201 protein-coding genes, 3 tRNA genes and 2 pseudogenes (1 of these 206 cut by a window edge) are annotated in these 226,380 nt (G+C 69.7%); 115 read left to right on the forward strand and 91 right to left on the reverse strand.

Going from position 1 to position 226,380, the window contains the following annotated elements; translation table 11 throughout:
- The 7 genes from JI739_RS01840 to JI739_RS01870 form a co-directional block, all read left to right on the forward strand.
- Positions 1 to 312 carry the 3' portion of a hypothetical protein gene (locus JI739_RS01840; RefSeq protein ID WP_201682132.1) on the forward strand. 51 nt of this gene lie to the left of the window's left edge, so 312 of the gene's 363 nt are visible here — the last part of the coding sequence; its start codon lies off the left edge, out of view; it ends in the stop codon at positions 310 to 312.
- On the forward strand, positions 309 to 512 hold the full coding sequence (locus JI739_RS01845) for a hypothetical protein (RefSeq protein WP_201682133.1): 204 nt from the start codon (positions 309 to 311) through the stop codon (positions 510 to 512). The genes JI739_RS01840 and JI739_RS01845 overlap by 4 nt, the downstream gene beginning before the upstream one ends.
- A gap of 21 nt (positions 513 to 533) precedes the next feature.
- The gene (locus JI739_RS01850; RefSeq protein ID WP_201682134.1) at positions 534 to 3,335 is read left to right on the forward strand and encodes a sensor histidine kinase; all 2,802 of its coding nucleotides are present in this window, start codon (positions 534 to 536) and stop codon (positions 3,333 to 3,335) included.
- Positions 3,301 to 3,672, forward strand: a complete 372-nt coding sequence (locus JI739_RS01855; protein ID WP_201682135.1) for a response regulator transcription factor — start codon at positions 3,301 to 3,303, stop codon at positions 3,670 to 3,672. Before JI739_RS01850 ends, JI739_RS01855 begins: the two co-directional genes overlap by 35 nt.
- 25 nt (positions 3,673 to 3,697) lie before the next feature.
- On the forward strand, positions 3,698 to 5,881 hold the full coding sequence (locus JI739_RS01860; protein WP_201682136.1) for a 3'-5' exonuclease: 2,184 nt from the start codon (positions 3,698 to 3,700) through the stop codon (positions 5,879 to 5,881).
- Between the two features lie 168 nt (positions 5,882 to 6,049).
- Positions 6,050 to 6,313, forward strand: coding sequence for a type II toxin-antitoxin system ParD family antitoxin (locus tag JI739_RS01865; protein ID WP_201682137.1), 264 nt, complete (start codon positions 6,050 to 6,052; stop codon positions 6,311 to 6,313).
- On the forward strand, positions 6,310 to 6,639 hold the full coding sequence (locus JI739_RS01870; protein ID WP_201682138.1) for a type II toxin-antitoxin system RelE/ParE family toxin: 330 nt from the start codon (positions 6,310 to 6,312) through the stop codon (positions 6,637 to 6,639). Before JI739_RS01865 ends, JI739_RS01870 begins: the two co-directional genes overlap by 4 nt.
- Before the next feature lies 1 nt (position 6,640).
- Here the strand turns inward: JI739_RS01870 and JI739_RS01875 are convergent, their stop codons facing one another.
- The 8 genes from JI739_RS01875 to JI739_RS01910 are packed head-to-tail and all read right to left on the reverse strand — an operon-like array spanning position 6,641 to position 15,476.
- The gene (locus JI739_RS01875; protein ID WP_354003661.1) at positions 6,641 to 8,110 is read right to left on the reverse strand and encodes a putative nucleotidyltransferase substrate binding domain-containing protein; all 1,470 of its coding nucleotides are present in this window, start codon (positions 8,108 to 8,110) and stop codon (positions 6,641 to 6,643) included.
- Between the two features lie 57 nt (positions 8,111 to 8,167).
- The gene (locus JI739_RS01880) at positions 8,168 to 9,037 is read right to left on the reverse strand and encodes an NAD(P)H-binding protein (protein ID WP_201682140.1); all 870 of its coding nucleotides are present in this window, start codon (positions 9,035 to 9,037) and stop codon (positions 8,168 to 8,170) included.
- A 12-nt stretch (positions 9,038 to 9,049) separates the two neighbouring features.
- Positions 9,050 to 10,570, reverse strand: a complete 1,521-nt coding sequence (locus tag JI739_RS01885; RefSeq protein ID WP_201682141.1) for a class I adenylate-forming enzyme family protein — start codon at positions 10,568 to 10,570, stop codon at positions 9,050 to 9,052.
- A 14-nt stretch (positions 10,571 to 10,584) separates the two neighbouring features.
- A complete protein-coding gene (locus JI739_RS01890) occupies positions 10,585 to 11,745 on the reverse strand; it encodes an acyl-CoA dehydrogenase family protein (protein ID WP_201682142.1) in 1,161 nt (386 codons plus the stop codon).
- A gap of 17 nt (positions 11,746 to 11,762) precedes the next feature.
- Entirely contained in the window at positions 11,763 to 12,929 is a 1,167-nt protein-coding gene (locus JI739_RS01895; protein ID WP_201682143.1) for a thiolase family protein, read from the reverse strand.
- A complete protein-coding gene (locus JI739_RS01900) occupies positions 12,929 to 13,687 on the reverse strand; it encodes an ABC transporter permease (protein WP_201682144.1) in 759 nt (252 codons plus the stop codon). The genes JI739_RS01895 and JI739_RS01900 overlap by 1 nt, the downstream gene beginning before the upstream one ends.
- Complete coding sequence (locus JI739_RS01905) at positions 13,684 to 14,523, reverse strand: ABC transporter ATP-binding protein (protein ID WP_201682145.1); 840 nt, start codon at positions 14,521 to 14,523, stop codon at positions 13,684 to 13,686. The genes JI739_RS01900 and JI739_RS01905 overlap by 4 nt, the downstream gene beginning before the upstream one ends.
- On the reverse strand, positions 14,514 to 15,476 hold the full coding sequence (locus JI739_RS01910; protein ID WP_201682146.1) for an ABC transporter substrate-binding protein: 963 nt from the start codon (positions 15,474 to 15,476) through the stop codon (positions 14,514 to 14,516). Before JI739_RS01910 ends, JI739_RS01905 begins: the two co-directional genes overlap by 10 nt.
- Before the next feature lie 150 nt (positions 15,477 to 15,626).
- Between JI739_RS01910 and JI739_RS01915 the strand changes: the two genes are divergently transcribed.
- The 3 genes from JI739_RS01915 to JI739_RS01925 all read left to right on the forward strand — a co-directional run bounded on the left by JI739_RS01915 (position 15,627) and on the right by JI739_RS01925 (position 19,075).
- Complete coding sequence (locus JI739_RS01915; RefSeq protein ID WP_201682147.1) at positions 15,627 to 16,400, forward strand: IclR family transcriptional regulator; 774 nt, start codon at positions 15,627 to 15,629, stop codon at positions 16,398 to 16,400.
- Between the two features lie 103 nt (positions 16,401 to 16,503).
- Positions 16,504 to 18,075, forward strand: coding sequence for a sulfatase family protein (locus JI739_RS01920; protein WP_201682148.1), 1,572 nt, complete (start codon positions 16,504 to 16,506; stop codon positions 18,073 to 18,075).
- Positions 18,076 to 18,097: 22 nt separating this feature from the next.
- Complete coding sequence (locus JI739_RS01925; protein ID WP_201682149.1) at positions 18,098 to 19,075, forward strand: Bug family tripartite tricarboxylate transporter substrate binding protein; 978 nt, start codon at positions 18,098 to 18,100, stop codon at positions 19,073 to 19,075.
- 7 nt (positions 19,076 to 19,082) lie between these two features.
- Here the strand turns inward: JI739_RS01925 and JI739_RS01930 are convergent, their stop codons facing one another.
- Positions 19,083 to 19,982, reverse strand: a complete 900-nt coding sequence (locus JI739_RS01930; protein WP_201682150.1) for a LysR substrate-binding domain-containing protein — start codon at positions 19,980 to 19,982, stop codon at positions 19,083 to 19,085.
- Positions 19,983 to 20,147: 165 nt separating this feature from the next.
- On the opposite strand from JI739_RS01930, the gene JI739_RS01935 reads away from it, so the two are divergent.
- From JI739_RS01935 to JI739_RS01945, 3 genes are all read left to right on the forward strand, one after another.
- Positions 20,148 to 20,828 carry a response regulator gene (locus JI739_RS01935; protein WP_201682151.1) on the forward strand — a complete coding sequence of 227 codons (681 nt, stop codon included), beginning with the start codon at positions 20,148 to 20,150 and terminating at the stop codon, positions 20,826 to 20,828.
- Positions 20,815 to 22,221: a sensor histidine kinase gene (locus JI739_RS01940; RefSeq protein ID WP_201682152.1), complete on the forward strand. Its 1,407-nt coding sequence runs from the start codon at positions 20,815 to 20,817 to the stop codon at positions 22,219 to 22,221. Before JI739_RS01935 ends, JI739_RS01940 begins: the two co-directional genes overlap by 14 nt.
- 115 nt (positions 22,222 to 22,336) lie before the next feature.
- A complete protein-coding gene (locus JI739_RS01945; RefSeq protein WP_201682153.1) occupies positions 22,337 to 23,026 on the forward strand; it encodes a TerC family protein in 690 nt (229 codons plus the stop codon).
- 34 nt (positions 23,027 to 23,060) lie between these two features.
- On the opposite strand, the gene garD is transcribed toward JI739_RS01945, so the two are convergent.
- From garD to JI739_RS01985, 8 genes are all read right to left on the reverse strand, one after another.
- Positions 23,061 to 24,617: a galactarate dehydratase gene (garD, locus tag JI739_RS01950; protein WP_201682154.1), complete on the reverse strand. Its 1,557-nt coding sequence runs from the start codon at positions 24,615 to 24,617 to the stop codon at positions 23,061 to 23,063.
- A gap of 12 nt (positions 24,618 to 24,629) precedes the next feature.
- Positions 24,630 to 25,607 carry a Bug family tripartite tricarboxylate transporter substrate binding protein gene (locus JI739_RS01955; RefSeq protein WP_201682155.1) on the reverse strand — a complete coding sequence of 326 codons (978 nt, stop codon included), beginning with the start codon at positions 25,605 to 25,607 and terminating at the stop codon, positions 24,630 to 24,632.
- A gap of 56 nt (positions 25,608 to 25,663) precedes the next feature.
- Positions 25,664 to 26,614: a 2-hydroxyacid dehydrogenase gene (locus tag JI739_RS01960; protein WP_201682156.1), complete on the reverse strand. Its 951-nt coding sequence runs from the start codon at positions 26,612 to 26,614 to the stop codon at positions 25,664 to 25,666.
- A 12-nt stretch (positions 26,615 to 26,626) separates the two neighbouring features.
- Positions 26,627 to 28,054, reverse strand: coding sequence for an aldehyde dehydrogenase (NADP(+)) (locus JI739_RS01965; protein WP_201682157.1), 1,428 nt, complete (start codon positions 28,052 to 28,054; stop codon positions 26,627 to 26,629).
- Positions 28,055 to 28,368: 314 nt separating this feature from the next.
- Positions 28,369 to 29,703, reverse strand: coding sequence for a glucarate dehydratase (gudD, locus tag JI739_RS01970; protein WP_201682158.1), 1,335 nt, complete (start codon positions 29,701 to 29,703; stop codon positions 28,369 to 28,371).
- A gap of 45 nt (positions 29,704 to 29,748) precedes the next feature.
- On the reverse strand, positions 29,749 to 30,699 hold the full coding sequence (locus JI739_RS01975) for a Bug family tripartite tricarboxylate transporter substrate binding protein (protein ID WP_201682159.1): 951 nt from the start codon (positions 30,697 to 30,699) through the stop codon (positions 29,749 to 29,751).
- 29 nt (positions 30,700 to 30,728) lie between these two features.
- Positions 30,729 to 31,640, reverse strand: coding sequence for a 5-dehydro-4-deoxyglucarate dehydratase (kdgD, locus tag JI739_RS01980; RefSeq protein ID WP_201682160.1), 912 nt, complete (start codon positions 31,638 to 31,640; stop codon positions 30,729 to 30,731).
- An 86-nt stretch (positions 31,641 to 31,726) separates the two neighbouring features.
- A complete protein-coding gene (locus JI739_RS01985; protein ID WP_201682161.1) occupies positions 31,727 to 32,461 on the reverse strand; it encodes a FadR/GntR family transcriptional regulator in 735 nt (244 codons plus the stop codon).
- A gap of 93 nt (positions 32,462 to 32,554) precedes the next feature.
- Here JI739_RS01985 and JI739_RS01990 point away from each other — a divergent pair, with 93 nt between their 5' ends.
- Positions 32,555 to 34,240: a hypothetical protein gene (locus JI739_RS01990; protein ID WP_354003662.1), complete on the forward strand. Its 1,686-nt coding sequence runs from the start codon at positions 32,555 to 32,557 to the stop codon at positions 34,238 to 34,240.
- Between the two features lie 49 nt (positions 34,241 to 34,289).
- Here the strand turns inward: JI739_RS01990 and JI739_RS01995 are convergent, their stop codons facing one another.
- The 4 genes from JI739_RS01995 to JI739_RS02010 all read right to left on the reverse strand — a co-directional run bounded on the left by JI739_RS01995 (position 34,290) and on the right by JI739_RS02010 (position 38,164).
- Positions 34,290 to 34,514 (reverse strand): SHOCT domain-containing protein, encoded by a 225-nt coding sequence (locus JI739_RS01995; protein WP_201682162.1) that lies wholly within the window; start codon positions 34,512 to 34,514, stop codon positions 34,290 to 34,292.
- A 194-nt stretch (positions 34,515 to 34,708) separates the two neighbouring features.
- Positions 34,709 to 36,130: a Do family serine endopeptidase gene (locus JI739_RS02000; RefSeq protein ID WP_201682163.1), complete on the reverse strand. Its 1,422-nt coding sequence runs from the start codon at positions 36,128 to 36,130 to the stop codon at positions 34,709 to 34,711.
- Positions 36,131 to 36,194: 64 nt separating this feature from the next.
- The gene (locus JI739_RS02005; protein ID WP_354003663.1) at positions 36,195 to 37,493 is read right to left on the reverse strand and encodes a sensor histidine kinase; all 1,299 of its coding nucleotides are present in this window, start codon (positions 37,491 to 37,493) and stop codon (positions 36,195 to 36,197) included.
- Complete coding sequence (locus JI739_RS02010; RefSeq protein ID WP_201682164.1) at positions 37,490 to 38,164, reverse strand: response regulator; 675 nt, start codon at positions 38,162 to 38,164, stop codon at positions 37,490 to 37,492. Before JI739_RS02010 ends, JI739_RS02005 begins: the two co-directional genes overlap by 4 nt.
- 175 nt (positions 38,165 to 38,339) lie before the next feature.
- On the opposite strand from JI739_RS02010, the gene JI739_RS02015 reads away from it, so the two are divergent.
- Complete coding sequence (locus JI739_RS02015; RefSeq protein ID WP_201682165.1) at positions 38,340 to 38,843, forward strand: response regulator; 504 nt, start codon at positions 38,340 to 38,342, stop codon at positions 38,841 to 38,843.
- Between the two features lie 314 nt (positions 38,844 to 39,157).
- Complete coding sequence (locus JI739_RS02020) at positions 39,158 to 39,616, forward strand: hypothetical protein (RefSeq protein WP_201682166.1); 459 nt, start codon at positions 39,158 to 39,160, stop codon at positions 39,614 to 39,616.
- A gap of 50 nt (positions 39,617 to 39,666) precedes the next feature.
- On the opposite strand, the gene JI739_RS02025 is transcribed toward JI739_RS02020, so the two are convergent.
- A complete protein-coding gene (locus JI739_RS02025; protein ID WP_201682167.1) occupies positions 39,667 to 40,182 on the reverse strand; it encodes a MarR family winged helix-turn-helix transcriptional regulator in 516 nt (171 codons plus the stop codon).
- 252 nt (positions 40,183 to 40,434) lie between these two features.
- On the opposite strand from JI739_RS02025, the gene JI739_RS02030 reads away from it, so the two are divergent.
- Together JI739_RS02030 and JI739_RS02035 are read left to right on the forward strand one after the other, a co-directional pair.
- Complete coding sequence (locus JI739_RS02030; RefSeq protein ID WP_201682168.1) at positions 40,435 to 41,028, forward strand: hypothetical protein; 594 nt, start codon at positions 40,435 to 40,437, stop codon at positions 41,026 to 41,028.
- A gap of 135 nt (positions 41,029 to 41,163) precedes the next feature.
- Positions 41,164 to 41,646 (forward strand): hypothetical protein, encoded by a 483-nt coding sequence (locus JI739_RS02035; RefSeq protein WP_201682169.1) that lies wholly within the window; start codon positions 41,164 to 41,166, stop codon positions 41,644 to 41,646.
- 48 nt (positions 41,647 to 41,694) lie between these two features.
- Here JI739_RS02035 and JI739_RS02040 read toward each other — a convergent pair whose 3' ends face one another.
- The 9 genes from JI739_RS02040 to JI739_RS02080 form a co-directional block, all read right to left on the reverse strand.
- Entirely contained in the window at positions 41,695 to 45,396 is a 3,702-nt protein-coding gene (locus JI739_RS02040) for a DUF748 domain-containing protein (protein ID WP_201682170.1), read from the reverse strand.
- A 148-nt stretch (positions 45,397 to 45,544) separates the two neighbouring features.
- Positions 45,545 to 46,273: a MarC family protein gene (locus tag JI739_RS02045; RefSeq protein WP_201682171.1), complete on the reverse strand. Its 729-nt coding sequence runs from the start codon at positions 46,271 to 46,273 to the stop codon at positions 45,545 to 45,547.
- Complete coding sequence (locus JI739_RS02050) at positions 46,270 to 47,826, reverse strand: BCCT family transporter (RefSeq protein ID WP_201682172.1); 1,557 nt, start codon at positions 47,824 to 47,826, stop codon at positions 46,270 to 46,272. Before JI739_RS02050 ends, JI739_RS02045 begins: the two co-directional genes overlap by 4 nt.
- Before the next feature lie 202 nt (positions 47,827 to 48,028).
- Positions 48,029 to 48,982 carry a tripartite tricarboxylate transporter substrate binding protein gene (locus tag JI739_RS02055; RefSeq protein WP_201682173.1) on the reverse strand — a complete coding sequence of 318 codons (954 nt, stop codon included), beginning with the start codon at positions 48,980 to 48,982 and terminating at the stop codon, positions 48,029 to 48,031.
- 70 nt (positions 48,983 to 49,052) lie between these two features.
- Complete coding sequence (locus JI739_RS02060) at positions 49,053 to 49,913, reverse strand: cyclase family protein (protein ID WP_201682174.1); 861 nt, start codon at positions 49,911 to 49,913, stop codon at positions 49,053 to 49,055.
- A gap of 15 nt (positions 49,914 to 49,928) precedes the next feature.
- Positions 49,929 to 51,029 carry an amidohydrolase family protein gene (locus tag JI739_RS02065; protein ID WP_201682175.1) on the reverse strand — a complete coding sequence of 367 codons (1,101 nt, stop codon included), beginning with the start codon at positions 51,027 to 51,029 and terminating at the stop codon, positions 49,929 to 49,931.
- A 15-nt stretch (positions 51,030 to 51,044) separates the two neighbouring features.
- Positions 51,045 to 52,355, reverse strand: coding sequence for a fumarylacetoacetase (fahA, locus tag JI739_RS02070; RefSeq protein ID WP_201682176.1), 1,311 nt, complete (start codon positions 52,353 to 52,355; stop codon positions 51,045 to 51,047).
- Positions 52,356 to 52,371: 16 nt separating this feature from the next.
- On the reverse strand, positions 52,372 to 53,325 hold the full coding sequence (locus tag JI739_RS02075; protein WP_201682177.1) for a fumarylacetoacetate hydrolase family protein: 954 nt from the start codon (positions 53,323 to 53,325) through the stop codon (positions 52,372 to 52,374).
- A gap of 19 nt (positions 53,326 to 53,344) precedes the next feature.
- Positions 53,345 to 54,253 carry a VOC family protein gene (locus JI739_RS02080; protein ID WP_201682178.1) on the reverse strand — a complete coding sequence of 303 codons (909 nt, stop codon included), beginning with the start codon at positions 54,251 to 54,253 and terminating at the stop codon, positions 53,345 to 53,347.
- A gap of 228 nt (positions 54,254 to 54,481) precedes the next feature.
- On the opposite strand from JI739_RS02080, the gene JI739_RS02085 reads away from it, so the two are divergent.
- On the forward strand, positions 54,482 to 55,612 hold the full coding sequence (locus JI739_RS02085; protein WP_201682179.1) for an FAD-dependent oxidoreductase: 1,131 nt from the start codon (positions 54,482 to 54,484) through the stop codon (positions 55,610 to 55,612).
- Between the two features lie 3 nt (positions 55,613 to 55,615).
- Here JI739_RS02085 and JI739_RS02090 read toward each other — a convergent pair whose 3' ends face one another.
- The 3 genes from JI739_RS02090 to JI739_RS02100 all read right to left on the reverse strand — a co-directional run bounded on the left by JI739_RS02090 (position 55,616) and on the right by JI739_RS02100 (position 58,672).
- Entirely contained in the window at positions 55,616 to 56,560 is a 945-nt protein-coding gene (locus tag JI739_RS02090) for a LysR family transcriptional regulator (RefSeq protein WP_201682180.1), read from the reverse strand.
- A gap of 194 nt (positions 56,561 to 56,754) precedes the next feature.
- The gene (locus JI739_RS02095) at positions 56,755 to 57,735 is read right to left on the reverse strand and encodes a Bug family tripartite tricarboxylate transporter substrate binding protein (RefSeq protein WP_201682181.1); all 981 of its coding nucleotides are present in this window, start codon (positions 57,733 to 57,735) and stop codon (positions 56,755 to 56,757) included.
- A gap of 34 nt (positions 57,736 to 57,769) precedes the next feature.
- Positions 57,770 to 58,672 (reverse strand): tripartite tricarboxylate transporter substrate binding protein, encoded by a 903-nt coding sequence (locus JI739_RS02100; RefSeq protein ID WP_201682182.1) that lies wholly within the window; start codon positions 58,670 to 58,672, stop codon positions 57,770 to 57,772.
- Between the two features lie 232 nt (positions 58,673 to 58,904).
- Between JI739_RS02100 and JI739_RS02105 the strand changes: the two genes are divergently transcribed.
- The 6 genes from JI739_RS02105 (at position 58,905) to JI739_RS02130 (ending at position 66,155) form a co-directional block, all read left to right on the forward strand.
- Positions 58,905 to 60,581 (forward strand): AMP-binding protein, encoded by a 1,677-nt coding sequence (locus tag JI739_RS02105; RefSeq protein ID WP_201682183.1) that lies wholly within the window; start codon positions 58,905 to 58,907, stop codon positions 60,579 to 60,581.
- A gap of 25 nt (positions 60,582 to 60,606) precedes the next feature.
- The gene (locus tag JI739_RS02110) at positions 60,607 to 61,602 is read left to right on the forward strand and encodes a Bug family tripartite tricarboxylate transporter substrate binding protein (protein ID WP_201682184.1); all 996 of its coding nucleotides are present in this window, start codon (positions 60,607 to 60,609) and stop codon (positions 61,600 to 61,602) included.
- 15 nt (positions 61,603 to 61,617) lie between these two features.
- A complete protein-coding gene (locus tag JI739_RS02115; protein WP_201682185.1) occupies positions 61,618 to 62,931 on the forward strand; it encodes a sulfatase family protein in 1,314 nt (437 codons plus the stop codon).
- The gene (locus tag JI739_RS02120) at positions 62,928 to 63,881 is read left to right on the forward strand and encodes an amidohydrolase family protein (protein WP_290428766.1); all 954 of its coding nucleotides are present in this window, start codon (positions 62,928 to 62,930) and stop codon (positions 63,879 to 63,881) included. The genes JI739_RS02115 and JI739_RS02120 overlap by 4 nt, the downstream gene beginning before the upstream one ends.
- A 98-nt stretch (positions 63,882 to 63,979) precedes the next feature.
- Positions 63,980 to 64,765 carry a helix-turn-helix transcriptional regulator gene (locus JI739_RS02125; protein WP_201682186.1) on the forward strand — a complete coding sequence of 262 codons (786 nt, stop codon included), beginning with the start codon at positions 63,980 to 63,982 and terminating at the stop codon, positions 64,763 to 64,765.
- A 169-nt stretch (positions 64,766 to 64,934) separates the two neighbouring features.
- A complete protein-coding gene (locus tag JI739_RS02130) occupies positions 64,935 to 66,155 on the forward strand; it encodes an MFS transporter (RefSeq protein ID WP_201682187.1) in 1,221 nt (406 codons plus the stop codon).
- A gap of 39 nt (positions 66,156 to 66,194) precedes the next feature.
- On the opposite strand, the gene JI739_RS24685 is transcribed toward JI739_RS02130, so the two are convergent.
- From JI739_RS24685 to JI739_RS02140, 3 genes are all read right to left on the reverse strand, one after another.
- Positions 66,195 to 66,326 (reverse strand): hypothetical protein, encoded by a 132-nt coding sequence (locus JI739_RS24685; protein WP_255520157.1) that lies wholly within the window; start codon positions 66,324 to 66,326, stop codon positions 66,195 to 66,197.
- Positions 66,327 to 66,393: 67 nt separating this feature from the next.
- Positions 66,394 to 66,699, reverse strand: coding sequence for a hypothetical protein (locus JI739_RS02135; protein WP_201682188.1), 306 nt, complete (start codon positions 66,697 to 66,699; stop codon positions 66,394 to 66,396).
- A gap of 311 nt (positions 66,700 to 67,010) precedes the next feature.
- Entirely contained in the window at positions 67,011 to 69,251 is a 2,241-nt protein-coding gene (locus tag JI739_RS02140; RefSeq protein WP_201682189.1) for an alpha,alpha-trehalose-phosphate synthase (UDP-forming), read from the reverse strand.
- 190 nt (positions 69,252 to 69,441) lie between these two features.
- Between JI739_RS02140 and JI739_RS02145 the strand changes: the two genes are divergently transcribed.
- Positions 69,442 to 70,527 (forward strand): phospholipase A, encoded by a 1,086-nt coding sequence (locus JI739_RS02145; protein WP_201682190.1) that lies wholly within the window; start codon positions 69,442 to 69,444, stop codon positions 70,525 to 70,527.
- 101 nt (positions 70,528 to 70,628) lie between these two features.
- On the opposite strand, the gene JI739_RS02150 is transcribed toward JI739_RS02145, so the two are convergent.
- Both JI739_RS02150 and JI739_RS02155 read right to left on the reverse strand, forming a co-directional pair.
- On the reverse strand, positions 70,629 to 70,835 hold the full coding sequence (locus JI739_RS02150) for a hypothetical protein (RefSeq protein WP_201682191.1): 207 nt from the start codon (positions 70,833 to 70,835) through the stop codon (positions 70,629 to 70,631).
- On the reverse strand, positions 70,819 to 71,337 hold the full coding sequence (locus JI739_RS02155; RefSeq protein ID WP_201682192.1) for a hypothetical protein: 519 nt from the start codon (positions 71,335 to 71,337) through the stop codon (positions 70,819 to 70,821). The genes JI739_RS02150 and JI739_RS02155 overlap by 17 nt, the downstream gene beginning before the upstream one ends.
- A gap of 193 nt (positions 71,338 to 71,530) precedes the next feature.
- Here JI739_RS02155 and JI739_RS02160 point away from each other — a divergent pair, with 193 nt between their 5' ends.
- From JI739_RS02160 to JI739_RS02170, 3 genes are all read left to right on the forward strand, one after another.
- Positions 71,531 to 72,406, forward strand: coding sequence for an AraC family transcriptional regulator (locus JI739_RS02160; protein ID WP_201682193.1), 876 nt, complete (start codon positions 71,531 to 71,533; stop codon positions 72,404 to 72,406).
- Positions 72,407 to 72,541: 135 nt separating this feature from the next.
- The gene (locus JI739_RS02165) at positions 72,542 to 73,888 is read left to right on the forward strand and encodes a dihydrolipoyl dehydrogenase family protein (protein ID WP_201682194.1); all 1,347 of its coding nucleotides are present in this window, start codon (positions 72,542 to 72,544) and stop codon (positions 73,886 to 73,888) included.
- Positions 73,889 to 73,901: 13 nt separating this feature from the next.
- Positions 73,902 to 74,708: an SDR family oxidoreductase gene (locus JI739_RS02170; protein ID WP_201682195.1), complete on the forward strand. Its 807-nt coding sequence runs from the start codon at positions 73,902 to 73,904 to the stop codon at positions 74,706 to 74,708.
- A gap of 20 nt (positions 74,709 to 74,728) precedes the next feature.
- Here JI739_RS02170 and JI739_RS02175 read toward each other — a convergent pair whose 3' ends face one another.
- The 4 genes from JI739_RS02175 to JI739_RS02190 form a co-directional block, all read right to left on the reverse strand.
- On the reverse strand, positions 74,729 to 75,625 hold the full coding sequence (locus JI739_RS02175) for an FG-GAP-like repeat-containing protein (RefSeq protein WP_201682196.1): 897 nt from the start codon (positions 75,623 to 75,625) through the stop codon (positions 74,729 to 74,731).
- Between the two features lie 116 nt (positions 75,626 to 75,741).
- Positions 75,742 to 76,212, reverse strand: coding sequence for a DUF4148 domain-containing protein (locus JI739_RS02180; protein ID WP_201682197.1), 471 nt, complete (start codon positions 76,210 to 76,212; stop codon positions 75,742 to 75,744).
- Positions 76,213 to 76,611: 399 nt separating this feature from the next.
- A tRNA-Arg gene (locus tag JI739_RS02185) sits at positions 76,612 to 76,688 on the reverse strand.
- Between the two features lie 43 nt (positions 76,689 to 76,731).
- The gene (locus JI739_RS02190; protein ID WP_201682198.1) at positions 76,732 to 78,447 is read right to left on the reverse strand and encodes an ATP-binding protein; all 1,716 of its coding nucleotides are present in this window, start codon (positions 78,445 to 78,447) and stop codon (positions 76,732 to 76,734) included.
- 214 nt (positions 78,448 to 78,661) lie between these two features.
- On the opposite strand from JI739_RS02190, the gene JI739_RS02195 reads away from it, so the two are divergent.
- From JI739_RS02195 to JI739_RS02230, 8 genes are all read left to right on the forward strand, one after another.
- Positions 78,662 to 80,053 (forward strand): NfeD family protein, encoded by a 1,392-nt coding sequence (locus JI739_RS02195; protein WP_201682199.1) that lies wholly within the window; start codon positions 78,662 to 78,664, stop codon positions 80,051 to 80,053.
- Entirely contained in the window at positions 80,050 to 81,030 is a 981-nt protein-coding gene (gene floA / locus JI739_RS02200) for a flotillin-like protein FloA (RefSeq protein WP_201682200.1), read from the forward strand. Before JI739_RS02195 ends, floA begins: the two co-directional genes overlap by 4 nt.
- A gap of 11 nt (positions 81,031 to 81,041) precedes the next feature.
- Positions 81,042 to 81,644 (forward strand): hypothetical protein, encoded by a 603-nt coding sequence (locus JI739_RS02205; protein WP_201682201.1) that lies wholly within the window; start codon positions 81,042 to 81,044, stop codon positions 81,642 to 81,644.
- 123 nt (positions 81,645 to 81,767) lie between these two features.
- On the forward strand, positions 81,768 to 82,352 hold the full coding sequence (locus JI739_RS02210) for a hypothetical protein (protein ID WP_201682202.1): 585 nt from the start codon (positions 81,768 to 81,770) through the stop codon (positions 82,350 to 82,352).
- A 15-nt stretch (positions 82,353 to 82,367) separates the two neighbouring features.
- Positions 82,368 to 82,826 (forward strand): type III secretion system chaperone, encoded by a 459-nt coding sequence (locus tag JI739_RS02215; protein ID WP_201682203.1) that lies wholly within the window; start codon positions 82,368 to 82,370, stop codon positions 82,824 to 82,826.
- A 60-nt stretch (positions 82,827 to 82,886) separates the two neighbouring features.
- Positions 82,887 to 84,749: a hypothetical protein gene (locus tag JI739_RS02220; RefSeq protein WP_201682204.1), complete on the forward strand. Its 1,863-nt coding sequence runs from the start codon at positions 82,887 to 82,889 to the stop codon at positions 84,747 to 84,749.
- Between the two features lie 117 nt (positions 84,750 to 84,866).
- Entirely contained in the window at positions 84,867 to 85,082 is a 216-nt protein-coding gene (locus JI739_RS02225) for a hypothetical protein (RefSeq protein ID WP_201682205.1), read from the forward strand.
- Positions 85,079 to 85,540 (forward strand): type III secretion system chaperone, encoded by a 462-nt coding sequence (locus tag JI739_RS02230; RefSeq protein WP_201682206.1) that lies wholly within the window; start codon positions 85,079 to 85,081, stop codon positions 85,538 to 85,540. The genes JI739_RS02225 and JI739_RS02230 overlap by 4 nt, the downstream gene beginning before the upstream one ends.
- A 13-nt stretch (positions 85,541 to 85,553) precedes the next feature.
- Here the strand turns inward: JI739_RS02230 and JI739_RS02235 are convergent, their stop codons facing one another.
- The 6 genes from JI739_RS02235 to JI739_RS02260 form a co-directional block, all read right to left on the reverse strand.
- Entirely contained in the window at positions 85,554 to 87,554 is a 2,001-nt protein-coding gene (locus tag JI739_RS02235; RefSeq protein ID WP_201682207.1) for a hybrid sensor histidine kinase/response regulator, read from the reverse strand.
- Positions 87,555 to 87,655: 101 nt separating this feature from the next.
- A complete protein-coding gene (locus JI739_RS02240; RefSeq protein ID WP_236589026.1) occupies positions 87,656 to 88,081 on the reverse strand; it encodes a response regulator in 426 nt (141 codons plus the stop codon).
- A gap of 132 nt (positions 88,082 to 88,213) precedes the next feature.
- A complete protein-coding gene (locus tag JI739_RS02245; RefSeq protein WP_201682209.1) occupies positions 88,214 to 88,423 on the reverse strand; it encodes a hypothetical protein in 210 nt (69 codons plus the stop codon).
- Between the two features lie 328 nt (positions 88,424 to 88,751).
- Positions 88,752 to 88,828 (reverse strand) — tRNA-Pro (locus JI739_RS02250).
- An 85-nt stretch (positions 88,829 to 88,913) separates the two neighbouring features.
- The gene (locus JI739_RS02255) at positions 88,914 to 89,546 is read right to left on the reverse strand and encodes a hypothetical protein (RefSeq protein ID WP_201682210.1); all 633 of its coding nucleotides are present in this window, start codon (positions 89,544 to 89,546) and stop codon (positions 88,914 to 88,916) included.
- A 170-nt stretch (positions 89,547 to 89,716) separates the two neighbouring features.
- Positions 89,717 to 90,655, reverse strand: a complete 939-nt coding sequence (locus JI739_RS02260) for a helix-turn-helix transcriptional regulator (RefSeq protein WP_201682211.1) — start codon at positions 90,653 to 90,655, stop codon at positions 89,717 to 89,719.
- A gap of 224 nt (positions 90,656 to 90,879) precedes the next feature.
- Here JI739_RS02260 and JI739_RS02265 point away from each other — a divergent pair, with 224 nt between their 5' ends.
- The 6 genes from JI739_RS02265 (at position 90,880) to JI739_RS02290 (ending at position 97,171) form a co-directional block, all read left to right on the forward strand.
- Positions 90,880 to 92,457: a benzoate-CoA ligase family protein gene (locus tag JI739_RS02265; RefSeq protein WP_201682212.1), complete on the forward strand. Its 1,578-nt coding sequence runs from the start codon at positions 90,880 to 90,882 to the stop codon at positions 92,455 to 92,457.
- Between the two features lie 112 nt (positions 92,458 to 92,569).
- Positions 92,570 to 93,760, forward strand: coding sequence for an ABC transporter substrate-binding protein (locus JI739_RS02270; RefSeq protein WP_201682213.1), 1,191 nt, complete (start codon positions 92,570 to 92,572; stop codon positions 93,758 to 93,760).
- Positions 93,761 to 93,824: 64 nt separating this feature from the next.
- Positions 93,825 to 94,688, forward strand: a complete 864-nt coding sequence (locus JI739_RS02275) for a branched-chain amino acid ABC transporter permease (protein WP_201682214.1) — start codon at positions 93,825 to 93,827, stop codon at positions 94,686 to 94,688.
- Positions 94,685 to 95,683, forward strand: coding sequence for a branched-chain amino acid ABC transporter permease (locus JI739_RS02280; protein WP_201682215.1), 999 nt, complete (start codon positions 94,685 to 94,687; stop codon positions 95,681 to 95,683). Before JI739_RS02275 ends, JI739_RS02280 begins: the two co-directional genes overlap by 4 nt.
- Positions 95,676 to 96,428 carry an ABC transporter ATP-binding protein gene (locus tag JI739_RS02285; RefSeq protein ID WP_201682216.1) on the forward strand — a complete coding sequence of 251 codons (753 nt, stop codon included), beginning with the start codon at positions 95,676 to 95,678 and terminating at the stop codon, positions 96,426 to 96,428. Before JI739_RS02280 ends, JI739_RS02285 begins: the two co-directional genes overlap by 8 nt.
- 29 nt (positions 96,429 to 96,457) lie before the next feature.
- The gene (locus tag JI739_RS02290; protein WP_201682217.1) at positions 96,458 to 97,171 is read left to right on the forward strand and encodes an ABC transporter ATP-binding protein; all 714 of its coding nucleotides are present in this window, start codon (positions 96,458 to 96,460) and stop codon (positions 97,169 to 97,171) included.
- A 118-nt stretch (positions 97,172 to 97,289) separates the two neighbouring features.
- Here the strand turns inward: JI739_RS02290 and JI739_RS02295 are convergent.
- Positions 97,290 to 97,613, reverse strand: a pseudogene (locus JI739_RS02295) (NADPH-dependent FMN reductase); the annotation flags it as partial.
- Positions 97,614 to 97,852: 239 nt separating this feature from the next.
- Between JI739_RS02295 and JI739_RS02300 the strand changes: the two are divergent.
- Together JI739_RS02300 and mnmC1 are read left to right on the forward strand one after the other, a co-directional pair.
- On the forward strand, positions 97,853 to 98,125 hold the full coding sequence (locus JI739_RS02300) for an oxidative damage protection protein (protein WP_201682218.1): 273 nt from the start codon (positions 97,853 to 97,855) through the stop codon (positions 98,123 to 98,125).
- A 22-nt stretch (positions 98,126 to 98,147) separates the two neighbouring features.
- Positions 98,148 to 99,830, forward strand: a complete 1,683-nt coding sequence (mnmC1, locus tag JI739_RS02305) for an FAD-dependent 5-carboxymethylaminomethyl-2-thiouridine(34) oxidoreductase MnmC1 (RefSeq protein WP_201682219.1) — start codon at positions 98,148 to 98,150, stop codon at positions 99,828 to 99,830.
- A 77-nt stretch (positions 99,831 to 99,907) separates the two neighbouring features.
- Here mnmC1 and dusA read toward each other — a convergent pair whose 3' ends face one another.
- The 3 genes from dusA to JI739_RS02320 form a co-directional block, all read right to left on the reverse strand.
- On the reverse strand, positions 99,908 to 100,918 hold the full coding sequence (dusA, locus tag JI739_RS02310) for a tRNA dihydrouridine(20/20a) synthase DusA (protein WP_201682220.1): 1,011 nt from the start codon (positions 100,916 to 100,918) through the stop codon (positions 99,908 to 99,910).
- A gap of 1,241 nt (positions 100,919 to 102,159) precedes the next feature.
- Positions 102,160 to 102,828, reverse strand: coding sequence for a hypothetical protein (locus JI739_RS02315; RefSeq protein WP_201682221.1), 669 nt, complete (start codon positions 102,826 to 102,828; stop codon positions 102,160 to 102,162).
- 301 nt (positions 102,829 to 103,129) lie between these two features.
- Positions 103,130 to 103,459 (reverse strand): hypothetical protein, encoded by a 330-nt coding sequence (locus tag JI739_RS02320; protein WP_201682222.1) that lies wholly within the window; start codon positions 103,457 to 103,459, stop codon positions 103,130 to 103,132.
- Between the two features lie 303 nt (positions 103,460 to 103,762).
- Here JI739_RS02320 and JI739_RS02325 point away from each other — a divergent pair, with 303 nt between their 5' ends.
- A complete protein-coding gene (locus JI739_RS02325; RefSeq protein ID WP_201682223.1) occupies positions 103,763 to 104,032 on the forward strand; it encodes a hypothetical protein in 270 nt (89 codons plus the stop codon).
- A 4-nt stretch (positions 104,033 to 104,036) separates the two neighbouring features.
- Here the strand turns inward: JI739_RS02325 and JI739_RS02330 are convergent, their stop codons facing one another.
- Positions 104,037 to 105,080, reverse strand: coding sequence for a hypothetical protein (locus tag JI739_RS02330; protein ID WP_201682224.1), 1,044 nt, complete (start codon positions 105,078 to 105,080; stop codon positions 104,037 to 104,039).
- A 553-nt stretch (positions 105,081 to 105,633) separates the two neighbouring features.
- Here JI739_RS02330 and JI739_RS02335 point away from each other — a divergent pair.
- Positions 105,634 to 106,521, forward strand: coding sequence for an NAD(P)-dependent oxidoreductase (locus tag JI739_RS02335; protein WP_255520158.1), 888 nt, complete (start codon positions 105,634 to 105,636; stop codon positions 106,519 to 106,521).
- Between the two features lie 91 nt (positions 106,522 to 106,612).
- Here the strand turns inward: JI739_RS02335 and JI739_RS02340 are convergent, their stop codons facing one another.
- Positions 106,613 to 107,164 (reverse strand): MarR family winged helix-turn-helix transcriptional regulator, encoded by a 552-nt coding sequence (locus JI739_RS02340; RefSeq protein ID WP_354003664.1) that lies wholly within the window; start codon positions 107,162 to 107,164, stop codon positions 106,613 to 106,615.
- A gap of 148 nt (positions 107,165 to 107,312) precedes the next feature.
- On the opposite strand from JI739_RS02340, the gene JI739_RS02345 reads away from it, so the two are divergent.
- From JI739_RS02345 to JI739_RS02375, 7 genes are all read left to right on the forward strand, one after another.
- Positions 107,313 to 108,299, forward strand: a complete 987-nt coding sequence (locus tag JI739_RS02345) for a Bug family tripartite tricarboxylate transporter substrate binding protein (RefSeq protein ID WP_201682226.1) — start codon at positions 107,313 to 107,315, stop codon at positions 108,297 to 108,299.
- Between the two features lie 170 nt (positions 108,300 to 108,469).
- A complete protein-coding gene (locus JI739_RS02350; RefSeq protein WP_201682227.1) occupies positions 108,470 to 110,764 on the forward strand; it encodes a xanthine dehydrogenase family protein molybdopterin-binding subunit in 2,295 nt (764 codons plus the stop codon).
- Complete coding sequence (locus tag JI739_RS02355; protein WP_201682228.1) at positions 110,757 to 111,647, forward strand: FAD binding domain-containing protein; 891 nt, start codon at positions 110,757 to 110,759, stop codon at positions 111,645 to 111,647. The genes JI739_RS02350 and JI739_RS02355 overlap by 8 nt, the downstream gene beginning before the upstream one ends.
- Positions 111,644 to 112,120: a (2Fe-2S)-binding protein gene (locus tag JI739_RS02360; protein ID WP_201682229.1), complete on the forward strand. Its 477-nt coding sequence runs from the start codon at positions 111,644 to 111,646 to the stop codon at positions 112,118 to 112,120. Before JI739_RS02355 ends, JI739_RS02360 begins: the two co-directional genes overlap by 4 nt.
- Positions 112,110 to 112,859 (forward strand): SRPBCC family protein, encoded by a 750-nt coding sequence (locus JI739_RS02365; RefSeq protein ID WP_201682230.1) that lies wholly within the window; start codon positions 112,110 to 112,112, stop codon positions 112,857 to 112,859. The genes JI739_RS02360 and JI739_RS02365 overlap by 11 nt, the downstream gene beginning before the upstream one ends.
- A gap of 54 nt (positions 112,860 to 112,913) precedes the next feature.
- Complete coding sequence (locus tag JI739_RS02370) at positions 112,914 to 113,651, forward strand: UbiA prenyltransferase family protein (protein WP_236589027.1); 738 nt, start codon at positions 112,914 to 112,916, stop codon at positions 113,649 to 113,651.
- A gap of 11 nt (positions 113,652 to 113,662) precedes the next feature.
- The gene (locus JI739_RS02375) at positions 113,663 to 114,592 is read left to right on the forward strand and encodes a polyprenyl synthetase family protein (protein ID WP_201682232.1); all 930 of its coding nucleotides are present in this window, start codon (positions 113,663 to 113,665) and stop codon (positions 114,590 to 114,592) included.
- A 110-nt stretch (positions 114,593 to 114,702) separates the two neighbouring features.
- Here the strand turns inward: JI739_RS02375 and JI739_RS02380 are convergent, their stop codons facing one another.
- The gene (locus tag JI739_RS02380; RefSeq protein ID WP_201682233.1) at positions 114,703 to 115,014 is read right to left on the reverse strand and encodes a BON domain-containing protein; all 312 of its coding nucleotides are present in this window, start codon (positions 115,012 to 115,014) and stop codon (positions 114,703 to 114,705) included.
- 8 nt (positions 115,015 to 115,022) lie between these two features.
- Complete coding sequence (locus JI739_RS02385; protein WP_201682234.1) at positions 115,023 to 115,886, reverse strand: beta/gamma crystallin-related protein; 864 nt, start codon at positions 115,884 to 115,886, stop codon at positions 115,023 to 115,025.
- Positions 115,887 to 116,227: 341 nt separating this feature from the next.
- Here JI739_RS02385 and JI739_RS02390 point away from each other — a divergent pair, with 341 nt between their 5' ends.
- The gene (locus JI739_RS02390) at positions 116,228 to 117,811 is read left to right on the forward strand and encodes a phospholipase D family protein (RefSeq protein ID WP_236589028.1); all 1,584 of its coding nucleotides are present in this window, start codon (positions 116,228 to 116,230) and stop codon (positions 117,809 to 117,811) included.
- Between the two features lie 48 nt (positions 117,812 to 117,859).
- On the opposite strand, the gene JI739_RS02395 is transcribed toward JI739_RS02390, so the two are convergent.
- Complete coding sequence (locus JI739_RS02395; protein ID WP_201682235.1) at positions 117,860 to 118,594, reverse strand: Crp/Fnr family transcriptional regulator; 735 nt, start codon at positions 118,592 to 118,594, stop codon at positions 117,860 to 117,862.
- A 114-nt stretch (positions 118,595 to 118,708) separates the two neighbouring features.
- On the opposite strand from JI739_RS02395, the gene JI739_RS02400 reads away from it, so the two are divergent.
- Together JI739_RS02400 and JI739_RS02405 are read left to right on the forward strand one after the other, a co-directional pair.
- Positions 118,709 to 119,698 carry an ice-binding family protein gene (locus JI739_RS02400; RefSeq protein WP_201682236.1) on the forward strand — a complete coding sequence of 330 codons (990 nt, stop codon included), beginning with the start codon at positions 118,709 to 118,711 and terminating at the stop codon, positions 119,696 to 119,698.
- A 29-nt stretch (positions 119,699 to 119,727) separates the two neighbouring features.
- Positions 119,728 to 120,924 (forward strand): outer membrane beta-barrel protein, encoded by a 1,197-nt coding sequence (locus tag JI739_RS02405; RefSeq protein WP_201682237.1) that lies wholly within the window; start codon positions 119,728 to 119,730, stop codon positions 120,922 to 120,924.
- 459 nt (positions 120,925 to 121,383) lie between these two features.
- Here JI739_RS02405 and JI739_RS02410 read toward each other — a convergent pair whose 3' ends face one another.
- From JI739_RS02410 to JI739_RS02420, 3 genes are all read right to left on the reverse strand, one after another.
- On the reverse strand, positions 121,384 to 122,094 hold the full coding sequence (locus tag JI739_RS02410; RefSeq protein ID WP_201682238.1) for a class I SAM-dependent methyltransferase: 711 nt from the start codon (positions 122,092 to 122,094) through the stop codon (positions 121,384 to 121,386).
- Entirely contained in the window at positions 122,091 to 122,303 is a 213-nt protein-coding gene (locus tag JI739_RS02415) for a DUF6494 family protein (RefSeq protein ID WP_201682239.1), read from the reverse strand. The genes JI739_RS02410 and JI739_RS02415 overlap by 4 nt, the downstream gene beginning before the upstream one ends.
- A gap of 75 nt (positions 122,304 to 122,378) precedes the next feature.
- Positions 122,379 to 123,182: an IclR family transcriptional regulator gene (locus tag JI739_RS02420; protein WP_201682240.1), complete on the reverse strand. Its 804-nt coding sequence runs from the start codon at positions 123,180 to 123,182 to the stop codon at positions 122,379 to 122,381.
- A gap of 77 nt (positions 123,183 to 123,259) precedes the next feature.
- Between JI739_RS02420 and JI739_RS02425 the strand changes: the two genes are divergently transcribed.
- The 17 genes from JI739_RS02425 (at position 123,260) to JI739_RS02505 (ending at position 139,651) form a co-directional block, all read left to right on the forward strand.
- The gene (locus JI739_RS02425) at positions 123,260 to 124,132 is read left to right on the forward strand and encodes an amidohydrolase family protein (RefSeq protein ID WP_201682241.1); all 873 of its coding nucleotides are present in this window, start codon (positions 123,260 to 123,262) and stop codon (positions 124,130 to 124,132) included.
- 23 nt (positions 124,133 to 124,155) lie between these two features.
- Complete coding sequence (locus tag JI739_RS02430) at positions 124,156 to 124,557, forward strand: carboxymuconolactone decarboxylase family protein (RefSeq protein ID WP_201682242.1); 402 nt, start codon at positions 124,156 to 124,158, stop codon at positions 124,555 to 124,557.
- A 1-nt stretch (position 124,558) separates the two neighbouring features.
- Positions 124,559 to 126,232, forward strand: a complete 1,674-nt coding sequence (locus JI739_RS02435) for a CocE/NonD family hydrolase (protein ID WP_201682243.1) — start codon at positions 124,559 to 124,561, stop codon at positions 126,230 to 126,232.
- The gene (locus tag JI739_RS02440; RefSeq protein ID WP_201682244.1) at positions 126,229 to 127,215 is read left to right on the forward strand and encodes a tripartite tricarboxylate transporter substrate binding protein; all 987 of its coding nucleotides are present in this window, start codon (positions 126,229 to 126,231) and stop codon (positions 127,213 to 127,215) included. The genes JI739_RS02435 and JI739_RS02440 overlap by 4 nt, the downstream gene beginning before the upstream one ends.
- Positions 127,216 to 127,790: 575 nt before the next feature.
- Positions 127,791 to 128,123: a Rieske (2Fe-2S) protein gene (locus JI739_RS02445; protein WP_201682245.1), complete on the forward strand. Its 333-nt coding sequence runs from the start codon at positions 127,791 to 127,793 to the stop codon at positions 128,121 to 128,123.
- 12 nt (positions 128,124 to 128,135) lie between these two features.
- A complete protein-coding gene (locus JI739_RS02450) occupies positions 128,136 to 129,371 on the forward strand; it encodes an NAD(P)/FAD-dependent oxidoreductase (protein WP_201682246.1) in 1,236 nt (411 codons plus the stop codon).
- Positions 129,368 to 130,636: an aromatic ring-hydroxylating dioxygenase subunit alpha gene (locus JI739_RS02455; RefSeq protein WP_201682247.1), complete on the forward strand. Its 1,269-nt coding sequence runs from the start codon at positions 129,368 to 129,370 to the stop codon at positions 130,634 to 130,636. The genes JI739_RS02450 and JI739_RS02455 overlap by 4 nt, the downstream gene beginning before the upstream one ends.
- Before the next feature lie 8 nt (positions 130,637 to 130,644).
- Positions 130,645 to 131,133: an aromatic-ring-hydroxylating dioxygenase subunit beta gene (locus tag JI739_RS02460; RefSeq protein WP_201682248.1), complete on the forward strand. Its 489-nt coding sequence runs from the start codon at positions 130,645 to 130,647 to the stop codon at positions 131,131 to 131,133.
- 157 nt (positions 131,134 to 131,290) lie between these two features.
- Positions 131,291 to 132,202 (forward strand): dihydrodipicolinate synthase family protein, encoded by a 912-nt coding sequence (locus JI739_RS02465; RefSeq protein WP_201682249.1) that lies wholly within the window; start codon positions 131,291 to 131,293, stop codon positions 132,200 to 132,202.
- Positions 132,189 to 132,623 (forward strand): GlcG/HbpS family heme-binding protein, encoded by a 435-nt coding sequence (locus JI739_RS02470; protein ID WP_201682250.1) that lies wholly within the window; start codon positions 132,189 to 132,191, stop codon positions 132,621 to 132,623. Before JI739_RS02465 ends, JI739_RS02470 begins: the two co-directional genes overlap by 14 nt.
- Entirely contained in the window at positions 132,620 to 133,366 is a 747-nt protein-coding gene (locus JI739_RS02475) for an enoyl-CoA hydratase/isomerase family protein (RefSeq protein ID WP_201682251.1), read from the forward strand. Before JI739_RS02470 ends, JI739_RS02475 begins: the two co-directional genes overlap by 4 nt.
- A gap of 64 nt (positions 133,367 to 133,430) precedes the next feature.
- Positions 133,431 to 134,429: a Bug family tripartite tricarboxylate transporter substrate binding protein gene (locus JI739_RS02480; RefSeq protein WP_201682252.1), complete on the forward strand. Its 999-nt coding sequence runs from the start codon at positions 133,431 to 133,433 to the stop codon at positions 134,427 to 134,429.
- 36 nt (positions 134,430 to 134,465) lie between these two features.
- Positions 134,466 to 135,371: a LysR family transcriptional regulator gene (locus tag JI739_RS02485; RefSeq protein WP_201682253.1), complete on the forward strand. Its 906-nt coding sequence runs from the start codon at positions 134,466 to 134,468 to the stop codon at positions 135,369 to 135,371.
- Positions 135,364 to 137,682: a molybdopterin-dependent oxidoreductase gene (locus tag JI739_RS02490; RefSeq protein ID WP_201682254.1), complete on the forward strand. Its 2,319-nt coding sequence runs from the start codon at positions 135,364 to 135,366 to the stop codon at positions 137,680 to 137,682. Before JI739_RS02485 ends, JI739_RS02490 begins: the two co-directional genes overlap by 8 nt.
- Positions 137,679 to 138,185, forward strand: a complete 507-nt coding sequence (locus JI739_RS02495; protein WP_201682255.1) for a TIGR02444 family protein — start codon at positions 137,679 to 137,681, stop codon at positions 138,183 to 138,185. Before JI739_RS02490 ends, JI739_RS02495 begins: the two co-directional genes overlap by 4 nt.
- Before the next feature lie 123 nt (positions 138,186 to 138,308).
- Complete coding sequence (locus JI739_RS02500; RefSeq protein ID WP_201682256.1) at positions 138,309 to 138,908, forward strand: UbiX family flavin prenyltransferase; 600 nt, start codon at positions 138,309 to 138,311, stop codon at positions 138,906 to 138,908.
- Positions 138,905 to 139,651: an SDR family NAD(P)-dependent oxidoreductase gene (locus JI739_RS02505; RefSeq protein WP_201682257.1), complete on the forward strand. Its 747-nt coding sequence runs from the start codon at positions 138,905 to 138,907 to the stop codon at positions 139,649 to 139,651. Before JI739_RS02500 ends, JI739_RS02505 begins: the two co-directional genes overlap by 4 nt.
- Positions 139,652 to 139,910: 259 nt before the next feature.
- Here the strand turns inward: JI739_RS02505 and acuI are convergent, their stop codons facing one another.
- Positions 139,911 to 140,894: an acrylyl-CoA reductase (NADPH) gene (acuI, locus tag JI739_RS02510; protein WP_201682258.1), complete on the reverse strand. Its 984-nt coding sequence runs from the start codon at positions 140,892 to 140,894 to the stop codon at positions 139,911 to 139,913.
- A 158-nt stretch (positions 140,895 to 141,052) separates the two neighbouring features.
- On the opposite strand from acuI, the gene JI739_RS02515 reads away from it, so the two are divergent.
- Together JI739_RS02515 and JI739_RS02520 are read left to right on the forward strand one after the other, a co-directional pair.
- Positions 141,053 to 142,771: a GMC family oxidoreductase gene (locus tag JI739_RS02515; RefSeq protein ID WP_201682259.1), complete on the forward strand. Its 1,719-nt coding sequence runs from the start codon at positions 141,053 to 141,055 to the stop codon at positions 142,769 to 142,771.
- Positions 142,772 to 142,829: 58 nt separating this feature from the next.
- On the forward strand, positions 142,830 to 143,558 hold the full coding sequence (locus JI739_RS02520) for a TetR/AcrR family transcriptional regulator (RefSeq protein WP_201682260.1): 729 nt from the start codon (positions 142,830 to 142,832) through the stop codon (positions 143,556 to 143,558).
- A gap of 8 nt (positions 143,559 to 143,566) precedes the next feature.
- On the opposite strand, the gene JI739_RS02525 is transcribed toward JI739_RS02520, so the two are convergent.
- From JI739_RS02525 to JI739_RS02535, 3 genes are read right to left on the reverse strand one after another with little or no spacing between them, the layout of a single operon-like run.
- Positions 143,567 to 144,547, reverse strand: coding sequence for a Bug family tripartite tricarboxylate transporter substrate binding protein (locus JI739_RS02525; RefSeq protein ID WP_201682261.1), 981 nt, complete (start codon positions 144,545 to 144,547; stop codon positions 143,567 to 143,569).
- A 39-nt stretch (positions 144,548 to 144,586) separates the two neighbouring features.
- A complete protein-coding gene (locus JI739_RS02530) occupies positions 144,587 to 145,405 on the reverse strand; it encodes a TauD/TfdA dioxygenase family protein (RefSeq protein ID WP_201682262.1) in 819 nt (272 codons plus the stop codon).
- A complete protein-coding gene (locus JI739_RS02535; RefSeq protein WP_201682263.1) occupies positions 145,395 to 146,468 on the reverse strand; it encodes a Rieske 2Fe-2S domain-containing protein in 1,074 nt (357 codons plus the stop codon). Before JI739_RS02535 ends, JI739_RS02530 begins: the two co-directional genes overlap by 11 nt.
- Before the next feature lie 290 nt (positions 146,469 to 146,758).
- On the opposite strand from JI739_RS02535, the gene JI739_RS02540 reads away from it, so the two are divergent.
- The 3 genes from JI739_RS02540 to JI739_RS02550 all read left to right on the forward strand — a co-directional run bounded on the left by JI739_RS02540 (position 146,759) and on the right by JI739_RS02550 (position 149,377).
- On the forward strand, positions 146,759 to 147,982 hold the full coding sequence (locus JI739_RS02540; RefSeq protein WP_201682264.1) for an amino acid aminotransferase: 1,224 nt from the start codon (positions 146,759 to 146,761) through the stop codon (positions 147,980 to 147,982).
- Between the two features lie 10 nt (positions 147,983 to 147,992).
- Positions 147,993 to 148,868, forward strand: coding sequence for a tryptophan 2,3-dioxygenase (gene kynA, locus JI739_RS02545; protein WP_201682265.1), 876 nt, complete (start codon positions 147,993 to 147,995; stop codon positions 148,866 to 148,868).
- 134 nt (positions 148,869 to 149,002) lie between these two features.
- Positions 149,003 to 149,377 (forward strand): RidA family protein, encoded by a 375-nt coding sequence (locus JI739_RS02550; RefSeq protein WP_201682266.1) that lies wholly within the window; start codon positions 149,003 to 149,005, stop codon positions 149,375 to 149,377.
- A gap of 34 nt (positions 149,378 to 149,411) precedes the next feature.
- On the opposite strand, the gene JI739_RS02555 is transcribed toward JI739_RS02550, so the two are convergent.
- Complete coding sequence (locus tag JI739_RS02555) at positions 149,412 to 149,927, reverse strand: MarR family winged helix-turn-helix transcriptional regulator (protein WP_201682267.1); 516 nt, start codon at positions 149,925 to 149,927, stop codon at positions 149,412 to 149,414.
- A gap of 10 nt (positions 149,928 to 149,937) precedes the next feature.
- Positions 149,938 to 151,344 (reverse strand): sulfatase-like hydrolase/transferase, encoded by a 1,407-nt coding sequence (locus JI739_RS02560; RefSeq protein ID WP_201682268.1) that lies wholly within the window; start codon positions 151,342 to 151,344, stop codon positions 149,938 to 149,940.
- Positions 151,345 to 151,445: 101 nt separating this feature from the next.
- On the opposite strand from JI739_RS02560, the gene JI739_RS02565 reads away from it, so the two are divergent.
- Together JI739_RS02565 and JI739_RS02570 are read left to right on the forward strand one after the other, a co-directional pair.
- On the forward strand, positions 151,446 to 152,300 hold the full coding sequence (locus tag JI739_RS02565; RefSeq protein WP_201682269.1) for a formylglycine-generating enzyme family protein: 855 nt from the start codon (positions 151,446 to 151,448) through the stop codon (positions 152,298 to 152,300).
- Between the two features lie 87 nt (positions 152,301 to 152,387).
- A complete protein-coding gene (locus JI739_RS02570) occupies positions 152,388 to 153,383 on the forward strand; it encodes a Bug family tripartite tricarboxylate transporter substrate binding protein (RefSeq protein WP_201682270.1) in 996 nt (331 codons plus the stop codon).
- 45 nt (positions 153,384 to 153,428) lie between these two features.
- Here the strand turns inward: JI739_RS02570 and JI739_RS02575 are convergent, their stop codons facing one another.
- The 10 genes from JI739_RS02575 to JI739_RS02620 are packed head-to-tail and all read right to left on the reverse strand — an operon-like array spanning position 153,429 to position 165,495.
- Positions 153,429 to 154,160, reverse strand: a complete 732-nt coding sequence (locus JI739_RS02575) for an SDR family NAD(P)-dependent oxidoreductase (protein WP_201682271.1) — start codon at positions 154,158 to 154,160, stop codon at positions 153,429 to 153,431.
- Complete coding sequence (locus JI739_RS02580; RefSeq protein ID WP_236589029.1) at positions 154,157 to 154,954, reverse strand: cyclase family protein; 798 nt, start codon at positions 154,952 to 154,954, stop codon at positions 154,157 to 154,159. Before JI739_RS02580 ends, JI739_RS02575 begins: the two co-directional genes overlap by 4 nt.
- Positions 154,955 to 154,956: 2 nt before the next feature.
- Entirely contained in the window at positions 154,957 to 156,207 is a 1,251-nt protein-coding gene (locus JI739_RS02585; protein ID WP_201682273.1) for an SDR family oxidoreductase, read from the reverse strand.
- Positions 156,204 to 157,373 (reverse strand): thiolase family protein, encoded by a 1,170-nt coding sequence (locus JI739_RS02590; protein WP_201682274.1) that lies wholly within the window; start codon positions 157,371 to 157,373, stop codon positions 156,204 to 156,206. Before JI739_RS02590 ends, JI739_RS02585 begins: the two co-directional genes overlap by 4 nt.
- Entirely contained in the window at positions 157,370 to 158,995 is a 1,626-nt protein-coding gene (locus tag JI739_RS02595) for an AMP-binding protein (protein ID WP_201682275.1), read from the reverse strand. The genes JI739_RS02590 and JI739_RS02595 overlap by 4 nt, the downstream gene beginning before the upstream one ends.
- 8 nt (positions 158,996 to 159,003) lie before the next feature.
- Positions 159,004 to 159,969, reverse strand: a complete 966-nt coding sequence (locus JI739_RS02600) for a Bug family tripartite tricarboxylate transporter substrate binding protein (RefSeq protein ID WP_236589030.1) — start codon at positions 159,967 to 159,969, stop codon at positions 159,004 to 159,006.
- Between the two features lie 23 nt (positions 159,970 to 159,992).
- Positions 159,993 to 160,469: an aromatic-ring-hydroxylating dioxygenase subunit beta gene (locus JI739_RS02605; protein WP_201682276.1), complete on the reverse strand. Its 477-nt coding sequence runs from the start codon at positions 160,467 to 160,469 to the stop codon at positions 159,993 to 159,995.
- A 7-nt stretch (positions 160,470 to 160,476) separates the two neighbouring features.
- The gene (locus JI739_RS02610) at positions 160,477 to 161,793 is read right to left on the reverse strand and encodes an aromatic ring-hydroxylating dioxygenase subunit alpha (RefSeq protein ID WP_201682277.1); all 1,317 of its coding nucleotides are present in this window, start codon (positions 161,791 to 161,793) and stop codon (positions 160,477 to 160,479) included.
- A gap of 22 nt (positions 161,794 to 161,815) precedes the next feature.
- Positions 161,816 to 163,339 carry an indolepyruvate oxidoreductase subunit beta family protein gene (locus JI739_RS02615; RefSeq protein ID WP_201682278.1) on the reverse strand — a complete coding sequence of 508 codons (1,524 nt, stop codon included), beginning with the start codon at positions 163,337 to 163,339 and terminating at the stop codon, positions 161,816 to 161,818.
- 5 nt (positions 163,340 to 163,344) lie between these two features.
- On the reverse strand, positions 163,345 to 165,495 hold the full coding sequence (locus JI739_RS02620) for a thiamine pyrophosphate-dependent enzyme (RefSeq protein WP_201682279.1): 2,151 nt from the start codon (positions 165,493 to 165,495) through the stop codon (positions 163,345 to 163,347).
- Positions 165,496 to 165,692: 197 nt separating this feature from the next.
- Between JI739_RS02620 and JI739_RS02625 the strand changes: the two genes are divergently transcribed.
- The 6 genes from JI739_RS02625 (at position 165,693) to JI739_RS02650 (ending at position 173,973) form a co-directional block, all read left to right on the forward strand.
- Entirely contained in the window at positions 165,693 to 166,205 is a 513-nt protein-coding gene (locus JI739_RS02625; RefSeq protein WP_201682280.1) for a MarR family winged helix-turn-helix transcriptional regulator, read from the forward strand.
- Positions 166,206 to 166,215: 10 nt separating this feature from the next.
- Entirely contained in the window at positions 166,216 to 167,202 is a 987-nt protein-coding gene (locus tag JI739_RS02630; RefSeq protein WP_201682281.1) for a LysR family transcriptional regulator, read from the forward strand.
- A gap of 90 nt (positions 167,203 to 167,292) precedes the next feature.
- The gene (locus JI739_RS02635; RefSeq protein WP_201682282.1) at positions 167,293 to 168,909 is read left to right on the forward strand and encodes a GMC family oxidoreductase; all 1,617 of its coding nucleotides are present in this window, start codon (positions 167,293 to 167,295) and stop codon (positions 168,907 to 168,909) included.
- Positions 168,906 to 171,152 (forward strand): arylsulfatase, encoded by a 2,247-nt coding sequence (locus JI739_RS02640; RefSeq protein WP_201682283.1) that lies wholly within the window; start codon positions 168,906 to 168,908, stop codon positions 171,150 to 171,152. Before JI739_RS02635 ends, JI739_RS02640 begins: the two co-directional genes overlap by 4 nt.
- Before the next feature lie 407 nt (positions 171,153 to 171,559).
- Positions 171,560 to 172,537: a Bug family tripartite tricarboxylate transporter substrate binding protein gene (locus tag JI739_RS02645; protein WP_201682284.1), complete on the forward strand. Its 978-nt coding sequence runs from the start codon at positions 171,560 to 171,562 to the stop codon at positions 172,535 to 172,537.
- Positions 172,537 to 173,973, forward strand: a complete 1,437-nt coding sequence (locus JI739_RS02650; protein WP_201682285.1) for an aldehyde dehydrogenase family protein — start codon at positions 172,537 to 172,539, stop codon at positions 173,971 to 173,973. Before JI739_RS02645 ends, JI739_RS02650 begins: the two co-directional genes overlap by 1 nt.
- Before the next feature lie 27 nt (positions 173,974 to 174,000).
- Here JI739_RS02650 and JI739_RS02655 read toward each other — a convergent pair whose 3' ends face one another.
- From JI739_RS02655 to imuA, 3 genes are read right to left on the reverse strand one after another with little or no spacing between them, the layout of a single operon-like run.
- Complete coding sequence (locus tag JI739_RS02655) at positions 174,001 to 177,312, reverse strand: error-prone DNA polymerase (RefSeq protein ID WP_201682286.1); 3,312 nt, start codon at positions 177,310 to 177,312, stop codon at positions 174,001 to 174,003.
- A gap of 17 nt (positions 177,313 to 177,329) precedes the next feature.
- On the reverse strand, positions 177,330 to 178,622 hold the full coding sequence (locus tag JI739_RS02660; protein ID WP_201682287.1) for a DNA polymerase Y subunit UmuC family protein: 1,293 nt from the start codon (positions 178,620 to 178,622) through the stop codon (positions 177,330 to 177,332).
- Entirely contained in the window at positions 178,591 to 180,102 is a 1,512-nt protein-coding gene (gene imuA / locus JI739_RS02665) for a translesion DNA synthesis-associated protein ImuA (RefSeq protein ID WP_354003665.1), read from the reverse strand. The genes JI739_RS02660 and imuA overlap by 32 nt, the downstream gene beginning before the upstream one ends.
- Here imuA and JI739_RS02670 point away from each other — a divergent pair.
- Together JI739_RS02670 and JI739_RS02675 are read left to right on the forward strand one after the other, a co-directional pair.
- A complete protein-coding gene (locus JI739_RS02670; protein ID WP_201682288.1) occupies positions 180,085 to 180,678 on the forward strand; it encodes a DNA-3-methyladenine glycosylase in 594 nt (197 codons plus the stop codon). The genes imuA and JI739_RS02670 overlap by 18 nt on opposite strands.
- 75 nt (positions 180,679 to 180,753) lie before the next feature.
- On the forward strand, positions 180,754 to 181,137 hold the full coding sequence (locus JI739_RS02675) for a hypothetical protein (RefSeq protein ID WP_201682289.1): 384 nt from the start codon (positions 180,754 to 180,756) through the stop codon (positions 181,135 to 181,137).
- On the opposite strand, the gene JI739_RS02680 is transcribed toward JI739_RS02675, so the two are convergent.
- The 4 genes from JI739_RS02680 to JI739_RS02695 are packed head-to-tail and all read right to left on the reverse strand — an operon-like array spanning position 181,041 to position 185,840.
- The gene (locus tag JI739_RS02680) at positions 181,041 to 181,457 is read right to left on the reverse strand and encodes a RidA family protein (RefSeq protein ID WP_201682290.1); all 417 of its coding nucleotides are present in this window, start codon (positions 181,455 to 181,457) and stop codon (positions 181,041 to 181,043) included. The two genes, JI739_RS02675 and JI739_RS02680, sit on opposite strands and share 97 nt — an antisense overlap.
- Positions 181,454 to 182,602 (reverse strand): acyl-CoA dehydrogenase family protein, encoded by a 1,149-nt coding sequence (locus JI739_RS02685; RefSeq protein ID WP_201682291.1) that lies wholly within the window; start codon positions 182,600 to 182,602, stop codon positions 181,454 to 181,456. Before JI739_RS02685 ends, JI739_RS02680 begins: the two co-directional genes overlap by 4 nt.
- Positions 182,603 to 182,605: 3 nt before the next feature.
- Positions 182,606 to 183,457 (reverse strand): enoyl-CoA hydratase family protein, encoded by an 852-nt coding sequence (locus JI739_RS02690; RefSeq protein WP_201682292.1) that lies wholly within the window; start codon positions 183,455 to 183,457, stop codon positions 182,606 to 182,608.
- Between the two features lie 46 nt (positions 183,458 to 183,503).
- On the reverse strand, positions 183,504 to 185,840 hold the full coding sequence (locus JI739_RS02695) for a bifunctional salicylyl-CoA 5-hydroxylase/oxidoreductase (protein WP_201682293.1): 2,337 nt from the start codon (positions 185,838 to 185,840) through the stop codon (positions 183,504 to 183,506).
- A gap of 208 nt (positions 185,841 to 186,048) precedes the next feature.
- Here JI739_RS02695 and JI739_RS02700 point away from each other — a divergent pair, with 208 nt between their 5' ends.
- Complete coding sequence (locus tag JI739_RS02700) at positions 186,049 to 186,510, forward strand: hypothetical protein (protein ID WP_201682294.1); 462 nt, start codon at positions 186,049 to 186,051, stop codon at positions 186,508 to 186,510.
- Between the two features lie 23 nt (positions 186,511 to 186,533).
- Here JI739_RS02700 and JI739_RS02705 read toward each other — a convergent pair whose 3' ends face one another.
- Positions 186,534 to 187,364: a hypothetical protein gene (locus JI739_RS02705; protein WP_201682295.1), complete on the reverse strand. Its 831-nt coding sequence runs from the start codon at positions 187,362 to 187,364 to the stop codon at positions 186,534 to 186,536.
- Between the two features lie 194 nt (positions 187,365 to 187,558).
- Positions 187,559 to 187,935 (reverse strand): annotated as a pseudogene (locus JI739_RS24800) (DUF6258 family protein).
- Positions 187,936 to 188,294: 359 nt separating this feature from the next.
- On the opposite strand from JI739_RS24800, the gene JI739_RS02710 reads away from it, so the two are divergent.
- Entirely contained in the window at positions 188,295 to 188,576 is a 282-nt protein-coding gene (locus tag JI739_RS02710) for a hypothetical protein (RefSeq protein WP_201682296.1), read from the forward strand.
- Positions 188,577 to 189,136: 560 nt separating this feature from the next.
- On the opposite strand, the gene JI739_RS02715 is transcribed toward JI739_RS02710, so the two are convergent.
- The gene (locus JI739_RS02715; protein WP_201682297.1) at positions 189,137 to 189,412 is read right to left on the reverse strand and encodes a YrhB domain-containing protein; all 276 of its coding nucleotides are present in this window, start codon (positions 189,410 to 189,412) and stop codon (positions 189,137 to 189,139) included.
- A complete protein-coding gene (locus JI739_RS02720) occupies positions 189,412 to 199,005 on the reverse strand; it encodes a hemagglutinin repeat-containing protein (protein ID WP_201682298.1) in 9,594 nt (3,197 codons plus the stop codon). Before JI739_RS02720 ends, JI739_RS02715 begins: the two co-directional genes overlap by 1 nt.
- Before the next feature lie 275 nt (positions 199,006 to 199,280).
- On the opposite strand from JI739_RS02720, the gene JI739_RS02725 reads away from it, so the two are divergent.
- The 8 genes from JI739_RS02725 (at position 199,281) to JI739_RS02760 (ending at position 206,185) form a co-directional block, all read left to right on the forward strand.
- Positions 199,281 to 201,086, forward strand: coding sequence for a nitrite/sulfite reductase (locus JI739_RS02725; RefSeq protein WP_201682299.1), 1,806 nt, complete (start codon positions 199,281 to 199,283; stop codon positions 201,084 to 201,086).
- Complete coding sequence (locus JI739_RS02730; protein ID WP_201682300.1) at positions 201,086 to 201,475, forward strand: DUF934 domain-containing protein; 390 nt, start codon at positions 201,086 to 201,088, stop codon at positions 201,473 to 201,475. The genes JI739_RS02725 and JI739_RS02730 overlap by 1 nt, the downstream gene beginning before the upstream one ends.
- The gene (locus JI739_RS02735) at positions 201,475 to 202,212 is read left to right on the forward strand and encodes a phosphoadenylyl-sulfate reductase (RefSeq protein WP_201682301.1); all 738 of its coding nucleotides are present in this window, start codon (positions 201,475 to 201,477) and stop codon (positions 202,210 to 202,212) included. Before JI739_RS02730 ends, JI739_RS02735 begins: the two co-directional genes overlap by 1 nt.
- Positions 202,209 to 203,141, forward strand: coding sequence for a sulfate adenylyltransferase subunit CysD (cysD, locus tag JI739_RS02740; RefSeq protein WP_201682302.1), 933 nt, complete (start codon positions 202,209 to 202,211; stop codon positions 203,139 to 203,141). The genes JI739_RS02735 and cysD overlap by 4 nt, the downstream gene beginning before the upstream one ends.
- 14 nt (positions 203,142 to 203,155) lie before the next feature.
- Positions 203,156 to 204,457 (forward strand): sulfate adenylyltransferase subunit 1, encoded by a 1,302-nt coding sequence (locus tag JI739_RS02745; protein WP_236589031.1) that lies wholly within the window; start codon positions 203,156 to 203,158, stop codon positions 204,455 to 204,457.
- 111 nt (positions 204,458 to 204,568) lie between these two features.
- Positions 204,569 to 204,898, forward strand: a complete 330-nt coding sequence (gene fdxA, locus JI739_RS02750; protein WP_201682304.1) for a ferredoxin FdxA — start codon at positions 204,569 to 204,571, stop codon at positions 204,896 to 204,898.
- A 31-nt stretch (positions 204,899 to 204,929) separates the two neighbouring features.
- On the forward strand, positions 204,930 to 206,033 hold the full coding sequence (locus JI739_RS02755) for an NAD(P)/FAD-dependent oxidoreductase (RefSeq protein ID WP_354003666.1): 1,104 nt from the start codon (positions 204,930 to 204,932) through the stop codon (positions 206,031 to 206,033).
- A gap of 76 nt (positions 206,034 to 206,109) precedes the next feature.
- A tRNA-Asn gene (locus tag JI739_RS02760) sits at positions 206,110 to 206,185 on the forward strand.
- Between the two features lie 237 nt (positions 206,186 to 206,422).
- Here JI739_RS02760 and JI739_RS02765 read toward each other — a convergent pair.
- The gene (locus JI739_RS02765) at positions 206,423 to 207,205 is read right to left on the reverse strand and encodes an IclR family transcriptional regulator (protein ID WP_201682306.1); all 783 of its coding nucleotides are present in this window, start codon (positions 207,203 to 207,205) and stop codon (positions 206,423 to 206,425) included.
- Between the two features lie 104 nt (positions 207,206 to 207,309).
- On the opposite strand from JI739_RS02765, the gene JI739_RS02770 reads away from it, so the two are divergent.
- The 9 genes from JI739_RS02770 to JI739_RS02810 are packed head-to-tail and all read left to right on the forward strand — an operon-like array spanning position 207,310 to position 215,293.
- Positions 207,310 to 208,290, forward strand: coding sequence for a Bug family tripartite tricarboxylate transporter substrate binding protein (locus JI739_RS02770; protein WP_201682307.1), 981 nt, complete (start codon positions 207,310 to 207,312; stop codon positions 208,288 to 208,290).
- Positions 208,291 to 208,313: 23 nt separating this feature from the next.
- Positions 208,314 to 209,189, forward strand: a complete 876-nt coding sequence (locus JI739_RS02775; RefSeq protein WP_201682308.1) for an amidohydrolase family protein — start codon at positions 208,314 to 208,316, stop codon at positions 209,187 to 209,189.
- A gap of 4 nt (positions 209,190 to 209,193) precedes the next feature.
- The gene (locus tag JI739_RS02780; protein WP_201682309.1) at positions 209,194 to 210,195 is read left to right on the forward strand and encodes a Bug family tripartite tricarboxylate transporter substrate binding protein; all 1,002 of its coding nucleotides are present in this window, start codon (positions 209,194 to 209,196) and stop codon (positions 210,193 to 210,195) included.
- A gap of 42 nt (positions 210,196 to 210,237) precedes the next feature.
- On the forward strand, positions 210,238 to 210,918 hold the full coding sequence (locus JI739_RS02785; protein ID WP_201682310.1) for an RraA family protein: 681 nt from the start codon (positions 210,238 to 210,240) through the stop codon (positions 210,916 to 210,918).
- The gene (locus JI739_RS02790) at positions 210,915 to 211,844 is read left to right on the forward strand and encodes an NAD(P)-dependent oxidoreductase (protein ID WP_201682311.1); all 930 of its coding nucleotides are present in this window, start codon (positions 210,915 to 210,917) and stop codon (positions 211,842 to 211,844) included. Before JI739_RS02785 ends, JI739_RS02790 begins: the two co-directional genes overlap by 4 nt.
- An 11-nt stretch (positions 211,845 to 211,855) precedes the next feature.
- A complete protein-coding gene (locus tag JI739_RS02795) occupies positions 211,856 to 212,920 on the forward strand; it encodes a cyclase family protein (RefSeq protein ID WP_201682312.1) in 1,065 nt (354 codons plus the stop codon).
- A 32-nt stretch (positions 212,921 to 212,952) separates the two neighbouring features.
- Complete coding sequence (locus tag JI739_RS02800) at positions 212,953 to 213,924, forward strand: Bug family tripartite tricarboxylate transporter substrate binding protein (protein WP_236589032.1); 972 nt, start codon at positions 212,953 to 212,955, stop codon at positions 213,922 to 213,924.
- Between the two features lie 34 nt (positions 213,925 to 213,958).
- The gene (locus JI739_RS02805; RefSeq protein ID WP_255520159.1) at positions 213,959 to 214,318 is read left to right on the forward strand and encodes a tripartite tricarboxylate transporter substrate-binding protein; all 360 of its coding nucleotides are present in this window, start codon (positions 213,959 to 213,961) and stop codon (positions 214,316 to 214,318) included.
- A gap of 48 nt (positions 214,319 to 214,366) precedes the next feature.
- On the forward strand, positions 214,367 to 215,293 hold the full coding sequence (locus tag JI739_RS02810; RefSeq protein ID WP_201682313.1) for an SMP-30/gluconolactonase/LRE family protein: 927 nt from the start codon (positions 214,367 to 214,369) through the stop codon (positions 215,291 to 215,293).
- A gap of 370 nt (positions 215,294 to 215,663) precedes the next feature.
- Here JI739_RS02810 and JI739_RS02815 read toward each other — a convergent pair whose 3' ends face one another.
- Together JI739_RS02815 and JI739_RS02820 are read right to left on the reverse strand one after the other, a co-directional pair.
- A complete protein-coding gene (locus JI739_RS02815; protein WP_201682314.1) occupies positions 215,664 to 216,458 on the reverse strand; it encodes a FadR/GntR family transcriptional regulator in 795 nt (264 codons plus the stop codon).
- A gap of 94 nt (positions 216,459 to 216,552) precedes the next feature.
- Positions 216,553 to 217,749 (reverse strand): NUDIX hydrolase, encoded by a 1,197-nt coding sequence (locus tag JI739_RS02820; protein WP_201682315.1) that lies wholly within the window; start codon positions 217,747 to 217,749, stop codon positions 216,553 to 216,555.
- A gap of 86 nt (positions 217,750 to 217,835) precedes the next feature.
- Here JI739_RS02820 and JI739_RS02825 point away from each other — a divergent pair, with 86 nt between their 5' ends.
- The 7 genes from JI739_RS02825 (at position 217,836) to JI739_RS02855 (ending at position 226,365) form a co-directional block, all read left to right on the forward strand.
- A complete protein-coding gene (locus tag JI739_RS02825) occupies positions 217,836 to 219,083 on the forward strand; it encodes a CaiB/BaiF CoA transferase family protein (protein WP_201682316.1) in 1,248 nt (415 codons plus the stop codon).
- Between the two features lie 96 nt (positions 219,084 to 219,179).
- A complete protein-coding gene (locus JI739_RS02830) occupies positions 219,180 to 220,304 on the forward strand; it encodes a hydroxymethylglutaryl-CoA lyase-like TIM-barrel protein (RefSeq protein ID WP_201682317.1) in 1,125 nt (374 codons plus the stop codon).
- 14 nt (positions 220,305 to 220,318) lie between these two features.
- On the forward strand, positions 220,319 to 221,464 hold the full coding sequence (locus tag JI739_RS02835) for an acyl-CoA dehydrogenase family protein (RefSeq protein WP_201682318.1): 1,146 nt from the start codon (positions 220,319 to 220,321) through the stop codon (positions 221,462 to 221,464).
- A 16-nt stretch (positions 221,465 to 221,480) separates the two neighbouring features.
- A complete protein-coding gene (locus JI739_RS02840) occupies positions 221,481 to 222,620 on the forward strand; it encodes a CaiB/BaiF CoA transferase family protein (protein WP_201683343.1) in 1,140 nt (379 codons plus the stop codon).
- A 42-nt stretch (positions 222,621 to 222,662) separates the two neighbouring features.
- Positions 222,663 to 223,667 carry a Bug family tripartite tricarboxylate transporter substrate binding protein gene (locus JI739_RS02845; protein WP_201682319.1) on the forward strand — a complete coding sequence of 335 codons (1,005 nt, stop codon included), beginning with the start codon at positions 222,663 to 222,665 and terminating at the stop codon, positions 223,665 to 223,667.
- 25 nt (positions 223,668 to 223,692) lie between these two features.
- Positions 223,693 to 224,682, forward strand: coding sequence for a Bug family tripartite tricarboxylate transporter substrate binding protein (locus JI739_RS02850; RefSeq protein WP_201682320.1), 990 nt, complete (start codon positions 223,693 to 223,695; stop codon positions 224,680 to 224,682).
- Between the two features lie 6 nt (positions 224,683 to 224,688).
- Positions 224,689 to 226,365 carry a thiamine pyrophosphate-binding protein gene (locus JI739_RS02855; protein ID WP_201682321.1) on the forward strand — a complete coding sequence of 559 codons (1,677 nt, stop codon included), beginning with the start codon at positions 224,689 to 224,691 and terminating at the stop codon, positions 226,363 to 226,365.
- Positions 226,366 to 226,380: the final 15 nt, after the last annotated feature.

Consider the following 226,380-nt stretch of genomic DNA (forward strand, 5'->3'; position numbering starts at 1 on the left):
TTCCCGATCTCCTTCTTCTGGCTGCGCCGGGCGTGGCGCATCGTGGTGCGGCGCGATTTCTCCGAGGTCGCCCTGCGACGCGGCGAGTCGCCACCGGACCCCGAGCGGTTCGCGCCCTACGACGCCGTGCTGAACTTCGTCGCCGGCGTGTTGCTGGTGGTGGTGATCGCGCTGGTGCTCACCGGCTCGGCCGACTTCTCCACCTGGACGTCGATGGCCGGCAGTACCCTGTGGTGCAAGTTCCTGCTCGGTTTCGCGCTGGCCCGGCACGCGCACGCGCGGCCTCGCGCATCCGCCGGTCCGGCCAAGTGAACCGGAGCCCGCTCGACGACCGCCTCGCGGCGCTGTTCGCGGCGGGCTGGCTCGCCTTCAACTTTCCGCTCCTCGGCCTGTGGGACCTCGACGTCACGGTGCTGGGCGTGCCGCTGTTTCCCGCCGCCCTCTTCGCCGGCTGGTTCGCGCTGATCGTGCTGCTGGCGGTGTGGATGGAGAAGCGCGGGGGCGACGAGTAGCGTCCCGCCTGGCAGACCACCATGCTCACCCCGGCCCTGGTCATCACGGTTTCCCTGGCCTACCTGCTGCTGCTGTTCGGGGTGGCGTACGCCGCCGATCGCGGCGCCGCCGCAGGCCGCTCCATGATCGACAGTGCCTGGGTCTATGCACTGTCGCTGGCCGTGTACTGCACGGCATGGACCTATTTCGGCAGCGTGGGCCGCGCATCCACCGGCGGCGTGTGGTTCCTGCCGATCTACCTCGGCCCCACCCTGGCGATGGTCCTGGGCTGGCTGGTGCTGCGCAAGATGGTGCGAGTGGCCAAGACCCTGCGCATCACGTCCATCGCCGACTTCATCGCCAGCCGCTACGGCAAGAGCCAGCTGCTCGCCGGCATGGTCACGCTGATCGCGGTGGTCGGCATCGTTCCCTACATCGCGCTGCAGCTCAAGGCGGTGTCCGCCGGCTATGCGCTGCTCACGTCCCCGGGCATCGACACGACGCCCTTGCGCCATTGGAGCGGCGACGTCGCCTTGTGGGTGGCTCTGGCCATGGCCGGCTTCACCATCATGTTCGGCGCGCGCCATCTCGACACCACCGAGCGGCATGAGGGCATGGTCGCGGCGATCGCCTTCGAATCGGTGGTCAAGCTGGTGGCCTTCCTGGCCGTGGGCGTGTTCGTGGTGTGGGGGCTCTTCGACGGGCCGGGCGACCTGTTCGCCCGCGCCCGCCAGGTGCCGCAGCTGGCGGCGTTGCTGAGGGCCGACCAGGGCGGCGGCTTCGCCTGGACGCAGTGGTTCGCCCTGACCCTGCTGTCCATGCTGTCGGTGCTGCTGCTGCCGCGGCAATTCCAGATGATGGTGGTGGAGAACGTGCGTGAATCGCACCTTCGCCGCGCGAGCTGGGTCTTTCCCCTGTACCTGCTGGTCATCAACCTGTTCGTCCTGCCCATCGCGCTCGGCGGGCTGCTGTACTTCGGCGGCACGCCCGTCAACGCCGACCAGTTCGTGCTGTCGCTGCCGCTGGCCGCGGGCGAACCCGGGCTGGCGCTGTTCGCCTTCGTCGGCGGCCTGTCGGCCGCCACCGGCATGGTGATTGTCGAGACCATCGCCGTCTCCACCATGGTGAGCAACGAGCTGCTCATGCCGCTGCTGCTGCGGCTGCGCAACTTCCGGGGGGCAGGCTCCGCGGACGTGGGGCGCCTGCTCATGGCGATCCGGCGCGTCGCCATCGTCGTGGTCCTGATGCTCGGGTACGTGTATTTCCACGTGGCCGGCGAAGCCTACGCGCTGGTCAGCATCGGGCTGATCAGCTTCGCGGCCGTGGCGCAGTTCGCGCCGGCCCTGCTGGGCGGCATGTACTGGAAGGGCGGCACGCGCGACGGCGCGGTGGCGGGCCTGCTGGCCGGCTTCCTGACCTGGGTCTACACGCTGATGCTGCCGTCGATCGCCAAGTCCGGCTGGATGGACCCCGGCTTCATCGAGCACGGCGCCTTCGGCGTGCAGCTGCTGCGGCCCGAGGCGCTGCTCGGGCTCACGGGCCTGGACAGCCTCACCCACTCGCTGTTCTGGAGCCTGCTGCTCAACACCGGCGCCTACGTGGCGGTGTCCCTGGCGCGTGCCGCGCCCGGGCACGAGGCCAGCCAGGCGTTGCTGTTCGTCGACGTGTTCCGCCGCACCGGCCCCGGCCAGCCGGTGTTCTGGCGCGGCCGCGCCGAGCTGGTCGACCTGGTGGCGCTGTGCGAGCGTTTCCTCGGCCCGGCGCGCACGCGGGCCCTGCTGGAAGATCACGCGCGCGGCATGGGCCTGTCCGGACCCGCGGCCCTGCGGCCGGACGCGCGGCTGGTTCATTTCGTGGAGACGCAACTGGCCGGCGCCGTGGGCAGCGCCTCGGCGCGGGTGCTGGTCGCCTCCATCGCGCAGGAGGAACCCCTGAGCCGCGAGGACGTGCTGCGCATGCTGGACGAGGCGTCGCAGGTCCGGGCCTACTCACGCGCGCTCGAGGACAAGTCGCGATCGCTGGAGCGGGCTACCACCGAACTGCGCACAGCCAACGACCAGCTCAAGAGCCTGGACCGCCTCAAGGACGACTTCATGTCCTCGGTGACGCACGAGCTGCGCACGCCCCTCACCTCGATCCGCGCCATGGCCGAGATCCTGCGCGACGAGCCCGACATGGACCCGGTCCAGCGCGAATCCTTCGTGCGCATCATCGTCGGCGAGACCGAGCGGCTGTCGCGGCTGGTGAACCAGGTGCTCGACATGGCGAAGATCGAGTCGGGGCACGCGCACTGGCACCACAGCGACGTGGACCTCCCGGCCCTGCTCCGGCAGGCCGGGTCCACCATGCAGGAGGCCCTGCGCGAGCAGGGTTGCGAATTGACGCTGCACCTGCCGCTGTCCGTGCCCACGGTGCGCGCCGACGCCGACCGGCTGACGCAGGTGGTGCTCAACCTGCTGTCCAACGCCGCCAAGTTCGTGCCCTCGCCCGGCGGGCGCATCGACGTGCGGCTGGAGACCGATGCCGAGGGCGTGCGGGTGAAGGTGCAGGACAACGGCCCGGGCGTGGAGCCCGCGCAGCGCGACTGGGTGTTCGAGCGCTTCCGCCAGGGCGGTGAGCGCAACCGGCGCCCGCAGGGCACCGGGCTGGGGCTGCCGATCAGCCGCCGCATCGTGGAGCACTTCGGCGGGCGGCTGTGGCTGGAGCAGCCGGACGGCGCCGGCGCCTGCTTCGTCTTCAGCCTTCCCTGGCAACCGCCCACCGCGACGGAGAACGAGAACGGCGCACCCAACGACGAGGAGACATTCGATGAGCCGACCGAAGGTACTGATCGCGGACGATGAGCCCAACATCCTGATTTCGCTGGAGTTCCTCATGAAGCGTGCCGGCTACGAAGTCATCCTGGCGCGCGACGGCCAGGAGGCGCTGGACGCCGTGGCCCGCGAGCGGCCCGACCTGCTGCTGCTGGACGTCATGATGCCCCGGCGCGATGGCTTCGAGGTGCTGCAGGCGCTGCGGGCGGACGAGGCACTGGCGGCCACCAAGGTGGTCCTGCTCACCGCGCGCGGCCGCGACACCGACGTGGCCAAGGGCCAGGCGCTGGGCGCCGATGCGTACATGACCAAACCCTTCTCCACCCGCGAACTGGTGACCACCGTGGCGCAGGTGCTGTCCCGATGACGCCGGGTTCCCGCAGGAGCGCCGCGTGAGGATCGCGCCGCGACTGTTGCTGGCGGTGGCCGGCGCTGCGCTGGCCCTGGCCGCGTGGGCCGCGCTGACTGCCTGGCTGGTCGCCGCCGCGCTGCAGCCATCCGAGCGCCAGGCGGTGGCGGCGTTGCTCGGTCCCCGCCTGCCCCTGGTGGTGCTCGCGTGGATCGCCGGCTCCGCGGTTCTGGCCTGGGTGCTGAACCAGGTCTGGCACCGCCAGGTGCGCGCGCCCGCCCGGCTGCTCGAAGCCACGCGCATCCTGGGCCAGGGCGGCAGCCGGACCGCGCTGGACGCGGCCGGCGGCAACCGCGAACTCCGGGCACTGGCGGCGGCCATCGCCGAACTGGCCGCCGAGCGCGACCGCCTGAGGGACGAGGTGGCGCAGGAAGTGGCGCGCGCCAGCAAGGGCGTGCAGCAGGAGCGCAACCGGTTGGCCGCGCTGATGTCCGAGTTGAGCCAGAGCGTCATCGTGTGCAACCTCGATGGCCGCATCCTCCTGTACAACAACCGGGCCCGGCTGCAGGTGCGCACGCTGTCGCAGACGCCGCGCATCGCCGGCGGGGCCGAGCTGATCGGCATCGGCCGCTCCATCTATGCGGTGCTGGACCGCGAGCTGGTGGCCCATGCCCTGGACGACGTGGGCCAGCGGCTGGCGCGCGGGGCGACGCACCCGTCGTCGCAGTTCGTCACCGCCACCCGCTCCGGGCAGTTGATGCGAGTGCAGCTGGCGCCCGTGGTGGCGGCCGACGCCACCGCCAACGACGGCACGCCCGGGCGCATCGGCGGCTTCGTGCTGATGCTCGACATCATCACCCGCAGCTTCGAGGAGGCCCTGGCGCGCGACCAGTTGCTGCACGAGCTGGTCGAGTCCAGCCGCGCCTCGCTGGCGAGCCAGCAGGCCGCGCTGGAGATGCTGGCCCTGCCGGACGTGGACGAGACCATGCGCGAGCGCTTCATGGCCGTGGTGCGGCAGGAGGAGCGGGCCATGGCCACGCGCCTGGAGGCGCTGGTGCGCAGCCCCGCCTACGACCTGCGCACCCGCTGGCCGCTGGAGGACATGCGCGGCGCCGATCTGGTCGAGGCTGCCCGGCGCCGCATCGAGGCGCACTGCGAACGACCGGTGGCCGCCGACGACGTGGACCCGCGGGTCTGGCTGCGGGTCGACAGCTTTTCGCTGCTGCAGGCCCTGGCCTCGCTGTCGTGCCGCCTGGTCGATGAGTTCGGCATCCGCTACCTGCAGCTTCGCCTGCGCGCGGCCGGCGAGCGCGCCCAGCTCGACCTGGTGTGGAGCGGCCCGCCGATCAGCACCGAGACGGTCATCCACTGGGAGCGCGACCCGATGCGCCTGCGCGACCAGTCGCTGCCCCTGTCGGTGCGCGACGTCGTCGACCGGCACGGCGCCGAGATGTGGTTCGAACGCGAGCGCGTGCGCCATGAGGCGTTCTTCCGCTTCCTGCTGCCGCTCGCGCCGGCGGCCGGCGCGGCCGATACCGCCGATGACGCCCTGGCGCTCGAAACGAGCCGGCCCGAATATTTCGACTTCGACCTCTTCCGCAGCGACGACATCCCGCCCGAGCTGGACGAGCGGCCGCTCGCCGCGCTCGCCTACACGGTCTTCGACACCGAGACCACCGGCCTCGCGCCGTCGCAGGGCGACCAGATCATCCAGATCGGCGCCACGCGAATCGTCAATGGCAAGCTGCTGCGGCACGAATGCTTCGACCAGTTGGTGGACCCCGGCCGGGCGATACCGGCGGCGTCCATCCCCATCCATGGCATCACCGGCGACATGGTGGCGGGGCAGCCGCGCATCACCGAGGTGCTGCCCACCTTCCACGCCTACGCGCAGGACACGGTGCTGGTGGCGCACAACGCCGCCTTCGACATGCGCTTCCTGCAGTTGCAGGAAGCGGCTGCCGGGGTGGCGTTCCGGCAGCCCGTGCTGGACACGCTGCTGCTGTCGGCCGTCGTGCACGCCAACCAGGCCTCGCACCGGCTGGAAGACATCGCCGCCCGCTTCGACATCCCCCTGCTCGGGCGCCACACCGCCCTGGGCGACGCCCTGGTCACGGCCGAAATCCTGCTGCGCCTGATCCCGCTGCTGGAGGCCATGGGCATCCGCACCCTGCGCCAGGCCCGAGAAGCGTCCGAGCGGACGTTCTACGCAAGGCTGAGGTATTGACCCCCCCCGAAGCGGCTTCGCCGCCTCCCCCCAGGGGGCGCCAACAGCGGCCCGGCAAAGCCGGCCGCAGTGGCACTGGAAGGGCCAGCGCCTGCGGCGGCTGCCCCGCTGCCAGACGCGGGACCGCCTAGCTTGCCAATTTTTGCCAAACTGCCTAAGCTGGCATCCATGAGCACGATGAACATCTCCTTGCCGGACAACCTCAAGGCCTTCGTTGACGAGCAGGTCAGCCAGCGTGGCTACGGCACCAGCAGCGAGTATGTGCGTGAACTGATCCGCCGCGACAAGGACCGCCTTCAACTGCGCAATCTGCTGCTCGCAGGTGCGTCGTCCCCTCCCACGGCGCCGGTGAACGAGGCCTACTTCGAAGGCTTGCGTGAGCGCGTACGCCGCAGGGATGGCGTGTCACCCAAGGCCCGGCGCGGGGCGTGAAGATCAAGCCGGTCATACCTCGGGAGCAGGCGCATCGGGACGTCGAGGACGCCATCGCGTACCACCTGGAAGAAAACGCCGAGTCAGCCGCGCTGGGCTTCATCGACGCCTTGGAAAAGGCGTACAGCCACATCAGCCGCCGTCCGGCCACGGGCTCTCCGCGTTACTCGCACGAGCTGGCCCTGGACGGCCTGCGGTGCTGGCCGCTGACGCGATACCCCTATCTCATCTTCTACGTCGAGCATGCCGATCACGTCGATGTCTGGCGTGTGCTGCACGGCCGGCGCGACATTCCGGCATGGATCGAAGAACCCGGCGGGGTCTGACTCAAATCCTGCGGCCGTACCGTTGCACCAGCACCGCCTGCAACTGCTGCACCACGCGGAAGGCGTCGCGCAGTTGGGACCGTTCCAGGTTCGACAGCGATGCCAGTGCCACATGGTTGTCGGGCTGCTCGCCCGCGGCGGCCTGGCGCGCCTGGTGGGCCAGGCGGATGCGGCCGATGAAGTCGAGGGCGTCCCGCAGGTCGCGCGCGGCTTCGGGGCTGACCTCGCCGGCACCGCCGGCGGCCTGCAGGCGGTCGTGGGTGTTGACCTCGGGCAGGCCGGCCGCCAGCGCATAGATGCGGGCCAGGTCCACCACGGGCACCACGCCGGCGTGCTTGAGGTCCACGCGGCCGGCATACTCGCCTTCGCGCTGCGTGGTGATGCGGCCGAACAGGCCCAGCGGTGGGCGGTGCTTCAGGGCGTTGCCCACCATGTACGCCAGGAACAGGCTGTTGCCGCGGGTGCGCTCCAGCACCCCGGCGCGCAGCGCGTCGAGCAGGCCGGCCTGTCCATGCACCGCGCGCAGGTCGAAGAAGACCGAGGTGAGCATGAGCGCCATCGGATCGGGCGTATCGATCCACTGCTGGAAGTACTGCGCCCAGCGGCGCACCGGCTGCCGCCAGCGATCGGTCATCGCCATGATCTCGCCTGGACAGTGGATGTAGCCGCAGGCGTCGAGTCCGTCGCAGACGAAGGTGGTGAACGCCCGGAACCACTCGCCGTGCTCGGCCTCGTCGTAGCGGTCGTCCAGCACCAGGCAGTTGTCCTGGTCGGATCGGGCGGTCTGCTCCTGCCGCGCCTGCGAGCCGGCGGCGACCCACGCATAGTCCACCGGCGCCGGTCCCAGCCGCGCGCCGGCCAGCTGGATCAGGCGCACCGTCACCGCGTCGGTGATGCTGGTGATGATGCGGCCCGCGCTCTCGGTGCCCGCTCCGGCCGCCGCCAGGTGCCGCTGCAGCAGCGGCACGCGCTGGGTCACGCGCACCAGGCCGTCCACATCCGGTTGCCGGTAGATCTCCCCCGCCAGGTGCACGGGCGAGGTGCCGTGCCGCTCGTTCAGGTCCGAGGCGGTGACGATGCCCACGGCCCTGCCGTCCGCCATCACCGGCACGTGGTGGATGTTGTGCCGGGCCATCAGCGACAGCGCTTCGTAGGCGGGCCGGCTGTCGTCCAGGGTCAGGGGGGCCAAGGTCGCGATGTCGGCCACCGGCCGCTGCGGATCCAGGCCTTCGGCGAGCACCCGGTTGCGCAGGTCCCGGTCGGTCACGAGTCCGAAGAGCAGGCCCTGCTCCACCAGCATCACCGACGAGGCGCGCTCCTGGCGCATGAGGGTCGCCACCTCGCGGATGCTCGCCTGCGGCGGAGCAATGACCGGCGGGCGCTGCAGCAGGTCGCGCAGCGGCGTGGCGAGCAGGTTCAGCCCGGTGGCAACTGCCGCCGGTGAACCCGGGATGTCAAGGTTGCGTGGCACGCGCCGAGGATACGGGAGGCCACGCCCGCCCGCCATCGGCGAGGCGCGTTCGCCCGCTCAAGCGGCGGGTGCCACGGCCGCTGCGAGGGTCCGCAGGTAGTCGCGCATCGACAGCAGCGGCCGCCCGGCCAGCAGTTGCGCATCGGGCCGCACCGCTTCGTACTCGCCCGCGCCGCAGGCCAGGCGCAGGTTGACTTGCGCCTCCACCACGAATCCGGGCATGCCGCGCGCGGCCAGCAGCGAGCTGTATTCACCGGCCGGCATGTCACGCGCGGCGATATGCTGGCCCCACACGTCGGCAGCGAGCTCGGCCACCTCGAACAGGTCCAGCGCCTGCGTGCCGGTCAGCTCGTAGGCCGTCTCGGGCTGCTCGAGCGTCAAGGCCCCGGCGCTCGCGGCGCCGACATCCTGGCGCGCGATGTAGGCCACCTTCCCCCGGGCGCCGGGCAGGGCCAGCTCGCCCGTGGACAGCGCGCGCCGCAGGGCCGACTCCAGGTTCTCGAAGTAATGGTTGTTGCGCAGGAAGGTGTGGGCGATGCCGCTCTCGCGCGCGTACGACTCGGTGGCCGCATGGGCCTGGGCGAAGGGGAACAGGCTGGAGCGGACCGGATTGGTGAAGCTGGTGTAGAAGAACCGCGCGCCCATGGGCCGTGCGATGTCGATCACGGCCTTGTGCTGCTGGATGCGTTTGTCGTTGGTGCCGTGCCCGCAGATGACCATCACCGACCGTGACCCGCTCAGCGCCTCTTCGACCGTCCCGGGCCGGTCGAAATCGACCGTCGCCACGCGAAAGCCCTGCTGGCGAAGGTCGTCGATGGCCGCCGGCGTGCGGGTGCCCAGCGTCACCTGTTGCGGCTGCACGCGCAGCCCCAGTTCCTGCGCCGTGGCGCGACCCAGCTTTCCCGACGCTCCCGTCACAGTGATCATTCGAAGTTCCGTTCAGGTGGATTGCCGGTATTGCTCGCGCAAGACGTTCTTCTGGATCTTGCCGATCGCGGTCTTCGGAAAGTCATCGACGATGCGGATGGAGCGCGGTCGCTTGAAGCGGGCCAGCCGCGTGGCGCAGAAGTCGATCAGCTCGGCTTCGCTGGCCGCGTGACCGGTCTTCAGCTGCACATGCGCCACCGGCAGCTCGCCCCAGGTCGCATCGGGCACGCCGAAGACGGCGCACTCGGCCACCGCTTCGTGTTCGTACAGCACGATCTCGATTTCCTTGGGGTAGATGTTCTCGCCGCCGGAAATGATCATGTCCTTGGAGCGGTCCACGAGGGTGAGAAAGCCCTGCTCGTCGCGCGTGGCCAGGTCACCGCTCCAGGCCCAGCCGTGCTTGCGGAAGCTGGCGGTCTGCCCGGGTTCGCCGTAGTACTCGATCATCACGTTCTCGCCGCGCGCACAGATCTCGCCCACCTCGCCCGGCGCGACCGGCCGGCCTTCGGTGTCGAGCAGCGCCAGGTCGGCGTTGTAGGCCTGTCGCCCCACGCTGCCGAGCTTGCGGTCCAGGTCCTCGTGCTTCATGACGGCCACGATGCCCATCTCGGACTGGCCGTAGAACTGCGTCAGGCGCAGCCCCGGCAGCTTCTCCATCACGGTGCGCTGCACCCAGTCGGGCATGGGCGCACCGGAGAAGTTGAGCCGGGTCCAGCTGGCGTAGTCGGCCACGTCGAACCCGGGGTCGGAGACGATCATGCCGACCTGCGTGGGCACCATGAAGCTGGCGCTGACCCGGTGCTCGCGCACCTGCTGCGCGAACACGCGCACGTCCCACTTCGTCAGCAGGACCACCGTGGCCCCCAGCAGCACGGCCGGCTGCAACATGATGTTGAGGGCGGCCACGTGGAACAGCGGGGTGACGATGGCCACCACGTCGAACTCGGTCAGCCGGCTTTCCACCACCACGGTGTGCGCCGTCACCGCGCGTGAGCGGTGGTTGGCCAGCACGCCCTTGGGCCGTCCGGTGGTGCCGCCGGTATAGGTCATGCAGAAGGCCTCGTCCTCGTGCAGGTCCACCCCGGGCAGGCTCACCGGCTGCGGCGCGATGAAGCGCTCGAACGACGGCCACTGCGGCAACTCGGCGCCGATGACCACGACGTGCCGCAGCTGGGGCAACCGGGGCAGCACGCTCCGCACGCGCTCCACGAAGGGCTCCTCGACCAGCAGCACCTCGGCGTCGGCCTTGGCCAGCACGAATTGCAGCTCGTCGGGCGCGTACAGCACCGACACGTTCACCAGCACGCAGCCGCTGCGCGCCGTGCCGAAGAAGGCTTCGACGTACTCGGTGCGGTTGCGCGAGAGGATCGCCACCTTGGCGCCCCGCGCGAGCCCCAGCGAGGCCAGCGCATGCGCGAGCTGGTTCGATCGCTCCTCCAGCTCGTGGTAGCTGGTGCGCCGGTCCTGCCAGATGACGGCAGTCTTGTCCGGAAAGCGCTCCGCCGCGCGGCGCAGCATGTCCCCTGTCAACACGTCGCGATCCTTCTTCAGCGGTTGCGGACCAGCGCATGGCCGATGCGCATCTTCATCAGCTCGTTCGGCCCGTCCACCAGCTGCGTTACCTTGGCGTCGCGCAGCAGGCGCTCCACGTGGTACTGCCGGTAGTTGCCGTAGGCGCCGAACATCTGCACCGCCTCGATGGCGACCTTCATCGCCATGTCCGAGCAGTGCGACTTGACCATCGCGCAGTAGCGGCCCACCTCGGGGCTGGAGATGTCGTCCACCGAATCCATCCAGCGCGCCACCTGGTAGACGAAGGCCCGCGAGCTCTCGATCTGCGTCTGCATCTCGGCCAGCTTGAACTGCAGGGCCTGGTGCTCGATGAGCGGCTTGCCGAAGGTGTGGCGCTCCTTCGCGCGGGCCAGGGCCAGGTCGAACGCGCCCTGCGCGATGCCCAGCGCCTGCGTGCCGCCGCCCAGGCGCCCGACGTTCAGGGCCTGCGCGAAGATCTTCAGGCCACCGCCCTCTTCCCCGAGCAGTTGCACCGCCGGCACGCGCACCTCCTTCAGGTGCACGTCGGCCGGGGGCAGCTGCCGGTACCCCATCAGGTCGTCGGGCTCGCCCACCGTCAGGCCCGGCGTTCCCTTGTGGATCACGAAGGCCGAGATGCCCTTGGTGCCCTTGCTGCGGTCGGTGATGGCGAACACCAGGTACATGCCCGCGGCCGCCGCCAGCGAAGCCACGCGCTTGTCGCCGGTGATGACCCAGTGGTCGCCGTCGCGGCGCGCCTCGGTCTTCATGCGCGCCAGGTCCGCGCCCACGTCGGGCTCGGTGATGGCGATGCAGGTGAGGTCGCCCTGCGACATGCGTTTCAGGCAGTCGTCGCGCAGCGCGGCCTCGCGCGCGTTGGTGAAGATCAGGTAGGAACAGGCCTCGTGCGAGACGATGTTGGCGAAGCCGCCATCGACCTTGGCGATCTCTTCTTCGGCCAGCACCACGGTGAACAGGTCGTGCCCGCCGCCACCCAGCTCCTTGGGAATATGCAGCTTGAGCAGCCCCTCGCGCTCCAGCAGGTGGATGGCGTCCCACCATTCCCTGGAGTGGCCGGTCTGGCGGTCGATCTCGATGATGGTCTCGTTGATCTTGCGGGCGGCGGCGGCGGCGGTTTCGCGCACCGCGGCCTGTTCCGCCGTGAAAGTGTGGAGCATGCAGGGTCCTTGCAGATTCAGACAGTGAGGATGTGGACGGCCACCGAGGCCGACTCGCCGCAGACGGTGCCGCCGGCGTTGTGCGCCAGGGCGGCTTTCGCGCCCGGCACCTGCCGCGCACCCGCCGTTTGGCGCAGTTGCCAGACCAGCTCGCACAGCTGCGCGACGCCGGTGGCGCCCACCGGATGGCCGCGCGCGATCAGGCCGCCGCTGGTGTTGACCGGAAGCCGCCCGCCAAGCGCCGGCGCGCCCGATTCGATGAAGGCGGGTCCGCCGTTCGCCTCGCAGAAGCCCAGCTTCTCGTACAGCATCAGTTCGCTCGCGGCGGTGGTGTCGTGCACCTCGGCCACCGAGATGTCCGCCGGCGTGAGGCCGGCCATGGCGTAGGCCGCCTCGGCGGCATCCTGGGCGGTGCGCCCCGCCAGCGGACCGGGCGTGCCACCGGATCGCAGCACCGACGCGGCGATCCGCACGGCCGCCCCGTTCGCGTGCCGGCGCCGGAAGGCGTCAGAACAGATGACGATCGCCGCCGCGCCGTCGCTGATCGGCGAGCACATCAGGCGCGTCAGCGGCGGCGCGACCACGGGCGCCGCCAGGATCTCTTCGACCGTGTTCGCCTCGCGGTAATGCGCCAGTGGGTTGAGCGAGGCATGGGCGCGGCTCTTGGCGGCCACCAGCGCCACGTGCCGCAGCGCCGCGCCCGAGGCTTGCATGTAGCGCTCCAGCCGCTTGCTCGACTCGGTGAGGAAGGCGCTCTGCCCTGCCGGCGAGTTGGCGAGTTCGACATCGGTGGCCGAGGCCAGCGCCCGCATCGACACCTGCCGGTCGGGGTGGTAGAGCTTCTCGAAGCCGACGACCAGCACGGCTTCGTGCAGGCCCGAGGCCACCGCCAGCCAGCCCTGGTGCGCGGCCGTGGCGCCGGTGGCACAGGCGTTCTCCACGTTGACCACCGGAATGCCGGTGATGCCCATGGCGTTGAGCACCACCTGCCCGCGGATCGACTCCTGGCCGGTCACGATGCCGGCCATGGAGTTGGCGCAGTAGGCGGCCTGCAGCTGGTCCTGCGCGATACCGGCGTCGACCAGCGCCGCGGTGACGGCTTCTCGCGCGAGGTCCTTCAGCGAGCGATCGGGATGGCGGGCGAACGGCGTCATGCCGACGCCGACGATGTGGGCGGGCTGCATCAGAGCTCCCTGCGTGACGGTTGCCATCTCATGACGCGCCCTTCGAGCAGCTTCATGGCCTCGTTGAGCAGCACCGCGAGCACGGCCAGCACGATGATGATGGCGAACACCTGCGCGGTATCGAACATGTTCGCGGCCCTGGCGATCATCTGCCCCAGCCCGTACTGGCCGGCGATCATCTCGCCGACGATGGTGCCGATCAGGGCCAGGCCGATGCTCACGCGCAGCCCCGCGAAGATGAAGGTCATCGAGGCCGGCAGCAGCACGCGGCGCGCGATCAGCCCGTTGCTCGCGCCCATGGTGCGGGCGGCGTTCACCAGGTTCTGGTCGATCTCGCGCACGCCGGTGTAGGTGTTCAGCAGCATCACGAAGAACACCAGCGACGCGGCCAGGGCCACCTTGGAGCTTTCGCCGATGCCGAACCACACCAGGAACAGCGGCGCCAGCGCCACGCGCGGCAGGCTGTACAAGGCCATGATGAACGGCTCCAGCAGCCGGAAGGCGCCGCGCCAGTGGGCGAGCGCGAAGCCCGACGCCACCCCCAGCACGCCACCGATCAGCAGCCCCAGCAGCGTTTCGCGCAGCGTCACGACGACGTTGGTCCAGAAGAAGCCGCTGAACAGCGCCTCGGACAACCAGCTCGCCACCTTGGTCGGGCGGCTCATCACGTAGTCCTGCACCAGCCCCGACCACGCCGCGGCTTCCCACAGCGCCAGCACCACGGCCAGGAACAGCAGCCGATAGAAATTGAGCTTCATTCCAGAGTGATCTCTTTGCGTAGCGACTGCCACACCTGCACGAACAGGCTGTTGTAGGCCGGGTGCTGCACGATGGTTTCGATGGCGCGCGGCCGCTCGATCGGCACCGGGTACTCCTCCTTGATGGAGCCGGGTCGGTTGGTGAACAGCATCACCCGGTCGGACAGGGCGATGGCCTCGGACAGGTCGTGCGTGACGAACAGCACCGTCAGGCCGGTCGAGTCCCATAGCCGCAGCAACTCTTCCTGCATCAACAGGCGCGTCTGCGCGTCCAGGGCTCCGAAGGGTTCGTCCATCAGCAGCACCTTGGGCTGCTGCGCCAGCAGGCGTGCCAGCTGCACGCGCTTGCGCATGCCGCCCGAGAGCTGCCACGGATAGGCCTGGGCGAAGGCCCCCACGCCCACTTTCTTGAGCAGCGACAGGCACAGGCCGTCGTCCTTGCGGCCCACCGCGTCGAGCGGAAAGCGCACGTTCTCCAGCGCGGTGGCCCAAGGCAGCAGCGTGTCCGACTGGAACATGTAGCCCACTGCCGGGTTGCCCAGGGTGATGGGCTTGCCATCGAGTTCGCAGCTGCCGGCGTCGGGCGGGATCAGGCCGGAGATGACCGACAGCAGCGTGCTCTTGCCGCAACCGGAGGGACCGACGATGGAACAGAACTCACCCTCGCCCAAGGACAGGTCGACGCCTTGCAGCACCTCCACCCGGCCGCCCCCCGCCTGCGGGAAGCTGAGCGACACACCCTTGACCTGCAATTTCGGCGCGGCGCCCATCGGCTGCTGCCCCGGCGCGCGCTCGGCATCGAGCACGCGCAGCCCCTCGGCCGTTCTCATTTCCATTCGGTCGCAAGCCGCGGGTCGGTGATGTCCGAGTAGCTCACGTCCGCCTTGGTCAGGCCGGCCGAGCGGTAGATCTTGTTCATGTGCTCGATCGCCTCCTTGGTGATGACCGGGCTGAAGGACGGCGCCTCGACGCGGGCGATTTCCTTGAGCAGGTCCTGGGACAGCGTCGGGAACATGCGCTGCAGCGACGGCAGCATCAGGTCGGGGTTCTGGTTGATGGCCCGACTGGCCTTGGCCACCGCGCGGGCGGCGGCGCGGGCCTGCTGCAGGTGCTTTTCATCCGACAGCCACTTGTCGGTGGCTTGCAGCGAGCTGCCCAGCAGGTTTTGCAAGGACGGCGGCACGTCGTCGCCGCGCAGGTCCATGAACACGGTGGCGGCCTTTTCCTTCTTGGTGATGTTCACCGTGGCCGGCTCCCAGGTCATCTGCGCATCGACGCGGCCGGCCTGCAGGGCCGGCAGGTGCGAGTTGAGCCCGCCGGTGGCCACGATGGTCACGTCGCGATCGGGGTCCAGCCCCGCGTCGCGCAGCGCGATGCGCAGGAACAGGTCGGTGAGGCTGCCGGGCGAGCTGACGCCGATGGTCTTGCCCTTGAGCGCCTTCAGGTCGCCCGGCTTGGCATTCACCCGGTCCGAGGCCACGAGCGTGAAGATGGGCTTCTTCTGGAACAGCACCACGTTCTTGGCCTTGATGCCCTGGTTGGCCATCAGCATGGTGGTGCCCACGCCGCCTCCGGCCATGTCGACGGCGCCGGCCAGCATGGCGCGCTCGGCTTCGGCGCCACTGGTGAACTCCTTGATGTTCACGTCCAGCCCCTCGCGCTCGAAGTAGCCCTGGTCGCGGGCGACATACAGCACCACGGCGCTCGTCGAGGGCACGGCCGAGATGGAGACGCTGCCGAGCTTTTGCTGGGCAAAGGCGGGCAGCGAGGCGCCGGCGGTCACGAGCATGAGGGCCGTCGCACGCAGAAGGTTTCGGCGGAATCGGATCACAAGGTCTCCTGGTTGTTTGCGTTCGGGTATGCCGAACGGCGTTCGCGAATGAGCTATTATTTGCCGAACCGCGGCTTCGAGGAAGTCCGCCAGACCTAGGGGATTCCCTTGAAGAGAGAGGCCAGCCTGAACGAAGAAGAACCCACCGTGCGCCAGGTGGCGTCGGTGTCGCGAGCCCTGCAGATGCTCGAGTTGCTGGTGGCGCATCCCGAGCATGAACTCGGCGTGAGCGAAATGGCGCGCGAGATCGGCGTGGTCAAGAGCTCGGCCCACCAGCTGCTGGCGACGCTGGTGGCGCACGGCTTCGTGGAGAGCAACACCGCCACCGGCCGCTACCGGCTCGGCCTGCGCCTGATGGAGGCCGGCGCGGTGGCCGCCAAGCACTTCGGCTTCGGCCCGGCGGTGGTGCCGCTGCTCGAAGCGCTGGTGGCGCAGGTGCACGAAACCTGCTCGCTGGGCGTGCTGGTCGGCAGCAGCGTGTCGCTGGTGCAGCGGGTCGAGGCCGAGTCGGTGCTGCGGGTGGACCTCAAGGTCGGCACGCGCTTTCCGGCCCATCATTCCGCGATCGGCCGCGTGATCATGGCCGGCATGCCGCCCGACCGGCTCACGCCCATGGTGGACAGCTTCGAGCTCTCGAGGTCGGAGCGCCAGGCGCTGCTGAAGGAGCTGGACGTGGTTCGCCGCGAGGGCTGTTCCATCGTGCGCGACATCCCGGTGGAGGGCATCAGCGCCATGGCGGTGCCGGTGCGCACCTCGGCCGAGCCCGCCATCGCCGGCCTGGTGGTGGCGGCGCCCTCGTTCCGCTTCAACCCCAAGGCCTGGCGGGGGCCGCTGTTTTCCGCCGCGGCGGCGATCTCCGCGCGGGGTGATCGGCGGCTCTGAGCATCCCTGCGCAAGCCCCACGGCCCGGGCCATTGCAGCCCGCGATGGCGCTCACGCGATTTGCTATTGGCCAGTTCGAGGCGGGCTGCCTACGATGCGGCCGATGCGCCCGAACTTCCTCGTCTTCATCGTCGACCAGCTCAATGCGTCGCACCTGGGCTGCTGGGGCAACCGCCAGATCGCGACGCCGCACATCGACGCTCTGGCCGCGCGCGGCTGGAGCGCTGCCGAGTGCCACGTGGCCAGCCCCATCTGCATGCCCAACCGGGCCAGCATCATGACCGGGCGCATGCCGTCGGCGCACGGCGTGCGGCACAACGGCATCCCCTTGTCCCTGGCCAGCCGCACCTTCGTCGAGCTGTTGCACGAGGCCGGGTACGAGACCTCGCTGTGCGGCAAGTCGCACCTGCAGAACATCACCGACAAGAAGCCGGCGCCGCATCCGGGCCGGCCGGTGTACGGCAAGGACGCGCAGCGCCCCTACCCGGGCGACCACCGACAGGAGAGCATCGCCCGCTGGCGCGAGGACCCGGCCTTCGAACCCGCGCTGCCCTACTACGGCTTCGGCCACCTCGACCTCGCCATCGAGCACGGCGATTGCCCGCAAGGCCACTACCGGCGCTGGCTGGCGCGCGAGCACCCGCAGGCGCTGGAACTGGCCGGACCGGCCAAGGCCATCCCCACGCCCGAATACCGGCTGAGCCAGGTGCGGCAGGCCTGGCGCACCCGCGTGCCGGAAGAACTGCACCCCACGGCCTGGATCGCCGACCGCGCCATCGAACGGCTGCAAGGCGCCGCGGCGCGCGAGCGGCCGTTCTTCGTCTACTGCTCGTTCCCCGACCCGCACCATCCCTACACCCCGCCCGGCCGCTACTGGGACCTGTATCGGCCCGAGGATGTCGAACTGCCTGCCAGTTTCCACTCGTCCGAGCCGCCGCCGCACCTGGCCTGGCTGCGCGGCGAGCGCGATGCCGGCCGTGCGGTCAAGGACTCGCAGGCCTGCTTCGCGGCCACCGAACGCGAAACACGCGAGGCCATCGCGCTCAACTGGGGCTCGCTCAGCTTCATCGACGCCCAGGTCGGCCGCGTGCTGGAGGCGCTGGAAGCCAGCGGCCAGGCCGGCAACACCGTCGTGGTCTTCACCAGCGACCATGGCGAGTTCGCGGGCGAACACCAGCTGCTGCTCAAGGGTTCGCTGCACTACCCCAGCCTCACGCGCACGCCGCTGATCTGGCGCGACCCGGCCGCTGCCGAAGGCGGCCGGCGCAGCGACGCCCTGCTCTCTTCCATCGACATCAGCGCCAGCATCTTCGAGCGCGTCGGGCTGGAACCCTACAACGGGCTGCAGGGCCGCAGCTTCCTGCCGCTGGTGCGCCAGGAGCCGGGGCATGCGTCGCGCGAGCACCTGCTGATCGAGGAGGAAGGGCAGCGAACCTACTTCGGCTTCGACGGCCCGGTGCGCATGCGCACGCTCCTGAGCCCGACCCACCGCCTGAGCGTGTACGACGGCGCCGAATGGGGCGAGCTGTACGACCGCCGCGCCGACCCCACCGAGTCGCGCAACCTCTGGAACGATCCCGCGCAGCGCGCCCTGCGCGGCGAGCTGCTGGGCGAGCTGGCGCGGCAGATGCTCGCGCACGCCGATACCAGCCCCGCCCCCACGGCATTCGCCTGACACACACCACCAAGGAACGACGATGAGACAAGCCCCCCTCCTCCTGCCGCGCCGCACGCTGCTGCTCGCCGCCGCCCTCGCGCCCCTGGCCGGCTGGACCAGCGAGAACTGGCCGACCCGCCCGGTGCGGGTGATCGTCCCCACCTTTCCGGGCTCGCCGCCCGATGTGGCCGTGCGCGCGCTGGCCGACCAGGTGGAGAAGCGGCTGGGCCAGGCCATCGTGGTGGAAAACAAGGGCGGCGCCCAGGGCACGATCGGGCTGGGTGAGTTGGCGCGCGCCGAGCCGGACGGCTACACCTTCGGCCTGCTCAACCTGCAGTCCACGGCCACCCCCGCCTTGCGCAAGACGCCGTACGACCTGCGCACCAGCTTCACGCCGGTGACCCAGCTGACCACCGAGGCGCCGGTGCTCATCGTCTCCAACAAGCTGCCGGCCAAGGACATGAAGTCGCTGGTGGAGCACATCCGCTCCCATCCGGGCCAGCTGTCCTATGGCTCCGCCGGCTCGGGATCCCCGTCGCACCTGGGCATGGAGCTGCTGCTGCGCGAGATCGGCGGCAAGGTGACGCACATCCCGTACAAGGGCGCCGCGGCGGCCGGCACCGACGTGGCGGGCGGCCAGATCGAGATGGCGCTGGTGGCTTCGGCCGTCGCCCGCCAGCTGCTCCAGGGTTCCCGCGTGAGGGCGATCGCCGTGTCCTCGGACAAGCGCTTGCGCAGCATGCCCGAGGTGCCCACCCTGGCCGAGGCCGGCTTCCCGCAGATCGACCTGCGCGGCTGGGTGGGCCTGGTCGGGCCCGCCGGGCTGCCCCCGGCGATCGTGAACAAGATGCAGGCCGCGGTGGCGGCCGCCCTCGAGTCGCCCGCCGTGCAGGCGCGGCTGGACACCACCGGGGCCACGGCGGCGCCGAGCCGCCCGGAGGCCTTTGCCGCCTTCGTCGCGCAAGAGGCCCAGCGCTGGCAACGGGTCGTTGCCGACGCCAAGATCCAGTTCGATTGAGCCGGCCCTAGAGCAACTCCCGGGCGCGCTCCCGCAACACCTCCAGCAGGATGCGCTCGCAGGTCTCCACCGAGGCCGAACGCGCGACCTCGGGGTTGGCATACAGGCCCACCTGCCGATCGAAGCCGGTCACGATGCGCTGGTCCAGCCGGCCGCCGCTGGCGTTCACGACGAACTGGGCCGCGGCCTTAGGGGTCACGAACGCGCCGTAGCCTTCGGCGCACAACTGCGCGGCGGCGGTGGACGACTCCACGCTGCCCACGACCTGGAACGACAGCCCCCGCTCACGCGCCGTGCGCTGCAGCACCTGGTGGATGGGCTGCGTGGGCGACACCAGCAAGGGCAAGGCGGCCAGGTCCGACAGCTCCAGCTGGGGCGGCATGCCCGCCAGCAAGGCCGGCGGCCCGACCACGCACAGCGGCTCGTCCAGCAGCACCGGCAGCGCCGGCTTGGCGCCGACGGGCAGCACCCGCAAGGCGATGTCGAGCCGGGCATCGTCGATCGCCTGCACCAGTTCGTCCGAGTAGCCCACCACGATCTCCGGCACGATGCCCGGCGCTTCGGCGCGCAGGCGGCGGAACAGCGCGGTCGCGAGGTACGGCGCCATGCTGCGCAGCAGCCCGATGCCGACGCGGCCGCCCACGTGGCCGGCCTTCTCCCGCGTCGCCGCGGCCGCCGCCGCCACCTGCTTGACGATGATCTTGGCGCGGGCGTACAGCTCCTGCCCCGCGGCCGTGGGCGAGACGCCCTGGCGGGTGCGCACCAGCAACTGCAGGCCCAGCTCCTCTTCGAGCGAGGCGATGCGCTGGCTCAGGGCGGGCTGGGCCACGTGCAGGCGGCGGGAGGCGTCGGTGACGCTGCCCGCCTCGACGATGGCGATGAGATAGCGAAGCTGGCGCAGATCCATGAGTTCCCCTGGCTGGGCCCGGCGGGAATCGCCGGCCATGACGCCGGGAATGTAGCCGGCGTGTCCCGGTTGCCTGGTGCGCCCGGCAGCGGGTCCCGCCACGGAGCGCCGCGGCCGCGGGCGCGATACGACGGCTGCCGTGGGGGGCAAGCTAGGATCGCACCCGTGCGCATCCTGCTGGCCGAAGACGACAAGCTGCTCGCGGACGCCCTGTCGCGGGCGCTGGTGCAGTCCACCTATGCGGTGGACGTCGCCTCCTCCGGCACCCAGGCCGACGCCGCCCTGGCGATGGACACCTACGACCTCGCCATCCTCGACATCGGCCTGCCCGGCCTCAGCGGCCTCGAAGTGCTCAGGCGGCTGCGCGCGCGGCACTCGCGGGTGCCCGTCCTCATGCTCACTGCCCTGGACGCCCTCGGTGATCGCGTGCGCGGACTCGACATGGGGGCCGACGACTACCTGGCCAAGCCCTTCGACCTGCCGGAACTCGAAGCCCGCGTGCGGGCCCTGCTGCGGCGGGGCGCCGGCCAGGCGCCGGTCATGTCGCACGGGCAGCTGCGGCTGGACGCCACGGCTCGTCGTGTCTTCCACGGTGAGCAGCCAATCGAGCTGTCGGCGCGCGAGTTCGCGGTGCTGGAGCTGCTGCTCATGCGCGAAGGCCGGGTGGTCAGCAAGGAGCAACTCATGAACCACCTCTACGGCTGGGACGATGATGTCGCGCCCAACGCCGTCGAGGTCTACATCCACCGCGTGCGCAAGAAGCTGGAGGCGGCCGGCTGCGAGATCCGCACCGTGCGCGGCATGGGCTACCTCATCGAACGCGCGAGCCGCCATGGCCAGGGCTGAGCCCAGCCTGCGCCACCGGCTGCTGCGCTGGCTGCTGGCCCCGCTGCTGGGCCTGCTGCTGCTGGACTTCGGTGTGAGCTGGTGGACCGCGTTGCGCGCGGCCGACCTGGCGCATGACCGCGCCCTGCACGAGATCGCCCGTGAACTGGCCCTGCACCTGCGGGCCGGCCCCGGCGGCGCGCGGCTGGAGCTCACCGATGCGGCCGAGCGCCTGCTGCTGGTGCACCCCGAGGACCAGGTCTTCTTTCGCGTCCGCACCCGCTCGGGCGATCCCCTGGCCGGTGATGCCGAGCTCGACGCGCCGGCCGCGCTGGCCGTCCGCCCGGGCGCGGTGACCTTCCACCGGCAGCGGCTGCAGGACGAGCCCGTGCGGGTGGTGTCCGCCTGGTTCGTCCCGGACGGCGCCGACCAAGGCGACCCGGTGCTGGTGCAGGTGGCCGAGACGCTGCACCAGCGCACGGCCGTGGCACGCGAGATCGTGGCCCATGTGCTGGTGCCCCAGCTGTTGCTGCTGGTGCTGGTGCTGGCCGTCGTGTACTTCGGGGTCGAGCGCGGCTTGCTGCCGCTGCGGCAGTTGCGCCAGGCCCTGGCCAGCCGCTCGCACCGCGACTTGCGTCCGCTCGCCCTGCAGGAGGCGCCGGCCGAGGTGCGCCCGCTGCTGGACGAGGTGAACCAGCTGATGGAGCGCCTGGGCCACGCGCTGGACATGCAGAACCGGTTCATCGCCGACGCGGCTCACCAACTGAAGACCCCCGTGAGCGGCCTGAAGGCCCAGATCGAGCTGGCCCTGCGCGAGAGCGATCCGCAGCGCCTGGCGCCCACGATGGCCCAGCTCTACACCGGCGTCGAGCGCCTGTCACGACTGGTCGGCCAACTGCTGGCGCTGGCGCGCAACGAGCCCGGCGCCCTGGAGCGGCTGCGCCTGCAGCCGCTGGACCTGGGCGCGCTGGCGCTGGAAGTGAGCATGGAGTGGGCCCCGCAGGCCCTGCGCCGCGACATCGACCTGGGCTTCGAAGGCGCGCAGCGGCCGCTGCTGGTCGAGGCCGACGCCGAACGGCTGCGCGAGCTGCTGGACAACCTCATCGACAACGCCGTGCGCTACAGCCGGGAAGGCGGCCGGGTCACCGTCTCGGTCGGCCAGGACGGTGGCGAGCAAGTGCGCCTGTCGGTGCACGACGACGGACCCCACATCCCGCCCGAGGAGCGCACGCGGATCTTCGAACGCTTCCACCGCCTGCTGGGCGCCAACACCGAAGGCAGTGGCCTGGGCCTGGCCATCGTCAGCGAAATCGCCACGCTGCATGGTGCCCGCATCACGCTGGAGGAGGACAGCGACGGCGTGGGCAACCGCTTCAGCGTCTGGTTTCCAGCCATCAGGGTGCGCGCGACCTGAGTTCCTGAAAGGTGGCCGAAAGCTGGCCGACATGGTGGCGAAAGCGGGCTGCGCCACGCTCCCTGCGTCCAGCCGTCGTCGACGCATCGCGCGCCCCCCCCCCACAGGAGAACAGATGTCCGCTTTCACCATGCCCGAGTTCTGGGTCGCCCTGGCCCAGATCATCCTGATCAACATCGTGCTGTCCGGTGACAACGCGGTCGTGATCGCACTGGCCTGCCGGGCCCTGCCCCCGCAGCAGCAGAAAAAGGCCATCCTGTTCGGCAGCGTCGGCGCCATCGGGCTGCGGATCGTGCTCACGTTCTTCGCCGTTTACCTGCTGTCACTGCCCTACCTGAAGCTTGCCGGCGCCGCCCTGCTGCTGTGGATCGGCGTCGGCTTGCTGAAGGGGGACGACGGCGACGAGGAACTGGAAGGCCATTCGGGCCTGGCCGCCGCGATCAAGACCATCATCGTGGCCGACCTGGTGATGAGCCTGGACAACGTCATCGGCGTCGCCGCCGCGGCCAAGGGCAACGTGGTCCTGCTGGTGGTCGGCCTGGCGGTGAGCATTCCGCTCATCATCTACGGCAGCTCGCTGATCCTGAAGCTCATGGACCGCTTCCCGCTGATCATCACGCTGGGCGCCGGCCTGCTGGGGTGGGTGGCGGGCGAGATGGCCGTGGCCGACCCGTCGGTGACCCGCTGGGTCGACGCGCACCACGCGGTGCACCAGGTCGCGCCGGTCGTCGGCGCAGCGCTGGTCATCTTCACGGGCAAGTGGCTGCTGGACCGGACGCCGCCCGACACGGAAGTCAAGGCCTGAGCGCCCCGCGCGGATCAGGCGCCGCGCCGTGCTTTCAAGTCACCGGTGCCGGGTTGAACAGCACCAGCGAGTTGTGGATGCGCCAGTGCTCGGCCCAGGTCTTGCGCCCGCTGGCGACATCGAGCACGAAGCGGAACATCTCCCACCCCATCTCCTCGATGCTGGCCTCGCCGTCGGCGATGCGGCCGGCGTTGAGGTCCATCAGGTCGTGCCAGCGCCGGGCCAGTTCGGTCCGCGTGGCGACCTTGACCACCGGGCAGGCCGCCAGCCCATAGGGCGTGCCGCGGCCCGTGGTGAAGATGTGCACGTTCATGCCCGCGGCCAGCTGAAGGGTGCCGCAGATGAAATCGCTGGCCGGCGTGGCCGCGTAGACCAGGCCGCGCTGCGTGAGCTTCTCGCCCGGCGACAGCACGCCAGAAATGGGTGACGAGCCCGACTTCACGATCGATCCCATCGCCTTCTCGACGATGTTCGACAGGCCCCCCTTCTTGTTGCCCGGGGTGGTGTTGGCGCTGCGATCGACCTGCCCGCGCTGCAGGTAGGCGTCGAACCAGGCCATCTCGCGCACCATCGCCTGCGCGACCTCGGCGTTGATGGCGCGCGAGGTGAGCTGGTCGATGCCGTCGCGCACCTCGGTCACTTCCGAGAACATCACGGTGGCGCCGGCGCGCACCAGCAGGTCGGTGCAGAAGCCCACGGCGGGGTTCGCCGTCACGCCCGAGAAAGCATCGCTGCCGCCGCACTGCACGCCCACCACCAGCTCGCTGGCCGGCACCGTTTCACGCCGGCGAGCCTGCAGCCGCTCCAGGTGCGCGCGGGCGCGGGTGACGATGTCGTCGACCATGGACATGAAGCCCACGTGCGCCTCGTCCTGCAGCACCACCACGTCGAGCGCCGGCTCGCGCTCGTCGCTGATGGGGATGCTGCCCGGTGGCAGCAGGCGCTCGGGCTGCAGCTTCTCGCAGCCCAGGCTCACCACCATCACCTCGCCGCCGAAGTTGGGGTTGCGGGCCAGGTTGCGCAGCGTGCGGATGGGGATCACCGCATCGGGCGCGTCGATGGCCACGCCGCAGCCGTAGCCGTGCTCCAGCGCCACCACGTCGTCCACGCCCGGGTAGCGGGGCAGCAGCTCGCCCTTGATGCGCTTGACGGCGAACTCCACCACCCCGGCGACGCACTGCACGGTCTGGGTGATGGCCAGGATGTTGCGCGTGCCCACCGAGCCGTCGGCGTTGCGGTAGCCCTCGAAGGTGTAGCCCTCCAGGGGCGGCGCGGGCTGCGGGCGCACGGTCGCGATGGGGAGGCCCTCCAGCGACCTCGCGGGTGGCATCTCCAGCACGCGTTCGTGCACCCAGCTGCCCGCGGGCAGCACGCGCGTGGCGCGGCCGATGGGCACGTTGTAGCGGCGCACCTCGGCGCCGTCGGGCAGATCGACCAGCGCCACCTTGTGGCCCTGCGGCACGCGTTCGCGCAGGCGCAGGCCGCAGGGGAATTGAGCCCCGGCCGGCAGGCCGCCTTCGTTGACCACGATGGCGACGTTGTCCGCTTCGTGCATGCGGATGTACAGGGGGGACGAGGCGCTGGCGGTCATGGCGGTGCCTGCTTACTCGATGGTGATCCTGTTGTCCTTGACCACCTTGGCCATGGCCGGCACCTCGGCCTTGAGCCAGTTGCCGAAGTCGGCCGGGCTCATGGCGGACGGCTCGGCGCCCAACGTGGTCAGGCGCTCGCGCACGTCCGGCAGCGCGGTGATGCGCAGGACTTCGGCGTGGATCTTGTCGACCACCGCCTTGGGCGTGCCGGCCGGCGCCAACAGGCCCTGCCAGCTGCCGGTGAGGAAGCCCGGCAGCGTCTCGGCCACCGTGGGCGCGTTGGGCACCTGTGCGTTGCGCTTGGGGCTGGACACCGCGATCAGCTTGATCTTGCCGGACTTCACGTGCGGGTAGGTAGCCACCATGCCATTGAAGGTCACGTCGATCTGGCCGCCTACCAGGTCGGTCATGGCCTGGGCGCCGCCCTTGTAGGGCACGTAGCCCCAGTCGATGCCCGCGCGCTGGGCGAACACCACGCCCGCCAGGTGCGTGGCGCTGCCCATGCCGGCGGCGGCCGCGAAGTTGACCTTGCCCTTGTTCGCCTTGGCCCAGGCGATCAGTTCGGCCGTGGTGTTGGCCGGCACGTTGCTGCTGGTCACCAGCAGGTGCGGGGAGTAGCCCACCATCGCCACCGGCGCAAAGTCGTTCTGCACGTTGAACGGCAGCTTGTACAGCGCCGGGGCGATGGCGAGGTTGCCCACGTCCATCAGCACCAGCGTGTAGCCGTCCGCCGGCGACTTGGCGACCTGGTCGGCGCCCAGGTTGCCGCTGGCGCCGGGCCGGTTTTCCACCACGATGGGCTGGCCCCAGGTCTCGGACATTTTCTGGCCGAGGATGCGCGCGAGCACGTCCGAGGTGCCGCCGGCGGGGAACGGCACGACGATCTTGACCGGCTTGGAGGGCCAGGCGGCCCCTTGGGCGAAGGCGGCGGGCGCGGCAACCGCGCAGGCGCCCGCGGCCAGCAGGCTGACGAATTTCCTCTTGTTCATGCTCGTGTGTCTCCAGGATGGCCGGCCGCGGCCGGCGGGTTGATGGTTCATGGAATTCAGGCGTGCGGGGCCGCGACGCGCACCTGGCCCGTCGCGAAGAAGGACTGCAGGTTGGCCAGCACCAGCTCGGCCATCGCCTGTCGCGTTTCCTGGGTGCCGCTGGCGATGTGCGGCAGCAGCACCACGTTGTCCAGCGCCATGAGCGCGGGCGGCACCCGGGGCTCGTTCTCGTAGACGTCGAGCCCGGCGCCGGCGATCGTGCGCTGCTGCAGCGCGCGCACCAGGGCGGCTTCGTCGACCACGCTGCCACGCGAGACGTTCACCAGGAAGCCGCGCGGACCCAGCGCGTCGAGCACCTCGGCATCGACCAGGTGCCGGGTGTCGGCGCCACCAGCGCTGACCACGATGAGGAAGTCCGCCCAGCGCGCCAGCTCCAGCAGCGTTTCGGCATAGCCGTAGGGCACGTCGGCCACGCGGCTCCGGTTGTGATAGCGGATCTCCATGTCGAAGCCCTGCGCGCGGCCGGCGACCACCCGGCCGATGCGGCCCAGCCCGACGATGCCCAGTCGCTTGCCGCTGACGCGGGTGCCCAGGGGGAACGCACCTTCGCCCCAGCGGCCGAGGCGCACGAAGCGGTCGGCCGCGCTGAAGCCGCGCGCCACGTCCATCAAGAGGCCCCAGGCCGCGTCGGCGACGCAGTCGTTCAGCAGCTCGGGCGTGTAGCCCACCGCGATGCCGCGCCGCGCCGCGTGCGCCGTGTCGATGCGATCCAGGCCGACCCCGAAGCTGGAGATGACGCGCAGCCGGGGCATGGCATCGATCAGCTCGTTGGCGATGCCGCGCGAGGCCGAGGTGGCGACCGCGTCGAATTCGCCGCCCTGCGCGGCGACGAAGGCGGCGCGCGCGGCGCCCGCCGGCGGCAGGTGCGTGAGCTCGTAGGCCTGCGCCAGCTGCGCGTCGAGCCAGGGCGTCAGCGGCGCGGCGTGGAGTACGCGGGGACGGGTCATGGGTTCAGGCCCTCAGCAGGGCTGCCCTTGCCGCGCCACCAGCCAGGCCGGTGCATCCTGCAGCGCCACCGGGCGCAGGAAGCGGTCCATCGCGGCCCAGCCCACCGAGGTGGTGGCCGGCTGCGTGGACGAGGGGAAGGGTCCGCCATGCTGCTGGCCGGCCGTCACCGCCACGCCGGTGGGCACGCCCTTGAACAGCACCCGCCCGGCCACCTGCGTGGCGGCGCGCACCAGGCGCAGGGTCTCGTCGGTCGCCTGCTCGGCACCGAGCAGCGTCACGGTGAGCGAGCCGCCGATGGCTTCGAGCACCTCGACCACCTGTGGCACGCCCTCGGACCGCACGACCAGCGCCGCTGGGCCGAACACTTCCTCGTGCAGCGCAGGGTCGGCGACGAAGCCGGCGGCGTCGACCTGCGCCAGGAAGGCGCGCGGCGGCTCGTCCGGTGCCGATGCCTCGGCAACGAGCGCCTGCAGGCGCGGATGCGCGGCCCAGGCGGCACGCCCGGCCTCGAAGCCCTCGCGCATCTGCGTCGTGAGCATGGCGTGCGGCCGGGCGGCGTGCAGGGCCTGCGCCAGCTGCTCCACGAACGCGTCGCCGGCTGCACCGGTCGGCACCACGATCACGCCCGGGCTGGTGCAGAACTGGCCGCACCCGGTGGTGATGGACACGGCCAGCCCCTGCGCCAGCCCGGCGCCCTGCCCCAGCGCCGGCGGCAGCACCACGAAGGGATTGACCGAGCCGAGCTCGCCGAAGAAGGGAATCGGGCGAGGCCGCGACTGGGCGGCCTGCTGCAGCGCCAGGCCACCGCGTACCGAGCCGGTGAAGGCCGCGGCCTGGATCAGCGGGTGCTGCACCAGGCGAACGCCGACTTCGGAGCCCCGGCCGTCGACCAGGTCGAACACGCCGGCCGGCAGGCCCAGCGCCTTCACCACCTGGCGCGCGAGTTCGGCCACGGCATGCGAGAGCGCGCGGTGCCCACGGTGGGCCTTGACCACCACCGGGCAGCCCGCCGCGAGTGCCGAGGCCGTGTCGCCGCCCAGGACCGAGAAGGCGAAGGGAAAGTTGCTGGCGCTGAACATCGCCACCGGCCCCAGCGGCACCCGCACCCGCATCAGGTGGGGGTGGCCGGCGGGCGGCGCCCCGGGAACGGCCGGGTCGTCGGTGAAGACGAAGGCGGCGCCCTGCTCCACCTGGTTGGCGAAGCCACGCAGCTGGAAGGCGGTGCGATCCAGCTCGCCGTCGAGGCGCGCGGTGCCCAGGTGGGTCTCCTCGTCGGCCAGCTTCACCAACGATTCGCGCCGGGCCTGAAGCGCGTCGGCCAGGCTGCGCAGCAAGGCCGCGCGTGTGGCAGCCGGCGACGAGCCGTAGGTGGCGAAGGCCGCGTGCGCGGCACGGGCTGCGGCGTCGACGTCGGCCGCGGTGCTGTCGGTGAAGTTCATGTGGGCTGGCCTTTCATTTCAGTGGTCCACGATGCGCGGGCCGCCGAGGCGGGCATCTCGAGCCGCCGCGAAGCGGCCGGCGCGCGGGCCGCCGAGACGGGCATTTCGAGCCGCCGCGAAGCGGCCGGCGCGCGGGCCGCCGAGACGGGCATCTCGAGCCGCCGCGAAGCGGCCGGCGCGCGGGCCGCCGAGGCGGGCATCTCGAGCCGCCGCGAAGCGGCCGGCCCTCCCAGCGGCAACCGCGGAACCGGCTTTGCCGGGCCGCTGGTTGCGCCCCCCTGGGGGGGAGGCGCCGAAGGCGCTTCGGGGGGGGGTCATCTCACCAGGCACGGGCGCTTGGGATCGAAGGTCCAGCCGGGGACCAGGTACTGCATGGCGACCGCGTCGTCACGCGCGCCCAGGCCGTGCTGCAGGTACAGGGCGTGCGCCTTCTCGACTTCGGCCATGTCCAGCTCCACGCCCAGTCCCGGTTTCTTCGGCACCTGCACGTAGCCGCCGTCGATGGCCAGCGGCTCGCGGGTGAGGCGCTGGCCGTCCTGCCAGATCCAGTGGGTGTCGATGGCGGTGACCTGGCCCGGCGCCGCGGCGCCGACGTGGGTGAACATGGCCAGCGACACGTCGAAGTGGTTGTTGGAATGCGAGCCCCAGGTCAGGCCCCAGTCGCGGCAGGTCTGGGCCACCCGCACCGAGCCGGCCATCGTCCAGAAGTGCGGATCGGCCAGCGGGATGTCCACCGCCTGCAGCGACAGCGCATGCACCATCTGGCGCCAGTCGGTGGCCACCATATTGGTCGCGGTGGGCAGGCCGGTGGCGCGGCGGAACTCGGCCATCACCTCGCGGCCCGAGAAGCCTTCCTCGGCGCCGCAGGGGTCTTCGGCATAGGCCAGCACGCCGCGCAGGTCGCGCAGCAGACGGATCGCGTCCTCCAGCAGCCAGCCGCCGTTGGGATCGAGCGTGACCCGCGCCTGCGGAAAGCGTTCGTGCAGCGCGCGGATCGCCTCCACTTCCTGCTCGCCGCGCAGCACGCCGCCCTTGAGCTTGAAGTCCTGGAAGCCGTAGCGCGCCTGCGCGGCTTCGGCCAGGCGCACCACGGCTTCGGGCGTGAGCGCCGGTTCATGCCGCAGGCGCAGCCAGTCGTCTGGCGCATCGGGTTCGCTGGCATAGGGCAGGTCGGTCTTGCGCCGGTCGCCCACGAAAAACAGGTAGCCCAGCATCTGCACCGCATCGCGCTGCTGGCCTTCACCGAGCAGCGCCGCCACCGGCACGCCCAGGTGCTGGCCCTGCAGGTCGAGCAGGGCCGACTCCACGGCAGTCACCGCATGGATGGTGGTGCGCAGGTCGAAGGTCTGCAGGCCACGGCCGCCCGCATCGCGATCGGCGAAGCGGGCGCGCATGTCGTTCAGGATGGCCTGCAGCTCGCCCAGGCCCCGCCCTTCGACCACCGCCCGCGCGTCTTCCAGGGTCTGGCGGATCTTCTCGCCGCCGGGCACCTCGCCGACGCCGGTGCGCCCGGCACTGTCGGTGGCGATCACGATGTTGCGGGTGAAAAAGGGCGCGTGCGCGCCCGACAGGTTCAGCAGCATGCCGTCGCGGCCGGCCACGGGAATGACCCGCAGGCCGGTGATGCGAGGCAATGACGATGCGGACATCTCAGGTTCCAGAAGTGGGGTCAGCGGAAGGCGTTCACGCCCCGGTCAGTTGGCGGTGATGTTGCGGCTGGAGATCAGCTTCTGCCAGCGGGCGTACTCCGCGGCCTGAAAGGCGGCGAACTGCTCGGGCGTGTTCAGCACCATCTCGAAACCCAGGTCGAGCAGCTTGGACTTGACCTGCGGATCGTTCAGGCTGGCGACGACGGCCGAGTGCAGCTTGGCCTTCACGTCCGCCGGCAGCCCCTTGGGACCGACGATCGCCTGCCACGAGTACACGTTGGCTTCCTTGATGCCGTTCTCCTCCAGCGTGGGCACGTTCGGCAGCAGCGGCGAACGCCTGGCGCTGGTGATGGCCAGCGCGCGCAGCTTGCCGGACTGGATCTGCGGCATGGCGGTGTTGATGTTCATGAAGGACGATTCCACCTGGTTGCCCAGCAGGTCGCTCATCACCGGGCCGCCGCCCTTGTAGGGCACGTGCACGCCGGTGGTGCCGGTCTGCTGCCAGAACAGTTCGGCCGTGAGGTGGTCGCTGCTGCCGCTGCCCGACGAGGCGAAGCTCATCTTGTTGGGGTTGGCCTTGAGGTGCGCGATCACGTCGGCCAGCGTCTTGTGCGGCGAGGCGGCGGGCACGACCAGCACGTTGGGCGCCTGCACGGCGACGGTGAGCGTGTCCAGGTCCTTCAGCGCGTCGTAGGGCGCCTTCATCAGGTGCGGCGCGATCACCAGCGGCCCGAGCGACGTGACCAGCAGCGTGTGGCCGTCGGCCGGCGCGCGCGCGACCTGGCCGGCGCCGATGGTGCCGGTGGCGCCGGCACGGTTTTCCACCACCACGGTGCCGCCCAGGCGCTCCTGCAGGCGCGGTTGCAGGTTGCGGGCGATCAGGTCGGTGGAGCCGCCGGGCGGGAACGGCACGACCAGCACGACGGGCTTGGTCGGGAACGCGAAGCTCAGGCCGGTGGAGGCGGCCAGGACGAGGGCCGTGAGGGCTTTCTTCATGAGGGATGTCTCCGTGCTGGTGATGAAACTCATTGCGGGCCCAGGCGCTGCATCAGCGCCTGGAGCTGCTCGACTTCCTGCGGCCTGAGGTCGGACAACGGCGGGCGCACCGGCCCCGCCGAATAGCCCGCCAGCGTGGCGCCGGCCTTGACGATGCTCACGGCGTAGCCCTCGCCCTTGTTGCGGATCTCGAGGTAGGGCAGGAAGAACTGGTCGATCAGGCGCGACACGGTGGCCTGGTCGCCGGCGGCATAGGCGTTGTAGAACTCGATGGCCGTCTTCGGGATGAAGTTGAAGACCGCCGACGAATACGTGGGCACGCCCAGCGCGCGGTAGGCATTGGCATAGACCTCGTGGGTGGGCATGCCGCCGATGTAGACGAAGCGCTCGCCCAGGCGCTGGCGGATCTGCACGATGCGCTCGACATCGCCCAGGCCGTCCTTGAAGCCGATGAGGTTGGGGCAGCGCTCGGCCAGCATCTCCAGCGACGTCGCGTTGAGCTTGCAGGCGCCGCGGTTGTAGACGATCACGCCGATCTTCACGCTCTTGCACACGGCCTCGACGTGGGCGACCAGGCCTTCCTGCGTGGCCTCGGTCAGGTAGTGCGGCAGCAGCAGCACGCCCTGCGCACCGCTGCGCTCGGCCTCCTGGGCGTAGGTGATGGCCAGGGTGGTGCCGCCACCGGCGCCGCCCACGATGGGCACCTGGCCGCGGCAGGTCTCGGCGGCGGTGCGCATCACCTGCGCGTACTCACCCGGCTCCAGCGAGAAGAACTCACCCGTGCCACCCGCCGCGAACAGCACCGTGGCGCCATAGGGCATGAGCCACTCCAGCCGGCGGGTGTAGCCCATGGGGTCGAAGCGCAGCTGCGCGTCGAAGTCCGTGAGGGGGAAGGACAGCAGCCCGGAGGACAGCGATTGCTTGAGCTCTTGAGGAGACATGGTGGGGTGGGTTTCGGTGAACGGGTACGACATCGTACAACATGATTCGTGCGTGACAAGCGCGGCGGTGCGGAAAAGCCCGGCGCTCAGCTTCTGGGGGTGACGGTGGCGCGCCGGCGCCGCTCGCGGCTGTTGGACAGGTGGGTGCGCATGGCCGCCCGCGCGGCCTCGGCATCCTGGCGGCGGATGGCGTCGTAGATGCTCTCGTGCTCGCCGTTGACGTGGCGCAGGTAGTCACGCCGCTCGGCCGTGATGGGCACGTCGGAGTCGAGCCGCGCGCGCGGGATCATCATGCCGCCCAGGGTGGACATGAGGTCGGCGAAGCGGGGGTTCTGGGTGGCGCGCGCGATCTCCAGGTGGAACTGGAAGTCGGGCCCCACGGCGTCGCGCCAGGCCTCCACCGCGCCGGCGAACGCATCGAGCGCCGCCCTCAGGGCACGCAGGTTCTCCTCGCTGCGGCGCTGCGCCGCCAGAGCGGCCGCTTCGGTTTCGACGGCGATGCGCAGCTCGAGCACCGCGATCACGTCCTGCAGCGTCTCCAGCTGGCTGGGCGAGATGCGGAAGGCACTCGCGTCGCCGAAGCCCAGCACGTAGGTGCCGATGCCGTGGCGCGTCTCCACCATGCCGGCCGCCTGCAGCCGGGAGATGGCCTCGCGCACCACGGTGCGGCTGACGCCGAATTCCTCCATCAGGTCGGCCTCGCGCGGCAGCTTCTCGCCGGGCGGCAGGCGGCCATCCCGGATGCGGTCGCCCAGCGACTGCACCAAGTCGGTGGTGAGGGAGCGGGATCGGCGGGCCGGGGGGGGAGCCAGGGTGGTCATGCGGCGATTATGGACGGATGTACGACGACTTGGGATCCCGGCGCCAGGAGCCGGCCTTAGCATCGACGACCGCCATCCTGCCAAGAGACGCCCGTGACCCTCTCCCCCAGCACCGCCGCCTGCCCCGCCCACCCCCCCGCTTCCGCCTGCGGCCACGCCGGCGAGGCCTGTTTCTGCACCACGCTTGACGCGCAGGCTCTCGCGGCCGCCATCGAGCAGGAACTGTCCCCCGCATCGCCGGTGGCGGACGTGTCCACCGCCTGGGCCAACGCCTTCGCCCGCTGGCCGGTGTTCATCACGCTGTCCCAGGGCGACCGCATGGCGCGGGTCGTCCATGCCATCGAGCAAGTGGCCGCCCTGCCCGCCTGGCGTGCCGAGGCCCTGCGCGCCGCGCCGTCCATCGCCGCCCACTCGCAGGGGACGCGCGGCGTCTTCTTCGGCTACGACTTCCACGCCCACGGCTTGCACCTGGGGCTGATCGAGATCAACACCAACGCGGGCGGCGCGCTGGTCAACACGCTGCTGGCACGGGCGCAGCACGCGTGCTGCCCCTCCATCGAGCGGCTGCAGCCCGACGCCGACCGCGCCGCGGCCTTCGAGGAACAGGTCGTCGCGATGTTCCGCACCGAATGGCGCCTGGCCCGCGGCGAGCAGCCGCTGCGTACCACCGCCATCGTGGACCACGAGCCCGAGGCGCAGTACCTGTACCCGGAGTTCCTGCTGTTCCAGCGCCTGTTCGAGCAGCACGGCATCCGCGCCCTGATCGCGGATCCGTCGCACCTGTCGATGGACGGCGGCGCCTTGCGCTGCGGCGGCGAGGTGGTGGACCTGGTCTACAACCGGCTCACCGATTTCTACCTGGAAGCGCCCTCCTCCGCCGCACTGGCGCAGGCCTGGCTGCAGGACGCGGCGGTGCTCACGCCCCATCCGCAGGCGCATGCGCTGTTCGCGGACAAGCGGCGGCTGGTCACGCTGTCCGATCCCGCCGCGCTGGAGCGGCTGGGCGTGCCGCACGAGATACGCGAGGTGCTGCGCGGGGCGATCCCGCGCACCTGGGAGGTCACGCCCGCGAACGCCGACGAGATGTGGTCGTGCCGGCGCGACCTGTTCTTCAAACCCTTCGCCGGCTTTGGCAGCCGCGCGGCCTACCGGGGCGACAAGCTCACGCGGCGCGTGTGGCAGGAGATCGCCGCGGGCGGCTACATCGCCCAGCGCCTGGTGCCGCCGGGCACCCGCCCCACGGCCGCCGGTCCGCAGGCGCCGATGAAGTTCGACCTGCGCCAGTACGCCTACCAGGGGCAGGTGCAGTGGACGGCGGCACGCATGTACCAGGGCCAGACCACCAACTTCCGCACACCGGGCGGCGGCTTCGCGCCGGTCTATACCGTGGCACCCGGCACCGAAGGCAGCTGCTGCGCCGGGCCGGCCCGCGACGGCCACGCGTCCTTCGTGTTCCTGCTGGACGACACGGGCGAGGTCCATCCGCTGCCGCACCCGCTGTACGTGGCCCTGGCGCGCGGCGAGGCCACCAGCCCCGCGCTGGCCGGCCAGCGCTTTCGCGCGGCCGACTGGTACCTGCGCATGGACGGCGACCAACCGGGGCCGCTGGTCAACGAGTGGTACGGGTGGGTGCAGTTCGACGCGGACGGCCGCTTCGATCCGACGGCCGGGACCGTGGGCCCTGGCGGGCCGGCTCCGGAGAACATCGATGCGTCTGCCTTTCCGACGGCCGAAGAACGGGCGCGCATGGCACAGGCGATCTCGGCGAAGGCGCAATAGCTCTCCATCGAAGCGGCAACGCTTCGAGGTGCCGGCACACAGCCGGGCTCTACCGGTTCAAGCTGCGCATGCGCTGCTCGAACTCGCCCTGGTCGATCTCGCCGCGCGCGAATCGCTCGCGCAGGATCTCGTCCGCGCGGTCCTTGCCCCGCGTCGAGGGCCATAGCAAGCGCACGAGCGCCACGACCCCTGCCACGAGCAGCACCCACCACAACACGTGAGCCAGCCCGAACCAGGCCATGCCGGCTCCACCTTCCCAAAAATCCCACATCATCATGAACTCCTGTCGTTGATGCGCCGTGGCGAACCTGCGGCCGTACGTCGAGCCTACGAGCCCCGCCGGCCTTGCGCATTGACTTCCATCAAGTCACGGCTCCAAGCGCATCGCCGGTATCCGACCCGACCCTTGCAGCAACGAGGGGGCGCTCCGATTGGAGCGCCCCCTCGTTCATGGGATGGGATTGCGGGTCAGCCCACCTGAACCGGCACGAACAGCCGCGCGTCACCGCGCTGGATCAACAGCGCCACCGACTTGCCGCCGCCCTGCACCGCCGCGCGTGCCGCGTCGACCGTCCTGGCCGGCTGGCCGTTGATCGACAGCACCACGTCGCCGGCGCGCAAACCGGCTTTGGCGGCCGGTCCGCTGGCCTGCTCCACCACCAGCCCGTTGTCGCCAGGGCGCAGCGCCAGGCCCAGGCGCCCACCCTCGGCAGGCGCCGCATCGCCGTCGGCCTTGGCCACCGTCTCGGCGTCCGCGGTGCCCAGCTTGGCCGTCAGCTCCTGCGCCTTGCCGTCGCGCCAGACCTGCAGCTTCACCGCCTTGCCGGGGGTCAGCTGACCCAGGTAGGCCGGCAGGTCGCCGGAGGCGACGATGGCCTGCCCGTCGGCGGACTGGATCACGTCGCCGGCCTTCAGGCCCGCCTTCTCGCCCGCGCCGCCGGGCTCGACCCGCGACACCAGCGCACCGGCCGGGCGCGGCAGCTTGAACGAATCGGCCAGGGCCTGGTTGACCTCCTGCACCACCACGCCCAGCTTCACGTGTTCGGCCTTGCCGGTGGCGACGATCTGGTCGGACACGCGCTTGGCCAGCTCGATCGGGATGGCGAAGGACACGCCCTGGTAGCCACCCGAGCGGCTGTAGATCTGCGAGTTGATGCCCACCACCTCGCCGAGCGCGTTGAACAGCGGCCCGCCCGAGTTGCCGGGGTTCACCGCCACGTCGGTCTGGATGAAGGACACGCCGCTGCCATCGGGCAGGCTGCGCGACTTGGCGCTCACCACGCCGGCGGTGACGGTGTTCTCGAAGCCGAAGGGCGAGCCGATGGCCATCACCCATTCACCGGCCTGCAGGTTCGCGGCCCGGCCCAGCTTGACCACCGGCAGGTCCTTCGCGTCGATCTTCAGCACGGCCACGTCGGTGCGCTCGTCGATGCCCAGCACCTTGGCCGGGAACTCGCGCCGGTCGTTGAGCTTGACGGTCACCTCCTTGGCGTTCTTCACCACGTGGGCGTTGGTCAGCACCAGGCCGCCGGCGTCGACGATGAAGCCGGAGCCCGCACCCCGCACCGGGGCCTCGCGGCCCTGCGCCTGAGGCGGCTGGAAGCGGCGGAAGAACTCGGGCAGTTCGTCGGCGCCGGGCAGCCCCGCCTGCTGCGGGTGCGCGCCACCTTCCACGGTGATGTTCACCACGGCGGCGCCGTGCGCCTTGGCGATGCCGGCCAGGTCGGGCAGGCCCGCCGGGGTGGGTGCGGCCGTCGCCACGGCGGCGACCGGGGCCGCATGGGCCGAGCGCTGCGCCAGCTCGACGCCGGCGCCACCCGCCACGCCGGCAGCCACGAGTGCCAGCACCAGCGGAGCGGAACGGAAACGGGAGCGCAAAGGAGATGTCATCGTCTGTCCTCGTGTCGAAAGTGATTGGATGACGGCAATGTGCACCCGCGCGCTTAGGCCTCTCTTAAGGTGCCGATGGCAGCGACACCGTGACCCGCAGCCCCCCCAGGCGGCTCGATTCGCCCAGCGACATCGCGCCCCCGTGGCGGCGCACCACGGCCGACGCGATGGCCAGCCCGAGGCCGCTGCCGGGCGCATCGGCCGTCCCCGCCCCGCGTTCGAACGCCGCCAGCAGGCGCTCGCGGTCGGCCGCCGCGATGCCGGGACCGCTGTCCTCGACGGTGATGGTCGTGCGCTCGCCCCGGTCCTCCCAGCCGATGTCCACGCGGCCGCCTTCGGGCGTGTACTTGATCGCGTTGTCCAGCAGGTTGCGCAGCAGGACTTGCAGCGAGGGCGCGTCGCCGCGCACGTGCAGCGGCGGCGAGGGCTGCAGCCCCAGGTCGATCCGCCGCGACTGGGCCAGCGGCAGCAGGTCGCCGATCACCTCGCGGCAGGCGGGCTCCAGCGGCACCACGGCATCGCCTGCCGGCGGAAGCGCTTCCTCGCGGGCCAGCGCGAGCAGCTGCGACACGAGGGCGGCGGCGCGGGCCACGCCAGCCTCCAGCACCTGCGCCTGGGTTGCCAGCTCGGAGCCCTGCGCACGGCGCCTGAGCGCCTGCACCTGCAGACGCAGGGCCGCCAGCGGCGAGCGCAGTTCGTGCGCGGCCTGGTTCAGGAACTGCTGGCGCGCATCGATGGCCTCGCGCACCCGCGCGAACAGCAGGTTCAAGTCATGCAGCAGCGGTCGCACCTCCTGCGGCAGGCCGTCTTCCGGCAAGGGCGAGAGGTCATCGGCTTCACGCGCCGCGACCTGGCGGCGCATGCGTTCCACCGGGGCGAGCGAGCGGTCGATCACGAACCAGACAGCGGCCATCAGCAGCAGCCCCAGTCCGATGACCGGCAGCGCACTGCTCCAAGCCATGGCCCGCGCCCGCGCGCGCCGGGCGTCGAGGTCCTGCGCCACCTGCACCGTGCGATCGGCGGTCTGCAGCGTATAGACGCGCAGGTGCACGCCGTCCTGCACCACGTCCGAAAACCCGATCACCGGCCGTTGCGGCAGCCGCATCGGTCCGGCCTCGAACAGCAGCACCCCGCCCGGGCCGAAGATCCGCACCGCGAAGCCGGACAGCCCGCCCCCGGGGGCCGTGCCGACGTGTTCCAGTGATTGCGCCACCACCTGCAACTGCGCGTCGAACAGCGCGTCGGCGTTGCGCAGTGCCGTGCGCCACGCACCGGCTGCCTGCAGTGCCGAGGTGACGGCGATGGCCGCCAGCATCAGGCCCAGCAGGCGGCCGCGCAACGAGTGGCCGGTCGCCTGCCTCACCGGCCGCCACCGTTCTCGCGCGGCACCAGGTAGCCCAGTCCGCGCACCGTCTGCACGGCATCGCTGCCGAGCTTCTTGCGCAGCCCGTGGATGTAGACCTCCACCGCATTGCTGCTGATGTCCTCGCGCCAGCCGTAGAGCTTTTCCTCGAGCTGGCTGCGGGAGAACACTGCACCCGGGCGCAGCAGCATGGGTTCGAGCACGGCCCACTCGCGGGAGGACAGCTGCACCGGCCTGCCATCGAGGCTGGCCTCGCGCGTGGCCGGATTGAGCGCGATGCGGCCATGCACGTACGCCGGCCCCGCGGCGCCCGCACTGCGGCGGATCAAGGCGCGCAGCCGCGCCAGCAGTTCGTCGGTCTCGAAGGGCTTGACCAGGTAGTCGTCGGCGCCCGCATCCAGCCCGGCAATGCGATCGGCCACCGCGTCACGCGCCGTGGCGACCAGCACCGGCACGCGGTCACCGCGCGCGCGCAGCGACTGCAGCACCTGCAAGCCATCGCGCTGCGGCAGCCCGAGGTCCAGCACCACGGCGTCGAAGCTCCCGGTGCGCAGGGCCGTGTCGGCACTGGCACCGTCGCGCAGCCAGTCGGTCGCATGGCCCGCGTCACGCAGCGCATCGACCAGCGCCTGCCCGATCATGGGATCGTCCTCGACCAGGAGGATTCTCATGGCCGCCCTGCTCCTTTGTTTCTGCGCAACCGTGCGCTGCGCCTCGCCTGGATCCTAGCGGCGGCCAGCGAGCTGCGGGGCCGATGGCGGGTGCCGATGAAAAAAGTTGCGGAACCCGCGTCCGCGAACCGCGCTCCAACCGCGCATGGCTCCAGCCGCGGAGTCGGAGAATTCGATGCGCCAGACCCATACAGCACGGCATCCGTCAGTTCCCCCATCGCGCCAGCTGATGGGCGGCAAGTCGACCCGGCACCAGCGACGCACGCCGGCTTCGCGCAACCGGGCGCCGGGCGTGCTCATCGTGGACCCGAGCGGCGAGCGGCGTGACCTGCTGGCGCAGCTGCTCGAATGGCACGGCTTCGAGGTGTACATGGCCTCCAGCGTCGACGTGGCCGTGGTCGCCGCACGCAAGTTCAGGCCGCACGCCGTTCTTCTGGACATCAGCAGACCGGGGATGGATGCCGAAGCCACCGCGCGGATGCTGCGCCACCGCAGTGGGCTGCACCACGCGTTCATCGCCGGGCTGTCGAGCTTCACGAGCGCCACGCACGCGCGGATCCCTGGCGAAGCCGGGCTGGACGCGACCCTCGTCAAGCCCCTGCGGATCGATGACCTGCTGGCGCGGCTGCAGTCGGCCGGCATTGCGGTTTCGGCAGTGCAGCCCGCCGAGCGCCAGTAGACCGGTCTGCCTTCGCGACCCGCAGGAAGATGCCGCGCGATGGCGCAGCACTCGACGCAACACGCGAACAACACCTCCGCCGCGCAACGCACGGACACCTTGCCACGATGCAGCCTGCCCAGCCGCTTGCTCGAGCCGATGCATTTGTCGCATGTGAGATCGGATCGCGCGTGTGACTGGAACCCAGCTGGCGGGAAAGCAAGGTCCTACAGGGAAGCCCGCCGGCCATCCGACGGGCGTTGCGAACCGGCACCGACGTCGCGCACGATGATCGGACGATCAAACTGCATTCATACCCATGTAAGGAGGTCATCATGCGACATCACTCAAGCCCGATCCGGGCTGGCCTGCTGGCCATCGCCAGCTGCGCGACCCTCACCTTCGGCGGGGCCATCGCAGCGCCACCCGCCGGCGGCACGGGCGTCGAGCCCTCGGTGGACAAGTCCGCGATCCTGCGCCGCGATACCGACATCACCCACTCCAGCTCCCTCGAGGAAGCCCGCAATGCACGTGCCGCGGCGCGCCGCGGCGAGCTGAGGCTCGAGGGACAGGACTACACCGCCAACGCGCTGGCACGCTGCGATGTGCACGCCGGCGTCGACAAGGTGGCCTGCGAGGCCCGCGTGATGGGCTTCGGCGGCGCAAGCGGCACCGTGGACGGCGGCGGACTGCTGCGTTGGGTCGAGACCGTGGTCGTGCCGCCGGACGCCGGCCAGGTGACGATCGCGCCCCGTACGGCGGAGACCCTCGTGCTGGTGCCGGTCACCCGGTAAGCTGGCCGACGGTTCCGGCCGGGCGGCGTGCGCCAGCTGCGCGCGCGCCTTCAATCGTCCGGCTGCCCCATCGGTACCTGGGCCCACTTTTCATTCACACCCAGCAGCTCGATCAGCGCGCCCAGGTCGCGGTCGAGCCGCGCCAGGGTCCGCGCGTCGAGCTGGCTCAACGCGTCCGGCAGGACGCCGGTGAACGGACCGGGCGCCTTCTTCAAGAGCCGGGCGCCAGCCGCGGACACCTGCAGGTGCAGCATGCGCCGGTCCGCATGGGCGCGATCGGCCACGACGAGATCGGCCGCGATCAGTTGCTTGAGCAGGTTGCTGGCCGTCGACTGGTGGATGTCCATGGAGCGCGCCAGTTCGCTCACGCCGATGCCCGGGCGATCCCGGATCACCTTGAGCGCCCACAGCTGGGCGCCGGCGATGCCGGCCTTCTTCTCCACCGCGCGGAAATGGGCCTTGACTTCGTTGAAGACCACCCTGAACCGCCGCAGCACCCGCGCCGCGGCGGGCGACAGTTCGTCTGCGCGAGCTTGTGCCGGGTCGGCTCGTTGCCGTGAATGCATGGCTGATCATAGACCTGCGCTGATGGGGTTGGGTGGCCTGCGCGCAGCCCGGGCAGGCCACCCGCGGCGCGGGGCGGGGCTTCTTGCCTTCCTGATGCATGGCCTCAAATGCAACTGTGACGCTCGTGACATTTCGTCAGTCCGCCGAACCCGCAGACACACCGCCAACTCCCACAGGCAGCATCGATGGATGCGAAAGGGCCAGCGGACCCACCGCTGCCCTGCCGTTTGCAACCGATCCGGAGACCAACGATGAACAAACCTGCACGCTTCCCATTCGCACGCATCCTGCTACTGCCCGTGGCGGCGGGATGCTTCCTCGGCGCACAGGCCGCACAGCCTGGCAGCACCACGTCCGGCAACGCGTCGGGCGCAGCGTCCGGCGGAACGGTGATCCGGACCACGCCGGTCCCTACCCAGTCGATGGACAAGCTCACCCAGGCCGCGCAGAAGCTGCGTGAATCGATCCAGGCCCTGGCCCAGAAGCCGCCGGGCAAGGACCGCGACACGGCCATGGACAAGGCCCAGACCGCGCTGCTGGAGACCCAGCAGGCGATGCTGGCGCTGCCGCCCGAGATGCGCAGCATGGGCACCGCGGCGACGGTCAGCTACGACGACTCGGTCAAGAAGATGATGAAGGCCGCCGACGCCCTGCGCGAATCCGTGCAGGCCATGGCGCAACGACCCGCCGGCAGCGAACGCGAGAAGGCGATCCGAGCCGCCAACGAGGCGCTGCTCGAAACCCAGTCGGCCATGGTGTCGGCTTATTCCGCGACCACGCCGTCCGCCGCGTCTTCCGGTTCAGCCGCCACCATGGGTGCGGGCACCTCGAAGCCGGCCAAGTGATGGCGCGACCCAGGGGCTGCACCGCGACGTGTTGCCCCACCGACCCTCTGCACGCGGGCCCCTGCCGGTTCCTGGTTGTCTGAGGAAGCTCCTTTTCGCCGCGCCACCCGACGCGGTTTTTTTTGCCCCCCGATCATGATCCGACGACGTGAATTCGGTGTGGCGGCCTTCGCAGCGGGCGCTGCGCTGTGGACCGCCCGCGCCAACGCCACCCACGGCTGGGAGGCCTATGACACGGCCCGGCCGCTTTACCTCGAAGGGCCGGTGGCCGTGCTGCACTGGTTCGGGCCGCATCCGCACCTGGAACTGCTGCACCGGCCCGGCTACGCCATTCCACCGGACCTGCCCGGCCGGCCGATCCCCCGGCAGCAGGAGGCCATCGACCTGGGACGCGTGCTGCGGTCCGCCGCCGTCCCCGTGGCGCCCGAAGGCCGCTGGCGCATCGAGCTGGCCGAGTTGCACCGCCTGGTGCGCTGGGGCGTGGAGCGGCCCATGATCGGCACCCGGCTCGGCGTCATCGGCTATGCCGGGCCTCCGGTGACCGGCACGCCCACCCTGCGCGCCGAACTCCTGTTCGTGGGTGACAAGGCGTACCCGATGCGCTCGGACCCGGCCTGAGGTCCACGGGCCTGGCGCGGTCCCTGCGCAAGTGGCGGCGCGGTCGCTTCAGCCGCCGCCCTCTGGCGCCGCGGCGATCCCGAGCTGGGTCGAGACCTCGCCGTCCTTTCCCGCATTCACGCTCGACAACTGGCCCGTCGTGATCCGGTCCGCCGCGATGCCGCTCTTGCGCAGGTAGCCGGCGATCTCGCGCGAGCGTTCGGTCCCGAGGACCTGCACGCTCGCCTGCGGCAAGGGCTGCGAGGCCGCGATGCGGTCGAACATGGCTTCGTACAGCCCCTGTGCCTCGTCCGGGAAGCGCTGTTCCAGTTCCTGGACCGCCTCGTCCCCGGCCACGCTTCGCAGCATGCGCCGCAAGGCGCGGCGGGTCGTCGGGTCGTCGAAGGCAATGGGCCCCGGGTCCTGGCGCGCGTCCACGGGCTCCCCGAGGGCCTGGGCCAGTTCGCGCCGGGCCTGCTCGCGCTGGAGCATGCGGGCATCCTGCTGCGGATCGTAGGCGCCCTCCACCACCAGCCGCACCCGGGGGCGTTCACGCATGGCACGGGCCAGGGCGTCGAGCTTCTCGATCTCCTGCGGGCGCAGCGCCGAACTGCCCGCCGAGAACGCGACGGAACCCAGTGTGTCCTTGTTGTCGGTGCCGAGCAGTCCGGCCAATGCCCGGAACGGCGCGCTGACGATGCGCCTGAGCACGTTGCCCACCGCCTGGCGCACCGCGCTGGCCACGCTGAATTTCGCCGAGCCCATTTCGCCGGTCACCGGGACCGACAGGCGGATGTCGCCGTCGGCATCGGCCAGCAGCGCGATCACCGTATCGAGCGGGATGTCCCAGGCATTGGGGGCCTCGACCCGCTCGCCCAGCCTGAAGTCCTGCAGGCGGATCTCGTTGCTTCCCAGCAGCTCGCCATCCTGGACCCGGTAGCGCAGGTCCAGCCACAGCCTGCCGGACTGCACCTTGCGCCCGGCGAAGGTGGCCGTGTAGGGCGACAAGGGCGGCACCAGGATGTTGTCGAACTCCACGCGCAGGTCGGTGGACCGGCTGGGCGCGACCGGCACCACCGTTCCCTCGACGCGCGCGGAGCCATACGGTTGCACCGACCCGGCGGCCTTCACCACCGCGCGGCGCGACGGGTCGCTGGAGACGTCGAGGATGGTTCCGTCCAGGCCCTGGATGGTCGTGGAGAAAGGCAGCACCAGGCTCAGGTCCGCGAAGTCCACCTCGCCCTGCTGCAGCCGAATGCGCTTGAGCACGAAACCGAAGCGCGTTGGGCCCTGGCTGGACGACTCACCCGAGCCGCCGGGCGTTGCCGGGTCGTCGTCGCGCTTGAGGACCTGCACCAGGTTCAGGTCACGGTCCTCGGAGACCACGATCTTCGCCCCGGGCTGCAGCACGTCGATTTCTTCCACCATGAGCTCGCGCCCCGCCAGGTCGAAGACCGCGCCGCGCACGTCGAGCTGTTTCCAGGACAGGAAGCGGTCGCCCGAGACTCGCTCGTCCAGCCGGACATCGGACAGGCCGACGCGGCCTTCGACCCTCAGGTCACCGCCTTCGCGGTCGTAGAGCACGCTGCCGTCGGCCGAGGCGGTGCCCGAGCGCAGGTCCAGGGCGGCGAAGCGTTCCAGCAAGGGCTGCAAAGGCGGCAGCGCCACTCCGCTGGCCTCCAGCCGCGCGCTGGCGCGGGCCGCGTCGGGCGCCATGCTGCCCTTGGCCGATAGTCGGCCGCCACTCGCCAGCTTCAGCGCCAGCTCGAAGGTCGCGGGACTGTCGCTGCTCAAGCCGGTGAGGTGGCCCTGCAACTGGCCGCTCACGGCCAGCGCGGGTTGCAGGGTCCGGTCGATCCCCTGCACGGCCAGCGACGGCAGTTGCACCCGGTCGAACGAATAGCGCCAGGGCGCATCGGCCTCGGCCTTCGGTTCGCCGCCGGGCTCCAGCAAGGCCGGCAGCACGAGTTCGCCGCTTTCGCCCCGCACCACGGTGACGGACCCGTTCACCTCCACGGTCTTCGCCGCGACCCGCCGCTGCGCCAGGTCGAAGCTCCCGCCGGACACGGCGCCCGAGCTCACCCGCAAGGCCGAGCCCCGGTCGGCCTGGCCGATCGCGACCTGGCTGACTTGGGCCTCGACGCCGCTGGCCACCACCTGCGCCTGCTCGCCGCCCAGCTCCAGGACCAGGCCCAGGTGGCCCTGGATGGCGCCGATCTCCAGCCGTTCGTGGGCACGGGGCCCGGCGGCATAGCTGCCCCCGAGCTGCGCGAACTCCAGCCGGTCCAGCCGGATTCGCCAGGGGGCGCCGCCCTCGCCCTCGGCCTCGCCTGCGGCTTGCTCGCGAGCGGTCTCCTGGGCGACGACCGCGACCCGCCCCGACTCCAGCCGCAAGGACCCGGCGCTGATCTCGCGCTCGAGCAGGTCGAAGCGCCCCTGTTCGAGCACCGCGGCTCCGAGCTCGACGGTGGGCAGCTCCAGCTGCGCCATGTGCAGCGTGCCGCCCTTCCAGCGGGCCCGCACGCCGCTGGCCACCAGCCGGATCGGGCCACCGCCGGCGGTGAGCGACAGGCGCAGCTCCGCCGACAGCCCCGCCGTCTGAACCGACAAGGGCCGCGCCTGGTTCCGGTCCAGGTAGCTGACGTCCATCGCCCGCCAACCGACCTCGGCCACGTCGATCTGCCAGGCCGCGCCAGGCGACGGCTGCGGCGACGGCTCGGCGCCGTCGGCAGGCACGATGCGGGCCCAGTTCAGGATGCCGTCCGCGGCCACCTCGAAACGCACGCGGCCGTCGGCGAGCACCAGCTGCTCGAGCCGGGCCCGACGCCCCGCCGTGTCCACCGAAACACCTTGCGCCGTGATGCGGCGGGACACCAACAGGGGCTCGCCGGCCCCGGGCGGGCCGACGAGCACGTCGGTGGCGGCCAGGCGCAGCCCTTCGAGCTGCAGCGACTGCCCGGGGCCATAGCTGTAGCGCCCCGACAGGTCCACCATCGCCCGCAGCGGTGACATGCGCAGCATGGAACTCACCAGCGGCCAGACGGTCTGTGCCTGCAGGTCCTGCAACTCGAACGAGCCGCTCACCGCCACCGCGGGCGCGAGGGCGATCGTGCCGCGCAAGCCGAGCGAGCCGCCCTCGGCGAGCGCGGCGCTCACCTGGTAGCTCCCGGGCGTGTCCTGCTGGAAGGTCGCCACCTGCTCGACGCTCGCATCGATGGGGGACACCACCCACTCGGCGGCCTGGCCGCCGCGGCGGTCGGTCAAGGTGAGCCGCGCCTGCGAGAGCTCGAGGCGATCGATCACCACCCGAGGCGGCTCGCCCGACGAATCGTCCTGTTGCCAGTTGCGGGCCAGTTCGGCCAGGTTGAACGTGCCGTCGGCCTGCAGCACCGCATGCAGCCGCAGGCCTTCCGCCCGGACTTCGTCGAGTGTCCAGATGCCGCGCACCAGGCTCCAGGGCGATACGTCCACGAACAGCCGCTCCATGGCCAGCAAGGGCTCGGCGGCGTCGCCTTCCACCACGACCTGGTTCGCCTCGACGGTGAACAGGAAGGGATTCGCCGTGAACTCACCCACCCGCACGTCGCGGCCCAGCTTCTGCTCGATGGCCGGTGGCACGTACCGCTGGGCCAGCCAGGGGACGAAAAGGAAGCCCAGCAGGGCGTGGACCGCCAGCAGCACGGCCACGACCGCGAGGGTCCAGCGAAGGATGCGCGCGACGGTGGTGTAACGGTCGCGCGGCGTCGGGGTTCCAGCAGGGGACTCGGGCATGCACTCTCTCTGCCGTTCAACGAGGCAAGATGCCGGCCGATCGGGCAGCCGGCGGTTGTCGGATGCCTGATGGATGCCGAGCAGCAGCCGGAGTTCGGGCGTGGCGCAGTTCTTACCGCTGGCAACCGTCGCGGATGAGGCTCTCCTGTCAACCCGTAGGGTGCTCCGTGCTCGATGCGGCAGGCCCACGGGCCAGCACCGGCTGCAGCACGTCGGTCAGCAGCTCGCTGACTCCGTCCCAGATGATCTGGACGCCCAGGCACAGCAGGATGAAGGCCGACAGCCGCAGGAACACGATGGTGCCGGCCTCGCCCAGCGGCCGCAGCAGGAAGCGCGCGTAGCGGAACGCGAAGTACAGCAGCACGGCGATGGACACGAGGGCCAGGATGCCGCCGCCGATGCGCGACACCGTCATCGACACGCTCTCCGCGCTCAGCGAGACGCCCACGGTGATGGCCGCGGCGATGGAGCCGGGACCGCAGGTGATCGGGAAGGTCAGCGGATAGAACGCCTGCCGACTCGCCTGCTCGGGGGTGAACGCCTCGGCGATGGCGGCCTGCTGGTCCATGCCTTCGCCCGGGGCGCTGAGCAGCCGCCAGGCCGCGGCGGCCACGATCAGGCCGCCCCCGACGCGAACGATGGGCAGCGAGATGCCGAAGAACTCCAGCACGTACGAGCCCACCAGCATCGAGCCCGTCAGCAGCAGGAACATGTTGCGCGCGATGCGCCGGGCCAGCAGGGCCTGCGTGCTGTCCGACGCGCCCTCCGTCAGCCCGAGGAAGATGGGCGCGGTCGCGGCCGGGTTCAGGATCGGCAGGATGGCCGCGAGCGCGAACAGGTAGCCGCGCCCCAGTCCCCCGACAAGCTCCCAGCTCACGGCGCGCGGGGACCGTCGCGGCCGGGGCCGCCCTCGGTCTCGGACAGCTGGCGCAACCGCCGCCGGATGGCTCGCTCGCGCCGCTCGTGCTCGTCCCAGTCGGCCTCCACGCCGCGCCACAGCGCGACGACCAGCAGCACGATCACCAGCGCGAACGGCAGCGCGAACACGATGGTGGCGGTCTGCACGGCCTGGATGCCGCCGGCCAGCAGCAATGAGATGGCGATGCCCGCCACCAGCAACCCCCACACGATCTTCACGCGGGCCGGCGGGTTCTCGTTCCCGCGCGTGCTCATCATGCCGAGCACCAGGGTCGCCGAATCACCCGAGGTCACGAAGAAGACCAGCACCAGGAGAGTCGCCACGCCGGACATCAGCGCACCGCCCGGCAGCACCTCGAACATGGCGAACAGCGCGGTGGAGACGTCCGCCTTCACCGCCTCGGCCAGGGGAATGTCGCGCGCGATCTCCAGCGTGAGCGCCGTGCCGCCGAAGACCGAGAACCAGACGAAGGCCGCGAACGTGGGCACCGCCACCGTGCCGAGGATGAACTCGCGGATGGTGCGGCCGCGCGAGACCCGCGCGATGAACAGGCCCACGAACGGGGACCAGGACACCCACCAGGCCCAGTAGAAGACCGTCCAGCCACCGACCCAGGTCTCGTCCACGCGGAACGGCGTCATGCGCAGGCTCATGCGGACGAACTCGCTCAGGTAGCTGCCCAGCGTGGTGGTGAAGGTGTCGATGATCGCCACCGTGGGGCCCAGCAGCAGGATGGCCGCGGCCAGCAGCCCCGCGAGAACCAGGTTGAAGCTGGACAGCCACTTGATGCCGCGCGTCACGCCGGTGACCGCCGACCCCAGGAACAGCACGGTGGCCACGATGATGATGCCCACCTGCGAGGCCGGCCCGACCGGCAGCCCGAACACCGCCTGCAGGCCGCTGTTGATCTGCAGGGCGCCCATGCCCAGCGAGGCGGCAACGCCGAAGGCGGTGGCGATGACGGCCAGCACGTTCACCACCGGACCCAGCCGGTTCACCGCGCGCCAGGGCAGCGATTCCACCGCCGTGCTCACCAGCGCCGAGCCGCCGCGCCGGAACTGGAAGAACGCGATCGACAGCGCCACCACGCTGTAGACCGCCCAGGGATGCAGGCCCCAGTGGAAGAAGCTGTAGCGCATCGCGGCGTTGGCCGCCTCGGGCGTGTTGGGAGCGATGCCCGGCGGCGGCCGGCCGTAGTGGGAGATCGGTTCGGCCACGCCCCAGAACACCAGCCCGATGCCCATGCCCGCGGCGAAGAGCATGGCGAACCAGGCGCCGGCCGAGAACTCGGGATCCTCGTCCTCGGCCCCCAGCTTGAGCTCGCCGTAGCGGCTGAAGGCCAGCAGCAGCGCCACCACCACCAGCCCGAGCACCACCCACAGGTAAAGCCATCCGAAGTTGCGCGTGATGGCGGCCAGCGCCGCATTGAACACGACCTCCAGGTGGGCGGGCGCGAACACGCCCCACGCCACGATGGCGACGATCAATCCTGCCGAGACGATCAGCTCCAAGCCCGATGTCCTATCTGAAAAGCGACGGCACGGCACCGCCGCGATTCAGTCTAGCCTCATGCGGCGCACGCATGTGGCTCGGCGGTGGCCGAAGTCGCCGCCGAGCATGGGCCAGGGGCGCGACGACTGGCTGCGCGACGTGATGAACGAAGCGATGGCGTCGGCCGATCGCGACATGGCCCCCCCTGCGGCGGCCGGCTGGTCAGCGCTCCAGCTTGACCGTCTTCAGCAAGTCCGCCTTCGACTTCGCATCCGCGTTCAGGCGCGCCGCGAAGGCCGAGCGGCCCAGGAATTCGGCGTCCTGGTAGAGGCGCTGCGCCATTTCCTTGAAGGCGGGGTCGGCCACTGCCGCGCGGCAGCTTTCCTCGATCCTGGCGATGACCGGCTCGGGCGTGTCGGCGCGCACGAACAGGCCGCCGTAGCCGGAGGGCGTCACGGGATAGCCGGCCTCGCGCGCGGTGGGCGCCTGCGGGAAGGCCGGCAGGCGCTTCTCCGAGAACACCACGATCGGCTTGAGGGCCTGCGAGATCGCGAAGCCGGTGGTGACGACGCCCAGATCGACTTCGCTGGCGCGCAGCTGGCCGATCATCGCGGCCTCGCCGCGGAAGGGCACGTCGGTGGCCTGCACGCCGGCGCGCTGGAACAGCTCGGCCCCCGCCAGGTGCGGCGAGGACGACACGCCGGGATGGGCGTAGGTCAGGCTGGCGGGCTTGGCCTTGGCCTGGGCGAGCACCTTGTCCAGCGTGTCGGGGCTGTTCGGCGCGCCGGCCAGCACGAAGATGTTCTCGAAGGTCTGGCACACCGGCGTGAACTGCTCCGGCTTGTACTGCAGGCCCTTCATCCAGTGCGGGTGCACGGTGAGCGCCGTCACCGGGCCATACAGGACGTTGTAGCCGTCTGCCGGCGAGTTCAGCAGCGCATTCCACGCCACGGTGGTGCTGCCGCCTTCGCGGTTCATCACCACCACGTTCTGCCCCACGTGCTTGCTGAAGGCCTGGCCGAAGGCGCGTGCCAGCGCGTCCACCGGCGCACCTGCCGGGAACGGGATCAGCAGCTGGATCGGCCGGGTGGGATAGCTCTGTGCGTGGGCCACCGTGGACGCCAGGGCGGCGGCCACCAGAAGAAGCTTGAAGCGACGCGGGATGCGGGTTTTCATGTCTCGTTGTCTCCTTGAGTGGTTGAGGTCTTCCCCGAGCCGCCGCGCAGCGGCCGGGTCGTTCCAGCGGCTACCGCGGAACCGGCTTGGCCGGGCCGCTGGTTGCGCCCCCCTGGGGGGGAGGCGGCGAAGCCGCTTCGGGGGGGAATTCGAGGATCGCCACGGCGCGGGTCCACCCCGCCGAGGCGGCCTTGATCTTCACGGGGAAGCAGCTCACGGTGAACCCGTGCGACGGCAGCGCCTCCAGGTTGTGCAGCTTCTCCAGGTGGCAGTAGCCGATGTCCCGGCCCGCCTTGTGGCCTTCCCAGATCAGCGAGGCGTCCTGTGTCTGCTCGACTTTCCGCTGGGTGTAGACGAAGGGGGCGTCCCAGCTCCAGGCGTCGGTGCCCGTGACGTGCACCCCGCGCTCCAGCAGGTACAGCGTGGCGGCGCGGCCCATGCCGCAGCCGGCGTCCACGTAGTCGTCGTGGCCGTAGCGCGATCCCGCGCGCGTGTTGACCAGCACGATGTCGCCTTCGGCGAGCTGGTGGCCGATGCGGGCCAGCTCCGCCTCCACCTCTTGCGCGGTGACCACGTGGCCGTCGGGCAAGTGGCGGAAGTCCAGCTTCACGCCCGGCGCGAAGCACCATTCGAGCGGCACCTCGTCGATGGTCCAGGCCCGCTCGGCGCGGCCGCTGGCATGGTTCATCGTGGGATGGAAGTGGTACGGCGCGTCCAGGTGCGTGCCGTTGTGCGTGGTGAGGCTCACGCGCTCCAGCGCCCAGCCGGCCGCGTCGGGCAGGTCTTCCGGCTTGAGCTGCGGAAAGAAGGTCTGGATGCGCGGGATGGTTTCCTGGTGGCCCAGGTACTCGATCTTCGGGCGGGCGATGTCGGGGTCGCTGCGCACCTCGTTCTCGAGGGGCATGGAGATGTCGATGAATCGTCGGGGCATGGGGGCGTGTCCTTGTTATCGGGATGCGGCGGCCGCGCGGGCGCGGGCCAGGGCTTGCTGCGGGTCGATGCCCAGCAGCCGCGCGGCATTCAGCCCGAGGATGGCCTGGGTGTCGGCCTCGCCCAGGCCGGCCCGGTGCACGAAGTCGACCAGCTGGGTCTCCTCCATGTCATAGGGGTAGTCGGTGCCGGCGATCAGCTGGCTGGCCCCATGCTTGGCGGCCAGGTAGCGCAGCTGGTCGGGATCGAACACCACGGTGTCGAAGTAGGTGCGCCGCAGGTAATGGCTGGGCGGGTGCTGGCAGTGGCGGCAATCCGCGCGCGCATGCCAGGCGTGGTCGAAGCGGCCCGAGTAGGCCGGGAGCATGCTGCCGCCATGGGCGATCAGCAGCTTCAGGCCCGGGAACTTGTCCAGCGTGCCGCTGAAGATGAGGTGCGCCAGTGCCACCGTGCTGTCCAGCGGATTGCCGATCAGGTTGTTCAGGTGATAGGGAGCCAGTCGCTGGCCATCGCTGAAGCCGGCGGGGTGCACGAACACCACCGCGCCCAGTTCTTCGGCCGCGGCGAAGAAGGGATGGAACTTGGGGTCGGCCAGCTCCTCGCCATCGACGTTGGACGAGATCTCCACGCCGCGCATACCCAGCTCGCGCATGCAGCGGCGCAGCTCCTCCGCCGCCAGCTGCGGGTGCTGCAGCGGCACCATTCCCAGGGCCATGAAGCGGCCGGGGTGGGACTGGGCCACCTCGGCCAGCCGGTTGTTCACCGTGCGCGCCAGCTCACGGGCGAGCTCCTCGCCGGCCCAGTAGCAGTAGTTGGGGGCCGGCGAGATGACCTGGATGTCGACCCCGGCGGCGTCCATTTCCGTCAGGCGCTGGCGCACGTCGGTGAGGCGCTCGCGGATGCGGCCGAGCATCTCGATACTGACCTGCCGCGACTCGGGCGAGGCGTAGCGCTGCATCGGCTCGGGCACGGCCGGCTGGTGCGGGCGCGCGGCCGCGTCGGCCTCGGGCACCAGCATGTGGCAGTGCATGTCGATCACCACCGACTTGGGCTCGCGCGGCGCCGGCACCGCACGCGGGTTGGAGGCCGTGATGCCGCAGGTGTAGAGCTGTTCCATGGGTTCCTCGAGGGTCTATTCGGCCAGCGCCGGCAGCACGGTCCCCGTGCATCGGCCGAACCCGATGCGGGGCAGCCCTGGACGCTCGCAGTACGCGGTGAGCGTCAGCTCGTCGCCGTCCTGCAGGAACGCGCGGGTCTCTCCACCCGGCAGGGCCAGCGGCTCGGCGCCGCCTCGGGTCAATTCGAGCAGGCAGCCTTCGGTGCCGCGGTCGGGGCCCGAGATGGTTCCGCTGCCGATCAGGTCACCCGGGCGCAGGTTGCATCCGTTGACCGTGTGGTGCGCCACCATCTGCGAGAAGGCCCAGTCGCCGTCCCGCGAGAACAGGGCACGCGACAGCACCACCGGCGCCAGGCCCTGCTCGCGCATGCGCGCGGTCGACAACTGCACCTCGGTGCGGATCTCGAAGGTGCTGGGCCCGCCCTCGGCGGTGCCCAGCAGGTAGTCGTGCAGCGGCGGCTGGCCGGCGCGGCGCGGGGCACGGGCCACGCGATACGGTTCGAGCGCGTCCAGGCTCACCACCCAGGGCGAGATGCTGGTGGCGAAGTTCTTGCCCAGGAAGGGGCCGAGCGGCTGCGTCTCCCAGGCCTGGACATCGCGTGCGGACCAGTCGTTGACCAGGCACAGGCCGGCGATGTGGTCCTCCGCACGGTCCGCCGCGATCGACCGGCCCAGGGGGTTGCCGGGGCCGATGAAGGCGCCCAGTTCCATCTCGAAGTCCAGGCGCCGGGTGGGGCCGAACACGGTCTCCACGCTGCCCGCGCCGCGCCGGGCCTGCCCCTTGGGCCGCACCACGGGCGTGCCGCTGACCACGATCGAAGACGCCCGGCCGTGGTAGGCGATGGGCAGGCTGTGGAAGTTGGGGAACACCGGCGAGTCGGGCCGGAACAGCGCCCCCGCGTTGTAGGCGTGGTTGTACGAGGTGAAGAAGTCGGTGTAGTCGCCGATGGCGGCGGGCAGCGCGAATTCGACGGCGTCCATCGGCCGCAGCATCGAGCGTGCCTGCCGCTCGCCAGAAGCGCCCTCGCGCAGCAGCGCCGCGACGCCGGCGCGGACCGCCCGCCAGGCCGGACGGCCGAGCGCGAAGAGCGGATTCAGGCTGGCCGCCTGCATGGCCTCGGCCGTGGCGTCGTCCAGCGCGCCGAGCAGGCCGGCGGCCCCGGCCGCGCGCAGGTCCAGCACCGCCGCACCGATGCCGGCGCCGATGCGCGGGTCGCCAGCCCCTGCCCGCTCGCCGAAGACGCACAGCGGCAGGTTGGCCAGCGGGAAGTCGGCGCCGGCGAGGTTGGCTTCCTGCACCCAGCTGCGTTCGTGGCTTGCAGTCACGTGTCGGTCCTCGCCTTCAGTTGGAGGTGGGCTTGAGCACGGCCTGCGGCCGGTGGCGGCGCACCGCGTCGTGGTGCGTGGAGTCCTCGCCCATGTAGATGCCGCGCTCCCATTGGCGCTTGAGCGGGTCTTCCACCCGCAGGCTCATGCGGCCGATGCCGTGGATGCAGATCTCCACGGTCTCGCCGTCCTGCACGAAGCCCAGGCCCTCGTGGTTGGTGCCGCAGGCCAGGATGTCGCCCGAGTTCAGCGTCATGACCATGGAGGCGAACTCGACGATCTCGGGCACGGGGTGCTCCATGTCGTCGGTGTTGTAGTTGTGGCGCAGCTGGCCGTCGTTCCAGAACTGCACGTGCAGGTTGTTGGGGTCGGGGATCTCGTCGGCCGTGACGATGCATGGGCCCAGCGGCGCGAAGGTGTCGAAGGACTTGCCGATCCAGCTCATGATGCCGCCCGGCGCCCAGGTGCGCCGGCCCTCGCCGCGCCCGGTCACGTCGATGAAGCAGCTGTAGCCGAAGACGGCGTCGCGCCAGTTCTCGCGCGAAACCATCTTGGCCGGACCCTTGATCACCACCGCCAGTTCGGCTTCGTGCATGAAGGCCCAGGGCTGGGTGCACTCGGGCAGCCGGATGGTGTCGCCGGGGCCGATGACCGCATCGGGGTTCTTGAGGAACATGTTCAGCGGCTTGGGCTCGCGCTGCGCATGCTCCCAGTAGTTGCCGATGGCATTGAGGATCTTGCGCGGGCGCGGCAGCGGCGGCGCGAGCCGCACCGATTCGAGCGGCGTCGCCGGCCCGCGCGCGGCGGCGGCCTCCAGCTCGCCGCGTACCCCGTCGAAATGGTCGATCAGCCAGACCATCGCGTCGTGGCCCTGGCCGGGCACGCGGGCGCTGAGGTCCACCACGCCGCGGTCGGTGAGCAGGCCCGGCAGCAGCGCGTCGGAAGCCGTCTTGAAGAGGACGAGTTTCATCTGGTGCAGCCCGCCCCGTTCAATGCCCGGCCGAGGGTGGGTAGGAGGTGCTCCAGATGGCGGCGGTGTCCGGCCCGGGTGCGGTTTCGCGCGGCTTCCAGTCGTCGTCCACCACGTCCATGTCGGCGTCGTACTCGATGTTGCCGCCGAAGGGGCTCTTGAAGTACCAGAACACGTTGGCGCCGTAGATGTGCCGGCCCGGCCCCCAGGAACTCGCCCAGCCCTTGGCGTGCAGGCGCTTGCCTGCCAGCATGACCTCGTTCATGTCGCGCACGTGGAAGGCGATGTGGTTCAAACCCTTGCCCGGCGGCCGCTGGATGAAGAACAGCTGGTGGTGGTCGGGGTTGCCCTCGGCGCGCATGAACACGCCCATGCCGGTGAAGCGGTCGGTGATGCGGAACCCCAGGCGCTCGACGTAGAAGCGCTCGATGCGCGCCAGGTCCGGCGTGTACATGACCAGGTGGCTGAAGGTGTTGGGGCGGATGGGTGCGTCGAAGTCCAGCGTCTGGTTCACCTTGCGCTGCGGCGGCAGGCCGGGCACGTTCACGGCCGGCAGCTCGTTGGTGAGCGGCACGCGCTGGGTGAGGCGGAAGGCGATGGCCAGGCCGTCGTCGTCCACGGACGAGACCAGGCCGCCGGACACCCGCACCTCGCGGTCCTTGCCCAGCTCGGCGGCGATGCGCTCCAGCGCGGCGGCGTCGCCCACGCCCCAGACGGCCTGACGGATGTTGGGCCCCTCGACCGGGCCGGGCGGCAGCGACGGGTCGCCGACGCGGCGGATGCGCAGGCCGGTGCGGTCGCGCGCCACGAACACCAGTTCGTGCTCGCTCTCCGACGCGAGGGCGAGCCCGAAGTCCTCGAGGAACCGGCGGGCGACGCCCAGGTCCTCGGTGGTCAGGGTGACTTCATCCAGTCCGACGATGCTCATGGTGTTTGCTTGGGGTGATGGCTTGAATCTCGGCAACGCGCAAGCCTAGGGCGAGGCCGCCGGCCGAGGAAATCGTTTGCGTGGATCGATTCCATCGGCACCACCGATGGCCGGCCATGCGATGCATCGGTGCGCCGGATCGATCCCATCGGGAGGAACGATTTCCCGCGGCGGCAGGCGCTGCCTAGCATGCCGGGCAGCACGCAACCCGCATTCACCAGCAGCCCCATGGCAAAGAACATCCTGATCGTCGGCGGTGGTATCGCCGGCCTGTCGCTTGCGATCGCGCTCGCGCGCCGCGGCTGGTCGCCCGAGATCGTCGAGGCGAACCCCGCCTGGGGCGTGTACGGCGTGGGCATCATCCTGCAGTCGAATGCGCTGCGCGCCATCGATGGGCTGGGCCTGGCCGAACGCTGCCTGGACGCGGGCTTTCCCTATTCCATCACCCGCTACTGCGACCGCCAGGGCACGCTGCTGCACGAGCAGAAGAAGCCCAACCTGTCGGGCGAACGCTTCGCCGCCTCCACCGGCATGCTGCGGCCCGCGCTGCACGAAATCCTTCGCAGCGAGGCGCTCAGCCTGGGCGTGCGCGTGAAGGTGGGCGTGCGGGTGGAGTCGCTGGAACAGGACGGCCGGGTTCACGTCACGCTCAGCGACGGCACCCGGGGCAGCCACGACCTGCTGGTGGGCGCCGACGGCGTGCGCTCGCAGATCCGCGGCCTGGTCTTCGGCGCCGGGCACCAGCCGGCCTACATGGGACAGTCGTGCTGGCGCTTCACCGTTCCCAGGCCCCCGGAGGTGAGCTGCGCGGTGATGGTCCGGGGCCCGAACACGCAGGCCGGCCTGATCCCGCTGAACCGCGAGCGCATGTACCTGCTGCTGCTCACGGCCGAGCCGGGCAACCCCTGGATGGACAAGGCGCGGCTGCGCGAGCTGCTCGCCGCCCGCCTGGACGGCTATGGCGGGCTCATCGGCGAGCTGGCCCGGGCGATCCCGCCCTCGGAGGAAATCGTCTACAGCCCGCTCGAGCCGCTGTTGATGCCCGGCCCGTGGCATCGCGGCCGGGTGGTGCTGGTGGGTGACGCGGCGCACGCCACCACGCCCCACATCGCGCAGGGCGCCTCCATGGCCTTCGAGGATGCGGTGGTGCTGTCGGAGCTGATCGACGGCTCGGACGACCTGGACACGGCGCTGCCGGCATTTACCCGCAGGCGCTACGAGCGCTGCCGCATGATCGTGGAGAACTCGCTGCAGATCGGGCGTTGGCAGTTGCAGGCCTGGAGCGGACAGCCGGATCCCGGGGAAGACATCGCGGGCCTGAGCGGGCGCACGCTCGAAGCCCTCCGGGCCGCGCTCTGAAGCTCAGTCGCCTGCCGCGCCCGAGGGCGAGGGCGGCGGCCCGTAGGCCTCGCGCGCGGTGTCCTGCACCAGCTGCCGCAGCCACTGGATACCCGGATCGCTGTCGCGAAACGAGGGCCACTGCAGCAGCGCCACCAGCGGCGGCACCTGGGCCGGGTGGGCCAGGATGCGGATCGGGCTCACCTGAGCGCTCATCTCGGCCAGGCGCCGCTGCATGGACGCGATGAGCTCGGTGCCGACGATCATGCGCGGCAACGAATCGAAGGTGGGCGCGCGCAGCGCCACCTGGCGGCGGTGGCCCAGCCGGCTCAGCCAGCGCTCCTCCAGCGTGTACGAGTGGTAGAGCGACATCGAGCGCACCGCGTGGCCGCAGGCCAGGAAGTCGTCCATCGTCAGGGCCTCGCCGATGCGATCGTTGCCCTGCCAGGCCACGCAGACGTATTCATCCTCGAAGAGCGGCGCCACCGGGTGCCCGGGCAGCGCCAGGCCGCTGACCGTGAGGGCGGCATCGACCTCGCCGGCCTGCATGCGCTGCTCGTGGTCGCCCGCCCGCAGCTGGATGTCGAGCGTGACGTGGGGTGCCGTGGCCGCGACGCGGGCGGTCACCAGCGGCAGGAACACGGCCAGCAGGTACTCGGACGCCACCACGGTGAACTCCCGGTCCGACGTCGCCGGATCGAAGCCCGGGCGCGTGGCGATGACTTCGCCGATGCTGGCCAGCAGCTGCGCCACGCGGGGAGCCAGCCGGGCGCCGAAGGGCGTCAGCACCATCGAGCGGCCGACGCGCACCACCAGCTCGTCCTGGAAGTGTTCGCGCAGGCGCATGAGCGAGCCGCTCATCGCCGGCTGGCTCAGGAAGATGCGGTTCGCCGCGCGGGTGACGCTCTGCTCGGTCAGCAGGGCGTCCAGCGCGACCAGCAGGTTGAGATCGAGTTTTTGAAGGTTCATCGGGGCGGCGCATTTTGCCCTGCCCGCCCCGACCAGCACCCCTTCGCGGGATCACGAAGGACGCGTGTGCCGCCCAGCGGCGGCGGCGGGCGCTCGGGCGCTGATCCTGCGGTGCTCCGGTGCGGCGGCCAGCACGACCGCCTGCGGACCTTCCAACCGAACCATGGCGCGCAGGCCCGTCGACCGCACCGCCCTCAACGGGCGGACTTCTGCGCTGCCAATTTCACGAGGCTGGCCGCCTGCTCGCGGTCGGCCTTGAGGAAGGAGGCGAACTCCTGCGCGGTGCCGCCCGCAGGAACCAGGTAGCGCGATTGCAGGAACTCGGCGAACCGGGGCTCGCGCAGCAGCCGGTTGAACTCCGTGTTGAGGCGGTTGATCGCGGCTGCAGGCGTGCCGGCCGGTGCGGCCAGGCCCCACCACACATGTGAGCTGAAGCCGCCCAGGCCGGCCTCCTTCATGGTGGGCACGTGAGGAAGCAGCGGCGATCGTTGCTCGGCCGATACCGCCAGCGCCCTGACCTTGTTGCCCTGCATGAGACCGACGAAGTTGCCCACGCCCATCATCCCGGCCTGCAGCTCCCCGGACGCGATGGCGCTGCTGATCGGGCCGCCGCCCTTGTAGGGGATGCCGGCGATCGAGGTCTTCCACTCGCTGTTCAGCCAGGCGACGAACAACTCCTGCAGCGAGCCCTCGCCCAGCGTGCCGAAGTTCACCTGGGTCGGGTTGCGCGCGGCGTAGGCGCGTAGTTCGGCGAGGTTGGCCACCGGCAGGTTCGCGGGCACGAACAAGACCTCCGTCACGTAGAACAGCTTGCCGATGGGAGCGAGATCCCGGTCCGGGTCGTAGGGCAGCCTGGCCACCGTGTGCGGATTGATGGACATGGAAGCCAGGTACACCGCGCAGACGGTGTAGCCGTCGGCCGGCGCCTTGGCGCACGCATCGGTGCCGACGATGCCGCTGGCGCCCGGGCGGTTGTCGATGACGATGGGCTGGCCCAGCCGAGGCTGCAGCTCCTGCGCGGCGGAGCGCAGCACGGCATCGGTGACGCTGCCAGGCGCCAGCGGGACGATCAGGCGGATCGGCTTGGTGGGGTAGTCCGACTGGCCCGCGGCGAATCCGGCGGTGGCGAGTGCCGCGGCAGCGGCGCAGAGCTTGAGGAACGGCTTCAGGGCCATGGGTCGTCTCCTGGGTCGTGGATCGTTGCGGAAATCAGAGCAGTGACGAGGCGCTGCCCGCCCGTGGGCCGAGCAGTCGGATGACTCGTCCGAACATGGCATCGTCCTCGGCCATGTAGCGGGCGAACTCGTCACCGAACCGCCAGTCCAGCGTGAAGGCGGACGCGACGGCCTCCCGTGCGAACGCCGGGTCGGCCGCCACGCTGCGCAGGGCGTCCAGGTAGCGCCGCGTGATCTGGGCCGGCAGCCCCCGGGGTGCCACGATGCCGCGCCAGTGCGCCACGGACCAGTCGATGCCGATGGCCTCGCGAACCGTGGGCACTTCGCCGAAGGCGTGGTGGCGCGCGGCGTCCATGTTGGCCAGCGGCCTGGCCCGCCCCTCGCGCAGGGGGCCCCGGGCGTCGGTGAGGGTGATGGGCGCGACCTGCGCCTCGCCCGCGAGCACCTTGGCCAGGCCTTGTTCCCCGCTGAAGGTTTCGATCCAGTCCAGCCTGGAGACGTCCACCCCGGCCGAGTCCAGCAGGCCGACGAGGGCAAACTTCCACACGCTGAAGTGGGGGCCGCCCGAGCCCACCATGCGCTGCTCGCGGCAGGCGTCGACGAACTCGGCGAGGGTGCGCCACGGCGCGTCCTCGCGCACGATCACGGCGGCGGATTCCACGAAGGGCACCGCCAGCGGCGTGTAGTCCTGCGGCGTGAGGCAGGTGAGCCCGTGATGCCAATGCATCATGCCGATCTCGCCGCTGATCTGGCCGATGGTGCGGCCATCGGGCTCGGCCTCGGCGATCGCCGCATGGCCGACGATGGCGCCGGTCCGGTTCACCACCTCGACGGGCTCGTCCAGGTAGCGCGCCATGTACCGTGCGACCAGCCGCGCACGCTGGTCGCTGCCGCCGCCCTGCACGTAGGGGACGATCATCTGGATGGGGCGGCTCATGTCATGTCTCCGGTGTGCCCCGCTCGTGCCTTGCAATCGCCAAGCGGACTTGAAAGGCTGCATCGTAGGAACCGGCCCGCAGGTCCGAAAGCGGATTCGACGAATAAACAAAATCCACCAGATGGATATGAAGCCCTGCTTCGTGCCCAACGCAGGGATGTCCTCTTCGCGGAGGACAGACAAGGCGCACCCCGTTTCCTAGCATTCCCCTCGAACTGCCCGAGGAGACCAGGTGACCGCCGTCACACACCAACCCCGCCTGGCCCACTGGCCGGCCCGACCCGGACCTGAGCTGCTGCAGCTCACGGTGGGCGACCTGCTCGACCAGGAAGCCGCCAGGGACCCCGACCGCCTCTTCTTCGTCTGCCGCGACCCCGACCTGGGCATCGACGTGCGCTGGACGCTACGTGAGCTCAAGAGCCACGTCGACCGGCTGGCCCGCGGGCTGATGCAGCTGGGCATCGAGCGCGGCGACAAGGTGGGCGTGCTGTCGCCCAACCGGCCCGAGTGGCTGCTGGCCAATTTCGCCCTGCCCAAGATCGGCGCGGTGCTGGTGACGGTCAACACCCACTCGCGCCAGCAGGAGCTGGGGCACATCCTGGCCCAGGCCGAGCTGCGCGCACTCATCCTGCAAGGCTCGCACCGTGGCAACCCGACCCTCGGGCACCTGCGTGCGCTGCTCGCCACCGGTTCGTACCCCGGCTTCCGCCACGCCATCCTGCTCGACGGCGAAGAGCCCGGCACCCTGCCCTTCGACCAGGTGCTGGCCGCCGCAGACGCTGTCGAGCCGGCCGCGCTGGCCGAGCGGCAGTCGCGAGCGTCCCCCTCCGACGCCTGGCAGATCCAGTTCACCAGCGGCACGACCGGCTCGCCCAAGGGCGCGATGCTCACGCACTTCGGCACGGTGAACAACGCGCGGATCTTCGGCAGCGCCGCCGGCATGCGCCCGGGCGACCGCCTGGTGTCGGCCATGCCGATGTTCCACACGGCCGGCAACATCACCGAGGTGCTGGGCCTGCTGGTGCACGGCGGCACCCTGGTCAAGGCCACGGCCTTCGAGCCCGGCTGGATGCTGCGCCTGATCCACGAGGAGCGCCCCACCATCCTGGCCGCCGTGCCCACCATGGTCATCGCCATGCTGAACCACCCGAGCTTCATGGCCGGCGAGGTGGACACCGCCAGCCTGCGGCTGTGGATCGCCGGCGGCACGGCCATGCCGCTGCGGGTGCTGGAGCGCGTGCGGCAGGAGTTCGGTGCCGAGCCGCAGATCGGCTTCGGCATGACCGAGCTGAGCCCCATGGTGAGTTGCACCGCGATGGGCGACAGCCTGGAGCGCAAGTCGCAGACGGTGGGCCGGCCGCTGCCGCACGTGGAAGTGAAGATCGCGGACAGCGAGGGCGCCACCTGCCGCCCCGGCGAACCGGGCGAGCTGCTGGTGCGCAGCTTCGGCGCAATGGCCGGCTACTACCGCCAGCCGGAAGCCACCGCCCGCACCCTCGACGCCGAGGGCTGGCTGCACAGCGGCGACCTGGCCTCCATGGACGAGGACGGCACGCTGCGCATCGTCGGCCGCATCAAGGACATGATCAAGCGCGGTGGCGAGAACGTGTACCCGGCCGAGGTGGAGGACTTCCTCGCCCGCCACCCCAAGATCGCGCAGGCGCAGGTGGTGGGCGTGCCCGACGGCTACATGGGCGAGGAATCGGCCGCCTTCGTGCAGCTTCGCCCCGGCGAGTCCATGACGCCCGACGAGCTGGCCGCCCATTGCCGCGAACACATGGCGCGGCACAAGCTGCCCAAGTACATCCGCTTCGTGACCCGCTATCCCCTGACCGCCAGCGGCAAGGTCATGAAGTACGCCCTGCGCGAGAACCTGCTGAACGAGCTGAACGCCGGCGACAGCCGCTGACCCCGAAACCCTGGAGACACTGCACATGAACACCTTCCGCTTTTCCAACCGGCGTGCGGCCCTGGCCGCGATGACGATCACCCTGGCTGCGCCGCTGGCGTCCCTGGCCCAGGGCAGCAACTTCCCCGAGCGGCCGGTGCGGCTGGTCGTGGGTTCCGCGGCCGGCACCGGGCCGGACGTGCTGGCGCGGCTGTTCGCGCAGCAGCTGTCGCAGCAGCTGGGCGGCGCCAGCGTGGTGGTCGAGAACAAGACCGGCGCCGCAGGGCTGCTGGCCGCGCAGGAAGTCGCCCGGGCCACGCCCGACGGCCACACGCTGCTGATGGCGCAGGCGGGCGTGCTGAGCATCGCGCCGCACACCTACGACAAGCTGCCCTACGACCCGGCGCGCGACTTCGTGCCGGTGAGCCTGATCGCCGATTCCGAATTCGTGCTGCTGGTCAACCCGCAGAAGGTGCCGGCCCGCACGCCCGCCGATTTCGTGAAGTGGGCCCAGCAGCAGGACCGGGTGTTCTTCGGCACCTTCGGCGCCGGCACCGTGGGCCACTTCGGCGCCTACATCCTGGCCGACGCCTTCAAGGTGCGGCCCGACGTGGTGCACTACCGCAATACCTCCGATGCGCTCGGCGGCCTCTACAACGGCGACGTGGTGGGCGAGTTCGCCAGCATCGGCCTGGCCGCGCCGCAGGTGAAGAGCGGCAAGCTCGTGGCCCTGGGCAGCAGCGGCCGCGAGCGCTCCAGGAGCCTGCCCGACGTGCCCACCTTCAGGGAAGCGGGCTACCCGGACATCACCTTCGGTGCCTGGACCGGGCTGGTGGCGCCGGCCAGGACGCCCGCGGCCATCGTGTCGCGCCTGGAGCAGGCGGCGCAGAAGGCGACCAAGGCCGCCGAGGACAGGATCGAGCAGGCCGGCTTCCTGCCGATCGGCTCCACGGCTGAATCCTTCGCCCGCACCATCCGCGCCGACACCGAAATGTGGGGCAAGGCCGCGCGCGCCACCGGCTTCAAGGCCGACGCCCGGTAGATGGCCCGCCTCGACATGCCACGCCCGAACATCGTCTTCATCGTGGCCGACGACCTCGGCTACGCGGACCTCGGCTGCTACGGCGGGCGGCCTGCGTCCTTCGGCGCGGTGTCGCCGGTGATCGACGGGCTGGCGCGTGGCGGTATCCGCTTCACGCAGGGCTACGCGAACTCCCCCGTCTGTTCGCCCACGCGCTTCGCCTTGGCCACCGGGCGCTACCAGTACCGGCTGCGCGGCGCGGCCGACGAACCGATCAGCGCGAAACTTGGCCGCGGCAGCGCGGTGCTGGGCTTGCCGCCCTCGCACCCGACCGTGCCTTCGCTGCTGAAGCAAGCCGGCTACCGCACGGCCCTCGTCGGCAAGTGGCACCTGGGCTTCCCACCGCACTTCGGGCCGCTGCGCAGCGGCTATGACGAGTTCTTCGGCCCCATCTCCGGCGGCGTGGACTACTTCTCCCATGGCACCACCGGCGGCGCCCACGACCTGTGGGACGGCGAGGTCGAGTGCTTCGAGGACGGCTACCTCACCGACCTGCTGTCGCGCCGGGCGGTGGACTTCATCGACCGCTCCGCCCGCGCCCGGCAACCGTTCTTCCTCAGCCTGCACTACACCGCGCCGCACTGGCCCTGGGAGACGCGCGAGGACCGGCACGTCTCGGCGTCGACCGGTGGAAACATCTATCACCTCGACGGCGGCAACGTCGAGACCTACCGGCGCATGATCCACCACATGGACGAAGGCATCGGCTGGGTCATGGAGGCTCTGCGCAGGCAGGGCCTGGACCGCGACACGCTGGTGGTCTTCACCAGCGACAACGGCGGCGAGCGTTTCTCCGACAACTGGCCCTTGGTGGGTGGCAAGATGGACCTCACCGAAGGCGGCATCCGCGTGCCCTGGGTCGCGCATTGGCCGGCCGTCATCCAGCCGGGGCGCGTGTCGCCGCAGGCCTGCCTGAGCATGGACTGGTCGGCCACCGTGGTTCATGCCGCCGGCTGCCAGGCTCATCCCGACTATCCGTTCGACGGGGTCTCGCTGCTGCCGCACCTGCGTGGCGAAGCCCAGCCCTTCGTGCGCCCGATGTACTGGCGGATGAACCACCGATCGCAGCGCGCGCTTCGGCACGGCCCCTGGAAATACCTGCGCATCGAGGAACGCGAATACCTGTTCAACCTCGAGCAGGACGAGCGCGAGCGCGCCAACCGCGCCCGCGCCGAACCCGGGCGGCTCGCAGCCATGCGCGCCGACTGGGAAGCCTGGAGCCGCCAGATGCCCGGCATCCCGCCGGACGCGTTCGTCGGCATCACCCACACCCTGGACGACATGCCATGACCAGCCCGGACACCCCCGACCCGCGTTCGCTCGACGACATCGTCGCCATCGACATGCACGTGCATGCCAACCGCTCCTCGCGCCTGGCGCCGGACCCGGTGGCCGAGGCCTTCGACGCGGCGATGTTCGAGTACTTCAAGCAGAAGATGCCCAAGCCGACCATCGCCGAGACGGCGGCTCACTACCGCGATCGCAACATGCTGGCGGTGATCTTCACGGTGGACACCGAGCGGGGGAACGGCCAGTTCCGCATCAGCAACGAGGAAGTGGCCGAAGAGGCCGCGCAGCACCCGGACGTGCTGATCCCCTTCGCCAGCATCGATCCCCTGCGCGGCAAGATGGGCGCGCGCGAGGCCCGCCGCCTGATCCAGGATTTCGGCGTGCGCGGCTTCAAGTTCCATCCCTCGCTGCAAGGCTTCTTTCCCAACGACCGCGCCTGCTACGACCTGTACGAGGTGATCGCCGAAGCCCGCCTGCCCGCCATCTTCCACAGCGGGCAGACCGGCGTGGGCGCGGGCATGGCCGGCGGCGGCGGCGTGCGCCTGAAGTACTCCGACCCCATGCACCTGGACGACGTGGCGGTGGACTTCCCCTACCTGCCCATCGTCATCGCGCACCCCTCCTTCCCCTGGCAGGAAAACGCGCTGGCAGTGGCCACGCACAAGCCCAACGTGTACATCGACCTGTCGGGCTGGTCGCCCAAGTACTTCCCGGAGATCCTGGTGCGCTACATCAACGGGCTGCTCAAGCACAAGATGCTGTTCGGCTCCGACTGGCCGGTGATCACGCCCGACCGCTGGCTGGCCGACTTCGACCAGCTGCCCATCAAGCCCGAGGTCCGGCAGATGGTGCTGAAGACCAACGCCGAAAAGCTGCTGGGGCTGGACCGGCACCCGGTGTTCGGCCGTTACCAGCGGCTGCAGCCGCCCAGCGTGGGCGATTGCTGCTGAGGCAGCCAGGATCGCGCGCTGGCCGCGTGCGCCAAGGGGTTGTCCGCGCGGCGGCTACCATTGCCGGTCGCCCCCGCAGCCGATCCGAGAGCCCTTGCATGCAGGCCCTGCCGACCATCCGCATCGACCGTGCCATTCCCCTGCCCTCACTGCAGCACAGCGAGGTCATCGCCGCGCTGATCGACGGCGTCGGCCAGGAACGGTTCGCTCACGAAGCACTGCGGCAGCTCAATCGCCTGCTGCCCGCGGGCTCGTTCTCGGCCTATGTGCTGTCGCGGCGGGCCGCTCCCGAACTCATCGCATCGGCGTCGCTGGATCGGCCCGATCGCACACGGGAGGTGTGGACCTACTACCAGGCGCGGCTGTACCGGCAGGATTCCAGCTTCGATGCGGCCTGGGCCTGCCCCGCGCCGCAGCTGACCCACTGCACCAAGTCCGCCTTCGTGCCCGAGCACCAGATGGAGATCTACGAACGCTCCCGCTCGCGCGAGCGGCTGTCGCTGACGATGCCGGTCGAAACCGACCAGCTGCTCGCCATCAACTTCTATCGGCACGTGGACCAGCCGGGCTTCACGCCGCACGACACCGATGTCGCTGCCGCCATCGCCATGCCGCTGATCGCCTGCGTGCGCCAGCACCTGCGCTGGGGCCAGCGCAGGCGGCCGCTGCCCCTGCGCGAGCGCCTGCGCCACAGCTGTGGCCGCCTCACCGAACGCGAGCTGGACGTGCTGGAGCAGATCTCGGCCGGGGCCACCTACGAGGACATGGCCCGGGCCTTGGGCGTGTCGGCCACCACGGCAAAAACGTATCGCGAGCGCGCGTTCATCAAGCTCGGCATCGAGCGCCGCAGCGAGCTGGGCACGCTGCTGCTCGGGCAAGCGTGATCAACGACAACGCACGCCAGCGGCCCCCCCGGGTCTCAGGGCACGGGCGGGTGATGACCGCCAGCGCGGCGTCGGGCCGCGCCCGTGGCCCTGAGGTACGCTCACCGGCCACGGCTTTCGGGCAGAACCTTGACACGAGACCTCATGCAACCACGGCGGATCGGGCTGGATGTCCAGCGCCGTTGACCCCTCGAGGGCGGCGCCCGATGTGGGCACCGCGGTGCTGCTGCTGTCCTTCGCCTCCTTCTTCAGCAGCGCGGGGCTGCGCATCAGCGACGGGCTGATTCCGCGCATCGCCGCCGACTTCTCGCTCAGCACGGGCACGGCCGGCCAGGTGGTGCTGACCTTCGCGCTGGCCTATGGCGTGTCGCAGCTGGTCTTCGGGCCGCTGGGCGACCACTACGGCAAGCCGCGGCTGATCCGCCTGTCGTTGGCCGGCTGCGCGCTGGCCTCGTTGGCGTGCGCCTTCGCACCGGGCTTCGACGCGCTGCTGGCCCTGCGCGTGTTGTGGGGGCTGGCGGCTGCGGGCATCGTGCCGCTGGCCATGGCCTGGATCGGCGACACCGTGCCCTACGAACGGCGCCAGGCCACGCTGGCTCGGCTGTCGCTGGGAACGATGTCGGGCATGCTGGCCGGCCAGCTGGCCGGTGGCCTCTTCGCCGACAGCGCACCCGGCTGGCGCGGCGCCTTCCTGAGCCTGTGCGTCGGCTACGGCGCCATCGCGGTGCTGCTGGCCTCGCGCAGCGGCACCATGCCCGCGGGCACGCCCCCGGCCTCCGGCGGGGCACCGGCCACGGGCCTGGCGCTGTCGCCGCGACGGCAGCTGGGTTCGGTGCTGCGAGAGCCCTGGGCGCGCCGGGTGCTGCTGACCGTGGGCGGCGAAGGCGTGCTGCTGCTCGGTCCCATGGCCTTCCTGCCAGCCTACGTCCACGCCCGCTTCCAGGTGCCGGTGAGTGTCGCCAGTGCGCTGGTGGCCTTCTTCGCGGTGGGCGGCATCGCCTACGCGGTCTTCGCGCGGCGCATCGTTCGCGAGGTCGGCGAGGTCCGCATGCTGGGGGTGGGCGGCGCACTGGTCGGCGCGGGCTTCGTCGGGCTGTACCTGGCGCCGCAGGCCTGGCTGGTCGCACCGGTCGTGCTGCTGCTGGGGTTCGGCACCTCGCTGTTCCACAGCACCTTGCAGACCCATGCCACCCAGATGGCGCCCGCGGCGCGAGGCAGCTCGCTCGCGCTGTTCTCGTTCAGCCTGTTCTTCGGCCAGGCCCTCGGGGTCAGCTGGGCCGGCCAGGCACTGGACCGCCTGGGGCCGGCGCTGATGTTGCTGCTGCCCGCCGCCACGCTGCCGTGGCTGGCGTGGAGCATGTCGCGGGCGCTGCGGCAGCGCGGCGCATGAGATGAAGGCCGTGGCGCCCACGCCGCCCGAGCCGCGTGCTCAAGGCTCGCCGATGAACAGCCAGTGCACGAGCAGCGCCGCCGTCTCTTCAGAGAGGCGCTCGTGCGCGGCGACGTGGGTGAACAAGCCACCGTGGTGCATGCGATCGATCGCCGGCCAGCGTGGACCCACGCGGTCGCCGCCAGAAAAGTACAGGCCGCAGGAAACCTGGACCAGCGCGCTGGGACGCCCCGGACGCTCACCCGGGCGGTAGCCCTTGGCAGGCGCCAGGCCCGGGGCGCGCCGGCGGCGTGATGCCACGCTCGCGGGCACGCTGGGTCATGAGCGAATGGTGGCGATCCATCGCAGCGGCGCATTCCGGCTGGGCTCTCACGCGCTGCATCTCGGCCATGTGGGCGCGGCGCTCTTCATCGCTCATCATCACCCAACCCGGCGTCACCCCGGGGCCCGCCCGCATGCCGGCTCCCGGGCTGCCGGCACCCATGCCCGGTCCCATGCCCGGGCCCATGCCCGGCCCCATGCCCGGGCCCATGCCCGGGCCCATGCCAGCCCCTGCTCGGGGCATGGCACCTGGCCCTGCCGCAGCGGGCCCCGGGCCCTGCTGAGCGCAGGCCGCCATGCCGAGCAGTGCGACCAGGCAAGCGGTCATTCGGGCCGAGCGTCGTGAAACGTGATTCATGTGCACCTCGCCTCTCCATGAGCAGCGCAATCTGCGCCACCTCAATCTACGACTCGGCTCCTTGGCCCGACTTGATCTCGCGCAAGCCGCCTGCGCCGCGGCAGGTCTCGTGGGGCACATCGTTCCTGTGATCGTTCCTGCAGCTGGTGGCGAGAAGCAGCCGTAGCCGCGGCTGATCAGGCTTCGCCGTGCCGCTGCACGCGGGCCTGGATGCGGTCGCGCAGGCGCAGCCGCCCGGCGTCGGCCAGCATGAGGCCGGCCCAGCGATAGACGTTGTGCTCCTGCACGGTGGTGCGCAGGCTGGCCATGCGTTCGCGCTGCTCGGGTTCGGGCATGAGCAGCGCGCGGTGCATGGCGTCGGCCGTTTCCTCGACGTGGTACGGATTGACGATCAACGCCTCGCGCAGTTCGCGGGCCGCGCCGGCGAAGCGGCTCAGGATCAGCACGCCGCGCTCGTCGTCGCGGGCGGCCACGAACTCCTTGCACACCAGGTTCATGCCATCGTGCAGGCTGGTGACGGCGCAGAAGTCCGACGCGCGGAACAACTCGTTCACCGCCTCGTGCTCGTGGTGGGTCGCCAGCAGCATGACCGGCTCATAACCCGGCTGCCCGAAACGACGGTTGATCCGCTGCGTCACCCGCTGGATGCGGTCCTGGAAGGACTGGTACTCCTCCAGGTCGCTGCGCGTGGGGGCCGCGACCTGCACGAAGACGAAGCGGCCGCGCCACTCGGGGTATTTCTCGAGCAGGCGCTCGACGGCATGGAAGCGCTCCAGGATGCCCTTGGTGTAGTCGAAGCGGTCCACCCCCACCCCCAGGCGCGTCTGCGGCGGCAGCTGCAGCCGCTGCAGGACGGCTTCGCGGCACTGCGGCACGGGGGCCCAGCTGGCGACGGTCTGCGGGGTCGGCCACTCGATGGAGATCGGGTAGCTCTCGATCAGCGACTCGGCGCCGCCGTAGGTGATGGTGGCGTGTTCCGGCTCGATGCGCGCCTCGAGCAGGCGGTCCACCGTCTCCATGAAGTTCTTGCAGTGGAACCGCGTGTGGAAGCCCAGGATCGTGCTGCCCAACATGCCCTGCAGGATCTCGCGGCGCCACGGGCAGATGCTGAACGACTCGGGGTTGGGCCAGGGGATGTGCCAGAACGTGAGGATGGTGGCCCGCGGCAGGCGCGCGCGAATCATCGCGGGCAGCAGCGCGAAGTGGTAGTCCTGCACCAGCACCACGGGGTCTTCCCCCCTCGCTTCCTGCACCACCGCGTCGGCGAAGCGCTGGTTCACCGCCTGGTACTGCAGCCAATCGGATTCGCGGAATACCGGCCGCACGTGGGCCACGTGGCACAAGGGCCAGAGCCCCTCGTTGGCGAAGCCGTAGTAGTAGCCGCGCTCCTCTTCCTCGGTGAGCCAGATGCGCCGCAGCTGGTAGTCGGGGTGGCCGGGCGGCACGGCCACGCGGTCCTGGGCGTCGACGTTCTCGCGGTCGGCCGTGCCGCCGCCATGTGCGATCCAGGTGCCCGAGCAGGCGCGCATGACCGGCTCCACGGCCGTCACGAGGCCGCTGGCCGGCCTGCGCACGGTGATGCCGGTGGGCGTGCGGTCGTGGATGTAGGGCTCGCGGTTCGAGACGACGATCACCTGGTCGCCGCGCAGCTGCGTCTGCAGCAGATGGCGCAGCCGCTCGGGGCTCCAGGATGTTTCCATGCCCTGCGCGCGGCGGAACTCGTCTTCCAGGTCCCGCAGCCGCTCGCGCAGGTCCTGCGCCAACGGCTCCAGCTCGGGTGCGGTGTTCCCGTCACCGGGGGGCAGCAGCAGGCCTTCCCCTCGCAACAGCGACCGTGCCCCTTTCATCCAGCCGCGCCAGCTCAGTTGCGCGACGACCATCGTGATCAGCGCCACCAGCAGCCCGAGTGCGGCCATGAAGGCCAGCAGGTAGCGCCGCGTGGTCTGGGTGCGCACGTCGGCGAAGCTCACGTCGTGCATCAGCGCGACGGAGACACGCTGCCCGTTCTCCAGCGTGATCTCGTGCAGGCCGAGGTGCACCGGCCCGCCGGCGACGATGGTGCGGGGGTCTTCCCTGCGCGCGATCTCCTCCACCTCCCGGCAGCTGAGTTCGGCGGGGAACCCGGGGCTGCGGCGCAGCGGGTTGCGGTCCTGCCCGCACACGGCCATCGCCACCAGGCGCTCGTCCTTCGTGGCCCGTTCGAACAAGGCCTGCAGCCGCGCGGGGCGGCGCTCGCTCAGCGCGTCACCCACGGTATCGGTCAAGGCACTGGCGATGGCCGCGCCCCGCACGTTGAGGTCGCGGGTGAACCAGCGCATGGTGAGCCGATCGAGCAGGTCCGAGCCCAGATAGGCCGCGCCGGCGATGGCGATGAACAGCGGAAGGAGGAAGCGGAGCTGGAGTCGGAGAGTCTTCATTCAGGTGCAGGCATCCCCTGCACGGGTCGCGCAGGGGGCGAGCGATTATGCAAAACCCTCCTCGCACGCCGCCCCGCAGGCCCCTGCTGGTGCCGGAATGTGACTGCCGTCCCTTGTCGTCGTGCGCGTGATCGAGGAGCGTTGAACATGGGGTTACAGCGCCCCTTCCGGTTGGCTCTACAGTAGTCCCATGGTTGTCAACAGGAAGAACCCCAGCCACGCGCCGCGCTCCTTCTCGAATCCGCTTCTGTGCCTCGCTCCGCTCGCGCTGCTGTTGGGCGGCACGGTATCGGCGCAGACCGCCGCGGAGTGCAGCGCCCTCGCCAGCGACGCCAGACTGGCCTGCTATGACCGGCTGTTCCCGCCGACGTACGTCGGGCCCACGGGCCAAGCCGAGTTGACGGTGCCGCCCCGGCCCGACCCGGGCGAGTTGCCTGCGCCGGGCCGCGCGTCGGCGGTGTTCCAGAACACCTGGGAACTGGCTTCCTCGGCCAAGCGCGGCACCTTCGCCTTGCGCACCTACCGGCCCAACTACGCGCTGGCCGGCACCTGGACCAGCGACATCAACGAGTCGCCCTCCAGCCCCACCCGCGCGCCCTTGGCCGACGCGCGCGAGCTGAAGGCCGTGGAGGCCAAGTTCCAGGTGTCGCTGCGCGCCAAGGTGGTGGAGGGGCTGGTGTTTCCCAATGCCGACCTGTGGTTCGCCTACACCCAACGCTCGATGTGGCAGGTGTGGAACCCGCGAGAGTCCTCGCCCTTCCGCAGCACCGACTACCAGCCCGAAGCGATCTACGTGCTGCCGGTGACCGGCCGCCTGGGCCGGCTGCCCGGGGACGTGAAGTGGGAGATGGTGCAGCTGGGCGTGGCGCACCAGTCCAATGGCCAGAGCGAGCCGTACTCGCGCAGCTGGAACCGGGCCTACGCATCTACCTCGTTCACCCGCGGCGACTTCGGGCTGACGGCCACCTTCGACCGGCGCTTCCGCGAGGACCTGGGCGACGACGACAACCCGGACCTCACCCGCCACATCGGCAACACCGAACTGCGCGGCACCTGGGTGCCCGGCGTGGCCGCCACCTCGCTCACCTGGCGCACGCATCCCAAGGCGCTGGACAAGGGCTCGCTGCAACTCGACTGGAGCTATCCCATCGACCGGAAGCATCCACAGGGACTGCGCTGGTTCGTGCAGGTGTTCTCCGGTTACGGCGAAACCCTGCTGGACTACAACCACCACCAGAACCGCATCGGGTTCGGGCTGACCTTGTTCCGGCTATGAGGACGATCGCCCGGTAGATGGCGGGGGTGCCCGACCGCCCCACCGGGACACGCGTCACGGCAGCTGCGGGTTGGCTCCGCCGTGGGCCGCCGCACCCTGCATCACCCCGGGCCGCCCTGTCGGAAGGGAGGCGGCATCTCCAGCAGCGGCGCATCGGCCTGATCCTTGAGGGCACCGGCGGGCTTGCCGAGCAGCTGCTCGGCGATCCGGGTGGCGAACGTGGCGGAACCTGGCCGCCCGCCGCACGCGCATGCATGCGCCTTGATACCTGTCCGGTCCGTTCCACGCGTCTCATCCGCGGCGGTCACGTGATCCCGCGTACACCGCGGCGATCACCGCGCCGAACACCACATGGCTGAGGACGGAGACCCAGTTCTGCGCCTGGGTGAACCACGGGAACGCCATCGGGGCGATCAGGTGGAAGTTCGCCAGGTACACCACCAGGCCGAACACGGCGCCGGTCACCAGTGCGGCACCCTTGCCCATCCTGTGCACGATGGCGCCGAGGATCAGCCCGTAGACGACGGATAGGACCAGGTGGATCACCATCGCTGTCATCACGATGGGCGCACTGAAGCTTGCCGGCGGTGGCAGCACCTCCTTGCCCATCACCAGCGCGGCGATCATGCGGGGCGGCCCCCAGGGGCTCTGCCCCAAGGCGAGCCAGACCAGCAGCATCTCCATCATCAGGAAGACGATGCCGGCGGCGATGCCGGCCCAGGCGGCGGCGCCCCAGCGGATGCCGCCCCGGTAGTCGGGCCCGCGGTGTCCGCCGGGAGCGGTTTCGATGGTGTCGTGCGGCGATGCCATGGCGGCCTCCTTGAAGTCGATGGATTCACTGCCAGCATGGGGGATGTGGGGTCGGCCGGCGCGCCTGCTGAGATGCGTTGGTACCCATACGAGACGCCAGATCAACATCCCGTGCCCGCGCGCCTCTCGATCGTCGCTCGCGTCGGCACCGCGACATCACGCCAAAGAGCGCTCCCCGCGCGTAGCATGGTGCATGGACATGCTGTCCCGACTCCTGAGCCGCTTCGCGATCAGCGCGGGCGTCTTCTATACCGGCCGCATCTGCGGCGTGCACCCCTTCGCGTCCGATGCGCATCGGGGCCATCTGCACCTCATCCAGAGCGGTCCGGTCGACCTGGTCGACGACCACGGCCACAGCCGGCGAATCGACGCGCCCAGCCTGATCTTCATGCCGAGGCCGGAGCGGCACAGCCTCATCGCGGATGAGTCCGGTGGCGCCAAGGTGCTGTGCGCCACCGTGCAGTTCGGCGGCGGGGACAACCGCAACCCCATCAGCGAGTCACTTCCCGCCGTCGTGCTGGTTCCACTCGCCGAGCTGGAGGGCTCTTCCGCGGTGCTGGAACTCGTGGCGGCCGAGGCGTTCCACGACCAGCCAGGCGCCAACGCCGCCGTCGACCGCCTGTGCGAGGTGCTCATCATCAAGCTGCTTCGGCATTGCCTGCGGGCCGGCATCACCCATGGCGGCATGCTCGCCGGCCTGTCGGACCCGCGGCTTTCGAAAGCGCTGGCGGCGGTCCACGGTGACCCGATGCAGGCCTGGACGCTGGTGGCGCTGGCGCGGGAAGCCGGCATGTCACGGGCCCGTTTTGCCGCGCACTTCCACCAGGTGATCGGCGTCACACCGGCCGACTATCTGGCGAGCTGGCGGATTTCGATCGCCCAGAAACTGCTGCGTGGCGGGCGCCCGATCAAGCAGGTGTGCGGGGAGTCGGGCTACGGCAGCAGCAGTGCGCTGACGCGCGCATTCATTCGCAAGGTGGGCGTGCCGCCCACCGAATGGCTGCGCAAGCTGGAGGCCGACCAGCCGCCGGTGCAGGACGAACGACCTGCGGAACCGACCCGCCACTGATCCCGATGACCATGGACACACCTCCGGCTGCGCGCCCCCGCGTCCTGATGTTTCTGCTCACGCTCGCGCAGCGGCGGTGCGCAAGCTTCGCCCCTGGGTGCGACCCAGGATTCCATCCAGATGGAGGCATCGGCCATGACCCAGCGGTTTGACGTCGTCATCATCGGCACCGGCACCGCCGCCACGGTGGCCGCGGGCAGGCTGAGTTCCGCGGGCCGCAGCGTGGCGGTCGTGGACTGGCGCCCCTACGGCGGCACCTGCGTGCTGCGGGGTTGCGACCCGAAGAAGATGCTCCTGGCCGGAGCCGCTGCGGTGGACCATGTGCGCCGGATGCACGGCCACGGCGTCACGGGCGACAGCCGCCTCGCGTGGGCGGAGCTGATGCGCTTCAAGCGCGGTTTCACCGACCCTGTGCCTGCGGCGCGCGAAAAGCGCTTCGCCGATCAAGGTGTCGCCCGCTTCCACGGGCGCGCGCGCTTCACCGGCCCGGACACCCTGGACATCGCAGGCGAGACGGTGCAGGCGCAACACGTGGTCATCGCCGTGGGCGCCGAGCCGGTGCGACTGGGGCTGCCTGGCGAGGAGCACCTGGTGGACAACGAAGGCTTCCTGGGGCTGGCGGCCCTGCCGGCTCGCGTGGTGCTGGTGGGTGGCGGCTACGTGGCCGCCGAGTTCTCGCAGGTGGCGTCGCGCGCGGGTGCGGAGGTCACGATCCTGCAGCACGGCGAGCGCATGCTCAAAGGCTTCGACGCCGACCTGGTCGGCTGGTTGATGAAAAGCTTCGACGATGCGGGCATCGACGTGCGGCTGCGCAGCACGGTGCAGGCGATCGACAAGCAGGGCGACTCGTACAAGGTGCACGCCACGCGCGACGGACAAGCCTTCGCCATCGATGCGGACCTGGTGGTCCATGCCGCCGGAAGGGCACCCGCACTCGAAGGCCTCGACCTGGCGGCCGCCCACGTCGCGACCGAGCGCGGACGGCTCCGGCTGAACGAGTACCTCCAGAGCACCAGCAACCCTGCCGTCTATGCCGCGGGGGACGCTGCGCAGGTCGGTCCGCCGCTGACGCCGGTCTCCAGCCATGACGCCAAGGTGGTGGCCGCCAACCTGCTGGAGGGCAACCACCGCAAGCCCGACTACCGCGGCGTGCCGAGCGTCGCCTTCACCCTGCCGCCCATCGCGCGCGTGGGCCTGGGGGAGCAACAAGCGCGGGACCAGGGCTTGCGTTTCGAGCTGCACACGCAGGAAGCCTCGGACTGGTTCACGGCGCGCCAGGCGTCCCAGCCGGTGTATGGGCACAAGGTGCTGGTGGAACACGGCACCGACCGCATCCTGGGCGCCCACCTGGCGGGCCCGCATGCGGACGAGGTCATCAACCTCTTCGCCCTGGCGATCCGCCACGGCCTCACGGCGCAAGACCTGAAGGACACGATGTTCGCCTACCCGACGGGCGCCTCCGACGTGGGATACATGCTCTGAACAAGAGGCGCCCATGCGAGACAAGCTGCTGCAGAACACCCGTGCCGTCGTCACCGGCGCGAGCTCCGGCATCGGTGCGGGCATCGCCCGGGCGCTGGCCGACGCCGGGGCCTCGGTGATCGTGAACTATCGGTCGCGCAAGGAGGCCGCCCACCGGGGCGCCGCCGACATCCGCCGGCAGGGCGGCCATGCCGTGGCCGTGCAGGCGGACATCACCCGGCCGGACGACTGCGCTCGCCTGTTCGAGGCGGCACGGGAGGAATTCGGTGGCATCGACCTGCTGGTGGCGAATGCCGGCATCCAGCAGGATGCTTCCGTTGCCGACATGACGCTGGACGACTGGAGGAAGGTCATCGATGTCAACCTCACCGGCCAGTTCATCTGCGCGCAGGAGGCCGTGCGTTGCTTTCGCCGGCAGGGGCCGGACCCCGCCCGCTCGCCGGCGCTCGGCAAGATCATCTTCACCAGCTCGGTGCACCAGGCGATCCCGTGGGCGGGACACGCCAACTACGCCGCCTCCAAGGGTGGACTGAAGCTGCTGATGGAGAGCATGGCGCAGGAGCTTGCCGCCGAAAAGATCCGCGTCAACGCCGTCGCGCCCGGCGCCATCCGGACGGCGATCAACGAGCAGGCCTGGAACTCGCCGGAGGCCGAACGCAAGCTCCTGGAGCTGATCCCTTATGGCCGCGTCGGCGATCCCCAGGACATCGGCCGTGCCGTCGTGTGGCTGGCATCGGACGAGTCCGACTACGTCGTCGGCACCACCCTGTTCGTCGATGGCGGCATGTTGCTGTACCCCGCGTTCCGCGAAGGCGGGTAGACGCGCCGGGCGCGATCCCGCTACGGTGCGGTGATCCGCAACCAGTCACCGCCCGCGAGCTCGACGCACACCGTCTCGTCCAGCCCCAGCACGCGCTCCACCTTTCCCGGCAGCGGCAGCGCCGGCGCCGCAGGTCGCCACGCGCCACGGGCCCAGCCATGGAACAGCAGCCGGGAGAAGGCCTGGTCCGGGACCACGACCACGGGGCCGTCCGGCCTGGCCAGCAGCGCCGACAGCCGTTGCTCGGGCGATCCGAAGCGGTGGTTGGACACGCCCTCGGTGCGTCCCAGCACCTCCAGGCGCGGCGGCGCGTAGCGGTAGAGGGTGAGCACGCCACCGATGTGTGGCGTGGTGACGCTGGCCAGCTCGAGCCGCCCGTCGCCATCGAAGTCGGCTGCGCCGATGGGATTGAGCCAACGCATGGAACCGACCGGATCGCTGCGCGCGCGCTCCACCCAAGCGGCCGCGTGCCCGCTTCGCTCGATGCCATACGCCACCAGCGAGGCGCCTCGTCCCGCCCGTGATTCCACGACCACGACCTCGTCCCGTCCGTCGCCGTCGAGGTCCACCAGGCGGGGAATGCGGTCTTCGAAGACGCGATCCTGCGGCAGCACCAGATTCACCACCTCCCGCGTCCCCCGCACGGTGGCGTGCAGGCTGGCCGCATGGATGTCGTTGCCGAGCGCGGCATGGCTGTACCGGCTGTCGGGCCCGGCGAGCCAGGCGATACGGATGTCGTGCTCCCCGATGGCCGGCACGGTGTCGGGCAGCGGCACGGGCTGCACCGCATCGGCGGGGGCGCTGGGTACCGAGGCCGCGGCCGTGCAAACCTCTCGAGCCATCTGGCCCCGGGTGACCTCCAACGCAGGGGCGGACCGCGCGGTAGCCGCCAGCAGCATGCCCACCAGGGCAGGCATGAGGAAACGGGAACACGTCAGGCGCATGCCGGCAGCATGCATCCCATGCGCGCGCCCTCCCGCCATGCCGGCCTTGGCATGGATGCGCCAACGGCCATGTCGCCGGACTACCCCGGTCACCGAGACATGGCGGCTGGTCTCTGCCGCAGTGCCTCGGAGTTCGGGCTCCAGTAACCCGCGGCGCCGGACGGCGGATGCCAACCGGAATCGAGTGCCGTCAACAGCTCCTGCCGCACCTCGGTGCGGGTACGGTGCGCCTCCTGCCGAGCGTCGTGGTCACGGTAGGCCTGCGCGCGGGCGAAAACCTCAGGAGGCTGTGCTTGTCCCCTCGGGAGTGGCACGCCGCGCTCCAGCGCCATCCGGAGCTCATTGCGGACCGACTCGCGCGTGCGGCCGCTGTCCGCGACGTCGAAGTGGCCCGGGTAGTTGATCGCTTCGCCCGAAGGCGGCCTCCAGCCGCTTTCGAGTGCCGTGATCAACTCAGACCGAACCTCTGCCCGGGTCTTGCCACCGTCTGCCGCGGTAGCCGTTGCCGCGGCCGCGCACGCCATCGATATGACAAGAATGCCAATCGGTTTCGAAGTCATGATGCGTTCCCTTCATGTGATGGGGCCGTCAAAGGGCTCGGGACGGCGACGCCCCTTCCCGCCGTCTCCAAGAGATAGACGACGGGCAAGGACCGAAAGTTACGCGACCGGCGGCGGGCTTGTAACGGGATCGCGCAGCCACTCGAACAGCCGGCCTCCCGCTGCGTGAGCGACGCGCCGGCGCCGCGCGTGGCGTGTACACAGGCCTGCACGTCACTTCCTCGAGGTCCGCCCGAAAGCGTTGGGAACGCAGGCCGCTCGTGCGCATGCCTGAGACTGAGACGGAAGGCAAACCGAACGAGACGCCGGGCGCGGTGGCCGGCGCGGTCGGTACGCGCAAGGGCCCTGGGCGGCCGGTTCAGGCCGGCCCTCCGCGACCCATGCCTGATGCTGTTCCCATGGCCTGCCCGGAGGGAATCGAACCCCCGACCCACGGCTTAGAAGGCCGTTGCTCTATCCGACTGAGCTACGGGCAGACGCGAGGCGGGATTCTCTCACTTCGCGCCCCCGCCCTTTCCTTCAACCGCCGTGCCGGAAGCGCGTCGCGGCGGGCGCCCGTCCCGACAGCGCGACGTCCAGCGCCTCGGCCAGTTCGCCGATGCGGTAAGGCTTGTCCAGGATGCGCATCGAATTCGAACTGGCCTGGCCGGACATCTCGTGGATATAGCCAGTCGTGAGCAGGACCGGCAGGTCCGGGTGTTGCTCGCGCACGCGCTCGGCCAATTCGATGCCGTTGATGCCGCCGGGCATCATCACGTCGGAGAACAGCAGGTCGATGGTCGCTCCTTGCTCCAGCAGGCGCAGCGCCTCCTCGCCGCTGCGGGCCACCAGCGGCCGGTATCCGAGTTCACGCAGGTATTGCTCGGCAATGTGGCGCACGTCCTCGTTGTCCTCCACCAGCAGCACGGTGCTGGCCGCGCGACCGGGCAGGTCGTCGCGGTCACCGGCGGCGGCGGCGGCGGCGGGCACATCAAGCGCCAGCGGGAACAGCAGGGTGACGGTGGTGCCCTGGCCCGGCTCGCTGGTGATCAGCAACTGCCCCTGTGACTGCTGCACGAAGCCGTGGACCATGGCCAACCCCAGCCCCGTGCCGAAACCCTTGGTGGTGAAGAAGGGCTCGACGGCCTGGTTCAGCACCTGCGGGGCCATGCCCTGCCCCTCGTCCTTCACGCACAGTTGCACGTAGCTGCCGGGTGGCAGGCCGCTGGCCTTGACGCGGTCACGGTCGCTGAGGACGGCGGTGGAAACGGTGACGCGGCCACCGTCCGGCATCGCATCGCGCGCATTGATCAGGATGTTCAGCAGCGCCATTTCCAGGTGCACGGGGTCGAGCACGCAGGCGGGCAGCCCCGGCTGCACGTCCAGGCGCAGGTCGACCTTTCCGCCCAGCGTGCGCACCAGCAGGTCGCTGAATTCGACGATGAGGGTGTTGAGGTTGACCCGGCGCGGATCGAGCCGCTGCTTGCGGGCGAACGCCAGCAGCTGCTGGGTGAGCTTGGCGCCCTTCTTCACCGCCTGGCCAGCCTTCGCGATCACCTCGACCAGCTTGCCGTTGTCGCCGGCCATGCGCGTGGCCAGCTCCAGGTTGCCGGCGATGACCTGCAGCAGGTTGTTGAAGTCATGGGCCATGCCGGCGGTGAGCTGGCCCACGGCTTCCATCTTCTGGGCTTGCAGCAGCGACTGCTCGGAGATGCGCCGCTGGGTGATGTCCATCTGTGATGAAAACCAGTACAGCAGGCGCCCGTCGGCATCGAAGACGGGCCCGATGAACAGCGCGTTCCAGAACTCGCTGCCGTCGGCCTTGTAGTTGAGGATGTCCACCGCCACGGCGCGCTGCTCGACCAGGGCGTTGCGCAGCTCGGCACGGACCGCCGGGTCGGTCTGCGGGCCCTGCAGCATGCGGCAGTTGCGCCCCAGCAATTGGCGTTCGGTGTAGCCGGTCAGGTCGAGGAAGGACCGGTTGACGAAGACGATGGGGTTGTCGGGTTGGCGCGGATCGGTGACGACCATGGGCATGCGCGTCATCTCGATGGCCGCGAAGAAGACGTTGCCGCGCTCGTCGAGCCCGGGGCGCGTGACGAAGCTGGTCTGCCAATGTTGCCGGGCCGCGCTGCCGGATGGGTTGTAGCTGTTGCCTTCCAGCTGGCCGGCCGCCGGTACGCCCGCGGACTGGCCTGCGCCTTCGCGATCGAGCGCGCTGGGCGACACCTCATCAGGCCTGGTTCCCTCGGTCATGGTGGCTTCAAGGTCTTGATCGAACGAGGCACGACTGTGCGGCAGGGATCGCAGGCAACTCGTCCGCCGCAAGCCGAAGCGGCCGTCGGCCGCCGACCCATCCATGCATCGGGCAAGGCGCTGCCCGGGCGCCTGCCACCGCCTTGCCCCGCGGCCGTCATGGCGGGCCTGCGCAGCAGTTACAAAGGCGGCGCCCCGGCCGTAGACTCGCCCCATGCAAGCCCGCCTCCTCTTCAACGTCGCCCTGCTGCTGCTCGGGCTGGTGCTGCACGGCATCGGCGGCGACAGCCGGGCCCAGGCGGGGCCCCGGCCGGTGGTTTACGTGGTCGAGATCGAGGGCATGATCGACCTGGGTCTTGCGCCCTACCTCGATCGCGTGCTGCGGCAGGCCGAACAGGAAGGTGCGCGGGCCGTGGTGCTGCACATCAACACCTTCGGCGGCCGCGTCGACGCGGCGGTGAAGATCCGCGACTCGCTGCTCGCGGCCAAGGTCCCCACCATCGCCTTCATCGACCGGCGCGCGATCTCGGCCGGGGCGCTGATCTCGCTGGCGGCCCAGCGCATCGCGATGGCCGGCGGCGGCACCATCGGCGCGGCGACGCCGGTGCAGGTGGGCGGGCCGGGCGGCGGCACCCAGCCCACCGACGAAAAGACGGTGTCCTATGTGCGCAAGGAGTTCAAGTCCACCGCCGAGGAACGGGGCCGGCCGCCGCTGCTGGCGGAAGCCATGGTCGATACCGACGTGGCCATACCCGAGCTGGTGGAGAAGGGCAAGCTGCTCACCCTGAGCACCTCCGAGGCGCTCAAGCACAAGGTGGCCGATTTCCGCGCCGACACGCTCGAGCAGGTGCTGGAGCAGTCGGGCCTGGCCGGCGCCGAGGTGCGCCAGACGTCGCCGAACTGGGCCGAGAACGTGGTGCGCCTGATCACCCAGCCGCTGCTCAGCTCGCTGCTGGTCACGGTGGCCATGCTGGGCATCATCATCGAGCTGCGCACCCCCGGCTTCGGCATTCCCGGCCTGCTGGGCGTGGGCAGCCTCGCGCTGGTGCTCTGGGGCCACTGGCTGGCCCAGCTCGCCGGCATGGAGGAGATGCTGCTGGCCGCGCTGGGCATCGCGCTGATCGCGCTGGAGATCTTCGTCATCCCGGGTTTCGGCGTCGCCGGCGTGCTGGGCATCCTGGCGCTGCTGGCGGGCCTGGTGATGACCATGAGCGGCGCCGGCAGCACCTGGGCCTTCCTCATCGGACTGGCCAGCCGGCTGGTGTTTTCGCTCCTTGTCGCCATTGCGCTGAGCCTGGTGCTGCTGCGCTTCATGCACCGCATTCCGGGCGCGCGCCGGCTGATCCTCGAGGACAAGCTGGCGGCCGGGGCGGGCTACGCCTCGCCGCCGCCTGAAGACCACGACCTGCTGGGCCGCACCGGACGCGCCTGGTCGGTGCTGCGGCCGGCCGGCATCGCCGAGATCGACGGTGAACGCCACGACGTGGTGTCCAACGGCGAGTTGATCGAGGCAGGCGAGCCCATCGAAGTCATCCGCGTCGACGGCAACCGCATCGTCGTGCGCCGCATGAACAACCTCTACACCACAACAAGGAAAACTCCATGATCGAAGGAAGCTTGCTCGGCGGTTTCGGCCTACTCATCCTGCTGGTCGTCCTGGCCGTCGTCGTGATGTACATGGTGCCGCTGCGCCTGTGGATCTCGGCCTGGGCCTCGGGCGCGTACGTGGGGCTGTTCACGCTGGTGGCCATGCGGCTGCGCCGGGTGCCGCCGCACGTGATCGTCACCGCGCGCATCAGCGCGGTGAAGGCCGGCATCGACGTCACGCTGAACGACCTGGAGGCGCATTACCTGGCCGGCGGCAACGTGGTGCGGGTGGTCAACGCCATGATCTCGGCGGACAAGGCCAGCATCCCCCTGCCCTTCAAGCGCGCGGCCGCCATCGACCTGGCCGGCCGCGACGTGCTGGAGGCGGTGCAGATGTCGGTGCTGCCCAAGGTGATCGAGACCCCGCGCATCGCGGCGGTGGCCAAGGACGGCATCCAGCTGATCGTGGTGTCGCGGGTGACGGTGCGCACCAACATCGACCGGCTGGTGGGCGGCGCCGGCGAGGAAACCATCATCGCGCGGGTGGGCGAAGGCATGGTCAGCACCATCGGCTCGGCGGCCAACCACAAGTCGGTGCTGGAGAACCCCGACCACATCTCCAAGCACATCCTGAGCCGCGGCCTCGATGCCGGCACCGCCTTCGAGATCCTGTCCATCGACATCGCCGACGTGGACGTCGGCGCCAACATCGGCGCCAAGCTGCAGATCGACCAGGCCGACGCCGACAAGCAGATCGCGCAGGCCAAGGCCGAGGAGCGGCGCGCCATGGCGGTGGCCCTGGAGCAGGAGATGCGCGCCCGCGTCGTCGAGTCCGAGGCCGAAGTGCCGCGCGCCATGGCCGAGGCCTTCCGCAGCGGCAACATGGGCATCATGGATTACTACCGCATGCGCAACCTGCAGGCCGACACCGACATGCGCCGCGAGATCGCCGGGCCCGACCAGGTCAACCCGCCCCAGGGCGGCGGCCGTAGCTGACGAGACGAGCTATGCAGGGCTTCGAGTCGCTGGTCTGGGTCTTCGCCTTCCTGGCCGCGTTCGTGTTCATGCTGTTGCAGGCCTTCCGCGACATCGCGGAAAAGCGCCGGCGCGAGGCGCGCCGCAGGCAGGAAGGCGGGTCCGACGACGCCCCGCGGTCCGCAGACGCCCCGCCTGCGCCCTCGGCCGCCACGCCGCGCACACCCTCGGCCGACGAATGGGGGCGCACGCCCTCGGCCGAGGACTGGGGCCGCGCACCGCCGCGCTATTCACCTGCGCCACCCGAGCCCGTGGTGCTGGAACCCGTGGCGCCCGTTCCCGTGGTGCTGGAGATACCGCCACGCGAGCGGCCGGCTCCGGTCAGGGTGCCGCTGAGTGAGCTGCCGTCGACCATCGAGCGCGCGGCCGACCGCGCCTTGGAACGTGCCGCGGAACGTGCCGCCGATCGCCGCGTCGACCGCTGGGCGACGCCCCCTGCGCGCAAGCGGCCGAGTCGCCGTTTTCGCCACCCCGCCGAGGTGCGCGAGGGCATCGTCGCCCTCACCGTGCTCGGGCCTTGCCGGGCGCTTGCGCCCTACGGCGACGAAGAGCAAGACCCCTCGCGTTTGCGTTAGCAGCCCGCTCGACCGGAACCTTTCAGTTTCCTGAGTCACACAACCAGCCAGCAAGGCCTGGTTGGACCCGCTGCATGTGGAGTGCTCGTCAGGCCTGTCCCGCCGACAACCTGGATCGCACCCATGATGCTTGCGCCCGCGACGTTCGCCACCGCCTTGCCGCCCGACGTGGCCGTGCTGTTCCGCGCCGAGGAACTGCCCACGCCCGTGCTTCCCCGAGGCGTCGATTTCGACCTGCAACCCGAGGGGCCCTTCGCCTGGGCCAGCCCCACCTGGCCGGCCGGTGACACGCTGCAGGAATGGGCGCAGGACTGGCTGGAACGCCCTGACCCGCCGCGCGCCTGGATCGGACTGACCGGGCACGGCCTGCAGTCGACCGCCGTGCGGGTGTGCATCGCGACACCGAGCCTGGCGATCTTCATCGTCCGGCGCTGGACCGAGGCGCTGGACCAGGGGCCCATCCTGCGGCGTCGCATCGAAGGCGCATTCGGGCTGTCGGCCCAGCTCCTTCACGATGCGTCCGAGGCGCAGCGCGCGCAAGCCTGGCCGGCGAACCAGCGCCTGCTGCTGATCGACGACGACTTCGACTCGCAACGCTGGGCCTGGCTGGCTCCCGGCGAGGGGCTGGATGCGCTGCAGGTGGACGCCATGGCCTACATCAGCGCGCTGGCCGACATCGATGCGCTGCGCAGCGCCGCGGTGGCGTGAGAAGGGACCGGCGCCATGGACACCAACCACGCACCGGCCGACTGGATCGCGGATCTTGGAACCCGACTCGGCATCCCGCGCCTGCAAGCTGGCGCGGACGGCGTGATCGCGCTGCAGGTGCAGGACCGCATGACCGTGCACATCCTGTCCAACGAGCACGACCAGGCTTTCCTGGTGTTCGCGGTGGTGGCCAGCCTGCCGCCGCAACCCGACGCCAGCCAGCTGCTGTCGCTGCTGGAGGGCAATCGCTTCTGGCATGAGACCGGCGGCGCGACGCTCAGCGTGGACGACCAGCAGCCGCCCCGCGTGCTGATGTCGCTGCGCCTCCCCTGGGCGGGGCTGGATGCGCAAGGCCTGTTCGACGAGTTCGAGCTGTTCGTCGACTGGCTGTCCCATTGGCAGCAGGCGCTGATGGCGGGGCCCGCCGCACCCGCGGCCGCAGGCGCCGCCTGGAAGCCAGGAGCCTTCGCGTAGCGCCGTGCGCCCGCATGAACGTGCCTTCACCAGCCCCGATCGCCCAAAAGGGAACATGCCATGGACCGTTTGAGCCAGCAACCCGTAGCACCCTCGCGAAGCCACCACACCGAACAAGCAGCCAAGATCGTTGACGCCGATCAGCAGGTCCAGTCACCAGAAGCTCGCCTGGTGACACAGGCAGGCGAGCAACCGAAAGCGCCACCGAGCGCCGTGAAGATGTTGTCGGTACACACCACGCCGGTGGACCCGATGCTGATGTGTACGCTGCGGTGCGAGAGCATGCCTACCGCCGCTGCCATGGTGGAAAAGTACGGCAAGGCCAAGTCCAACTTCCTGCTTTACAAGCGTTCGACCCATTACAAGGAAGCCCTGTCCGCGATCCAGAGCTACCACGATGCAATCAAGTTTCCGCGCGGCGAGGCTTCGCAGTCCGCGGCGGGACACTTGGAACGCGCGATCAGGGCCATCAATTCCTACAAAGGCAGTCGTGCACTGAAGGCGGTGCTAACGCGCCTGGAGGCAGAGCGGACGTTGCTCAAGAATCTCCAGACCGAGGCGCCCACGGGTCGCCCCTTGATGGTGGACCTGGAGTTGTTTGGTGGTCCGCAAGCGGACCTCACGGTGCAGACGACGGACCGTCTGAAGCCCGGCACCCTCGCCGCATTCCGACAGCGTGGCGTGCCCATCACGGAGACGCTGGTCAATGAAGTGTGTGACGGCAGCATCCCGCGCGGGTCGGACTCGAAGGCCTGGGGCACTGGCGGGTTCAACACGGTCTACCGGGTCGACTACCAATTCAAGCCGGAAGACAAGCCCGTGGCATCCGTGTTCAAGCCTGAACCGATGGAAGGGTCCCATCAGTACGAGAGTAGGCCGGTGGCTGCGGAGATCTCCGGAATCGACCCCGCGAAGCCGAACTGGACCGGCCGGGCATCGGCCAGCCGTGCCGTCGCGGACATGTTGGGCATCGAGACCCTGCGCACCGCGACGGCGGTTCGCGACGGCCAGCTGGGTTCGGTGATGGAGCTGGCCCCGGGTGTCCCGACCTGGGCCACAGGGACCATGCGCATCCCGCTCACGAAGCGCAACTTCGACTACCTGACCGCTCACCCGCTACAACTGGAGCTCTACGCCAGCTCCCAGGGCTGCGGCTCGGCGAAGCTCGACCCGAGCAGCGGTACGCTGCTCCTGACCGCACACGAAACCGGCGATATCTCCTCACGCGTGGACTTCGGCGACCCGGAGCTGCGCAGGCAGATGACGCAGCTGCAGTGGTGGGATGCCTTGACCGGCCAGGTCGACCGGCACGGACAGAACATCTTCATCGCGCAGAACAAGGATGGGACCCGGGTCCGTGGGATCGATCTGGACATATCCTGGGGCAAGAATCTGAGAACTCCCAACGAGGCGGCCAGGCGCCACGGCGAAGACGGCAAGCCCACCGGCTTTCACGGCGCCCGCCTGCCTCTGGTCATCGATCGCCCGCTGTACGCGGCGTTCATGAAGATGACGCCCGAGCAGCTCGAGAAAGCCCTCGTCGGCCGCCTGTCAGACCCCGAAGAAATCGCGGCGGCGAAGGAGCGCCTGCAGTCCATCAAGAACGCACTGGCCGACGGTGCGGACCCTCCGGTCCAGGTGTTGGATAGCCCCGAGGCATGGGGTGAAGACAGGGTCGCGAACGCCCTGGGCTTGAATTCGGACATGCGTGCGGTACTCGATGCCGCAGGCCGGGGAGAACCCCTTGACGAGACGCTTGTGAGGAAATTGGATGCGGAAGCCGCAAGGGATGCGAGTTACGTCGCCCGGGAAGCTTGCGGCCTCGCCGTCAACTGGTACATGAACAACGAGGGCGTTTCGGGCATTGCCGTCCCGGACCTCACCAAGCTCGACGCGCCCGCGAGTACGAGTTGGTGGCGCTGAGCCCCTCTGCCACCCGGAACCTTTCATTTTCCTGAGTTACCGACGGCTGGCACGGGTTCGGTCCGGGGGGCGCATCGGCCGCCGCGACGCGGTCCCGCGCATCGCCGGGGAGCACGCATGGCAACAGTCTCAGGTCCTGGGCCCGTCAGGGGCCAGCCGTTCCCGCCAGGAGCCGATCCTGGGCGTGCCGACCGGGCGCTCAGTGCACAGGCGCGGCAACCCGGTCTGCCGGCACCGCGCTCGCCGCTGGCCGGCACCGGCACCCTGGCCAGTGCCGACCTCGCCTTGACAAAAGACGCGTTGCTGTCGGGCGCAGCCGATCCCGTCGAATGAACATCCCAGAGCCCATTCGCCATTTGATCCGCCACCTGGGGCGGCACCTGGGCATTCGCAAGCTGCAACCGGGTCCCGACGGCGTGGTGGCCGTGCTGGTGGGCGATCAGGTGCGGCTGCACATCCTGCCCAAGCCCATCGAGCGCGAGTTCCTGCTGTTCGCCGTGGTGGGTACGCTGGCCCCTGAACCGCCGCTCGAGCAGCTGGCTTGCCTGCTGCGGGCCAACCGCTTCTGGCGCGCCACGGGCGGCGCCACGCTCAGCCTGGATGACGAGGACCCGCCGCGGGTGGTGATGGCGCAGCGCGTCTCGTGGCATCTGGCCGAGGCCGAGTTCATCGACCAGGTGGAGGAGTTCGTCGGCTGGGTCAGCCAATGGCGCAAGGACCTTCAGAAGGAGGGGTGGAAATCGGCGGATGCCCAGGCGCCCTCGCCCGCGCCCGGGGCGATCTACGGTTGAAAGCGACGCCGCGTCAGACCTTGGAGACCGTCTGGCCCGATTCCGCCGAAGCCGCCGCGCCGCGCACCAATGCGGCCACCTGGCGCACGAAGATCGAGCCCTCGACGGGCTTGGGCAGGAAGCCATCGAAACCCGCGCGCAGCGCCTGCGCCGCGTCCTCGGCCCGGGTGAAGGCCGTGAGCGCCAGGGCCGGCACCCGCGCCAGGCGCTCATCGGGATGCGCACGAAGGCGGCGGATCAACTCATAGCCGTCGACCACTGGCATGCCGATGTCGCTCACCAGCACATCGGGCCGCTCGTACGAGAGCGCGAACAAGGCTTCTTCGGCCCCGCCGGCCAGGATCACCCGGGCGCCGCAGTCCGAGAGCATCTGCGCCAGCAGGTCGCGCGCGTCGGCCTGGTCGTCGACCACCATCACGCAATGACCCTCCAGGTGCACCGGCTCGAACGCGATCGCCTGCGCCGGCGCGTGCGGCGCCAACAGGCTGGGACGACCGGGAGTTTCGTGGCTGGTCAACGGCAGCCGCACGGTGAAACGGGCGCCCCGCCCGTCGCCGTCGCTCGCCGCCTCGATGGAGCCGCCGTGCAACTCGACCAGCTGCCGCACGATGGCCAGCCCGATGCCCAGTCCGCCGTAGCGGCGCGCCGTCGATGCCTCGGCCTGCCGGAAGGGCTCGAAGACGTGGGGCAGGAAGTCTGGCGGAATGCCACCACCGGTATCGGTGACCTCGACTTCCACCCCGTCGCCGCGTCGCCGGAGCGCCAGGCGGACGCGCCCGCCCGTCGGGGTGAACTTGATCGCGTTGGACAGCAGGTTCCACAGGACCTGCTGCAGCCGGCTCGGGTCACCCCAGATGCGCGGCACGCCGGGCTCGAGGTCGCTGTCCAGCTCGATGTCCTTGGCCACCGCGGCAGGCTGCGCGGTCTCGAGTGCGGCCTTCATCACCTGCGCCGGATCGACCCAGTGGCACTCCAGCCGCACCTTGCCCGAGACGACGCGGCTCATGTCGAGCAGGTCTTCGATCAGCTGGGCCTGCAGGCGCGCGTTGCGTTCGATGGTCTGCAGCCCGCGCTGCACCGAGGCTTCGTCGCGCTTCAGGTGCAGCAGCTGCACCCAGCCGAGGATGGCATTGAGCGGCGTGCGCAACTCGTGCGACAGCGTGGCCAGGAACTGGTCCTTGGTCGCGCTGGCCCGCTCGGCCTCGGCCCGCGCCGCGCGTTCCCGCTCGAGCAGCACCTGGCGCTCGGCCGACAGACGCTCGGACATTCGCAGCACCTCGGTGCGCGCCTCCAGCCTGGCGTCGAAGACCGAGGTGATCAGTGCGATGGCCAGCACCGCCACGGTGGCCACGATGACCCACAGCGCGAGTTCGGTGAGGGTGAAGGTGCTGGAGGCCGCCAGGCACACGCTGCCCAGCGGGAAGTTGGCGGCCGCCATGCCGGTGTAGTGCATGCCGGCAATCGCCAGGCCCATGAGCAGCGCGGCCTGCAGCCGCCGCTGCCACAACCGGGGACCGCCGCTGCGAAGCCGCAAGGCGATCCACAGGGCAGCGCCCGCCGCGCCGATGGCGATCACCACCGAGGCGGCCACCTGCGGCAGGTCCCACTGGATGCCCGGCTCCATGCGCAAGGCCGCCATGCCCACGTAATGCATGGCGTTGATGCCCAGCCCGATGACGATCGCCGAACCCACCAGCTCACGGGTCCGGACGCGTTCACGGCCGATCTGCCACAGGGCCAGCGCCGAAGCGCCGATGGGAATCAGCCAGGAGACAAACGTGATGGCGAAGTCATATCCCAGCGCGATCGGCAGTCGAAAGGCCAGCATGCCGACGAAGTGCATGGACCAGATGCCCGTGCCCATGGCAAAGGCGCCGCCCGCGATCCACCACCGGGCCGCGCGTGCATCTCCCTGGTGCACTCGACCCGCCAGGCCGAGCGCCGTGTACGAAGCGAACACCGCCACCAGCAGGGAGATCAGGACCAGCGCCGGGTCGTATCGGCCTTCCAGCATGGGAACAGCGGTGGGTGGAGGTGAGGTGGTGGGAACCCGGTGGTGGTGAGGGCACACCCGAGCTGGCCGGGCGCGATTGTACGGACCACGTCCTCAGCGTTTCACCGGAGATCCGCGGACGCGGCCAGGGCGGCGGACCTGCAGGTCTCCAGCGCCTGCAGCACCGCGGCGACTTCGACCGGCTTGACCAGGTAATCGTCGAAGCCGGCTGCAACTGCTGCTTCGCGGTTCGCGGAACCGGCCCATCCGGTCACCGCCAGCACGCAGGCACGTGCGCCCGGATCCTCTTGGCGGCGCAGGCGACGGCAGACCTCGAAGCCGTCGATGCCCGGCAGGCCGATGTCCAGCAGCACGATATCGGGCCGCAGGCGCCGGGCCATCTCCAGGGCCTCTTCAGCATCGGCCGCGCCGTGGGTGCGGTGGCCGTAGGTTTCCAGCAGCAGCGCCATCATCTCCACCGCATCGCGGTTGTCATCGACGATCAGGATGGACAGGGGCTCCCGGTCCGGGCAGGTTGATGCGCTCATCAGCAGGGAGTGGTTGAAGTCAAGGCGGGCCATGGGGGTGGAAGGGCCACCGCTGGCGCGACGCCACACGGACGACCTGCGGGCACGTCGGGTTTCATGGGGGTGCTGGACAACAGGCCGCCTGGACGGCACTCATGCGGCCGACTCGGCCGCGGGCGTCCGGGTGCTGGCGACCAGGCCCTCCAGCTCCTGCACAGCCTGGTCCCACAAGGCCCAGGCGGCATCGCCATCGATCTCGGCGGCGTCCGGCACCGGGATATGGACCTCGGGCTCATGGTGTGCCCGGGGCGGCCCCTCGGCCACCGGCCGGCGAACCGAAGAACGCTTGAAGACATTGAACATCAGTCTCCCCCTGGGACAGCAGTTGGAGAGGCATTGTTGGCCTTCCAAAGATCAGTCAATGTCAGACGAAAACGATTCTGCGGCTGGGCTCAAGCGGATACCGATGGGTTTCCAGGCGTATCCGAGGGCCGCACTGACAGCGGCCAGCATCGGCGCCGGCCAGCATGGTTCCATGCGACCGACATGGAGGACCACGCATGAAATGGGAACGATGGGCATTGGCCGCGGCGGTCGCCGTCGTGGTGGGGCTGATCGGCTGGGCCGGCCTGAACGTGCTGCTCGGCTCGGGCTGAACGCCTGCACCGGGACGCGGTGCCAGGGGGATGGATGGTCGGAGCGAAAGGATTCGAACCTTCGACCCTCTGGTCCCAAACCAGATGCGCTACCAGGCTGCGCTACGCTCCGACTGCCGGCGATTCTAACGGCCGCACGGCACGTAAAAATGCCGGCCTTGCGGGCCGGCATTTTTCATGGGCGCCGACGGGCCCGGTCAGGGCTGCTGCTTGCGCTCCTGCCCCGGAGGCATGCAGCCGTTGTCACGCTTGGCCAGGCCCGGAGGGCAATCGGACGGGCCCACGCCGCGGTTGCCCATGGCGCTCGAACCCGAGGTCGAGCCCGAGCCCGAGCCGGTGCCGCTGTCGCCGCTCACCGACCCGCTGCCAGAGGTCGTGCCGGGCAGATAGATGTTGTTGGTGTTGTGGTTCGTGGCGCTCGAGCCCGAGGTCGAGCCGCTGCCGCTGATCGCACCCGACGAGGGCGTATCGCCGGCGGCACCGCCGGTCACGCCCGTGTGGCCGCCGCCGGGGCCCGTGGTGGCGTCCACGCCCGCACCCGCGCCCGCTCCCGCACCGGCGCTGGGTCCGGCGCCCATCGTCGAGCTGGTTGTGCCCGGCACTCCGATGTTGTTGGTGTTGGCGTTGTTCACGGTCGCGTCCGAGCTGGATGCGCTGCCGCTGGTGGCCGTGGAACCGGTCGCGGGTCCGGGCACGATGGCCCCGCCCGAGGCGCCCAGCACGCCGCCGGTCGTCGCGCCCGGCGCGGTCACCGTGCTACCCGAGGTCGCTTGTGCCATCACCCCTCCGGCCAGCACGGACGCCATCAAAAAGCTCAAGAGTTTGCTCATCAGGATCTCCATTCAAAGTGGACCCCGCCACGGGTCTCGCGGCAGGAGTCGACGGGATGCTGCCCAGCCGATGCGAGGGGCCGGGCCGGACGGATGGGCAGATCAGGGTGCGCGACCGTCCGGCGCGGGCGTAGGACATCCCTCGTGCCGCATCGGCGAATGCCGACGGTTCAGACGGATCGAGGCTCTTCGGTGGCCGCTTGCCTGTTGGTGCTGCGTGTGCGCGGCACCGCACGCTCGAGGTCCCGCAGCGATTGCTTGATGGTGCGCGACGCGGTGTCCACCACCGCATCGGCCCGCGCGTACAAGGCCTCGCGGCTGGACAGGATGCGCCGGATATCGTCCATCGCCTCGGCCATGGCGGTCTGGGCGCCGGTGCGGTCGCCTTCGAACGGGCGCAGGTCGCCTTGCGCAACCACCCGGCTCATGTGCTCTTCGGGGCTGGCCTTGAGCCACACGCAATAGAAGCGGCTTTGCAGCAGGTCGAAGGTTTCGCGTTCGCTCACGATGCTGCCGCCGGTGGTCATCACCACCCCGTCGGGATGCTCATCGGCGATGCGCAGCAGCGCACGCCGCTCGTAGCGCCGATAGCCGGCCTGTCCGTGCAGCAGCAGGATCTCGTTCATGCTGGTGCCGGCCTCGCGTTCGATCTCGCGGTCGAGTTCGACGAAAGGCACTTGGCGCTGGGCGGCCAGCTGCGCGCCCAGCGTGCTCTTGCCGGCGCCCCGCAAGCCGATCAACGCGATCCGCCGCTCGCGCCCCTTTTCGTCGGCCAGACCGAAGGTGGCCGCCAGCAGCGCATGCGCCTGGTCCAGTTGCTGGTCGTCCAGCCGCGCCAGCAGGTTCTGCAGGCGCGACAGCGCAGGCCGGGGCGCGTCCTGCAACAGCTCGAGGATGCTGATGTTCAAGGCCCGCGCCGCCGCTTCCAGCGAGTTGATGGAGACATTGCCCTTGCCGCTTTCCACGTCGGCCAGGAAGCGCTCGGACAACCCCGAGTCGGCCGCCAGCTGGCGCCGGGTCATGCCGCGCCGAGCCCGCCACGCGCGCACGCGCCCACCCAGCTCGGCCAAGGTGCCGCGGGCATCAACGTCGGAGGTGGGCGGCTGCATCGGAAAGGCTGTTTTTCTTGTATCGGTGCTTGCGTCGTCCGGGGTGGCTTGCAATATACTTCCGGCAAAAATAGCGTCAAGCAGTTTACTGCATCGCATGACCCGCTGACCGCGCCGGAGCGGCGCGTCCCGTGGGCCCTGCTACGCAGCGGCGATGCACTTTATCGCAGCTGCCGGGCCCAACCTGAGGCGCGGGCCACGACAACGACTTTGGAGACAACGCCTTGAACCTCAGCGAAGCCGACCACCGCAGCTCGCCTCCCCGGGTGAGCATCCCGCGCGAGTACAACGCGGCGCACGACCTGCTGGAGCGCAACGCGCAGCGCGGCGCCAAGCCGGCCTTCATCGACGCGGCCACCGGCGCGGCGCTCAGCTACGCCGAACTGGCCGAGCAGGCCCACCGCTTCGCCAACGCCTTGCGTGCGCGCGGCATCGCACCGGAAAGCCGGGCGCTGGTGGCCATGTGGGACACGCCCGAGTGGCCGGTGGTCTTCCTGGGCTGCATCCTGGCCGGCGTGGTGCCGGTGGCGGTGAACACCTTGCTGACCTCCGCCGACTTCGAGTTCATGCTGCGCGACTCGCGCGCCCAGGCGCTGTTCGTCTCCAAGCCGCTGCGGCCCGCGTTCGAGGAACCGCTCCAGAAAATGGAATGGTTGCGCCACGTGGCCACGGCCGGCGACGACGGGCCGGACAGCGTGGCCGGCTGGTGCGCCGCCGCCGATGCCGCGCGCCGCGTGGCGCCGACCTGCTGCGACGAGCCCTGCTTCTGGCTGTACTCGAGCGGGTCCACCGGCACGCCCAAGGGCACGGTGCACCTGCACAGCCATCTGGTCCAGACGGCCGAGCTGTACGGGCGCGGCGTGCTGGGCATCCGGGAGGACGACGTCGTCTTCTCGGCGGCCAAGCTGTTCTTCGCCTATGGCCTGGGCAACGGCCTCACCTTCCCGATGAGCGTGGGCGCCACCACCGTGCTGCTGCCCGGCCGCCCCACCACCACCGACGTGTTCCGCGTGCTGCGCGAGCAGCGCCCCACCCTCTTCTACGGCGTTCCCACCCTGTACGCCGGCCTGCTGGCCGACCCCGACCGACCGGCCCGCGCCGAGCTGCGCCTGCGCGTGTGCACCAGCGCCGGCGAAGCCTTGCCGGCCGAGATCGGCAAGCGCTGGTCCGAGGCCTACGGCTGCGAAATCCTCGACGGCATCGGCTCCACCGAGATGCTGCACATCTTCCTGTCCAACCGGCCCGGCGCCGTGCGCTACGGCACCACCGGCCAGGCCGTGCCGGGGTACGAGCTGCGCATCGTCGGCGACGACGGCCGCGAGTGCGCGGATGGCGAGATCGGCGAGCTGCAGATCAAGGGCCCGAGCGCCGCGCTCATGTACTGGAACAACCGCGAGCGCACCAAGCACACCTTCTGCGGCGAATGGACCCGCAGCGGCGACAAGTACACGCGCGACGCCGACGGCTACTACACCTATGGCGGGCGCAGCGACGACATGCTCAAGGTCGGCGGCATCTATGTCTCGCCCTTCGAGGTCGAGGCTTCGCTGATGACCCACCCGGCCGTGCTGGAAGCCGCGGTGATCGGCGTGGCCGACGACGACCGCCTGGTCAAGCCCAAGGCTTTCGTGGTGCTCAAGGCCGGCCAAAGCGCCAGCGAGGCGGACCTGCAGGCCCATGTGAAACAGCAGCTCGCGCCCTACAAGTACCCGCGCTGGATCGAGTTCGTGGGCGAGTTGCCCAAGACCGCCACCGGCAAGATCCAGCGCTTCCGCCTGCGCGCCGCGCAGGGCGCGGCCTGAGGGTTAGCCATGTGGCCGCGCACGCGCATCCTCGGGTAAAAAACAGCACGCTCGCGGGCACTGCACTTCCAGCCGCCGCCCCCGCCCCGAACCCTCAGAAAAAGGAGACTCCATGACCACTCGTCGAATCGTCCTCACCCGCGGTGCCGCCCTCGTGGGCGCCGCCTCCACCAGCCTGCTGCTGCCCACGATCGCCCGCTCGCAGTCCGATCGCATCCGCGTCGGCCTGATGCTGCCCTACACCGGCACCTTCGCGCAGCTGGGGGTGGCCATCGAGAACGGCGTGCGCATGGCCATCGACGAGCGTGGCGGCAAGCTCGGTGGCCGCACCATCGAGTGGTTCAAGGTCGACGACGAGTCCGAGCCGTCCAAGGGCGTCGAGAACGCGCAGCGCCTCGTGCAGCGCGACAAGGTCGACGTGCTGATCGGCACCGTGCACTCGGGCGTGCAGATGGGCATCCACCGCGTCGCACGCGACACCGGCGTGCTCAACATCATCCCCAACGCCGGCGTGCACGCCGCCACCCGCTCCTTGTGCGCGCCCAACGTCTTCCGCACCTCGTTCACCAACAGCCAGCCCACGCTCGCCCTGGGCAAGCCCATGATGGACAAGGGCCTGAAGCGCACGGTGTGGATCACCTGGAAATACGCCGCCGGCGAGGAAGCCTTCGAAGGCTTCAAGGAGAGCTACACCAAAGCCGGCGGCACCATCGTGCGCGAGCTGGGCCTGCCCTTCCCCAACGTCGAGTTCCAGGCGCTGCTCACCGAGATCGCCTCGCTGCGGCCCGATGCCGTGGCCTGCTTCTTCGCGGGCGGCGGCGCGGCCAAGTTCATCCGCGACTACGCAGCCGCGGGCCTGAAGGACCGCATCCCCCTGTGGGGCTCGGGCTTCCTCACCGAGGGCGTGCTCGATGCCGCCGGCCCTGCGGCCGAAGGCATCATGACCACCATGCACTACGCCGACTCGCTGGACACGCCGCGCAACAAGCAGTTCCGCCTGGCTTACGCAAAGGCCTTCCGGCTGCAGCCCGACGTGTATGCGGTGCAGGGCTACGACAGTGGACTGCTGCTCTCGCAGGGCATGGAGGCCGTCAAGGGCGACTTCGGCAACAAGAAGGCGCTGTACGCCGCGATGGAGAAGCAGACCATCGACAGCCCCCGCGGCAAGTGGACGATGAGCCCGTCCCACAACCCCATCCAGGACATGTACCTGCGCAGGGTCGAGAACAAGGACAACAAGGTGGTGGGCATCGCCGCCAAGGCGCTGGCCGACTCCGGCGCCGGTTGCCGCATGGCCGGCTGATCCTGGATCGCCGCATCCGAACAAAGCGGCGGATGCCCTCCGCCGCTTTTTTGTGTCCGAACCGATGACCATCGCCAACTTCCTGATCCAACTTCTCAACAGCGTGCAGTACGGGCTGCTGCTGTTCATGCTGGCCGCCGGCCTGACGCTGATCTTCGGCATCATGGGCGTGGTCAACCTGGCGCACGGCAGCTTCTACATGCTGGGCGCCTACCTGGCCTGGTCCCTGTCCTCGCTGTTCGGCAACCTGGCCGTGGCCATCGTGGTCGGTGCGGGGCTGGCGGTCGTCTTCGGGTTGCTGCTGGAGCGATTGCTGTTCCGGCACTTCTACACGCGCGACCACCTCGACCAGGTGCTGCTCACCTTCGGCCTGATCTACATCTTCGAGGAGGCGCGCTCCCTGATCTGGGGCGACGACGTGCACGGCGTGCCGGTGCCTGCCTTGCTCGCCGGATCGGTGCCGCTCACCGACAACCTCTCCTATCCCGTGTACCGGCTGTTCATCTCCGCCATCTGCATCGCGCTGGCGATCGGCCTCTACCTGCTGATCTCCAAGACCCGGCTGGGCATGAAGATCCGCGCCGGCGCCTTCAACCGCGACATGACCGAGGCCCTGGGCATCAACATCCGGCGCATCTACGCCATCGTGTTCGCGCTGGGCGTGGCCCTGGCCACCGTGGCCGGCATGATCGCCGCGCCCATCTCCAGCGTGTACCCCAACATGGGCTCGCAGGTGCTGATCATGGCCTTCGTGGTGGTGGTCATCGGTGGCATCGGCTCGGTGCGCGGAGCCATGATCGCGGCGCTGCTGGTGGGGCTGGTCGACACCTTCGGCAAGGTACTCCTGCCGCAGGTGGCGGGCATGCTGGTCTACATGTTGATGGCAGCCGTGCTGCTGTGGAAGCCCGAAGGATTGTTCAAGCAATGAGCGCCGCACAAACCCATCTCGAAGCCCTGCCGCGCAGCATCCAGCTGCTGCTGGGGCTGGCCTTCGTGGCGCTTGCCGCCTTTCCTTTCGTATCCACCGATTACTACGTCTCGGTGGTGGCCCGCATGATGATCCTGGGCATCTTCGCCATGAGCCTGGACCTGCTGCAGGGCGTGACCGGACTGGTGTCGCTGGGACATGCGGCCTACTTCGGCCTGGCCGGCTACGCGCTGGCCTTCATCACGCCCACCAGCGAGCCGATCAGCCTGTACTGGAGCCTGCCGGTGGCCGTGGCCGCCTCGGCCCTGGGCGCGCTGGTCATCGGCTTCCTGGTGGTGCGCACGCACGGCATCTACTTCATCATGGTCACGATGGCCTTCTCGATGATGTTGTTCTACCTGTTCTTCGACAACAAGGCGCTGGGCGGATCGGACGGGCTGTACATCAACTTCCGCCCCACGGCCATCCTGTTCGACCTGGAGGACCGGCGCGTCTTCTACTACTTCACGCTGGGCACGCTGGGGGTGGTCTACCTGTTCCTGCGGCGCCTGCTCTGGAGCCCCTTCGGCCGGGTGCTCGCCGGCATCCGCGTCAACGAGCACCGCATGCGCGCGGTCGGCTACGGCACCTTCGGCTACAAGCTCGCGGCCTTCACCATGGCCGGCGCGCTGGCTGGGCTGGCGGGCTACCTGTGGGCCATGCAGACGGGCTTCATCAACCCCGAGCTGCTCGGGTTCCACCTCAGCGCGCACGCGATCATGATGGTCATCCTGGGAGGCATGGGCAACTTCGCCGGCGCCATCATCGGGGCCTTCGCCTTCGAGTACCTGCTGCACTGGTTCAAGGACCTGCCGGCCATCGGCGACTTCAACACCGGCAAGCACTGGCAGTTGTGGATGGGCCTGTTCATCGTCCTCGTGGTGGCCTTCGCACCGCGCGGCCTGCTGGGTGTGGCCGAGCGGCTGCTGCGTGGCCGGGGAGCGCGCCATGAATGACGTGCTGCTCTCGGCCAGCCACCTCACCAAGCGCTTCGGCGGCCTGGCTGCCGTCAACGACGTCTCGGTCGACCTGTGGCTGGGCCGCATCCACGCGGTGATCGGACCCAACGGCGCGGGCAAGTCCACCCTCACCAACCTGCTGTCGGGCGACCTGCCGCCCACCTCGGGCCGCATCATGCTGGGTGAGCGCGAGATCACAGGCCGCAGCCCGGAGCGCATCGCCCGCGCCGGCCTGGGCCGCAGCTACCAGAAGACCAACATCTTCCAGCCCTTCACGGTGTGGGAGAACGTGCGCCTGGCCGCGCAATCGCGCGCGCCCCGCCCCTGGCACTGGCTGGCCCGCGCCACCTCGTTCGCCGACACCAACGAGCGCGCCGAGCGCGCGCTCGAACTGGCGGGCCTCACGCACCGGCGCGATGTCGTCGCCGGCGTCACCGCCCACGGCGAACAACGCCAGCTGGAAATCGCCATGACCCTGGCCACCTCGCCGCGCGTGCTGCTGCTCGACGAACCCCTGGCCGGCATGGGCACCGTGGAGGCCGAAAGCATGGTGGCCCTGCTGCAGCGGCTCAAGGCCGAGCACGCCATCATGCTGGTGGAGCACGACATGGACGCCGTCTTCGCGCTGGCAGATCGCCTCACCGTGATGGTCAACGGGCAGGTCATCTCCAGCGGCGAACCGGCGCAGGTGCGCTCGGACCCGAACGTGCAGGCGGCCTACCTGGGGGAGGAAACGGCATGAGCGCCGCCCGACCGCCCGGAACTCATCCAATGAACGACTTGCTGATCGAAGCCACCGGGCTGCACACCTACTACGGCCAGAGCCACATCCTGCGCGGCATCGACTTCCGCGTCGGCCGTGGCGAGACCATCGGCCTCATGGGCCGCAACGGCATGGGCAAGAGCACGCTGCTCAAGACCCTCATGGGCCTGGTGCAGCCGCGTGAAGGCCGGGTGCGCGTCGCCGGCCGCGACATGACCCGCAGCCGCCCCTACGAGATCGCCCAGAAGGGCGTGGCCTACGTGCCCGAAGGCCGCGGCATCTTCGGCAACCTCAGCGTGGTCGAGAACCTCAGGATGGCCGCGCGCCCCGGCACGCGAGGCCAGCGCGACTGGACCTACGAACGCGTGCTCGAGACCTTCCCCCGGCTGCAGGAACGCCTGGGCCACGGCGGGCAACAGCTGTCGGGCGGCGAGCAGCAGATGCTCACGATCGGCCGCGCGCTCATGACCAACCCCGACGTGCTGATCCTCGACGAAGCCACCGAAGGCCTGGCCCCGCTCATCGCGCGCGAGATCTGGCGCATCTGCGGCCTGATCGCCCAGAGCGGCATCTCCAGCGTCATCGTGGACAAGAACTGGAAGCACGTGACCCAGGTCACCGACCGCAACGTGATCCTGGTCAAGGGCGAGGTGGTGTTCGAAGGCAGCTCGGACGAACTGCGCGGCAACCCCGCCATCCTCGAACAACACCTGGGGGTCTAGGCCCACCCCTAGGGCGCTTCCCCTCGAGGGGGCACAACCAGCGGCCCGGCGAAGCCGGTTCCGCGGTTGCCGCTGGAATGGCCTACCGCTGCGCGGTGGCGCCCGCTGCAAGCCGGCGCTACAGCGGCTGGCTCCGATGCCGCACGAACGCCACGTAGCGGTCCATCCACCCCTGCAGGAACTTGCGCGTGTCCTCGATGCCGATGGTGCCGTCGGGCTTGAGCAGGTCGGGCTTGTTCTGCACGAAGGCCCCGGGCTGGCCCAGCATGGGAATGTCCAGGTAGGCCCGCACGTTGCGCAGGTGCTGCTGCGCCATCGACGTGCCCAGCGCGCCGACGCTGATGCCGATCACGCCTGCCGGCTTGCCCGCCCACACGCCCTGGCCGTAGGACCGCGAGGCATGGTCGATGGCGTTCTTCAGCACGCCCGGGATCGAGCGGTGGCCATGTCCTCGCAAGGACACCCTTGCCCAGACCGCGTGCGCGCGCAGGCGTGGGCAACAAGGGGAACGGCCGGGCCCGAGGCGAGCCCCTGGCGAATCTTGATACAGTCGCGGCCACTGCCGATGCCACGCTTGTTTCCCTCCCGAAAGAGCGCAGCGACAACCCGCTATCGCATCGGCGCGGAACCCTCGGGTTCATTGGTCCCTCACCCCCAACCGCACATCCCAAGGAGGCCCGCATGCCCCGTACCGTCCATTGCATCAAGCTCGGCCACGAAGCCGAAGGCCTGGACCTGCCGCCCTACCCCGGCGAGCTCGGCAAGCGCATCTACGACAACGTGAGCAAGCAGGCCTGGGCCGACTGGCTCAAGCACCAGACCATGCTGGTCAACGAGAACCGCCTCAACCTGGCCGACCAGCGCGCCCGCGAATACCTCAGGCGCCAGATGGAGAACCACTTCTTCGGCTCGGGCGCCGACCAGGCCGCCGGCTACGTGCCGCCCAGCGCCTGATCATCCTTCCCGCCTCCCGCGCGTGACCCGCATCCTCCAGACCGGCTGGGATGACGGGCGCGGCTTCGTCCGCGCGTGGCACGACTGGCGCAACGATCCGCAGCGCCCGCCGCTCCTGCATGTGGCCGCCATCGAACCCTGGCCCACGGCGCGGCTGCGCCGGCATGCCGACGAGCCGCCGGACCACGGCCCCCTCTCCGATCAACTCGAACGGCAATGGTGGGGCCTCACGCCGGGCGTCCACCGCCTGTCCTTCGAGCAGGGCCGCGTGCTGCTCTCGCTGCACGTCGGCCTGCCACTGGACGCGCTGCGCGAGATGTCCTTCAGCGCCGACCGCATCGAACTGGCGCCGCCCGGCCCCGCCGCCGTCCGTGACGCGAGCATGCTCAAGGCGCTGGTGCGGCTGTGCCGGCGCGGCACGCGGCTGGAGGCCGGTGCGATCGACGACACCTTCGCGCGTGAGCTGCAAACGGCCGGCTTCGTATGGCAGCCCGGCGAACCCCTGCAGGCGGTATACGACCCGGCCTGGGCGCCCCGCGGCTTGAGAAGCGCAGGCCGCACGCCCGAGCGCGCCATCGTCATCGGCGCGGGCCTGGCCGGCGCCGCGGTCGCCGCCTCGCTCGCGCGCCGTGGCTGGCAGGTCGAGGTGCTCGACGCCGCCGACCAGCCCGCCAGCGGCGCCTCGGCCCTGCCCGCGGGCCTGATGGCCCCGCACCTCTCGCCCGACGACAACCTGCTGTCACGCCTGTCCCGCTGCGGCAACCGATTGACCCTGCAGCAAGCCCACGACCTGCTGCGCGAGGGCGAGGACTGGTCGGCCTCCGGCACGCTCGAACACCGCGCCAAGGCGCCGGGCCGGCTCGTCGGCAGCACCGACTTCGCCGCCGACTGGAGCCGCGCGGCCACGCCGCAGGAGAACGAGAAGGCCTTGCTGCATCCGCATGCGCCCTCGGTCTGGCATGCGCACGCAGCCTGGATCCGCCCCGCGGCCCTGGTGCACGCCTGGCTGCGACAGCCGGGCATCACGTGGCGTGGTGGTCAGCGTGTCGATCGGCTCGAGCGCGCGGGCAACGGCCATTGGCGCGTGCTGGACGCCCACGCACGCGAGATCGACCGAGCGCCGCTCGTGGTCATCGCCGCCGCGATCGGCTCGGCCGAACTGGCCTCTCGCCGCGTACTGCTGCAGCCGGTACGCGGCCAGGTCTCGTGGGCGCCGCACGAGTCGGGCATCGCCCTGCCCCCCACGCCCGTCAACGGCAACGGCCACTTCCTGCCCTCGGTGCCCGTGGGCGAAGGGCGGGGCTGGATGTGCGGCTCCAGCTACGGGCGCGGCGACACCGCGCTGGACGAGCGCGCGAGCGAACACCTGGCCAACTTCGAGCGGCTGCGGCAGTTGCTGCCGCTGGTCGCCACGCAGTTGGCGGCGACCTTTGCGGCCGAGCGCGTCAAGGCCTGGACCGGCGTGCGCTGCGCCAGCACCGACCGCCGGCCCTTGGCGGGAGAGCTCGAACCGGGCCTGTGGCTCAGCACCGCCATGGGCTCACGCGGCCTCACCTTCGCGGCCCTGTGCGCCGAACTGCTGGCCGCGCGGCTGCACGAGGAGCCGCTGCCGGTGCCGCTGTCATGGGCGATGGGGCTGGATGTGCGGCGGCAGCTCTCGATCCCGCCGGCTGAGAAGCCTGCGGTAGGCGACCGTTCGCTCTGAGCCTCTGCCATCCGGCGTTCGCCCTCCAACCGTTCGGGCTGAGCTCGTCGAAGCCAGCCCGTACCCAAGATCCCTGGTCAAGCCACCGCAGCCGACGCGAACGCCGCCGCGTGCGCCCGCTCCATCACGTCCGAGGCCGGCAGCCCCTTCAGCCGATGGTCGCTCCATACCTGCCGCCAGCGCCGCGCACCGGGCTGGCCGTTGTACAGGCCCAGCATGTGCCGTGCGATGGAGGGCCAGGCCGTGCCGCGCTCGGCCGCCTCACGCTCCATGTAGGCCACCAGCTGCCGCTCCACCTCGTGCCGCGTGCGGGCAACCGGCGCCTCGCCGAAGAAGCGCTCGTCCCAGGAGGCCAGCCACCAGGGGTTGTGATAGGCCTCTCGGCCCACCATCACGCCGTCGAGCGCGTCCAGCTCGCGCGCCACCGACTCGTCATCGCGCAAACCGCCGTTGATCGCGATCACCAGCTGCGGAAACTCGCGCTTGAGCCGGTGAACCACCTCGTAGCGCAGCGGCGGCACCTCGCGGTTCTCCTTCGGTGACAGGCCCTTGAGCCACGCATTGCGCGCATGCACGATGAACACCCCGCAGCCGGCCTCGGCCACCGTGCCGATGAAGTCGCGCACGAACTGGTAGCTCTCGGTCCTGTCGATGCCGATGCGGTGCTTCACGGTCACCGGGATCGACACCGCATCCACCATGGCCTTCACGCCATCGGCCACCAGCCGGGGCTCGGCCATCAGGCAGGCGCCAAATGCCCCGCGCTGCACGCGCTCGCTGGGGCAGCCGCAATTGAGGTTGATCTCGTCATAGCCCCAACGCTCGCCCAGGCGTGCGGCATGCGCCAGGTCGGCCGGCTCGCTGCCCCCGAGCTGCAGCGCCACCGGATGCTCCTCGGCGTTGAAATCGAGGTGGCGCGGCACGTCGCCGTACAGCAAGGCGCCGGTGGTCACCATCTCGGTGTAGAGCAAGGTGCGCCGCGTGAGCAGGCGGTGGAAGTAACGGCAATGCCGGTCGGTCCAGTCCATCATCGGGGCGACACTGAGCCGCCAGGATGAAAAGCTTGGCGTGATTCGTTGTTGTTCCATTCAAACTCAGCCACTTGCACCGGGGAGGGACGATGTCGGCGCGTGCCCGTGGTCACCAGTTGCCTGGTCGCGGAGCTGGGCGTCGATCTTGATGCGCGAGAACGCTTCGTTGGTCATCCCCTCTGCCCCCTCCAGTAGGGCACGCAGCTTGTCCCCGGCTCTCACATCGGTTGGCGCACTGAACAGTGCGGCCACGTAAAAGGCCAGAGATTATCAGTTGGGCTAGGCGAGCCTTCTTGCGTTCTATAGGGCTGGCCCGGAGGGACCTGCGCGTGCCTACCCGGTGGTTTTGTCGATTCTCGGCCAGCAGATACACCCGCGCGCCACATGCGCCGCGCACCGTCCCGCCCCTTGCCCAGCTCGTACTCACCGCGTGCGCCCCGTTCGCACCAAAGGGTGGCTTCGAGCTCAAGGAATGCCGCCACGACCTCGAGCGGCAGCCGACCTATCGCCTCCTGTCCGGAGGGGACCGTCTCAAAAACCATCTACGACTGTATGCCTCATTGCGGGTACGTACCGCACCCGGGGACATCGCGCGGACGCTTGCCGCGCCGCACGCCCGTTCGAGTCGGTGAGGGCCGGTTGCTGGCCGGCGGGCGCGGCGGAACGCGAAGGCCGGATTGTGGTCAGCGCCGGTCTTTCCCGGCTGTCACCACCGGCAGGGGGGCGGTTTCCCCGGCGCCCTCTCCTCGGTGCTGAAGGTGCGGGCGAGTGCTTCAAGTGTGCGCGTCACGAAGGACAGCACCATGAGACGAAGCGCTCACCGGCATCGGGAGGGTTGCCCCAGGAGAGGCTCGGAATGTGCCCCCCTTCCTAGCGGCCGTCGGCGCAAACCTGGATCAAGTCTCAAGCCACTGCGATCCCGCCATCTCAGCGACGCATCGCTGCCACGAACGAAGCCGCTCCACACTGCCCGTCCAGCATGAGTACGCGCGACGACTTGCATGGAGATGTACCTCGAGCTTCGTTGAGCAGCACAGCAGCGATGGCCATCAGGACGACCGCAGCGACTTTGGTATATCGGTCCATTGGACAAGTCTTGCGCCGGCCACCTCCGCCGCGCATGACTTCAACCGCCCAGGAGAGGTGGTCGACTTGTCCTGGGTCACACCCGTCGCAGACCGCTGCGACGGCTCCAGCCTGTCCGGCTGCGGCGCAAGAAAAAGCTCCCCTGCCATGGAACGGCAGGGGAGCCGCACCGAGGCCGGGGCACGGCACGGCTTCGGCGCGCGATGGGCTTCTTAATTGCGGTCGGCCCGAACCCGCTGCGCGGCCTGCCGCTCGCCTGCCATGGCGCCGGCGCCCGACGCGCGGGTGTCGACCGTCCTGCCTTGCGAGGCCATGGTCCTGGCGGTGGCAGGATCGTAGGCGCTCACCATGGCTTGCTGCGTATCCCACAGCGCTTGCCGGGCTTGTGACATGGCCTGGTTGCGGCGCTCGCCGGCAGGCTGCTGGGCCATGGCCTGGACCGACTGCCGCAGGCTGTCGGCCGCCCTCATGAGCTGCGACACCGACCGCTCGTAATCCGCATCCGACACGGCGGCCCGGCGCGTTTCCGAAGGCCGGGTCTTGTCGATTTCCGGAATGTTGCCCTGCCGCAGGTCCGGCGGCAGCGCCAACATGGCGGCGTGGGTCTCGAGCAGTGCCTCATGGGCTTGATCGATGGCCCGATCGCGATCCGGCCCCGCCCTCTTCTGAGCCATGGCCTGGATCGATTCGCGCAGGTGTTGTGCAGCCTTCTGCAGTTTGTCCATCGACTGGGATTGATCGCTCGAGGCTGCCGAGCTTGCCGGCGCCGTGGCCGTCGTTCCGCTGCCGCTGGTCTGGGCCAGGGTGGCTCCGGCAAACGAAAGCGCCGCCGCGGTCACGATCGGGACGATTTTTTGCATGACGTACTCCTTGTCGTTCATCAGGCAAGAGCGTTCAGGGCTCTTGCCAGGGAGGCGGATTCCTCTCCATGAACGAATGGAACGGCTGCGCGCGGCATAGTTCGGGACGGTGACCTTCTGAAATCACCGTGACGTGCTGGTAGCTGGAATGAGCGCGATTCTTACGCGCCCTTCCGTGGGCAAGAAGCCGCTCATCGGTACCCGCCACCTGATCCGGTGCGCTCACAGGCATCTATTCGCGAACGCGTGCTCTTGATGGCCTGCAGAGGGGTCTTGACGAGGTTGGGGATCCGGCTTCATCGCAGCGCCGGCCGCTGGCGCGTCATGGCGTGGGAAAGAGCAGCCGGGACAGCTCCCGCGCCAGCCTGGTGACCTCGGTGTGGTCGACGTCGCGCAGGGTGTCCGCCAAGCGCGCATCGGCCACGGTGGGCGCCTTCACCCCGATGGCTTCCGACAGGCTGTTCACGCTCGCCTGCCGGTTGGCGGTCTGCTCGGGGGACTCCGCCCCGCCGACGACGGTGACCTGTTGCCCGTGCACTTTGTCGAACTCCCGCACGAAGCGCGCGAGCGCCCGTTCGAGGATCTGGGCGGTCGCGGCCGGAATGACGAGGTCTCCGTTGGGCAGGCGACTCGCAGGTAACGGTGAATTCATGGCCGGATTGTGCGGCTCACGAGGGGAAGCGGGGTGGCCTTCCCAGCAATCGACCTCGACGGCCCTTGCAGCCGGCTGCTGTGGCGCTGTGATCGTTTCACGATCGTTCATTGGTTTCGCGGCAAACATGCATCGAAACCACCTGTAGGTGATCGGCCGCTCCCCTAACGAAGGCTTACCTCGCCCCTGGCGCTCACCCGCAGCATGCAGGTCCTTCCCTGAGACTGGGCTCGAGGGACCTCCCCCAGTCGACTCGCCCCCTCCGCTTCCGGACGGGGGCGCTTTTTTAGCCGGGAGACTTGCATGGCGTTCTCACAGGCCGAGCTCGGCACAGCCATCCATCGTGCGCTCGAGCGAGCGCGACTCAATCCCGTGCGGTCGCAGGAGGCCCGGCGCTGGACGCTGTGCGTGCAGGACGGCGCCGGACGCGCGCTGCAGACGATGGAACTGGGCACCTTGCATGAGGTCGGCGTGGTCGCCAATGAGCTGGCCCAGCGTGGCTTCGACCCCGCGGTCGACGACCCCGGCCCATGGGACTTCATCTTCTCGCCCGGGCTCGAGGTCGGTGCCTGAGGATTTATTTGGAGACCTTGTAGTTGAAGACCGTGATGTCGCCGGTGCCGACCACCGGCTCAACGCCCAGTTCGACGCTGGTGACGTACTCGTTGCCGACCGCCCACTTGGAGCCGCAGGCGTCGGTGCGCGTGCTCACGTAGTTGATGATCGCGGCCAGGTCGATCTCACCCGGCTCCACCGGCAGGACGGCCGGCACGAAGGCGATCATCTTCCAGCCGGTGCGCCCATGGCTGCCGTTGAGCGAGCTGAAGTTGTAGCGCAGGCACTGGTCGGACCCCTTGGTCACGTAGATGTGGTACTGCTTGCCGGCGATGGTGGCCGTGTGGTCGAACCAGCCCGGGTTGCGGCCGCCCTTGTGCGAGCCGTAGCCACCCCAGTTGGCCAGCGGGATCATGATCTCGTGGGTGATCGACGACCCGGTGAAGCCGCTGCCCTGGTTCGCGTCCGACTGCAGCCAGATGTCGAAGGTCAGCTGGCCTTCGCCGGTGGGCTCCGAGTTGTGGCGGAAATCGAGCTTGGCCTTGAGCGACTGCAGCGGCAACTGCAGCGGCAGCACGGTGCCCGCCGTGCGGCCCGCGGGTGCGACCTGCGAGTTGCTGCCGTCGGGCAGCTGCACCGGGTGGCCGCTGATCAGGTTGGAGTTGCTGAAGTGGCCCGGCTTGGCCCCGTAGACGATGGACGGGAAGCCCTTCACCTCGGTGGTTCCCTGCGGCCAGCGCCACTTGGTGCGGAAGGCCACTTCGCCGTTCGGCCCCGCCTGCGGGCTGCGTCCGACGTACTGCTCGTACTGGCCGGAGGACACCCCCTCCGTCAGGCCAGCCGCGCCCCAACGGTCATCGGTGATGAGGTAGGCATCGCTCGCGTTGCCCACCTGCAGCCACAGGTTGCGGTGGCTGGCGATGGCAATCTCGGGAGGCAACGCGCTGGCGGCATTGGCGGCCTCGGGCTTCGGCGCCGCCGTCGCGCTGGCCGGCGCGGTTTCGGGGGGCGCAGCGCTTTCTGCCGAAACCTGGGATCCGTCTTCCAGCAAGTGGGCGCGCTCCATGGCGCCACCTCCGCCGCCGCACGCAGCAAGGAAAGCCAGGGAAGCGAGGGAAGCAACGGTGCCGGCGCGCAAGGAGAGTCGTTGGGTCATGGGTCCAGGGTCCTGTTGAGGCATTCGGCGCTGGTGGGCGAGAGCGTCCGAAGTCGGTTGGTGAACGAGCTGCGACCTGCATGGGCGAGGTGCGTCTCAGCAATGGACGCGAATCTAGTAGGAGCCGTCCGACAACCTGTACGCGGACTCCTACAGACGTTACGAAACATGAGCTTGGCCATTCCGTGAGGCAGTTCACGAAATGGGGCTCGGGCGGTCCACGAGGGTAGGACTGGGCGTACACCCGCGTAGGCCGGAAGCCCAGCAGCCACGGGGCTCAGCGGCCGATCGGGGGGCGAGTGGGCGACGGCCGGGCCAGGGGCGCGGTGGACCCCGAATCGGGCCGAACGATGCGCTGGCTGAACCGAACAGTTACGGTTTTCGTGAGCTCGAGCCTCAACTGCTGAGCTGGATCAGCGGCTCGGGGGTCTTTCCGGAGGCCTGTCCCGCCCGCGCGCACAGAATGCGAGCCGAAGATCAGCACGACGAGGTGAGCATGGCCAAGGTTCTTTTCATTGGCACCGGGATGATGGGCGGCCCCATGGCGGCCAACCTGCTGCGCGCGGGGCACGAGGTGGTCGTCCATTCACGCACGCGCGAGCGTGCCGAGCCGGTGTTGGCCCAGGGCGCGCGCTGGGCCGACAGCCGCCCCGATGCGGCGCGTGAAGTCGAGTGCGTGATCACGATGGTGGGCGGGCCGCCCGATGTCGAGCAGATCCACCTGGGTGAACTGGTCGAGGTGGCGCGGCCCGGCACGCTGCTGGTGGACATGACCACCTCCAGCCCGCAACTGGCCGAACGCATCCACGTCGTGGCCTTGCGGCGCGGCCTGCGCGCGCTCGATGCGCCCGTGACCGGTGGGCCGCAGGGCGCGCAGGCGGGCACGTTGACGGTCATGGTGGGCGGGGACGCCGCAGACCTGGAGGCGGCCCGTCCCGTGCTCCGTGCGATGGGCCGCAACCTGATGCACTACGGCAGGCCCGGCAATGGTCAGCGGGCCAAGCTGGTGAACCAGACCGTGGGCATGCTCAACATGCTCAGCGCGATCGAGGGCTTGTTCTTCGCGAAGAAGGCCGGGCTGGACACCGGGCAGATTCTGCACATGCTGCAGAACGGACTGACCGAATCACGCTCGCTGCACGGGCTGGCGCCGCTGGCGCTGAAGGGCGAGTTCCCGCCCAACTTCCATCCGGCGCATGTGGTGAAGGACTTGAGCCTGGCGGTCGCGGAGGCCGAGGCGATCGGGATCGACCTGCCGGCGCTGCGCACGGCGAGGGATCGGTGGGCGGAGCTGGTGCGGCGCTATCCGCAGGCGGCTGCGGTGCATGAGATCGCGCGCTTGTACGAGTGAGCTCAGGCCCTTCGAGCCTTCCGGCGAACACAGGCTCAGCGAGGACGAATAGGCGAGATCCTGCCGCTGTTCAGATCAAGCGAGAAGCCAGCTACTCGCCCCAGCCGCCCCCACGTCGCCCCTTCGCGTCCCCGCACATCGCCCCCAGCTTTTCGATCGCGCGGAACAGCACCCGCCGCTCCTGCGGGTCCAGCCGCCGGATCATGTCGGCCTGCGCCCGCCGCGCCAGCGGGATCAACTGGTCGTGCAAGGCCAGGCCTTTCTTGGTGATCAGGCAGTCCAGCTTCTTGCCTCCGGGGCTTTGGTTGCGGGTGACAACCAGGCCGCGCTCCTGCATCGTCTTCAGCGTGCGGCTCAACTGCCCCTTGTCCGTCGCCGAGCGCACCACCAGCTCGGTGAACGGCAGCTGCCTGCAGTGCGCCAGCACCGACAGGATGCGCCACTCCGGCATGGTCAAGCCGAACTGCTCCACATAGGGCAAGGTGATCGCCTGGCGCAGCGCGTTGGTCGCCAGGTGCATGCGGGTGGTGAGGAAATCCTCCACCGACAAACCGGTGCCATCGGCGTCGAGTTCATCCCACGGCGAGCCGGCGCACTCGGGCGCTTGCGGCTCGGTTCGGAGTTTGGCTGCTGACCTGGACACTTCGGACCCCTCGTTCACACGACTTGTTGATTCGACAACACGTGGCTATTATCGCCGCGTGTTTACCAAGTCCGGTGTGTACCGCATCCAGGTCCGCCGCAACTTCAACCCGCCCCGGCCGCCCGGCCGCTTTCCCTGGAGTGATCGCATGTCCCTTCACCGCCGCCACCTGATCCTCGGCACCGCCGCAGCCGCCCTCACCTTCGCCGGGCCCGTGCTGGCCCAGGCCTCCTATCCCGCCGCCAAGCCGATCACGATCGTCGTGTCCTACCCGCCCGGCGGCGACACCGATGCCATCGCGCGCATGTTCGGCGACAAGCTCTCCCAGCGCCTGAAGCAGACGGTGGTGATCGAGAACCGCCCCGGTGCCGGCGGCACCATCGGCAACGGCCATGTGGGCCGCTCCGCGCCCGATGGCTACACCCTGCTGTTCACGCCGAACCCCTTCACCACCGCACCCATGGTGATGGGCCTCACCCCGGCCAACAGCTACGACGTGCTCAACGGGTTCGAGCCCATCATCAAGACCGCCACCCAGCCGCTGCTGCTCGTGGCGCATCCGAGCGTGGGCGTGAAGAGCGTGCCAGAGCTGGTGGCGGCCGCCAAGGGCGGCAAGACGCTGAGCTACGCCTCGCCCGGCGCGGGCTCGCCCATGCACTTCCTGGGAGAGTGGCTCAACCGCGCCGCTGGCGTGAAGATCTCGCACGTGCCCTACCGCGGCGTCGGTCCTTCGGTCACCGACGTGGTGGCCGGCCACGTGAGCACGGCCTGGGTGACCATCGGCGCCGTCTCGCAGTACATCAACCAGAACCGCCTGGTGCCGCTGGCCATCGGTGACGCCAACCGCAGCAAGCTCGCACCCCAGGTTCCGACTCTGGTCGAACAGGGCTACAAGGACGTGGTGGTCGGGGCCTGGAACGGCTTCTTCGCGCCCAAGGGTACGCCGCGCGAGGTGGTCAACCTGATCAACACGAACATGAACGCCATCCTGAAAGAACCCGAGGTGATCGCCAAGCTCGCCACCTACGGCGCCGAGCCGGCCGGCGGCACGCCCGACGTGCTCGCCAAGACCAACGCGGCCGAGTACGCGCAGATGGCCAAGCTGATGAAAGAGCTGAACATCAGCGCGAACTAGGGCCCCCCGAAGCGGCCTGGCGGCCGCCTGCCCCCAGGGGGCGCAACCAGCGGCCCGGCAAAGCCGGTTCCGCGGTAGCCGCTGGAAAGGCCTGCCGCTGGGCGGCGGCCTTTGGAGTGGGGTGACTTCGCTCCGAGGGGCGAACTGATTGAATGAATTGGAGGAAGCGCATGAACGCATCCACGTTGGGCACTTCGGTGCCGCAGGTCAATGCCAAAGCCAAGGTGCTCGGGCGCGCGCAGTATGCGGGGGACATCCAGCTGCCGGGGATGCTGCACGCCAAGGTGCTGCGCAGCCCCTATGCGCATGCGCGCATCGTGCGGCTGGACGTGTCGCAGGCGCTGGCGTTGCCCGGGGTCAAGTGCGTGATCACCGGCGAGGACGGGCCGCAGGTGCCCTGGGGCGTGCACAAGAAGGAGCGCCTGACGTTCGCCAAGGGGGTGGTGCGTTTTGCCGGTGAAGAGGTGGCGGCCGTGGCGGCTGTCACCGAGGAGATCGCGCGTGACGCGATCGACCTGATCGAGGTCGAGTACGAGGAGCTGCCGGCCATCCTCACGCCCGAGGAATCGCTGGACCCCGATGCGCCCACCGTGCACCCTGGCCGCGTGAACAACATCGCCCACGAGATCCGCTACCACCGCGGCGACGTGGACGCCGCCTTCGCCCAGGCCCACCTGGTCCACGAAGCCACCTACACCACGCACGCGCAGTACCCCGGCTACATGGAGCCCATGGCCACGGTGGCGACCGTGGACGCCGACGGCCGGCTGCAGGTCTGGACCTCCACCCAGTCGGCGCACCTGGTACGCGGGCGACTGGCCACGGTGCTGGGGCTGCCGGTGTCGCAGGTGCGGGTGATCCAGAGCACCACCGGCGGCGGCTTCGGCGGCAAGATCATCGAGGACGCCAATAGCCTGGTGGCCGGCGCGCTGGCGCTGCGCACGGGCAAGCCGGTGCGGGTGGTGAACAACCGCCTCGAGGACTTCATGGCCGCGCCCAGCAGCCTGCCCGAGCGCATCACGCTCAAGCTGGGCATGGACCGTGAGGGCCGCATCGTGGCCAAGGAGGTGCGCATCGTCGGCGACTGCGGCGCCTACAGCGGCCTGGCGCCCGAGGTGCTGCACGTGAGCGCCATGCGCAGCGACAACATGCACCGCAACACCAACGTGCGCTCGCACGCCACGGTGGTCTACACGCACACGCCGCCGCACGGCGCCTTCCGCGGCTTCGGCGGCACGCAGATGAGTTTCGCGCTCAACAGCCACATCGACGTGATGGCCCGCAAGCTCGACCTCGATCCGCTGCAGGTGCACCGCATCAACGCGATCGAGGCCGGCCAGACCTCCGTGCACGGCTGGAAGATCGGCAGCACGGGCCTGCAGGAATGCCTGACCCAGTGCACCGAAGCCATCGGCTGGAAGGACAAGCGCGGCAAGCTCGCCACCAGCGGCACGCGCAGCCGCGGCGTGGGCATGGCCGCGGTGATGCACGTGAGCGGCAACCGCACCATCGGCAACTGGGACGGCTCCACCGTCATGGTCAAGCTCAACGAAGACGGCCGGGCCATCATCCACAGCAGCGAGGCCGACATGGGCCAGGGGGCGCAGACCATGCTGTGCCAGGTGATCGCGCACGAGCTGGATATTCCGCTGTCGCACGTGCACATCACCCTGCCCGATACCGACTCCTCCCCCTGGGCCATCGGCAGCCTGGCTTCGCGCGTGACCATCGTGGCGGGCAATGCCGCCATACGCGCCGGGCAGGCCGCGCGCGAGAAGCTGGTGACGCTGGCCTCGCAACTGCTGGAGGTGCCAGCCGAGCAGCTCGAATGCGCCGAGGGCATGGTGCGCGTGAAGGCCGATCCCTCGCGCAAGTTGACCGTGGCCGAACTCGCCCGCACCCACATCTGGCGCCACGGCGGCGAAGGCATCCAGGTCACCGGCAGCTGGGACGCCAAGACCGAGATGTTCGACAAGGAAACCATCTACGGCAACATCTCGCCGGCCTACTCCTTCGCCGCGCAGGCGGTGGAGGTGGAGGTGGACACCGAGACCGGCCAGGTCACGGTCATCGACAGCTACGTCGCCGACGACTGCGGCAAGGCCTTCAACCCGCAGGCCGTGCACGGCCAGAGCAATGGCGCGGCGGTGCAGGCCATCGGCTGGACGCTGTACGAGCAGCTGCAGATGGACAACGGCCGCATCGTCAACGGCAACTTCGCCGACTACACCATGCCCACGCCCGACTCGGTGCCCGAGATGCGCAGCGGCATCGTCGAATCGATGGACCCCATCGGCCCCTACGGCGCCAAGGGCGCCAGTGAAACGGCCATCCTGCCCGGCGCCCCGGCCATCGCCAACGCGGTGTTCGACGCCGTGGGCGTGCGCATCCACGACCTGCCGATCACCCCCGAAAAGGTGCTGGCCGCCCTGCGCGCCCGCCGCCAGGGAGACACCCATGCGTGATTTCGAGTTCCTGCAGCCCACCTCGGTGGCCGAGGCCAGCCGCATGCTGGCCGACCACGGCGACGAAGCCCGCCTGATGGCCGGCGGCACCGCCCTCATGCTGGTGATGCGCCAGCGCATGCTCACGCCCACGCACATCGTCTCGGCGGCGCGCCTGCCGCAGCTGCGTGGCATCGAGTTCGATGCGCAACGCGGCCTGCGCATCGGCGCGCTGGAGCGCCACTGCGACATCGCCCACTCGCCGCTGGTGCGCCAGCACGTGCCCATGCTCGCCGCCATGGCGGCGCAGGTGGCCAACCCGCAGGTGCGCAACCAGGGCACGCTGGGCGGCAACCTCTGCTACGGGGACCCGTCCACCGACCCGCCCGGCTGCCTGCTGGCCCTGGGCGCCGAGGTGCGGCTGGCCAGCTCCCGCGGTGAACGCGTGCTGCCGCTCGAAGACTTCCTGGTCGACTTCTTCGTCACCGCGCTGGAGCCCGACGAGGTCGTGGTCGACGTGCGCGTGCCGCCGTTGCGTGCGGGCGAGCGCGGGGCCTACACGCGCTTTCGCCGCACCGCCGCCGAGCACCGCCCGCTGGCCAGCGTGTCGCTCGTGGCGCGCGTCGAAGGCGCTGTGTGCCAAGAGGCACGCCTGGTGGTCGGCGCCTCGGTGCCGGTGCCGCGCCGGCTCCCGCGAGCCGAACACTTCCTGCGCGGCAAGACCGTCACTCCCGAAGTGACGGCCGAGGCCGCCGACATCGTGGCCGCCGACATCGCCGCCCTCGACGACTCGCGCGGCTCCGAGGCCTATCGCCGCGACATGGTGCGCGTGGTCACGCGCCGCACCCTCGCCAACCTCTTCGGCATCGCGGGTGACGCACAGCAAGGTGGAGAACTGAAATGAGCAAGCACTGCATCACCCTCACCGTCAACGGCGAGACCCAGCAGGCCGAAGTGCCGGCCCGCCGCATGCTGTCGGACTTCCTGCGCGACGACCTGCACCTGACCGGCACCAAGCGCGGTTGCGAAACCGGCACCTGCGGTGCCTGCTCGGTGCTGGTGGACGGCGAAGTCGTCAAGTCCTGCCTGTCGCTGGCCGTGCAGGCCGACGGCCGCCACATCACCACCGTCGAAGGCCTGGCGCAGAACGGGCAGTTGCATCCGCTGCAGGAAAGCTTCATGAACTGCGGCGGCCTGCAATGCGGCTACTGCACGCCGGGCTTCCTGATGTCGGCCTGCGCGCTGCTCGAGGCGTGCCCCAACCCCACGCCCGAGCAGGTGCGCGAGGGCCTCAACGGCAACCTGTGCCGGTGCACCGGCTACACCCAGATCGTGGAATCCGTGCTCGACGCGGCGGAGAAGATGCGTGGAAATTGAACAGGTGATGACCGTGGCCGCACCGCCGGCCCGGGTTTGGGAGTTGCTGCTCGACCCCAACGTGATGGGCGGCTGCGTGCCCGGCATGAAGTCCATCGAGGTGATCAGCCCGACCGAGTACCTGGCCGTGATGCACGTGAAGATCTCCTTCATCAGCGCCAAGTTCAGGCTCAAGACGAAGATCGTCGAGCAGCGCGAGCCGCACTACCTGCGCAGCGAGGGCACGGGCGAGGACACCTCGGTGGCCAGCTCGCTTAAGCAGCAAAGCGAGATCTTCCTCACGGAACTGCCCGATGGCGGCACCGAGCTGAAGATGAAAGTGAAGGTCGACGTGCTGGGCCGGCTGGGCAGCTTCGGCCTGAGCGTGATGAAGACCAAGGCCGACCGCATGTGGGAGGAGTTTGGCCAGAACCTGGCGGCCCAGCTGAAGGCCGGCAGCGCCGACACGCCGGCACCGGCATCGGCGCACACGCTTGCGGCAGCGCCGGCACCGGCCCCCGCGGCATCGACGCCTGCCCCTGGCGCCGTCACCGCCGTGGTCGTTGACGACGCCGGCTCCGTGACCGAAGCGGCACCGGACGGCTGGCTCTCGCGCCTGCTGTCCGGCCCCCGCCGCGCGCCGGCCAACGGCCGCAGCATCCGCATCGAGATCAAGCGCGCCGACGTCACCGTCACCGTGCACTGGCCGCTGGAGGCGGCCAGTGAGTGCGCGGCCATGCTGCGCGAGGCGCTGAGGTAGCCCGCCTGAGGAAGTTGCGCCACGAACCAATCCACGGTGGCACCATGGGCCCGCATGACGAATCCGCAAGATAGGCCCAGGCTGAACGAGTGGTTCGTGCCCGCGTTCGGCCCGCCGCGCTTCCGGGCGGCGGTGGGCCTGCTCTTCCTGCCCTACACCGGCATGGTGATCGCCTTCACCGCCATCGGCTCGGTGCTGGCGCACGACCTTCGCTGGGACCGGGTGGCGGCCATCGGACTGATCCATTTCCTGGCTCTGGGGATCGGCGCGCATGCGCTCGACGCCCTGGGCAGCCGCGGCACGCGGCCCTGGGGCGCGGCCTTCACGCCCCGCCAGCTCTGGCTGCTGGCGGCCAGCTCGGTGCTGGCCGCTTATGGCATCGGCGCCTGGTACATGCTGCAAGACGCGCCACTGCTGTGGTGGATCGCCATTGCCGAGGGCTTCTTCCTGCTGGCCTACAACCTCGAATGGTTCGGCGGCCGCTTCCACACCGATGGCTGGTTCGCCCTCTCCTGGGGCGGCTTGCCGGTGCTGGCCGGCTACGTCCTGCAGACCAACACCCTCTCCATCGCCGCGCTGCTGGTCGCCACCGCCATGGCCTTGCTGAGCCTGGTGGAGATCAAGGCCTCGCGGCCGTACAAGGCGCTGCGGCGCGCTGCGGCCGACGAGCCGTTGGGTGACGCGCAACGCGCCCACATGCAGCAACTCGAGGCGATCCTCAAATCGCTGAGCGCTGGCGTCATGCTGCTGGCCCTGGGCCTGCTGGCCTGGCGCTGGTTCGGTGGCTCATGAGACCGGCCTCCTTGTCCTTCGCCCGTTACTGGGCCATCACGCGCCTGCGGCTCGATGCCGAGTTCAACCAACGGCTCGGCGCTTTCTTCGACCCGCTGCCCGAGCGCGAGCTGGGCGCCGTGCGCGAGGTGCTGTCCGGCGGCAAACGACTTCGCGCCACTCTCGCCTGCCTGGTCAACGAGTCCCTCGGCGGGGCGCCCGAGGCGGCCATCCCGCGGGCCTTGGCCATCGAGTGCGTGCAGGCCGCGTCGCTGGTGCACGACGACTGGGTCGACGGTGACACCTTGCGCCGCGACCGCCCCGCCACCTGGACACGGCACGGGCCGCGCCGGGCGGTGCTGCTGGGAGACCTGATGTTCGCCACGGCCCTGCGACGCATGGCGCAGCTCGGCCGCGACGATGTGCTGGTGCTGGCCGAGGCCATCGCCGCCATGGCAGCGGGCGCGTCGCAGGAGCCGCTGGCGGGCGACGACCCCGCGACCGCAGAGCGCGCCCCGCTGCCCACGCTCTACCCACGGCTCATCCACCTCAAGACCGGCGTGCTGTTCGGCGCCGCGGCCCGCCTGGGCGCGCAAGCTGCCGGCGCTGTGGCATCCACGTGCGAGGCCGCGTGCGCCTATGGCGCGCGGGCCGGCCAGGCGTACCAGCTGGCCGACGATCTGCGGGATCTGCTCGGCTCGGCCGAAGACCCCGCCCTGCCGCCGGCACCCGGGCCGCTGCTCGCCCCCGCACTCGCGCACTTCTGCGGCCATGGCGGCCCGGCCGATGCAGCCATGCTCGCGTGTTTGCGCGACGCCATGCAGGCGAATCTTGAATTGCGCCTGAGGCAGGCCGAAGCGGCGGCGGACCGCCTGCCAGCCCGAGGCCAGCACCAGCAACTGCTGAAGTGCGCGCCGCGCGAGATCGTGGGCCTCATGCGGGACGGCGCGCCGGCGGAATGAAAGACACCCGTGACTGCAGGCCCGACGAGATTCGCCGGCACAAAAAAGAAGGGAGCCTGAGCTCCCTTCCTGCGTGAGGCGTCACCTCCCATGCCAGGAGCGTTTGCCGTTCACGGACGCACGGCGATCTCGTTGCGCACTGAACGCACGCCGCTCACGCCGCGGGCGATGGTCTCGGCGGTCGTCTTCTCGGCGCCGTTCTTCGCGAATCCCGAGAGCATCACGGTGCCTTTGAGCGTCTCGACACGGATGCTGCTCGCGTCAACGGCCTTGTTCTCCACGAAGCGGGCCTTTACCGAGGTGGTGATGGCCGTGTCGTCGATGTAGGCCCCCACGCTTTCCTGCCCGCGCGTGACGGCGCAGCCGGTCAAGGTGATGACGGTGGTGGCCAGGATCGCGGCGATGCTTTTTGTGATGTTCATGTGTTCTTTCAGCGGGTCGAAGGTGATGCGGCGCGCGGCTCGCCGCGGCGGTTGACGGTGATGGTCTGCCCAGGCGCCTGGGCCATCTGCACGCGGTGTTCGGTGCCTTCGTGGTTGTAGGTCACGTCCCAGTAAGCAGGCGTGGCCTGCGCCGCGTTGTTGTCGCAGCGGCGCACGTCCTGGGTCACGGGGACGACCTGGGCCTGTTGCACCGGCTGGCTGTTGCGACCGTACTGGGCGCCCAGCGCTGCACCGCCGACGGCCCCGCCGACGGTCGCGATCTTCTGGCCGCTGCCGCCGCCCACCTGGTGACCCAGAATGCCACCGATGATGGCGCCGATGGCGGCGCCCGGGATGTTCAGCCCCGCCTGCTGCTGCTCCACCTGCGGCTGCTGCGCGACCTGCTCGCGCTCGATCCAGCAGCGTTGTGCCAGCGTGCCGCCCACGGCGCGCACCGATGTGACCGGGGCATCGAACAGGCGTTCGTCCCTGCGACGGCGGTAATCCTGCGCCACGATGGGCAGGGGCGCGTAGTCCTTCTCGGCCACGTGTTCGTTATTGCGCAGGGGCCGCACCGAGGAGATTCGATCGTCCAGGCCCATGGCCGACAGTGACGGGTACTGGCCGGGGCGCAGCACCACGCAGCGGCCACGCATGTTCACGTCGTCGCATGCCTCCCAGCGCTGACCGACCACCACCACCGAGGAGGCGCGGTCGTTGAAGCCGGCACGCTCGAAATTCACCAGGCGCTGCTGCGAGGTGAACGAGCGGCCCTGGAAGTTTTCTTTCTCGTGAAAGGTGACCTGTGCCGACGCCTGGGCCGCGCAGGCCAGCACGGAGACAGCGAACAGGGTTTTGGCAAGTGATTTCATGGATGACCTCTTTCAGCGCTGAAGGTAGGCCAGCAGCAGGCTTGCGTCTGTCCGGCAGCGTACGGTCGCGCTTCAGTTGCCGCTCGAACGTATGGCCCGTCGTGGCGCAGCAACGGATCACGCTGCCTCATCAGCAACCTGCCTTATCCGTACGGAGCCGGACAGACGAGCTGGCGCCGGGCCTTCACTGTCGAGCCATCGACCACGTGATGGACCCCGAGCGAGCCATGATCCACAGCCTTCCCTTGCCCGCCCGATTGCAGCGGAGGTGGCTCCCGCGTCGGCTGCGGCGGCTCGCGGCGTGGGTCGTGCTGTGTGGCCTGGCCAGCGGATGCAGCAGCTTGCCGACCCAGCAGCCGCGCACGGCATCACATGCGTTCCAGGCGACCGAGCACACGGCGCTGGGGCGCCTGGCACAGTCACGCCGTGTGGTAGCCGGCACCCGCAGCGACTCCGGCTTTCGGCTACTGGACAGCGCCGACAGTGCCTTCACCAGCCGGGTGGCACTGGCCCAAGCGGCCCAGAAAAGTCTCGACCTGCAGTACTACGCCATCCATGCCGATGCCAGCACCGAGGTGCTTTTGCAGAGTGTGCGAGACGCAGCGCGCCGCGGCGTACGGGTGCGCATCCTGCTTGACGACTTCAACACCGTGGGTGACGACGCCCAGGTGCTGCGCCTGGCCTTCGAGCCGGGCATCGAGATGCGCCTGTTCAACCCGATGGCCGGACCCCGCGCCTCACTCGTGACACGCATCCTCGGCTCCCTGCATGACCTGGAGCGAATCCAGAAGCGAATGCACAACAAGCTGTTCATCGCGGACAACGCATGGGGAATCGCCGGCGGGCGCAACCTCGGCCAGGCCTACTTCGGCGCCGGCGAGAAAAGCAACTTCGTCGACCTGGACGTCCTGGCCGCCGGCCGCATCGTGCAGGACATGTCCGCCAGCTTCGATCGTTACTGGAACGACCCGTTGGCCTACCCGGTGCCCGACCTGCTCTCGCCAGCGGAGCTCGACCGCCTGCATGCAGACACCGGTGAACAGCCTGCAGAGCGCGCCGTGGGGGCCGAGGTGGCTGCGCCACCGCCTGCGGATCATGTGACCGGCATGGTGCTTCCCGGCGTGACGTCCGCCGAAGTTTCATTCGCGCAACGGCAGCCCATGGACCTGAAGGGCGTGCCGCTGTTGTGGGCGTCGTCGCTGCTGATCGCCGACCAGCCCGGCAAGATCGGCCCGGTTGACGACGAAGCCGACGCAGGCGAGACGGTGGTGGACGGACTGCTGAACCTGATGCAGCAAGCCACCCACGAGGTGCTGATGGTGTCGCCTTACTTCGTGCCTGGCATGCCGATGATGAAGGTGTTCTCCGACATGCGCGCGCGCGGCGTCCGCGTGCGCCTGCTGACCAACTCCCTGGCATCGAACGACGCGCCGGCCGCGCATGCCGGCTACCGACGCTACCGCGAAGATCTGCTTGCCCTGGGGGTCGAGGTGCACGAGATGCGGTCAGTGCCCCGGGCAGCCACCGGCCGCCACGACCGGCGCGTGCGGCCCCGGCTGGGCAGTGGGGTCGGCGGGTCCGAGGTCGGTGCGTCCCAATCCAGCCTGCACGCCAAGGCGGTCATCATCGATCGGCGCTTGACCGCCATCGGCTCTATGAACTTGGATCTTCGCTCCCAGCGCACGAACAGCGAGGTCGCATTGGTCATTCGCAGCAAAGCGCTTGCAGCCGAAGCGGCCCTGCTGATCGATGGCACGATCGCCAGCAGCGCCTACCGCGTCGAGCAGAACGCCTCGGGCGGGCTGCACTGGCGCGCGCCAATCGGCGCGGCGTTTCCCGACACCACGAGCGAGCCTGAAGCCCCTGCGATGCTCAGGCTGCTGGTGAACGTGCTGGCCCCCTTCTCCCCGGACGAGATGCTGTAGTGCGATGAAGCCGGCGTTTCCTGCCACCCGGATCGGCTTGCACTCGGCTCAGGTCGCCTCGATGTCCGGCAGCAGTCGGTCGTATTCCTGCTTGACCACCGAGTAGCACTCGCAAGTGCGGCGCTCCAGGCCGGCACGATCGAGCACCGTGATGCGCCCGCGCTCATAGCGGATCAGGCCATCCTTCTGCAGGTTGCCGGCAGCCTCGGTGACGCTGGCACGCCTTATGCCCAGGATGTTGGACAGCAGTTCCTGCGTCATCACGATCTCGCTTGCCAGCAGCCGGTCCAGCGTGAGCAGCAGCCAGCGGCAGAACTGTTGGTCGATGGCGTGGTGCCGGTTGCACACCGAGGTCTGCGCCATCTGCGTGATCAGCGCCTGGGTATACCGAAGCAGCAGGTGCAGCACCGGCCCGCCGCGGTCGAACTCATCCATCAACAGGTGGGCCTTGAGCCGGTAAGCCTGGCCCGCAGCCTGCACCACCGCCGCACTCGACGTCGACTGCCCGCCCATGAACAGCGAGATGCCCACCAGCCCCTCGTTGCCAACGACCGCGATCTCCGCCGACGCACCGTTCTCCATCACGTAAAGGAGCGACACGATCGCGGTCGTGGGGAAGTAGACGTGGGTGGTGTTGCGCCGAGGCTCGATCAAGACCGCGCCCAGCGGCAGATCGACGAGTTCAAGGAATGGGATCCAGCGGTCCCATTCAGCGGTCGCGAGTGCCGCGAGCAGCCAGTTGTCGCGAGGAACCGACGCCTTGCCCTGAGAGAACAACTTCATAGCCGGGCAGTGTACGCAACGTACGGTGGCGCGCAGACGCGCCTTTCCTGCTGACTTACCGTGCGGACGAGCCATGCGCCTGATCCACCTTCGACCTTCCTGCGAAAGACAACCATGACCCCTTCCATCCACCGCCTGCGGCCCTTCGTCGCGGCACTGTTCCTGGGAACGCTTGCCGCCTGCGGCGGCGGCCAGGACCGCATCCTGGGCTTCGACAGCTCTGCGCCCGCGGCGCCCGCGACGACGACAACGCCCATCCCGCCGCAGGCCCCCCTGCCCGATGGGCGCATCCCCCCGCAGGTCCCACCGCAGATCGCGGCCCCGGCGCCTGGCAGCGTCGCTGTCCCTCTGGGCCTGGCGACCACCTTCGGCGCGTTCGGCGGCTCGGCCGGCGTCACCAACCAGGGGATCAACACGGTGGTGAATGCCGACGTGGGCACCACCGGCGCATCCACACTCATCACCGGCTTCCACGATGGGCTGCCACCGAACAACTGCGTCTACACCGAGACGCCCCTGAACATCGGAACCCTGACCGGCCTGAACCGGGTGTACACGGCCGCGCCCCCGCCCACCGCGAGTGGCGCCGGCTGCGCCGGCGGCACAGCCATCACGTTCGAGATCGCCACCCGCGCGCGCGCCGACGCACTCGTTGCGTACAACGAACTCGTTGCCAAGCCCCTCGGCCCTGATCCTGGCGCCGGCAACCTGGCCAACTTGACGCTCGCTCCCGGCGTCTACACCGCGGCGGCCGGCACTTTCCGCATTCAGGGCGGCGACCTCACCCTCGATGCGCAGGGCGACGCCAACGCCGTGTGGGTGTTCCAGATGGCGACCTCGCTCACCGTGGGCGGCCCCGGGGCGGCAGCGCCGGCGAGCATCATCCTCACCAACGGCGCGCAGGCGAAGAACGTGTACTGGCAGGTCGGCAGCGCCGCCATCATCAACGCAGCGGGGGGCGGCACCTTCAACGGCACGCTGATCTCGCAGGCCGGCGCCGCGATCTCCACGTCCGGCAACACCAACCTCGTGACCATCAACGGCCGCGTGCTTTCGCTCAACGCCTCCGTCACGATGGTCAACACCGTCATCACCCTGCCGTGATCCGGCGACCACATACCCCGAGGACCTCCATGAAATTCACAGCAACACCGGCGATGCTCGCCATCGCGGCGCTGGCCGCCATGGCGGCCCCTGCCGCTCAGGCCCAGGACACCGGCTGGTACGCCGGCGGCAACGTGGGCCGCGCCGGCGCGACCATCGACGACGACCGCATCCGCGCCGGCCTGGCCGGGCAGGGGCTGGTCACCAACGCCCTCGCCAACCGCGAGCACGACACCGGCTACAAGGTATTCGGCGGGTACCAGTTGAACCGCAACTTCGCCATCGAAGGCGGCTACTTCGATCTGGGCGAGTTCGGCTACACGGCCCGCACCACCCCGGCCGGCACCCTCACCGGCGACATGTCCGCTCGAGGGCTCAACCTGGACGTGGTCGGCACCCTGCCGCTGTCCGAGCGCTTCTCGGTGCTGGGGCGCGTGGGCGTCACCTCGATGCGCACGGAAGGCAGCTTCAGCGCCACCGGCGCCGCGCGTGTTCCGTACGCCAGTGCCAACTCGAGCCAGACGTCCGTCAACGCGAAATGGGGCGTCGGCGTGGCCTATGCCTTCACCGAGTCGCTGTCGATGCGCCTGGAAGCCGAGCGCTATCGTCTGAAGGACTCGGTGGGCAACCGCGGCGACGTGGACATGGTGTCGGTGGGCCTGGTGTACCGCTTCGGGCAATCGTCGCCGGCAACCCGCACCGTGGCTGCGGCGCCGGTGCCTGCTCCGGTGCCTGCGCCGCAGCCCGTCCAGGTGACACCGCCGGCGCCTGCCCCGGCGCCGGCCCCGCCTCCTGCCCTGGCGCCTGCCCCCGCGCCCGCGGTCGCCGCGGCGCCCGTGGTGCTGACCCGCGTCAATCTGTCGGCTGACTCGCTGTTCGACTTCGACAGCACCGTCGTCAAGCCTGCGGGCCGAACCGCCCTCGACAAGCTGGTCGCGGATCTGCGCGGTGTGCGCTACGGCGCGGTCCGCGTCACGGGTCACACCGACAGGCTGGGCAGCGCCGACTACAACGCCCGACTGTCCGAGCGCCGTGCAGCCGCCGTGACCGATTACATGGTGCAGACGGGCGGCCTCGCTCGCGACAAGGTGGTGGCATCGGGCGCGGGTGAAACCATGCCGGTGACCGTTGCGGGCAACTGCCGCGGGGCTTCACCAACGGCTGCCCTGCGGGCCTGCCTGCAGCCGGACCGCCGGGTCGAGGTCGAAGTGCACGGCACGCGATAGTCGCGCCTGCGGCGGGCCGCTCGCCGGCCCGCCGCACTCACACACCCGTTCAGGCTGAGCGCTTCAACTGGCTTAGAACAGGCTTGTCGAAGCCTTGCCATCTGTTCGACAGGCCTGTCCTGAGCTGGTCGAAGGGCTCTCAACAAACAGCGGTCTCATGAAACAGCCCTCGCCCGGATCCACCTTCCCCGTTCTGGCTGAGCTCGTCGAAGCCCTTTATGGCGGACCACACCCCCCCCCGTTCTGGCTGAGCTCGTCGAAGCCCCGCTAACCCTTCGCCCCTTCGACAAGCTCAGGACAGGCAGGCTCAGGGCGAACGGATGGGTAGGGACTCAACTGCTTGCCCCCGGTAGCCTTCCGGCGCCTTGGCGGCGAATACATGCCTGTCCTGAGCTGGTCGAAGGGCTCAGGGCGAACGCCCGCAACGGCTGAAGCGCACGCCGCGCGAGATCGGGGGCCTCAAGCGGGCCGGCGTGCCGTGACGATGGCCGACCCATACAGGGTCAGGTCTTGCCGACGGCAGTCGATGAAGCCGCGCTCACGCAGCGCCGCCGGCAGCTCCTCGGTCCAGCGGGTGCTCTCGATCAAGCGCGGCAGCTCCTGATAAATCGTCCGCCACGGCGGAAACAGGGCGCCGCCCAGCCGCTGCAAAGTCCAGAAGTACAGCCGCCACAGCCGCACCAGATACGCCTTGGGCGGGTAGGTGAAGTCATGCATCAGAAACACGCCGCCCGGCACGAGCATGTCCCAGGCGTGATCCAGCAACCTCGGCAGGTCGGCGTACTTGGCCAGGTAGGAGGATGCGATGCAGTCGAACGGCTGCTCCGAGTGGTAGTCCTCGGCCCGACTCAGCACCAGGTCCACGCGCGCCGACAAGCCTTGCCGGCGCACCTTCTCGCGCGCAATGGCCAGGTACTCCTCGCGCAGCTCGACGCCCACCACCTGGCACGACGGCAGGTGCCGCGCGATGGCGAGCGTGGAAATGCCGGTGCCGCAGGCCAGGTCGGCCACCCGGCGCGCATGCGGCGGGATGAGTTGCACGATGCGGCGCTTCCAGAGGCGGTCGATGCCGAAGGTTGCGGCATGCACCATGAAGTCGTAGCTCGCGCCCGTGCCGTCGAAGAAGCGCTCGACCAGCACCAGCCGCGGATCATCGGTCTGCCGCGTCATTCGGCAGCCAGCTTCAGCTCACCGTCGAAACTCACCTGCAGCTGCAGGCCAGGAACGGCGAGCGTCATCGTCGCGGGCAGGGTTTCGCCGCCGGCGATGCGGCCCTTCTCCAGCGCGGCCGCCACCGCATGCTCGATCTCTCGCTGGGAGCTCACGCCCACCATCTTGAGGAACTTGCGCATGCTGAGGTTGAGAGCTTCCTCGTCCATGGTTGCCTCCATTCATCGGTATGCGGCCGATGATGCGCCCTCGGCGACGACCTGGCGATCAGCAACCGTTTCAGCTCAATCCCTGCGCGCGTAGCCGCCGCCGCCCAGTGCAACACTGGCCCGCTCGGTCGCTTCCAGCAGCGCCTTCACGTGCGGCCCGTTGCGGCTGGTGTCCAGCCGGCCGCGCGAATCCATCAGGCTGATCGAGAAGCGAATTTCGCCATGGACGTCCCACACCGGCGCCGCGACGGACACATACCCGCTGGGGTGGGCGCTGGTGACGGCGGCGTAGCGGTTGCGCTCGAGCTCGCGCACGGCCGAGTCGACGGCCGCCTGCACGCGCTCGTCCGCGTCGCGGCCGCCAGCCAGCTCCTTGCGCAACAGCGGCCGCGTCATGGCCGGTGGCAGGCAGGCCATGAACACCTTGCCGGCGGCGGTGGACGCCAGCGGAATCACCCCGGTGCGCAGCTCGAACGCGCCGCGGTGCTCGCCGTCCTGCTTGAACAGGCTGACCGGCCCGGCGTCCGACCAGCCCGCCAGCGCCGTGTTGCGTGCCGTCTCGTCGCGCAGCCGCGTCACCTCGGCACGCAACACGTCGTAGCCGTCGATCTGCTGCAGCACGCTCATGCCCAGTGACAGCAACGAGGCCCCGAGCCGGTAGTGGCCCGGCCGGTCATCGGTACGAGCCAGCCCGCAGCGCACCAGGCTCACCAGGTAGTTGTTCGCCGCACTGGGCGAGAGGCCCGCCTCGGCCGCGATCTCGCGCAGGGGCAAGGCACGCGGGGACTGCGCCATGGCGGTGAGCACGCGGTAGGCGATCTCCACCGACTGAATGCCCCGCCGCTCGCTAGCGGCGGGGTTTGCGTGATTGACAGGCAAGGGCGTACGCTCCAATATGAAATACAACATTATGGCAGCCGTTCAACCATATTGAAACACCTGAAAGGACCGAGCGCGTGATCATCGACACCCACCAGCACTTCTGGAACATCGACCAGCCCCGGGGCCACAACCCCGATGACTTCCGCCTGCTGGCGGCGGCCGAGGGTGTGACCGGCTGCGTGCTGCGCCTGAGCGAGAAGGAAGGCGCCCTCGCCCTGGCGGAGGTCGAGCCGCTGATCGTGGGCGTCTGTGGTGCCATCGAACGCGGCCCCGACTTCGCGGCCGAACTGGACAAGCTCTCGGCCAACCCGCTGTTCCGCGGCATCTGCTACATGGGTCGCGACATCGAGAAACCCGACCCTGCCCTGCTGCCCGACCTGGAGAACCTGGCCGCGCGCGACCGCCAGCTCGACCTGCTGCGGGTGTGCCCGGGCTTCTTCGGCGGGCCGGCCGCCATGCAGGCCCTCTACCGGGGCACGGCGCAGAGCTTCGAGAGCACGCTGAACATCGCCCGCAGCCTGCCGCAACTGCGTGTGGTGGTCGAGCACATCGGCGGCATGGCCATCGACGGCCAGCCTGTCACGCCGGAGTGGCAGGAAATGTTCAAGCGCATGGCCGCCCTGCCCAACATCTGGATCAAGGTCTCGGGCCTCATGGGCCGCGACACCACGCGCCGCCCGGGCGAACGCGCCACCGAGGCCTACAGCTTCTACCAGCCCACGCTCGATGCGCTGTGGAACACCTTCGGCGAGGACCGCCTGTTCTACGGCAGCGACTGGCCGGTGTGCCAGCACGTGGGCGATGACATCGCGCGCGGCATCCGCATCGTTCGGCGCTTCTTCTCGGACAAGGGCGAGAACGCCAGCCGCAAGTTCTTCTGGAAGAACTCGAAGGACATCTACAAGTGGGAGCCGCGCCTGCCCTCCCAGCGCCCCGCCCAATGGTGAACCGATCGAGTACAGGAGTCCCCATGTCCGAAGACAAGGAACAACGCTTCCAGGCCTACGTGGAGAACGCAAAGAAGGAGCGCGGCTACCTGCCCGCCTCCATGGTCTATGCCGCGCGCCACGACATCGATTTCATCGAGGCGTACGACCGCATCTACGCCACCACGCTGAACGATGGCCAGGAGTTCCCGGCCAAGTACCGCGAGCTGGTCTGCGCCGGCGTGCTGGCCTTCCGCGGCTTCGATGCTGCGGTGCTCGAACACGTGCGCCGCGCCATCCGCCTGGGCGCCACCAGGCGCGAGGTGCTGGACGCGTTCGAATCCACGCTCATCCCGGGCGGCTGGCCCACCGTGAGTGCCGGCCTGCGCGCCCTGCTCAAGATCGAGGAAGAGGAACAGGCGCAGCAAGGCAAGGGAGCGGCCTGACATGCCGCAGGACAGCTTCGAGTACCTCTGGCGCCGGGTGAAGCCGCCCGAGGCGCTGCCCAAGACGGCGCCCTTCGGCTACCGCAAGAGCCTGGAAGACGGCATGGCCATCGAGCGCGACGTGGCCGTGGCCATGCGTGACGGCGTGCGCATCTACATCGACCTGTTCCGGCCCGAGGGCGTCGCGTCCGACCTGCCCGTGCTCATTGCCTGGGGCCCGTACGGCAAGCACAACCCGCGCGGCGTGTACGAGCGTTTCCACAACAACGCCAGCGTCAAGCCCGAGTGGATCTCGCGCCACTGCGGCTTCGAGTCGCCCGATCCGCTGTACTGGTGCCGGCATGGCTACGCGGTCATCTATGCCGACCCTCGCGGCACCTGGAACTCCGAAGGCAAGGCCACCTTCTGGTCCAGCGACGAGGCGCGCGATTTCCACGACCTGATCGAGTGGGCCGGCATCCAGCCCTGGAGCAATGGCAAGGTGGGCCTGGCGGGCGTGTCGTACTTCGCCATCATGCAGTGGCAGGTGGCCGCTCTGCGGCCGGCGCACCTGGCCGCGATCAACCCCTGGGAGGGCTACAGCGATTCGTACCGCGAGCGCCTGAAGCACGGCGGCATCCCCGAGACGCTGTTCGGGCCGCAGTGGCTGGACCGATCCATCTATGCCCGTGGAGAGGTCGAGGACGTGAACGCCATGATCGAGCAGCACCCCTTCTTCGATGCGTACTGGAAGACCAAGGCGCCCGACCTCTCGCGCATCGAAGTGCCGGCCTACGTGGTGGCGAGCTGGTCCGACCAGGGGCTGCACACCCGCGGCACGCTGGAGGGCTTCAAGCAGATGTCCTCGCGGCAGAAATGGCTGGAGGTGCACGGCCGCTACAAGTGGGAGTACTTCCACCACCCCGACAACGTGGAGAAGCAGCGCGCCTTCTTCGACCACTTCCTCAAGGGCAGCAGCGACGAGGTGCTGCAATGGCCGCGCGTGAATATCGAGGTGCGCGAGGCCCACTACCAGGGACGCATGCGGGCGGAGACCGAATGGCCGCTGGCCCGCACCCGGTACACCCGGCTGTACCTGGACGGCGCCTCCGGCACCCTGCAGGACACGGCGCCCGCGCAGGAAGCCGAAGCACGTTACGACGCGCGCCAGGGCCGCAGCACCTTCGACCACCGCTTCACGCAGGACACCGAGCTCACCGGCCACATGAAGCTGCGCCTGTGGGTCGAGACCACCGAAGGCCACGACATGGACCTGCTGGTCGCGGTGCAAAAGCTCGACGCGCAGGGCCGCGAGGTGCCCTTCGCCTTCTTCTCGGTCTACGACAACGGACCGGTCGCCCTGGGCTGGCTGCGCGTCTCGCACCGCGAACAGGACCCGCGGCGCAGCACCGAGTGGCAGCCCTGGCTGCTCCATGAGCGCGAGTTGCCGCTGCAGCCCGGCGAGTGCGTCCCGGTCGACATCGAGATCTGGGCCTCCAGCACCTTGTTTCGCGCCGGCGAAAGCCTGCGCGTGGTGGTGCAGGGCCACGACTATTTCGAGCTCACGCCCAAGGGGCCGATGCTCGGGCACAACGACCTGCGCAACGAGGGCACCCACATCCTGCGCACCGGGGGCCGGTACGACGCCCACCTGCTGATGCCGGTGATCCCACCCACCACCGAGAAGACACCATGACGCTCATCACCCGCCGCACACTCCTCGGGCTGGCCGCCGCGGCCTGTGCCCCGGTCGCCCTGGCGCAGCCCGCCGCGAACCCGGCGGCCTGGCCCGAACGGCCGATCAAGCTGATCGTCCCGCTGCCGCCCGGCGGCGCCTACGACTACATCGGCCGCCTGATGGCCGACCACCTGCGCACTTCGCTCAACGGCACCGTGGTGGTAGAGAACAAATTCGGCGCCGGCGCCCGCATCGGCACTGAGTTCGTCGCGCGCGCGCCTGCCGACGGCTACACCTTCCTGCTGATGGCCAGCACCCATGTCATCTTGCCGAGCATGGTTCAGAAGCTCCCCTACGATGCCATCCGCGACTTCGAGCCGGTGAGCCGCATCGTCGATTCGCCGATGGCGTTGGTGGTCAACCCGAACGTGCAGGCGCGCAGCGTCGCGGAACTCGTGGGCCTGTCCAAGGCCAAACCCGACTCGCTGGCTTACGGAAGCTCGGGCACCGGCTCGCCTTTCCACTTGGCCGGCGAGTTGCTCAAGCTGCGTGCCGGCGTCCTGGCCATCCACGTGCCCTACAAGGGCACGGGCCCGCTGATGAACGCGCTGCTGGCCAACGAGGTACCGATGGCCTTCGTGCCCATCGGTCCCTACCTGCCGCACCTGCGCTCGGGCAAGCTGCGCGCCGTTGCCGTGGTTTCGCGGGCGCCGTCCGAGCTGCTGCCGGGTGTGCCCACGCTCGGCAGCACGATACCGCTGCCCTCGGGCATGGAGTCGTGGGTCGGCATGGTCGCCCCGGCCGGAACGCCCCGGCCCATCGTCGAGCGCATGAGCGCCGAGCTTCGCAAGATCGTGACGGACCCGCAGCTCAAGTCCAGGCTGATGGACCAGGGCTACGAGCCGGTCGGCTCCACCCCGCAAGAGCTGGCGCAGGTCATGCGCGATGGCCTGGCCAGCTACGCCCGGCTGGTGCAGGACGCGAAGATCCAGCCGGAGTAGGCCCCGTCTGGCCCTACCACACCATCGCAACCGCGTGGTCCTTCCAGCCCGGATCCGGCTGGAAGGCAGCCAGAACACCCTGGTATCCCCCCGGTACATCTTCGGCCTACGAGTAAGCCCACCTACCTAGCCGACTCCCCCGGCAGGCGGCCAGGCTGTCCAGGGAGGCCACCTTCGATCCGTCACGACGCTTCCTGCGTGTGCGCTCTTGCGTGCCCGTTGCCCTCACCCTCACCCTCCGCCAGCCAGCCGCGATGGCGCGCAGCGAGGCCAGGTGCTGAGACAGACGCTGCAAGCGGCAGCGGCGGCGGGCGCGTTGGTGTTGGCTCCTGCGCTGAGCGGCGTCGCAGCGAAAGTGGTCGCGTTCGCAAAAAACACGTACCTGTACTGCCTCGGAAATCCGGCGGGGTGCCTGGTTGCGGCCGAGGCGACGACGGCAACTGCAGCTGGTGTGCCGGCAAGTGACTACCCCCACGTTCGCCACCCGCGAACGCCCCCTCAACACAAGAAGAATTCACACCCGTCCGCGATCCCGCAAGAATCTCCCCATCAATCACCATGAGGGGAGCCATCCGATGACTTGGCACGTCGCCGCACAGGCAAGCGATCTTCAGGAAGGGGACGTGCTCGGCACTGTCGTGGCCGGGCAGCCGGTCGCCCTGTACCGGGTCGATGGCGAGGTCTTCGCCACCCACAACATCTGCACCCATGCCCAGGCCTGCATGTCCGATGGCTACCTGGAGGACGGCATCATCGAATGCCCCCTGCACCAGGCACAGTTCGACGTGCGCACGGGTCAGGTGATCTCCGGCCCGACCAAGGTGCCGCTGCCCTGCTATCGCGCGCGCGTGGACGGCGAGCAGGTGCTGGTGGAGCTTCCGGCCGACGGCGCGGCACCATCCGCGTAAGGCGCACACACCATGTCCGTCGACCGTCAACGCGTGCTGATCGTCGGTGCCGGCCAGGCCGGCGCCCGCACGGCCCTGTCGCTGCGGCAGCACGGCTGGCAGGGCGAGATCCTGCTCGTCGGTGCCGAGTCCGAGTACCCCTACGAGCGCCCTCCCCTGTCCAAGGAGGTGCTCACCGGCAAGGCCGAGCCCGACCGCGCCACCATCCTGGGCGAGCCCGCGTGCGCCGAGCAGGACATCCAGCTGATCCGGGGCGAGGCGGTCACCGCGCTCGACCTGCCCGCGCGCCTGGCCCGCCTGGGGGGCGGCGGCACGCTGCCCTGGGACCGGCTGGTGATCGCCACCGGATCGCGCGCCCGCGAACTGCCCCTGCCCGGCGCCCACCTGGGCGGTGTGGTCACGCTGCGCACCGCGGCCGACGCGCTGGCCCTTCGTGAGCAGCTCAAGCCCGGCGCATCCGTGGTGCTGGTGGGCGGCGGCTTCATTGGCTTGGAGGTGGCCGCCAGCGCCACCCAGGCCGGCTGCCGCGTGACCGTGCTGGAGACCGCGCGCCACCTGCTGAGCCGGGTGGTGACATCCACCATCGCCGAAGCCGTCGAGACCATGCACCGCTCGCACGGCGTGGACGTTCGCACCGGCGCCCGGGTCGAGGCGCTCGAAGGCGTGGACTCGGTCTGCCGCGTGCGCCTGTCCGACGGCAGCGCGATCGAGGCCGACGTGGTGGTGGTGGGCATCGGCGCCCTGGCCAATGACGGCCTGGCCATCGCCGCCGGCATGCCCTGCGCCGACGGCATCCTGGTGGACGAGTCGGCCCGCACGCCGGCCGAGCATGTGTACGCGGTGGGCGACGTCGCGCGCCATGAGCTTCTCTGGGGCGCGCAGCGCATGCGGCTCGAGTCGTGGGAGAACGCCGAGCTGCAGGCGGTGACCGCCGCCCGCGCCATCACCGGCCAGCCGCAGGATGCCCGCAAGGCGCCCTGGTTCTGGACCGACCAGTTCGACAACAACCTGCAGATCCTGGGCTATCCCCATCCCACGCAGCAGGTGGTGCTGCGCGGCAGCCTGGACGCGCGCTCCTGGTGCGCCTTTATGCTGCAGGACGACCGGATCGCCGCGGCTTGCCTGTGGAACGCGGGGCGCGAGCGCCGGCCGATCTCCCGGCTGCTGGACTTGGGCCGGGCCTTGCCCGCCAGCCTGCTGGCGGACACCAACAGGCCGCTTCAGGAACTTCTCAAAGCCATCGCATGAACGACACCCCCACCCGGCAGGCGGCATCGCACGTCGCCGAGCCCATCGAAACCCGCCGCTGGCCCGAAGGCGAATGGACCCGCATTCCCTTCTGGGTCTATACCGACCCGGCCGTCTACGCCCGCGAGCAGGAACGCATCTTCGGCGGCCCCAGCTGGAGCTACGGCGCGCTGGAAGCCGAGATCCCGAACACCGGCGACTTCGTGGTCACGCACGTGGGCGAGCGCGCGGTCATCGTGGTGCGCGGCGAGAACGGCGAGGTGAACGCCTTCGCCAACAGCTGCGCCCACCGCGGCGTGGCCTTCTGCCGGCAGCCGCGCGGCAACACGCAGAGCTTCACCTGCCCCTACCACCAGTGGAACTACGACCTGACCGGCAAGGTCACGGGCATTCCGTTCCGACGCGGCTACAAGGGCCAGGGCGGCATGCCCAAGGACTTTTCCATCGAGGGCCGGCAGGCACCGCCGGTGCACGTGGCGCGCCGGCACGGCGTGGTCTTCCTGTCCTTCGATCCGAAGGCCGAGCCCTTCGAGACCTATCTCGGCGCCCAGCTGCGCTACTTCGACCGCGTGTTCGACGGGCGCGAGCTCAAGGTGCTGGGCTACCTGCAGCAGCGCATCGGCTCCAACTGGAAGCTGATGTTCGAGAACATCAAGGACCCCTACCACGCGAGCGTGCTGCACGTGTTCCTCATGACCTTCGGGCTGTTCCGCATGGACCAGCAGTCGGCCGTGGAGATGGACGCCAGCGGCCGGCACAGCGCGCTGATCAGCCGGCGCGGCGGTGCGGCCGACGAGGTGGCCGCGCGCGAGATGGCCAACAACCTGCGCACCGAATACAAGCTGCAGGACCCGCGCCTGCTCGACCCGGTGCGCGAGTTCCCGGGCGATGCCACCGTGGTCATGCAGACCATCTGGCCCAACCTCATCGTGCAGCAGCAGTCGAACACGCTGGCCATGCGCCAGATCGTGCCGCGCGGGCCGGATGCCTTCGACCTCAACTGGACCTTTTTCGGCTACGCCGACGACACGCCCGAGATGACCCAGCGGCGCGTGCGCCAGGCCAACCTGATGGGACCGGCCGGGCTGGTGTCGGCGGACGACAGCGAAGTGCTGGCGATGTCGCAGCAGGGCCTGGGCGACTGGCCCGACAACGCCTGCATCGTGGAGATGGGCGGGCGCGACGTGCAGGACCAGCCGCACATGATCACCGAGGTGGCCATCCGCGCCTTCTACAAGCACTACATCGAGGTGATGGGCCTGTGAACGCGACCATGCAATTCCTCCCGCGACTGGGCGCCGACGACCGCTTCGCCCTGGACGACCTGTACCAGGCCTATGCCACCGCGCTGGACGAGCAGCGCTACGACGACTGGCCCGGCTTCTTCCGCGACGACGCGCTCTACCGCATCGTGCCCAAGGACAACTTCGACCTGCAGCTGCCGATCGCGCTGATGCATTGCGAAGGCCGGCTGATGATGGCCGACCGCGTGACCGCCATCAAGGAAGCGGCCATGATCCGCCCGCGCCACCTGCGCCGCTTCGTCACCCCGGCGCGCCTGGCGGGCGCCGAGGGCGAGCTGCTGCGGGTGCGCGCCAATGTGCTGCTGGTGGAGACGCTGCACCACCAGTCGACCCGCCTGGTGCTCTCGGGCGTGTACCACGACCTGGTCGAGCGCAACGGCGAAGGCTTCCGCCTGGCCGAGCGCATCTGCGTGTACGACTCGCTGCTCTTGCCCGACTCCGTGGTCGAGCCGGTGTGAAATTTGAACCACCTCGAAGCGCCTTCGGCGCCCCCCTCAAGGGGCGCAACCAGCGGCCCGGCAAAGCCGGTTCGCGGTTGCCCGCGATGGCGTGGTCTGCGTTCATGCATCGCGCCCCTCGGAATGGCTCACTGAATTGAATTGAAGGAGACACTGAATGAAAACCCCCGGACTCATCGTTCCGCCGCTCACGCCGTTCAACGACGCGCAGCAGGTGGACTACGACGCGCTCGCGCCGCAGATCGATTTCATCGTCAAGCGCTGCGACGCCGCCATGGTGGTGGCCGCCGGCGTGGAGGCGCAGGAGTACCACTTCCTGAGCCTGGAGCAGCGCAAGGAGCTGGTGCGCCAGACGGTGGCCCTGGTGGACAAGCGCTGCCCGGTGGCCGTGGGCATCTCGCACCCCAACTTCCGCACCGCCATCGAGATGGCGCACCTGGCCGAGGACATCGGCGCCGATGCCGTGCAACTGCTGGTGCCGCTGCGCCCCTTCGGCGGCGAACCCACCACCGCGGAGATGGTGGCCTACTTCGAATCGGTGGCGCGCGAGACCAGGCTGCCCATGCTGCTGTACCTCAACCCCGGCCCGGGCGCCAACGTGTCGGTGGCCGCGACCATCGAGCTGTCCAAGCTGCCACAGGTGCAATACGTCAAGGAAAGCTCGCGCGACCTCTCGCGCGTGGGCCAGCTGATCGTCGAGGTGGAAAAGGCCGGCCACGCCCGCTACTACACCACCATGCAGATGCTGCTGATCACGCTGATGCTGGGCGGCAGCGGCGCCACCATGCCGCCCCCGGGCGCGGCGCTGGCCAATCGCATCGTCAAGGCCTTCCTGGCGGGCCAGTACGAAGAGGCCGCGCGGCTGCAGTTGCAGTTCGGCCTGTTCCCGGCCAAGTGGATGCACCGCGGCCTGACGCCCACGCTGAAGGCGGCCATGGAGATCCTGGGCCACCCGGTGGGCAAGCCCTTCCCGCCGTTCAACGAACTCACCGCCGACGAGAAGGCGGCGCTTCAGGCCTATCTCTCGCAAACCGACTTCATGAAGGACCACGCCAATGCTTACCGTTAAACGACTGTCCCACGAAGAAGCCCGCGTGCTGCTGGATGGCGCGGCCAGGAAGGCGCGCGAGATGGGCATCCCCATGTGCAACGCCGTCACCGACGAATCGGGCCACCTGATCGCCTTCGACCGCATGGACGGCGGCAAGATCAGCAGCATCTCGATCGCCGTGGACAAGGCCTTCACCGCCGCCGTGGCACGCAAGGGCACGCACGTCTACAACGACCTGTGCCAGCCGGGCAAGCCGACCTTCGGCATCCACATCACCAACGGCGGCCACTTCAGCATCATCGGCGGTGGCCTGCCGGTCACCGTGGACGGCGCCATCGTCGGCGGCGTGGGCGTGAGCTCGGGCACCGCCGGCGAGGACCAGGTGTGCGCCGAAGCGGCCCTGGCCTACTTCTACGAGAAGACGGGGCTGAAGCCGTGAGCGGCGATCAACGCACCGTCGAGGCCGGCCTGGCCTGCTGGAAGGACGGCGACATCGCGCACCTGCGCCTGTCCATGCCCGAGACCGGCAACCGCATTCCGCAAAGCTCCGTGGTCAAGCTGGCCGAGGTGCTGCGGCAGCTCGCCGCCGATCCCGCGCTCAAGGCGGTGGTGCTGTCGGCCGAGGGCGACCACTTCTGCCAGGGCCGCGAGCAGGGGCCGGTGACGGCCTCGGCCAAGCCCACGCCGCTGGAGCTGCGCACCCGCATGATGGATCCCATCGTTGCCGTGTACGCCGCCTTCCGCGAGGTGCAGGTGCCGATCGTGGCCCTGGTGCAGGGCGAGGCGCACGGCTTCGGCGCCGCGCTGGCCGGCTCGGCCGACCTCACCATCGCCGCCGACAACGCGCGCTTTTCCTTTCCCGAGCTGAAGTCGGACATGCCGCCCACGCTGGCCATGGCCACCGTGCTCGACCGCGTGCCGCAGAAGGCGCTGGCCTGGCTGGTCTACACCAACGAGGTGATCGGCGCGGCCGAGGCGCGCCAGCTGGGTTTGGTGAGCCAGGTGGTGGCCACCGGCGAGCTGGAGCAGGCCGGACAGGCGCTCCTTGCCAAGCTGCGCGAGCGCAGCCGCCCGGCGCTGGCGGGGGTCAAGCAGTACCTTGCGCGGGCGCGCCTGCAGAGCTTCGACGACGCGGCCGACACCGGGCGAAACCTGCTGGCCCTCGTGCTGGCTTCGCGGTAGAAGCACAGGGGCCGCCGGCATGCCGGCGCCGCCTTGACATCACCCACTCCTGGAGACAAAAGAGATGCAACACGAATCCACCCCATCCGTCACCCGGCGCACCGCCGCCGCCCTGCTGGTCGCCGCCTTTGGCGCCCTGGGAGCCAGCCTGGCCATGGCCCAGGACAGCTATCCGCAGCGCCCCATCCGGGTCATCGTGCCCTACGCGCCGGGCGGTCTGCCCGACTCGGTGATCCGCCGGGTCGGCCCGCTGATGGAAAAGGAGCTGGGCCAGACGGTGGTGGTGGACAACAAGCCCGGCGCCAACGGCGTGGTGGCGGCGCAGTCGCTGCTCAGCGCCCCCAACGACGGGTACACGCTCATCTTCTCGGACAGCGCCTTCCTGAACATCACCCCGCTGATCATGAAGTCGCTGCCGTATGACGTGAACAAGGATTTCACGCCGGTGGCCGTGGCGGCGAAGGCGCCGAACTTCCTGGCGGTGAACAAGGACGTGCCGGTCAAGAACCTGGCCGAGTTCACGCAGCTGGTGCGCAGCAAACCCAACGCGCTGTCCTGCGGCTCGTCGGGCGTCGGCACGCTGCACCACCTGACGCTGGAGACCATGAAGCGCAAGCTCAACCTCGACGTGGAGCACGTGCCCTTCCGCGGATCGGGCCAGTCGGTGCCGGCCATGATCGGTGGCCAGACGCAGTGCACGGTCGCCGCCCTGCCCTCGCTGGCCGGCCATGCGGCCGCCGGCAACGCCCGCATCATCGGCGTGGCCGCCAGCAAGCCCAGCCCGCTGGCCCCGGAAGCCGCGCCCATGTTCCCGGCCGCCGACAACATGGAGTACTCCTTCCTGCTGGGCTTCGTCGGCCGCCCCGGCATGCCCGCCGCGGTGAGCAACCGCATCAGCACGGCACTCACCAACGCGATGAAGGACCCGGAGATCGTCACGGCCCTGCGCCGCATGGGCGTGGAGCCCACGCCGGGCAATGCCGGCGCGTTCACCACCGCGCTGCGGGCCGACGCCGAGCAGCTGCGCGCGGCGGCCAAGCTGGCCAACCTGCAGGCGGAGTGATGACCGGCCGGGCCCGCGGGCCCGGCCGTGCGGACCATGCGCTTTGACATCGTCGACCTGAGGTTGTTCGTCGCCGTCGCCTCGTGCGGCAACCTCACCCGCGCCGCCGAGGGCTTCCCGATCGCGGTGGCGGCGGCCAGCGCGCGCATCAAGGCGCTGGAGGAATCCCTTGGCGTCCTGCTGCTCGAGCGCAGCAGCCGCGGCGTGTCGCTCACTCCGGCCGGCGAGATGTTCCTGGCGCGCGCGCTGGCCATCCTGAAAGAAACCGCCGGCCTGCGCGAAGAGCTGACCCACCTGCATCGCGGCGCCAGCGGACTGGTGCGGCTGGCGGCCAACACCAACGCCATCAACGAGTTCCTGCCGCAGCTGCTGGCCGGCTTCCTGTCGCTGCACCCGCGCGTGAACATCGAGATGCACGAGCACACCAGCCAGGACATCGTGAACGCGGTCGACCGGGGCGATGCCGACATCGGCATCATCGCCGGCCGCGTGAGCCTGCACAGCCTGCAGTCCTACCCCTTCCGCCGCGACCGGCTGGTGGCCATCACCGCCCAGAACCACAAGCTGCTGGCGCGCGGCGAGGTGCTGCGCTTCTACCAGCTGCTCGACTACGAATTCATCGGCCTGGGCGACCGGGCCTCGCTGCAGATCTGGCTGGCCAAGCAGGCCCTGCTGCTGGGGCAGAACATGCGCATGCGCATCCAGGTCAACAGCTTCGACGCCATCACCCGGCTGGTCGCGGCCGGCGTGGGCGTCTCCGTCATCCCCGAATCCACGGCGCGCCGGCTGCAGCGGCAGGCGCCGATCGAAGTCATCCCCCTCGACGAAGAGTGGGCCGATCGCGAACTGAAGATCGTGCTGCGCCAGCTCGCCACCCTCACGCCCCACGCGCGCAAGCTGTTCGACCACTTGAGCGCACCGCCTCCCGCCCCCCATGCTTGAAACCCCCGCCCGCCCCACCGTCGCCACCCACTGGGGCCTGTACCGCGCCCGGATGGACGCGCGCGGCCCGGTGGCCCTGGACCCTTTCGAGGGCGATGCCGACCCGTCCCCGCTGGGCCTGGGCTCCGTGCTGCTGCAGGCCCGCACCAGCCCGGCCCGCATCGGCCGCCCCGCCGTGCGCCGCAGCGTGCTCGAGCGCGGCCTGCAGGCCGGCGGCGAGGGGCGCGGGCGCGAACCTTTCGTCGAAGTCGACTGGGACACCGCGCTGGCGCTGGTCGCCGACGCCATCGGCCAGGTGAAGGGCGAGGTGGGCAACGAAGGGCTCTACGGCGGCTCCTACGGCTGGAGCAGCGCCGGGCGCTTCCATCACGCGCAGAGCCAGATCCATCGCTTCATGAACGGCATCGGCGGCTGCACGCGCTCGGTGCAGAACTACAGCCACGGCGCGGGCGAGACCATCCTGCCCTACGTGGTGGGCGACCGCTCCGGCCTGGTGACGGGCCAGACCTCGTGGGAGGACATCGCCGCCGAATCGCAGCTGGTGGTGATGTTCGGCGGCGCGCCCTGGCGCAATGCGCAAGTCAACTCGGGCGGCGTGAGCCGGCATGTGCTGCGCGAGGCCATGCTCGCCTGCCGCCGCGCCGGCGTGCGCTTCGTCTCCATCAGCCCGGTGCGCGACGACACGCTCGACGAGGTGGAGGCCGAATGGCTGGCACCGCGACCCGGCTCGGACGTGGCGCTGATGCTGGGCATCGCCCACACCCTGCTCGCCCAGGGCCTGCACGACGCCGCCTTCCTGGCGCGCCACACCACCGGCTTCGATCGCTTCGCGGCCTATGTGCGCGGCGAGAGCGACGGCGTGGCCAAGTCGGCCGACTGGGCCGCGGCGCTGTGCGGCCTGCCGGCCGAACGCATCCGCTCGCTGGCGCAGGAGATGGCCCGCTCGCGCACGATGCTGATGATGTCGTGGTCGCTGCAGCGCGCGCAGTACGGCGAGCAGCCCTACTGGATGGCCATCACGCTGGCCGCCATGCTGGGGCAGATCGGCACGCGCGGAGGTGGTTTCGGCTTCGGCTATGGCAGCGTCAACGGCATCGGGCGGCCGTTGGTTCCATTGGCCTGGCCCGCGCTCGCGCAGGGTAGCAACCCGGTGAAGCAGACGATCCCCGTCGCGCGCCTGTCGGACATGCTGCTGCACCCGGGCGAGCCGTACGAGTTCGAAGGCCAGCGCCTCACCTACCCCGGCATCCGCCTGGTGTACTGGGCCGGCGGCAACCCCTTCCACCACCACCAGGACATCAACCGCCTGTTGCGCGCCTGGCGCAAACCGCAGCTGGTGGTGGTGCACGAGAGCTTCTGGACCGCCACCGCGCGCCATGCCGACGTGGTGCTGCCGACCACCGTCACGATGGAGCGCAACGACATCGCCTGCTCCGCGCGCGACAACCTGATCGCCCCCTCGCACCGCATCGTGCAGCCCTGGGGCGAGTCGCGCAACGACCACGACATCTTTGCCGACCTGGCCCAGCGCCTGGGCGTCGGCCCCGCCTTCACCGAAGGCCGCGACGAAGAAGCGTGGCTGCGGCACCTGTACGCGCAGGCCGCCGAGCGCGCACGGGGCGCGGGCTTCGAGCTGCCGGGCTTCGACGCCTTCTGGGCGGGCGACCCCATCGTGCTGCCGGTGGCGCGCTCCGGGCCGCCGCTGCTGTCGGCTTTCGTCGGTGGCCAGCCGCTCAAGACGCCCAGCGGCCGCATCGAGATCTTTTCGGAGACGATTGCCGGCTTCGACTACGACGACTGCCCGGGCCACCCGGTGTGGCGCGAGCCGGCCGAGTGGCTGGGCGCACCGCTGTCACGCGATTTCCCCCTGCACCTGGTGTCCAACGCGCCCTCGACCAAGCTGCACAGCCAGTATGACCACGGCGAGTTGTCCCGGGCGGCCAAGGTGCGCGGCCGCGAGCCGCTGCGCATGCACCCGTCCGACGCCCAGGCGCGTGGCCTGGCCGATGGGGATGTCGTGCGCGTGTTCAACCGGCGCGGCGCGCTGCTGGCCGGCCTGGTGGTGAGCGACGTGCTCATGCCCGGCGTGGTGCAGATCGCCACCGGCGCCTGGTACGACCCGCTCGATGCGGCGCAGGACGACACGCTCGACAAGCACGGCAACCCGAACATGGTCACGCTCGACATCGGCACCTCGCGCCTGTCGCAGGCGACCAGCGCCCTCACCTGCCTGGTGCAGGTCGAGCGCTTCGAGGGCGAGCCACCGCCGCTCGGCTGCTACGAGCCGCCGGCCTTCGTGGGGCGCGCATGAGCTTGCCGGACGACCCGCTCTGGACCTGGGCCCTCGGCTTCTACGCCCGGCCCGGTGTCGCCCCGGCCTGCCTGGTCCTGCAGGACCGCCTGCAGCTCGACGTGTGCGTGCTGCTGCACGCGCTGTTCCGCCAGGCGCAGGGCCAGCCCCCCGGCCCCGCCGCGATCGCCGAAGCCGATGCCCACGTGCGGCCCTGGCGAAGCGAGGTGGTGGTGCCGCTGCGGCAACTGCGGCGACGGATGAAGGCCGGCTGGCCGGAGGTGCCCGAGGCCGAAGCCGAGGCCGCGCGCAGCGCCGTCAAGGCGGCCGAGTTGCAGGCCGAGCGGGTGGTGCTGTCGCGGCTGTACGCCTGGGGAGCGCCCCCGCGCCCGGCCGGCCCCCACGGCTCGGCAGCGCGCGAGGTCTGCCGCTACTTCGCGCAGGCCAGCGGCACCACCGCCGAGCTGGAAAGCGACGAGGTTCGCGCGGCCCTGGCGACGCTCGAAGCGGCCGCCTCGTCCTGAGCAGGCCCGACGTACAGGAGAGATGACCTGAACTGCAGGCAATCGATCGAGGTGACCATGAACGACCCAGTGCCGCCGCTGGTCCAGCCCAGCCGCGACCCTCGGGAGAACACACGCTGACCCATGCAGGACGCACGCAACCTCATCGTCGCCATCACGGGCGCCTCGGGCGCCATCTACGGCATCCGCGCGCTGGAGCTGCTGCGCAGCCTGCCCGGCGTGCGCACGCACCTCGTGCTCACCGCCTCGGCCGCGCGAACGATCGCCGAGGAAACCGACTACCTGGTGAACGACGTGCGGGCACTGGCCCATGAGGTGCACCATGCCAAGGACATCGGCGCCTCGATCTCGTCGGGCTCGTTCCGCACGGCCGGCATGCTGGTGGCGCCCTGCTCCATCAAGACCCTCAGCGGCATTGCCCACAGCTATGCCGACGAGCTGGTGGCGCGCGCCGCCGACGTGTGCCTGAAGGAGCGCCGGCGCGTGGTGCTGCTGCTGCGCGAGACGCCGCTGCACGCGGGCCATATCGAGCTGATGGCGCAGGCCACGCGCAACGGCGCCATCGTGATGCCGCCGGTGCCGGCCTTCTACCACCGGCCCGCCACGGTGCAGGACATCGTCGACCAGACCGTGGGCCGCGCGCTCGACCTGTTCGACATCGCGTTGCCCGGCACGCGCCGCTGGACCGGCGGCCACAAGAAAAACACGGAGGTGAACCCATGAACGACACCCGACACGTGGTCGTGACCGGCGCGTCCGGCGGCATCGGCGGCGCCATCGCCGAGCGCTTCGCCGCCGCCGGCTGCACGCTGCACCTGCTGGGCCGCGACCAGGCCCGCCTGGCCCAGGCCGCCGAGGCTTGCCGCGCCGCCGGCGCAGCAGCGGCACACACCCATTGCTGCGACGTCGGCGACCCTGACTCGCTGGCCGCCGCGCTGGCTGCACCGCCACGCGTCGACGTGCTGGTGAACGCCGCTGGAAACATTCCGCGCCTGTCGCTGCAGGACAGCGAGCCGGCGCACTGGCGCGGCGTCTGGGCCGACAAGGTCCTGGGCGCCATCGAGGCCACGCGCGTTGCCTGCGAGCGCATGCGGGCCGATGGCGGCGGCGTGGTGGTCAACATCATCGGCACCGCGGGCGTGAAGCCCAATCCCAAGACCATCCTCACCACCACCGCCAACGCCGCGCTGATCGCCTTCACCGAAGCGCTGGGCGCGCAGGCGGTGGACTGGAACGTGCGGGTCGTCGGCATCAACCCGGGCTTGACCCAGACCGCGCGCACCGCGGGCCTGGCGTCCGGCACGGGCGGCGATGCCTATGCGGCGCTGCTGAAGAACCTGCCCTTCCAGCGCATGGCCACGGCCGGCGAGGTCGCGGACTGCACCTGGTTCCTGGCATCGCCGCAGGCCGGGTACATCTCGGGGACGGTGATCGACCTGGATGGCGGGGCGCGCTGGCGGGTTTGAATTCAAGGCGAACACGCAATACCCGTTCGGGCTGAGCTCGTCGAAGCCGCACCGCGAACCGGGCACTCCGTTCGGGCTGAGCTCGTCGAAGCCGCACCGCGAACCGGGCACTCCGTTCGGGCTGAGCTTGTCGAAGCCGCACCGCGAACCGGGCACTCCGTTCGGGCTGAGCTTGTCGAAGCCGCACCGCGAACCGAGCCCTTCTACTGGCCGTCCTGAGCATTGTCGAATGGGGCCAGGGTGAACGGATAGATGCGCATCAGCGCACCTCGACCAGCACCCGCCCCCCCACACGCCCATCCAGCAGGTCCTGCGCGGCGGGGATGACGCGATCGAGTGGCAACACCTCGACCATCGCGTCGATCACCTCGGCACTCAGGTCGCGCGCCAGGCGCTGCCAGACCGGGGGCCGCCGTTCGGCCGGACAGTAGACGCTGTCGATGCCCGCCAGCGTGACGCCGCGCAGGATGAACGGCGCCACCGTAGCGGGAAAGTCCATGCCCTGGGCCAGCCCACAGGCGGCCACGGTGCCGCCGTAACGCGTGCTGGCGCAGGCATTGGCCAGCGTGTGGCTGCCCACGCTGTCGACCACGCCCGCCCAGCGTTCCTTGGCCAGCGGCTTGCCCGGTTGCGAGAAGGCATCGCGCGGCAGGATGTCGCGGGCGCCCAGTCGGCGCAGGCGCTCGGCCTCGGCCGGGCGGCCGGTCACCGCCACCACGTCGAAGCCCTGGCGCGCCAGCAGGGCCACCGCGAAGCCGCCGACACCGCCGCCGGCGCCGGTCACCAGCACCTCGCCCTCCTGGGGCCGCACGCCGTGCCGCTCCAGGGCCTCGACGGCCAGCATGGCGGTGAAGCCGGCGGTGCCGATAGCCATGGCCGACCGCGCGTCCATGCCCTCTGGCAGGCGCACCAGTTCGGAGGACTTCACGCGCGCCTTCTGCGCGAAGCCACCGAAGGCCGTTTCGCCGCGGCCCCAGCCGGTCATGACCACGCGGTCACCGGCTTGCCACTCGCCGCTGCTGGACGACTCCACCATGCCGGCGAAATCGATGCCGGGAATCATGGGGAACTTGCGAACGACCGGTGCGCGGCCCGTGATGGCCAGGGCGTCCTTGTAGTTGAGGGAAGACCACTCGACGCGCACCAGCGTATCGCCGTCGGACCACACGGCATCGTCGAGTTCGCGAACGGATGCCTGCGTGACGCCGGATGCCTGCTCCAGCCAGATTGCCTTGAACACCATGTACTCCCATGAAGGTGGATCCGCGGGTCGTGTCCGACGCGAACGTCGGACGAAAATAGACCGGCGGTCGGCAAACCGAATGAGGGTTGACCCGGGGCGGGCATCCGGCTCACCGCGTGCAGCGCTACAGTGCGCGCCATCACCAGCCCCCGCAGCGCATGGACAGCTTCGTCGAGTTCGATTACGTCATCATCGGCGGCGGCAGCGCCGGCGCGCTGCTTGCCAACCGCCTGAGCGCCGATCCGTCGCGCAGCGTGCTGCTGGTCGAAGCCGGCGGCCCCGACGACTACCCCTGGATCCACATTCCGGTGGGCTACCTGTACTGCATCGACAACCCCCGCACCGACTGGCGTTTTCGCACCGAGGCCGAGGCCGGGCTGAACGGTCGCTCGCTGCTGTACCCGCGCGGCAAGGTGCTGGGCGGCTGTTCCAGCATCAACGGCATGCTGTACATGCGCGGGCAGGCGCGGGACTACGACGGCTGGGCCGCGCTGGCCGGCGAGCCCGACTGGAGCTGGGCCGGCGTGCTGCCGGACTTCAAGCGGCACGAGAACCACCATCGCCTGCGCGGCCGGCGGGCGCCGGAGCCGGTCTCCCGCAGCGTGCCTTCGCAGCCGATGGATCCGACCCAGCGGCTGCCTTCGATCGACGAAGACGTGGGCACCTGGCACGGCGGCGACGGCGAGTGGCGGGTCGAGAAGCAGCGCCTGCGCTGGGACATCCTGGACGCGTTCGCCCAGGCGGCGCAGCAAGCCGGCGTGCCGGCGACCGATGATTTCAATCGCGGCTCCAACGAGGGCGTGGGCTACTTCGAGGTGAACCAGAAGAACGGCTGGCGCTGGAACGCCTCCAAGGCCTTCCTGCGCCCCATCCTCAAGCACCGCAGGAATCTCACGCTGTGGACGCGGACGCATGCCTCGCGACTGGTGCTGGAGCCTGGCGGCGCAGGCGCGTTGCGCTGCAAGGGCGCGTGGCTCGTGCGGGGCGGAGATCGGGTGCAGGTGCGGGCGCGGCGCGAGGTCATCCTCTCGGCCGGCGCCATCGGCACGCCGCAGCTGCTGCAGCTCTCGGGCATCGGCCCCGGCGGCCTGCTGCAGCGCCACGGCATCGGGGTGCTGCGCGACGCGCCCGGCGTGGGCAGCAACCTGCAGGACCACCTGCAGGTGCGCGCCGTCTTCAAGGTCGACAACGTCAAGACGCTCAACACGATGGCTGGCAGCCTGTGGGGCAAGGCCTTGATCGGGCTGGAGTACGCGTGGCGCCGCACCGGGCCCATGAGCATGGCGCCCTCGCAGCTGTGCGCCATCACCCGCAGCGACCCGGGCCGGCCGCACCCCAACATCCAGTTCCATGTGCAGCCGCTCAGCCTGCCCGCCTTCGGCCAGCCGCTGCACCGCTTTGCGGCGATCACCGCGAGCGTGTGCAACCTCAACCCGACCAGCCGCGGCACGGTGGCCATCCGCAGCGCCGACCCGGGCGCGGCCCCGCTGATCGCGCCCAACTACCTCAGCACCGACGAAGACCGCAAGGTGGCGGCCGACTCGCTGCGGGTGGCGCGGCGCATCGTGGCGCAGCCGGCGATGGCCCGCTACGGGCCCACCGAGTACCTGCCAGGCGCGGAGCACCAGGGCGACGACGCGCTGGCCCAGGTGGCCGGCGACATCGCGACCACCATCTTCCATCCCGTGGGCACCGCCCGCATGGGCCGCGCGGACGACCCGGGCGCCGTGGTGGACCCGCAGCTGCGGGTGATCGGCGTGGCCGGCCTGCGGGTGGTGGACGCGAGCGTGATGCCGCGCATCACCAGCGGCAACACCAACAGCCCGACGCTGATGGTCGCGGAGAAGGCGGCGCGCTGGATCCTGGCAGAGCGCTGATCGCCCCGGGCCGATCGCGAGCGCCGCATGTGGCCTGGCCGGCGACAATCGAGCCGCCATGCCAAGCCCCGCCCGCACCCGAGAGCCCACCCGCGCCCGCGCCGACAAGCCGGCAACGACGCGCCGCGGCAGCGGCCGTCCCGCGGCCGATGCCAGCGTGGGTCGCGAGGTCATCCTCGCGGCCACCATCGAGTTGCTGCGCACCCGCACGCCGGAGCAACTGAGCGTGGTGGAAGTGGCCGCCGCGGCCGGGGTCAACCGGGCGCTGGTGCGCTACTACTTCGGCGACCTCAAGGGCCTGCTGATGGAAGCCACCCAGCACCTGATGCGCCAGCTGCAGGACCGCATGGAAACGGCGCTACGCACCGAGGGTGACCTGGCCGAGCGGGTGCACCACCGCCTGATGCTGCGGCTGGAGTTCATGCGCGAACACCCGCACTTCGAGCGGCTGGCGCTGTCCGAGATCTACCAGTCGGGAGCCGAGGGCGGCGACGACCCCGAAGGCACGCCGCTGCACCGCATCACGCAGCGCGGCCTGGAACTTACGCGCATGCTGCTGGACGACACTCCGCACTCACGGCTGGATCCGCGCTTCGTGCACCTGGCCATCCTCAGCGTGTCGGCCTTCCTGCCCATCGCGCAGCCGCTCCTGGCCGAGCTGTTCGGCGAAGGCCCCAAGGCCGACCGCAAAGTGGACGACTACCTGAAGTTCGTCGCGCGCATGCTGGCCGACACCATCGAGCGCAGCGACGTGCCGCCCGCGCCGAAGCGGCGCGGCGCGGCCTGACGATCGCCTCAGTCGGCCTGCAGGTTCAAGGTCTTGAGCAGGCCGTTGAAACGCTCGTAGTCAGCGGCCGTGCGCGTGCGCAGCGACTCGGGCGTGCCGCCCAGCGGCAGCGAACCCAGCGTGGCCATGCGGGCGGCCACGTCGGGCATGCGCAGGATCTCGTTCAGGTGCGAGTTCAACGTGGCCACCACCTCGGCTGGCATGCCCTTGGGGCCGTACAGGCCGTACCAGCCGCTGACCTCGATGTCCTTGTAGCCCAGCTCCTGCAGGCTGGGCACGTTGGGGGCCAGCGGCGAGCGCTGGCGGTCGGCCACTGCCAGCGGCACGAGCTTGCCGGTGGCGAAGTGCGGCGCCACGATGCCCAGCGAGGTGTAGACCAGCGGCAGGTGCCCGCCGACCACGTCGTTCACCGCCGGCAGCACGCCCTTGTAGGGCACATGCCGGAAGCGCGCGCCGCTCTCGCGATTGAGCAGCTCGCCCAGGATGTGCATGGGCGATCCGGTGCCGGGGCTGCCGTAGGCGATCTCGCGCGTCTTGCTGGCCGCCACCGCGTCGGCCACGCTCTTGAAGCCGCTGCCCGCGCTGGCCACCAGGAACAGCGGCGCGGTGCCGGCCTGGATGACGGGCGTGAAGCCATTGAGCACGTCGTAGCCGCTGCCCGCCGGTGTCTTGAGCACCGTCTGGGCGATGGTGAAAGTGTTGGGCGCAAGCAGCAGCGTGTAGCCGTCCGGCGCCGCGCGGGACACATGCGTGGTGCCGATGATCCCGGTCGCGCCGACCCTGTTGTCCACCACCACGGGCTGGCCGAGGCGGGCCGTGAGCTTCTCGCCGAACATGCGCGCGATCACGTCGGTCTCGCCGCCCGCGGGATAGGCCACCACGATGGTGATCGGCTTGCCCGGGTAGCGCTGCTGGGCCCAGGCCGGTGCCGTGGACGACAAGGCCAGCAGGGTCGCGGACAGCAGGAATGCACGTCGTGCCAGTTTCATGATCGAGCCTCTCGAGGTGGGTGGTGGTGGAAGAAAGGATCAGCGCCGGATCGCGACGCGGTGCATGCGCCGGGGCGCGGGGTAGTAGTCGTTGACGGCGTAGTGCTGGGTCGCCAGGTTGTCCCACACCGCCACCGAGCCCTTGCGCCAGCGGAAGCGCACCTGCCACTCGGGCACCTTGGCCAGGCCGCTGAGGAAGGCGATGAGCGATGCGCCCTCGTCCTGCGACACGCCCAGGACGTGCGTGGTGTACAGGGCGTTGACGAAAGCCACCGGCTGGCCGGTGACCGGGTGTTCGAGCACCACGGGCTGTTCGATGGGCACGTGCTTCTGCCGGGTGGCGCGGTACAGCTCGCCGCTGGGGTCGCGTCGCAGCACGTTGTCGCGCAGGGCCGGTGCCTCCCAGTTGTGCACCGCGCGCAGCCCCTTCAGGTGCGCCTGCAGGTCCTTGCCCAGCGATGCGTAGGCGGTGGTCATGCTGGCCCACATCGTGTCTCCGCCGGTCTGCGGCACCTCCACCGCGTACAGGCAGGCTCCGGCCGGCGGCGTGGCCTGCCAGGTGAGGTCGGCGTGCCAGATATCGGTGCCGGTCTGCGTGCCCTGGGTGATCAGCAGCTCGACGTGCGGATCGTCGGGATGCGAGGGAAAGGTGGACGACACCGGCTCGACCTTGCCGAACACCCGGGCCACGCGCACCTGCGCCGCGGGACTGAGCTCCTGGTCGCGGAAGAAGATCACCTGGCGTTCGGCGAGCAGCTCGCGCAGGCGGGGGGCATGGATCTCGACCTGCCGCGCATCGGACAGGTCGATGCCGCCGATCTCGGAGCCGATGGAAGGGGTGAGGTGTTCAACGTGCATGGGCTGCCTCTTCAGGGACCGGTGGCGTGGCAGCGGGCGCGGCGGTGGCGCGCTCGTCGTCGATCAGCCGCTGCAGCACGCGCCGCGCCCGCACGGCCGCGGCGTCGGTCTTGAGCAGCGAGGGCCCGAGTGCCATCAGGTCGACGTCCGCGCCGATGTTGGCCTGCTGCGCGGCGATCATGGGTTCGTCCTCCATCTCGAAGGCCTCCACCAGCACCTTCTCCAGGAACTCGTCCAGCCCCGGCGCGTCGTGCCGCGGATCCCAGGCCACCGCCCAGAAATAGTGGGTGCGGTCGGCGCGCTCGGGCGTGAGCAGGTGCAGCAGCGACAGGCTCACGCCCGCCTCCGGCGGCGCGCCGGTCTCGGTGGCGCCGATGTCCAGGAACAGGTTCGAGGGTGGGTGCCAGCGGATGCACGAGCGCGCATCGCCCCTTGCCACCTCGCGCTGCCACACGCGGCGCAGCATGGGGCTGACCAGGCAGTCGTGCTTGAAGCGGTCGGAATGGACCACGCCCTCCACCTCGCGCACCTCGTGCCGCGTGGATTCGAGCGAGCCCTCGCTGGTGAAGGACGGGTGCAGGAACTCGACGTGGCTCAGGTCCAGCAGGTTGTCGATCACCAGCCGGTAGTCGGCTGGGATGGTGATGGTGCCAAGGCGGGTGCGCATGCGCGGCTGGTCGAACGGGCGCAGGTCGGGCAGGAGCGCGGGGTCGGCCTGCTCGGCGTCGCCGGCCCAGATCCAGGTGAAGCCGTAGCGGTCGAGCACGGGAAAGGAGCGCGCGAAGGTCGTGCGCGGGATCGGTCCGCCGTGCGGGTTGTGCGTGCAGCGCCCATCCGGGCCGAACTGCAGCCCGTGGTAGCGGCACTGCAGCTGGTCGCCGCGCAAGGTGCCGGCCGACAGCGGTGCGAAGCGGTGCGGGCATCGGTCGAGCAAGGCGACCGGCTCGCCGGCTTCGGTGCGGTAGAGCACCACGGGGGAGTCGAGGATCACGCGGCGCAGGGGCTTGCGGTTGATCTCCGTGACGGGCGCGGCGACGTACCACGCGTTGTTGAGGTATTGCATTCACCTTCCTGTGAGCAGCATCCGCAGCTTATTGCCACTTGTGCGAATAAAAGGATGCTTGCAGAAGGTGGGGGTCGTGTCAACGGGCGTTTCGATACACACGTCCCGGCTGAGCCCATCGCCCTGGCCCCGGGCAGGCCCATCCGAGGCCGGCACCGTGCGTCGATCGGCACCCAGGGTACGCTGGGCATCGCACGCCGCCGCCCCGCGTCTCTTTCGCGCGTCGGGCGAACGTGGGCTCCTCAACCCCGGCAAGGTCTTCGTCGCCCTCTGAACCACAGCTCCGAGACATGACCCCTCCCACCCTCTTCTCCCACCTGCCCCGCTACGGCGGCGACCCCATCCTGGCACTGATGGACGCCTTCTCCAGGGATCCGCGCCCCGACAAGGTCAGCCTCGGCATCGGCCTGTACTTCGACGAGCAGGGCCGCCTGCCGGTGCTGTCGTCGGTGCGGCAGGCGCAGGAGGCGCTGCTGCGCAATGGCGGGCCGGCGCCCTACCTGCCGATGGAGGGCTCGGCTTCCTACCGCCAGGCAGTGCAGGAGCTGGTGTTCGGGGCGCAGCATCCGGCCGTGCTCGATGGCCGCATCGCCACCATGCAATCCGTGGGCGGTTCGGGCGCGCTGCGCGCCGGCGCCGACCTGCTGCGCACGCAACTGGGCTGCACCCAGGTGGTGGTGCCCGACCCCACCTGGGACAACCACTTCGCGCTGTTCGAAGGCGCCGGTTACCAGGTGGGCGGCTACCCCTACTACGACACCGCCACCGCCGGCATCGCCTTCGACGCCATGCGCCGGTTCCTGGCCACCCTGCCGGCGCGCACCGTGGTGCTGCTGCACGCGAGCTGCCACAACCCCACCGGCATGGACCTGGATGCGGCGCAGTGGCGCGAGTTGGCCGGCCTCTTCGCCGAGCGCAACCTGATCCCCTTCGTCGACATGGCCTACCAGGGCTTCGGTGACGGCGCCGACGAAGACGCGGCATCGATCCGCCTGCTGGCCGACGCCGGGCTGGAGTTCCTGGTGGCCAACTCCTTCTCGAAGAACTTCTCGCTGTATGGCGAGCGCGCCGGTGGCCTGAGCGTGGTGTGCCGCGACGCGGCGGCGGCCGAGGCCGTGCTGGGCCAGCTCAAGGTCACGGTGCGCCGCAGCTACTCGACCCCGCCCGCGCACGGCGCCGCGCTGGTCGGCGCGGTGCTGCAGTCGCCCGAGCTGCGCGCGCTGTGGCTGCAGGAACTCACCACCATGCGCCAGCGCATGCGCGACATGCGCCAGGCGCTGCATGCGGCGCTGGTCGCGCGCTGCGGCCAGGCGCACGACTTCGGCTACCTGCTCGCGCAGCGCGGCATGTTCAGCTACACCGGCCTCTCGCCCGACCAGGTGCGGCGCCTGCGCGAGCGGCACGCGGTGTACCTGGTGGACACCGGCCGCCTGTGCATCTCGGGCCTCACGTCCGCGGCCATCGACCACGTGGCCGACGCGATCGCCGCCGTCCTTGAAACGCCCGCAGCCTGAAGGAGCCCGCATGTGCCCGTACAACGACCGACCCGCCCCGACGGCCTCACCCACGCCGGAAGCCATCGTCCAGCAGGAGGGTGCCCAGCTGGATTTCAGCGGTGCCATGAGCTATGGCGACTACCTGCAACTGGACCAGGTGCTCACCGCGCAACGGCCGCTGTCGCCCGCGCACGACGAGATGCTGTTCATCGTGCAGCACCAGACCAGCGAGCTGTGGATGAAGCTCATGCTGCACGAGCTGCGCGCGGCCGTCGCCGCCGTATCCGAAGACCGCATGCCCCAGGCGTTCAAGGTGATGGCGCGGGTCTCGCGCATCATGGAGCAGCTGGTGCACGCCTGGGACGTGCTGGCCACCATGACGCCACCCGAATACACCCAGGTGCGACCCTTCCTCGGTCCGTCCAGCGGATTCCAGAGCTTCCAGTACCGCTGCATCGAGTTCACGCTGGGCAACAAGAATGCGGCCATGCTCAAGCCCCACGAGCACCATCCCGAGCGGCTGGCGATGGTGCGCGCGGCCTTCGAGGCGCCCTCGCTCTACGACCAGGCCATCCGCCGCCTGGCCGCCGCCGGCCTGCCCGTGCCGGCCGAAAGCCTCGATCGCGACTGGACCCAGCCCTATGTGGCCAAGGAAGCGGTGCGCCAGGCCTGGCTCACCGTCTACCGCCGGCCGGACGCCCACTGGGACCTGTACCAGCTGGCGGAGAAGCTGGTGGACATCGAGGACAGCTTCCGGCTCTGGCGCTTCCGCCACGTCACCACCGTGGAACGCGTCATCGGCTTCAAGCGCGGCACCGGTGGCACCGGCGGCGTGAGCTATCTTCGCAAGATGCTCGACGTGGTGTTGTTCCCCGAGCTTTGGTCCCTGCGGACCGAGCTATGAGCCCCCGGAGCGCCTTCGGCGCTTCCCCCCAGGGGGCGCAACCAGCGGCGTTCCGCGGTTGCCGCTGGAAAGGCCTTTCGTTTCGCCATCGACCGCGGGGCAGCCAAGTCATTGAAAACCGAAAGGATCATGGAATGAAGGAAGTTCTGGATTGCGGGTTGCCGGCGCTGTCGCAACCCTTCTCGTGGGTGGTGCGCAGCACGGGTCGCATGGTCTTTACCGCGCACGGGCCGGTGCGGCTCGATGCCACGATCGACACCGGCCCGGTCGAACAGCAGGCCCGACTGACCTTCGACAACCTCAGGCGCGCGGTGCAGGCCGCCGACGGCACGCTGGAGAACGTGACGCAGGTGCTGATCTACCTGACCGACATCGCCGACATGAAGGCGGTGGACAACGTGTACCGCGAGGTCTTCTCGGCGCCCTACCCCAACCGATCGTCGGTGGCCGTGTCGGCCTTGGCCGTGCCGGGCATGAAGATCGAGATCGTCGCCTACGCGATGGTGTGACGCGCATGGCCACGTCGCCGAAGGCTCGACCCGCTCAGCTCGCGCCGTGCACCCGCTCGTTCAGGCGGGCCACGAGTTCGTCGATGGTCCGGTGGAATAGCCTCGACGCCTTCTCGTCGTCCATCGCGAACACCGAGTCGCAACTGGCCTGGATCTCCGCCGTGAGCCGAGCCAGGTGCGCGCGGCCCTGCTCGGTCAGTTCGATCCGCGCGATCCGGCGGTCGTTCTCGTCGCGTGCGTTCTGCACCAGGCCGCGCTCGGCCATCTGCGCGATGGAGCGGCTGAGGGACGACTGCGGCAGTCGCGTGAACTCGGCGATGCCGTTGAGATGGCAAGGCCCCTGCGCCGACAGGCAGACATAGACCCGCCATTGCGCCACGGTCATGCCGCTGCGGCCGAGGGTGGCGGCCAGCAGGTCCTGCGTCAGGCGCGACAGCACCGACAACTTGTGCGGCAGGAAGTGATTCAAGTCGAAGTCCGCGTCCGTGCCTGCGGCAGCCGCCTTGACGGCAGGCTTGCGGGGCGCGGACGGAGCGGCTTTGGGCTTCATCCGTCGATCGTCACTTCTTGAACACCGGCGAGATGTTGGTCCACGCACGCGGCGGCAGGCTCTTGTCCCAGGCGGCGTAGCGGGCCTTCAGGTCCTCGAACACCTGCGGCTCCTGCGCCGACACATCGTTCTTCTCCTGGGGGTCGGCCTGCAGGTCGAACAGCTTGGCGATGCCGTTCCTGATCTCCAGATACAGCTTCCACTTGCCCATGCGCACGGCCGAATAGCCGGCCAGCTTCCAGAACAGCAGCTCGTGCGGCGCGCCCTCTTTCTCCTTCTCGAGGTAGGGCAGCAGGTTCACGCCATCGAGTTGCTGCGTGCCGGTGGTGGGCACGTCGCAGGCGGCGGCTACCGTGGGCAGGATGTCCAGCGTGCTCACCGGCTCGTCGTACACCTGGCCGGCCTGGATGCGGCCGGGCCACTTCATCACGTAGGGCATGCGGATGCCGCCCTCGTAGGTGGTGTACTTGCCGCCGGAGAACGGGGCGTTGCTGCCGGGGCGGCTGTCGGCGCAGCCGTTGTCGCTCACGAAGACCACCAGGGTGTCGTCCTCCAGGCCGAGCGCGCGCAGCTTGTCGAGCACCGCGCCGATGACGTCGTCCTGGGCCTGCACCAGGGCGCTGTAGGCACGCACGCTGATGTTGGCGATCTTGTCGCGCAAGGCCTCGAAGTAGTTGCGCGGCACCTGCAGCGGTGGCACCGGCGAGTTCATCGGGAAATAGAGCATGAAGGGCTCGTCCTTGTTTTCCTCGATGAACTGCAGCACCTGGTCCCGAAAGAAGAACATCAGGTACTGGTCCACGTCGATCAGCTCGCCGTTGCGGCGCACGCCGTTCAAGCCGTGGCGGGTCCAGGCCGTGTCCTTGGCCTCGTCGTGGAAGTCGACCTTCAGGCTGATGTAGTCCGGGTCTTCCGGGTTGGTGTGCTGCAGGCTGGTGTTGCCGTAGAACACGCACGAATAGTCGAAGCCGCGGTTGTTTGGCAGGAACTGCGGCGCATGGCCCAGGTGCCACTTGCCGACCACGCCGGTCTTGTAGCCGGCGGCCTTGAACACCTCGCCGATGTTCTTCTCGGTGGTGGGCACGCCGCGCCGCATGAACTCGGCCTCGCCCTGCAGCGGGGCCAGGCTGCCGTCTTCCAGGCGCACCTCGCGCCGCTCGGGGAAGGCGCCCGAGGACACCTGCTGCTCGAAGCCGAAGCGCTGCTGGTAGCGGCCGGTGACCAGGCCCGCTCGGGCCGGGCTGCATAAAGGAGCCGAGGTATAGCCGGCGGTGAACTTCACGCCGGCCCGGCCGATGCTGTCGATGTGCTTCGTCTCGATGCGCGTGTTGCCGTACAGGGACACGTCGCCATGGCCCATGTCGTCGGCCAGGATGACGATGACGTTGGGGCGGCGGGTCGAAGGGTTGGAGGCCATGGGGCGATGCTCCTTGCGGGTTGCGAAGATGCGGAAGCGGCCCGTATCATGATCGAATGCAAATGCATATGCAAGTGGATATATCTCGGGCCAGGCATGGCATGCAGTGGATCGAAGGTGGCGCCTTCGCCATGGGATCGGCGCGGTTCTACCCCGAGGAGCGCCCCGTGCGAGTGGTCGAGGTGGACTCGTTCTGGATCGACGAGACGCCGGTCACGAACGCGTCCTTCGCGGCCTTCGTGCAGGCCACCGGCTACCTCACGGCGGCGGAACGGACCGGCAGCTCGGCCGTGTTCGAGAAGACAAGCGGTCCCGTCGATCGCTTCGATCCTGCGTTGTGGTGGCGCTTGCGCGAGGGTGCCTGCTGGCGCAACCCCTGGGCCCGCGGTCTCGATGGACTGCAGGAGCATCCGGTGGTGCACGTCGCCTACGAGGACGCGCAGGCATTCGCGGCGTGGGCGGGCAAGCGGCTGCCCACCGAGGCCGAGTGGGAGTACGCCGCGCGCGGTGGGCTGGCAGGCGCCGACTACGCCTGGGGCGACCAGCTCGCCCCCGACGGGCTGGTGCTGGCCAACTACTGGCAGGGTGAATTCCCGCACCAGAACACGCTGCTCGACGGCTGGGAACGCACCTCCCCCGTGCGCAGCTACCCCGGCAACGGCTACGGCCTGTTCGACATGATCGGCAACGTGTGGGAATGGACCAGCGACCGCTGGTCCGTCGGCGGTGCGGCCGCCAAGCCGGGTTGCTGCGCATCGGCTTCACCGCGCGACGGCGTGCTGGAGAAGGTGATCAAGGGCGGCTCTCACCTGTGCGCGCGCAACTACTGCCAGCGCTATCGGCCCGCCGCCCGGTATGCGCAGCGGGCGGACTTGCCGACCAGCCACATCGGCTTCCGGTGCGTGGCGGATCGCCCCATCGATGCAGATTCCGGATCGACCGATCCGGTTTTGTGAATTCCCCACCGTCGATGCCGCTGCCTAGACTGGGTGTTTCCGCGCTCGCGCAACGCACGGTGCCGCATGCAGCCAAGGCTTCCCGAGATGACCACTCTTCGCACACCCCAGAACCCCACCCGCCGCCACCTCCTCGGCGGCGCCCTGTGTTCCAGCCTGGCCTGGCTGCCGGGATGGGGCTGGGCGACGTCCGGCGCGTACCCCACGCGCGCGGTCTCGATGATTGCGGCGTTCGCCGCCGGCGGGCCCAATGACATCGTGGCCCGCTCGGTGGCCGATCCGCTCAAGGACGCCCTGAAGCAATCGGTTCCCGTGGAGAACGTGACCGGGGCCGGCGGGCTGATCGCCACCCGCCGTGTGCTGTCCGCGCCGGCCGACGGCTACACCCTGCTGGCGGGCGCCGCGTACCTCGTCACCGCACCGCACCTGTACAAGTCGGCGAACTTCGATCCGGCCAAGGACCTGGTGCCGGTCTCTCCGCCCATCGAGTCGCTGCTGGTGCTCGTCTCGGCGAACGGTACCGATCTCGGGGCCCTGGTCGAGAACGCCAAGCGCACCGGCAAGCCGATCACCCTCGCCTCACCCGGCGCGGGCACGCTGTCGCACCTGGGCGGCGAGATGCTGAAGCTGGCAACCGGGGCTCCGATGGTCCATGTGCCCTACCGTGGGGTGGGCCCCGCCATCACCGACATCATGGGCGGCCACGCCGACCTGATGATCGACGGCATGTCCTCTTCCCTGCCGCACATCCGCGACGGCCGCCTGAAGGCTTTGGCGGTGCCCGACGACGAGCGCAACCCGCTGCTGCCGCAGGTCCCCACCACCACCGAGCTGGGCCTGCCGTCGGTCAAGGTGCGCGCCTGGAACGCGATCTTCGCCAGGGCCGGCACGCCCCAGCCGGTGCTGGACCTGCTCACCACCGAGGTCACGCGCATCGTCAGGCGCCCCGAGCTGGACGCCGAGCTTCGCAAGCGCGGCCTGGAGCCCAGCAAGCTTTCGGCCGCGGCCTTCCGCGAACGCATGGGCAGCGAGAGCGCGCACTGGAAAAGCGTGGTGCAGAGCGCCCGCATCAGCATCGAGTGAGGGCCGCGCAGGCCAGCCCCACGGCCCACGGCCCACGACCCACGCCTACAGCGTGAGGCTGCCCACGCTGGTGCCGCCGCAGACGTACAGCACCTGGCCGGTCACGAAGCCGTTGGCCGCGTCGACGAAGAACGACACGGCGCGCGCCACGTCACCGGCCTCGCCCACGCGGCGCACCGGGATGCCCTCGGCCACCTTGCGTTCCTGCTCGGCGGTCTTCACCACGTCATGGAACATGTCGGTGCGGATCGGCCCCGGCGCCACCACGTTCACGGTGATGCCCTGCGGCGCCAGCTCCAGGGCCCAGGTGCGGGCCATGCCCAGCATGCCGGCCTTGGTGGCCGAGTAGGCGGTGCGGGTCTGCAGGCCCAGGGCGGCGCGCGAGGACATCAGCACGATGCGCCCGAACTGCCGCGCCTGCATGGCGGGCAAGGCGGCCTGCACCAGCTGCACGGCGCTGGCCACGTGCAACTGCATCAGCGCGTCCAGGTCTTCCAGCCGCGCCTCGGGCAGCAAGGCGGGCCGGATCACGCCGGCGTTGTGGACCAAGGTGGTCACCTCGAAGCGCTGCGCGATGTCGCGCGCGGCCTGGGCCGTGGCCGCGCGATCGGTCAGGTCCACCTCGATGGCGTGCAGGCGCGGGTGCCGCCATTCGCCGGCGCGGCGCGCCAACGAGATGACCTCGTAGTCCTGCGCCAGCAGTTGCTCGCAGATGGCCTTGCCGATGCCGGCGCTGCCGCCGGTCACCAGGGCCACCCGGTTGGGATTGGCGTTCATGCGCTCTCCTCGACCAGGGCCAGCACGCGCAGCGGACTGCCGCTGCCCTTCTGGATCTTCAGCGGCGGGCAGATCAGCACGGCGCCGGCGGGCGGCAGCTGGTCCAGGTTGGCCAGGCACTGCAGGCCGTACTTGCCGGCGCCGTGCATGAAGTAGTGGCAGGGGTAGGGCGGGCGCAGGTGGTAGCCCTGCCCGGCGTCGGTGCCGATGGCCTCGGACCCGAAGCCCAGCACGTTGCGCTGCTCCACCAGGAAGCGCACGGCCTCGCTGCTGGGGCCGGGCGTGTGTTGGCCGGTCTCGTCGAAGTTCTGGTAGGCCTCGGGGTCGGTGCGCTTGGACCAGTCGGTGCGCATCAGCACCCAGGCGCCGGCGGGGATGCGGCCGTGCGCCTGCTCGAAGGCCTCGATGTCGGCGACGGTGAGCAGGTAGTCGGGGTCGGCCGCCGCCTGGGTCGAGCAGTCGATCACGCAGGCCGGCGCCACGAAGTGCTCGGCGGGAATCGTGTCCACCGAGTTGTTCGGCAGGTCGCGCCCCGAAATCCAGTGAACCGGCGCGTCGAAGTGCGTGCCGGTGTGCTCGCCGCAGGAGAAGTTGTTCCAGTACCAGCCCGGCCCGCGTTCGTCATAGCTCGATATTTCCTCGACCCGGAAACCCCAGCACTGCCCCATCTCGGGCGGCAGCGCGATCTGCGGGAAGTCGGGCGTGAGCGTCTGCGTGAGGTCGACCACGCGGATGCGCCGGCTGGCCAGGGCCTGCGCCAGTTCGGTGAGAAGCGATGTCGTCGTTGCCTGCATGTTCATCCTCCGGCCGCGAGTTCGCGCTCGAGCACCTTGGGGTTGTCCTTCCAGCGCTCCAGCCATTCCTGGGCCACCTCGCCGGGGTACACGTCCTCGATGCCCTGCTTCAAGGCATCGACGACCGCCGAGGCGAGCGCGGCGGGCGCCAGCTTGGGGGGCGGCATGTTCTGGTTCCACTCGTCGTCGATCGGCCCCGGGAACACGTTGATCACGCGGATGCCCGCCGGCCGCATCTCGGCGCGCAGGCACTGCGACAGCGACAAGGCCGCCGCCTTCGATGCCGAGAAGGTGCCGTGCGGCGGAAAGTTGGACAGCGCATACACCGACAGCAGGTTGACCCAGGCCGTGGCATGGGTCACGCCGTCGGCCGAGCGCGCGCGCAGGGCCGGGCCGAAGGCCTGGGCCAGGCGCAGCAGGCCGAAGTAGTTGATCTCCATCTCGTGCCGGGCCACGTCGGTGCCGCGCCGCGCGGCGATGCCGAAGCTGCGGTGAACCTCGGCGGTGTTGACCACGATGTCCACCTTGCCGCCGATCTCGCCGGCCAGCTCGCTCACCGAGCGCTCGTTGGTCAGGTCCAGCGGCACCAGGGCCACGGGCTCCATGGCCGTGATGTCCTCCAGGCCGGGCAGCTTCTTCCAGGGTTCGGCATGGCCGACCCAGATCAGGTCGGCGCCGGCCTTGGCCAAGGCCTTGACCATCGCCTGGCCCACGGGGGTCTTGCCATCGGTGACCAGCACCTTGCGGTGCCGGGGGTCGCTCGCCATCTCCCTGAGCATTCGGTCGTCTGCCATGTGTTCGCTCCCGTCGTTCGGAAATCCGATGAGGACCGCCTGCCCGGCGCGGTCGATGCGCGCACCCACGTGCACGCGCTGCGGTGGTGCCGCCACCTCGTCGTGCAGGTGCACGATGACCGTGGGCCCGGCGTCCAGTTGCACTATGCCCAGGCGCCAGGGCAGGCGCTCGCGGAAGAACAGGTCGTTGCTGTGGTGCAGCCGGGTGTCGGCCAGCAAGGTGCCCTGCCCGTCCTGCGGCCGCCATTTCAGCTGCGCCGACAGGCAGCGGTGGCAGGCCTCGCGCGGCGGGTACTGCACGGCCTGGCACTGCTGGCACACCTGCAGCTCGAAGCGGCCCTCGGCCGCCGCCGCGGTCATGCCCAGCGCCACGCGGCCGCGGGCCCAGGGCGGCAGGTTCATCTGCCGCGTGCGCAGGACCGGGTTCTTGCGCTTGGGTTTCATCAGCGGCATGGTCATGAGGCGCTCCCGAGCAGGACCGCGCCCGTGCACAGGCAGCGGTCGTAGGTGACCATGCCGAAGCCGGTGACCAGGCCCAGGCGCGCGTCGGGCACCGCGCGTTCACCGGCCTGTCCGGTGAGCTGGCGAACGGCCTCGGTCACGCCCAGGAACCCCCCGGCGCAGCCGGCCTGCCCGGCCGACAGCTGGCCGCCGCTGGTGTTGTTGGGAAAGCTGCCGTCCCAGGTGAGCGAGTGGCTGCGCACGAAGGCCGGGCCCTCGCCCTTCTCGCAGAAGCCCAGGTCCTCGAACTGGAGCATCACGATCACCGGGTAGTCGTCGTAGGTCTGGATGAAGTCCACCTCGGCCGGGCGTGCGCCGGCCTGCGCGTACAGCTCGTCGCGGTCCACGCGCCAGCCGCCGCGGACCATGATGGGGTCATCCGAATAGGCGTTGTGGCGCTCGATGGCGCCGCGCACCAGCACGTGCGGCAGGTCCAGCTCGCGGGCGCGTGCCTCGGTCATCACCAGGAAGGCCTCGGCGCCGGCGCAGGGCATGACGCAGTCGAACAGGTGGATCGGATCGGAGATCGGCCGTGCCCGCAGGTACTCCTCCATCGTCAGCGGCTTCTTGAACACGGCCAGCGGGTTCTTCAGCGCATTGGCCCGCTGCGCCACCGCGATGCGGCCGAAGTCCTCGCGCGTCGCCCCGTACTGGCGCATGTAGTTGGCGGTGATGAAGGCGAAGATCGAATTGGGCCCGCCCGAGCCATAGGGGTAGCTCGCGTCGCGCGCGAAATAGCTGAAGCCGCCCAGCATCTGCCGGAAGGAATCGACGTGGTTGGTGTCGCCCGCGATGCAGGCCACGATGTCGGCGTCGCCCGCCTGCACCGCGCGGGCGGCGCGGCGCAGCGCCATCACGCCCGAGGCGCCGCCGGTGGGAATGTGGTCCAGCCAGCGCGGCGACACGCCCAGGTGCTGGGTCACGCCCACGGCGGTGTCCGGGCCCAGCGAGAAGCTGCTCACCGTCAGGCCGTCGATCTGCTCCTTGGCGATGCCGGACTCGCGCACCAGCGCCTCCAGCGCCTGGCCGATGAACCAGTGGGCGCCGTGGGTGGAGTGGCGCACGTAGGGCACCGTCACCGGCACCGCCACCGCCACGCCCTCGTAGGAAAGCCGCCTGCTCATGCCTGCCTCTTCTTCATCGCGCGAGTGTCGATGCAATTCGGCTGGCCGGGCAGGCCGCGCGCCAGTTCCCGCAACTGGCCGCGCTGGATCTTCTGCGAGGTGGTCAGCGGCAGCGCATCGACGAAGGCCACGTGGCCCGGCGCCTTGTAGTAGGCCAGCCGCTCCAGCGCGTGCCGCACGATGGAGGCGGCCAGGGCCTCGCGTCGGTTCGCGGCGACCGGTTCGCGGGTGATGACGCAGGCCAGCACCTCGTCGCCGCGCACCGCATCAGGCGTGGCGGCCACGGCGGCGGACTTCACCGCCGGATGCTGGTTCAGCACGCTTTCCACCTCGACCGCCGAGATGTTCTCGCCGCTGCGGCGGATCACGTTCTTCTTGCGATCGACGAAGTACATCAGGCCCTGCTCGTCGCGCCGGGCCATGTCGCCGGTGTGGAACCAGCCGCCGGCCCAGGCCTCTTCGGTGGCCGCCTCGTCCTTGAGGTAGCCCGAAAAGAAGTGGCGACGCGGGTCGGGCCCGCTGGCTCGCACCAGCAGCTCGCCCGGGGTGCCGGCGGGCACGTCCTGGCCTTCGTCGTCGACCAGCCGCACCTCCACGAACGCCTCGGGCTTGCCGAAGCAGCTGGTGCCCACCTGGCGCGGCTCATGGTTGGCCATGATGCAGGCGGCCGCGCCGGTCTCGGTCATGGCCCAGGCCTCGACCAGCGGAAAGCCGAATCGCTCCTCGAACAGGCCGTGGTTCTTCTTGTCGACGCCGGCGCCGAAGCCCCAGCGCACCCGGTGGCCGCGGTCGGCCGGGCCGGCCGGCGCCGACAGCAGCATGGCGGGCATCACGCCCAGGTAGTGGACGATGGTCGCGCCGCTGTCGCGGACGCTGCGCCACCACGAGCTCGGGTGGAAGCGATCGAGCTGCACCAGGCAGCCACCGGCCGTGAGCACCACCATGGTGGAGAAGGCCATCGCGTTCACATGGTTCAGCGGCAGCGGCGTGATGATGCGCTCCTGCCCCGGCCGCACCGAGCACACGCCGTCCAGGCCCGCGTACCACTCGCCGGCGCGCCGGAAGTAGCCGTTGGTGAGGCGGCAGCCCTTGGGCCGCCCGGTGGTGCCCGAGGTGTAGAGCAGCGCGCATTCAGTGCCTTCGTCGGGTGCGGTCCCGGCCAGGGGTGCCGCAACCGGCGCGGCCGGCAGGGTGGCGGCATCCAGCCCGTCCCAGCTGGCCAAGGGACGCTGCACCGCCCGGGCCGCGGCCTCCAGGTCGCCCGCGCGTGCCGGCAGGCTGACCGCCAGGCAGACCTCGCTGTGGTCCACCAGGTACTCCAGCTCGGCGGCGCGCATCTCCGGGTTGATCGGCACCACGCTGGCACCCAGCGCGTTGAGCGCGAACCAGTGGAACAGGAAGGCCGGCCGGTTTTCCAGCAGCAGCCCCACGCGATGCCCGTGGCCGTAGCCCGCCTGGGCATACGCGATGCGCAGCCGCTCGACTTCGGCGGCCGCTTCGCCCCAGGTCACGGATCGCGCCGGAATGCCGTAGACCTGCGCCGTGACCGGGTCGATGAACAGGAACTCGCCACCGGAATCGCGCTCCGCGGTGGTGGTGAAACGCTGATGGACAGTGCTCATGGTCCGGCTCAGTCGAGCTTGATCCCCGCGGCCTTGATCACGGCGCCCAGCTTGACGGCGTCGTCCTTGATGGTCTGCGCGAACTGCTCGGGGCTGCTGGCGACCACGTCCATCCCCACGGCGGCGAGCTTGTCGCGTACGTCGGCCAGCTTGAGGATGCGGGTGATTTCGCCATGGAGCTTGGCGACGACGGCGCGGTCGGTCCCGGCCGGCGCGACGAAGCCGATCCAGGTGACCAGGTCCACCGGCAAGCCGGCTTCGCCCAGCGTCGGCACCTCCGGCAGGGACGGCGAGCGCTTGGCGCTGGTGACCGCCAGCGGCCGAACCTTGCCCGACTTCACGAAGGCCATGGCCGGCCCCAGCGCATCGAAGATCACCGGCACCTGTCCGCCCACCACGTCGGTCATCGCCGGGCCGCTGCCCTTGTAGGGGACGGCGACCATGTTCAGCTTCGCCGCCGACTTGAAGGCCTCGCCGGCAACCTGGGCCGGAAGGGCTCCGTGCGCATAGGCCAGCTTGCTCCCGGGGGCTTTGGCCAGGCTGACCAGGTCATTGACGCTGCGCGCCTGCACCGAGGGATGCACGGCCAGCACCATCGGCATGGTGACCGCAAGCGTCACCGGGGCGAAGCCGTTGATGGGGTCATACGGCAGCCGGGCATACAGGCTCTGGTTCATCGCCAGCGTGGAGTCGATCGGCAGGAACAGCGTGTAGCCGTCCGGCGCGGCGCGCGAGGCCAGCTCGGCTCCGATCACGGTGTTGCCGCCCGGGCGGTTGTCCACGGTGACGGGCACCTTCCAACTCTCGCCCAGCTGGGCCGCCACGGTGCGCGCCACCAGGTCGGTGCCGCCGCCGGGCGGAAAGGGAACGATGATGCGGATCGGCTTGGACGGGTAGCTGTCGGCCTGCGCGAAAGACGGACCGGCCGCCGCCAGGGCGAACAGCATGGACAGCAGCGTGCTCGGGAACTTCATGGTCGCGGACTCCTGGAAAGCTTTCAGATGAACAGCTGCACCGAAGGCAGCGCGGCGTCGGGGTTGAGCAGGTTCACGCGCTTGAGCTGGATGCGCAGCTGGCCCTGCTGGTCGACCAGGTGATGCAGGCAGGTCCCCACGTAGGTCTGCAACTCGTCACCCTGCGATTCGGTGTAGTGGAACTCGGTGCGCAGCACGAAGCGCCCGGCCGCCTCGTCGAAGGCTTCCACCGTGGGCGTCTGCAGCAGGTGGTGGCAGCGGCTGGGCGGCTGCTGCGAGAAGGCGCGCGGGCTCTTCAGGCGCTCGATTCGCAGCTCGCGCAAGAGCTTGTCCTCGTACATGTGCGAGGTGTGGTTCAGGCCATCGGGCTGGTCCGGCACCAGCGGGATCCAGTAGATGGCGTCGTCGGTGAACAGCGCGTTCCAATCGTCGAAGCGCTTGGCGTCGAGCAGGCGCGCCTCGCGCACCACGAAGTCGATCAGGTCCTGGCGTGTCGGCATGGCTGGCTCACTCCGTCATGGTCAGGGTCATGTAGCGCGCCCAGGCGCGGTACTGGTTTCGCATCGAGATTTCGCTGGTGCCGTTGACGGTGAGGTCGGGCTTGCCGATCTCCGCTTCGTCGAAGTCACGGTGCAGGCTGACCCAGTCGTTGCCGCTGGCGCGCAGCCCCTCCTGGATGCCGCGGTAGGCGTGCAGGTCGTCGTGGCCCACCACGGAGAACGGCGAGTTGATCAGGCGGCTGTAGGTGCAGGTGCGTTGCAGCAGCTCGGGCGGCGCGCCCTTGAGGCGGAAGGTCCAGCTCTCCACCAGGGTCTTGTCCACGGCGATGGGGCGGATCACCCGGATCGCCTGGATCGCGCCCTTGATGGTCAGCGTGGGGTAGTACACGGTGTTGTGCCTGGCCAGGCCGATGATGGCGCGTGCGCGATCGTCGCCGTAGGCCTGCTTCATCGCCTCGTCGTACGCCGGGATGGCCGAGTAGTGGCTGTGCAGCGAGAACTTCACGCCCGAGAAGCTGTGGCCGTTGTCGAACACGCGCACGCCCATCTCGTCGAAGAAGGGATAGTCGTTCACGAAGGGCATGAACTGCTCGATGGCCATGGGCTTGGGCGCGTCGGCGGGCTGGTCCTTCCACATGGCCTTGGCCGTGCCCGCCGAGGACTCGTGCGCCACCATGGGGTGCATGGTGTCGTTGAGGTTCTCGATGAACATCTTCCAGTTGCAGGCGTGCACGTAGCGCAGGCAGCCGCCGGCGATCTCCAGCTCGCCCTGCGGCGAGCGGTCGGCCATGTTGTCGATGGAGGAGAGCGAGTCGCCGAAGTAGTCCTCGAAGCTCGGCCCCACCTCGTTGATGCGCGCGAAGATGAAGCCCCGGTACAGGCGCACGTGGCGCAGGGCCACGATGCCCTGCCCGGCCTCGCTGTCCGCCATGGCGGTGCCCTGGTAGCCCTTGCGCAGTGGCACGCCCAGCGTGGTGCCGTCGGTCCGGAAGGTCCAGGCGTGATAGGGGCAGCGGAAGAACTTGCCGGTGTTGCCGCTGGGCGCGGTGACCAGGCGCGAGCCCTTGTGCGCGCAGCGGTTCATCAGCACCCGCACGCTGCCGTCGGTGTGGCGCACCGCGACCAGCGGCCGGTTGGCGACGTCGACGGTGAGGTAGTCGCCCACCTGCGGGATCTGGCTGTCGTGCCCGATGTAGTTCCAGGTATTGGCGAAGAAGTGCTCCTGCTCCAGCTGGAACAGCTCGGGGTCCAGGTACAGGTCGCGGTGCACGCGGTCCGGCTGCACCAGGGCGCGCACGGCTTCGGGGTTGCCTCGGTAACGCATCGTCAATGCCTCCTTCCAGGAATCAGAACGCCGCCTGCCTGGTGCGCGGCTGGCCGGTGATGAGGGCCTGGAGCTTGTCGCCATGCTCGTCGGCCAGGGCTGCCTCGCGCAGCTCGCGCAGCCGCGCCGGCGCCAGCCCGGCGCCCAGCTGGTCCACCTGGCGCATCACCGTCTCGAAGTTGCGCAGCCCGCGCTCGTGGGTGTCGCCGTAGCCCTTGACCAGGCGCTGGCACTGGGCGATCTCCAGCGCGAGCTGCGGGTGCGTTGCCGCCGCCGCTTCGATGCGGCGCAGCCATTGTTCGATGCGGGCGTCTTCCGCCTGGAAGCGCAGGCTGGCCCGGCGCCAGCGCCGCATGCCCGACAGCGTGTACAGCAGCAGGAAGCCCGACAGCGAGCTGGTCTGGACGACGCGGCCCCTGTGCGTGAAACGCTCGACCAGGCGGCGTGGCCAGCCCGAGCCGGCCAGCCAGCGGCCCAGGCCCGCCGGCAGCGTGTCGCAGATCTCCTGCAGGCGCGGGTGCATGTATTCGTTGATGGCCAGCAGCTGGTCGCCCTGGGCGCGAACCTCCTGGCCGACGCGCTGGAAGCGGCTGGCGCGGGTCTTGAGGTCGGCCACGCGGATGGTGTCTTCGTAGGCCATCCACAGCGCCAGGTGGCGAGCGGTTTCGGCCAGCAGCGGCGCGTCGGCGCCGGCCTGGCGCTGCAGACGCCGCAGGCGGTCGAGGTAGGTGCTGCCGTAGGCCGTGTCCTGGTAGTCGACCACACGGCGCAGGCCTTCCAGCACGATCGGCCGGGCCGACGCCGGGAAGCCATCGAGCTGGGCGAGCAGCGAACGCACGGCCGGATCGGATGCCTCGCGGGCCGGCGCGATCGCTTCGGCGCCCGGGGGCTGCGCGTCAGCCTCGGCGCCAGCGCCCCGCTGCGTGCGATCGAAGGCGGCACCGAAGGCCTTGAGGCTGGCCTTCACGCCCACGCCGCCGCGCTCGATGGTCCCTTCGAACTGCGCCCGGCTGAACGGCAGTTCGCCGGAGCCGGCCAGCGCGCCGAACAGCACGGCGCTGATCACGCTGCCGTTCTCCTCGGCCATGCGGGCCATGTCGAAGTGCAGGAATCGCCGGGCGGCCGCCTGTCCGTGCGCCAGCAGGTTGGCGCTGTCGGCGCGGCCATCGGCCATGGCGGTCTTCTCGGCGATGCTGTAGACGCGATGGGTGGAGGCGATCAACGTCGTGCGATCGGGCGTGACCAGCCCGCGCTGCACGGCGCGGCCCGCCTCCATCAGCTCGGAGGCCAGCACCACGTCCACGTCGCCCGGCAGCGGCATCAGCGCCAGCACCGGGTGGCCGCCGTCGCGCTCGGCCACCGCGCGCGGGTACAGCTCGACGTAGTAGATGGTGGCGCCGGTGCGCTGCGCGACGCCGGGCACCGAGGTGGTCTGCGCGAGGTAGCCGTTGGCTTCGCCGAGGTCGACGATCCAGTCGGCCAGCACGCCGCCGCCTTCGCCGCCCATGGCGAGGATGGCGATCTTGATGGGTTGGGACGGGCTCATGGCGTTCAGAAGGCGAGTGCTTCGCGCCGGCGTGCGGAGCGGCGCTGCAGCGCGCCGATGACGGCGCTGCTCACGCGCTGCTTCAGCCGGTCCCAGCGGGTCGGGTTGGTGACGATCTGCGCCCGGTAGAACGAGGGGCACAGCACGGCCGCATGCGAGACCTCGCCGCACAGGCCGCAGCCCACGCACGAATCGATGACCGAGGCCACGGGGTCGCTGCGCAACGGATCGGGGTTGGGCTTGACGGTGAGCGAGGGGCAGCCGGACAGGCGGATGCACGAGTGGTCGCCGGTGCAGGTGTCGGGATCGACGCCGAAGCGCTCTCGCACCACGCGCTTGCCTTCGGCCGCGGCCTTGCGCGCCAGCGGCTTCTCGCGCCGCTGCTTGTTCAGCATGCACTCGGACTGCGCGATCAGCACCTTGGGGCCCTTCTCGCGCGTGGTGAGCGCCTCGCGCAGGGCGTCGCGCATGCCGGCCACGTCATAGGTGCGGCGGATGGCCTTGACCCAGGTCACGCCCACGCCGCGCACCGCCTGCTCGATGGCGTGGCCCGTGCTGCGCGTGGGGTTCTGCGCGGTGGACGACAGGATGTCCTGGCCGCCGGTGGCCGAGGTGTAGCTGTTGTCCACCACGATGGTGAGGTTGTCGCTGCGGTTGAAGACGGCGTTGGCGATGCCGCTGGTCAGGCCGTTGTGCCAGAAACCGCCATCGCCCATGACGCTGATGGCGCGCTTGTCGGCCGCCACGTTCAGCGCCGCCGCACCGGCCGCGCCCAGGCCGTAGCCCATGGTGGTGTTGCCCAGGTTGAACGGCGGCAGGATGGAGAACAGGTGGCAGCCGATGTCGGCGCTGACGTGGTGCGGCCCCAGTTCGCGCTCGACCAGTTTCATGGCGGTGAAGATGGGACGCTCAGGGCAGCCGGTGCAGAAGCCGGGCGGGCGGCCATGCACGCTGTCGGCCAGCGGCTTGAGCGGGATGACCTTGTGCCCGGCGGCGGTCGGCTTCGGCTCGGCGGCCAAGGGCTCGATGCGCCCGTAGCGCTCCATGAAGGCGCGCGCGCCCTTGAGCATTTCGGCAGCGGTGTACTCGCCGGCCAGGGGCAGCAGGTCCTTGCCGTGCAGCGCCGTGGTGCTGCCGTGCTGGCGCAGGACGTGCGCGATGTTCTGCTCGATGAAGTTGGGCTGCCCCTCCTCCACCATCAGCACCGCGCGCTTGCCCTCGCAGAAGCGCAGCACTTCGTTGTCGAGGACCGGGTAGGCCACGTTCATCACGTACAGCGGGATGCGGCTGTTGCCGTACACGTCGGCCAATCCCAGGCGCTCCAGCACGCGCAGCAGCGTGTTGTAGCTGCCCCCCTGGACGATGATGCCGATGTCGTCGCCGCCCTCGGCGAAGAACTCGTTGAGGCCGTGCTGCCCGATGTAGCGCACCGCGGCCGGCCAGCGCTGGCGCACTTTTTCCTGCTCGTGCAGGAAGCTCGCCGGCGGCAGGACGATGCGGTCCACGTCGCGCCGCGGATGCTCCATGGCCTGCTTGATGCTGAAGGCAGCCCGGCGGTTGTCCTCGGCCACGAACTCGCCGTGCACGTGGCAGGCCCGGATGCGAAGTTGCAGCATGACCGGCGTGTGGCTGGCCTCTGACAGCTCGAACCCCTGCTTCACCGCCTTCACGATGCTCGGCAGGTCGGGCCGGGGATCGAGCAGCCAGATCTGGCTCTTCATGGCGAAGGCGTGGCTGCGCTCCTGCATGATGGACGAGCCTTCGCCGTAGTCCTCGCCCACCACGATGAGGGCGCCACCGGTCACGCCGCCGGAGGCCAGGTTGGCCAGGGCATCGGAAGCCACGTTGGTGCCTACCGTGGACTTGAACGTCACGGCGCCGCGCAGCGGGTAATTGACCGAGGCCGCCAGGGTGGCCGCGGCCGTGGCCTCGCTGGCGCTGTTCTCGAAGCGGATGCCGTGTTCGGCCAGGATGTCCTGGGCATCGGCCAGCACGTCCATCAGGTGCGAGATGGGCGCGCCCTGGTAGCCGGCCACGTACGACACGCCCGACTCCAGCAAGGCCTTGGTGACGGCCAGGATGCCCTCGCCGCGGAACACCTCGCCGGCGCCCAGCCTGAGCTTCCCGACCTCTTCGACGAACGAACGCTCAGCCATGCCCCGGACCCCCGATTTGATTCAGCCGCGAATATATGAAAAGTAATGTGTGTGGAATATAGGGGGCGACCCGGGTGGCCGTCAAGACACCCCTCGCGATGTATGCGGAATCAACTACCGAGGCTTAAACTGCCGGGCTGGAACGCGAGCTTCCACGCACCCCGTCGCTTCTCCCCAGGTCCACCCGAATCCACCGCATGTCCGTGATCCCAGCCAGCAAGCGTCGCAAGGCGGCCCCGAGCCCGGCGCATTTCGTCGACGACTACCTGCCGGCCCTGCTGGCCCAGGCCAGCCACCTGATCTCGGGCGAGTTCCACCGCGTGGTGACGCAGAAAGGCTTCACCGTGTCCGAGTGGCGGGTCCTCGCCACCCTGGCGGGCCGCCGGCAGATGAGCATCGGGCAGCTGGCGCGCATGACGGTGATGAAGCAGCCCACGCTCACGCGGGTGCTCGACCGCATGGAAGCGCGGGGCGACGTGCAGCGCCTGCCGCACGAGACCGACCGGCGGATCACGCTGGTGACCATCACGCGCTCCGGCGAACGGCTGGTGGCCGGGCTGATCGAGCTGGCGCAGGAACACGAGCGCCGCGTGCTCGAGCCCTTCGGCCTGGGACGCTCCGCCGAGCTGAAGACGACGCTCAAGCAGATGATCGAGATGCACCAGCTTGCCGCGGGCGAAGAGAGCTCCGGCGAGGACGACGACGCCTGAAGCACGCGCCATGAAGCCGAGCAAGGAGCACACCCCCGGCCATCGCGGCCCGGAGCCCACCCGGCCGGCCGCGCGCGCCAACCCTTCCAACATCAACTTCAAGTTGAGGCAGCTGTCGCTGCTCACGGCGCTGGCCGAGACCGGCACCTTGCGCGCGGCGGCCGAGCGCATCAGCGTGTCGCAGCCCGGCGCGACACGGCTGCTGCACGAACTGGAGGAGATGCTGGGCGTGAAGCTGTTCGACCGCGTGAAAGGACGCATGGTGGTGACGGCGGCCGGCGAGACCATGATCGCCCACGCCAGTGCGCTGCAAAGCGGCATGCTGCTGGCCTACACCGAGACCGCCGAGGCGGCCAGGGGCAACGCCGGGCAGCTGCGGCTGGGCGTCTTCAGCTCGCTGGATCCCGAACTGCTGGCCGAGAGCCTGCTGCGGCTGCGCGAGGATGCGCCGCAGGTGAAGGTCACGGTGGCCGAGGCGCCCATGGAGTTCCTGATCAGCGCCCTGCGCCGGTTCGAGCTCGATGCCGTGGTCGGCCGCGTGCACGGCGCGGGCAGCGAGGAAGACCTGCGCTACGAAATGCTCTACAACGAGTCGTTCTCCATCGTCTCGGGCGTGGACCACCCCATCGCCCGCGGCGGTCGCGCCGTGGAGCTGCCCGAGCTGCTGCAGTGCCAGTGGGTGCTGGCGCCGCCCGACTCGCCGCTGCGCCAGCGCATCGACAGCCAGCTGCTGGCGAAGTTCGGGGCCAAGCCCCGGGGCACGGTGGAGACCCGCTCGCTGCTCGCCCACCTCACGCTGCTGGCCCGCAGCCACGACGTCGGCGTGCTTCCCCACGGCCTGGCGCGCTTCCTGGAAAAGCAGGGGCAGCTTCGCATCCTGGTGCCGTCCATCGGCGGCATCGAGGGGCTGGTGACCTTCATCACCCGCACGCACAGCCCGCCGCGGCCCTCGCTGCTGATGCTCAAGCAGGCCCTGCAGAAGAACCTGCATCGCTAGGGCCCAGGCTCCTTCCCGATCCGTTTCCCGGATCGGCGCTTTCGTTTTCGTGAGTTTTCCGAGGCCGCGCGTCTTCCTAGACTGCCGCGCATGAATGTCACGACACGGTTGCAGGCGGATGTGGTGGTCGTCGGGGCGGGCTCCGCCGGCTGCGCGATCGCCGGCCGGCTGTCGGAGGATCCGAACCTGCAGGTGGTGCTGGTCGAGGCCGGCGGTGCCGACCGCAATCCCTGGATCCATGTGCCCATCGGCTACTTCAAGACCATCGGCAGCGATGCCACCGACTGGCGCTTCCTCACCGAACCCGAGAAGGAACTGGCGGGCCGGCGCATCGCCTGGCCGCGCGGCAAGGTGCTGGGCGGCTCCAGTTCGATCAACGGCATGCTGTACGTGCGCGGGCACGCCGCCGACTACGACGGCTGGCGCGACGCGGGCAACACCGGCTGGGGGTGGTCGGACGTGCTCCCCTTCTTCCGCAAGGCCGAATCGCAGTGCCGCGGCGCCGACGACTGGCACGGCGCCGACGGGCCGCTGACCGTCTCGGACATCGCGCCCGACCCGCTGTCGGACGCCTTCGTGCAGGCCATGGCGCAGCACGGCGTGCGCACCCAGCCCGATTTCAACCGGGGCGACAGCGAAGGCGCCGGTTACTTCCAGATGACCACGCGCAAGGGGCGCCGCCAGAGCGCGGCCCGCGCCTACCTGGCGCCGGCACGCCACCGGCGCAACCTGCGCATCGTCACCGGCGCCACGGTGTCGCGCGTCGAGATCGCGGGCGGCCGCGCCGTGGCCGTGGAATGCACGGCCGGGATCGAGCGCTTCCGGGTGGGCGCCCGGCGCGAGGTCGTCGTGGCCTGCGGCGCCCTGCAATCGCCGGTGCTGCTGCAGCGTTCGGGCATCGGCCCCGGCGGTTTGCTGCAGTCGATGGGCATTGCCGTCCTGCGCGACCTGCCCGGCGTGGGCGCGAACCTGCAAGACCACCTGCAGGTGCGGCTGGTCCTGCGCTGCAACCGGCCGCTGACCTTGAACGACCTTTACCACCGGCCCCTCAGGCGCCTGTCCGCGGGCTGGACCTACCTGACCCGCCGCAGCGGCCCGCTGGTGACCGGCATCCATCCCGCCGGCGCCTTCGTGCGGGTGCATCCCCTGGCCCAGCGGCCCGACGTGCAGATCCATTTCGCGCTGGTGAGCTTCGAGCGGCTGGGCGGCCCCCTGGACCGCTTCAGCGGGTTCAGCCTCTCGGCCTGCGTGCTGTACCCGCACAGCCGGGGGAGCATCCGCATCGCCAGCCCCGACCCTGCCACGCCCGCCCACATGCGCGCCGGCTACCTGGACGACGAGCGCGACCGCGACCTGATCGTGCGCTCCGTGCCCTGGATGCGCCAGGTGGCTGCGCAGCCGGCATTGGCCAGGCTGGTGGCCGAGGAAGTGCGGCCCGGCCCGGCCTGCGCCACGCCCGAACAGGTCCTGGCCTACGTGCGCCAGACGGCTTTCAGCGTGCACCACCAGGCCGGCACCTGCGCCATGGGCCGGGGCGCGCAGGCGGTGGTGGACGAGCGGCTGCGGGTGCACGGCGTCGACGGGCTGCGGGTGGCCGACGCATCCATCATGCCGACGCTGGTCGGCGGCAACACCAACGCGCCCAGCATCATGATCGGCGAGAAGGCCGCCGACCTGATCCGGGCCGACCTGAAAGGCGCGGCATGAGCGGGACCGACCCTTCGTTCGACGGCGTGATCGGCGACACCTGGCGCGAGTCCAGGCCTTCCTGGCTGCCGCCCCGGCAACGCAGCGCCTCGCCCAACGTGGTGTTCATCGTGCTGGACGACGTGGGCTACGCCGACCTCGGCTGCTATGGCTCGGAGATCCGCACCCCGCACATCGACGCGATGGCCGCACGGGGGCTGCAGTACAACAACTTCCACGTCACCTCGATGTGCTCGCCCACCCGGGCCTGCCTGCTCACCGGCCGCAACGCGCACGCCGTGGGCATGGGCTTCCTGGCCGACTTCGACAGCGGCTATCCGGGCTATCGCGGGCACGTCAGCACGCATGCCGCCACGCTGGCCGAGATGCTGCGCGACCACGGCTTCAGCACCCTGGCGGCCGGCAAGTGGCACCTCACGCCGGCGGCCGAGATCTCGCATGGCGGGCCGTTTCGCCACTGGCCCACCGAACGCGGCTTCGACCGCTGGTTCGGCTTCCAGGGGGCGCTGGCCGACCAGTGGCACCCGGACCTGTACGAGGACAAGTGCCCCCTGCCGCCGGCCGCCGGCGGCGGCAAGCACCTGTCCGAGCAGTTGGTGGACCGCGCATCCCGCTACCTGGTGGACCACCGGGTCGCCCACACCGGATCGCCCTTCTTCCTGTACCTGGCCTTCGGGGCCGCCCACTGGCCGCACCAGGTGCCCGCCGGTGCCATCGAGCACTACCGGGGCCGCTACGACCGCGGCTGGGACGTGCTGCGCCGGCAGCGTTTCGAGCGGCAGCTGGAGCTGGGCATCGTGCCGCCCGGCACGCGCCTGCCGCCGTCCAACCCGGGCGTGCCGGCCTGGGACTCGCTCACGGCGGACGAGCGCACGGTGTGCGCGCGCTTCATGGAAACCTACGCGGCCTTCGTCGAGCACACGGACGAACAGATCGGGCGGCTGCGCGCCCAGCTGGAGCGCCTGGACCTGGCGCAGGACACGCTGGTGGTGCTGCTGTCCGACAACGGCGCCAGCCCCGAGGGCGGGCGGATCGGCACGGTGAACACGCGCAAGCACTTCTTCTACGAGCCCGAGCCGGTGGCCGAGCCGCTGGCGCTGGCCGATCGCATGGGCGGCGAGGACAGCTTCAGCCACTACCCGGTGGGCTGGGCGCAGGCGAGCAACACGCCGCTCAAGTGGTACAAGACCCACACCCACGGCGGCGGGGTGCGGGCGCCCCTGGTCGTGGACTGGCCCGCCGGGATCCGCAGGCCGGGGCTGCGCACCCAGTTCCACCACGTGACGGACATCGTGCCGACGGTGCTGGAGATCGCCGGCCTGGGCGCACCCGCCGTGTACCGCGGCACGCCCCAGCTGCCGATCCAGGGCACCAGCCTGCGCTACACCTTCGACGAGCCGCAGGCACCCACCCGCAAGCCCAGTCAGTACTTCGAGCTGCTGGGAAACCGCGGCATCTGGCAGGACGGCTGGAAGGCGCTCACGCACCATGTCGCCGGCACCCGCTTCGAGGATGACGTGTGGGAGCTGTACCACCTCGACCGCGACTTCTCCGAATGCGTCGACCTGGCCCGCGAGCAGCCCGAGCGCCTGGCCGCCCTGCGGCAGCTGTTCGAGCGCGAGGCCCGCGCACATTCCGTGCTGCCGCTGGACGACCGCCTGTTCGAGCGCATCGCGGCCCGGATGCAATCGGCGCCCACCGAGTACCTCTACTACCCGGGCATGAGCCGCACCGATCGCCTGCGCAGCCCCAACCTCACCGGCCGCTCGCATCGCTTCACCGCCGACGTGGAACTCGATGGCCCGCGAACGCAAGGCGTGCTGCTGTGCGCGGGCACCGCCTTCTGCGGCTACACCTGGTTCGTCCGCGACGGGCGGCTGGTGCACGAATACGTCTTCAGCCCGGGGGTGCACGAGCACATCGAAGCCGTGTTGCCGCCGAAGCCCGCACGGGTGCGGCTGGCCTACGAGTTCCGCAAGACCGGACCCACGTCGGGCGAGACCACGCTCAGCATCGATGGCCAGGTGCTGGCCACCGGGCGCATCTCGCGCACCTGGCCCAGCCGCGCCCTCAACACCGGCATGCTGTGCGGCCGCGACGCGGGCACCCGCAAGAGCCCCGACTACGAACCTCCGTTCGCCTTCACCGGCGTGCTGCACGAAGTGCGCGTGCACCTGGGGGACGACCTCGAAGGGGATCCGTATGCGCACTACCGCTCCTATCGCACCGGTGATGAAGATTGACCCCCCCGAAGCGGCCTATCGGCCGCCTCCCCCCAGGGGGCGCAACCAGCGGCCCGGCGAAGCCGGTTCCGCGGTGGCCGCTGGAAGGGCCTGCCGCTGCGCGGCGGCCTGGCCGGCCGCACCTCAGGGGGCGCAACCAGCGGCCCGGCAAAGCCGGTTCCGCGGTTGCCGCTGGTGGGGCCTACCGCTACGCGGTGGCCTGGCCGGCCGCACCCCAGGGGGTGCAACCAGCGGCCCGGCGAAGCCGGTTCCGCGGTGGCCGCTGGAAGGGCCTGCCGCTGCGCGGCGGCTGGCGACAGCCCCTCTTGCGCGGCCATCAGCTTCCCAGATCGCTGCTTCCGTTTTCGTGACTGGGCGCGGGGGCGGCGCCTTTCTACACTGCCTCGAACCTTGAGCCGGAGAGATCCATGTCCAATCGCAGAGCTTTCGTGACGGCCGGAGTTGGCATTCTTGCGTGGGGGCTGGCGCCGCACCGGGCGCGGGCGCAGTCCCGCACCGGTCGCATCCTGGTGGGGGCGCCGCCGGGCTCGCAGCTGGACATCGTCGCGCGGCTGCTGGCCGAGCAGATGCGCGAGGGGGCCGAGCCGAGCTTCATCGTCGACAACAAACCCGGTGCGACGGGCCGCATCGCCATCGCGCAGCTGAAGGCATCGGCGCCCGACGGCCAAACCCTGCTGATCGTGCCTTCGGGCTGGCTCACCACCATCCCGCATATGCGCAAGAGCAATCCGTACGACGCGATGACCGACTTCACGCCGGTCGCCAAGCTGTGCTCGTTCGACTTCGCGCTGGCGGTGGGGCCGGCCACCCCGGCCAAGTCCCTGCCGGAGTTCGTCGCCTGGGCCAAGGCCCATCCGAAGCAGGCCAACCTGTCCGTTCCCATTCCCGGGGGCACGCTGGAACTGCTGGCACGCACCTTTTCCCGCAACGCCTCGCTGCAGGCGGAGGTGGTGGCCTACAAAGGCGGCGGCGGCGATTTCCGCGGCGACATCATCGCGGGACGCGTGCCGGCGGGGCTGGCGCTGCTGAGTGATTTCGGGGCCGAACACCAGGCCGGGCGGGTCCGGGTGGTGGCCACCACCGGCACCACGCGCTCGCCGGTCGTGCCCGGGGTGCCCACGTTCCGCGAACTGGGCTTCCCCGACCTGGTGGCGCGCGAGTGGTTCGGCATCGTCGGGCCCGCCGGCATGCCGGCCGCGGTGCGGGACCGCCTGGCCGCCAAGGTGGAAACGGCGCTGCAGTCGCCGGCCCTGGCCGACCGCCTCACGCGCATGGGACTCGAGCCGACGCCGCAGTCGGGCGCCGCCTTCGACCAGGACATCCAGGAGGAGTACCGGCGCTGGCGCGAGACCGTGCGCCAGGTCGGCTTCGAGCCCATCGAGTGATGTCGAGCGCACCCACGAGCGAGCCGCTGTCGTGCGTGGCGGGCCAGTGGCGTCGGGGCGGTGGAGACGAGTTCGCCGTGTCCGACCCGGCGCGGGCGGAAGTCGTCGCCACCTATCGCGGCGCCGATGCCAGCGATGCGGCGCAAGCCCTGGACGCCGCCAGCCAGGCCTTTGCGGGCTGGAGCCGGCAGGTTCCCGCCGAACGATCCGCGCTGCTGCGGCGCACGGCCGGGCTGCTGCGCGAACGCACGGCCCAGATCGCGGCGCTGCTCACGCTGGAGGAAGGCAAGCCCCTGCCGGAGGCACGCCGCGAGATGGCCGTGGCGGCCGACGCGCTGGAGTGGTTCGCCGAGGAAGGCCGCCGCGCCTATGGCCGCTCCATCCCCTCGCCCATGGCGGGCGTGCAGATCCAGACCGAGCTCGTGCCACTGGGCGTGGTGGCCGCCTTCACACCCTGGAACTTCCCGGTGATGCTGTCGGCGATCAAGGCCGCCGCGGCCCTGGCCGCCGGGTGCTGCGTGCTGCTCAAGCCGGCGGAAGAAACCCCGCTGGCGGTCTGCGAGCTGGCCAGGGCCTTCGTCGATGCGGGCCTGCCGGCGGGCGCGCTGCAACTGCTGCTGGGCAGCGGCGCCGAACTGTCGGCCGCGCTGTTGCCCGATCCGCGCCTGGCCAAGATCTCTTTCACCGGCTCCACCGGCGCGGGACGGGCGGTGGCCGAACTCGCGGGCCGGCACCTGAAGCCCTGCACGCTGGAGCTGGGCGGCCATGCACCGGCCATCGTGTGCGAGGACGCCGACGTGCAGCAGGCGGTGTCGGCCCTGGCCGCGATCAAGTTCCGCAATGCCGGGCAGGTCTGCGCCAATGCCTCGCGCTTCTTCGTGCACGAGTCGGTGCTGAAACCGTTCACCGACGCCATGGGCGAGGTGGTGGCGGGCCTGCGCGTGGGTCCGGGCGACGCCGAAGCCACCCAGATGGGGCCGCTGGCCAACGCGCGGCGGCAGGCGGCGGTCGCGGCGCTGGCCGAGGACGCGGTGGGCGCCGGCGCCCGGGTGGCGCGGGCGAGTGGCCGGCCTTCGGGGAAGGGATGGTTCCATCCGGCGATGCTGCTGGTCGACGTGCCGGACCACGCCCGGGTGATGCGCGAAGAGCCGTTCGGCCCCTTGCTGCCGGTCACGACTTTCCGATCGCTGGACGAGGCGATCGCGCGCGCCAACGCACTGCCCGTGGGCCTGACCGCCTTCGGCTTCACCCGGTCGCTGGCCTGCGCCCGGCGACTGGGCAGCGAGTTGCGCGCGGGCTCGGTCGCCATCAACACCACCCAGCTGATGTGGCCGGAGGCGCCTTTCGGCGGCGTGGCCGAAAGCGGCTGGGGCCGCGAGAACGGCGCCGAAGGGCTGCTGGAATTCGTGTCGGCGCGCACCCGCGTCGTGGCCTGATCGGGCGGCCGCCCGGGTGGGTTCGCGTCAGTAGAAATCGCGGCTGCGCTTCTTATCCCCCAGCCTTCCCAGCCAGCCGGTGAGGTCTTCCACCCGCCGCGCCACCAGGTGCCGCACCCGGCCGCCGCTGCCCGGGTCGCGCTGCCACACGCCCTCCACCGCCAGCAGGCGTGAGCGCAGCAGCTCGTCGCGCTGGCGTTCGACCAGGTCGCTCCAGACGATGAGGTTGAGGATGCCGGTTTCGTCTTCCAGCGTGACGAACATCACCCCCTTGGCCGTGGGCGGGCGCTGGCGCATGGTGACGATGCCGCAGGCGCGCGCGCGGCGGCCGTCGGGCAGCTGGTTGATCCAGGCCGAGTTGCGCCAGCCGGCCGCGTCGAGCCGGGGCCGCAGCAGCGCCAGGGGATGGCGGCGCAGGGTGAGGCCGGTGGCGGCGTAGTCGAAGACGATGTCCTCGCCCTCCTCGCCCGGCGGCAGCACCAGCAGGTCTTCCTGGATGGGAGCGTCCTTCAACAGGCCCGGCGCCCGCCGCGCGCCGGTGGCGGCCCAGACCTGCTGGCGGCGGTGCCCGGCCAGGCCGGACAGCGCGTCGGCCGCTGCCAGCAGGCCCATGTCCTTGCGGTCGAGCGCGGCGCGCAGGGCCAGGTCTTCCACGTCCTCGAAGGGCCGCTCGGCGCGGGCCGCCTCGATGCGCCCTGCGCCCTTGGCGCTCAGCCCCCCCACCAGGCGCAGGCCCAGGCGCACCGCCGGCTGCAGCGTGTTGCCACGGCCGTCGATCGGCTCGTCGGCCTCGCGCGCATGGCCGGGCGCTTCCAGGGTGCAGTCCCAGTCGCTGGCGGTGACGTCCACCGGGCGCACCTCGACCCCGTGGCGCTGGGCGTCCTGGATCAGTTGCGAGGGCGGGTAGAAGCCCATGGGCTGCGAGTTGAGCATGCCCGCCAGGAAGCACGCCGGCTCGTGGCACTTGAACCAGCTGCTGAAGTACACCAGCAGCGCGAAGCTGGCGGCGTGGCTCTCGGGGAAGCCGTATTCGCCGAAGCCCTCGATCTGCTTGAAGATGCCCTCGGCGAAGTCGAGTGGATAACCGCGCTCCACCATGCCCTCGACCAGCGGCTGCTTGAAGCGGTGCACGCCGCCCTTGCGCGACCAGGCCGCCATGGAGCGGCGCAGCGCGTCGGCCTGGTCGGCGCTGAAGCCGGCGGCCACCATGGCCAGCTGCATCACCTGCTCCTGGAAGATGGGCACGCCCAGGGTGCGCCCCAGCGGCAGGGCCAGTTCGTCCTTCACGTAGTGGATGTCGCCGCCCCGGCGCTGGCGCTCCCGCGCCTTCAGGTAGGGATGCACCATGCCGCCCTGGATCGGGCCCGGGCGCACGATGGCCACCTGCACCACCAGGTCGTAATAACGGCGCGGCCGCAGGCGCGGCAGCATGGCCATCTGCGCCCGGCTCTCGATCTGGAACACGCCGATCGAGTCAGCCCGGCACAGCATGTCGTAGACGCGCGGATCTTCCTCGGGGATGTGCTGCAGGTGCCACGTCTCATCACCTTGGCGCCCGCGCCAGGCGTTGGCCAGGTGCAGGCAGCGGCGCAGCGCGCTGAGCATGCCCAGGGCCAGCACGTCGACCTTGAGCAGGCCCATGGCTTCCAGGTCGTCTTTTTCCCACTGGATGATGGATCGATCGGGCATGGCGGCGTTCTCCACCGGCACCAGCCGGGTGAGGCGGTCCTGCGTGAGGACGAAGCCGCCCACGTGCTGGCTGAGGTGGCGCGGAAATCCGCGCAGCTGCCGGGCGAGCGAGAGCCAGAGCTGGATGCGCTGGGGCGATTCGGCGCCGGTGGCGAAGGCCTGCTCGCGGAAGTCGTGCTCGAACCAGTGGTGGTCCTTGGCCACGGCGTCGATCAGCTCGTCGGCGATGCCCAGCGCCTTGCCGGCGTCGCGGATGGCCATGCGGGTGCGATAGCGCACCACCACCGCGGCGATGGCGGCGCGCTCGCGGCCGTACTTGCGGTAGATGTACTGGATGACCTCTTCGCGCCGCTGGTGCTCGAAATCGACGTCGATGTCGGGCGCCTCGTGCCGCTCCATGCTGATGAAGCGCTCGAACAGCATGCGGGTGCGCTCGGGCGAGACCTCGGTGATGTGCAGGCAATAGCACACCAGCGAGTTGGCCGAAGAGCCCCGGCCCTGGCACAGGATGCCCTGGCTGCGGGCGAAGCGCACGATGTCCTCCACGGTGAGGAAGAACATCTCGTAGTGCTTGGCCCGGATGATGCGCAGCTCCTTGGCCAGCTGCGCCCGGTGTTCGGGCGCCAGGCCCTGTGGATAGCGCCGCCGCGCGCCGCGCAGGGTGAGGCGCGCGAGCATGCCGATGGGCGTGAGGCCGGGGCGCACGGTCTCCAGCGGGTAGTTGTACTGGATGGATTCGAGCGAGAAGCGGCAGCGCGCCGCCACCGCCTGCGTGGCGGCCAGCAACTCGGGCGGATGAAGCTGCGCCAGCCGGCTGCGGTAGCGCAGGTAGCGCTGCGCGTTGGCCTGCAGGGCGAAGCCGCACGCGGACACCGGCTTGCCCTCGCGCACGGCGGTGATCACGTCGTGCAGGGTCTTGCGCGAGCGCCGGTGCATGAGCACGCCGCCGGTGGCCACCAGCGGCGTGCCGCATTGCGCGCCGGCCTGCTGCAGCAGCGACAGCCACAGCTCGTCGCCCAGCTCGCCGGGCAGCTCCACCCCCAGCCACAGGCGTTCGCCCAGGTGCCGGCGGGCGCGCTGCAGGTGCGCCACCAAGGCCGGCAGGTCGAAGGCGTCGGCGGCCCCGCGGTCGGGCACCCAGATGCGCTCGCAGCCGGCCAGCAGCGACCAGTCGCTGCCCTCCCAGCTCACCACGTACTCGCCCTTGCCGGCCTGGCGGCGGGCGGCGCTGATGAACTCGCACAGGTCGCCCCAGCCGAAGGTGTTGCGCGCCAGGGCGACCACGGTGCCGCCGGGCAGGCGGAATTCGCTGCCGAAGATCAACTTGAAAGGCCGCACGCGCGGGCTGCCGTCCTCGGCCTGCAGGCGGGCGGCTTCCTTCAGGTGCTCCTTGAGGGCCACGTGGGCCTGCACCACGCCGGCCACGGAACATTCGTCGGTGAGGGCCAGGGCCGAGTAGCCCAGGTTGTAGGCGCGCTGCACCAGCTCGTGCGGATGCGAGCCGCCGCGCTGGAAGCTGAAGTTGCTCAGGGCGTGCAGCTCGGCATACGCCGGCAGGTTCTCGGCCTCGGGCGCGGTGACGCTCGGCTCCTCGTCGTCGCCGTCGAACAGGCCGATCTCGCGCCAGGGGGTGAGGGGTTTGTCAGGCATGGGGGCGAGGGGGTGGGCTATGCATAAAGGCCCTGCAGATACCAGCGAGCCTCGCCCGGGGCCGGCCCGTGCTCGCAGTAGATCCACAACAGCCCGGCGCGCTCGCTACGGGCGATGCAGTAATCGCGCACCACCGCCCCGCCCTCCTCCCACCAGCCGGTCTCGATGCGCTGGCGCCGGCTCACCAGGCGCAGCGGGCCCTCGTACCAGGGCCGGTGGTCGCGCACCTGCAGCCGCAGGGGCTGGGGCAGCAGCCAGGGGGGATAGAGGCTTTGCACAGGCGCAGCGGGTTCGGCCGCCTTGAGCCGGGCGCCGCTGGCCAGGTGGTGCACCGCGGGTTCCCAGCGCTGCATGCGCTCGGGCCGCCAGTCGGCCTGGGGCAAGGGCACCAGCACCTGGTCTTCCCCCAGCCGGGCCGACAGGCGCTCGACCAGCTGGTGCAACTTGTCGCCGGGCCGGTTGTCCTCGGGCAGGAAGCTGCGGCTGGCGCCGGGCCGGTCGCGAGTTTCCAGGGTGCGCAGGCGCAGGTGGTTGACCGGTGCGGCCAGGCGGGCGCGGTCGAGTTGTTCGGCCACCAGGCGGCGCAGGTGGTCCATCTCCTGGGCCGGTTCGGCGGTGCGGACCACCAGGCGCTCGTGCGGCGGCAGTTCGCGGCCGTCCAGGCGCTTGAGATCGAGCGTCCATTCCAGCTCCAGGGCCAGCACGCCGCGATGCCGCGCCCGCAGCCACGACTGCAACTGACCCAGCAGCCGCTGCGCCGTCCACATCAGCTCGGGCGCGCTGGTGGCCAGCGCCGGCAGCTCCAGGCGCTGGTCGAACACCTCGGGCAGCTGCACCCAGGTGTGGCGCGCCGTGCGTTCGCCCCAGGCGATGTCCAGCGCCTCCAGCAGGCCCGCGCCGAAGCGCCGCGCCACCGGGCCGCGGGGCAAGGCGCGCAGTTGCCCCCAGCTGCGGCAGCCGGTGCGTTCGAGCAGGGGCACATGCGGCATGGCGGCGCCGAGCACGTCGAGCGGCAGCCCGTGCGGCACACGCGCGGGGGCCGGCTGCTGGCGCCGCTGGAGCCGCAGCAGGGCCAGGGCTACGAGGCAGGTGGGGCCCTGGGCCCAGTGGGTGACGGGCTGCAGGCCGGGCGGTGGGGCTAGCAGCTGCTCGATCAGTGCTTCGCGTCCGCCGAACAGGCGGTCGCTGGCGGCGATCTCGAGCACCCAGGCTTCTTCGAGCCGGGCCACCCGTGGCGTGAAGCGCAGCCCCTGCCAAGCCCAGGCCAGCGCTTCGTCCTCATGCGGCGGATGAAGGGCGATCCAGTGCATGGGCTGGGGCCTCGGTCATGGGTTCGGGCTGAGATCCATTCCGTTCGGGCTGAGCCCTACTCCGTTCGGGCTGAGATCCATTCCGTTCGGGCTGAGCCCTACTCCGTTCGGGCTGAGCCCTACTCCGTTCGGGCTGAGCCCTACTCCGTTCGGGCTGAGCTTGTCGAAGCCTGCTCCGCGCGCCGGGCCCTTCGACGGGCTCAGGGTGAACGGAGTAACTCCGTTCGGGCTGAGCTTGTCGAAGCCTGCTCCGCGTGAGAGGCCCTTCGACGGGCTTGTCCTGAGCTATGTCGAAGGGCTCAGGGTGAACGGAATAAATCCCTTCGGGCTGAGCCCTACTCCGTTCGGGCTGAGCCCTACTCCGTTCGGGCTGAGCTTGTCGAAGCCTGCTCCGCGCGCCGGGCCCTTCGACGGGCTCAGGGTGAACGGAGTAACTCCGTTCGGGCTGAGCTTGTCGAAGCCTGCTCCGCGTGAGAGGCCCTTCGAAGGGCTTGTCCTGAGCTATGTCGAAGGGCTCAGGGTGAACGGAATAAATCCCTTCGGGCTGAGCCCTACTCCGTTCGGGCTGAGCCCTACTCCCTTCGGGCTGAGCCCTACTCCGTTCGGGCTGAGCTTGTCGAAGCCTGCTCCGCGTGAGAGGCCCTTCGACGGGCTGGGTGGGTTCGGGCTGTGCCTGGGAGAGGCCCGACCGCCTCGCCTGCAGCATCTCCGCCAACAACGCATGCAAAGGCGGCAGCAGCACCGGCGTGACTCGCGGCGGGCCGCGGCGCTTGATGACGTGCACCTTCAGCGCGTCACCCGATTCCACCAGCAGCCGCAAACGCGCCGGGGACGCCTGGTGGCGGGCCGATTCAGGCCGGAAGACAAACAGCAGGCGCCGCTGTTGCTGCGCCGCCAGGTGCAGGCGACGCAGTTCGGCGGCCTCGACCTTCGGCAGCCAGGCCAGCACCGCCGCCGCCTCGGCACAGCGCAAGGCCTGCTCGGCCGACCACAGGCGGGCTGGCGGCTTGTCCGCCTTGACCCACAGCAGCCGCCCGCCCGGCAGGCCCTGGGCGGCCAGCGACGGCGCGAACACCGGGTGCGGCGGCGCCACCAGCACCACCGGGCCCGCCTCCGACTGCACCGCCCGGGCCAGGGCCGGCAGCAGCAGGCGCCACACATGCTGCTGCGGCCGCGCCTGCAGCAGCTCGACCAGCTGCCCCACCGGCCAGCCGCCGCCAGGCAGTTCGGCATCGAGCGCGGGCAGGCCGGTGGACAGGGTTTCCTCCTCGCGTGCAGCCAGCTCGTGCACCCGCCAGACCTGGGCGGGCAACTCGAACTCGGCAGGCAAAGGGGCAGACAGAATGGCGGTCACGGGAACACAAGACCTGTTCAAATCGACAGTGGTCTGTGTGTTTATACAGTGATTTTCCAGCGCCGCAAGCTGCCAGCCCCCCGAAACCCAAGTCCATCCAACTTTTTCATGCCCCGCCTGCTGCACCCCGACGATTTCCTCGGCTCCGCCGCCGACATCGCCCGCGCGCTGATCGGCGCCACCCTGCTGGTCGACGGCGTGGGCGGGGTGATCGTGGAGACCGAGGCCTACGACCGGGACGATCCGGCCTCGCACAGCCATGCCGGGCCCACCCCGCGCAACGCCGCCATGTTCGGCGCGCCGGGGCGCGCCTACGTCTACCGCTCCTACGGCATCCACTGGTGCCTGAACTTCGTCTGCCGCGAGTCCGGCCACGGCGCGGGGGTGCTGATCCGCGCCATCGAACCGACACATGGCCTGGACCGCATGCGTGAGCGGCGCGGGCTGGAAAACCCCCGCCTGCTCTGCGCCGGCCCCGGCCGCGTCGGCCAGGCGCTGGGCATCGTCCACGCCTTCAACGGCTGCCGCCTCGACCAGCCGCCCTTCGAGGTATGGGCGGCCGCGCCCGATGTGCCGGTGTCGGTGGGGCCGCGCATCGGGATCTCCAAGGCAGTGGACGTGCCGTGGCGCTTCGGGCTGATGGGGTCGCGCTACCTCAGCCGGCCGATGGGCTTGCCGAGCAAGCCGGCGAAAGCGTTTTGACGGACTGAACGCCAGATGCTGCGATCAATGCGAACCAGCCCATGCTGATCACACCTTTCGCACCACGGAGCCCCTATGCAGTTCGTCTTCCGTGTGAACCTGAACAAGCCCGGCATCGAACAGGAGCGTGAAGCCGTGGAAGAACTGTTGCCCCAACTGGCGATCGCCGCCATGGAACTGCGGTCCGAGTACCGCCAGGAAAAGCGACGACAGCTGGTCGCACTGTTCCTGGGTGATGTCCAACCGACTGCGCTCGATATCCAGCGCGCGCGGATGGAAGCTGACGCACACCGCGCCATCCTGACCGGCACCGAATGGCTCACCGCTCCGCAGATCGCCGAGCCCGGAAAGCAAGCCCCCCCTCACCCTTGCGGCACCACCGCCGTCACCTCGATCTCCACCTTCGCCCGGTCTTCCATCAGCGCCCTCACCTCCACCGCCGTCATGGCGATGTCGTAGTCGCCGATCAGCTCACGAAAGGCCCGGCCGATGTCGCGGCCGGCAGCGATGTATTCGCGCTTGTCGGTCACGTACCAGGTCATGCGCACGATGTGCCGGGGCTCGGCGCCGCCGGCGCGCAGCACCTCGACCACGTTGCACAGGGCCTGCCGCACCTGCCCGGCGAAGTCGTCGGTCTGGAACTGCTGCTGCGCGTCCCAGCCGATCATGCCGGCCACCACCACCTGGCGGCCGCTGGCGACCACGCCGTTGGCATAGCCCTTGGGGCGCGCCCAGCCTTCGGGCAACACCGCCCGCTTGGCCACATCGCTTGCATTCATGCCTTGTTCTCCTTGAGCAGTTCACGGGCGATGATCAGCTGCTGCACCTCGCTGGCGCCCTCGTAGATGCGCAGTGCGCGGATTTCGCGGTACAGGCTTTCGACGACCTGCCCACGCGTGACGCCCAGGCCGCCGAACATCTGCACCGCCTGGTCGATCACGCGCTGCGCGCCTTCGGTGGCCGCGAGCTTGGCCATGGCGGCCTCGCGCGTGACGGTGCGGCCCTGGTCGCGCAGCCAGGCCGCGCGGTACACCAGCAGGGCGGACGAATCCACGGTGGTGGCCATGTCGGCCAGCTTGGCCTGCGTGAGCTGGAAGTCGGCCAGCGCCTGGTTGAACATGCGCCGGCTGGTGGCATGGGACAGGCCTTCATGCAAGGCCCGGCGCGCAAAGCCCAGGGCTGCGGCGGCCACCGAGGTGCGGAACACGTCGAGCGTGCGCATCGCGACCTTGAAGCCTTCGCCCGGCGCGCCGATGCGCTGCGTCAGCGGCACGCGGCAGTTCTCGAAGCGAAGCCGGGCCAGCGGATGCGGCGCGATGACCTCGATGCGCTCGGCGATGTGCAGGCCCGGGTTGTCCGCGTCGACGATGAAGGCCGACAACCCGCGCGCGCCCGGCGCCTCGCCGGTGCGGCAGAACACCACGTAGAAATCGGCGATGCCGCCGTTGGAGATCCAGGTCTTCTCGCCGTCGATGACGGCGTGGTCACCCTGGATGCGCGCGGCGCATTGCATGGCGGCCACGTCGGAGCCGGCCTGCGGCTCCGACAGCGCAAAGGCCGCGATCGCCTTGCCACTGGCCACCCGTTCGAGGTAGCGCGCCTGCTGTCCGGCCGTGCCCTGCAGGCTGATCGCGCCCGAGCCCAGGCCCTGCATGGCGAAGGCGAAATCGGCCAGGCCGCTGTGGCGCGCCAGGGTCTCGCGCACCAGGCAGATGGCGCGCGTGTCCACGGCCTGCCCGGGCTGCGCCACGGCGTGCCGCAGCCAGCCGCCCTCGCCCAGCTGGCGCACCAGGGTGCGGCAGGCGGCGTCGACGTCGGCGTCGTGGTGGGCTTGCAGTTCGCGGGTGGCCCAGTCGTCCAGTTCGCGGGCAAGCTGGCGGTGGTGGTCCTCGAAGAAGGGCCAGTCGAGTGCGTCGGCTTGCATGGGTCAGTCGCCCTCGAAGACCGGCCGCTGCTTGGCCACGAAGGCCTCGTAGGCCCGCGTGAAATCCTGCGTGAGCATGCACAGCGCCTGGGCCTGGGCCTCGGCCTCGATGGCCTGGTCGAGCGTCATGGCCCACTCCTGGTGCAGCATGGTCTTGGTGATGCCGTTGGCGAAAGTGGGCCCGGCGACGAGGTCGTGGGCCATCTTCTGCGCATCGGCCAGCAGCGATTCGGGCGCACACAACCGGTTGAAGAAGCCCCAGCGCTCGCCCTCCTCCCCGCCCAGCGAGCGGCCGGTGTAGAGCAGCTCGCTCGCGCGGCCCTGCCCCACGATGCGCGGCAGCATGGCGCAGGCGCCCATGTCGCAGCCGGCCAGGCCCACGCGGTTGAACAGGAAGGCGGTCTTGCTGCGGGCGGTGCCCAGGCGCAGGTCGGACGCCATGGCCAGGATGGCGCCAGCCCCCGCGCACACGCCGTCCACCGCCGCCACGATGGGTTGCGGGCAGGCGCGCATGGCCTTGACCACGTCGCCGGTCATGCGGGTGAACATCAGCAGGTCGGGCGCCTTCAGCCGCACCAGCGGCCCGATGATGTCGTGCACGTCGCCGCCGGAGCAGAAGTTCTCGCCCGCGCCGGCCAGCACCACGGCGTGGATGTCGGTGGCGAACTTCAGGCGGCCGAACAGGTCGCGCAGCTCGGCATACGAATCGAAGGTGAGCGGGTTCTTGCGGTCCGGCCGGTTCAGCGTGAGCGTGGCCACGCCGCCTTCGGCCTGCCACAGGAAGTGCCGCGCCGCGTAGTCGGACAACTGCTGGTGGTTGCCCGCGGCCAGCGAGGGATGCAGGTCTGGGTTCATGTCAGGCGATCCTTGTGGTGGGTTGGGTTCGTGGTGGCATTCGGGATCACCCTTCCTCGGCGCGCAGCGGCGCGGGCGTGGCGGCCATCGCCTTCTCGCGCTCGAGGTTGCGCTCGAGCTGCGACTTGCCCGAGCGGTACTGCACCGGCCAGGGCACGTCGTGGTAGCCGATGCGCGCGGCCTCCAGCAGCGACCAGGCCGGGTTGGCCAGGTGCGGGCGCGCCACCGCGCACAGGTCGGCGCGACCGGCGGCGACGATGCTGTTGACATGGTCGGCCTCGCTGATCGCGCCCACGGCGATCGTGGCGATGCCGGTCTCGTTGCGGATGCGATCGGCGAAAGGCGTCTGGTACATGCGGCCGTACACCGGCTTCTGCAGCTTGCTCACCTGGCCCGAGGAGCAGTCGATGGCGTCGCAGCCCGCCGCCTTGAAGGCGCGCGCGATCTCCACCGCGTCATCGGGCGTGATGCCGCCTTCCACCCAGTCGTGCGCCGAGATGCGCACCGACATCGGCAGGTGTGCCGGCCACACTTCGCGCATGGCGGCGAACACCTCCAGGGGGTAGCGCAGCCGGTTGGCCAGCGAACCGCCGTATTCGTCGGTGCGGTGGTTGGTCAGCGGAGAGATGAAGGCGGACAGCAGGTAGCCGTGGGCGCAGTGCAGTTCCAGCCAGTCGAAGCCGGCATTGACGGCGCGCCGGGTGTTGCTCACGAAGTCCTGGAGCACGCGGTCCATGTCTTCGCGCGTCATGGCACGGGCCCAGTCGCTCACGCCGTCCAGGTACTGCTGCGGCGACGCCGAGATGAGCGGCCAGTTGCCCTCCACCAGCGGCAGGTCTTCGCCCTCCCACGGCACGCGGGTCGACCCTTTCGGGCCAGCGTGTCCCAGCTGCATGCCGATCCTGGCGTCGCTGTTGCCGTGCACGAACTCCACGATCCGGCGCCAGGCCGCCTCCTGCTCGTCGTTCCACAGGCCGGGGCAGCCAGGGGTGATGCGCCCATCGGCCGAGGGACAGGTCATCTCGGCCATCACCAGTCCGGCGCCACCCAGGGCACGCGCGCCCAGGTGCACCAGGTGGAAGTCGCCGGGCACGCCATCGACGCACGAGTACTGCGCCATGGGCGAGACCACCACGCGGTTCTTGAGCCTGAGCCCGCGAACTTGCCAGGGCGTGAACATGGGCGGGATGGGCTGCTGCGTGGGCGCGCGATGCACGCCCGACTGCTCGGCCACCCAGTCCTCGTAGCCTTCCACATACTGCCGGTCACGCAGGCGCAGGTTCTCGTGGCTGATGCGCTGGCTGCGCGTGAGCAGCGAATAGGCGAACTGCTCGGGCGGCAGGTTGACGTAGCGCGACACGTTCTCGAACCACTCGGTGGAGTTGCGCGCGGCGTTCTGGATCTTGAGCACCTCGACGCTGCGCACGGCCTCGTAGTCGCGCAGCGCCTGCGCCAGGTCGCCGCCGCGCGCGCCGATGCAGCGGGCCAGCTCGATCGAATCTTCCAACGCCAGCTTGGTGCCCGAGCCGATGGAGAAGTGCGCCGTGTGCGCGGCATCGCCCATCAGCACCACCGGCTGGCGGCCGTTGTGGTGCACCCAGGTCTTGCACACCACGCGCGGAAAGCGGATCCACTGGGCCGAGCCACGCAGGTGCGTGGCGTTGGACATCAGCTTGTGGCCATCGAGGTACTTGGCGAACAGGCGCTCGCAGAAGGCGATGGATTCCTCCTTCTCCATGCGGTCCAGGCCGGCGCTTTGCCACACGCTCTCGGGCGTCTCGACGATGAAGGTGGAGGTGTCGCCGTCGAACTGGTAGGCGTGCGCCTGGAACCAGCCGTGCGGCGTCTCCTCGAACGCGAAGGTGAAGGCCTCGAACTTCTTGTGCGTGCCCAGCCAGACGAAGCGGCATTCGCGCAGGTCGATATCGGGCTGGTAGGTGCCGGCGTAGCGGGTGCGGACGCGGCTGTTGAGGCCGTCGCTGGCGATGATCAGGTCGGCGTCGGGATAGGCGTCGTCGCTCTGCACGTCGGTCTCGAAGACGAGCCGCACGCCCAGGTCCTCGCAGCGCCGCTGCAGGATGTTCAGCAGCCGCTTGCGGCCGATGCCGCAGAAGCCATGCCCGCCGGAGCGGATGCGGTGGCCGCGGATGTTGACCTCGATGTCGTCCCAGTGGTTGAACGCCCCCAGGATCTCGTTGGCCGTGGGCGCATCGGCGGCCTGCAGGTTGCCCAGCGTCTGGTCGGAGAACACCACGCCCCAGCCGAAAGTGTCGTAAGGCCGGTTTCGCTCCACCACCGTGATGTCGTGGTCGGGGTTCTGCTTCTTCATCAGCAGGGCGAAATACAAACCCGCGGGTCCACCGCCGATACACACGATCTTCATGGGTTTCTCCAAGCCTTGATTGTTTAAGTCTAAAGCAATTTTGGGCGACTGTCGACGTGGTGGGTGAGGCGGCGCGGCGATGTGCCATGGCTTCGCCGGTGTGACTTTTTCGTGTCGGACAACGGCCGAGCTACACGCGGCAATGGATGACATACGGCCTGGCGGGCTCGACCGATCATTTGCCCAACCCAACCGTGGAAGACGCTCCATGAACCTCGCCCGCCCTGTGACCTCCGTCCAAACCGCCTCGGCGCTGCTGCTCGCGCTGGCCTTGACTGCGTGTGGCGGAGGCGGCGATGGGGGGACGGAGATGCGGTCGCAGGCCGCGGACGGCGAATCCACCGGCACGGCCGCCACGGTGGGCGACCCGCGCACCTTCACCTGGTGGGGCACGCCCGCGCTGGAGCTCTACCAGTACAACCAGACCTGCGCCCCGCAGGCTGGCTGCCGCATCCCCGACCTCGACCTGGCCGTGTGGAACGCCACTTGCGAGCCGGGCGACCGCAGCTGCTACGTGCCCTTGTCCACGGATCCGCAGGTCGCGCCCCTGCCACGCGAGGAAGCGCCGCCGCCGGTCCTGCGCAAGCCGGATCCGGCGACGGCGTCGGCGCAGGAGATCGAGGCCTGGAACCGGCAGTGCGTGACGGTTCGGTGCATGGTGGTGGAGTGAGGGGGTTTCTCAGCTCCTGCGCGCTAGAAGTCGAGCAGAGCCTTCTTCACGTCGTTAGGGTTGACCGCCGCGAGCATCCCGCGCACCTGTTCGCGGGCCCGGCCGACGTCAGCGGCGAGGTCTTCCCACAGCTGATAGGTCTTGCGATCTTTAGTGCCGCCGTAATCCCAGCGGTGGTGCACCAGATAACGATGACTTGCGGGGTCGATCAGCGCCGACTCTACGAGCACGGCCGGCTCATAAGGATAGTGAATCTGGGAGGCCGTGTAGCCGGTGTTCACTCGTAGCAGGAGCGGGGTATATCCGGGCGAGGCCTGGTAGCCGTTTCCGGCAAGCGGCAACACCGCGTCCGGAGACGCGCTAGATGCGTGTGGACAGGTACCGGCGCCGCAGACGGGATCGGGCGCCCTCGGCTCCGGCTCACGCGCTCCAACGATCGAGCCTGGCAGGCGTCGCACCTCGGTAAGCTTGACCACGCGCCCCTCGGCGCGCAACAGCTCGGCCAAGCGCTCGGCGAAGTCGCGGTTCATGTCCGAGCCTGCACGCAGGGGCTCCAGTTCGCGATTGAACGCAATCGTCCGCTCCTCGCTTTGATCCTTCGCGACCTTTTCCAACCCATACATCGTGGCAGCGCCTGCGATCGCTCCAACAGCGCCAAAAACGCCGAGCATGCCTGCTCCGGCCCTGGCGTTTTCGCCCGCCTTATGCTGCACATGCTGCCTTTCGGCGTTGTAGATGATCTCGATTTGCCGGGCATTCTCGATGGCCTTCCGGTTGTGGTCCTTCAAAGTGGGGGTGGCGCAGCCGGACAGAAAAAGTGCGGCGAGCGCGAACGAGATGAATGGTTTTCGCATGGTCCTCCCTGAGGTGGATAGCGCCCACGTGTGAATCCCACAGGCCGGGCGAACTCCTGTGGGAGCCCGCACGAACTGGCCGGGGATGAGATTTGATCGCAGCAGCTGGACGATGCTTATCCGGGCATTGAATCGAGAAGTTCGCACGGCAGCAGCGGTACTCCAGCTACTCCCTCCCGGATATCCAACGGCCTCTATTTTGTAATTATCTGCCCTGGCCTTTCTACATCTTCCAGGGCAATCCTTTCAGCAACGATCGTTATTCGCACTGGGGTTCGATTGCCCGCCTGATCAACAGAATCCACACTGATAGCCACTGAGCAGTCGGATCTGTCATGGGATTTAGACTCCACTATCAAGTCATTTATCAGATCGTTCGGGATAAAACCATTCGGCTCAAAGATGATGCTTGAACTCCCTCGAAGACAACAAAACCGTCGTACAAGTCTTGTTCGGTGTAGTAATTCCAACTGTCCTTTCGAACTCGAGGAATGCAGGTAACCTGGAGTTTCACCTCGGACTTCCAGCCATCAATCAATATCGACTTGCAGCCGCGATCGCCCAGGTAAATGGTCTTCGAGACTTAAACTTCGTCCATCGTGGCTCACTTGATCGGCCAATGCGCCGCGGGGCTGTTCCAAGGAACAACGTTACCGTTCAGGTCCAATGATGGCCTTGCCGGGACGCAGCTCAACCACCACTGGGTCACCCCACCAGATCCGCCACGACATCATCGCGGTCTGCAACACTTGCAAGTTCGATGCTGAAGTTCATTTAGTCGGCTCTAGGAAACCCAGAAATCCGCCGTCAGCTCCGTATTGCACACCGCGCCCGTCTGGCGCGCGCACTTCGGTTACTTGCCCGAACCTGGCTTGATGGCGGGTTGTACTCAATGACAATAACAAAAAACAGTCAAAACATGAGGAGCGCATGCTTCAGAACGCCAACCATCCAAGGCTCGCCGGGATGATCATGAATGCCACGCCAAACAGCAGCAACGCGTGGGGCACGAGCTCCCAGGCGCAGTCCGACGGACTGCGCTATTCAGGCCAAGGAACCAGAGTTGCAGTCGCTGGGGATGGAATTACTTTGCTTCTCATTTTCGATGGGTTTTCGTTGTTGCTACGGCTGGTTGTCGTCGCGCTGATAGGTCTGCTTGGCACTTCGCCAGCCCAGCGGATCGCGTGCGAATGGCTTGAGCCCGATTGCTGAAGCGCGTTCCTCGAACATGAGTACCCCTGCGGCAAAGATCGAGACGATCAAAAGTGGAATTCCAAGCCAGTGCGGGGGGGGCAAAGAATGGGACTCCAAAAAATCCAATGAGAACCATAATCCCTAGCACTAGCTCTGCGAGCCCTGTAAGCCGCCCATCGCGTACGAACCGATTCATTTCCGCACTCCTCAGTAGTTTTCCCAAGCGCTATTGCTCCACGATCGAAGGTCTTGGCTCGTGCCGGAACTCTTCCACAATTCAACTAGCTTGTTGACCACAGGGGCTGCGAGGGGGATCCGCTTTTCAATCCGGTCTTGCAGTATTGCAGCAAGCGAATCGTTCAGCACCTTTCCCATGTCCGGACGCGCCAACTGCTCTACGGAGTCGGCAGCTAAGCTCATAGCAGTGGCAGCCGTAGCGGCTGACATCGCTGGCTGCGTCTGCAACTGCCGTTCTAGTCGGCATCGTCATCGGTTGGTTCTGCTGGGCGCCAACTCCGCTGGCGCAAGCAAGGTCCCCATAAGCTGCGCCCACCGTGGCACGCTGCGGCCCTGCCGCTTCAGAGAGATCTCACCGCCTGTTCCCAGGGGATCGCGCTTGGCAACTCGTGTATCACGCCGTCGTGGGTCACAAGAATCGGGTTGTTACCCGCAAGTGCTGAGGCCGGGTTTTGTGTCCGTACAAAGTCCGCCGTGTTGAAAAAGATCACCCATCCTTGGTCTATCTCCCTGGTGGAATCAGGCAATATTTCGAATTGATCGCCGACCGCATCGGCGAGTGAATTGATCCTTTTGCGGGCTAGTGCAATGGCGGATTCTCGGTTAAGGCTATGCATTAGTTCGTCCTCAACAATTGAAAACTATGATACCCATCGAGCGAAGCGGCCCGACCGGTTTGCCCGTCTAAGAACCGGACGATGCCGTTTTGATTGACTACATTGAACACGTGCCCGACCTCGCCGTTCCCTCGGGAGCCGAAAACGATTCCTCGTGCTCCGGGACCTGCGGCAGCTACTGCTGCGGCGACGTCGCTGATAGGGCCAGCCTGTCCAAACGAGCTACCAAACGTCCTCTCTAGCACATCGATTCGAAACGGCCCACCCCCGAGGGCAGATGTTGGGCGGCCCGCTAAGGTTGCGTCTGTGGCAATCGAACAATTGACACAGTTCATGGTGCCACCAATCGTGTTCACGCTGCGTACGGAGCCAGCTCCTTCCGTGGCACCCGCGGTCCTGGCCGCTGAGGCTGGATTGGGCAATGACACACCGCTGGCCGGCACACCAGCCGCAGTTGTCACCGTCGACTCGGCCGCAACCAGGCACCCCGTCGGATTTCCGAGGCAGTACAGGTACGGGTTCTTGGCGAACGCGACCACTTCTGCCGCGATGCCGCTCAGGGCAGGCGCCAATATCAACGTACCCGCCACCGCCGCCGCCTGCCACGTCTGCCTGCGCACCTGCTCGCGCTGCGTGCCGTCGAGGTTGGCTGTGGCCGCAACCTGCTGCGAGGTGGGTTGCTTGATGCCGTTGCGCTCGTGGAAGGCTTGAAGCTCGGGGGTCGCCTGGCTCTCTCGCTGGTACATCAACGGGTCGGCCCGTTCACTCGGCGTGGCATGGAACATCCGGCCTTGATCCAGCGCCGGGTTCATGGCGTCGTACGGCAGCAGCTGCGGACCCGATTGGCGCAGGAAGGCTTGAGCCGGGACGTCCCACTCGCCTTCGACACCGACCTGCACCTGCTTGAACGCCTGCTGCGCTAGCCGCTGTTCGGCAGCCTCTTCAGAGATGCCGTGCTGTTGCGCGAAGCGTCTGGCGTTCTGCTTGATCCAGTCGATCTCACGCGGATGCAGTTGCCGGTTGTTGAGGTCGACCGCCACACCACCGGCCGCGCCGGCCACGCTTCCACCCCCAGCCAAGCCCCCAATCCCAACGGCCACACCACCGGTGACCGCCTGCGCCGCAACACGCGCGGCACCTTCGGGCGCACCGGCATCGCGCAGGCTGTTTTGAATGCCTTGCTGCAGCTCTTCAAGCAGCGGTGCCGCGTAGGCGGTTGCAGCGGCACCCGCCGCACCGGCCGGGCCACCCACGGCTGCGCCTAGCGTGGCGTGCAGTGCAACGCGGCGGCTGCCGCCTTCGGCCCATTCCGATGCTTGTTGCTCCAACTCCTGCTTGCGCTGCGGATCGGTCTCGGCGGCTGCCTGCGCACGCAGCTTGTCCTCCTGCGCGGTGGCGTAGGTGCCGATGGCCTTGGCCCCTTGCTGCCCCGCGACCTGCGTGATGATGCGCTGCGCGTCAATGTCCTTCTGCACGCGTTGCGCATCGAAGACTGGCGCGATGCCCGTTTCGGCATCTCCGGTGCGCGCGTCCTTGTCCCCCGCGATGCCGCTGATGCCGGCCCTTGTGACGCTGTTGGCACTGCCCGATGCCGAGCCGAAGCCGGCGCTGCCGCCGCGCAGGCCTGCCGAGGCTGCGGGGGTGCCTTCCTTGGCACCCTCCTGCCCCGCGCTGCCCGACACACTCCCGCCGATGCTCGTGCCCCGGTAGCTCGCGCTGTTCTGGATGTCCACCAGCTCCGGCGCCTCACCCTCGAAGCGGTTGCGCCCCTCCTGCACCGCCTTGTCCGAGCTGGTGATGGCCGCGCCCACCATGCGGGTCTTGCCGCCCACTTCCAGGTCGAAGCCGCCGTCACCGGTGCGGATCGCCGTCTGCTCCTTGACGCTGGCGAAGTTGCTGTCGACCTTGCTGCGCGACGCGCTGCCGCTGCCGCCGCCGCCCGCCCCGAAGGTGGCGCTGCCGCCGTCGGTGCGGCTGCGGCTGGTGTACTGGGCGGTGTCCTGCAGGCTTTCCAGGTGCAGGTCGCCGGCGACGCGGCCTTTGAACTCGGGCGCCTTGATCACCGCGCCCTTCATGGTGAGGTCGCCGCCGGTGTGCACTTCCACGCCGTCGTCGGAGAGGATCTGGGTGTTGGTCCAGCTCTTGTCGCTGCTTTCGCTGTGGCCGCTGGCGGCGCTGGCGGCGACGGTGACGCCGAAGCCGGCACCCTGGGGGCCGGCCGTGTAGCCCACGCCGACGCTGGCGCTGGAGCTGCGGTGGCTGGTGTGCTCCTGGACGCTGTTGCTGGCGGCCACGAGGTTGACATCGCCTTCGGCGTCGAAGCGCACACGGCCCTTGCCGCCATCCACGGTGCTGCCCTGGACGGTGATGCTCGAGTCCTTGCCGGCGCCGGTGGCCTGCATGCGAACGCCGTTGCCTGCCTCGAAGCTGGAGCCGGCGGCGCGCTGCTCCTGCCGATCACTCTTGCTTTCGCTGCTGCTGGTGCCGATGCTGAGGCTGACCGTCACGTTGGCGGCGGCGGCCGGGTTTTTGGCGACCTGGGCCGCGGCGTTGCCCACGGTCAGGGCGGCACTGGCGGCGGCCAGTGCCTGCATGCGGCCGCTCTGGGTGTCGCCGGCGGCCCGCGCCACCTGGTCGAGGGTGCGTGCGGCATCGATCAGCCCGCCGCTGACGCCCACGCTCAGGCCCGATTGGCGGTGTCGCTGCTCCTCGGTGGTGGCGGTGCTTTCCCGGGCCTCCTGCACGAGGATCCGGCGGCCCATGGCATCGACGGCGCCCTGGGGCGTCTGCACGTGGCTGCCGGTGACGGTGAGGTCGCCCGCCTGGGCGTGCATGCGCAGGTCGCCTTTCAGGCTGCCGACGGTGCTGCCCGAGGCGCTGGCGTGGCTCTCGGTGTGTGCGCTCTCCTGCTGCTGGGTGCCGACGGAGATGCTGCCGGCAGCGCCCCAGCCGGAGCGGCGGTGCAGCTCGGAGCTTTGGCTGCTGTGGCGGTCGGTGGCGGCGTCGAGGGTGATCTGGCCGCCCAGGAGGGTGACGTCACCCTCGCCCACGACCTGGCTGCCGGTGATGTGCAGGTGGCCCGAGGCGAGCTTGCCGTCGGCGCCCACCTGGCCGGCCTGCAGGTGCACGGTGGCGCCCTCCAGGGAGCTGCCGTGGTTCGTGGTCGACTGGCCCTGGCTGCTGCTGGCGTGGCGCTGGCTGGAGAAGGTGGCGCGGCTTTGGCTTTGCCGCTCGTGCAGCTGGCTGTTCTCGGTTTGCAGCGTGGTCGCGTGCAGGTCGCCGCCGGCGGTGGCGGTGAGCGCGCCGCGTTCGGCGGTGAGCTGGGCGCCGGCGAAGGTGGTGTTGCCTTTCGAGTAGGTGGTGAGCGAGCCGCCGGCGCTGAGCTGGCCGCCGGTGAGGGCCTGCTCGCGGGTGGACAGGCGCTCGCGGCCGCCTTCGCTGGCACCTTGCCGGTCGGTGTCGAGCGTCTCGATGGCCGCGCGCACGTCGAGGGTGTCGGCATCGAGCAGCAGCTTGTCTTGCGCGCGCAGGTTGCTGCCGGTGATCTGCAGCTTGCCGTCGGTGCTCAGGGTGATGTTCTGCCCGGCGAGTTGCGTGCCCTGGTGCTGGCTGGCCTGTTGCCGGTAGTAGCCGCCGTGCGCCAGGGGTACGTCCAGCGCATAGCCGGTGGCCACCGTGTCGACGGTGAGGGCGCCGCCGGCATGGGCGTGGAGGTCCTGCGTGGCCTGCACGGAGGCGCCTTGCAGGTGCAGGTTGTTCTCGGCGTTGAAGCCGAGGTGGGCGCCGGTGATGGTGGCGATGCGGTCGACGTTGGTGGAGCGGCCGGTGCTGGTGCCGTGGGGGCCGGCGACCTGGGTTTCGGTGGTCTGGGTGGTGGTGCGGGCAATGATGTCGCGCGCGTTGAGGCTGACCCGGCTGTTGGCGCCCTGGCCGTGGACGGCGCCGCCGGCGATGTCCAAGGTCTCGTCGGCGTCCAGCTGCACGTTGCGCCCGGCCACGGTGCCGCTGTTCGTGAGGTTGCGCGCCTGCAGGTGGGCCGTGCCGTCGTGGGCGACGAGGGTGCCGCTGTTGGTGAGGTCGCCGGTGGTGCGCAGGTCGATGCGGCTGCCGGCGATGAGGGCGCCGGTGGGCGTGAAGTCGCCGTCGATGGGGCGGCGCAGGTAGACGATGGGCACGAGCGCGGTGGCCACGCTGCCATCGGGCAGGCGCACTTCGCGCGGCTCGAGCCAGACGATGTCGGTGGTGAGCAGGGCCATCTGCTCGGCCGAGAGGGCGACGCCGGGGGTGAGCTGGTATTGCTGGGCGAAGAGGTGGCCGGCATCGAGCAGGGCCAGGTATTCGGCTTCGGTGTCCTGGTAGCCGGCCAGGAAGCGCCGGCCGGTGAGCGCGAGGATCTGGTCGTCCACCAGGCGCTGCTCGGCGAAGCCGTCGCCATAGCGCTGCAGTTGCAGGCCGGGGTCTATGGTGAGGCGGTCGGTGCTGGAGAGGTAAGTCTGGCCGCCCAGGAAGTCGGTGTCGGTTTGCACCAGGGGCTGGCTGGGGCCGCGCTCGATGCGGTAGAGGCGGTTGGCCGGGGCGGCGACGGCGAAGCTGGCGCTGGCGGTGGTGTAGCCCTGGGCCTTGGGGGGTGCCGGCGGGGCACGGGGGGCGGCGCGGGAGGCCTGGCCGGGTGAGAGCGGCTGCGGGGCGGCCCAGGCGGTGGCGGCCAGGCTCGCGCGGGTTTGCTGCACGGCCTCTTGCTGGCTTTGGCGCAGGGCGGCGGCCAGCAGGCTGCCGCGCAGGGGACGGTCGGTCGGGGGAGTGTCCGCGCCCTGGCGATCGGCGGCCAGGGCCTGTAGCGGCTGGGCGGCCAGGGCGTTGCGCGGGACGACGGCGGGGGCGGCGCGCGACAGTGCGGGGGCCGAGGGCGCTGCGCTGGCATCGAGCGGCTGGTTGAGCGTGTCGAGCGCGAAGGTGTCGTGCTTTGGCACGGACCAGGGCTGCGGCGTCTGTGTCACGCGCTCGAAGCTTTCTTTCCAGCCACCGTGGTGCTTTTGAGAGCTGAAGGAGCTGCTGCCCAGCTCCAGCGTGTCGCGGGTGCCTTGGGCGGCCAGGTTGTTGGGCGCCTCGCCCAGTACCGGGGCGCCAGCCACGATGGAGCTGTCTTCGTTCACGCCGCCAGCCAGGGTGACGGTGCCGGTGGCACGCACCCGGCCGGGCTGGGTGGCGGTGACGACGGTTTCGGTGACCTGGCGTTCGGTCAGGTGGGTCTGGTGCCAGTCGGAGACGTAGCGGCTGTCGAGGTCGGCGTTGAAGGCTGCGATGGCCTCGTCCAGTTTGTAGGCTTGCTGCTGCAGCTGTTCGTGGTACGAGGCCAGGGCTTGCAGGGCTTCGGTGCAGGCGGGGCTGTTGGAGGCCTCGCACTGCGACCCAAGCGGCTGCGGCGCCTGCGGCAGGGTGACCTCAAGCCGCGACCAGATCGGATCCTGCAGGTCGTAGTTCATCGTGCACTGGTAGGACGTCGAGTCGTCGCCGCCGCCCATGTCGCAGTGGAAAGCCGGTCGCAGGTGCATCAACCCCAGCTCGGCGGGGTACTTGCTGCCGGGCAGCACGTAGCGGCCGGCCTCGAAGGGCACGAGCGGGAGCTCGCCGAGCGCGTAACGCTCGTTGCGGGAGCTGGGTTGGATGTAGACCTTGTCGATGCTTTCGGTGCGGGTGCGTTGCTCGGTCACGAGGCCCGCGTTGCGGTTGTTCAGGGGCGCGGTGAAGACGATGTTTCGCTGCGCCTCCAGGCCGGCGCCGATGTTGTCCACGGGCCCGCGCAGGGTGAGGTCGCGGCCGCTGTAGACCAGGGCCTGGCCGGTGTTGCGCAGGCGACCGGTGATGTGCACGTCGCCCACGCGGCTGGCGATGACGGCCCGGGGCTCGTTGTCGACATCGGCGGTGATGTCCACGTCGTGGCCGTAGATGCGGCCGCGGTTGCGCAGCTGCCTAGCGGTGAGCGTGGTGGCGCCGGCCGCGGCGTTGATGAGGCCGTCGTTGACGATGTCCCCAGTCACCTTGACGGTGGTCTTCTTGGCGCTGACCACGCCCTGGGCTTCGTTGGTGAAGGCCTGGGCGTCGATGGTCAGGGCGTTGCCGGCGCTCAGGTGCGCCTGGTTGGTGAGCTGGCCGGTGGTGGTGAAGGTGAAGTCGCCGCCGGCGGCGATGTCGCCGCGCTGGGTGTGGTCGCCTTGCAGGTCGATGTCGATGTCGCCTTGCGAGGCAATCACGCCGCTGCCGCTGATGGTGGCGAGCTTGGCGGACAGGGTGTCGGTGGCGTCGAGGCGGCCCGCGTCGTTGTGCAGCGAGCGGCCGCGCACGCTCAGCTGCGCGGCCGCGAGCTGGCCGCCCGCGTTGTCGATGGCGTCGATCTGCAGCGTGGCCTGGCCGCCGGCGAGCAGGGCACCGGCCTGGTTGTCCAGGCTGTTGGCGCTCAGGTGGAGGTGGCGCCCGGCGAGAAGGCCGGAATTGAGGTCCTGCGGTGTGTCGCCGCCCGGGTTGCCACCTGTGCCCGTGTTGTGCACGGCCTGGGCATCAATGATGTGCAGGTCGCGCCCGGCAAACACCACGCTGTCCGGGCCGCTGTTGTCCAGGAAGGGGGTGCGCAGGTGCACGCCCGCGTCGCCCAGGATCGCGCCGCCTCGGTTGTCGATGCGGGTGGTGGCCGTGAGCTCGTTGGCAGCTAGCCCCAGCAGCGTGCCCTGGCGGTTGTCGAGGGTGGTGGCTGCCGCCTTGAGCGGGCCTGCCGCGCCGATGTAGCCGGTCTGGTTGTCCAACACGCCGGCCTTCAGGTCGATCTCCCCGGCGCTGACGATGCCGCGGTCCTTGCCGCTTTGGTTGTTGCGCAGCGTCTGGCCCTGGGTGTCGATGCGCACGCCGCCGGCGCCCGCTTCGATCACGCCGGCGGTGTTGTCAACGCCGGGGCCGGTGAGGTCGACCGAGTGGCGCCCGGAGATGACGCCTTCGGTGTTGGTGATCTGGCCACGTAGATCGACGGTGTGGGCGGCGAGCAGGCCCTCGTGGTTGTCGATCGTCTTGGCCGTGGCCGTGAGCGCGCCCTTCGCGCTGACGGTGCCGGCCTGGTTGTGCAGCTCGCCGGCTTCGAGGTCGATGTCGCCGGCGCTGTAGATGCCAGCCTTGTCGGCGCTCTGGGCATTGCGCAGCGTTTTAGCGTCGATGCGCACGCCGCCCGCGCCGGCTTCGATCACGCCGGCGGTGTTGTCCACGTCCGGCCCCTTGAGGTCCACCGCCTGTGTGCCGAAGATGACGCCTTCTGTGTTGGTGATGGTGCCGCGCAGGTCGACGGTGTGGGCGGCGAGCACGCCCTGGCGGTTGTCGATGTGCCGGGCATCTGCCACCAGCTGCTCGGTCGCAACGACCTGGCCTTCGACGTTGCTCCACTGGCCATCACCCAGTTCGATGCGCACCCGTTGGGCCGCGACCTTGGCGCCTTCGGTGTTCAGCCCGCTGGCCTGCACCTGCAGCTCGCCCCCGGCCGAGGCGGTGGCGCCGCGCAGGTCGGCTTCGCGCGCCTGCACCGAGAGCTGGCCGCCGGCGAAGAACTCGCCATCCTTGGACAGCAGCTGGCCCGAGGTCTGCAACGTGAGGTCACCCTGCGCCTGCAGCAGCCCCCGGGCGTTGTCGATCTTGTCCGCCGCCTGGACGTGCAGTGATCCGTCGCTCATCACCGCACCGCCTGGGTTGTGCAGCTCGCCCACCTGCAGGCTGAGGTTGGTGCGGGAGAAGACCTGGCCGTCGGTGTTGTTCAGGAAGGCCATGGGCGAGAGGTCGGCGCGCGCGGCGCCGATGGTTCCGCCGCTGTTGTTCACGCCGCCCGGCGTGCGCAGCTGCAGGCCACCATCGGTCCACAGTTCGCCACCGGTGTTGTCCAGCGCCTGGCCGTGCAGGTCGAGCGCGGCGGCGTCTTCGCTGCGCGCCAGCAGCTGGCCGCCGCGGTTGTCCAGCTGGCCGCCGCGCGCATCGAGCTGCAGGCGCTGCGCGGACAGGTGCGAGCCGGCGGTGGAGACACCCTCGCCCTCCAGGCGCAAGAGCCCGTCCGATTGCGCCGAGCTGGCGGTGAAGCCCACCGCGCCCTGTGCCGTGATGTCCACCTGCGCGCCCGCGAGCCGGCTGCGCTCGACGTTCGCGGCGCCCTCGCTGCGCAGGACCACGGCTGCGGCCGAGAGCGCCTGGCTGTCCGTCATCTGCAGCGACTCGGCCAGGATGCTCACGCCTTCGTTGGCCTGCAGGGTCTGCCCGCTCAGTTGCAGTTGCGCGCCTTCGATGTGCAGCGCGCCGGTGGCACGCATCTCGCCGCCTTGGCTCGGCGCCGTGTCGATGCGCGAAGCCTGCAGCTGCAGGTCCCCGCCCGCGTGGATCAGCCCCGAGTTGCGCAAGCCGTCTGGCAAGGTCAGGAGCAAGGGCTTGGCCGAGAGCTGCGCGACGACACCGCTGTTGTCCAGCGAGGGCGTGCGCAGTTGCAGCGAGGGCGCGATCAACTCGCCGCTGTTGGCCAGGCCGCCGCCGGCCGTGAGGTGCGCCACGGCACCCGCTTGCGTGTCGCCGGTGAGTTGCACCCGCCCGGGGCTGGACAGGTGCAGGTTGCCCGCCACCTGCGTGTGGCGCAGCGTGAGCTGGCCGTCGGCCGAGAGCACCAGGTCACCCTGCAGCGTGGACAGCCGCCCGGTGCTGTTGACGCCCAGGCCCTTGTCGGTGGCGACCAGGCGGATCTGCCCGGCGTGCATGCCACCGGCGTCCTTGATGTCCACCGCGAACTGCGGCGCCGCGCCGATGCCCGGGCGCCCCTGGTGCTGCAGGCTGTCGTAGAGCACCTCGTTGGCGCCGATGAGCGCCTGCAGTTGCGGGGTGAAGACTTCGCCGCGCAGCAGCAGGCCGCGCGCGAGCAGGTCGAGTTGCTGCAGCGCCGTGCCGTCCAGCCCCTGCGGGCCGACTTCGATGGTGCCCTGGCGCACGTCGAGCGCGCGCAGGCTGCCGTCGGGTGCGAAGAGCGGTGTGCCGGTGCCCAGCGTGGCGCGCGAGGTGTGGATGAAGCCGCAACCATCGCAGCTGATGCCGTTGGGGTTGGCGATGACGACGTTGGCCCGGTGGCCGCCGACTTCGATGACGCCGCGCAGGTGGCTGGCGTGGGTGCTGGTGACTTCGTTGAGGATGACCTGCGCCGGCGTGCCACCCAGCAGCGGGTTGGCCCCGACCCGGCCGCCCAGCTGGGTGGGCGTGGCGACCACGCTGTTGTTGAGGATCAGGCCGGGGGGCGCGACGTTGAAGTGTTCGTAGCTGTTGCGGCTGACGCCGCCGCGCGTGGGCGGCGCGATCAGGACCATGGGCACGCCATTGGGGGCCGAGGTGACCAGCGGCCGCTGGCTGGCCGGCGCGGAAGTGGAGGCGGCCAGCTGCGCATAGCCCGGCGCGGCCGACAGCAGGGTCTGGGCGATGAAGAAGGCGGTGAAGAACCGGGCCAGGCGACGCAGGCGGGGCGCGTGCGGATGGACCTGCGAACTCGAGGTTGACGGGCATGCAAGAGCGAGCGCGCGGACAGCGTCGTGACGGATCAAAGGTGGCCTCCCTGGCAAGCCGTGCCGCCTGCGGCCGGAGGAGCCGTCTAGGCGGGTTGGCTTATTTGTAGGCCGAAGATACTAAGCGGAGGGTCGTGGGCTGTCCAGCCAGAACTTCGACCGTTCAATGGATGAGCAAGACCGGTGGCCATATCCAGATGCCGCGAACTTCAGCCCGCGAGCCCGCGCCGGTTCTCGCGCATATGCATATCCGAATAAGACGAGCACGAAAAAATCGTTTGGATCCATATGACGCCTGACTAGAGTCGCGCGCCATGTACCAGTACACAGAGTTCGATCGGCAATTCGTGCGCGCCCGCGCCGCCCAGTACCGTGACCAGCTCGAGCGCAACTTGCGCGGCGAGCTTGGCGAAGACGAGTTCCGACCGCTGCGGCTGCAGAACGGCTGGTACATCCAGCGCTACGCGCCCATGCTGCGCATCGCCGTGCCCTACGGCGAGATCTCCAGCGCCCAGCTTCGCGTGCTGGCCCGCATCGCGCGTGAATACGACCAACCGACCGCGGACATCTTTGCCGACGCCCGCGCCAAGCAGGACGCGCTGGGCCCGGTGCCGCTGCCCGGCGGCGGCTTTGCCCACTCGCGCCTCACGGCGGGCTACGGCCACTTCACGACGCGGCAAAACGTGCAGTTCAACTGGATTCCGCTCGCCAAGAGCGCGGACGTGATGGAGCTGCTGGCCAGCGTGGACATGCACGGCATCCAGACCAGCGGCAACTGCATTCGCAACATCACCACCGACGCCACCGCCGGTGTCGCGCCCGACGAGATCGCCGATCCGCGCCCCTTCTGCGAGATCCTGCGCCAGTGGAGCACGCTGCATCCCGAGTTCGCCTTCCTGCCGCGCAAGTTCAAGATCGCGGTCTCCGGCGCCGCCGAGGACCGCGCGGCCACCTTCTGGCACGACGTCGGCCTGCACCTGGTGAAGAACCCGGGCGGTGAGCTGGGCTTCCGCGTGCTGGTGGGTGGCGGCATGGGCCGCACCCCGGTCACGGCCACGGTGATCCGCGAGTTCCTACCTTGGGACCAGGTGCTCAACTACCTCGAGGCCGTGGTGCGCGTCTACAACCGCTGGGGCCGCCGCGACAACATGTACAAGGCGCGGATCAAGATCCTGGTGAAGGCCGAGGGCCAGCGCTACATCGACGAGGTGGAGGCCGAGTACGCATCAATCGTCGAGGCCGACGGCGCGCCCCACACCATCACGCAAGCCGAGCTGGACCGCGTCAGCGCGTGCTTCGTGCCCCCTCGCCTGTCGGCGGCTCCCGCGAAGCTGCACCCCGAGTCCGACCAGATCGACCTCGACCCGGCCTACCAGCGCTGGCTGCAGACCAACGTGGGCGCCCACCAGGACCCGCAGCTGCGCGCGGTGACGCTGTCGTTCAAGCGGCTGGGACAGGCGCCCGGCGACGCCACCGGCGAGCAGCTCGACATCGCCGCCGACCTGGCCGAGCGATTCTCGGCTGGCGAAGCCCGCGTGACGCACGACCAGAACCTGCTGCTGCCGTGGGTGCGTGCCGAGGAGCTGCCTGCCCTGTGGCAGGCCGCCCGCAAGGCCGGCCTGGCCAAGGCCAACATCGGCCTGCTCACGGACATGATCGCCTGCCCCGGCGGCGACTTCTGCGCGCTGGCCAACGCGCGCTCGCTGCCCATTGCCGAAGCCATCACCCAGCGCTACCAAGACCTCGACGAGCTGCACGACATCGGCGAGATCGACCTGCACATCAGCGGCTGCATCAACTCCTGCGGCCATCACCACAGCGGCCACATCGGCATCCTCGGCGTCGACAAGGACGGCAAGGAGTGGTACCAGGTCACGCTCGGCGGCTCGGACGGTTCGCTGCTCTCGGGCGACCCGGCCGCCGGCAAGGTGGTCGGCCCCTCGTTCTCGGCCGCCGAAGTGCCCGAGGTGATCGAGGCCGTGCTCGACACCTACCGCCGTGAGCGCCGCAGCCATGGCGACAAGGCCGAGTCCTTCATCGAAACCCTGCGCCGCGTCGGCCCGGACCCTTTCAAGGCCGCCGCCAACGGCGCCCGCCTGGCCGCCAAGGAGGTGGCGTGATGCAGCTGACCCTGAACCTGATCGAGGCCGACGGCCACCAGCCTGGCGAGGAGCCGCGCGTGCTGACCGTGCCCAACGATGCCGATCCGCTCGCGCTGTCGCTCGAAGGCGTCGAGCGCATCGACCTGCACTTCCCCAAGTTCAGCGACGGCCGCGCCTTCAGCCAGGCCTTCCTGCTGCGCCGTCGCCGCGGTTTCACGGGCGAGATCCGCGCCACCGGCGATGTGCTGATCGACCAGCTGGTGCAGTTGCAGCGCACGGGCTTTTCCAGCGCCGTGCTGCGCGCCGACCAGGACGTGGCGCACGCCCTTCGCCAGTTCGAGCGTTACCCCGCCTATTACCAAGGCGACGCCGTGAAGCCGCAGCCCCCGTTCCGCGAGGCCGCCTGATGGGAGCGATCGACCTGCACGCCCGACCCTCCGCGGGATTCGATGCCAAGTTGGCCGAGACCCAGGCACTGCTGCGCCGCGCCGCGACCGGGCATTCGCCGCTCAAGCAGGCGTCCAGCCTGGGCGCCGAAGACGTGGTGATCACCCACCTGATCAACGCCCTGGAGCTGGACATCCCCGTGTTCGTGCTCGACACCGGAATGCTGCATCCGGAAACGCTTCAATTGCTGGAACGCACCCGCACCACCTCTCGCGCGCCGGTGGAGGTGTACCAGCCGCAGGCCGAGGCCACGGTGCAGTTCGTCGCACGCGAAGGCAAGGACGCCATGTACCGCAGCATCGAGCTGCGCAAGGCCTGCTGCCACATCCGCAAGCTCGAACCGCTGTCCCGCGCCCTGCAGGGACAGTCCGCCTGGATCACCGGGCTGCGCCGCGAGCAATCGAGCGCCCGGGCCGAGGTGCCCCTGGTCGACACCAGCGAAGCGCGCCTGAAGTTCAACCCCCTGGCCGACTGGACCTGGGGCGACGTGTGGCACTACATCGCCACCCGTGGCGTGGACTACAACGCGCTGCACGACCAGTTCTACCCCAGCATCGGCTGCGCGCCCTGCACCCGGGCCATCAGCCTGGGCGAGGACTTCCGCGCCGGCCGCTGGTGGTGGGAAGACGAAGCCGCCAAGGAATGCGGCCTGCACGTCAAGAACAACGAGCCTGCCCCAGAACGGAACCCCGCATGAACGCACGCACCGCCCCCCAGCTGCTGGCCCCGGTCAGCACGCAGCACCTGGACGCCCTGGAAGAAGAGGCGATCTTCGTGCTGCGCGAAGTCGCCGCCGCCTTCGAGCGCCCGACCCTGCTGTTTTCCGGCGGCAAGGACTCGCTCGTGCTGCTGCGATGCGCCGAAAAGGCCTTCGGCCGCGGCCGCATTCCGTATCCGCTGCTGATGATCGACACCGGGCACAACTTCCGCGAGGTGACCGAGTTCCGCGACCTGCGCGCGCGCGAACTGGGGGCCGAGCTGATCGTGCGCAGCGTCGAGGATTCGATGAAGCGCGGCACCGTGCGCCTGGCCCATCCGGGTGAGTCGCGCAACGTGCACCAGTCGGTCACGCTGCTGGAGGCCATCGAGGAATTCCGCTTCGATGCGCTGATCGGTGGCGCCCGGCGCGACGAGGAAAAGGCCCGCGCCAAGGAACGCATCTTTTCGCACCGCGACAGCTTCGGCCAGTGGCAGCCCAAAGCCCAGCGGCCCGAGCTGTGGACGCTGTTCAACACGCGCCTGCAGCCAGGCGAACACTTCCGCGTGTTCCCCATCTCCAACTGGACCGAGCTGGACGTGTGGCAGTACATCGAGCGCGAGGCCATCGCCCTGCCCTCGATCTACTACGCGCACCAGCGCCAGGTGGTCGAGCGCAAGGGCCTGCTGGTGCCGGTGACCGAACTCACACCGCCGCGTGAAGGCGAAACCGTGCAGACCCGCACCGTCCGCTTTCGCACCGTGGGCGACATCACCTGCACCTGCCCGGTGGACAGCCCCGCGGCCAACGCGGCCGAGGTGGTGCTGGAAACCCTCACCGTCGACGTGAGCGAGCGCGGCGCCACGCGCATGGACGACAAGACGTCCGAAGCCTCCATGGAAAAACGCAAGAAGGACGGTTACTTCTGATGACGACGACCACGATGCAAGCCGTCGCCCCGTTGCGCGCGCCCTTGGCCAGCGCCCACGGCGACCACGCCACCGCCCTTCGCTTCATCACCTGCGGCAGCGTGGACGATGGCAAGAGCACGCTGATCGGCCGCCTGCTGGTGGACAGCCGCGCCGTGCTGCAAGACCAGCTGGCCAGCGTCTCGCGCGCCGGCGAAACCGACCTGGCGCTCTTCACCGACGGCCTCTCGGCCGAGCGCGAACAGGGCATCACCATCGACGTGGCCTACCGCTACTTCGCCACGCCCGCGCGCAAGTTCATCATCGGCGACGCGCCCGGCCACGAGCAGTACACCCGCAACATGGTGACGGCCGCCTCCAGTGCCGACGCCGCCGTGGTGCTGGTCGACGCGACCAAACTCGACTGGCGCAGCCCCCAGCTCGAGCTGCTGCCTCAGACCCGGCGCCACACCCTGCTGGTCAACCTGCTGCGTGTGCCGTCCATCGTATTCGCCATCAACAAGCTCGACGCTGTCGACGACGCGGCCCTGGCCTTCGAGCACATTCGCGGCGCGCTGGAACGGTTCACCCAAGCCGCCGGCGTTTCGATTCGGGCCGCCATCCCGATCTCCGCGCTGAAGGGGCTCAACGTCGTCTCGCCCCAGCCGGGCTGGTGCGGCTACGCAGGTCCTTCCCTGCTGCAGCTGCTCGAGACGCTGGACATCACCCCGGCCGCCACCGAAGCCGCGTTCGCGCTGCCGGTGCAGTGGGTCGAGAAATTCCACGACTCGGCCGACACCGCCCGCGGCCGCCGCGTGTTCTGGGGCCGCGTCGCGGCTGGCCTGGCTCGCCCGGGGCAGACCGTCACCGTGGGGCCCAGCGGCCAGACCGCGGTCATCGCGCAGGTGCTGAACCACGTGCGCCACCCGCAGGACGTGCAGGCGGGCCATAGCGCCGGCCTGGTGCTGGACCGTGAAGTGGATGTCTCCCGCGGCGACTGGCTGCTGGCCCCCGATGCGGCCGAGCCCAGCCGCGAGATCTCGGCCACCGTGGCCTGGCTGGATGACGAGCCGCTGGTGCCGGGCCGCGTGTACTGGGCCCTGCACGGCCACCGCTGGGTCAAAGCCCGCATCAAGCGCGTGGTGCACCGCGTGGACATCCACACGCTTGCCGAGGCCGACGCCACCCAGCTCGAGCCCAACGCCATCGGCCATGTCGAGCTGGCCCTGCAGGAGCCGTTGGCCACGCAGCCGTACGCGCAATCGCGCCTGCTGGGTTCGCTGGTGCTGGTGGACACCGCCAGCCATAAAACCGCGGGCGCGGTGCTCGTCCGCTGACCCTCCGTTCGCCCGCGCCTGCCGGATGGCTGCCTCGGCAGCGCGCCCGGCGCGTGCCCTGGCCAGGGTGCGCTCGCTAAAATCACCGGTTTCCCCGGCAACAGACCTGCTATGACCCACGTCGTCTCCGAATCCTGTATCCGCTGCAAGTACACCGACTGCGTCGATGTCTGTCCCGTGGACTGCTTCCGCGAAGGTCCCAACATGCTGGTGATCGACCCGGACGAATGCATCGACTGCGCGGTCTGCATCCCCGAGTGCCCGGTCAACGCGATCTACGCCGAGGAAGACCTGCCGGGCGACCAGGTCGCCTTCATCAAGCTCAACGCCGACCTCTCGCGCGACCCTAACTGGAAAAGCATCACCAAGCGCAAGCCGGCACTGCCGGATGCCGACGAGTGGAAAGACAAGACGGGGAAAATCTCCGAGCTGGTTCGCTGAAGCCCCGCGATCGTTTCGCCCGAGGGGCCCTGTGAATTCCGCTGTACTCACCGAGGTGCTGCGCACCGCGGACACCGAACACGCTCCCGTCGAGACGGATGCCGTGATCATCGGCGCTGGTCCCGTCGGGCTGTTCCAGGTGTTCGAGCTCGGCCTGCTGGAGATCAAGGCGCACGTCATCGATGCGCTGCCGCACCCCGGCGGCCAATGCATCGAGCTCTACCCCGACAAACCGATCTACGACATCCCGGCAGTGCCGGTGTGCACCGGCCGCGAGCTCACCGAGAACCTGCTCAAGCAGATCGAGCCCTTCGGCGCGACCTTCCACCTGGGCGAGGAAGTCACCGTCGTCGAGCGACAGGACGACGGCCGCTTCTATGTCGAGACCAGCAAGGGCACGCGCTTTATCGCGCGCACCGTCTTCATCGCCGCCGGCGTCGGCGCCTTCCAGCCGCGCGCACTGAAGTTGGGTGGCGTCGAGAAGTTCGCAGGCTCGCAACTGTTCTATCGGGTGCAGAACCCCGCCGACTTCGCCGACAAGGACCTCGTGATCATCGGCGGCGGCGACTCGGCGCTTGACTGGACGCTGCACTTCGCGGCGGAGGGGCCCAAGCTGGCGCGCAGCGTCATCCTGATGCATCGCCGCGACGGCTTCCAGGCTGCGCCCGCTTCGGTGGCCAAGATGAAGCACCTGTGCGAAGCCGGCGAAATGCAGTTCCTGGTGGGGCAGGCCGTGGGTTACGAAGAAGCCGACGGACGGCTCAAGGCGCTCAAGGTCGCAGGGCCCGACGGCGTCACGCGCGCGGTGCCCCTGGACATGCTGCTGGTCTTCTTCGGCCTCTCGCCCAAGCTGGGTCCCATCGCCGAATGGGGCCTGGACATCGAGCGCAAGCAGCTCGTGGTGGACACGGAAAAGTTCTCGACCAGCGTGCCGGGCATCTTCGCCGTGGGCGACATCAACACCTACCCGGGCAAGAAGAAGCTGATCCTCTCGGGCTTCCACGAATGCGCCCTCGCCGCCTTCGGCGCGGCCGCGATCATCTTCCCGGACAAGGACAAGATCCCGCTGCAGTACACGACTACCTCGACCCGCCTGCACAAGGTGCTGGGGGTCGAATCGCCCGCCTTCGACTGAGCCTCAAAAAAATCTTCGACGTCGAAGTGACCTCAGCTGGAAACGCGAAAAATCCGACCTATAATTTGAGGCTTGTTCCCCGATAGCTCAGTCGGTAGAGCGCCGGACTGTTAATCCGTAGGTCCCTGGTTCGAGCCCAGGTCGGGGAGCCAAAATTTCGTCATCCTCGCAAGGACTTAGGCCCCCCGGGTCTAGGTCCTTTTTCTTTGCCGGCCGCTATGGGCCTGGCCATATAGCCATGCTGTGGCCACTCCAGCATGAGCGGCTGCGCGGCGCTGACTGGCCCCCAAGTGCCGCGCCTGCCAAGCAAGATGGCCGATCCGGGCTTCGCTTTCCGAAGGCACCGGGAGCTGGCAGGTTGCAGTTGCAGCTTCTGATGCTGATGCGCCTTAGGGATGCCAGGTGGAGACCACCTTGGGCGTGTCTTCCGATGCGGATCCGGCCAGGGCATAGGACAGCCGGTTCGCGGCATCGATGACCTTTTGCGCATGCGCTTCCAGGCGTCCCTTTGTCAGTCTTGAGGTCGGACCGGAAATGCACATGGACCCGAGCAGCCGCCAGTTCAGGCCGAAGACCGGCGCCGCGACGCTGGACACTTCTGCCTCGCGTTCGCCCATGGAGACATGAAAGCCGCGCCGGCGGATTTCTTCATAGATTCTCCCGGGCTCCCCTGAGAAGGCGAGGATCACCCGACCCGGGGCGCCGAGTTGCAGCGGCAGCCGCATGCCGATTCGGACGTGGTGCCGCACGGATTGCGGACCCTCCACCCGTGAGATGCAGGCGCGCTCATCCCCTTCGCGTACGTAGAACGATGCGCTTTCCTGCGTGATGCGAGACAGTTCCCGCAAAGTCGGCTCCACGACATTGTTGATATCGAACCCGGCTTGGTAACGGGCACCTAGCCAGCCGGCCGCCGGGCCGAGTCGCCACTCGCCTTCCTCGCGCTGGACCATGTAGCCGGAGAGAGCCAAGGTTCGGGCTAGCCGCAACACGGTTGTGTTGTGCAGCCCCGTGCGCCGACTCAGTTCCGCGAGTGACAGATGGCGCTCGCCAATCCGGAACGCCTCCAGCACCTGCAATGCGCGGGTCACCGCGGTGACGCTCCCGTGGGTGGGCGAACCGTCATCCGGGGAGGCAGCTCGCCTTGCGGAAATCGTGGATTTGCGTGCCATGAAACGTCTTTCACTGTGCGAAGCTCAATTGTACTGTGTGGAAGGCGCCTCTAAAGTCCCGCTCACGGGCAACGGCCCGGCACTTATCAACTGGAGACAACCCCATGCATAGCCCTGTGCTGACCCGGCGCACCTTTGCTGCGTCCGCCCTCTTGGCACCGCTGCCGATGACGGCGTTTTCCCAAGCCTGGCCTGCCCGGCCGATCCGACTGGTCGTGCCATTTCCCGCTGGAGGAGGCACTGACATCATTGCGCGCGAGGTTGCGAACAAGACCACCGGCTTGACCAAGTGGAACTTCGTGATCGAGAACAAACCGGGCTCCGGCGGCAACCTGGGAATCGAGAACATCGCCAAGTCGCCGGCCGACGGATACAACCTGGTGCTGGGCCAGACCAGTAACTTGGCCATCAACCCGTCCCTGTACAGCAAGCTGCCCTATGACCCGGTGAAGGACCTCACGCCGGTGGCGCTGATCGGCAGTTCGCCCTTGCTCGTGGTGGTCGCAGCCAACTCGCCCTTCCGCACCCTGGCCGATGTCGTTGCCGCCGCGAAGGCCAAGCCCGGATCCATCAATTACGCGACGTCCGGCAATGGAACGGTGGCGCACCTGGCCACCGAGCTGTTCCAGCGCGAGTCCAATGTCAAGCTCACGCACATCCCCTACAAGGGTGCATCGCAGGGCTTGAACGACGTCATTGGTGGGAATGTAGAGATCTATGTCTCTTCGGTCACGACACTGCTCGGCTATATCAAGAACGGCAAGGTGCGTCCGCTTGCCGTGACCTCGGCCAAGCGCAGCGACGATCTGCCCCAGGTGCCGACGATCGCCGAATCCGGCTACAAGGATTTCGAAGCCGTGACCTGGTTCGGCTTGTTGGGCCCAGCGCGCCTCCCGGCGGAAATCACGAAGCAGCTGAACGCCGAGCTGAACAAGACTTTGCGCGCCGACGACCTGCGCACCAAGCTCGAGAGCCAGGGTCTGGAGATCACGCCTGGCACGCCCGAGCAATTCGCCAAACTGATCCGCGACGACATCGTCAAGTGGGGCAAGGTGGTCAAGGAAAGCGGCGCCAAGATCGACTGAAGTCGGTACCGCCCGAGCCCGCCATGGACTTCCCGTTCTCTGCCGGTGTCGATCCGGCGGGCGTCCCATTGCCTTCGGGCGCCTGCGACTGCCACATCCACGTCTACGACAGCCGCTACCCGGCGGTGCCCGGTGCGATCTTGCAGCCGCCGGATGCGTCGATCGCCGACTACCTTTCCGTGCAGGCCCGCATGGGCACCAAGCGCGCGGTCCTGGTGACGCCTTCGACCTACGGCACCGACAACGCTCCGATGCTCGACGGTTTGGCCCTGCTGGGTGTGCATGGCCGGGGCGTGGCCGTGATCGACGGCAGCGAGAGCGATGCCGAACTCGCGCGGCTCCATGCCGCGGGCGTGCGCGGGGTGCGCATCAATCTCTCGCTGAGTCGAGCGCTGTCTACGCAGGCGATCGCCCGCATCGCGGACCGCATCGCGCCCAGGGGTTGGCACTTGCAGCTGCTGATGCCTGTTGCGCAACTGGCGCAGCTTTCCACTCTGCTCAGGAGCCTTCCGGTCGAACTCGTCTTCGATCACTTCGCACGCCTCGGGCCCGAGCAGCCCCATAGCCACCCGGCACATAGGCTCGTGCTGGACCTCCTGTCTGCCGGCCGCGCCTGGATCAAGTTGTCCGGCGGCTACTTGGTGAGCCCACTGCGCTCGGTCGAAGACCCCGCGCTCGACGCGCTGGCGCGCAGCTTCATCGGGGCCGCCCCCAATCGCGTCGTCTGGGGCAGCGACTGGCCGCATGCCACGGCCTCGGCCGGCCACCAGCCCCTGCCGGACGACGCGCGGCAGGTGGAGCGGCTCGCGCAGTGGGCCGGCGACGCCGCGACGCTGGCCGCCGTGCTGGTTGACAACCCTCAACGTCTCTACGGCTTCGAGCCATTACCTCAAGACTGAACTCATGATCCGATTCACGACCGTTCCCCGCCGCCGCCGCTTGCTGGCCGGCCTGGCTGCCGCCCTGCTGGCGCCCGCCGCCCTGGCCCAGGGTATCGCTACCGATTGGCCGGCCGGCCGCACCGTCAGCTGGGTGGTGCCCTATCCCGCCGGCGGCACCACCGACGTGCTCGGCCGCGCCCTGGCCCAGCGCATCGGCACCTCGCTGGGCACCAACGTCATCGTAGAAAACAAGGCTGGAGCCACTGGCACCATCGGCGGCGCCTACGTGGCCAAGGCCGCACCCGATGGTTTCACGGTCCTGGGCACCTCCATCGGGCCGCAAGCGATCGCCCCGCACCTGATGGCCAAGCTGCCCTATGACCCCCTACGTGATCTGGAGCCGGTCGCGCTCGTCGGCACGATCCCGCACGTGCTGGTGGTTGCCGCCTCGCAGCCGTTCAAGTCGGTGGCTGACGTGATCGCCGCCGCCAAGGCCCAGCCTGGCCAAATGGCCTACGCCTCGGGCGGCAACGGGACCATCCTGCAGATGCAGGCCGAGTTGCTGGCTCAGCGCAATGGGCTGAAGTTCATCCACGTCCCATACAAGGGAGACACCCCGGCGTTGCAGGACACGCTCGGTGGCCAGGTGCAGTTCATGTTCGCTCCCGCCGCGGCGGCCCTGCCCCATGTGCAAAGCGGCAGGCTGCGCGCACTGGCCGTGACCTCGGCCGCGCGGCTGAAGGCCATCCCGGATGTCCCCACGATGGCCGAAGCCGGCCAGAGCAATTTCGTCGTCGAGCAGTGGCAGGCCGTGTACCTACCCGCGCACAGCCCCGCGCCGCTGGTGCAGCGCCTCAACGCCGAAATTAACAAGGCCCTGCGCGAACCCGCAGTCGTTGAATTGGCCGACAAGCTGGGCGTGACGCTGGTCGGCGGCACGCCGCAACACCTGGACAAGGTTCAGAAGGCCGACTCGGCCACCTGGGCCAAGGTCATCCGAGACGCACACATCAAGGCCGAGTGACACCGCGGCCACCCCACCCAACCTTCATTCAAAGAGCCCACCATGACCCAAGACATCAACCGCGCGTTCCAGCGCATCTCCCCCGAACTCGTGCAAGAGGCCGCCGGCTTCCAGGCGGCCATCCTCGCCGATGTGGCTGGCCGCCGCGGCACCATGCACGGCCGCATCAGAGCGCTGCGCCCGCGCATGGCGGTGGCGGGTCCGGCGCTCACCGTCGAAGTGCGACCCGGCGACAACCTGATGATCCATGCCGCCATCGCGCTGGCCAAACCGGGCGACGTCCTGGTGATCGACGGCAAGGCAGACCAGACCTCGGCCCTCATGGGCACCATCATGATGACCGCCTGCAAGCAGCTGGGAATCGCAGGTGTGATCGTCGATGCCGCAGTTCGCGACAGCCTCGAAATCGATGAGATGGACTTTCCGGTGTTCTCGGTGGGCACCAACCCGAACGGCCCGACCAAGAACATCGGCGGTCGCATCGGCCACCCGATCAGCTGTGGTGGCGTCACCGTGAACGCCGGCGACTTCGTGCTGGCTGATGCCGACGGCATCGTCGTGGTCGAGCGTGAAAACCTCGGCTCGCTCCTCCCGCTGGCCCGCAAGAAGGTGGAAGACGAGGCCAAGCGCATTGCCCAGATCAAGCAAGGCAACACCAGCGCATCCTGGCTGGGTGCCGCGCTGCGCGCTGCCGGCGTGCTCAAGGAGGGGGAGAGCCTGTGAGCACGCGCCCCATCATCATCGTCACCGGCGCCGACCTCGCGCCGCAGGCGCTCGCGCTGCTCGCAGACTTCGAGATCGTCTACGCTGGCAAGACCCCCACCACCGAAAGCCTGGTGGAACTGTGCCGTCGGAATGATCCTGTCGCGATCATCGTGCGCTACGGCAGCGTCGGCGCCCAAGTGATGGACGCCGCGCCGTCACTGCGCGTGATCTCGAAGCACGGCAGCGGTACCGACACGATCGACAAGGCCGCCGCGAACGCCCGCGGGATCGAAGTGCGTGCAGCCGTCGGCGCCAATGCCGCCGCGGTGGCCGAGCAGGCTCTGGCCCTGTTGCTGGCCTGCGCCAAGTCGGTCACCACACTGAACGAGCGCATGCACGCCGGCCACTGGGACAAAGCCACGCACAAGAGCATCGAACTGCATGGCCGCACGGTGGGACTGGTGGGCCTGGGCGCCATCGGCCAGCGCTTCGCGCGCATGTGCGACGCGATGGGCATGACGGTGCTGGGCCATGATCCCTATGCCACACAGCTTCCTAACTACGTGCGGCAGGTCGACCTGGACACGCTCTGGCGGGAAGCGGATGCCATTTCCCTGCACTGCCCCCTGACGGCCGAGAACCGCGGCTTCGTGAACGCGAAGACGCTCGCCGCCTGCAAACGGGGGGTCCTGCTGGTGAACACCGCCCGAGGCGGCTTGGTGGACGAGCCGGCCCTCGTGGACGCTGTGCGCTCTGGACAGGTCGCGGCAGCGGGGCTCGACAGCTTCGCCGTCGAGCCCATGAAGGTCCCGCACCCGTTCCAGGGCGAGCCCAACATCGTGCTTTCGCCTCACGTGGGCGGCGTCACGAGCGACGCCTACGTGAACATGGGCGTGGGCGCGGCGCGCAACGTGGTGGAAGTCCTGCAGCCGCACGCGGCCTGAGGCAAACGGTCATGTCCAACCGCTGGAAACAGGCACCCGAAGGCGCGCACTGGGGTGAGTTCGGCCCCGACGACCAGTTGGGCCGACTCAATCTCGTCACACCCGGGAAGGTGCTCCAGGGGGTGACGGAGGTGCGTGAGGGCCGCACCTTCTGCCTGAGCCTGCCACTCGATGTTCCCGGAGGTCAGTCCTTGAACGGGCGGCGGATCGCGCCACGACGCTTCGCCGTGATCCGTGACGGCAAGAGTGCGGGCCAGCAGGGTTTCTGCTGGAGCTATGACTCTGAGGACCCGGATCTCACCGATGTCGTGAACGACGACGTCGTTCTCATGAGCCTGCAGTACTCGACCCAGTGGGACAGCCTCGCCCACGTGGGCAGCCGCTTCGACGCGGATGGCGACGGCGTCGCGGAGATGGTGTTCTATAACGGTTTCCGCGCGGGTACGGACATCAGTCCATCCCACGGTGACGCATCGGCCGCAGGCACCTTCGCGCAATACCCGGAGCCGCAGGCGAGCGCCCTGGGCATCGAGCACATCGCCCGACACGGCGTGCAAGGCCGCGCGGTGCTGATCGACCTCGCGTATCACATCGGTCGACGCCGAAAGGCGGTCGGATACGACCTGTTGATGCGCATCTTGGAAGCCGACGGCATCGAGGTGGAGAGCGGCGACCTGGTGTGCTTGCATACCGGTTTCGCGGACACGCTGCTGGCGATGAATCGCCAGCCTGACGTGACCCACTTGCACGAGACCGGCAGCGGGCTCGACGGCAACGACGCGCAGCTGCTCAAGTGGATCGTCGACGTGCGCCTGGCCGGCCTCATCGCGGATAACCCGGCGGTGGAACTGGTGGTGCCATCCCTGCGATCTCATTCGGGTATCAAGCGGCCACGACTGCCCCTGCACGAACACTGTCTTTTCAAGAACGGCATCCCGCTCGGAGAGCTCTGGTACCTGACGGAGCTGGCGCATTGGCTCCGCGGCCACCGCCGCCACCGCTTCCTGCTCACCGCTCCGCCCCTGCGCCTGCCTGGCGCCGTGGGATCGCCGGTGACGCCTGTCGCAACTGTCTGACCCCTTTCACGCAACCATCAGAAGGAGACTTCATGAAACGTCGATCACTCAACGCGCTCATGGCAGCCGTAGCCATTTCGGCAGGACTTGCGGCGACGCCGGCCGCGGCCGCATGGCCGGACAAGCCCATCAGCCTGGTGGTGCCTTACGCACCCGGGGGAACGGCCGACGCTCTGGCCCGCTTGATTGCGCAGCACCTGGGCCCCAAGTTGAACACCTCGGTCGTGGTCGTGAACAAGGCGGGCGCGAGCGGCATCATCGGCGCAAGCTCGGTGGCGCAAGCCACCCCGGATGGCTATACGGTTTTGTACGACGCCACGCCGCTGTCGATCAATCCGCATCTCCAGAAAATGCCATTCGATCCGCAGAAAGACCTTACTCCCGTGAGCCTGGTGGCGGTCACGCCCATGCTGCTGGTGGTGCCCAAGTCCTCGCCGTACAACAGCATCCAGGACCTTATCAAGGCCGCCAAGGAAAAACCGGGCAAGCTGACATTCAGCTCCGGCGGCCAAGGTACGGTTCAGTACATGGGCGCCGAGCTGTTCAACCAGGGTGCCGGCATCAAGATGCTGCACGTTCCTTACAAGAGCGGGGGCCCAGGCCTGATGGCCATCGTCAGCGGTGAAGTCGATCTTGGCTTCGGCAACTTGCCGGCCCTGACCGGACACGTGAGCAATGGGCTGGTCAAGCCGCTCGCGATCACGTCGGGCCAGCGAAACGCCAATTTCCCTCACGTTCCGACCATCGCGGAGAGTGCCGTCAAAGGCTATGAGACGTACGAATGGAACGGCATGTTCGTGCCCAGCGGGACGCCCGCCAGCGTGGTGAGCCGCTTGCAAGGTGCCGTCAAGGAGGTGCTCGCCATCCCTGAAGTCAAGGCCAAGTTCGACAACCTCGGCTCGCGGGTCGTCGCCTCCACACCGGACGAGTTCCGCAAATATCTCGACACCGAGTCCGCGAAGTGGGCGGCCACAGTGAAGTCGGCCGACATCAAGAAGGAATGATGCGAGATCCGGCACGGCGCTGACGCGTTCGCGCTTGGCCCGCCACTCGACAGGCACGGGCTGTTGCGACGCGAGTTCGGCGTCGCGCAGCGCCACACCGCGCCGTTCGCCTCTCTTGCCTCATGTCCCGACCTTCGAAGAGTCGGACGTCAGGGGTTATTCCGCCGACGCCTGGTACGGGCTGCTAGCACCCGCCGGCACGCCCCCCGCCGTTCTGCAGGCGCTGGAGAAGGTGGCAGCGCAGTTTGCCGCAGCGCCCGGCACCGCCGCCAGACTAACCAGCCTTGGCATGGACAGCCGCAACACCTGCGGCGCGGCTTTCGGCGCGATGCTACAGGCCGATACGCGCGGCTACACCCGACTCGCGCGCGACCTGAACCTCAAGGCGGAGTAGCCCGCCAACAAGCGCGCGCCTGCGCCCCCAACCATCCAGCTTCACGCCATGTTCCTGCACTATCCGCCCGCCTTTCGAGAGCTCGAACCGTTTACCACCATGCCGAAGGCTCTGCGGCGAACCGGGGTGCGCAGCTCGTGGGCTGACGTGAACCAGGGTGGACGCCTCGCCGACTCGTTCTTGGAAGGCCCGGTGTTTGATGACGCGGGCAATCTGTTCGTCACGGACATCCCCTTCGGCCGCGTATTCCGCATCGACCCACGGGGCCGCTGGGACCTTGTGGCGGAGTGGGACGGCGAACCCAATGGCATGAAGTTCATGAACGAGCGGGAGTTGCTGGTCACGGATTACAAGAACGGCCTGATGGTGGTGGAGGTTTCAAGCGGGCAGGTGCGCCCGTACCTCGAACGCCGCAACAGCGAACGCTTCAAGGGGGTCAACGACCTCGTGTTCGACTCGCGCGGAAACCTCTATTTCACCGACCAAGGCCAGACCGGACTGCACGACCCCACCGGCCGGCTGTATCGCCTGTGTCCCGACGGAAGACTGGACCTCCTGCTGGGGAACGTGCCCAGTCCGAACGGCGTGGCGCTCTCGCCGGACGAACGGGTGCTGTACTTGGCGGTGACGCGGGGCAACCAGGTCTGGCGCGTGCCGTTGCTGCAGGACGGCAGCGTCTCCAAGGTGAGCGCGTTCTTCACCTCGTTCGGTCCGAGCGGCCCCGATGGGCTGGCCGTGGATACCGCGGGACGCGTCCTCGTGGCTAACCCAGGGCTTGGCTGCTGCTGGGTGCTAGCGCTCCATGGCGAACCGGTCGAGGTCCTCCGCAGCCCGGCCGGCGCATCCCTGACGAATATGGCCTTTGGGGGGGATGGGCGCGCCGTTCTGTATTTCACCGAGTCGGTCAGCGGCAGCATTCTGCGCTTGCAAATGGACGTGCCAGGCCTGCCACTGGCGCGGGCGCGGGCGCCATAGGTTGGACTTGGCGCGAGATCAGCCTGATGCGGTGCTGATCGCTTGGGCAGGTCAAGATTGTGCGTCTCCAACGCTATCTCCAACTCGCGGATATATGTTCTGCGATCCCTGGTTCGAGCCCAGGTCGGGGAGCCAAATTTGGCAAGGGTTTGCTGCAACGAAAAGTGCGGCCAACCCTCTTTCATTTGGGTCGTGTTCAATCCTCAAATGGCTTATGGCGAGCGGCGGCTGGACTGCGACACGCCGATCCAAGCACCACCAACTTGCAGGTCGACCCTGGCGCTGAACGCGCCGGACCGCTCCGGCGCGGCCACGCCAGGAGAGCCGGCCCCTCGTGTGCGCGGCTGGCTGACCCGCCCGCCGCCCCGGCTTAGCGTGCCTGGGCGGCCGAGCGCTTCCGATCGCTGCTGGCCTGGCGCCGGACTTTCGACAAGGCGCGCGGACGGCCGGGCTCGCGGGTCAGCACGTCGATCGTCATGGGCCCCTCGTAGACGGCCAGCACCAGGTCGCGCATGTGCTCCAGGTGGCTCTTCCAGAAGCGTTCCACCTCCTCGACCCGGCCTGCGCGCATCATCTGCACGGCCTGCTCGCGGGTGCGCAGGCTTTCCTGGCGCAGGCGGTCGACACCGGCCTTCTCGCGCGTACGCTCGGTGACGTGTTCGTGCTGGCGTCGGATGATGTCGAAGAGCAGCGACGCGAGCAGGTGCAGCGTCTTGTTGCCGCAATGCCGGGTGATCAGGTTCGAGAACTCCGCGCTCAGGTCCGCATAGCGAATCAGGTCGGTGAGCGCCGCCTCGCGCGCCTGCGCGATGTTCGCTTCGAGTTCCTCCAGCACGGAGGGATCGCGCCGCGCGGCGAGCAGGCCTGCCGCCGGCGGCTCGATGACGGTGCGGGCGACCCACACATCCGGCAGCGTGGTGCCCTCCACCTGCAGGAACACGCCCACCTGCCGGGACACGGCGCTGAGGTCGAGGGTGCTCACGCGCGCCCCGCCGTGCTTGCCGCGGCTGATACTGATCAGCGACTCCGACTCGAGCAGGCGCAGGGCCTCGCGCATCGTCGGCCGCGAGATGGCGAACTCGGACTGCAGCACGCTTTCGGGCAGCAGCTTGTCACCAGGCTTGAGGCGGCCGGTGACGATCTGGCGACGCAGTTCGCCGGCCACGACTTCTGCTGCCTTGGGTCGCTTGGCCGGGACGGCGCAAGCTTTGGGGGAGCGCGTCGCGCGGGGGGTGGTGGAATCCATCGTTCAGGTTCGATCAGCGCAGGGGAAACAGAAAGCCATGTGACGGCGCCGCCCAGTCCGCGTCGACGGGACCGAGGCCGCCAGGGTCCTGCCCACCGGCGAAAAGCAATCGCTCTTGCTGCAGCAGCCAGCCGCCACCCACCGGCCGCAGCAGGCATTCGGGGCCGATCGGGATGTCCGATCGTGCCGAGTCCGTGTTGCCGGTGGCCAGCATTCTAGGCAGCCGGCCTGCGGTGGCTTCGAGCACCGGCGCCAGGTCAGCCGGCGGCGGTGGGTCGATGAGCGCCCAGCCATGCACCTCGTCGCCCACCAGATAGCCGTTGCCACCGGCATGCGTCAGGCGCTGCACGCGCGCGGACAGGCGCACCAGCGCGCCGGGCTGCAGCTCGCAGCAGGCATGGCCTTCGCCCAGCGGGTCCAGCAGCCCGACTTCAGCCCAGGCCGGATGGTCCGGCATCAACACGACGGGTCCCTGGGCATTCCGGCTTCGGCGGCGTTCGATTGTCTTCACCTCGCGCGGCGATTCGGCCCAGCGCAGGAGGTCTTCCACCCGATCGAAACCGGCCAGCAGCTTCAGCACGGCCTGGGTCGCCGCCAGGAGCTTGTGCGTGCCAGCCGATGACAGAAGCTCGGCCGGCGCGAACCAGCGATGCTCCAGCGTCTCGATGCCGTCGTGCGATGCCTGCTGCCCTGCGGGGAGCAGTGCCAGGAAGAAGCGGGTGTCGAAGCGCTTGGGCATCCCGGCCGGCGTCACCCAGTGGGCCACGTAGTGCAGGCGATCGGTGGCCAGGCTCAGGCGCTGCTCGTCGCAGAGCGAAGCCAGGTCGATGTCGCCGCGGCGCAGCCGCTCGCGCAGGAAAGCGAGCCCGTCGGGCGGGGGCATCTGCCCAGCCGCATCGGCCGCGAACAGGACACCGGCTTCCTCGAAGCACTCGCGGATGGCGGCGATGTAGAAGTCGATCCCTCCGCCCGGCAGGCCGAGCACGGCACTCGCGGCCGGGTCGCCAAGCCCAGCCACGCAGCGTTGGCATGCCGGGTCGCAGCGGTCGACGCGGCCGCCGGGGAACACCCAGGCACCGCTGTTCTGGTCGCCCTGCTCGGGGCGCAGCAGCATGAGCACTTCCAGCCCGGCCAGGCCTTGCCGCACCAGGACGAGGGTTGCGGCGGGGCGTGGCTGCTGCGGGCCACGTGGCGCTTCCGACGGACTCATGACGAGGGCACCTCCTGTGGACGGGTTTGCCTTGGCCGGCGCTCCCATGATCAAATGGTTAAACATTAAAGCACGTCCGCTGCCCCATGACATCCGCCCCGCATGCCCCTTCCCCCGCCCCCGTTGTTCCCGCCGCGCTCGACGGAATCCGTGCCATCGAGATCGGCACCTTCATCTCCGCGCCGTTCGCGGCCACGCTGCTGGCGGACTTCGGCGCCGAGGTGATCAAGCTCGAGCTGCCTGACATCGGCGACCCGATGCGCACGCTCGGTGAATACCCCCCCGGCGGCGACAGCAGCTACTGGTGGTCGGCCATGGGGCGCAACAAGCGCTCGGTCGCCCTGGACGTGCGAACGGACGAAGGCCGCGAGATCCTGGGTCGCCTGTTGGAGTCCGCGGACGTGCTGGTGGAGAACTTCCGGCCGGGCACGCTCGAGCGCTGGGGCATCACCATGGACTGGGTGCGGGCACGCAGGCCGGGCATCATCGTCGCGCGCATCAGCGGCTACGGGCAGGACGGCCCGTGGCGCGACGTGCCGGGCTTTGATCGCAATGCGCAGGCCTTCTCGGGGCTCGTGTACGTGACGGGCGAGCCGGACATGCCGCCCCAGCAGGCCGGCCTGCCGCTGTGCGATTTCAACGCCGGCCTGTGGGGCGCCTTCGGCATCGTCACCGCACTGCTGGGCCAGCTGCGCCAAAGGCGGGAGAGCGGCAACGAGATCGATCTCGCACTCTACGAGACCATGATCCCGTTCCTGAAGGACATGCCGCAGCGCTTCCGCCACCAGGGCCGCGTCACTGAGCGAACCGGCAACACGCCGGACTACGTGGCGCCGGGCGGCGCCTATCGGACGGGCAGCGGCGAGTGGATCTTCATCAGCGGCACCGGTGACCGCGTGTTCGAGCGCTTGATCACGGCTGTCGGCCGGCCGGACCTGGCGGCCGCGGAACAGTTTCGCCAGAACAAGGGCCGGGTCACGCACCGCCCTGTTCTGGACGCCGCCATCAACGAATGGCTGGCCGCGCGCAGCACCGACGAGGCGATCGCGCAGCTGCAGGCGGCCGACGTGCCGGCCGTGAAGATCCAGAGCATCAGGGACGTCATGACCCACCCGCAGGTCATCGCCCGCGGCAACTTCATCGACGTGCCCCAGCCCGAGGGTGGGCAAGTCTGCATGCCCGCGCCCCTGCCCCGGATGGCCGACATGCCCCCGCAGGTGCGATGGCCCGGCGAGCACCTGGGCCAGTCCACGCGCCGCGTGCTGCGCGATGAGCTCGGGCTGGACGATGCCGAGCTCGCCCGCCTGGCGCGCGAAGGTGTGATCGGCGCCTGATAAGCCACGCCAACCCTGCACCGGCCGCGGTTTTTTAAATAGTTGCCTATTTACGCGAGGCGCTGAATAATAGTCAGACATTAACGAATCGACTGCATGGACTGGCCGACCGTCATCTACAGCGAAGAGATCGTGCGCGAGGGCTTCGGCATCGCCGACCCGAAGATCCCGCTGTCGGCGCGCGTCGAACTCATCGAGGCCCTTTCCGCGACCGGCCTGAAGCGCATCTCGCTGGGCGCCTTCGTCAGCCCGCGCTACGTGCCGCAGATGGCCTGCTTCAAGGAACTGCTGCGCTCCTTCCGCCCCACCCCCGGAGTGAGTTACCTCACCTTCGCGCACACGCCCAAGGCCCGAAGCATCGCCGCCGAGTTCTCGCCGCCGCTGACCCTCGAGGACGAGTGGTGCTCGCTCGCCATCGACATTTGCGACGTGCACCAGCGCCGCAACGTGAACCGGTCGATCGAGCAGGCCATGCAGGCGTGGCCGGAGGCGGTCGAGGACGCGCGCTCGCGCGGCATCACGCAGGCTCGCGTGGCCATCTACTCGGCCTGGGGCTCCAACTTCCTCGGCAAGTTCAGCCGCGATTACCGCCTGTCCATGCTGGCGCGCCAGATCGACCTGTTGCAGGCCGCCGGCTTGCAGGTGGCCGAGATCGGCCTGCACGATTCGCAGAGCTTCTGCCTGCCGCACGAGATGGAGCAGGACCTGCGCGCGATCAAGCGCCAATGGCCCGCCGTGAAGCAGTTCCACCTGCACATGCATGACGCCCGCGGGATGGCGCTGCCTTCGCTGTACGCGGCCCTGCGGACGCTGGAGCCCAGCGACACGCTGCTGATCGACGGCACCCTCGGCGGCCTGGGCGGGGGGCAGTACTGCGGCAACGGCATCGCCTCCGGCATGGTCGCTACCGAGGACCTGCTGCACATGCTCGAGGGCATGGGCATCCCCACCGGGGTCGACCTCGACAAGCTGATCGAGTGCGTCTGGATGGTCGAGCGCATGCTGGGCGTCCCCGCCTTCGGCCACGTCGCCAAGGCCGGGCCGCGGCCCGGACCGGGGCAAACCTACGACCCCAACCTGCCCGCCGTGGAGAGCCTGCAAGGTGCCCGCCACTTCAAGCTGGGTCCCGCCGCCTACGAAGGCGAGGCCTATTCCCCCTGGAAAGCCCCCATCACCGGACCGTGGTTCCACGTGCCGCAGGGGCAGACCTCCAAGCCGTGAAAGAAAGCGCAACCATGGACTTCGCCTTCTCAGACAACCAGATCATGATCCGCGACTCGGTGCGCGACTTCGCAGAAAAGGAACTGCTGCCGAAGTACCAATACTGGGATCGCACCGGCGAGTGGCTGACGCCCGAGTACATCCAGAAGATCGTGGACATGGGCCTGCTGCGACTGCGCCTGCCCGAGAAATACGGCGGCGAGGGCTACTCCTTCGTCGACTGCGGCATCGTGTGCGAAGAGATCGGCCGGGCCGACCACCAGATCCGCTACATCATCTCCAACGCGATCCACCTCGGTGAGATGGCCTCCTCGCTGCATCCCGAGCTGCAGGAGGAATGGATCCCCCGCATCGCCAACGGCGAGATGATGTCGCTGGCCTTCACCGAGCCGCGCGGCGGCGCCGATGCCGGCAACATCGTCACCCGCGCCAAGCGCGACGGCGATCACTGGGTGCTCAATGGCGAGAAGACCAGCATCACCTTCACCGGCGTGTCCAAGGTGGTGTTCGTCTCCGCCCGCACCGGCGGCCCGGGGCCGCGTGGCCTGTCGTTCTTCTGCGTGCCGACCGACACGCCCGGCCTGTCCACCACCAATTTCGAGCGCATGGGCCAGAAGCTCGACCGGGGCGGCAGCATGTTCTTCGACAACGTGCGCATTCCCGCGCGCAACATGGTTGGCAAGGAGAACGAGGGCTTCATCTGGGCCATGACCATCATCGGCTACAACCGCAACTTCGTGCCGCTGGCCTGCATCGGCGCAGCGCAGAAATCGCTCGAGGAGACCATGGACTACCTCAAGCAGCGGCAGATCATGGGCAAGTCCGCCAGCCAGTGGCAAGGCGTGGCACAGGAGCTTGCCATCTGCGCCACGCAGCTCGAGGCCGCCCGCATGCTCTGCTACAAGGCCCTGTCGCTCAAGGACAAGGGCCTGCGCCACGACGCCGAATCGTCCATGGCCAAGTGGTGGGGCGTGAAAGTGGCCAACGAGGTGCTCTACACCTGCATGCGCCTGAACGGCCACTATGGCTGGGCCAAGGACCTGCCGCACGAGCAGCGACTGCGTGACTGCCTGGGCATGGAATCCGCGGACGGTCCGCGCGAGGTGCACCTGGGCATCATCGCGCGCGACATCCTCGGCAGGGAGTACGCCCCGTTCTGAACGCGAGGCCATTCGCGTGGGCCCCCTCAAGGATCTGAAGGTCGTCGAGCTGGCGGGCATCGGCCCCGGCCCGATGGCCGCCATGCTGCTGGCCGACCTGGGGGCCACGGTCCTGCGGATCGACCGCAAGGAGCCCGCCGGCCTCGGCGTGCCGCGACCGCAGAAGTACGACCTGCTGCTGCGCAACCGCCGTTCGCTGCCGCTGGACCTCAAGCAGCCCGAGGCCGTGCGCCTGGTGCTGGATTTGGTGGCCACCTCCGACGTGCTGATCGAAGGCTTCCGCCCGGGCGTCGCCGAGCGGCTGGGGCTGGGACCACAGGACTGCCACGCGCGCAACCCGAGGCTGGTGTACGGACGCATCACCGGCTGGGGCCAGGACGGCCCCATGGCGCAGGCGGTGGGACACGACCTGAACTACATCGCGCTGACCGGCGCGCTGCACGCCATCGGCCGCGCCGGGCAGCCTCCCACGCCGCCGATCAACCTGGTCGGTGATTTCGCCGGCGGCACGCTGTACCTGCTGGTCGGCATCCTCGCCGCCTTGCACGAGTCGCGGCGGTCCGGCCAGGGGCAGGTGATCGACGCGGCCATGGTCGACGGCGTGGCCAACCTCATGACGCAGCCGCACGGCACCTTCGCCGCGGGAATGATGACCAACGAGCGCGGCACCAACGCCACGGACTCGGGCGCGCCGTTCTACGACGTCTACGAATGCGCCGACGGCAGGTGGATCTCGCTGGCTCCGGTGGAGGCCCGGTTCTATGCCGCGTGCCTGCGCGTGCTGGACCTGGAAGACCTGCTCCCCGACCAGTGGACGCGCGAGCGCTGGCCCGCGGCCAAGGAGCGCATCGCGGCGCGCGTGCGCACCCGCACCCAGGCCGAGTGGTGCGAGCGGTTCGCCGGGGTCGAGGCCTGCTTCGCGCCCGTGCTCACCCTCGACGAAGCGCCGCAGCACCCGCACCTGAAGGCGCGCGGCACCTACGCGGACATCGACGGCGTCACGCAGCCGATGCCGGCGCCGCGATTCAGCCGCACACCCGCGCCGACGCCCCGGCCGTTCCGACCCTGGGACCCCGCGCAGGCCGCAGACATCCTTGGCCCCTGGCTGGACAGGGCCGCCATCGACCGGGCCCGGGGGGCCGGTCTCATCGACTGACGAGAAGAAGCCATCCAGCGCATCACTTCAACAGGAGACGACATGAGAGACCCCGCTTTCCGCATCCGCCGCACCCTGCTTCGCGCAGGCGCGGCAGCCAGCGCCCTGTGCGCGTTCGGCGCGGCCCTGCCCGCGCACGCGCAATCCGATTTTCCGAACCGCCCGATCCGCATCGTGGTGCCCTACTCCGCCGGCACCGGCAGCGACGCCCTGGCGCGCACGGTGGCGCAGGGCATCACCGACAAGACCGGCAAGGCGGTGATCGTGGAAAACCGCGAGGGCGGCGGCAGCCTGATCGGCACCCTGGCCGTGGCGAAGGCGCCGCCGGACGGGTACACCCTGCTCATCGCGGCCAATCCGATGGTGATCGTCCCGGCCGCGCAGTCGCAGCCGCAGTACAACCCGACGCGCGATTTCGTGCCGGTCGCCAAGGTCGGCGTCATCCCCCTGGTGCTGGCGAGCTCGCCCAGCCTGGGCTTCAAGTCGGTGCAGGACCTGATCACGCATGCCAAGGCCAACCCCGGCAAGCTGAACTACGGGTCCTCCGGGGCGGGCACCAGCAGCCAGCAGGAGATGGAGGTGTTCAAGCAGGCCGTCGGCATCGATGTCCCGGAGGTTCCGTACAAGAGCACCGCCCAGGCGATGACCGACCTGATCGGCGGCAACCTGCAACTGTTCCCGGTGGTGGTGCCGCTGGTCTCGGCGCACGTGCAGTCGGGCCGTGCGACCGCCCTGGCGGTGCTGGACACGCGCCGCTCCCCGCTGATGCCGGACGTTCCCGCGGTCACCGAGCAGGTGAACGTGCCCGGCTACGTGCCCACGCCCGTGTGGTACGGCTTCGTGGTGCCGGCCGGCACGCCGGCGGCGGTGGTGAACGCGCTCAACGGGATGATCAACGCGGCCATGGATACCCCCGAGGCCAAGTCGCGCCTGGTGGCCCTCGGGGCGCAGCGCATCACGGTCACCAACGAGCAGTTCGCCAACGACCTCAAGACCGAGTTCGACAAGGCGACCGCCCTGGCCAAGCGGCTGGGCACGTTCAAGTAACGCGACTCGAGAAAGGGACCCTGCCGTGAACTCCCCAACCCGCCTCATGCTCACGCGCCGCGCCATGGTCGTGGCCACAGTCGCTTCCCCCTTCGGCGCCCCTGCGCTGGCGCAGGCGCCGACCTATCCGGCCAAGCCGATCCGGGTCATCGTGAACTCGGCCCCGGGTGGCCTCACCGACGTCGTCGCGCGCCTGCTCGGCGCGAAGATGTCCACCGCGCTGGGTCAGCCGCTGGTGGTCGAGAACCGCCCGGGCGGCGCCGGACTGGTGGGCGCCGAGGCGGTGGCCAAGGCCGAACCCGACGGCTACACGGTCGGCGTGCTGGCCAGTGCCATCACGGTGGCCCCGCTGCTGGTGTCCGGCACCAGCTTCGATCCGCGCAAGGACCTCGCACCCGTGTCCCTGCTGGTCACCACGCCCATGCTGCTGGTCACCAACGTGAACTCGCCCTACCGCAGCGTGGCGCAGGTGGTCTCCGACGCCAAGGGGCACCCGGGACAGATCGCCGTCGCCTCCGGGGGCAACGCCACCATGACGCACCTGGTGGCCGAGCAGTTTCAGGTGGAAGCCGGGTTGAACCTGGTGCACGTGCCCTACAAGGGTGGCGGCCCCGCGCTCAACGACGTCCTCGCGGGCCAGGTGCCCATCTACTTCGACACCCTGAGCACCAGCACCAAGCTGGTCCAGGACGGTCGGCTGCGCGCCCTGGCGATCGTCGCACCGGAGCGCTCGCCGGCGCTGCCCGACGTGCCGACGATGGCCGAGGCCGGCTACCCGGGCGTGCAGGGCCGGGCCTGGTTCGCGCTGGTCGCGCCGGCGGGCACGCCGCCAGCCGTCCTCTCCCGGCTGAACGACGAAGCCAACAAGGCCCTGGCGGCGCCCGACGTGCGCGAGCGCATGACCGCGCTGGGCGGCACGGTGGAAGGCGGCCCGCCCAAGGTGCTGTCGGACCTGATCCAGAGCGAGGTGCCGCGCTGGGCGCGCCTGGTGAAGGACCGCAACATCAGGATGTGACCCATCGTGACCCAGACGCGCCTTCCCACCTACGAAGCCCTCGCCCTGCAGTTGAAGCGCCTCGGCGTGGAATGCGTGTTCGGCCTCATGAGCGACGAGACCGCCACGCTGATCGCGGCGATCGACGGCGTCGGCATCCGCTTCGTCAGTTCCAGGCACGAGAACCAGGCGGTGGCCATGGCCGAGGGCTATGCCAGCGCCAGCGGCCGACTCGGCGTGGCATTGATCGGCCGCGGCCCGGCCACCGCGAACGCCTTGCACGGCATCGTCTATGCGCGCAAGGCGGGCTCGCGCGTGCTGCTGATGGTGGGTGCGCCGCCCGAGGCGTCACCCGCTCCCAACGGGCTGGGCCCGGACAACAAGGCGCTGGATGCGGTGGCCGTGCTGCGCGCCTCGGGCGTGCGGCACATCACGATGCACGACGGCGACACGGCGCCCCGGACCCTGGTCCAGGCCGCCACGGCAGCTAACCACGGCCTGGTGGCGCTGCTGCTGCCGATGGACGTGCTCGCCGGCCAGACCCCGGCCGGCGCCCTGCGCGAGCCAGCCGCGGCCCCCGCGCAGCGCCAGGCGCCCGTGCCCCGCGAAGGCTCCATCGACGCGGCCGCGGCCCTGCTTGAGAAGGCCAGGCGCCCGCTGATCCTGGCCGGCTGGGGCGCGCACCGGGCAGGCGCGCGCGAGGCGATCATCCGGCTGGCCGACCAGCTCGGGGCGGCGCTCGCCACCACGATGAAGGCCAAGGACCTGTTCCGCGGCCACCCGTTCGACTGCGGCGTGGTCGGTTCCTTCTCGCATGCGGCCGGGCGGCGGCTGATCGAACAGGCGGACTGCATCCTCGTCTTCGGGGCCGGCCTGAACCAGCGCACCAGCAGCCAGGGGACATCGCTGCCGTCGCAGGCTCCGCTGATCCAGGTGGACACCGCGCGCGAGGCGCTGGGCCGCTGGCTGCATTGCGACGTGGCGATCGTGGGGGACGCCAGGCTGGCCGCCGAGCGCCTGCTGCAGGCCCTGCCAGCGCGCGGCGACGAGGACCGGCCGCTGCGATCGCAGGCCTTCGCCCGCCTGCTGGCCGACCATCGTCCCGAACAGGAGTTCGAGCCCCGGCACACGCCGCGCACGCTCGATCCACGCAGCGTGGGCATCGAACTCGACCGCCTGCTTCCGGAAGACCGCAACCTCGTCTATGACGCCGGCAACTTCCTCCAGTGCGCCGCCTACCTCCACGTGCCGGGCCCCGCGCACATCAAGCAGGCCAGCGATTTCTCGTCCATCGGCATGGGCTTCGGTACGGCGCTCGGCTTCGCCTGCGGCGACCCCGGCCGCCTCACCGCGCTGCTGATCGGCGACGGCGCCTTCCTGATGACGATGGGCGAACTGGAGACCACGGCCCGCGAAGGCATCCCGCTGGTGGTGATCGTGATGAACGACTGCGCCTACGGCGCGGAGATGCACGTGCTGCGGCTGCGCGACATGCCCGTCGCCACCACCCAGTTCCCCGACGTGGACTACGCGCACGTGGCCGCGGGCTTCGGCTTCCAGACGGCGACCGTGCGAACGCTGCAGGAGCTGCGCGCGCTCGGGCCGCTGCTGGCTTGCCCGGAAGGGCCGGTGCTGGTGGACTGCAAGATCAATGGCGCGGTGGCCGCTGGGTTCCTGGAGGAGACGGCGCCGGCGAAGGGCTGATCCCGCCCTTCAACG

The sequence above is a fragment of the Ramlibacter aurantiacus genome, from assembly GCF_016722895.1.
Classification (GTDB): domain Bacteria; phylum Pseudomonadota; class Gammaproteobacteria; order Burkholderiales; family Burkholderiaceae_C; genus Ramlibacter; species Ramlibacter aurantiacus.

Bases quoted from the DNA above. Each gene is read 5' to 3' on its own strand.
- JI739_RS01850 (WP_201682134.1), top strand. From the start codon at position 534: ATGCTCACCCCGGCCCTGGTCATCACGGTTTCCCTGGCCTACCTGCTG.
- JI739_RS01855 (WP_201682135.1), top strand. From the start codon at position 3,301: ATGAGCCGACCGAAGGTACTGATCGCGGACGATGAGCCCAACATCCTG.
- JI739_RS01865 (WP_201682137.1), top strand. From the start codon at position 6,050: ATGAGCACGATGAACATCTCCTTGCCGGACAACCTCAAGGCCTTCGTT.
- JI739_RS01880 (WP_201682140.1), bottom strand. From the start codon at position 9,037: ATGATCACTGTGACGGGAGCGTCGGGAAAGCTGGGTCGCGCCACGGCG.
- JI739_RS01890 (WP_201682142.1), bottom strand. From the start codon at position 11,745: ATGCTCCACACTTTCACGGCGGAACAGGCCGCGGTGCGCGAAACCGCC.
- JI739_RS01895 (WP_201682143.1), bottom strand. From the start codon at position 12,929: ATGCAGCCCGCCCACATCGTCGGCGTCGGCATGACGCCGTTCGCCCGC.
- JI739_RS01900 (WP_201682144.1), bottom strand. From the start codon at position 13,687: ATGAAGCTCAATTTCTATCGGCTGCTGTTCCTGGCCGTGGTGCTGGCG.
- JI739_RS01905 (WP_201682145.1), bottom strand. From the start codon at position 14,523: ATGGAAATGAGAACGGCCGAGGGGCTGCGCGTGCTCGATGCCGAGCGC.
- JI739_RS01910 (WP_201682146.1), bottom strand. From the start codon at position 15,476: ATGCTCGTGACCGCCGGCGCCTCGCTGCCCGCCTTTGCCCAGCAAAAG.
- JI739_RS01920 (WP_201682148.1), top strand. From the start codon at position 16,504: ATGCGCCCGAACTTCCTCGTCTTCATCGTCGACCAGCTCAATGCGTCG.
- JI739_RS01925 (WP_201682149.1), top strand. From the start codon at position 18,098: ATGAGACAAGCCCCCCTCCTCCTGCCGCGCCGCACGCTGCTGCTCGCC.
- JI739_RS01930 (WP_201682150.1), bottom strand. From the start codon at position 19,982: ATGGATCTGCGCCAGCTTCGCTATCTCATCGCCATCGTCGAGGCGGGC.
- JI739_RS01940 (WP_201682152.1), top strand. From the start codon at position 20,815: ATGGCCAGGGCTGAGCCCAGCCTGCGCCACCGGCTGCTGCGCTGGCTG.
- JI739_RS01945 (WP_201682153.1), top strand. From the start codon at position 22,337: ATGTCCGCTTTCACCATGCCCGAGTTCTGGGTCGCCCTGGCCCAGATC.
- garD (WP_201682154.1), bottom strand. From the start codon at position 24,617: ATGACCGCCAGCGCCTCGTCCCCCCTGTACATCCGCATGCACGAAGCG.
- JI739_RS01955 (WP_201682155.1), bottom strand. From the start codon at position 25,607: ATGAACAAGAGGAAATTCGTCAGCCTGCTGGCCGCGGGCGCCTGCGCG.
- JI739_RS01960 (WP_201682156.1), bottom strand. From the start codon at position 26,614: ATGACCCGTCCCCGCGTACTCCACGCCGCGCCGCTGACGCCCTGGCTC.
- JI739_RS01965 (WP_201682157.1), bottom strand. From the start codon at position 28,054: ATGAACTTCACCGACAGCACCGCGGCCGACGTCGACGCCGCAGCCCGT.
- gudD (WP_201682158.1), bottom strand. From the start codon at position 29,703: ATGTCCGCATCGTCATTGCCTCGCATCACCGGCCTGCGGGTCATTCCC.
- JI739_RS01975 (WP_201682159.1), bottom strand. From the start codon at position 30,699: ATGAAGAAAGCCCTCACGGCCCTCGTCCTGGCCGCCTCCACCGGCCTG.
- kdgD (WP_201682160.1), bottom strand. From the start codon at position 31,640: ATGTCTCCTCAAGAGCTCAAGCAATCGCTGTCCTCCGGGCTGCTGTCC.
- JI739_RS01985 (WP_201682161.1), bottom strand. From the start codon at position 32,461: ATGACCACCCTGGCTCCCCCCCCGGCCCGCCGATCCCGCTCCCTCACC.
- JI739_RS01995 (WP_201682162.1), bottom strand. From the start codon at position 34,514: ATGATGTGGGATTTTTGGGAAGGTGGAGCCGGCATGGCCTGGTTCGGG.
- JI739_RS02000 (WP_201682163.1), bottom strand. From the start codon at position 36,130: ATGACATCTCCTTTGCGCTCCCGTTTCCGTTCCGCTCCGCTGGTGCTG.
- JI739_RS02010 (WP_201682164.1), bottom strand. From the start codon at position 38,164: ATGAGAATCCTCCTGGTCGAGGACGATCCCATGATCGGGCAGGCGCTG.
- JI739_RS02015 (WP_201682165.1), top strand. From the start codon at position 38,340: ATGCGCCAGACCCATACAGCACGGCATCCGTCAGTTCCCCCATCGCGC.
- JI739_RS02020 (WP_201682166.1), top strand. From the start codon at position 39,158: ATGCGACATCACTCAAGCCCGATCCGGGCTGGCCTGCTGGCCATCGCC.
- JI739_RS02025 (WP_201682167.1), bottom strand. From the start codon at position 40,182: ATGCATTCACGGCAACGAGCCGACCCGGCACAAGCTCGCGCAGACGAA.
- JI739_RS02030 (WP_201682168.1), top strand. From the start codon at position 40,435: ATGAACAAACCTGCACGCTTCCCATTCGCACGCATCCTGCTACTGCCC.
- JI739_RS02035 (WP_201682169.1), top strand. From the start codon at position 41,164: ATGATCCGACGACGTGAATTCGGTGTGGCGGCCTTCGCAGCGGGCGCT.
- JI739_RS02040 (WP_201682170.1), bottom strand. From the start codon at position 45,396: ATGCCCGAGTCCCCTGCTGGAACCCCGACGCCGCGCGACCGTTACACC.
- JI739_RS02055 (WP_201682173.1), bottom strand. From the start codon at position 48,982: ATGAAAACCCGCATCCCGCGTCGCTTCAAGCTTCTTCTGGTGGCCGCC.
- JI739_RS02060 (WP_201682174.1), bottom strand. From the start codon at position 49,913: ATGCCCCGACGATTCATCGACATCTCCATGCCCCTCGAGAACGAGGTG.
- JI739_RS02065 (WP_201682175.1), bottom strand. From the start codon at position 51,029: ATGGAACAGCTCTACACCTGCGGCATCACGGCCTCCAACCCGCGTGCG.
- JI739_RS02075 (WP_201682177.1), bottom strand. From the start codon at position 53,325: ATGAAACTCGTCCTCTTCAAGACGGCTTCCGACGCGCTGCTGCCGGGC.
- JI739_RS02080 (WP_201682178.1), bottom strand. From the start codon at position 54,253: ATGAGCATCGTCGGACTGGATGAAGTCACCCTGACCACCGAGGACCTG.
- JI739_RS02085 (WP_201682179.1), top strand. From the start codon at position 54,482: ATGGCAAAGAACATCCTGATCGTCGGCGGTGGTATCGCCGGCCTGTCG.
- JI739_RS02090 (WP_201682180.1), bottom strand. From the start codon at position 56,560: ATGAACCTTCAAAAACTCGATCTCAACCTGCTGGTCGCGCTGGACGCC.
- JI739_RS02095 (WP_201682181.1), bottom strand. From the start codon at position 57,735: ATGGCCCTGAAGCCGTTCCTCAAGCTCTGCGCCGCTGCCGCGGCACTC.
- JI739_RS02100 (WP_201682182.1), bottom strand. From the start codon at position 58,672: ATGAGCCGCCCCATCCAGATGATCGTCCCCTACGTGCAGGGCGGCGGC.
- JI739_RS02110 (WP_201682184.1), top strand. From the start codon at position 60,607: ATGAACACCTTCCGCTTTTCCAACCGGCGTGCGGCCCTGGCCGCGATG.
- JI739_RS02115 (WP_201682185.1), top strand. From the start codon at position 61,618: ATGCCACGCCCGAACATCGTCTTCATCGTGGCCGACGACCTCGGCTAC.
- JI739_RS02120 (WP_290428766.1), top strand. From the start codon at position 62,928: ATGACCAGCCCGGACACCCCCGACCCGCGTTCGCTCGACGACATCGTC.
- JI739_RS02125 (WP_201682186.1), top strand. From the start codon at position 63,980: ATGCAGGCCCTGCCGACCATCCGCATCGACCGTGCCATTCCCCTGCCC.
- JI739_RS02130 (WP_201682187.1), top strand. From the start codon at position 64,935: ATGTCCAGCGCCGTTGACCCCTCGAGGGCGGCGCCCGATGTGGGCACC.
- JI739_RS02135 (WP_201682188.1), bottom strand. From the start codon at position 66,699: ATGGGCCCGGGCATGGGCCCGGGCATGGGGCCGGGCATGGGCCCGGGC.
- JI739_RS02140 (WP_201682189.1), bottom strand. From the start codon at position 69,251: ATGAAGACTCTCCGACTCCAGCTCCGCTTCCTCCTTCCGCTGTTCATC.
- JI739_RS02145 (WP_201682190.1), top strand. From the start codon at position 69,442: ATGGTTGTCAACAGGAAGAACCCCAGCCACGCGCCGCGCTCCTTCTCG.
- JI739_RS02155 (WP_201682192.1), bottom strand. From the start codon at position 71,337: ATGGCATCGCCGCACGACACCATCGAAACCGCTCCCGGCGGACACCGC.
- JI739_RS02160 (WP_201682193.1), top strand. From the start codon at position 71,531: ATGGACATGCTGTCCCGACTCCTGAGCCGCTTCGCGATCAGCGCGGGC.
- JI739_RS02165 (WP_201682194.1), top strand. From the start codon at position 72,542: ATGACCCAGCGGTTTGACGTCGTCATCATCGGCACCGGCACCGCCGCC.
- JI739_RS02170 (WP_201682195.1), top strand. From the start codon at position 73,902: ATGCGAGACAAGCTGCTGCAGAACACCCGTGCCGTCGTCACCGGCGCG.
- JI739_RS02175 (WP_201682196.1), bottom strand. From the start codon at position 75,625: ATGCCTGCCCTGGTGGGCATGCTGCTGGCGGCTACCGCGCGGTCCGCC.
- JI739_RS02180 (WP_201682197.1), bottom strand. From the start codon at position 76,212: ATGACTTCGAAACCGATTGGCATTCTTGTCATATCGATGGCGTGCGCG.
- JI739_RS02190 (WP_201682198.1), bottom strand. From the start codon at position 78,447: ATGACCGAGGGAACCAGGCCTGATGAGGTGTCGCCCAGCGCGCTCGAT.
- JI739_RS02195 (WP_201682199.1), top strand. From the start codon at position 78,662: ATGCAAGCCCGCCTCCTCTTCAACGTCGCCCTGCTGCTGCTCGGGCTG.
- floA (WP_201682200.1), top strand. From the start codon at position 80,050: ATGATCGAAGGAAGCTTGCTCGGCGGTTTCGGCCTACTCATCCTGCTG.
- JI739_RS02205 (WP_201682201.1), top strand. From the start codon at position 81,042: ATGCAGGGCTTCGAGTCGCTGGTCTGGGTCTTCGCCTTCCTGGCCGCG.
- JI739_RS02210 (WP_201682202.1), top strand. From the start codon at position 81,768: ATGATGCTTGCGCCCGCGACGTTCGCCACCGCCTTGCCGCCCGACGTG.
- JI739_RS02215 (WP_201682203.1), top strand. From the start codon at position 82,368: ATGGACACCAACCACGCACCGGCCGACTGGATCGCGGATCTTGGAACC.
- JI739_RS02220 (WP_201682204.1), top strand. From the start codon at position 82,887: ATGGACCGTTTGAGCCAGCAACCCGTAGCACCCTCGCGAAGCCACCAC.
- JI739_RS02225 (WP_201682205.1), top strand. From the start codon at position 84,867: ATGGCAACAGTCTCAGGTCCTGGGCCCGTCAGGGGCCAGCCGTTCCCG.
- JI739_RS02230 (WP_201682206.1), top strand. From the start codon at position 85,079: ATGAACATCCCAGAGCCCATTCGCCATTTGATCCGCCACCTGGGGCGG.
- JI739_RS02235 (WP_201682207.1), bottom strand. From the start codon at position 87,554: ATGCTGGAAGGCCGATACGACCCGGCGCTGGTCCTGATCTCCCTGCTG.
- JI739_RS02240 (WP_236589026.1), bottom strand. From the start codon at position 88,081: ATGAGCGCATCAACCTGCCCGGACCGGGAGCCCCTGTCCATCCTGATC.
- JI739_RS02245 (WP_201682209.1), bottom strand. From the start codon at position 88,423: ATGTTCAATGTCTTCAAGCGTTCTTCGGTTCGCCGGCCGGTGGCCGAG.
- JI739_RS02255 (WP_201682210.1), bottom strand. From the start codon at position 89,546: ATGAGCAAACTCTTGAGCTTTTTGATGGCGTCCGTGCTGGCCGGAGGG.
- JI739_RS02260 (WP_201682211.1), bottom strand. From the start codon at position 90,655: ATGCAGCCGCCCACCTCCGACGTTGATGCCCGCGGCACCTTGGCCGAG.
- JI739_RS02270 (WP_201682213.1), top strand. From the start codon at position 92,570: ATGACCACTCGTCGAATCGTCCTCACCCGCGGTGCCGCCCTCGTGGGC.
- JI739_RS02275 (WP_201682214.1), top strand. From the start codon at position 93,825: ATGACCATCGCCAACTTCCTGATCCAACTTCTCAACAGCGTGCAGTAC.
- JI739_RS02280 (WP_201682215.1), top strand. From the start codon at position 94,685: ATGAGCGCCGCACAAACCCATCTCGAAGCCCTGCCGCGCAGCATCCAG.
- JI739_RS02285 (WP_201682216.1), top strand. From the start codon at position 95,676: ATGAATGACGTGCTGCTCTCGGCCAGCCACCTCACCAAGCGCTTCGGC.
- JI739_RS02290 (WP_201682217.1), top strand. From the start codon at position 96,458: ATGAACGACTTGCTGATCGAAGCCACCGGGCTGCACACCTACTACGGC.
- JI739_RS02300 (WP_201682218.1), top strand. From the start codon at position 97,853: ATGCCCCGTACCGTCCATTGCATCAAGCTCGGCCACGAAGCCGAAGGC.
- dusA (WP_201682220.1), bottom strand. From the start codon at position 100,918: ATGGAACAACAACGAATCACGCCAAGCTTTTCATCCTGGCGGCTCAGT.
- JI739_RS02315 (WP_201682221.1), bottom strand. From the start codon at position 102,828: ATGAACGACAAGGAGTACGTCATGCAAAAAATCGTCCCGATCGTGACC.
- JI739_RS02320 (WP_201682222.1), bottom strand. From the start codon at position 103,459: ATGAATTCACCGTTACCTGCGAGTCGCCTGCCCAACGGAGACCTCGTC.
- JI739_RS02325 (WP_201682223.1), top strand. From the start codon at position 103,763: ATGGCGTTCTCACAGGCCGAGCTCGGCACAGCCATCCATCGTGCGCTC.
- JI739_RS02330 (WP_201682224.1), bottom strand. From the start codon at position 105,080: ATGGAGCGCGCCCACTTGCTGGAAGACGGATCCCAGGTTTCGGCAGAA.
- JI739_RS02335 (WP_255520158.1), top strand. From the start codon at position 105,634: ATGCGAGCCGAAGATCAGCACGACGAGGTGAGCATGGCCAAGGTTCTT.
- JI739_RS02345 (WP_201682226.1), top strand. From the start codon at position 107,313: ATGTCCCTTCACCGCCGCCACCTGATCCTCGGCACCGCCGCAGCCGCC.
- JI739_RS02350 (WP_201682227.1), top strand. From the start codon at position 108,470: ATGAACGCATCCACGTTGGGCACTTCGGTGCCGCAGGTCAATGCCAAA.
- JI739_RS02355 (WP_201682228.1), top strand. From the start codon at position 110,757: ATGCGTGATTTCGAGTTCCTGCAGCCCACCTCGGTGGCCGAGGCCAGC.
- JI739_RS02360 (WP_201682229.1), top strand. From the start codon at position 111,644: ATGAGCAAGCACTGCATCACCCTCACCGTCAACGGCGAGACCCAGCAG.
- JI739_RS02370 (WP_236589027.1), top strand. From the start codon at position 112,914: ATGACGAATCCGCAAGATAGGCCCAGGCTGAACGAGTGGTTCGTGCCC.
- JI739_RS02380 (WP_201682233.1), bottom strand. From the start codon at position 115,014: ATGAACATCACAAAAAGCATCGCCGCGATCCTGGCCACCACCGTCATC.
- JI739_RS02385 (WP_201682234.1), bottom strand. From the start codon at position 115,886: ATGAAATCACTTGCCAAAACCCTGTTCGCTGTCTCCGTGCTGGCCTGC.
- JI739_RS02395 (WP_201682235.1), bottom strand. From the start codon at position 118,594: ATGAAGTTGTTCTCTCAGGGCAAGGCGTCGGTTCCTCGCGACAACTGG.
- JI739_RS02400 (WP_201682236.1), top strand. From the start codon at position 118,709: ATGACCCCTTCCATCCACCGCCTGCGGCCCTTCGTCGCGGCACTGTTC.
- JI739_RS02405 (WP_201682237.1), top strand. From the start codon at position 119,728: ATGAAATTCACAGCAACACCGGCGATGCTCGCCATCGCGGCGCTGGCC.
- JI739_RS02410 (WP_201682238.1), bottom strand. From the start codon at position 122,094: ATGACGCGGCAGACCGATGATCCGCGGCTGGTGCTGGTCGAGCGCTTC.
- JI739_RS02415 (WP_201682239.1), bottom strand. From the start codon at position 122,303: ATGGACGAGGAAGCTCTCAACCTCAGCATGCGCAAGTTCCTCAAGATG.
- JI739_RS02430 (WP_201682242.1), top strand. From the start codon at position 124,156: ATGTCCGAAGACAAGGAACAACGCTTCCAGGCCTACGTGGAGAACGCA.
- JI739_RS02435 (WP_201682243.1), top strand. From the start codon at position 124,559: ATGCCGCAGGACAGCTTCGAGTACCTCTGGCGCCGGGTGAAGCCGCCC.
- JI739_RS02440 (WP_201682244.1), top strand. From the start codon at position 126,229: ATGACGCTCATCACCCGCCGCACACTCCTCGGGCTGGCCGCCGCGGCC.
- JI739_RS02445 (WP_201682245.1), top strand. From the start codon at position 127,791: ATGACTTGGCACGTCGCCGCACAGGCAAGCGATCTTCAGGAAGGGGAC.
- JI739_RS02450 (WP_201682246.1), top strand. From the start codon at position 128,136: ATGTCCGTCGACCGTCAACGCGTGCTGATCGTCGGTGCCGGCCAGGCC.
- JI739_RS02455 (WP_201682247.1), top strand. From the start codon at position 129,368: ATGAACGACACCCCCACCCGGCAGGCGGCATCGCACGTCGCCGAGCCC.
- JI739_RS02460 (WP_201682248.1), top strand. From the start codon at position 130,645: ATGCAATTCCTCCCGCGACTGGGCGCCGACGACCGCTTCGCCCTGGAC.
- JI739_RS02465 (WP_201682249.1), top strand. From the start codon at position 131,291: ATGAAAACCCCCGGACTCATCGTTCCGCCGCTCACGCCGTTCAACGAC.
- JI739_RS02470 (WP_201682250.1), top strand. From the start codon at position 132,189: ATGCTTACCGTTAAACGACTGTCCCACGAAGAAGCCCGCGTGCTGCTG.
- JI739_RS02480 (WP_201682252.1), top strand. From the start codon at position 133,431: ATGCAACACGAATCCACCCCATCCGTCACCCGGCGCACCGCCGCCGCC.
- JI739_RS02485 (WP_201682253.1), top strand. From the start codon at position 134,466: ATGCGCTTTGACATCGTCGACCTGAGGTTGTTCGTCGCCGTCGCCTCG.
- JI739_RS02490 (WP_201682254.1), top strand. From the start codon at position 135,364: ATGCTTGAAACCCCCGCCCGCCCCACCGTCGCCACCCACTGGGGCCTG.
- JI739_RS02495 (WP_201682255.1), top strand. From the start codon at position 137,679: ATGAGCTTGCCGGACGACCCGCTCTGGACCTGGGCCCTCGGCTTCTAC.
- JI739_RS02500 (WP_201682256.1), top strand. From the start codon at position 138,309: ATGCAGGACGCACGCAACCTCATCGTCGCCATCACGGGCGCCTCGGGC.
- JI739_RS02505 (WP_201682257.1), top strand. From the start codon at position 138,905: ATGAACGACACCCGACACGTGGTCGTGACCGGCGCGTCCGGCGGCATC.
- acuI (WP_201682258.1), bottom strand. From the start codon at position 140,894: ATGGTGTTCAAGGCAATCTGGCTGGAGCAGGCATCCGGCGTCACGCAG.
- JI739_RS02515 (WP_201682259.1), top strand. From the start codon at position 141,053: ATGGACAGCTTCGTCGAGTTCGATTACGTCATCATCGGCGGCGGCAGC.
- JI739_RS02520 (WP_201682260.1), top strand. From the start codon at position 142,830: ATGCCAAGCCCCGCCCGCACCCGAGAGCCCACCCGCGCCCGCGCCGAC.
- JI739_RS02525 (WP_201682261.1), bottom strand. From the start codon at position 144,547: ATGAAACTGGCACGACGTGCATTCCTGCTGTCCGCGACCCTGCTGGCC.
- JI739_RS02530 (WP_201682262.1), bottom strand. From the start codon at position 145,405: ATGCACGTTGAACACCTCACCCCTTCCATCGGCTCCGAGATCGGCGGC.
- JI739_RS02535 (WP_201682263.1), bottom strand. From the start codon at position 146,468: ATGCAATACCTCAACAACGCGTGGTACGTCGCCGCGCCCGTCACGGAG.
- JI739_RS02540 (WP_201682264.1), top strand. From the start codon at position 146,759: ATGACCCCTCCCACCCTCTTCTCCCACCTGCCCCGCTACGGCGGCGAC.
- kynA (WP_201682265.1), top strand. From the start codon at position 147,993: ATGTGCCCGTACAACGACCGACCCGCCCCGACGGCCTCACCCACGCCG.
- JI739_RS02550 (WP_201682266.1), top strand. From the start codon at position 149,003: ATGAAGGAAGTTCTGGATTGCGGGTTGCCGGCGCTGTCGCAACCCTTC.
- JI739_RS02555 (WP_201682267.1), bottom strand. From the start codon at position 149,927: ATGAAGCCCAAAGCCGCTCCGTCCGCGCCCCGCAAGCCTGCCGTCAAG.
- JI739_RS02560 (WP_201682268.1), bottom strand. From the start codon at position 151,344: ATGGCCTCCAACCCTTCGACCCGCCGCCCCAACGTCATCGTCATCCTG.
- JI739_RS02565 (WP_201682269.1), top strand. From the start codon at position 151,446: ATGCAGTGGATCGAAGGTGGCGCCTTCGCCATGGGATCGGCGCGGTTC.
- JI739_RS02570 (WP_201682270.1), top strand. From the start codon at position 152,388: ATGACCACTCTTCGCACACCCCAGAACCCCACCCGCCGCCACCTCCTC.
- JI739_RS02575 (WP_201682271.1), bottom strand. From the start codon at position 154,160: ATGAACGCCAATCCCAACCGGGTGGCCCTGGTGACCGGCGGCAGCGCC.
- JI739_RS02580 (WP_236589029.1), bottom strand. From the start codon at position 154,954: ATGCAGGCAACGACGACATCGCTTCTCACCGAACTGGCGCAGGCCCTG.
- JI739_RS02585 (WP_201682273.1), bottom strand. From the start codon at position 156,207: ATGACCATGCCGCTGATGAAACCCAAGCGCAAGAACCCGGTCCTGCGC.
- JI739_RS02590 (WP_201682274.1), bottom strand. From the start codon at position 157,373: ATGAGCAGGCGGCTTTCCTACGAGGGCGTGGCGGTGGCGGTGCCGGTG.
- JI739_RS02595 (WP_201682275.1), bottom strand. From the start codon at position 158,995: ATGAGCACTGTCCATCAGCGTTTCACCACCACCGCGGAGCGCGATTCC.
- JI739_RS02600 (WP_236589030.1), bottom strand. From the start codon at position 159,969: ATGAAGTTCCCGAGCACGCTGCTGTCCATGCTGTTCGCCCTGGCGGCG.
- JI739_RS02605 (WP_201682276.1), bottom strand. From the start codon at position 160,469: ATGCCGACACGCCAGGACCTGATCGACTTCGTGGTGCGCGAGGCGCGC.
- JI739_RS02610 (WP_201682277.1), bottom strand. From the start codon at position 161,793: ATGCGTTACCGAGGCAACCCCGAAGCCGTGCGCGCCCTGGTGCAGCCG.
- JI739_RS02615 (WP_201682278.1), bottom strand. From the start codon at position 163,339: ATGAGCCCGTCCCAACCCATCAAGATCGCCATCCTCGCCATGGGCGGC.
- JI739_RS02620 (WP_201682279.1), bottom strand. From the start codon at position 165,495: ATGGCTGAGCGTTCGTTCGTCGAAGAGGTCGGGAAGCTCAGGCTGGGC.
- JI739_RS02625 (WP_201682280.1), top strand. From the start codon at position 165,693: ATGTCCGTGATCCCAGCCAGCAAGCGTCGCAAGGCGGCCCCGAGCCCG.
- JI739_RS02630 (WP_201682281.1), top strand. From the start codon at position 166,216: ATGAAGCCGAGCAAGGAGCACACCCCCGGCCATCGCGGCCCGGAGCCC.
- JI739_RS02635 (WP_201682282.1), top strand. From the start codon at position 167,293: ATGAATGTCACGACACGGTTGCAGGCGGATGTGGTGGTCGTCGGGGCG.
- JI739_RS02640 (WP_201682283.1), top strand. From the start codon at position 168,906: ATGAGCGGGACCGACCCTTCGTTCGACGGCGTGATCGGCGACACCTGG.
- JI739_RS02645 (WP_201682284.1), top strand. From the start codon at position 171,560: ATGTCCAATCGCAGAGCTTTCGTGACGGCCGGAGTTGGCATTCTTGCG.
- JI739_RS02650 (WP_201682285.1), top strand. From the start codon at position 172,537: ATGTCGAGCGCACCCACGAGCGAGCCGCTGTCGTGCGTGGCGGGCCAG.
- JI739_RS02655 (WP_201682286.1), bottom strand. From the start codon at position 177,312: ATGCCTGACAAACCCCTCACCCCCTGGCGCGAGATCGGCCTGTTCGAC.
- JI739_RS02660 (WP_201682287.1), bottom strand. From the start codon at position 178,622: ATGCACTGGATCGCCCTTCATCCGCCGCATGAGGACGAAGCGCTGGCC.
- JI739_RS02670 (WP_201682288.1), top strand. From the start codon at position 180,085: ATGCCCCGCCTGCTGCACCCCGACGATTTCCTCGGCTCCGCCGCCGAC.
- JI739_RS02675 (WP_201682289.1), top strand. From the start codon at position 180,754: ATGCAGTTCGTCTTCCGTGTGAACCTGAACAAGCCCGGCATCGAACAG.
- JI739_RS02680 (WP_201682290.1), bottom strand. From the start codon at position 181,457: ATGAATGCAAGCGATGTGGCCAAGCGGGCGGTGTTGCCCGAAGGCTGG.
- JI739_RS02685 (WP_201682291.1), bottom strand. From the start codon at position 182,602: ATGCAAGCCGACGCACTCGACTGGCCCTTCTTCGAGGACCACCACCGC.
- JI739_RS02690 (WP_201682292.1), bottom strand. From the start codon at position 183,457: ATGAACCCAGACCTGCATCCCTCGCTGGCCGCGGGCAACCACCAGCAG.
- JI739_RS02695 (WP_201682293.1), bottom strand. From the start codon at position 185,840: ATGAAGATCGTGTGTATCGGCGGTGGACCCGCGGGTTTGTATTTCGCC.
- JI739_RS02700 (WP_201682294.1), top strand. From the start codon at position 186,049: ATGAACCTCGCCCGCCCTGTGACCTCCGTCCAAACCGCCTCGGCGCTG.
- JI739_RS02705 (WP_201682295.1), bottom strand. From the start codon at position 187,364: ATGCGAAAACCATTCATCTCGTTCGCGCTCGCCGCACTTTTTCTGTCC.
- JI739_RS02710 (WP_201682296.1), top strand. From the start codon at position 188,295: ATGCTTCAGAACGCCAACCATCCAAGGCTCGCCGGGATGATCATGAAT.
- JI739_RS02715 (WP_201682297.1), bottom strand. From the start codon at position 189,412: ATGCATAGCCTTAACCGAGAATCCGCCATTGCACTAGCCCGCAAAAGG.
- JI739_RS02725 (WP_201682299.1), top strand. From the start codon at position 199,281: ATGTACCAGTACACAGAGTTCGATCGGCAATTCGTGCGCGCCCGCGCC.
- JI739_RS02730 (WP_201682300.1), top strand. From the start codon at position 201,086: ATGCAGCTGACCCTGAACCTGATCGAGGCCGACGGCCACCAGCCTGGC.
- JI739_RS02735 (WP_201682301.1), top strand. From the start codon at position 201,475: ATGGGAGCGATCGACCTGCACGCCCGACCCTCCGCGGGATTCGATGCC.
- cysD (WP_201682302.1), top strand. From the start codon at position 202,209: ATGAACGCACGCACCGCCCCCCAGCTGCTGGCCCCGGTCAGCACGCAG.
- JI739_RS02745 (WP_236589031.1), top strand. From the start codon at position 203,156: ATGCAAGCCGTCGCCCCGTTGCGCGCGCCCTTGGCCAGCGCCCACGGC.
- fdxA (WP_201682304.1), top strand. From the start codon at position 204,569: ATGACCCACGTCGTCTCCGAATCCTGTATCCGCTGCAAGTACACCGAC.
- JI739_RS02765 (WP_201682306.1), bottom strand. From the start codon at position 207,205: ATGGCACGCAAATCCACGATTTCCGCAAGGCGAGCTGCCTCCCCGGAT.
- JI739_RS02770 (WP_201682307.1), top strand. From the start codon at position 207,310: ATGCATAGCCCTGTGCTGACCCGGCGCACCTTTGCTGCGTCCGCCCTC.
- JI739_RS02775 (WP_201682308.1), top strand. From the start codon at position 208,314: ATGGACTTCCCGTTCTCTGCCGGTGTCGATCCGGCGGGCGTCCCATTG.
- JI739_RS02780 (WP_201682309.1), top strand. From the start codon at position 209,194: ATGATCCGATTCACGACCGTTCCCCGCCGCCGCCGCTTGCTGGCCGGC.
- JI739_RS02785 (WP_201682310.1), top strand. From the start codon at position 210,238: ATGACCCAAGACATCAACCGCGCGTTCCAGCGCATCTCCCCCGAACTC.
- JI739_RS02795 (WP_201682312.1), top strand. From the start codon at position 211,856: ATGTCCAACCGCTGGAAACAGGCACCCGAAGGCGCGCACTGGGGTGAG.
- JI739_RS02800 (WP_236589032.1), top strand. From the start codon at position 212,953: ATGAAACGTCGATCACTCAACGCGCTCATGGCAGCCGTAGCCATTTCG.
- JI739_RS02810 (WP_201682313.1), top strand. From the start codon at position 214,367: ATGTTCCTGCACTATCCGCCCGCCTTTCGAGAGCTCGAACCGTTTACC.
- JI739_RS02820 (WP_201682315.1), bottom strand. From the start codon at position 217,749: ATGAGTCCGTCGGAAGCGCCACGTGGCCCGCAGCAGCCACGCCCCGCC.
- JI739_RS02825 (WP_201682316.1), top strand. From the start codon at position 217,836: ATGACATCCGCCCCGCATGCCCCTTCCCCCGCCCCCGTTGTTCCCGCC.
- JI739_RS02830 (WP_201682317.1), top strand. From the start codon at position 219,180: ATGGACTGGCCGACCGTCATCTACAGCGAAGAGATCGTGCGCGAGGGC.
- JI739_RS02835 (WP_201682318.1), top strand. From the start codon at position 220,319: ATGGACTTCGCCTTCTCAGACAACCAGATCATGATCCGCGACTCGGTG.
- JI739_RS02845 (WP_201682319.1), top strand. From the start codon at position 222,663: ATGAGAGACCCCGCTTTCCGCATCCGCCGCACCCTGCTTCGCGCAGGC.